Genomic DNA, 230,686 nt, shown 5'->3' on the forward strand with positions numbered 1-230,686 from the left:
ATCGCTTCCGCCGGACAATGGAAACAGGATATTTTAAGGATTTATAACGAAATCAACAAGAAGCTGTTTAACGCCGGCGTCAAGCAGCAGAAGGTCGACTTCGTGGGGAACAAGATTATTATTCTATCCATTAACAGCCGGGTGCCCGTACTGAAGGTGCTGGATGCCCATGATGCCACGGCCAGCCGCCAGATTAATCTGGTGCTGCATGAAGTATTCAAGTGTGAAATCAAGCAGGCATTTCTGGATGAATTTCAAGTGAATATCAAGGCCGTTCTTAAAGATTACGATGTGGAGACCGAGTATTCCGGTACGATCATAATTTTGGAGAAGGACCTCGAGCATTACCTGAACGTTACGTTGGAACTCTGATCTTCCGGAGAGCCGGCCTGCCGTCAGTTTTCGGACATTAGCCCTCTGGGGCTGTGTCTAAAACTGGCGGCTTTTTGTTTATCCGGGCTTACAAATGCTGTTAAACCTAATAAGGAGCTGATTCTATGAAAGCAAAGATTGAGATTGCCGGTGTGAGCAAGTGGTTCCGCCGCGACGGCCAGGAGATTATCGCCATGCAGGAGACGAATCTCTCTATAGAGCAAGGCAGATTTGTCAGTATAATCGGCCCCAGCGGCTGCGGCAAATCCACATTGTTCAATATCATAGCAGGACTGATTCCGCCGTCTACCGGCAGCGTGCTTGCTGACGGTGAGGATATAGTTGGCAAGACCGGATATGTCGGATATATGCTGCAAAAGGACATGCTGCTCCCCTGGAGGACGATCCTGGATAACATTATTCTGGGCATGGAGATCCGCGGGGTGCCGCGTAAGGAAGCGGTAGCCCGGGCCCAGCCGCTGATGGACCGTTATGGACTGAAAGGCTTCGGCGGCCATTATCCGGCAGAATTGTCCGGAGGCATGCGCCAGCGGGCAGCGCTGCTCCGCACGCTGCTGTACGACCGGGATATTATTTTGCTGGACGAGCCCTTTGGCGCACTGGATGCCCAGACCCGGCTGACCATGCAGAACTGGCTGCTGGAGATCTGGGAGGATTTCCGCAAGACGGTGTTATTCGTCACCCACGATATTGATGAAGCCATCTACCTGTCTGATGACATCTATGTCTTCTCCGGACGGCCGGGCAGAATCATCTCCAAGATTTCTGTGGATATGCCGCGCCCGAGACATAAGGAGGATACGGTATCTGCGTCATTTATGGAGCTCAAAGCCCATCTGCTGGACCTGCTGTCAGGCGGAGGCGAAGAGCCGGCAGCCCATATCTCGTAGAACTTACAAAACTTACAGAAGGAGAGAACAACCATGGAGAGTGTACAAAAGAAAGGGTATGTGATTCACAAGCTGGAGCCGGCCCCGATCCATTCGGTCAAGCCTGAGAAAATGCAGAAGGAACCCGTCATCGTGGATGAAGAGGGGGCAAGGCGCCGGACACAGCGGATTGTTGGAATCGGGCGGCTGACGGTCGGGTTGCTGATCGTACTCTGCTGGGAGCTGTTTACGCGGATCGGCTGGATGGATTCGTACTATTGGAGCAGCCCGGTACGGATTCTCAGCACAACATGGACACAGATGACGCAGGGTACTCTGCTGGAGGATATCGCTTATACCTCCAGCTCGACGATTCTTGGGTTCATCGGCGGAACCCTGATCGGATCGCTGCTCGGTTTATCCTTCTGGTGGTCACGCAGATTCGCCGGCATCAGTGAACCGTTCCTGATCCTGCTCAATGCCATGCCCAAGCTGGCGCTTGCTCCTGTGCTGGTGATTCTGCTGGGCATCGGATTCTTCTCCAAGGTGGCGCTCGCTTTTGCCATGACGGTAGTCGTTGCCGCCTTGTCGGCGCACAGCGGCGTGCAGAGTGTGGACAAGGATATGGAGAAGCTGATGTATTCGCTGGGCGCGAAACGCCATCAGGTGTTTACCAAGGTGGTCATTCCCTGGGCGATGCCCTGGATGATCAGCAGTCTGCGGATTAATATTGCCCTCTCGCTGGCCGGTGCGATTGTCGGGGAATTCATTGCTTCCAGCCACGGGATTGGCCGCATGGTGATCTACGCCGGTACGATCCTTGATATCAATCTCGTCTGGGTGGGAGTTGTAGTCTTGTCCGTTCTGTCGATGGTGATGTATGCGGGAGTGGTACTGCTGGAGAAATGGCTGTCCAAGGGATACGGGATGAAGAAGGCTTGAGACCTAAGCAATCCTATATAAGATAAAGGGGAGAACCTGATGATGAATGTAACCAAAGTGAAGCTGTCCGCCGTCCTGCTTGCCTCCGTAATGATCCTGCTCTCCGGATGCAGCAGCAAAGGGAATGCGGAAGTTGAAGCCGCCGCTGCCGGCAACGAAGCGGGAAAACTCAAGAAGCTGGTCATTGCCGAGCCGCTGCATTACACAGGTTATCTGCCGCTGTATGTAGCGCAACGCGAGGGATATTTTGCAGATGAAGGGCTTGAGGTTGAAATGCTTCAGGCTGCCGGCGGTACACATGTGACCTCGGTGGTCAGCGGGGATGCCTGGGGCGTCATCGGCGGACCGGAATCCAATGCACTTGCGAATATCGGCAACTCCGACCCGATCGTTTCAGTCAGCAATGTGGTTAACCGTGCGAATGTTTACCTGATGGCCAAGAAAGGGACAGCCCCTGCGGGCAGCTCTGATGAGGAATTGAAAGCCTTCCTGCAGGATAAGAAATTGAATGCCGGACGGCATGGCGGAACCCCGAACCTGCTGACCCAATATCTGCTTCTGGAGCTGGGGCTTGATCCGCAGAAGGATGTGCGGCTGCTCGAGCCGGCGGATGGTTCAACCGTGGTAGCAATGGTTCAGCAGGGTGCGGCGGATATTGCGAACGGCGCCGAGCCGCAGATCAGTGACGGGATCGCCAAGGGGGTATGGGAAGAACCTTTTTACAAGTTCCATGATATGGGCGACTATGCCTACTCTGTGCTGAGCGTGAAGAAGTCGACACTGGAGAAGGACCCGGAAACGGTGCAGAAGGCGGTTAACGCCGTTGTGAAAGCACTGAAAGCCATCCAGGAGGATAAAGCTCTGGCGATGAGCGTCCTGAAGGCTGAATTCCCTACACTATCCGATGAAGCGGCACAAGCTGCGCTTGACCGGGCGTATGCCGATCGGCTCTGGAGTCCGGATGGGATCATTTCGGAGGAGGCGCTGGATAAGGACATGAACGTGATGATTAAGACCGGAATCTACAAAGGCGAATATACCTACGAGGACTTGGTCGATATGCAGTTTGTGAACAAGACAGCAGTGAAATAAGCTAAGCTGAACACCGTACCATAGGCCTTCAAAAACTAAAGAGGTGAAGATGATGGAATTAACTGCCGATCTGATTATGCCTGATAAAACCGCACTTATTATAGTAGATGTGCAGAATGATTACTGCCATGAGGAAGGAGCACTCGCCACTGGCGGAAGTGATGTGTCAGCCGTACGGGAGATGATGCCGCAGCTGCATGGGCTGATCGCGGCAGCGAGAACACAGGGCGTGCCGGTGATCTATATCCAGACCTTCCATGAAAAGGCGACCGATTCGCCCGTTTGGACTTCCCGCTCCGGGCGCGGTTCGCTGGGAGTCTGCCGCAGAGGAAGCTGGGGGGCTGAATTCTATGAGGTGGCCCCGCTTCCTGAGGAGATTATTGTCAATAAACACCGGTATAGCGCTTTTATCAATACCCGCCTCGATTCTGTGCTGCGTTCGCAGCGGATCGAAACCCTGATTATGACAGGAGTGAGTACCAATGTGTGCGTGGAGTCGACGGCAAGGGACGGTTTCATGCTGGATTATCAGATTGTGATGGTTCAGGATGCCTGTGCCTCCTATTCCCGGGCCGCTCATGAGATGACGCTGGAGAACATGAAGGGCTACTTCGGCGTGGTGGCTTCAGCCGCAGATATTGAAGAAAGCTGGAAGATGTGGAATCAGCCCGCCCTGCAGCGGATATTATGAATTCACCGGTACGGTCTTCCGGGGAAGCCGTAAACCATTCGGCGGTCAAGGTGGTCATCTGCCTTGGGGCCTTTCTGTCCAATCTGTCTGCCGGTATGTTCAATATTTCGCTCATCGATATTGCGGCTGATCTGCGGTTTCCGGTGGCCTCTGCCCAGTGGATCGTCAGTATCTATCTGCTGGTGATCTCGGTCCTGCTGCCTGTAATGGGACGGCTGGGAGACAGGTTCGGCCGCCGTAAGGTGCATAATCTGGGCCTGTTCGCTTTCGCGGCGGGAGCCCTGGGCTGTGCGCTTGCCCAGAACGAAGCCATGCTGCTTGGCTTCAGAGTCATGCAGGGAGCCGGCGCCTCCATGTATCAGGCGACCAATATGGCCCTCATTGTCTCTGTATTTCCGGCCGGGCAGCGGGGCAGGGCACTGGGGCTGATGAGCACCTTCGTCGCTGCCGGCTCCATGGCAGGCCCCGGTCTTGGCGGCTTCCTGATCCAGTGGTTCACCTGGGAGAGCAACTTCTGGCTGCTGGCCGGAGTGGCGGCGGGCGTAGGCGTGCTTGCGCACAGGCTGATTCCCCGGGATACGGAAACGGCCGGAGGCAGGCTGGATCTCGCCGGAGCCGCCTGGTTTGCGGCCTGTCTCTCCTCGCTGATGATCGCCTTCGATCTCGGCGGCCGCTCCTCCTTCCTGTCTCCGCCTGTGCTTCTGCTGCTGGCGGCTTCAGCGGGAATGGCGGCCGCTTATACGGCACATGCCCGCTTCTCCCGCAGCAGGGATAAGAGGGGGGCGCTTGGTGAATTCCCGCCAGCGGACAGCGGTGTCAGCCTGTTCACTGACCGGAGCTTTGCCGCCGGCATCGCCATTACGGTTATCACATATATGGCGGCCTTCGCCGCACAGCTGGCTTTGCCCTCGCTACTGCGTATATCCGGGGCTGAGCCAGCCTGGGTGGGGCTGATCATGATTGGATACCCGCTGGCGCTGGTGGTGACCGCTCCTGTCAGCGGGAGCATCGCGGACCGCAAAGGGCCGCTCGGCATCCTGACGGCCGGACTGCTGCTGATGAGTGTCACGCTGCTGGCGCTGGGTTTCGGCTCACCTGTGCTGAGGACAAGTGCCATGGTGCTGCCGGTTATGCTGCTCGGCTGCGCAATGGGGATGATTACTTCACCTAACACAAGTATTGTTATGGGGCTGGCGGCGAAATCGCAGCTTGGCCGGGTCAGCAGCCTGCTTGCCTTGTCGCGCAACATTGGCATGATGTTCGGCACGGCGGCAGGCGGACTGATGATTGGCGGCAGAGGTAGTCCGAACGGGAGTTATCTGGCCGTATTCGTAGTCTGTGCAGCCGCCGTAGGCCTTTCTTCAGTCTGGCAGCTGTATTCTTTCCGTCACAGCAGCAAGCGCAAAGGGGCGGAGCAACTGCATATACCCTATAAATAAGAAGGAGCCTCTGCCCGCCGGGCAGAGGTTTTTGTGCTGAAACAAGAAGGAGGTCCCGCTTCTTAAAATGGTTAGTTCCATCGGCAAATGACCATGTCGGGAGCATCCGGAGCTTTGCGTCCGCGGATGCGGAGAAGCCGGAAGCAGCTAAAGTAATTTTCAGCATTGAAAAGAAATACCGATGTTGGTATGGTGGAATTGCCCGTGTAAATATATGGTTATCTTATGAGATTCATAGCCTGCTTTACATAAAAGTTAACAGTGAACGGCATTGGCTTGGAGGATGGCGGATATTGCGGGCGTTCGGGTGGACTGCGGCTCGCTCAATCAGTTTCAGGTAACAGGCATACATAACAAGCTGGTTTATACCGGTTCAATGCATTCGGTTCTGGGAGAGCCGCGGGTGCAGTGGGTTATTCTACAGGATTGGGAAGGACAGGTGAAACGATGAAGGACAAGGTTTCCATTCTCGGAGTTCCATTCTCCAAGCTGACGCTTGAACAGACAACCTCGCTGCTGGACAGGCACATCGGGGGCGGACAGGGAGGGCTGTTTCACCTGATTACAGCGAATCCGGAGATTACATTGGCTAGTCAATCGGACGGGAGACTCCGCGAGATCATCTGCTCGGCGGATCTGATCGTACCAGACGGGATCGGGATTGTAATGGCGGCACGAAGACAGGGGAATCCCATTCCGGAGCGGGTGACCGGCTACGATCTGCTGCTGAGCCTGCTTGCGAAGGGGAATGAGCGGGGCTGGAGTTTCTATTTCCTCGGAACGGATGAAGTGACCAGCGGACAAGCGGTGGAGAGAATCGCCCTGCGCTATCCGCAGGTGAAGATTGCCGGAAGGCATCACGGATTCTTTACAGCGGCCGAGGAGCCAGGAATTATCGCCGGTATTCAGCAGGCCCAGCCGGATATTCTCATTCTTGCCATGGGCGCTCCCTACTCGGACAAATGGCTGTATAAGCATAAGGAGGCGCTCAGCGGGGTTAAGGTTGTGTTTGGCGTTGGCGGCAGTCTGGACGTAATCTCGGGCAAAGTGAAGCCGGCACCGGCCATCTGGAAAAAGCTGAATCTGGAGTGGGCCCACAGGCTCTTGTTCGCACCCGTTGCCAAAGGCCAGAAATCACGCTGGCGCAGACAATCCGCCCTGCCCAAATTCGTCTACCGGACGATGATCCGCAAATGAAGGAGATCATTCGATTGAAGAGTGTTGAACAGGAAAGGGGCAGAGTTCATGTCTAAGAGCTTTGAAGTGGTACTCAAAAAAGTAGTCGATCACTCTTACACTATTGAGATTGGCGAGGGTCTGTTCGGTTCCCTGATCCGCGATCTGCAGCAGGGACTTCTGCCGGATGTAAGCAAGTTCGCCATTATTACCGATTCTACGGTCGAGCCGCTGTATGGCCGTCCCTTACTGGAGCTGCTGCGGCGTAGCGGCTTCCAGGCGGATTTATTTTCTTTTCCGGCCGGAGAGAGCTCCAAAACCCGTGAAACCAAGGCGCTGCTGGAAGACCAGCTGTTAAACCAGGCCTACGGGCGGGATTGCTGCATTATTGCCGTGGGCGGCGGAGCCGTAACGGATCTGGCCGGATTTCTGGCAGGCACCTTTGGCCGTGGGGTCCCTGCCCTGAATTATGCAACCACTCTGCTGGCAGCGGCAGATGCCTCTGTCGGCGGCAAAACCGGCGTGAATACACCTGTCGCCACGAACCTGATCGGCGTGTTCCACCAGCCCCGCAAAGTGTACATAGACCTGGCAGCATGGCGCACCCTTCCGGCCCGTGAGTTCCGCAGCGGTCTGGCGGAGACGATCAAGCATGCCTGCCTGGCGGACGAGACATTCTTCCGTTACCTGGAGGAGAATATCGGCAGGGTCATCTCAGAACAGGGCGGGCTTATCCTGGATGCGGACGTATGCGGGCATATCGCGCTGACGAACTGCCGGATCAAATACGAAGTGGTAGAACAGGATGAGCATGAGAGCAACCTGCGGCAGATTCTGAATCTGGGGCATACGGCAGGCCGGGCACTTGAGGCGCTCAGCGGCTACCAGCTGCTGCATGGCGAGGCTGTTGCAGTCGGGCTTGTCATTCAGGCCAGGCTGGGTGTGAAGTATGGATATATGACGGCTGAGCAGGCTGATCGTGTAGTCTCACTGCTGAAGAAGGCGGGCTTGCCGACGGAAATCCCGGATTCTATTGCTAACAGGGCGCTGGTGGACAAGATGTACACGGACAAAAAAGTGCGCAGCGGCCGCATCCGCTTCGTCTTCCAGGACGGCATCGGGGAGATGAAACGTTTCGCAGACGGCTCCTATTCGGTTCCGGTTGAAGAGGCGGATATTATGGAGCTGCTGGAGGAAATGCGCGGCAACTGATGCATATTAAAGAGTGCTGCACTTTATTTTAACCGATCGGGAAGCTGCCCCCTCCAATCTGGGTAAATGTAGATAAAGGGAATTTAGGAGGAATCGATATGGGCAACCCGCTGAAGGAATTCAAGAACAGCATCAACGGGCTGAAGCAGTCGCTGGACGGTGTGAAGCAATCGGTGGACGGGCTGAAGGCTCCGGTGGATGAGTTCAAAACGAATGTTCAGGAAACGCTGGACGAGGCGAAGTCGAGATCGGAAGGTGTGAAGTCAGAGCTCGGACGGATGAAGCAGGCTGTGAAGGAAACGCAGGCGGTGCTCACTGAGGTGAAGGATACCCTGACGGCATCGGCGGATGTGCTGTATACCCGCAAACGATATTTACGCTTATTCGGCCGCAAAAGAAAACTGCAAACCGCCAAGGCCGGGCGTGCTTAAGCCAGTCAGCAGTTAGACTTGGGAATTAGGGTTCCCCCAAAAAAGACGCAAGAGACAAACGGCAGAATCACCGTTCATCTCTTGCGTCTTCTGGCATGACCGGAACATCAGCGGCATCAGGGCATCTGAATGCTTAAACTACCAATCGAATCTACAATAAAGACAGGTACATACTGCTCGCCGGCATCCGTCTGAGCATGCTCATAGCCGTTCTCGAACTGGCCGCTGGCGACAGCTAATCCGGTAACCCCGCCGGTTTCGCCTTGAAGGATCAGATAACGCCCGTTCGAGCTGGCGACCGTTCTCCCGGCAGAGCCGATGTAAATATTGCACGAGAGAGTCACCTTCTCATAAGGATGAAGCTCCAGCTGTGAAGCATCTATAGGTGTATACGTAACCTCCCGGTATATTTCCGAGAACTCATACGCGCCGTTCACCTGGCGGAAAATGGCCGTCTGCCCGTCTTGACCGTCGGCGAGATCTGTATCCGATACGCGGATGGAGCCGTCTTCTGCAATCAGCTCATAGCCGTTGCCGGCAAAGCTGAACAGCTGCGAGATCCCCTCGGGCCTAATGGTGTAGGCGGTGAACGTACGGCGCCCGTCCTCTCGGCTGCCTATAGCTGTAACTACAGGTACTTCTGAATAGACAGACAATGACTCGTCAAAAGTAAGCTCTATCAGCGCAGCCGCATCCGCAACCACATCGCCGGTGCGGGTGGAGAGGGTTCCGTCATCGCTCATATCGGCGTAGACCAGCCTGCCGCTGGCGCCCACTCCGGCCACAGCCACCTTAGCGCCATAGCGTCCGGTGACGGAGGCCGTAAGTTTATAGCTGCCCTGGACATCTCCCCCGGGCAGTAGCCGCACAGGTTCAGCGGTATTCCAGGCGAGTGTCGCAGCGGCAACCGCCTCGGAGGTGTCCTGCAGCGGATTAAGATTCCCGTAGAGCCGGATGGCTTCGGCATATTGTCCGCCCCGGACCTGGCGCGCCGCCTCGCGGAGCAGCCTGGTGGTGCTGCTGTCGATCAGCTTCAGCACTTTGGAAGATTTCAGGCCAGCTGACTCTGCATACTTGCGGTAGGCAACAGCGTGTCCGGCGAAGGCGGCGGTACGATCGCCGTCCAGGTCCTTGTTCAGGATAAGTGTGGTACTTTCCTGAACCTGATCCTCAATCCAGTCCGCTGTATAACTATGGCTTTGATAAGCCTCTTCCATAGATAAGGCGCTGTCCAGCATAGGCTGGAAGCTTCCGGCTGCCGCCAGAGCCTTCAGTCTGGCGGTGTCATGAGCTTCGAATTTCGCGGCCAGCAATTCTTCCTTGGCCCCGGCCCCGCCGTAATAGGCCTCGGGGATTTGCAGCAGGCTCCATTTGACGCTCTCTGCGCTTCCGGCGCCGGTCGTGTTATTCGCTGCGTTCTTCTGGCTCTCCGTGAGCCCGGCAAGAAACTGCTCCTTGAACTGCCGGAACCCTGCCGTCATCTTCTCCGAAATGCCTGAATCAGCGGACAGCTGGCGATAATAGACTTCATAAGGTCCTCCCGTAACCATATACTTGCTCTTCAGGCTGAGCAGGGAGGCATAACTCTCCATATATCCGGTGAAATCCTTGACCGTCAACTGGTCTTCCAGGGTTAATACCAGTCCCCTTAGGCTACTGCGTATAGCCGTTATGGGAGCGAGCTCTTTAAGCCGTGCGTTAATCTGTTCTTCCTTGTATAAGATTGCCGTATTTGCCGCTGCCAGCCGGTACTGGTTCTCGGCAGCGATGAGCTCTCCTGCAGCATACAGCCGCTCAGCCTCACGCACGGTCTGAATCTTGTCCTCTATCCCCAGAGCCTTCTGTCCCAGCAGAACCAGCATGAAGATACACAGAATGATCATAATATTCCGCAGGGTTAATGCTTGTTTGATCGTCATATAGTATAGCCCCTTTATTCGGATATAAGGATTGCGCGTGCTGCCAGCTATCATCCTTATACTTCAGGGTCCCACCGGTACTTGAGCTCGCGGATTTCCGCCACCTTGGCATCCAGGCCGTTCCACGGCTCATAGGGGTTCGCAGCAATCAGCCGGGATAAGCGCAGGAAGCGGTCCTTGGGCAGCTCCTGTACATATCTTCCGATCAGCCCGGAATAGAGCAGTGCATAACGCTTCAGGCGTACCGCTGCCCCGGCAACGACAGTCAGAATAGCCAGCCCTTTGTCCATTTCGAGAATCTGCACTTCGTAGTTCTTAACATAGCGGAGGGTGCGGTCTTTAATCAAATCGGGCCGGACCTTGGCGATTTCACCGATATATTCAGCGAGCAGCGGCTCGAAGTCCTTCAGCAGCAGCTGTTCCAGCTCCAGAACCATGTCCTTGCGCAGCTGGAAGCCGTGCAGCAGGGCTACGCGCTGGCGGGAGATCCGGTCTCCGCGCAGCAGAATGGAGATCTCGCGGAGCTTCTCATAAGCGAGGACATCATTCTCGCGGAGGACGGATACTGCCTCCTGGCGGTTAAGCTCCAGATCTTCCTTAATTCTGAGGATGTTCCGGCCCAGCAGCTCATTAAGGGCATACAGATTTTCGTTCTGCCGTACTTTTCGCTGCGTATAGTAGACCAGTCCGGCTATCACGATGCCGCCGGCACCGCTTAGCGCCATCTGCTGCAGGCTTTGGCCGAAATAAACCGAAGCCAGAGTCAGCAGGAGGATGAGCAGCAGCCGGGTATGCATCTTGCGCCCGGCAATGGATACCGCCTGCTTCTCCACGGGAGTCAGTGAGGCACGGCCGCAGCGGGTGCAGCGTTCCTCGCCCAGGGCGGTGTAACGCCCGCAGCGGCGGCAGATACGGAGCTTCTCATAAGAATAGCGGGGAGCCTTGAACGGCCGGAAGGTAACAGGTTTCTTCTTACTCACGGGTAGAGTCGCCTCCGTTCAGTGCAGCAAGGAGCCGCTCGTCTATGTCCTCACGGGTAAGCGGCTTCCGCTGGCGTGAAGCGTATAAGGAGATCTGAATAACGGCATAGAGGAACGTTACTCCGAGTATGACGTATGTAATCATGGAACTCTTCCTTTCTCTCTGGTTACGGTCTTTTAATCAAATATTCAGGAACACGGCGTATACTTAGAATAATCCATCCGCTTCAAGATGGCGATTCTACCAGACGGGAGTGCCGGTCCAGCGGTCACTATGTTGATGTTTACAAGGTTTAATTATATCATAATGGCATACTATTTACAGAATTTAGCTATGCTGCCGGATTTGCCAGATCCGCCGAATTTAACACAAGAGGAGCCCTATTTATGCTTCGTACACACCGTAACCCCAGAACGATCAAGAATAGACTGCAGCGCATTTTTCCTGTATTGCTGCTGATCCTATGCATCGCTGTCCTGCCTTTCGGAGGCGCAGCGGCCAGTGCTGCTTCTGCGGCGCCGTCCCATATTGATGCTGTACTGCTGATTGATGTCAGCAACTCGATGAACAAGAGCGACAAGAACAAGATCGCGAATGAAGCGATGAAGATGTTCATAGATATGCTGTCCACGCAAGGAGACAAGGTGGGGATCGTTGCCTACACCGACAAGGTGCAGCGCGAGAAGGCCCTGCTTGGCATCACCTCTGCCGGGGACAAACAGGATTTGAAGGATTTCATCGACGGGCTGAACCGTGGACCCTACACGGATATAGCGGTCGGAATGGAAGAAGCTGTGAAGGTGCTGGAGAACGGCAGTGATCCCGGCCATGAGCCGATGATCGTGATGCTGGCCGACGGCAACAATGATTTAGATGAAGCCAGCGGCGCTACGCAGGCCCAGTCCGATCAGGAACTGAAGGCCGCTGTAGAAACTGCGAAGCAGAAGGGGTACCCGGTGTATACGATCGGGCTCAATGCGGATGGTAAGCTGAACAAGGATATTCTGTCTAATCTGTCCGATCAGACAGGCGGCAAGGCATTCACAACGGATTCCGCGGATGATCTTCCGCAGATTCTCAGCGAGATTTTTGCCAGCCATCTGAAGCTGAAGGTCGTGCCGGTGCCGTCGATTACGGCGAATGGCGACTATCAGGAAGTGACGGTCAATGTGCCGAACGGCAGTGTACTGGAAGCGAATATTTCAATAATGTCCTCGCAGCCTGTAACCGCGAAGCTGAGTGATCCGTCAGGGAAGGAAGTAGCGATTCCCTCGGATGCTGTGCTGCTGTCCAAGTCGTCTACCTACACGCTGATCAAGCTGCTCTCGCCGGAGCAGGGAGACTGGAAGCTCCAGGTCAAGGGTGTGGCGAAGGACAAAATTGATATCAATCTGGTATTCAACTATGATCTGGAGCTTAAGATCGATGTGCTGCCTTCCCAGTCCTACCGCAAAGGTGACACCGTCGATATCTCCTCGCATCTGTTCAGCAACGGTGCTGAGGTTACAGAGAGCAGCTTGTACCAGGAGATGAAGGCAGTGCTGCTGGCTACGGATGTCGATACGGGGACTGTGGAGGAGATTGCGCTCGACAATTCAGGTGCTGAGTTCAAGGGTGCTTTTGAAATAAAAGACAATCATGCCTATGAACTTAAGGTCCGGGCCGAAGAGAGCAGCTTCTACCGCGAGAGCGATGTGCTGACAATCAACGCCAAGACGGGAACGGTGGCTACAAGTCCTCCGGCCACGGGGGCAGGCACTGGTGAAGAACCGGTTACGGATCAGAAGTCCCCGAGCACTCTTTACTATATTATAGGCGGGATTGTACTCCTGCTGGCTGCCGCCGCCGCATTCTGGCTGCTGCGCCGCAGATCAAACCGCGGTTTTGTCGGACAGCTGGTTGTGGAAGTACTGGACGGCAATACCGGAGAGAAGACCTATCCGCAGTACAAGAAGCTTGCAGGCTTCCGCGGCAAATTCACGTTGCATCAGCTGCTGCAGCTGGCGCCTGAACTGAAGGAGAGCGAGAAGCTGGTCTTCACTCCGGGGAACAATGACCGGCTGATGCTGCGCGGAGGAGAAGGAATCTCAGTGGAGCGGTCAGGGCGCGCCGCCGATACCTCGCGGGGCCTTGAGATGAAGAGCGGTGACCGCGTATCGGTCTCACTCCAGACGGTAGATAAGACGATATTACTCGAATATTTGATATAACAGCAGACTAAGCGTAAGCTCCGAAGTGAATTTTTGAACGAAGCATGTTCAGGAAGAAGCGCTACGCATAACTTTTAGGAGGATAACCTATGAAACCGGTAGTAAGAGAACATATTCAGCAGCTCGATGTATCGCTTGGCGGAGGGATCGTCAGCGACAAAATAAGAGTGGACACCATAGACAACCCGATTCTGATTATCGGACTTGGCGGCACGGGCATCGATGCCCTGCTGCGCTTGAAATACCAGATTAACCGCCGCTTCAAGCTGCCTGAGGATCCGTTGTCCAAGAAGAAGCGGGATAAGCCCGACAATGTGGAATTCCTGGCGTTCGAGACCAATGAACAGGACCGCGGCAAAAAATATAAAGGCATCGGCCTCGACCCGCAGAATGAATTCGTGCTGCTGGCCAACGCCGAGATCGGCGGACTGCTGCAGAACCGCAGCATTCTTGATTCGTACATTACAGACTGGCTGTCGCCGGAGCTGAGTATCACAGACGGGATGAACGGAGCCGCCGGGGTGCGCCAGGCCGGACGACTGCTGCTGTTCACGAAGATTAATCAGGTCGTGGCTGCAATTGATAAGAAGATCAAGACACTGTCGGTCGGCACCAGCAAGAAGCTGATGGTTTTCCTGCTAACCGGCTTGTCCGGCGGAACAGGCAGCGGTGCCTTTCTGGATATTGCCTACATTGTCCGGGGGATTATTGAACGCGACTATGGCGCTGCCGGAATCGACCGCGTGAATACGCTGGGTTACCTGTTCACCCCGGATGTGAATCTGGCGAACAAGAGCCTCAGCGAGCACACCCGCGAGTATATCCGCAAGAACGGTTATGCTGCGCTCAAAGAGCTGGATTACTGGATGAATGTGGACAGCCGGGGAGAACGGTTCCGCCAGCAGTACGGCAATATTCTGAGCGTTAATTCGCCGCTGCCGCCGTTCAATCTGTGTCATCTCATCTCGGCGACGAATACGGAAGGCAAGCTGCTGGAGAATGCCTATGATTACTGCATGAATGTAACGGCTGAGAATATCACCAACTTCATGGCCAGCGAGGAAAAAGCCTCCGGCGAGGAATTCGCCATCCATGACTATATCAGCAACATCCGCACCAACATTGCACAGATGAACAAGACGTATCCTGCGAATTATGAATACAACATTATCGGCGCTTCCTCGGCGGTGCTGCCGATTGAGGAAATGACCACATATCTGGCCTTCCGCCTCTTCGACAAGATGGACAAGATGTTCCATCACGCCCCGGGGCAGGAGGATGTGGAGAAGATGGCACGCAAGCTCGGCATTGATCTCGATACAATGATCAAGACCTTCGAGTCCCGTGTGCCTGAGCCGCTGCCCGGCTATCAGAACAGTGAGCGCCTCAGCCATGCCAATGTGGTCAAGAACCAGGTGGTCAGCATGGATACGGAGCTGGAACAGAACTTCCTCGCCCGTGCGCGGGAAGAATACATCAAAGCGAAGAAGCAGCTGCCGGGTGAAATCACCGGACGTTTCGGCGAGGAGCTGGAGCGGATCTTCCTGCATCCGGAGCAGGGGCCGTTCTATGTATCCCGGCTGCTCTACACGGAGAAGGGCTTCTGTATCCTGAAGCTGATCCAGTCGTATATTGAAGCGCTGCGGGAGAGCCTGCTCCGTCTGCCGCGTGATATCGAGACGGCGCAGGACAGTGCAGAGGAGAAGCTGGGCGATGCGCGCAGCGCTTTTGTCTCCAAGGAGAAGAAGAAGAACGCCTATATCGAAGCCAAGATCAATGAATACTGGCTGCATGCCGATGTGGAGCGCACCGAGCAGATGATCCAGTTCTACGAGGATCTGTACGAGCTTCTGAATGAAGAGAACAGCCGGATCTACGGCGTATTCACAGAGATTCTGACGGCGCTCAGCTCGATCTTCGAGAAGAATGGCGACATTCTGATCAATGGCGAAGAGCAGGCTGATCATAAGGGCAACAAAACCTACTATTGGAATATCGTCAATGTGCCGGATATTTCGGCAACCATCTCCAAGGTGATGGACCAGAAGGACGGCGACGATCTGATCCGTGATTTCACGCGCGAAATGCTGAAGCATTCCGGACGCTGGGTCAAAGAGCAGGAGATTGATATCGTCCGTTCGATCTCTGAATTCCTCAGCGACAAGTTCGGTGATCTCATTACCCGTTCAATGGAAGATTTCCTGGTGATGAAATACGGGCGCGAGGAGCCGCTGGATAAGTTCGTTGAGCGGATTATCGCCGGACGTCTGGATGAAGATGCGGTGCCGATTTTCCACCTTAGCAACAGCTCAGGCAGTCTGCACTTCCCGTCTTGGGGCTTCGTATCCGTGCCGGTGAAGGCGCCGGGTATTCTGAAGGGAATCCGCAATTATCAGAACAATGCGCTCGGCAAATCGCAGTTCACGATCAAGGAAAGCCAGGTTAAGAACCGGATTTTCTGGCTCAATACACGTAACGGAGTACCGCTGTTTGTATATACACCGCTGCGGGTGTTCGAGGAGAACTATGAACGGACCATCCTGGACAAGGAAGGAATTGGCCGCCATCTGGTGATGACCGACAAGGATAACTGGACCTACCTGCCTTCCCCGATTCCGGAGAAGTCATGGGGCGATACCTACGTGAATGCACGGGTCCGTGATTATAATGCCAGAGTGCGTGCGGATTTCTTGCGTGCCCTGGAGGCTGGTGTAATTATCGAGAAAGGCATCGACGAGAATACGAGCAGCCGCTTCTCGGTCATCTTCACGAAGCCGTTTGATCTGGATAAAATGCTAAGCGGCTATGATCTGCAGCTTGGCTCCTCGCGTCCGAATCTGGGCGAAGTGAGAAAAGCCGCTGAAGAGCTCAAAGCGCTGCGCGCGGGCGGCCTGGAACGTGAAGGAATTAAGGACATCTTCGGCAGCATCAACCGTGAGCTGGCCCAGGAGAACCTGATCCGCTCCCCGCAGCTGATTGCCCGTGTCCGTGAAGAGCTGGCGAAATACGACGCATTGTCGGCCAAGGCAGCGGAACTCGAAGTGCTGGTCCACCAGCATCTGGATGAAGACAAGTGGATCGACCAGTTCATTGAGGCGCTGTACACCGATACCATCACCAAAAAAGGTGCGCTCTATGTCTATGACCGTGACGAAGACGAAGATGCCTGGGAGCCGTTCGCGAACCTGATGAAGGAACGCAGCTATGTGGAGTATGCCGTCTACCGCCATTTCCGTGCGCTGGATGAGAAAAGCCGCAGTCTCCTGCTGCGCAAGGCGGCACGCCGGGCCGGAGAGATGACGGCGGCGGAGGATGTGACTCCGCTGCTGTATAAGCTGGAAGGGATGTATGTATCGTTCCTGGAGGCGCGCGACAGCCTGGAATATGAGCGGGTAGAGCATGCGAACGGCGATGAAATGTACGGCTTCTACAAGAGCCTGACCGGCAAGCTCGGCAGCATCCGCAGAAAGCTGAAGTAAGCCTATGATCAGAGATCAGGCCTTACAATATTCAGAGCAGTACGCTGCGCAGGAGGAAGCGCAGCATAACAAGGGGGATGGGCGCAGCAGCATCCATTACCCTGCTCTGTTTCTGTTCCTCGGCGACAAGGTGACCCCGGCCATCGGTCCGGTGCTGGAGCGCTGCGAGCGCAAATGGGACAATGCAGGCGGTGTCATGGCGCTGCACGCGGGTTCTCCCAGCGGCAGCGGCAGTACGCAGGAGAAGGATGGAATCAAGGGATGGATCGGCAGCGGTAACAGCAGCGTTCATGAACGCGTGTTGCACATGGCCCTGCCGAACACGGCGGGCCGTGATCCCCGGACGGTCCGGCGGGAGCTGTACCGTGAATTTCATGAGGACAGCCAGTATCTGGCCGGGATGAACCGGACGCTGCGCCAGTTAAGCAACAGCATAGCAGACTACGGACGGCTGTATTCTTCGTTCGATGTCATCCATCTGTCCATCGTTACGCGGGTCGATGATCCGCTTAATGTGCTGCTGCCGGAGGTTGCCCTGCTGGCCCGCGCCATCCTCAGCCAGTCCTTCAAGTCGGTGCAGACCGATCTGTATGCACTGATCAACGAGCGGGAGCAAGGGGATAACTTTGGCTATTCCAGCTCGGTAGGGCTGGCTTTTCTGCGTGAGCTGGACGGGATGCAGGCGGCGGACTATGCCTTAAGCGCTCCGCTTCTGGTTACGGAGGAAGGACTGTCCATCCCCGTGGGCCATGGTCCCTCCGCGTTGTTCGATCTGGTCTATCTGCTCTCCGACAAGAACGAGCGCGGACTGATGTCCGTTCACGGGATGGACGACAATTATGAGATTATTGCCCATATCAGCCTGCTGAAGAACCGTGTCCGGCCTGCGGCTGATCATGCTTCCGGGCACGGCGGCTACAATAATATGACCTTCAAAAGCGGCATCCGGGGCAGCACGGGCAGACAAGGCTATGCTTCGGCCGGTTTCTCGGCGGTACGCAGGCCCAACCGGCAGATTGCGCTGGCGGTGCTCTACCATGCCCTGCATTACCTGGCTGAGAAGCTGCGTGCCGGCAACAGCCGGAGCCTTAAGGAACGGCAGGCGCTGCTGGGCCTCGGAGCGGATTCCCTGCGTGCCCGCGCGGCGGAACTGCTGCCGGATGATACCGGCCTTGCGGAGATGACCGGGCTGATGAGCCTTGGACGCCCGTCCTACTCGGAGCTCAGGGCGCTGTCGCTGCGCGAAGCCGAGGAACTGCTCTTCGGCGAGGGCGGGCAGGCCTATTTCCGCAGCAACTTTGCGGAAGTGTCCACAAGAAGGACTGCGGCCATCGACCCTGCGCGGGAGTGGGCCGGCGTCCTGGCCGCCGAGGAGCAGGCAACTCCGCCGGTGACCTTCTATCAGCTCGCAGAATGGACCGCTGAGCTGGCAGAGGGCGGAGGGAGTGTGCTCCATGCCCTGCGCCAGCATATGGGCGGACTGCGTTCGGCACTGCTCTCTGCGCAGGAGGAACTGGAACGGCTCTATGCGGAGAGTGTAGAACGCCAGCCGTTCCAGCGGGTGCCGCTGCTGGATAAACGGACTGTGCGTAATTTCATTCATTATTTATTTGATACCGTATATGGTAAGAAATATGAAATTCTCCGGCTCGAAAGCGAGCTTGCCCTCTGCCTCCGCTATGATGCGGCGCTTGAGCAGCTGCATGCGGACAGCAGAGCCAAGGTCCTGGCGATGGAAGCGCTGGAGGAGGAGCTGCAGAGCCTGGCCCTTGCCAGCATCGGCCGCAGCAAGGACACCGTGGATCAGAACATCATGGAGTACTACCGCAGCGTGACGGAAGAGGTCATGAAGGATATCGAGACCCGGCGCGGCGGAAATATCTTCTTCAGTGAGCGGTTTATGGGCAGCCTCTCGGAGCTGCTGCGGCGCGGCCGCGATGCTGTAGCTGAGCGGCTGATTGAGATCTGCCGCCGGGAGCTGCTGACGGCGGGGCCGTTCACGCTTCCGTTCGAGGAAGAGCTGCTGCGGCGTGCCAATGTCGCGGCAGCCTATGAGAACCGGGGCATTGTCTCCAAGGAGGAGCTGTTCAAGCAGCTCTACCGGAGTCTCGAAGAGGAGGCGGCAATGAATGTCCGCCTGTTTGAATATACGCAGGAGCACCGGCATGAGGAGAAATACTTTTTCGGCGACAGTGCCTCCGAATTCCTGCGCTATGCCTTCGGTGCGGACGAGACCACCCGCATCTACCGCTTGGGCTTCGTGCATGAGCAGCGCAGGAGCGGAGTGGAGAAGCTGAATCTGATGGGCGGCTTCCACCTGGAGGATCTGCTCTATTACCGCAACGGCAAGGTATATTATGAGACTTATGCGGGCAACGGCTATGAGCTGCACGGTCTTGCTGAGGAGCAATTGCCGGAGATGAGATGAGGACAATTTCCTCTCATTCTGCTGCAGGAAGTGCAATAGAATGAAATTTCAGACCCTTTTTCCGGCAATCTGTTGTACAGAATACACAAGAATAGAATTAGCAGCCTATTCACCCTGCAGTAGAAACTCCAGCCCCACAGCGCCGGTTTCAAGCGCATTATTATTAAGGTTTTTCCGGAAAGGATGAATATTAATGCAGCGTAAAATCAATCTCCTCCTGCTCCTCTTCAGTCTGCTGGGCGGCGGTGTGGCTTTTGTGCTTGGCGAGCTGCTACTGGACCGCAGGCCGTATGACCTGCCGCCGATTGTACTGGTTGGGATCTATTTTGCCCTTGTCGCGCTCTGTGTCTCGATAGGCAGCGTGGTTGCCGAGACGATCTCGCCCAAGCTGAATGGCCAGTCCTGGAAGCTCCGTTATCTCGGTACGTCATGGAAAATGCTTCCGCTGGCAGTGGTGCTGCTGTTTGGCATAGGTACGCTGACCGAGTTCGTGTATGAACTGAACTTTGGCGGCATCAAGCCGGTCAAGAATGTCATCATGGTCATCGATGATTCCGGCAGCATGCTGGAAAGCGACCCCAATAACAGCCGCTACGAAGCAGCCAGAGCACTGGTGCAGCAGCTGGATGAAGACAACAAGGTGGCCGTGGTCACGTTCAGCCATGAGGCTTCCGTAGTCCAGCCGCTGATCCCGCTCTCGAAGGCGGAGAACCGCCAGAAGGTGTCGGATGTAATCAGCAGCCTGGTGACTACCGAGGGCGGAACGAATATCAGCGGGGCTCTTACAGAAGCGATGAATGTCATCAATGAAGACGGGGCGGACCGCGGAGCGATGGTCATTCTGTTATCTGACGGCTTCAGCCAGTTTGATACGTCAACTGAGCTGACCGCATTTGTAGACCGCGGCATTGCGGTCAATACCATCGGGCTTGCCCTGGATGATCCGTCCGGCTCCAATCTTCTGCAGGATATCGCCAGCGTGACAGGCGGCCAGTATTATGATGTTACAGATGCGAACCGTCTGGGCGAGGTATTCCAGCAGATTTATGACCGTCTGGGCGACCGGACCCTGCTCACCGAGCGCAGTGATAGGGCAGCAGACAGTCCTTATTATGCTGTAGTGCGGATTCTTGCGTTGATCCTGATTGGTACCGCACTGGGCCTCGGGCTTGGCATTATATTCGATAACCGCCATCTGGCCCGCAGCTTCAGCTTCGGAGGCGCATTATCCGGGCTCGCTGCCGGACTGATTCTCGAATTCGGTCTCAACGGGGATACGGTTACAGATCCAATGATCCGCCTGCTGGCACTGCTGGTGCTCGTTGCTATTCTTACATTGTTTACTTATGTAGTACCTGTAGGGGAAGGACGCCTGTCCCGCAAGGGGAGAGCCGCCGGAGCCGCGGCCGCACCTGCGGACGGATTCCCTCCGCCGCGCCGGAACCGCGGCAGTAAGGGATTCTGAGTCCGATGGTTACCTAATGAAAGGAGCATGTTGCCATGAAGTACGCCGAGGTTGATTCTGGTGCACCGGTTATAGCCGAAGTGGTATCCAGAGTGGAAGACCGGTTCTGCACGCTGCGGTGGCGCTGGCCGGATGGCGTGCAGGCGGTATGTATTCATAAAGCCTCTGCGGAGGCACCGGAGGATGAGGAACATCCGCCTTCCGGCATGAAGCTCTACACACGTGAAGAGTACAAAGCGAATAACGGTTACCGTGACCGGCTGGATGAGATCGGGCTGGTGGCGTATACCATCTATGCCCGGCTGGCCGGGAACGGGGAGACGCTGCTGGTGCGTCAGCGGGACGGTGCCAACAAGACACTGGTAAGCGCGGGCAAAGCGAGAATCTATTATTCCGTCCAGCACAAAAAGGGCCTGTTTAGTAAGCTGAAAACCGTGCATATGACAATTACCGCTGAGGTGCCTGTACCGAAGGAAGTACTATGCTACGTGAAGAAGCGGGATGGCCATCCCGCCTCCAGGGAGGACGGGGCGCTTTTCCCGTTCGTGCAGGATTTCGCCCCCGGACGAAATCAGCTTCCGCCGATTGAGGTCGGCAAAGACGACTTCATCCGGATCTTTTTCACGGACGGCCGCAAGTACGGTTTATATTACGAGCTGGTGCCGGAGTGACCGGCCGGCAGGGTGTAAGGAATATTAGTTGGAGCGCGGAGCTCAGCCGGATACGTCCAGATATGGAATAACTGTATTTCATACAGCTAAAGTGGCAGATTTCTGCTGTACGGGATGTTTAATTGTATTTTGTACATCTATATCCCGGGAAAAGCCTCTAATCATGCTCTCTGCTCCGGTATAGTTGCACGAACTGCAGCTATTCGGACGCAAGCGGGCGGAAACGGTAATATAGCTGTACAAAGTGCAGTTATATGCGCTCCAAGAACCGCGTACAAACGGAATGCCGGGGAAGTGCAGTGTGTAAGGCCGGAGAAATTAAGCGAGCGGACCGTCTGCGCTCAGATATAGAAGCAAATTTGTGCGATACCCGTTTTGCGAGCAGCTCGTTCGTTGAGCAGCTGTTGCGGCAAAACTTTAGGCGTATGCTTTCGAAGCCAGTTTTGTCAGCAACTCATTCGCCTGAGCTGCTGCATCAAAACTTGGAGATTATGCTTTCGAAGCCAGTTTTGTCAGCCGCCCATTTACCTGAGCTGCCGGACAAAACGTTGAGGAGGAAGAGAAATGTCTTTTTTTAGCCGCTTCATGAAGAAGAATCAGGCCCCGGCAAGGCCGCTGTATTATGATATCGTCTGCCCGTACTGCTTCTCCCGCTTTGAGCCGGAGGAAGTGGTGTTCCGGGCCATGCACAGCCGTGAGGATGACGAGAATTATGCGCTGGGCGAAGATGATCTGCTGAATAAGTACCGTGAGCGCTTCGGCCTCGATACGGTAGACGATCTGGAAGCGATACTGAACCCGGCGGATATTCCGGAGGAGTATCATCATTATACGGACCATGTGCTGACCGGAATCACCGACCGCTATGGCGTGCTGACCCGCAGACGGCTATGTCCGTCCTGCCATAATGAGCTGCCTGTAACGGCGGGCAAGGTGCCGAGCAATATTATCTCGATTATCGGCGCTTCCCAGGTAGGGAAGTCGGTGTATATGACCTCGCTGATTCATACGCTGCAGCATACGACAGCGGGACATTTTGACGCGGCTTGTATGCCGCTGAATGCCGAGATCAGCCGCAAATTCCGCACCCTGTACGAAGAGCCGCTGTTCGAGCGGGGAGATCTGCTCGCTTCTACCCAGAAGGAGAAGATGCAGGAGCCGTTCATTTTCCAGTTCGTGTTCAAGGATGAATCCAAGCCCCCGCTGACGCTGGTGTTCTTCGATGTTGCCGGTGAAGGGATGGTCGATCAGGACTATCTGGGCCTGCACGGCCAGCATATCAAGAACTCCGCAGGCATTCTGTTCATGGTCGATCCGCTGCAGATCCGCTCCATCCGCGAGAAAATCCGCATCAACTTCGGCGACCGTCCGGGCGAGTGGGTGTCGCAGTACGATGAGCCGCGTGATGTTGTGCTGACCATGTTCGGCGACTTCATCGCTTATCAGGAGAAGAGCAAAACCAATATTCCAACGGCCATTGTACTGGCCAAAAGCGACATGCTGCACTCACTCAAGGATGAGGATGGCGATTACATCAAGTCCAACAGCAACGTGTTCAACAACTATGTGCACCGCAACACGCTGAATCTGGACGAGTTCCACAACATCGACGGTGAAATCCGCCGCTTTATCGAGAAGGTCGACCGTCCGTTCAAGGATACGATGGATGTGTACTTTGCCAACACCGGTTACTTCGCGGTATCTGCGCTGGGCAGCAATCCGGTCAATCAGAAGGTGGAGGGTGTCGTCAGTCCGATCCGTGTGGACGAGCCGTTTATCTGGCTGCTGCACAAGCTGAATTATATTGAGGGGAGCGACGGGCCGTGAACAGATTTTCAGGGTCCATGATCACCCAGCAGATGTATACCCGCGAGCGCCGCGGCGTTTACCGGGCGACAGAGGGATTCGATACGGTAGCGAAATCGGAGAGTCTCGACAATAATTTTGTCAAAAAGATCCTGCATCCCTTCTGCCTCTACGATGCTCCGGCCGAGCTCGCGGCACGCGGTGAGAAGGATGAGGAGCTGTATCCTGACGCGCTGCATCTGTTCCATACGGAGAGCAATGAGACAGTGATTGGCCTGAGCCGCTATCTGGCGGCGGATTTCACGGGGCAGCGGAGCGCTTTTTTTGCCCATAATTTCGTGGTGCCGCCTATCCGCTCGGAGGAGATTGTTGAGGGGTACGGGGAATGGCTGCATGCCGGCTTTGCCCGGAGTTATGAGGGGGAGCCGGGCGGAACACTGCCTGAGCTGGAGTCCATTCCAGTCGGGGTCCGTGAAGAGTCTGCAGACCCGCTGACCGTACTTCGCAGCCTCGGATTCACCGAAGAGCTGTTCAAAGCCCTGCTTCAGGCGGTCATGCTGTCCGTAGCCGGCAAGAAGAAGATCTATATAGCGCTGGATGTACCGATCAGTGAGTTGTCGCAGCGTGCGGTGGAGCTGACGGAGGTCCTCTATGCTTCAATGCCGCATGACTTCCGCCGCAGGCTGGGAGTGATCACTTATGCCAAAGAGCCGCAGAGCCGCAAATATATTCACCTGACCTTTGTGGAGAAGGGCTCGCTGCGCCCGGGGGACCGGAGTATTGAGAAGGATTATATTTTTGATCTGGCAGGCGCGCGGATTCTGAATGCCGATTTCGGGGAGTCCCGGCAGACGTATGCAGACCTGGCCTGGAAGACGCTGGGGCAAAAGGGCGGGAGTCTCAGAGATTTCGCCAGATTCGCCGACTCCCTGCTGCTTGGTGAGAGCGTGGACCGCAAGCTGTCGCTGGCACTCTACAATGAGCTGGCTGTCTTTTATGAGATTGAGCAGGGCAATGAAGATTTATATACTGGGAACAAGAACGCTGTGCTCGGCGGTCTGCTGTCCTATCTGAAGCCGGAGGGGGCGCTGGAATCCCGGGTACGCCTGAATGATATGTTCCTGGAGCGGTTCGACCGTGAGTATGATCTGATCCGCAAAAAAGGGATACCGGCGCCGGAGATTCTGGAGTGGTTCAAGGAGTATTTTGCGATGCCGGGCCATAATTACCGGGTCAAAATTGTGGATTACTTCATCAACGGAATGCTGAACTGCCAGTCGGCGGGACGTGAGGATGCGCTTGCTGCCGCTTACGGTATTATTGAGGGCAACGATGAGCTTAGTGCGGCCTTCTTCAAAAGAGTGCTGGCCCAGCCTATCTTCCGCAAAGCGCTGCTGGAGCCTTATATGGAATCCCGGCTGGCTGACGCGCCGAAATCGGCGGATATTCTGCGGTTCGTGGCGCATTGGGGCCGTTTCCTGCCGGAGGCGCTTCAGCAGGCTTTCGTGCGCGATACCGTCAAGGAATATCTGCTGGAGAAGCTGCAGCGGGACAATGATCCGGTGGCGGCGGTGGCATCGGTTCATGAGTCGGTGCAGAAGGCCGAGAAAGAACGCCGCAGAGGCGGCGGTGTACATGCTGAAGCGCTGTCACTGCTGCAGGAGCTGGGAACCGTTGCCGACCGCTTCCTGCTGAACCGGATCTCGCTGGACGAGCTGACGATGGAGCAGCTGCTGGAGATTTCCTTCCTGCGCTACCGGGATACGGCAGATTGGCAGCCGCCTCTGGATGCAATCGCTAAGTGTAAAGCGAATGCGCTGCGCGCTGCGTACCGCTGGTTCGGGGAGGAGAAGCCGGACGAGGAGATTTTCGCCGGTCTGTCTCCCCGGGAGCTGGATGATGTACAGCTGCTCGGAGGACGCTGGCTGAAGGAGTCGCGGAGCATCGAGCCGTTCGAACGGCTGCCGCTGGCCTTCTACCACAGCAGTGAACGTGAGGGCGGTCCGCTTGATTACGATGCGCTGCTGGAGCTGGTGGCGCGCAAAGCGGGCAATGATAAGGAAACGGTCTACCGTTTCCTGGCCTGGTCGCAGCATAACCGGCTGTTCACCATCTCGAGCAAGAAGCTGTGGCCGAATTACCGGCGGGCGGTGCTGAAGTATTTCCTGAAGAACGACCGCGAGGCGTTCAAGAACCGCGATTTCCGCAAAAGCTATAGCTCGGCCGCAACGCCCGCCATGCAGAATGTCTACAATGAAGCCCGCTCCCAGCTGGCTTCGCCGCTGGCGCGGTGGGTCAGCCGCAGCCGATTTCAGATCCTGATCTCCGGCAGCGTGCTTGGGATCGTACTGATCATAGCCGTCATCGCCATCAGCTGGCTGCGGCCGGATGCGGATACCGCTGCACCGCAGCCGACTGTGAGCCCGATTCGGGGCGATATCCACAGTGCGGATGGGCAAGAGCAAGCCCCGGTCTCTGTACGGCTGGTTGGTGGTGTGGCAGATGCCGGGACAGCCACAGGAACCGGAAATGGTGGAACAGAAGGTACCGGGAACGCTGGCGGGGCTGAAGGCGGCGGAACAGAAGGCAGTGGGAATGCTGGCGGGGCTGAAGGTGGCGGGGAGGCAGGCGTCAAGCTGGTGTTCAGCTTTGCCTCTGTGGCGGAATGCTCCGCCTTTAACCCGGCGGAGATCATCGTGATGTCCGGTAATAACGTTGTGGACACTTACAAGGTTGCAGCAACTGCGAGCAGTTGCCTGGCCGCCGGAGTTGACGGCGGCGCGAATGGGGATGCAGCCGCTGGAAATAGCGGCGGCTCTGATAAAGCCGAAGCCTCCCCGGCGGCGGGTGCATCGGGCGCCGGAAATGACGGCGGCTCTGATGAGGGAGCTGCCGGGACTGACGGCGGGGCGACCGGAAATGAAGCCGTGGGGACTGACGGCGGCGGAGATGCAGCCGCTGGAAATAGCGGCGGCTCTGATGAAGCCGAAGCCTCCCCGGCGACGGGTGCATCGGGCGCAGGAACACCTGCGCGCGTATATGAAGTGACGGTGGAGCTGGAGCCGGGCGCAAAGCTGGCCGCGGGTGATGTGATCACTGCGGGCATCTATACGCTGAAGCTACAGGCTAGTCCGGGGAGCATTCTGGGAAGTACCCCGAGCACTACTCCGGAGACTACACCCGGCACCGGCCCCACTCCTTCCGCCAGCCCGGACACGGATGCGGAATGATTGGGTGAGAGCCTGAATTGGGCGAAGCCGGATGTAAGAGAAGTCCGGCATTTCATCAACGGTGCTTCCGCGTAAGCTGGCAGAGAGGTCATTGTACTTTGTCCACTCAAATCAGGAATAATCAGCCCTATTATGCGTTCTATTGTATTGGGTACATTAGAATCCGGATTTTAGAGCTTATAAGGGGTATATTCCAAAATCAATTGGATTAAATACAGCAGAATGCATTATGGCCGCCTTTTATCCCCATTCTGTTGTACATAATACAATCAACCAGCTGCCGGCTCTTGCCGGAAGCGGAAGCATCACTATTTAAGTCCTGAACAGCATGATATGCCGGGAGAATGCGGCGAGTGTTGTTCAGGACTTTTTGTGCGGAAGGGGCCGGTTGTGCCTATAATTGAAACAGCTTGTCTATAGACATACAGGGGAATAGTAGATATGATTGTTTGTGAATATTCAAATTTAATAAGCTTTGGAAAAAGGTGCGGATTTCCGTAGAAACAGGCGTAGTCATGCAACAGATACCCATGCCGGTTCTACGATTGTAATCTGCTTAAAAGGGAAGTCCGGTGCAAGTCCGGTGCGGTCCCGCCACTGTAAATGCGGAGCGACTCCTGAGAAGCCACTGTCTGATAATAGGATGGGAAGGCGGGGGAAGCAATGAAGCTTAAGCCAGGAGACCTGCCTTTTTCGTTGTTGTTTCTATTCTTCGGGGGTAAGAATGCGGAACAGGTGCAAATATAAGCAGTGGCTGTGTGAGGGAAACTTCATATCAGCTGCATGTATTGTATCCTTCCCCGGCCGCCCTGTACAGGGCGGTCTTTATGTTGCACCCGCATCAGCGGAGGACGCAGGATTCATCTATACCATTCTATTCACAGAAAGAGGTCAAGCAATGAAGAACAATTTATCATCCAAGTTTATCCGGCTGGGTCTGATCGTTGTCATGATGTTCGCGGTTCTGGGAGCGGCTGTAGCTCCGGCGGGACAGGCTTTTGCAGAGACGGCTGCGAGCACTGGGAATAACGCGGCATCTCTACCTTCAGGCACAGCAGTTAGCGTAGCTGAGGCAGTCTATGCCACTTCGGAGTTTGTGCTGAAGGCCGGAGTCCAGTCCGACTGGCAGGCCATCGGCCTAGCGCAGGCGGGCTATAAGGTTCCGGATAGTTATTTAAAGGCGCTTGAGAGTAAAGTAGCCGCAGCCAAGGGTGTCTACGCCAGAGCTACGGACTATGCGCGGATTACGCTTACGGTTAGGGCGCTTGGCGGGAATCCGGCGGATGTTGCCGGCTACAATCTGATTGAGAAGCTCTACAATAACGATAAAATTACCGGCCAGACGCTGAACAACGCAGCCTATGTACTGCTGGCGCTTGATTCCGGAACTTATACTATGCCTGACAATGCGAAATGGACCCCAGCTAAATTGCTGGCTGAGATCCTGTCCAAGCAGAACACTGACGGAGGCTTCACTCTGACTACGGGGGCTAGTGATCCGGACATGACGGCGATGGTGCTTACTGTGCTGGCAGGACATAAGGATGATCCGGCAGTCAATACCGCAGGACAGCGGGCGGCAGCCTGGCTGGCGACTGCACAGGACAAGAACGGCGGCTATGGTGACAGCAGCGAGAGTGTCGCTCAAGCCATTATTGGTCTGTCCTCCTTTGGCATTGACCCGGCAGGGGCGGAGTATACCGTAGGCAATGTAAACCTTGTCAGTAAGCTTCTTAGCTATAGTGCAGCAGATGGCGGGTTCGCTCATACAGCGGGGGGAAGCTACAATCAGCTCTCGACAGAGCAGGCACTGGAAGCATTGGTAGCTTACAAGCTTTTCAGCACAGGCAGCAAGCTCTATGATCTTAGCAATTCACCTGTGAAGAGTCCTCAGGTTAGTGTGTCCGTTGCCATTGAGAGCCCTAACGGAACCCTGGCAGAAGGCACTGTATATGCGGGAAATGTACTTCAAGCACTGGAGAAGGCAGCGGCGGCGAAGAAGGTGGCCCTGGTCAATGAAGCTGGCAATTACGTGACGGGAATCGGCGGCGTAACTGCGGGTGCTTTTGGCGGCTATGACGGGTGGATGTATGTTGTAGCCCGCGGTGGAGCGTGGATCTATCCAAGTGTAGGCATGGGTGATTTCCTTCTTGCGGAGAATGACCGCGTGCTTGTCTATTATGGCGGGGATAACACACAGGTGGTAGAGTCCGTGACGGTCTCCCCTGCACAGCCGCAGCCTGGACAAGATATTACTGTAAAAGTAACTCAAAAGCAGTGGGTATGGAATGAAGCGACCTTCACTTCCGACCCGGTATCCTCGCCAGCCGCAGGGGTTCAGGTATCCATCGGCGGTAAAACTGCTGTTACGGATGCTGCGGGTTCAGCTGTTGTTGCCGGCGGCCTGCCAGCGAATAAATATACGATTACCGTTACCGGATATCTCAAAGACAGCACACCTGCGGTAGTCCGCTATTCGCAGCCGCTGACCGTGGCTTCTGCTGCGGCTGACCGTGCTGCTTTTACCGATGTGAAGTCAATCTCGCCTTGGGCGCTGGAGTCAGTGTACACGGCCTATGACCGCAAGCTGATGGGCGGGGTCAGTGAGAGCAGCCTCGTGTTCGCGCCGAAGCAGAATATTACCCGGGCTGAATTTGCAGCACTGCTGCTGAGATTGACCGGCAACGAGCCGTCTGCGGCATCGTCAGCCCAGAGTTTCAGTGATGTTAAGGCGGATGCGTGGTATTATGGAGCAGTGAACAAAGCGAAGGAACTGGGAATTGTCAGCGGAGTAGCAGGCACAGCCTTCAAACCGGACGGCCCCGTTACCCGCCAGGATATGGCTGTAATGATCGTGAGAGCCTTGAAGCTGGACGAAGCTTCGGCAGCAGCCGGAACCGGAAAATTCACCGATGAAGACCAGATCAGCGCCTACGCATTAACGGCGGTACGTACTGTAACCGGACTTGGAATTATGAGCGGTACCGGCGGCGAATTCGCTCCTGCCACAGCTGTAACCAGAGAAATGGCCGCTGCTGTAGCGGTTAGATTGCCTTAGGAAGGATATGGGTCAAGGAAGAAGAGCCTTGATGAAGAAAAGATCCTAGATAAGCTAAACCTTAAATATGAATATATAACTTAGTCTTCACTGCAGTGAAATTTGAATAGTAGGGCTGCTGGGGCAAGAATCTCACGATTTCAACCCTCGTTTGTGGTGGGAATCCGAATGCTTGTTGAAAATCCTGCACAAAATACAACATTTCAATCAAGATCGCGGCTATAATCGGAAATTGTTGTACAAAAGGCAGCATTTCTCTTCTAACAAGCGTTGTAGCGGGAAGATTGTTGTATTTCATACAACAATCCTTCCGAATGCCTAAGGATTAAGGGAGTTAAGTTGTATTTTCTGCAAGATTTTGCATGGAGCAGCCTAATAAAGCGATAGTGCGGGGTGCTGGTGGGATATATAAGTGGAAAAATGTCACTTAGTTCCCGGTAAATCTCCCGATATGGCGGCGTAGTTGGAAAAACAACACTTAATCTCGCATGAATTAGCGAATGACCCGGCTAGGGGCAGAATTAAGTGTCATTAATCCAACTAGGATCGGCAGTGAAGTCCGTATAGGATAAACAAGTGTCATAAATCCAATTACTGTTCCGGCGGAGGAATGTTTTGTGGAGTTTCGCTCGGGAAGGCATGCTTTCCCGGATTGAGCCGATGATTTAAAATGCTACTGATGCTACTGATGCTGCTGATGCTGCTGATGCTGCTGATGCTGCTGATGCTACTGATGCTGCTGATGTTACTGATGCTGCTGATGCTACTGATGCTGCTGATGTTACTGATGCTGCTGCTGCTGATGCTGCTGATGCTACTGATGTTACTGATGCTACTGATGCTACTGATGTTACTGATGCTACTGCTAGTGGGGCTAGAGCTAATGAAGCTGATGGAGCTATTGCTAGTGGGGCTAGAGCTGATGAAACTACCGTTAGTGGGCTAGAACCAATGAAGCCAATGATGTAATTGTTAGTGGGGCTAGAGCAAATGCTGAAGAAGCTAGAGCTAGTTTAGCTAGAGTTAATAAGCCAATGAATCTACTGCTAGTGAAGTTAGAGCTAATGCTGAAGAAGCTACTGATGCTACTGCTAGTGGGGTTAGAGCTAATGAAGCTAATGAAGCTAGAGCTAATGAAACTGAGAGTATGGTGCCAGCCAGTATTTTAAGCAGCTGATTTTAGCCGATAGAGAAGCTCCTTCGGGTTGCGGGGCTGGATGCTCAGGCGGCCAAGGGGCTGGCTGATGGTGCTTTGCTCAGGATTAGTTTGTATAAGTCACACTAAGAAATCATAAGGTGTTTGGACGGAACGGGGAACAGGCTGACTGCCCCCGTTCTTTTCCCTTTTGTGGAGGTGCTTGAGGTAATGTTCAGTCTATTGAAATCAGGAAGGGCGAGGCTTTATCCGCTGCTCCTGCTCCTGGTTGTCCTGCTGCTCTCCGGCTGCTCCAAGGCGCAGCCGGATTCCGCAGGCGGCGGGCCTGTGCCGCCCGCCAGTTCCCAGGCCGCGCAGACGCCGCGGCCTGAGGGCACTGCCATACCCTCCGCCACGGCGGACGGCATGGCAGCTTCCAGCTCCGGCGCAGCGCCAGCCGGAGCCGCCCCCGGCGTAACGGAGCAAGCTCCCGTTACGCAAGCCCCGGTGCCGGCGGCCACCGCGCCGGCGCCCGGCCACACCGGTGCCGCCGCGCCAGCATCGGCGGCCACGGGCAGTCCCGCCGCGCCAGCCCCGGCGGCTACGGGCAGTCCCGCCGCGCCAGCATCGGCGGCCACGGGCAGTCCCGCCGCGCCAGCCCCGGCGGCCACCGCCAAGTCTGCCGCGCCAGCCCCGGCGGCCACCGGCAAGCCAGCCGCGCCAGCCCCAGCGGCCACCGCCAAGCCAGCCGCGCCAGCCCCGGCCGCCACCGCCGCACCGGTGAATACGGTGACTCTCTCCATTACTGGAGATGAGGAGCACGGCGTTATTCTGGCCCCGGCGGCTTATGAAATAGAGAAGAATGAGACTGCGCTGGAGCTGCTGGGACGGATTACCCGCCAGCACAAGATCCAGATGGAATATCAGGGCAGCAAAACCTTTGCCTATGTGGAAGGTATAGATAATCTGTACGAATATGATCACGGGGCAGAGAGCGGCTGGATGTATAAGGTGAACGGAGAGTTTCCGTCCAAGGCTTCCGGCAGCTGGGTTATGAAGCCCGGAGATACGGTAGAGTGGCTGTATACGCTTGATCTTGGCAAGGATATCGGGGCAGCGTCGCCATGAACAGCGGCTTCCAGTCCATGTATCCTGCCGTAGCCCTGCTGTATTATGCCGGGCTGCTGCTGTTCGCCCTGCTGGGGCTTCATCCGTTGTTTCTGGTTACGGAAATAGCAGGTCTGCTGGCATTGCTGCTGCTGCAGGGCCAAGGGAAGGCGCTGCTGCGCGGTCTGCCTTTTATGCTCCTGATGGGGGTTTCAGTCGCAGTGCTGAATCCGCTGTTCTCGCACAGGGGGGCGCATATTCTCTTCTACTGGCTGGACCAGCCGATTACGCTGGAGGCTGTGCTGTACGGACTTATAATGATGACCGTACTGCTGACAATCTTCATCTGGTTCATTTCATACAATTACACGGTAACGACAGATAAATTCATGTACCTGTTCGCTGCCGCTGCGCCAAGAACGGCATTACTTACGCTGATGGCGCTCCGGTTCGTCCCCTTATTCCAGCGGCGGCTGCGCCAGATTACCCTGATCCAGCGCCTGCGCGGGGTGGATGTCCGCACAGGAAGCCTGCGCAAGCGGATGCAAGACGGCATGACGCTGCTGAAGGTGTTGCTCACCTGGTCGCTGGAGGAAGCGCTGCAGACCGGAGATTCCATGACGGCCCGCGGCTACGGGGTTGCCAAACGCAGCACGTACAGTATATACAAGCCGGATCGGCAGGATAAGCTAATTCTGCTGGTACTGACGCTCAGCGGTATGATTGCATTGTTCTTTTGGCTGCAGGGCTACGGTACGCTGGAGATTTATCCCCGGATGAAGAGTATGGATTTCGGCTGGCAGGATGCCGTGATGTACGGCAGCTTCTGCTTGTTCGTCCTGCTCCCTGCAGGTCTGGAAGGAAAGGAGAAATGGTTATGGAGATCCTCAAAGCGGAACAAGTATCCTTCCGCTATCCTGAAGAAGACAGGGACTCGCTCCATGAGCTCTCGTTCACAATAGAAGAAGGCGAATTCGTAGTGCTCTGCGGTCCGTCAGGCGGCGGCAAAACGACACTGCTGCGCCATCTGAAACGCGAGCTTGCTCCGGTAGGCATGTTCAGCGGAAGCCTGACATATAAAGGGCAGCTCCTGCCGGAGCTTCCCGCAGCCGTTGCCGCCGGGGAGATCGGCATGGTCTTCCAGAATCCGGATGCGCAAATCGTGATGGATACCGTCTGGCATGAGCTGGCCTTCTCTATGGAGAATCTGGGGATGCCGCCTGCAGTGATGCGGACCCGGCTGGCTGAGATCTGCGGATTATTCGGGCTGGAGCCGCTGCTCTACCAATCCGTGCATGAGCTGTCCGGCGGGCAAAAGCAGCTGCTCAATCTGGCCTCGGTGCTGCTGCTTCAGCCCAAGGTGCTGCTGCTGGATGAGCCGACCTCGCAGCTTGACCCAGTAGCTGCCCGGGAATTCATTATGGCGCTGCAGCGGCTGAACGAGGAAATGTCAGTGACGGTAATCATCAGCGAACACCGGCTGGAGGAGGTACTGCCGCTGGCCGACCGTGTGCTGATGCTGGAGGGCGGCAGGCTGGTGGCAGATGCAGGCCCGCGTGCTTTCGTTCAGCAAGCCGGCAGCGCATCACTCGCTTCACGTCAGGCTTATCTTCCGGCAGCTTCGCGGTTATATCTGGCGCTGTCACCGGAAGCGGGAACGGCCGCAGCGGAGAATATTCCGCTGACCGTACGCGAGGGCAAACGCTGGGTGCATTCCAGGGCAGCGGTAGCTTCTACTGTGACAGAAGCTGGAGTATGCGCCACTGTCATTCGTGATCATCCGGCCGCTAATTGCGGCGCAGGATTACCTGCTGCTGTCTCCCGTGAAGAAACTGCTGCAGCTCCGGGTACAGTCACTCCCGCCAATGCAGGTGCTGAGCCCGCTACTTCCCCGTCTAATTCCTTCAGCCAGGTGAGGAATCCTGATTCACCCGTGAAACTTCCTGCACCATCCGCAGAAATTCTGCTCAGCTGCAGAGAGGTTACCTTCCGCTACGACAAGGAAGGCCGGGAGGTGCTGAGGAAGCTCTCGCTAACGCTGAGGCGGGGAGAGCTTCTGGCGGTTATGGGCGGGAACGGTGCAGGGAAGTCGACCCTGCTCCATGTACTGGGCGGCCTGATGAAGCCGCAGCGCGGCAAGGCCGAGCTGTCCAAGGGGAGTACAACCGGGCTTCTGGCCCAGAATCCGCTGCTCTATTTCAGCTATGATACTGTGGCTGAGGAACTGCAGCATATGGCGCAGTATGCCGGGGCATCCCTGGAAGAAGCCGGGCGGGAAATAGATGCCCTGCTGGAAGTCTTCCGGCTCCGCGAGGTGCTGCAGAGCCATCCGCATGATCTCAGCGGCGGCCAGCAGCAGCAGACCGCACTTGCCATGATGATGCTGCTGAAGCCGGATATCCTGCTGCTGGATGAGCCGACTAAGGGGCTCGACCCGGCAGCCAAGGACAGGCTGGCTGCTCTGCTCCAGCAACTGCGCAGGCAGGGGGCCAGTATTCTGATCGTAACGCATGATGTGGAGTTTGCCGCTAAATATGCTTCCCGCTGTGCGCTGTTGTTTGACGGCAGCATAACAGCGGAAGGGGCGCCGGCAGAGTTCTTCAGCAGTAATTATTTCTATACTACGGCAGTCAACCGTATGGTCCGGGACTTACTGCCGCAGGCATTGACAATAGAGGATGTGATTCGAACATGGTCCGGTTCCGCGCCCCCCTGCTGATTGCTTTGGGATTATTCGTGGCTGGCCTCGCGCTAACAGCAGCGCTGAAAGACCGTCATTATGTGCTGCTCAGCCTGGTGCTGCTGCTGGCTGCGCTGCTGCCGCTGTTTCTCCGTCTGGAGCGCCGACAGCTGGCATCCCGTGAACTGGTGCTGCTGGCCGTATTATCTGCTATTGCTGCGGTCAGCCGGATTCCTTTTGCCGCATTGCCTGGGGTCAAGCCCGTGTCTGCCGTTGTCATTCTGTCGGCTTATGTCTTTGGCGCAGAGGCAGGGTTCGTCATCGGTGCAGTGGCGGCGCTGGTCTCGAATATCTACTTCGGTCAGGGCCCCTGGACACCATGGCAGATGTTCGCCTGGGGGATGACCGGACTTACGGCAGGCTGGCTGCGGAATACCTGGTGGATGAAGAAACGGCCCGGGCTGCTGATCTTCGGTTTTATATGGGGATTCCTGTTCGGCTGGATTATGAATCTCTGGGTTATTCTCAGTCTCCCGGATGCGTTCAGCTGGGGGCTTGTGGCAGCGACCTATGGAGCCAGCTTTTATTTTGACCTGGCCCATGCTTTATCCAATGTCTTGTTCCTGGCTATTCTGGCCGGCGGATGGACCAAAGTGCTGAAGAGATTCCGCAAGAAGTATGGACTGCTTCAAGAGTGAAAAGCTGTTTATAGGTCTTTGTTCATATGAATCGATAATATTTTTCTTTTTTCGACATTTTTTTCAGCGAATTATCAACATTTTGGCCTAATTCTCCGATAAATACAGTTACAGCAAGATATCGAGAAGGCGGGATTATAAGAAATGAGACATCTGAAGATTAAGCATAAAATGACTTTGCTGATTGCAGTGATTGTAGTGTTACTCATAGGCATTGGGACGACAGGCATTATGACCACCAGCAGAATGGCGGACAGGTCCCAGGAGACATACGAACAGAATTTGCTGCCGATTTATCTCATTACGGAGATCCGCGGGAATAACCGGGCGATCGAATCTTTTCTTCTGGAGGATCTCATTACCAGGGATGCTGCCAAGAGTCTGGAGCTTAAGGCGGCTATTGAAACGAATATCACTACGAACAATGAACTTTTAGAGCAGCTCAAGACGGTTGAGTTCAGCAATGACAAAATCGCGGCTAATATCAACGAATACCTGCTCCTTCTGCCGGACTACCGCTCCCAGCGTGATAATATCATCCATCTTGCCGACAATAATCTGAATGATGAGGGGTATCAGGTTTTCTCGGGTGGAGCGTTCAGTGAATCGCGCCGGACGATGGTTAACCTGCTGGAGGATACTGCGGCCCTGCTTGTACAGGATTCATCCGCGCATAATGAGGATACTGTAGCAAGCGCCAAAAGCTCCATCACTTTAAGCGGTATTCTGATTACTATTGCCTGGGTTCTGAGTATTGTGATCAGCATCATGATTACCCGGTTGATTACGAAACCGCTCAAGGAACTGCAGCAGCTGATGAAGCGGGCAGAGGAGGGGGATTTGACTGCTGCCGCCTCGTATCAGTCGAAGGATGAAATCGGCCAGATTAACACTTCGTTTAATACAATGCTGGAAGGCCTCCAGAATATGATGCGCGGAGTTTCCGAGAGTGCCGAGATTCTGTCGGCTTCCTCAGAGGAGATGAGTGCCAGCGCAGAACAGACGGCACATGCTTCCCAGATGATCGCCGAGACCTCAAGTGAAATCGCTGCCGGATTCGATGTACAGGCCGAGAGCATCGCACGTACCGCCCGGTCCGTCCGGACGATGACGTATGATATTAACGAGGCCCGGCACAGCGGCAGTGAAATGAACGGTCTGATGGCACAGGCTGCCTCATCAACGGACCGGGGCGTTGAAGCGGTTGAACGGATTCTGGCCCAAATGCGGGAGATTGACTCCAGTGTATCGGCAAGCCAGAGTATTGTCGGCAGTCTGGGCAGCCTATCCGAAGAGATCAACACGATCATCACAACCATCAATGACATTGCTACCCAGACTAATCTGCTGTCACTGAATGCCTCGATTGAAGCGGCCAGAGCGGGAGAGCATGGGCGGGGCTTCGCTGTCGTTGCGGGTGAAATCCGCAAGCTTGCGGAAGCTACCGGAAGAAGCTCGCTGCAGATTACGGAGATTATTACCCATATCCGCCAGCAGACTGAAAGTGCAGTGGAATCCATGGAGCTGGGCTCCGGGATTGTCTCCCATGGCGTAGCACAAAGCGAAGTGGTCTCCGCCGCATTTACTGAGATACAGACCTCTATTCAAGCAGCCAGCGAGCAGATGGAATTGATTACGGAGGTTATCGGACATGTCGCCCAGGAATCGGAGGGCGTAGCCCAGGCGATGGCTGAGGTGGATGAAATCTCGCGTAAAGGCGCCGGTGATGTTCAGGACACAAGCGCAGCGAGTGAGCAGCAGCTGACCGCAATGGGGGAGATGTCTTCCTCTGCCCAGTACCTCGCCACATTGGCCGAGGATCTGCAGAAGCATCTGGCCCGGTTCAAGCTATAGGAATTACTGAAGCCTTGTTCGGCTAAAGATTGCAGGGAGTTTCCTGTTATCTGCAGCTGAACAAGGCTTTTTTTGAATGAATAAGGTCATCCGGCCCTACAACAACAGGCAGCTTCCTGCAACATACGGCTTACTGCTCACGTCTTTAAGGATACCGGGAGAGCAGCTCCGGGGTATTGCTAAGGAAACGGAAGGGCGCCCTGAGCGCGATTCCATGATTCCATGATTGGATGTTCATTCCAGGTTGTGAACCTGAATTCAAGGAGGCGATTCACAGGATGAGGACCCCAATATTCAAACTGGCCCTAGTTCCGGTATTAATGAGCACACTTATTGCCTGCAGTGCAGGTCAGGACGGAAATAATGCCGTTGTCCAGGAGCCGGGGAACAGCACGGAGGGCACGGGTACACCAGCCGGACCTGCGCGAACGGCTGAACCCGTCAAATCTGCCGAACCAACCCGGGAAGCAGCCGGGCCTGGGGTAGCGGCGGGGGAGATCAGGCATTATGAGAATATAGTTATTTCTGACTGGATGGATGAGGATACGGTTGTAGTGTCCAAGGAGAACGACAAGTTAGGTAAAATGAGTCTGGAGGAGCTCGCGGATTCATTGCCCAAAAGCCTGTACTTCTACCACCTGGATACCAAAGAATTTGAATTGATCAAGGAACAGGAAAATGTGTTTCTGGGAGACGCTGTATTGTCATCCGATCACAAGCATCTGCTGTATAATGAATTCTCATTAGGAGATCCGGTCTACTATGTGATGGATTTAGGGTCAAAGAAGACCTTCAGTATCACAGGCGATGACATTGCAGGAGCTATGAGCGCCCGGTGGGCTGATGATGACACCGTTATAGGACCTGCATACAGCGGAGGTGCTTTTACAGCAAATACCTCCGGTAAGATCGCTGCGGTAGAGGGACTTAGCGGTGAAGGACTGATTGTTGTCCGGCAAATCAAAGATAAGATTTATTACACCTCCAATTCCGGCGAATCGCTGCAAACCTTCGATCTGAATACCAAGGAAAAAGCCACCTTGAAAATTGACCGTGTCGGCAGCGTAATTCCTTCACCGGGCGGAGATCAGCTGCTGGTCCAGCAATATAAGGATTCCGCACAAGCGCTGCTCCTCACTGATACAGACGGGGGAAATCAGAAGATTATCGTGGAAGGCGCGGAGCTTGGCGGTATCTCCTGGTCGCCGGACCAGCGGATGATTGCCTACAGCATGTCCGCTGACGGGGACGGTACGGCCTCTACTGCTCTTTATGTCTACGATCTGGAATCGGGTAAGTCTGTCAAGGTTGCAGATGGTACAGGGAATCTGACGACCTCCTGGAGCCCTTCGGGCAAACAGCTGGCGTATACCGAATGGAGCGGGGATGAGAGCAGCAGCAGTGTGGTGCAGTTGCAGGATTAGTGATTTTTTAGCTTTCGGACTTGAATGGACAATACAAGATGGAAGTGACGGAGGGGGAAGTTTAAACATTCACCGCAGTTACGACCACATCAATATTAATTCATGATTTGCACCAAAAAAGCGGCCCGTCCCGGAACATACCGGAAACGGACCGCTTTTATTATGCTGCGTAGAAGAGGCGTTCCCGCCCCTCATAAAGTTTAAGAGTACCAGCCCCACACGAAGATAAACAGGGTTCCGAAGATGGTAACCAGACCCACGAACAGTGCATAGGCGATGTTGATGTACAGCTCTTTCTTGGAGTCGGCCGATTCCCCGATGTGCATGAATACAAACAGCTGCAGAGAAGCCTGGATAAGCGCTGTAATCAGCAGCACGGCCATATTGGCCCCGGAGGAGAGATCTCCGTAGATGACAATCAGCGCAGCGGCAGAAAGGACCAGAGAGGCCAGATAACCCATCACATGGCGAATTGGGAACAGTTGCTTCATCATGTCACATCAGTCCTTTCAGGTAGACGAAGCTGAAGATAAAGATCCAGACAACGTCCAGGAAATGCCAGAACAGGGAGAAGATAAAAGCCTTGTTGGCGGTGGCCGGTGTGATGCCATGGCGCCACAGCTGAATCATGATTCCCGCTCCCCACAGGAAGCCGAAGCTGACGTGGGCACCATGCGTTCCGAGCAGTACGAACAGACTGGAGAGGAAACCGCTGGTTTGCAGGGTCGCACCCTCATGGACGTAAGTGAAGAACTCGTCAATTTCAATGCCGATAAAGCCGAGGCCCATAAGCAGCGTGATGGCCATGAAGACCATCATCGCTTTCTTATAGCCATGCCGCATGGCATGGATAGCCAGGCCGATCGTGAAGGAGCTCGACAGCAGCAGGAAGGTCTCGATCAGCACGGGGCCGATTTTGAACAGCTCGCTGGCGCTCGGTCCGCTGGCAAAGCGGTTGACCATTACGAAGTAAACAGTGAACAATGTGGCGAAGAGAGGAATTTCAGCTCCGAGAAAGACCCAGAAGCCGAAGATCTTGTTACTGTTCTCTTCCGTTGAATATTCGAGCGGCTTGGACGCATCTATTTTCATACAGTCTCACCCCGCTTCAATTTCTTTTCTGTAGCGATAACCTCTTCAGCCGAAATATAGTAGCCGTGATCCCGGTCGAAGGACATGAAGGCCAGCATGACAATGACACCGATACCTGAGAGGATGGCCGGAATCCATAAGCTGAATACCAGGGAGAATCCCAGGATGAAGAAGATCACGCCCAGAATGAACGGCTTGCCGGTATTGCTAGGCATATGGATCTTGGTGATTTTTTTGTCGTCATAGAGCGGGATATTGTCCTGCTTCGCGGACCACAAGGCATCACGGGTCTGCACAGTAGGGACAATTGCGAAGTTGTAGACCGGCATCGGGCTATGCGTAGCCCATTCGAGTGTCCGTCCATCCCATGGATCACTTGTTGTGTCTCTAGGCATATAACGTGTGCTCCAGTAAATATTGTAGACCAGCAGCAGGAATCCGATAGCCAGCCCGACTGCCCCTACGAAGGACAGCATATTCAGCGGGCCAAAGCCTGATTCCTCGGAATAGGTATACGTCCGGCGTGTCATTCCCATCAGACCCAGGAAGAACAGCGGGAAGAAGGTTACGTTGAAGGAAATCACGATCCACCAGAAGGAATGCTTACCGAGCCGTTCATTCAGGCGGAAGCCGAACACTTTAGGGAACCAGTAATGGAACCCGGCGATGACGGCGAACACGGCACCCGGAATGAGCACATAGTGGAAATGCGCCACAAGGAACATCGTGTTGTGATACTGGTAATCGGCACTGGCCATTGCGAGCATGACACCCGTTACCCCGCCGATGGTGAAAATCGGAATAAAGGCGAGCGTATACAGCATTGGCGTTGTGAAGGTAATCCTGCCTTTTCGCAGGGTGAACAGCCAGTTGAATATCTTAACCCCTGTAGGTACGGCAATAGCCATTGTGGTAATCGAGAAGAAGCTGTTGACCATGGCGCCTTGACCCATCGTATAGAAATGGTGAGCCCATACTAGGAAGGACAGGAGCGAGATAATCAGCATACTGAATACCATTGAGGTATATCCGTACAGGTTCTTTTTGGAGAAGGTGGCGATAATTTCGCTATAAATACCGAAGGCCGGCAGAATAACGATATAGACCTCCGGATGACCCCAAACCCAGAACAGATTGGCCCAGAGCATATCCATCCCGCCGTTGGCCATCGTGAAGAACTGGGAGCCGAACAGGCGGTCGAACATCATCAGCGCAAGCGCAACAGTAAGTACCGGGAAGGCGAAGACGATAATGACGTTGGTGATGAGTACGGACCAGGTGAACATCGGCATCTTCATCAGCTTCATGCCCGGTGCGCGCATCTTGAGAATCGTTACGATAAAGTTGACCCCTGTAATCAGAGTCCCGATACCGGAAATCTGGAGGGCCAGGGAGTAGTAGTTGTTACCGACCGTCGGGCTGAATTCAAGACTCGCCAGCGGGAAGTAGGCTGACCATCCGGCATCCGGCGATCCGCCGATAACGAAGGAAATGTTCAGCAGCATGGCCCCCATGAAGAAGAGCCAGAAGCTGACGGCGTTAAGCCGCGGGAACGCGACGTCACGCGCGCCGATCTGCAGCGGAATGATCACATTCATCAGACCGATGATGAACGGCATGGCCATGAACAGGATCATGATTAGGCCATGCGTGGTAAATACCTCATTGTAATGCTGGGCATCGAGGAATTTCATTTCCGGCGCTGCCGTCTGCAGACGCATCATCATCGCGTCCACACCGCCGCGGAACAGCATGAGCAGCGCCGCGAGGATATACATGACACCGATTTTTTTGTGATCTACAGTAGTAAGCCATTCACGCCAGAGGTATCCCCATTTCTTGAAATAGGTAAGCCCGACGAGAATCCCGATGGTGGCAAGTGCAATGCTGACCATGGCTCCGTATATCAAGGGTTCGCCGTGAACCTTAAATTTGTCTAAATCCATTAGGGTGGCTCCTTTCAGTGTGTTACGTTAAGCTCTTGCAGAGCTAGTGGCCATCATGAGTCTCGGCATCTACGGGTGAGCTTGGCAGCGGCTGTTCGACTTCCGGATCAGGTTCGCTGTCAAATTCGGTTCCGCTGGACGGCTCAGGAGAAGGGTGGATCTCTTTGTTATCCTGATGCTCTTCACTGCCGTTGTCCATATCCATCTCACTTCCGTCACCACTCATGTGTTCACTGTGGTCTCCAGGGGGAGGACTGAACTCCAAATGGGTCGAGGAATAGGTTTTGCGTCCGAGGAAGTCCGTGGCGAGCAGGCCTTTGAATTCATCTTCTGTAAGCTCAGGCGCGGTTTCCTTGACGTCATTCACCCATTCGTCATAATCCTTGTTGCTCATAACAAGGGCTTCAAATTCCATGTGGGCAAAGCCTTTACCGCTGAAGTTGGCATTCTTTCCGATATAAGAGCCTTCGGTATCAGCAGAAAGGTGAAGCGTGGTGAGCATGTCGCTCATGGCGTACTTTTGTCCGGCAAGCTGTGGAATCCATAAGCTGGTAATGGTGCCGAATGAGTACATTCTGAATTCAACTGCACGATGCACAGGCATATTCACGTAGTTAACCGTTTCAATGCCTTCCTCCGGATAGCTGAAATGCCACTTCCAGTTGGAGGATGAAGCGTAAATGACCAGCGGTGTCTGATCTTTGTAATCCGCGGCCACGTTCTCAACCTCGGTAGTTGTCTTGACGGTTACAACTGACAAGAAGGCGACGATAATGATCGGGATAATAATCCAGATCGCTTCAAGTACCTTGTTGCCCTCCTCGTGTTCAGGAATGTAACCCTCGTTACTCTTCTTCGCCCGGTATTTCACCAGAACAAAGATATATAAGATGTAGACAACTGCCAGAACACCAAGCATTACAACAATGGAGAGAATGATGGTGTCCGATAACGTCCTTGCAGACGGCCCCTTCGGGTTCAGAACAGCGATCGAGCTGCATCCCGGCAGGAGAAGGATCAGGCTTAGAAACAAAGCGTATAACGGTCCCTTTTTTTTCATATAGAACTCCTTCCTTCAATACTACTTTTCATTCGCCGTTCATTAACGGTCTTACTACTTAACCTGTATCTATAGTAAGAACTACTTACCCATAATGCAAAATACATATTTTGTATATTAGGCTAAAAAAAGACCTTAAAAATGGCGAACAAGTTAAATATGTGTGATCAAATTGTTACAACTACTTAAAGGTATGATAAAGATCACTGTAGTGGCGCAGTTTAAGCTAATTTTAAGGTTGTTCAAACTTTGTTCAAGATTGCACAATTGTTATTAATTTTGTCACATTTATTTTGGGTCAAAAAGATGTGATTTAACCGCATATTGCTTGCTGTGACAGCATTCGACGCGAATTGTCGTATTTCAGAAAAAAAGCTGAATAATCATTTTCTCATTGCAAAAAGGGTAACAATATTTTAGCTTGCGGTTACAATCTCTCAAATTACGTTATATCTATGTGTGATAAAGTAATAGACAAATATACATAGATTGGAGATTGCTGCTGTGCCCATTAAAAAAATAATGCTGTTATTCTTCTCTTTATTCCTGATTACGGGTCTTGTACAGATCCCTGCTAACGCTGAAGGTAAGACTAATGTACTAAAGCTCGGGATCAACGATAAATTGAGCGGTATAGAAGCCGTGTCTGTAAAAGGCACTTACTATGTCCCGCTGCGTGCTCTGGCCGATGAATTAAAATGGACGCTTACCGGCCTGACCGACGGAGTTCTGGTGTCTGGCGGCTCCGGCTCGCTGACCTTGCAGGGCGATGCCGGCGCTGTGCTCAAAGATGGCACAGTGGTGCCTGTGAGCACTTTTTTGCAGGACGGTAAACTTATGGTTCCGCTGAAAGTAAGCGGGTATCTTGGGTATATCATATCCTTTGCGGGGGATAAATATTTACTCCGGGTGAAGGACGGCTCGGCGGGGCTTACGGATGAAGCCTTTGTCACCCAGTATGCAGCAGAGCTGAAGCCGAAGGAAACAGTGCCTGCGGCTCCTGCGCCATCCGCTGAACCCGGCAAGCCGGGACAAACCGTGTATCTTACTTTTGATGACGGCCCGTCGGCGACGACTTCCCAGCTGCTGGATATCTTAAGCAAGTATGAGGTGCAGGCAACCTTCTTCATGCTGGGAAATAATATGAACAAATATCCTTCGCAGGTGAAGCGGATTGTGAAGGAGGACTACGGCCTGGGGCTTCATGGCATGACACACCGCAAGGAGAAATTCTATGCTTCCCCGGCTGCGGCACTGGCGGAGATGTCGGGCGATAATGCTGTCCTTAAGAAGCTGACGGGTGCTACTACAACGCTAATCCGGCCGCCTTACGGAAGCAAACCGTATTTCACCAAGTCTTTCCGGGATAAGGTGCTGGGTCAGGGCTATCATCTCTGGGACTGGAATGTGGATTCGAATGACTGGAGATACAAAGAGGACAGTGACAAGATCTACAATACAGTAATGGAGCAGGTTCACACGCTGAAGAAGTCGAAGACCAATCCGGTTATTCTGATGCATGATCAGAAGGCCACCCTCAAGGTGCTGCCGCGTCTGCTAGAAGCGCTTAAGAAGGATGGCTACACCTTCCAGGTCATTACAAAGGATATGGAGCCGGTGAATTTCTGGAAGGATAAACGGTAATCAGAAGGATTTGAATGCAAAAGAGCAAGCTGCGGGAGGTTTCCGGCCGCTTGCTCTTTTTTGCGGCCCGCCGAATCGCCGGAAATCCTGCATAAAGTACAACAATGCAGGTTCGCGCCGGCTGAATCAGCGGCCAGATGTGTTAGCACGAGAGTAACGGAGGCGCTACTTGTACAGATATTGGACAAGCATATTGACCAGCTCCGACTTCAACCGGTCCACGGCAATCCGCTGCGGGGAGAAGGAAATGACATCGACGATTGCACTCACCGCTTCGAACACAATTACGGAAGCTGCCTCAACGTCTTCAGTCTTCAATTCATCCTGACCCATCTGCAGGTACTTAAGCGTTCTGAGCCGGCCTGTTTCATATTGGGCATCCATCAGCTGCTTGATGACCTCATCACTGTGGTACATGATGCTCAGATCTTTATGATATCCGATAAACGCCTTATGCGAGAGCAGAAGGGTGTCTATCAGATGCAGAATCAGCTCGGAGCGGCCGATCGTTTCGAAATTAATCTCTGACATTGAAGCATCGATCCTGGCCAGAAGGTCATCGCCGTACATATGGAGAACATCGATGAATACGGCTCTTTTATCAATAAAATAGGAATAGAAGCTGCCTGTGGATACCCCGGCCGCCGCTGCGATTTCCTTGGTATTGGTCTGATGGAAGCCCTTGTCCGAGAATAGCTTCATTGCCGCCCGGATAATGGCTTCCTTGGTTCTGATACTGCGCTCCTGCTGCGGAGTTCTAACTTTGTCCTCGATTTCACCCATGTCTTAAGGTCCCCCTTATAGTACGAATTCTAGAGGAGCCGTTTTAAGCTGTCAATAAAAGTTGAACCATGGTTCGTTTTTTGTGATTGACAAATGTGAACTTTGGTTCATATAATGCGAATATGAACTTTATTTCATATTTTGAAGGGTGATGGAGATGGGCGTTAGAACACGAAGAGCGTTATCTTTTACGGCAATAGTCCTGGGCTTTTTCATGGCGCTGCTGGATACGACGATTATTAATATTGCCCTGCCGGAGATGACACGTCATTTCGGCGGAAGTGTATCACAAGTCTCCTGGGTGATGAACGGCTATAATCTGGCCTTTGCCGTGTTTATACTCACCGCCTCCCGTCTGGCCGATCAATTCGGGCGGAAGAAGGTGTTCCTCATTGGCGTGGCGCTGTTTACGCTGAGCTCCCTGCTGGCAGGTTTCTCTACTTCGCTCGGTATGCTCATTGCACTTAGAGTCATTCAGGGATTGGCCGGTGCGGTGATTGTGCCGGTCACGATTCCGCTGACCACCACAACCTTTCCCAAAGAAATGCACGGCGTGATTATCGGCATCTGGGGTGCCATCTCCGGGGTGGCGGCTGCAAGCGGTCCGGCGCTTGGCGGGATTCTGACACAGAAGCTGAGCTGGGAATGGATCTTTTTTGTGAATGTACCGCTTGGGCTGCTGAGTATTGTGCTGACGGCCATATTCATTAAGGAATCGCGGGATAACACAGCGGGCCGTTCCATAGATTACGCCGGGATCCTGGGGATCACCGGAGGGATGTTCTTCCTTACATATGCTCTGATCAAAGTGCAGGATTACGGCTGGAGCTCACGGATTTTCCTAGCGCTGCTGGCTGCGGGAGTATTGTTTGTGGTGTTCTTTTTTATTACGCAGTACAAGGGGAAGGAGCCGATGCTGCCCTTGTCATTACTAAGGATCAGAGCATTCAACAGCACATCGGTTTCTATGATCATCTTAGGTGCGGCGCTGATGAATGTTTCGCTGCTGACCTCCTTTTATCTGACCCGGGTGATGGGGGTGTCGGAACTGAAGGCGGGCCTTGTTCTCTCCATGATGGCAGTCGGCTCCATCGCCAGCTCAGCCATTTCCGGACCGCTGTCTGCGAAATATGGCAGCAGCCGGTTTGCTGCAGCAGGCATGGTGTTGATAGGCGGTGCCACCTATTCCATGAGCGGGCTGCACGCCGGCTCTACACTGGGCGCGGTGATGCTCCGGCTCGCGCTGGCCGGCCTTGGTGTGGGGCTCTCGATGGCGCCTGTGATGTCTTCGGCGATCCGGGTCGTTCCTGAAGATAAGGTGGGTATTGCTTCAGGGGTAACCAATATGGCGAAGTCACTCGGCAGTGTAATCGGCGTGGCCATTATCGTCACCGTGCTGCAGCATAATACAGCCGGGCAGCTGAGAGCAGCGGGCTCCGCTAACATACGGGTGATACCTGGAGCGGATGTGCAGCAGCAGGCTGCCGTAGATGCTTTCAGCCAGACTTATAAGTTTGCAAGTTACCTGATCCTGCCGGGAATCGCCGCAGCTGTATTCAGTGATGAACGCAGACAGCGGCGGGGCAGCGTTTGATAATTAGCATGTCGTATCTCTACAGCTGTTTGTCTGTGCCTGGCGGAATCCCTGAAATAATATTTTTCTTATAACAACGCAAATTAATTGTTCGCGAAACTGGACAGTGATTATTTTGTTCACCGGTGTTCCGAATCGTAGCAATAAGTCCCGGCCCCGCATAAATTGGAACAGGACGAGATGCCGGGCAGCGTTCTCTGCGGTCCCCATCCTGTTCAAGTGCCGGGAGGGATGCTTATGCCACGCAGAATTACCAGTACACCCAGACAAAACGGCTACCGTATGCCCGGAGAATTCGAGCCGCATCAGGGGACATGGATGCTCTGGCCGACCCGGACGGACACTTGGCGGCTGGGGGCGAAGCCGGCGCAGGCTGCTTTTGCCAGAGTGGCGGCAGCGATTGCGGAGTTTGAGCCTGTAACGATAGGCACCATCAGTGCCCAATATGAGCATGTCCGGGCACTTGTGCCACCGCAGGTACGTGTGGTGGAGATCTCCTCGAACGATGCGTGGATGCGGGATATCGGCCCGACCTTTGTAGTGAACAGCAGCGGCGGGGTGAGGGGAATTGACTGGGGGTTCAACGCCTGGGGCGGACTGGACGGAGGGCTGTATTTTCCCTGGGACCAGGATCTGCTGGTGAAGCGGAAGGTGCTGGAGATCGAGAAGCTGGACTATTATGACCTGCGGCATTTCATCCTTGAGGGCGGAGCTGTTCATGTGGATGGAGAAGGTACGCTGATAACTACTGAGCAGTGTCTGCTGCATAAGAACCGCAACCCTCATCTGTCCAAAAGGCAGATCGGGGGTTATTTGCGCGATACGCTGAACGTAGACAAGATTATCTGGCTGCCCCGAGGAATGAGCGATGATGAGACGGACGGGCATATTGATGAGGTGGCCGCTTTTGTGAAGCCGGGCGTAGTGGTGATGAGCTGGACGGACGACCGGGAAGATCCGCAATATGAGGTGCTGCACGAAGCCTATTCACGGCTCATCCGGCAGAAGGATGCCCGCGGGCGCAAGCTGGAGGTTCACCGGCTGCACATCCCGGAGCGGCTGATCATTACAGATGAAGAGGCGGGATGGATCGACCCGGCCAGCGGCAGCTACAGCCGTGCCTCAGGTACAACATTCGCTGCGACTTATGTGAATTTCTATATCTGCAATGGCGGAGTGGTAATGCCGGCATTCGGGGACAGACGGGATGGGGAGGCGCTGGAGACCGTGCAGCAGTTATTCACAGACCGCACGGTGGTGCAGGTCAATACCCGTGAGATCGCCTTGGGCGGCGGGAATATTCACTGTATTACCCAGCAGCAGCCCCGGGGCTGGTAGTTTTGCACTTGCACCTGCACCGGGCTCGAAACGGGCCGGCATATCGTCTAACCCGGGTCCTCTTGTGGCCCGGGTTCTTTTTGTGCATGGAGTGAAACGGTTTACCCGGCCGACTTGCTGCAAAAGCGCTGGTTAAGGTTCAATCAATGCTTGTATGTTAATGATTGACATATGCCCATGACTGTATTAATAATAGTAGTACAGTTAATACACCCTGGCATCCTGTGAAACATCATATGAAAGGAGGACTGTCATGTTCGAACTCGATGTACGCAGCCGCAAGCCGATCTATGAACAGCTGACCGGTAAGGTCAAAGAGATGATTATGCATGGTATTCTGCAGGCGGATGAACAGCTGCCTTCGGTGAGGGCTTTATCCTCGCAGCTTACGGTGAATCCCAATACGATCCAGAAAGCCTACAGGGAGCTGGAGCGGGAAGGTTACATCTATTCACTGCAGGGCAAAGGCAATTTCGTAGCCCCGCTGCAGCACGGACAGAATGAGAGTAAACGGGCAGAGCTGAAGGAAGAGCTGCTGCGGCTGATGGCAGAGGCAGTCTACCTCGGATTCACGGAGAGTGAGATGAGTGCGCTGTACCGCCAGGCGCTGGATAAGAGAAGAGAGGAGAACAGCCATGATTGAGATACGCGGAGTGAGCAAGATTTTCCAGGAGGAAAAGGCTGTTGAAGACATTTCGCTGACTGTACATAAAGGCGCCATTTACGGCTTGCTGGGCTCCAACGGAGCCGGTAAAACAACGCTGCTGAAGACGCTCGCCGGTATCTATCGTCCTGAAACAGGGAGTGTCAAAATAGACGGCCAGCCGGTGTTCGAAGCTCCTGAGGTGAAGCGCAGGCTGATCTTCATGCCGGACAGTCCTTATTTCTTCCCGCAGGCAACTATCAGAAGTATGGCGGCATTCTACCGTTCCATCTATCCGGAATGGAGCCAGAAGAGATACGAGGAGCTCGGGACGGCGTTCCGGCTGGATACCCGGCGCAAGCTCAGCCGTTTCTCCAAAGGAATGCAGCGCCAAGCCGCCTTCTGGCTGGCCCTCAGCTGCAAGCCGGATGTGCTGATTATGGACGAGCCGATCGATGGGCTGGACCCGGTCATGCGCAGGCAGATCAAGAATCTGCTGTTCCAGGAGGTGGCCGAGCGGGAGCTTACCGTGCTGATCTCCTCGCATAACCTGCGGGAAATCGAAGATCTATGCGACCATGTCGGCATTATGCATGAAGGCCGGATGCTGGTTGAGAAGGATCTGGATGATCTGAAGGCGGACACGCATAAGATCCAGGTGGCCTTCCGCGATGAACGCCATGCGGCGGCGCTGGAGGCCAAGCTGCAGATTCTCCATCAGGAGCAGCGGGGGAGTGTCAGCCTGTATATTGTAAAAGGCGACCGGGAGCGGATCGCCCAGGCTTTTCATGTCTACGAGCCTTATGTGTTCGATCTGCTGGCGCTGACGCTGGAGGAAATCTTTATTTATGAAATGGGGGATGCCGGTTATGACGCGCAGCCGATACTTCTTTAACAGCAGCATTATCCGCCAGAATCTGCGCCAGCACGGCTGGATCGGAATCCTATATACACTGGTACTGTTGTTCATATTCCCGCTGCAGATACTCATGAACGGCTATCGTTTTACGGAGCCGATGGAGATACCGGACCTTTTTAACATTGGCATAGATATTGCACCTTTCCTTGTTGCTTTTCCTGTTGGAGCCGGCTTATTCCTGTTCCGTTATCTGCAGTCCAAAATGCCTTCCGACCTGTGGCACAGCCTGCCGCTGCGGCGCTCGCATCTGCTGGCTTCCCATACGCTGAGCGGTTTGCTCCTGCTGCTTCCGCCTGTCTGGATTACGGCTGCGGTTGCGGCTATCATCCGCCCGCTGGACGGCATCATGTATATCTACAACGCAGCCGATGTCTGGGAATGGTGCCTGACCGTCAGCCTGCTGACGCTGTTTCTATTTGTGTTCACGGTATTTGTAGGCATTTGCACGGGACAGACCATTCTCCAGGGAATCCTGATCTTCATCCTGCTGGTTCTTCCCGCTGCACTCCTGCAATTCATCGACCTGCATCTGAACAGATATCTCTACGGGTATCCGGAATGGTCCGGCTTGCAGAATATCCTGAATAACTGGGCACCGCTTCTGCGTATTATGGACCTGTCCGTGGAGCCTTTTACTAGTGTGGAGACGTGGGTATATGCCATTCTTTCCGCTGTGTTCATGGCGCTGTCCTTCCTGCTGTACCGTAAACGCCACGGGGAAAAAGCCGGTCAGGCTCTGGCCTTCTCCTACTTCAATCCGCTGTTCAAAGCCGGTGTGATGCTGTGCAGTATGCTTCTGGCCAGCCTTTACTTCGGTACCGGGCGGAATCAGCTTGGCTGGATCATCGGCAGTGTCTTTATCGGAGGGCTGGTTGGTTACATTGTAGTAGAGATGATTCTCCGTAAAACCTGGCATATTATGACCCGCAGGCTGCCGCTTGAATTCGCGGTCTACAGCGTGCTGCTGGGTCTGCTGCTCTACATTCCCGTGTCAGGGTTAACCGGGTATGAGGACAGGGTGCCACAGGTTGATAAAGTGACTGCGGTATATGCCGGGGGGAATTACGAGTTCTTAACCCAGGATCCACCACAAGGGATTAACGGCATTAAGGAACCGGAGGAAGAGATTCTATCCACGGATCCGCGGTACATCGAAGCTGTCACTGCGCTGCATCATGCGATTGTTACTTTGAGGCCGGATCCCGGGAATGCGCCGAGTTATGATTATACGGGTAACCGGCAGTTCACCCTGGTATATAAGCTGGAGAGCGGGCGGAAGCTGATGCGGACCTACAATGTTCCGGCCAAGGGTTTCGAGCCGGAACTGAAAGCCATAATGGAGAATGCGGACTTTAAGCGCGTGAAATATGTTCTGTCCATGCTGGACCGGAATGTAGACAGCTTCAGACTGAGTAATCTGGATAAGGTGGTCAGTATTTCTGACCGGCAGGAGGTTCTGGAGCTTAAGGAGATTCTGAAGCGGGAAGTATTGAATATGTCCTATGAAGATCAGGTTTCCGGTCAGCTTGAGCGGGCATCCATTGAGTTAGTCAATAAACCGGATTCAACAGGTTATCAGCGCTATTATTCTTATCCGTGGTATCCTTCATACCATGAATTGGGGACCTGGCTGGAACAGAAGGGCTATGCTAATAAAGTTAAAGCAACAGCAAAGGACGTATTGTCAGCTGTAATTTTCAAAGATTACAACAAGGATGGAATGGCTTCAGCGCTTCGTGGCAGTATTGAACGGCGTTTGAATCTGGCCCGCAACGAGGAACGTTCAGTCACAGTTAAAGATAAGACACTTATTGATGATATTCTGCAGCACCGTCAGAATGTCACCGGACAAGATGGCAGGTACGTGGTGAAGATAGAGTACAAAATTGGAATGACGAGTTACATCTCAATAGACGAACAAGACGTAACGCCAGAGCTAAAGGCCCTTCTACCATAGTCATCTTGTCTATTAAAATTAAACCAAAGTCAGACTAATGCCCCCGTATCCGGTGATGTTTCCCGGACGGGGGCATTTTTCTACCGCATCCATGGAATGAACAGCGGTTGAGGCTAATGATTTCGGGATGACTACTCTTGTTTCCGCCCGAAGCGTGCCGGGGAGGAAATGAGGTGCGGATAATGAGGCGCTTGCGTGTCTTAAGCCTCTGCTTGGGTTATGCTTATATAAAGTAAGCATAATGACTCACATGGAGCTGCCGTGTAAGGAGGGAACTTTAATGGAAGAGGTACCGGATCATCTGGATCATGGACTGCAGATCGTCTTCATAGGATTTAACCCCAGCATCCGTTCCGGAGAGCTGGGTCACCACTATGCCAATCCGCGCAATAACTTCTGGCGCATCCTGCATAAGTCCGGTCTGACGCCGCGGCTGTATGATGCCTCGGAGGACGGCGAATTGCTGAAGCTGGGCTACGGGTTCACGAACATTGTCGCCCGCCCCACGGTAGGCGCTGAAGATATAACCCGGGAGGAATACACGCAGGGCCGGGAGCTGCTCCGGGCCAAGCTGGAGCAATACCGTCCGGAGATCGCCTGCTTTGTCGGCAAAGGCGTATACACGGAATTCAGCCGCAGAACCAAAGCGGACTGGGGATTTCAGGAGGGGGTGACTCCGGTGGTGGATGGAGTGCGGGAGTTTGTCACGCCTTCGTCCAGCGGTCTCGTCCGTATGCCAATGCCGGAGATCGTGGATATTTACCGGCGTCTGCATGATTTTACGGAAGAGAAGGAGACTTGAGGCAAGGGCCGCCATATACTTGATTCGTAGTTTCCGCAGGATGGGGACTTCTGAGGAAGCCCTGTAGACCTGAAAGTTGTACGTTTTACAACTTTGATTCATTGAGAGCCAGGTATTCAGGCGGATTGTTGTATGAAATACAAGAATAATCCTGCTAAGCCGCTAGAGAAAGGCGAAATCATGCCTTTTGTACAACAATTCTGGATTTAGGCCCATAGGATGAAGGGAATGTTGTATTATGGGTAGGATTTTATAAAAGGTCACCAGATCTTTGCCCCGGAACGCGGATAAGCGGATAAAGCTGGTAAATTCGAACAATTGCAGTGAACTGCACATCAAACAAAAGCCCCCTCAGCTCAAAGGCTCAAGGGGGCTTACATAGTTAGATCTGAATCAGCAGCAGAATGATGGATGATAACGACAGGCAGACGCTGACCAGATACAGCACAGCAACGACCTGCTTTTGGTTCAGGCCGGCTTTGAGCAGGCGGTAATGAACCTGGGTGGCGTCGGCCTGATAGATGGCCTGGCCCTTGAGGAACCTTTTGACGACAACAAAAATATTATCGAAGATCGGCACGCCGAGCGCAAGAATCGGGATGCACAGGGACAGCACCGTTGCCTGCTTGAAGGCACCGTCGAGCGCAATCACGGCCAGAATGAAGCCGAGGAAGGTGGCGCCGGCGTCACCCATGAAGATTTTGGCGGGAGCCTTGTTGTAGCGCAGATACGCGACTGTGACCCCGATCAGCGACATCGCCATGATGGCCGACGAGGATTGTCCCATGGTAATGGCGACTACGAACAGGGTTACTGCCGAGATCGCCGTCAGTCCTCCGGCCAGGCCATCCATGCCGTCAGAGAAATTAATCACCGTGGTGACGCCGAAGATCCAGATAATCGTCAGCAGGAACTGCAGAATGAACGGCAGTGAGATATAATCTCCTGAGAAGGGATTGATGAATCCCGTGAAGGCATTGCCTGAGAAAAAGACGAGAATCGCTGCGGCGATCTGAACAATGAATTTCGGAAGCGCCGGGAAGTCCTTGCCTTTGGTTTTGTACCAGTCATCAATGGTTCCTATTGTCAGCAGCAGCACGCCGCCGATGAACAGGGCCAGCGTCTCCAGTGAGAAATCCCGGGCAAACAGCAGATATGTAATAAAGAAGCCTACGAATATGGCATAGCTGGCCGTGAGCGGAATCGGCTCCCTATGTATTTTGCGTTCTACATCTTCTCTGGGCCTGTCCACAAAATCAAGGCGGAAAGCGAGCTTACCAAGAGGGGGAATCAGCAGATAAACGATAAAAAATGACACGAGAAACGCTAAAACGTATAAAATGACAATCACCCCGTTGATTTATTTAAAATATAAGAACATATAGGTTTCACACGATAACTTATCCTTCTATTTCTCGCAGAAACGCTACCATCCTTAAAAAAAGGACGGCAAAGCCGTTTCTGCTTGGGCTGGTCTGTCCTAAATTATATCGCAGAAGGTTATACGTTGTCGAACCGGCAAACGAGATGGAGGGAATTATTTTGAAATACGAATGTATTTTATTTGATGCTGATGATACGCTGTTTGATTACGGGATGGCGGAGAGCCATGCCTTGTACCACGCCTTTGCCCATTTTGGCCTGCCGACAGGGGCAGAGGACTATGCGGCCAGCTACAAAGCAATTAACCATTCGCTGTGGAAGGATTTCGAGCAGGGGCGGATTACCTCTGCCGCGCTGCGGGTGGAGCGGTTCAACCGGCTGTTTGCCGCACATCACCTTGAGCTTAAGCCGGATGAATTCAGCGAAGCTTATCTGCGGTTCCTCGGTGAAGGCACGTTCCTGATTCAAGGCGCGATAGAGCTGTGCGGAGAGCTTGCCGGATGCAGGCTGGCGATTATTACGAACGGAATCAAGGATGTGCAGCAATCCAGAATTAAGGGTTCGCCGCTGAGCGAGGTGTTCGAGGCGATTATTATCTCTGAGGAGACCGGGTATCAGAAGCCGGAGACGGGGATTTTTGACTATGCTTTTGAGCGGCTTAAGATTACCGATAAAAGTAAGGTGCTGATTGTCGGTGACTCCCTGACCTCGGATATCCAGGGCGGGATCAATTATGGCATCGATACCTGCTGGTTCAATCCGCTGGAGAAGCCGGGAGATCCGGATGTGCTGCCTACCTATGAAATCCGCAGTTTACATGAGCTGCTGGAGATTGTGCGCTAGGGCGAAGTTTGTGGCAGGCGGGTGAAGTGGCGCGCCAATCCTTCTTGAACTTGGCTTCCGGGAGGTTGAAAGATTCTCCCCTGTGTTAAATATATAAGGACGCTATATTCATCCTATATTGATAACAACACACGGGAGAGGATTACTATGAACAAAAAATGGCTGATTGCCGCCGTGGTCACCGGACTTACGGTAACCGGCTCGGCAGGAGTCTACGCAGGCGCCAAGCTGCAGCAGATCAAAGCCTATCTCAACCACAGTCTCGGGATTGTGGTGGATGGCACTCCTTACTGGCTGAAGGACGGCAATGGCAAAACTCTAACGCCAATCACCTACGAAGGCACCACTTACCTGCCCATCCGTTCGATCGCGGATGCGCTGGATGTGCCGATAACTTATGATGCCGCGAATTATAAAGTGCGGATCGGTACCGGCAGCGAGGTCACTCCTTCACCGGGAACCTCCGCTGGCGGCGGGACTACAGCTCCGGTAGAGGGTACTGCCCGGCCGGTTAATCTGCCGAAGGATTTCCCGATTCCGGCCGATGCCCTGATTGCGACTACCCTTGATACGGATGCTAACGGTGTGAAAAAGGTAGCCTTCAGCTACTCCACGCAGGAAACGCTGGACATGATGGGATTCGTATACAGTGAATATGTGCGGATTAAGCGGCTCGATAATGCCTCTGAGACCGTATCCGCCAGCACGGTCAAAATTACCGGCAGACTCGGTGGTACAAGCCCGGTATCGATCACTGGTAAAGCTTCGACTGCCCGGCCGGGCTTCAATATCTTCACCGTTACCTGGTCAGAGAGCTAACGGAGTAAGTATGCCGTCATACAGCCGTATACAGACTCAAAACTCCGGGCCGCTTGTCGGCCCGGAGTTTTTGCTGGGATGCTGCAGATTCAGGAGGTGCCTGGTACACGGACTTCTGCACCCGGAGACCCTGATTGTCCACTGTCCGTGGGTCCTCTAAGAAGGATAGATGCTGTGCCCGCCAGCCGGGCAGACTCCTTAAGCCTGCTGCCGGGTATCCAGCGGCTTCAAATGGGCTTCGATCTGTGCACGTTTCGACTCCAGGAACGGCGGCAGGGCCAGAGCTTCGCCCAGATGCTCCACCTCTTCATCGGTGGCGAAGCCCGGTCCATCCGTAGCCAGCTCGAACAGGATTCCATTCGGCTCGCGGAAGTACAGGGAGCGGAAGTAGAAGCGGTCGACGAATCCGGAATTGGGCAGCTGCACGGTGCGGATACGTTCGATCCACAGCTTGAGCTCTTCTTCGTTATCCACGCGGAAGGCGACATGGTGTACACCGCCCCGTCCGAGGCGCTCCTGCGGCAGATCCTTGCGTTCCTCCAGATGAATCTCCGTGCCGGACCCGCCTTCTCCGGTCTCGAACACGATGACATCCGGCTGTCCGGTTACCGGCGAAGGATAAGTGCCTGCGCGGCGGAAGCCGAGCAGGTCTTCCAGAATCAGTGCCGTATGTTCGGCAGTCTCCACTGTAAGATGTGCCGGACCCAGTCCAACAATGGCATATTCCGCCGGTACGGGGCTCTTGTCCCAGGGCTTGCCGCCGGCCATGCCCTGATTATGCTCATCCGAGACGAGGATGAGGCGCTGTCCCTCGTGGTCGGTGAAGGCCAGCGTCTTGCGGCCGCCGCGTTCGGTAATCTCATCGTGCTCTACACCAAACACCGTGAACCGCTGGGTCCAGAAGAGCAGCGCATCATCACTTGGTACACGGAGTGAAAGTGCAGAGATGCTGTTGTTGCCGTCGCGGTTGCGGCCGGCGTTCGGCAGCTCGAAGAAGGTAAGCTCCGTACCCGGATTCCCGGTCTCATCACCATAGAACAGGTGATAGACAGAGACATCATCCTGGTTTACTGTTTTTTTGATCAGGCGGAGTCCGAGCACTTCTGTATAGAATTTGTAGTTTTCCGGTGCTTTGGCTGTAATGGCGGATACATGATGAAGCCCTTTTAATGTTAAACTCATGGGAAGACCTCCTAATAAAGTTTTGCCGCTTCGTAAGCAGCAGCTATAATTTTGTGACCTTAAGCGGATGTATTTGAACGTGCCGGATACTTAATGAGTATTTTTAAGTTACTATAATTTTAATAGTTAATAAGAATAAATGCAAGATGTATTTTATAATCCTATATAGTATCCAAGAAAGCGGGGGTAAACATGCATACCCAATCAAGTCTGCTGCGGCAGCTGGAGAACCTGCGAATCGATCCGCGCGGAACGCTGCTGGTTCATTCCTCCTATAAAAGCATCGGTGAAGTAGAAGGAGGGGCGGACACCGTACTGGATGCGCTCTCCGAATATATGAAGGAAGGGCTGCTTGTCCTGCCGGCACATACCTGGTCATATATTAACGGGGCGAACCCGAAGTTCTCTGTTCTGGAGTCACCCGTCTGTGTCGGCATCCTGCCGGAGCTGTTCCGGAAGCGGCCGGGTGTGATCCGCTCCTGGCATCCGACCCACTCTGTAGCTGCGCTTGGAGCAGACGCGGCGGCCTTCACTGCCGGAGACCAGCGCTGGGATACGCCCTGCGCGCGAGGCTCGGTCTACGGTAAGCTGCTGGACCGCAAGGCAGAGATAATGCTGCTGGGTGTGGATCTGCGGAGGAATACCTTCATCCATGGCATTGAAGAGTGGGGGGATATCCCCGGCAGAATGACGGACGGGCATGAACTGCTCTACACTGTGACACCTGAAGGGGAGGAAATCGCTGTTCCTTCACGCAGACATTCCGGGCTGTCCTGGTCGCAGCATTTCTGGAAAGTGGAGCCTGTGCTGGAGAAAGGCGGCGCTCTGCGCCGGGGGAGCTTCGGGGATGCCGGAGTCATGATCTGCGGAACCGTGGAGACCACGGATATCCTGAGCCGCATGCTGGAGGACAATCCGGATTTGTTCTCGGACAATGAACCGCTAAGCGGAGGGGATGTGCCTGAAGCATTACCCAAGACGAAGCCGGGAATTCCGCAGCACCGGCCAGCCCGGGAGCGCTCCCGCCCTTAATCCGGGGCCGGGTATCTGTTCATTCTGGCAAGGCCCTATCAATGTATGGTATATTATTCTCACAAAAAACAAAGTAAGGAGATTGGAAATGACAAAAACTTTGATCTTTGGACACAAAAACCCGGATACAGATACCATCTGTTCAGCAATTGCTTATGCAGCACTCAAGAAGGAACTGGGCTGGGATGCCGAGCCGGTCCGGCTGGGAGAAGTCAGCGGAGAAACCCAATATGCGCTTGATCACTTCGGGGTACCGGCACCGCGCCACGTGGAGAATGTTGCCGCTGAAGCGAAGCAGGTTATTCTCGTTGACCATAACGAACGCCAGCAAAGTGCGAATGATATCGATCAGGTCCGTGTGGTTGAAGTTATCGACCATCACCGGATTGCCAACTTTGAAACCGCTCATCCGCTGTACTATCGTGCAGAGCCGGTAGGCTGCACTGCAACAATCCTGAATAAGCTGTACAAAGAGAATGGTGTAGCCATTCCGAAGGACATCGCCGGTCTGATGCTCTCCGCTATCATTTCCGACTCCCTGCTGTTCAAATCGCCGACCTGCACAGATGAAGATGTTGCCGCTGCCCGTGAGCTGGCTGACATTGCTGGTGTAGACGCTGACAGCTATGGCCTTGCCATGCTCAAAGCGGGTGCGGACCTAAGCGACAAGAGTATTGCCCAGCTGATCTCCCTGGATGCCAAGGAATTCAAAATGGGTGAATACAAAGTGGAGATCGCCCAGGTCAATGCGGTAGATGTGAACGATGTGCTCTCCAAGCAGGCAGAGCTGGAAACAGCCCTTACCGCGATTATCGACGACAAGGGACTTGATCTGTTCCTGTTCGTAGTTACCGATATCCTGAACAACGATTCGGTTGGACTGGCTCTGGGCCGCGTGGCAGGTGCTGTGGAGCAGGCTTACAATGTGAAGCTGGACGACAACAAAGCTGTGCTGAAGGGTGTAGTTTCCCGCAAATCGCAGATCGTACCGGTGCTGACCGAAACGATTGCCAAGCTGTAACAGGCACGCCCGGAACTCATCCGGAACAGTGAATAATCCATAATTTTACATAAAACCGGCTGCAGCATTCTTAACAGGATGAAGCAACCGGTTTTATTTTACAATTGACAGCAACTCCTTCCGGTTTGGCGGGTATAATCAGCATAGGAATATTTGAGGGGGACGGAAATGATGGGGAAGATACGTAAGCTGGCGGTGTCCACACTTGGACTGATGATTATCTCAGGAGGAACTTTGCTGTATGCTGCTGCGGGCAAAGCGGATCTCTCTGTATACATAAATAATGTGCTTCAAAAGCAGCCGGGGATATCATCGGAAGGCCAGACCTATGTGCCGCTGGACCAGCTTCCTGACAATATGCATGCGATCCTGTCTCTGGACGAGTCGGCGGGGACGGTCCGTATCTATAAGCCCAATGTGAACACGGTGCTGCTTGATGAAAAGGGTACCATTTTCGGCAAAGTAAGAACCGCGTCCAGCAGTACATTCTACACCCTGGTGCAGGTGGATCAGCTGAAAACGGATGTTTCCGATTTGAAAATAACAATTACTGACCCGGCCGGCAAAACGGATACTGTGGACAATCAGCAGATTACGGAGAAGAAGGAGAGCTTCTGGTTCAAGTCGGCGGCGTATAATTACACCTTCACAGAGAAGGGCAGCTATACGATCCAGGTCTATTTGAAAGACACTGCATCCAAGAAATGGTTCATCGTTTCCGAACTGCAGATATCGACCACTTAGGGTCTTCATCATGAAGGAGGAGCGGGGAATATGGCAAAAACACGAAACAGCGGAGCTCCCCAATATAAGTCGTTTGGTCTTGTACTGCAGGCATTGGTAATTCTCGCGAAAAAAGGTAGTACCTGTTCCAGCTGCGAAATCGCCGGATTGCTGTCGTCTGAAGCCACACTGTTGAGGCGCCTTATGGCTAATCTGACCCGTGAGCGGATTCTGGTAACCCGCGAGGGGCGTGACGGAGGATATCTGCTTAACCGGGCGCCGGAAGAGTTGACGCTTGCTGAGATTTATCAGGCTATGGAGGCAGGAGAAGGACGCGATAATGGTCACAGTGATACAATATGTGTAAATGCATTGGGGACACAAATGAAGGTAGCCTATGGTGAATTGCTGGACGAGCTGGACCAGAGTGCGCTAAGGGTTCTGGAACGTTATACGCTGGCCGATATGGTGCGCAAAACGGAAGATTGACAGGGTGCTTTTTTTTGAATTATACTGTGCGTAATATTATACAGTTAAACGCTGGCGCTAGAATACAGCGGTTGATGAAGTGCTTATTTGGATCAGGAAGAGGAAGAGGAGGATGAGCGTATGTCAGCAGAACTAAAGGTAGAACAGGAATTCAGCAAGGTGATTCGCGATAGGCATTCTGTGCGGAAATACGATCCATCCTGGACTATATCCGATGCGGAGATTAAGGAGATCCTCGAAGAGGCGATTCTTGCCCCGTCTTCGTCCAATCTGCAGCCTTGGCGGTTCATTGTTATTACCGACCCGGACGTGAAGGCGCAGCTCCTGCCGATCGCCCATAACCAGGCACAGATTACCGAATCCTCAGCAACGATAGCCGTGCTTGGCGATCTGGAGGCTTACCGCAACGCGGAGACCATCTATCAGTACGCAGAAGCAGCCGGTTATGTCACAGCGGAAATAGGTGCGGCTATGGCCAAAAGAAGCTATGACGGCTATTCGGGCATGCCTGCTGAGAAGCTGAAGGAGATTGCGCTGATCGACGGAGGGCTGATCTCCATGCAGCTTATGCTGGCAGCCAAGGCGAGAGGTTATGATACCGTGCCTATGGGCGGATTCGTGCACGACAGCTTCAAGGCGCTGTTCGGGATTACGGAGCGTTATGTGCCGGTGATGCTCATTGCACTGGGCAAGGCAGCTGTAGAGGGACGGCCGACAGCCAGACTTCCGCTGGAAGCAGTTGCGCAATGGAACGCTTTTCAGGCCTAATTCTGAAGGATTAAGCTTCACACTATATTACTGTACCTGCTGTTTTCTGAAGAAACGGATGCCGCCCCAAGGGCCGGTGCCCGTTTCTTCTTGTTTGCGGAGCTTTCTGCTACACTGAAGGTATGCAAGACCCTGAAGTTCATTAAGACAGACCATAACAGCCTTTAGGAGGAGATCACATTGATTACAGTATATCCTGCAGAGTCTGCACACCGGTTCGATCACGGCTGGCTGAAGGGCAGTCATGTCTTCTCGTTCGGCGATTTCTATGATCCTGACAATACAGCCTTCGGCCCGATGCGGGTCTGCAACGACGATACCATCTCTCCGGGAAGAGGCTTTGGTGCCCACCCGCACAGTGATATGGAGATCGTCTCCATTGTGCTGTCCGGCGTGCTGCGCCATGAGGATAACCTGGGCAATGTGGCGGAGACTTCTTTTGGCGGTATTCAGCGGATGTCAGCCGGAACAGGCGCTATTCATACAGAGCATAACCCTTCTGACAGCGAGCCGGTGCGGCTGCTGCAGCTGTGGTTCATGCCGCGTACCCGGGGAACGGCCCCATCCTATGCGACGGGCCGCTTCGATCCGGCGAAGCTGGATGGAAGACTGCTTCCGGTAGTGGCAGCTGAAGCCTCGCCGGAGGTCGTCGGCATTGCCCAGGATATGACCATCTATCTGGGCAGAGCGCAGGCTGGCGGGCTGCTTGATTTCCGGCAGGAGCCGGGCCGGCGGATCTTCGTCTATTTAATCGGCGGACAAATTACGCTGAACGGGGACGCTGTGCTGAAGCCGGGAGATTCTGCCCGGATTGAAGGGGTGAGCCATTTGGAGCTGCAGGCAGACGGGGATATGCTTGTCATGCTGATTGATCTGCCTTAAATAAGGCTTAAACCTAAATGTGGAGGAGGAATCCTTGATGGCAGAGCAGGAAAGAGTACTGGTGAAGCATTCCGTAACAGGGCGTATGCTGATCAGCAGTACAGATGGCATAGGCTATACCTTTGATGAGCAGGGCGGGCTAACCGTGATTACCCTAACCGGAGTTCCGGCTGATAAGGGTGCGGCAGTTGCTGAACTCAAGGCTGAGCTGAATGTATTCCGTTTCGAGGAACCGGCTGGCAGGCCGGTGATTAAGCACTGGTATTACGTAGGTGATCATCCTGTAGTATATGATGCGGCCACGGGCCGTCTGACGATAGCTGTGCAATCCGAGATCGAATACCGGCCGGACCAATACTGGGAATAAAGCTGCAAAGACATCAATCTGACTCTCTAACGCTTCGCGTGAGGTTGATGTCTGGTGCTTGCTGGATTTTGCTGAAAAAAGCTGAAAATGGGACAAAAGATATTGACAACATGTCCTGAAAGGTCTGGCTTTGTTATGAAACGTAACATGTACATAAAGTGGAGACAGGAGAAATGAAGCTAATGGAATTGTTTGCGGCAATGGAGCGGGACGACTACGAGGAAGTGCTGTTTTGTCAGGATAAGGCATCAGGCTTGAAGGCAATCATTGCTATTCATGACACAACACTGGGTCCCGCACTGGGTGGAACGAGAATGTGGACCTATGCTACAGAGGGAGAGGCGGTTGTGGACGCGCTCCGGCTCGCCAAGGGCATGACGTATAAGAATGCGGTTGCCGGGCTGAATCTGGGCGGCGGCAAGACGGTGATTATCGGGGATCCCAAAAAAGATAAAAATGAGGCGATGTTCCGCGCCTTCGGCAGATACATACAGGGCTTGAACGGCCGTTATATTACAGCCGAGGATGTAGGCACTACGGAAGAGGATATGGACATCATCCATCAGGAGACGGATTTCGTCACCGGCATCTCGGCTACCTACGGTTCATCCGGCAATCCTTCACCGGCTACAGCTTTCGGGGTATACCGGGGAATGAAGGCAGCGGCCAAGGCGGCATTCGGCAGTGATTCACTGAACGGCAGAACCGTTGCCGTGCAGGGTGTCGGCAATGTATCCTTCACGCTGTGCAAATACCTTCACGAGGAGGGGGCACGCCTGATCGTCACAGATATTAATAAGGAGGCTGTCAGCCGGGCAGTAGAGGCTTACGGGGCTACAGCGGTGGACCCGGGTGAGATTATTCAGGCGGATTGTGACATCTACGCGCCGTGCGCACTCGGTGCCACCATTAATGATGAATCCCTGCCGCTGCTGAGAGCCAAGGTTGTGGCGGGAGCCGCTAACAATCAGCTTAAAGAACCGCGCCACGGGGATGCCCTGCATGAGATGGGGATTGTCTACGCCCCGGACTATGTCATTAATGCCGGCGGCGTAATCAATATCGCCGACGAGCTGAACGGCTATAACAAGGAACGGGCGTTCAAGCAAATCGCCAAAATCTACGACAGCATCACCCGCGTGCTGGAAATCTCCCAGCTGAGCGGAATTCCAGCTTACGCTGCAGCGGATCAGCTCGCAGAGGAGCGGATCTCGCTGCTGCGTAACAGCCGCAGTACCTTCCTGCGCAACGGGCAGCATGCCCTTAGCAGAAGATAAGGTGAGCAGCCGGGGCGGGAGCGGTGATCCCGCTGCATAATCCGGGTTGCGTTGAATCTGTACATGAACGGCCCTGTTCCGCTAATCGGCGGTGAACAGGGCCGTTTCTTAGGCTGTATAGCAGATCATTCGACAATTCGTTTGCTATTTCATGCAGAATAGTGAGAAATGTAGCAGTAGCCGGCTTGGATAATAAGGAAAATAGAACCAGGAAAGATCTTGCAGGATTGAAAGGTGGAGACACATGGCAGCGGTGAATATGAATGCGGCAATGAATTACGGAAGCAGGGAGTCGTACTTTGACGGGACACTTATCGAGTATATTGGCTGGTGCCTGGCAGGCTGGCTGGTTACGGTGTGTACCCTCGGAATTTGCTATCCTTGGTCTGTGGTGATGATCTACCGCTGGAAGGTGGAGCATACCGTAGTTAACGGGCAGCGTCTGCGGTTTGACGGCAGTGCCGTAAGCTTGTTCGGACAATGGATCAAGTGGTTCCTGCTGTCATTAATAACGCTCGGCATCTACAGCTTCTGGGTAAGAATTAAGCTGGAGCAGTGGAGAACGAAGAATACTCATTTCCAATAATCCGCCGCATGATTTAAGAATACGTAAGACAGACCAAGAGCCATCGTCCGTAACCGGAGGATGGCTCTTGCTTTGCAATTCCGCTGCTGGAAGGGCGGCAGCGGGGTACGGGATAAATAGCGGTTATTGCACCTTTTGCGGCTCCGGATAGGTTACGCCGAGAGTATCGACCGTTACCTTCTTCATCACCGGCGGCTGTTCAGGGCGGTCATTAGCATCACGCGGCAGATTGACGATATCCTGGACGGCTTCCAGTCCTTCGGTAACCTTGCCGAAAGCGGCATAGCTGCCGTCAAGGCTCGGATACGCGGCGGCCATAATGAAGAACTGCGAGCCTCCCGAGTTCACATCCTGGCTTCTGGCCATGGATAGAACGCCTTCTGTATGCAGCAGATTATTGGTGAATCCATTGGCGGAGAACTCTCCGGCGATACTGTAGTCCGGACCGCCCATACCTGTACCGTCAGGGTCGCCGCCCTGAATCATGAAGCCGGGAATAACCCGGTGGAAGATGGTTCCGTCATAGAAGCCCTTCTGGATCAGCGAAATGAAGTTGTTGACCGTGCCCGGGGCAACCTCGGGATACAGCTCAGCCTTAATAATGGCGCCGTTATCCATTTCAATTGTAACCACCGGATGGCTGGCCGTGGCTGAAGGTACGCCTTCCGTAGCTGCAGCAGCATTATCCTGTGGCGCCGTAGTAGCCTCGCTGCCGGCGGTAGTACTATTTCCGTTTCCGGCAGCAGCATTATTGTTCACAGGCTTGTTGCCGCAGCCCGCCAGAATCACGAGCATCAGACACATCGCCGCCAGCAGGATGACGGGTTTTCTAGTAGTAAGCTTCACGGTACAAATCTCTCCTTTTATCTTTGAATAATAGGTGCAGTCTCCCTAGTATCATACCTTCTTTGTCCCGCTTCATGCAAAGCCTGCCCCTCCGGCCGGGATTGGCACATTCTTCAAAGAGGGGTAGAATGGGAGAAGTGCTTCCAAAAAAACGCTGAAGGGATGTGTACAGCATGAGTTTTTCATGGAAGCGGAACCTGATCGTGCTCTGGGTAGGGGTTTTCTTTTGCAGTACGGCATATTCGATCTCGATTCCGTTCCTCTCAATTTTTCTTAGCGACCAGTTAGGTGTTACAAGCCATTTGGAGATATGGTCTGGGGTCAGCTTCGGCATTACGTTTCTGGCCAGCGCGCTAATCTCGCCTTACTGGGGTTCACTTGCCGACAAATACGGCCGCAAGCCGATGCTTATCCGTTCGGGCTTCAGCCTGGCGGCCCTGTATCTGATTAATTTCTTCGTGCATGATCCTTATGTATTCTTAGTCGTGCGGATTCTGCAGGGACTGCTCGCAGGGTTCGTTCCGGCAGCAATTGCTATGGTAGCGACCAACACACCGGAGGATAAGACAGGCTATGCGCTTAGCATCATGTCTACAGCCGGAGCCACCGGCAGCATCATCGGGCCGCTCATCGGCGGCGTAGTCAGCTATTATTCCAGCAACCGTGTTGCGTTCCTGTTCTCGGCTGTTATTGTGCTGGTCTCCGCGCTGATCGCTACCTTCTTCGCCAAGGAAGAGAACTTCGACCGTTCTGCCCCGCGTTCCAGGGTAAGTGATGATATCCGGGAAGCCGGCCAGAACCGGGCATTTATCACCCTGCTTCTGCTTGCGGGCATCAGTACCTTCTCCGTCATGATTCTGGAGCCGCTGCTGCCGATCTATCTGCTGGACATGGGGATTTCACGCAGCAGCGCCTCGCTTAGCTCCGGAATCGTTTTCTCGGCAGTCGGTATCGCTACCGTAATTATGGCACCGCAGTGGGGAAGAATCGGCAGCCGCAAAGGCTATGGCTTTATTCTCTTCATCGGTCTGATTGGCGGAGGGATCGGGAATATTCTGCAGTATTTTGTATCAGGTTATGTAGAGTTTGCTATTCTGCGGTTTGCCTACGGCCTCTTCTATGCCGGTGTGCTTCCTTCCGTTAACGCGATGATAGTCCAGGTCATTGAACCGGGATTTCGCGGACGGGCCTTCGGGCTGAATCAGGCGGCCAGCCAACTGGCAACGATGGCGGGACCGATTATCGGAGGTCTGCTCGGAGCCTTCCTGCCGATCCGCTGGGTATTTGTCATTAACGGCGTCATGCTGCTTGTAGCGGCTGTACTCGTGAAGACCCACAAGCTGGAATCGAAGGTGAATGCCGCGCACGCGGGAATCCAGGTGACACCTTGAGAAGTAACTGCCGCTGTTTCTACTTGTGAAGCTCTTTGACGGCGGCCAGCGTTGTCCCTTCAGGAACAGGGAGCAGTGCGCTTTTGGAGATGCCGATGAGCTGGGAACTGTAGATGCCGCTGTGTCCGGAGAACAGATAGCTGATTACGCAGGCGATGAACATGTATACCGCTCCGCCGGAGCCAAACAGCTCAATGCCCATAATGAAGCAGGCGATCGGTGTATTGACCGCTCCGCAGAAAACGGCGATGAAGCCGAGCGAAGCCAGGAAAGGTCCATAGAGATGAAGTAAGCCGGCCAGACTATTCCCCAGAGTAGCTCCGATGGCAAAGAGCGGGGTCACCTCGCCGCCCTGAAAACCAGTCCCTAGGGTGAAGGCTGTGAAGACCAGCTTCCACAGAAAGGCGAAAGGATGGACATCCCCCGTAAATGAACCGCTGATTAGCGGAATCCCGAGGCCCAGGTAATCCCGTGTACCGGCAATGTACACCAGGGCGATAACGATAAGACCGCCGGTGGCGCTTTTGAGCATAGGGTTACGGATTAGGGCGGTGAAGGTCCGCTTCAGATAATGGGTAAGCTCGCTGAACAGCAGGCTGACCAGACCGAACACAATGGACGCGGCAATTACTTTGACCAGCACCAGCGCATCCATTCCGGGGACAACATCCACCTGATAGTGGATATGGTGCACACCCCACAAGCGGGAAGCGACAAGATCACCGGTGAAGCTGGCAACGAAACAGGGCAGCAGGGCCTTGTGGCTGATCAGGCCGATGGCGATAACCTCCAGACCGAAGACCGTTCCGGCCAGCGGGGTCCCGAAGATCGAGCCGAAACCTCCGCTGATTCCGCACATGAGCAGAATTTTGCGGTCCAGGGAGTTGATCCGGAGCCGTCTTCCCAGCGCATCGGCCAGACTGCCGCCCATTTGCACAGCCGTTCCCTCACGCCCGGCAGAACCTCCGAAGAGATGAGTAATCAGTGTCCCGATAAGGACCAGAGGCGCCATCCGCAGCGGAATCGCTTCATCTCCCTGCTGAATTTGCTCCAGAATAAGATTGTTACCCTTTGCGCTATTCCTGCCGTAACGCATGTACATGCCGCTAACCAGAGCGCCCCCCACAGGAAGCAGGAACAGCAGCCAGGCATGCTCCAGCCGGACCTTGGTCACGGCTTCCAGGCTTTTCAGGAAAATAGCCGAGGCACTCCCCGACAATAGTCCCACCATTCCCCCCAGCACCACCCATTTCACAAATGTACTCCAAAGAGCGAGCTGGCTCTGCCGTGCTGCAAGCTCCACCCACCGTGCATACTTCCTCTTCATCCTGCTATGCCCCCATATCCCGAGTCTGCTCCCTGAAAATAAACAGACTCCTACCAGCGAGTGATCACTGGTAGGAGTCATTAGTCCCGAAGGACGGTTATGGCGAACTCCATCGCCGTATTGAATGCCATTATAGTAAGTTTATTTCGTTCAAATGTCAATACGGTTATGCCGCTTAGTCCTCTTCGCCGCTCGAGCCGTTCAGCACATCGGTTCCGGGCATTGCGTCGGGGTCCGGGGAGACCGGGTCGATCGCGCTGCCGGGATCAATATCGTCGGCATCCGGAATATCCTCCAGCGGAAGCTCTTCCTCTTCCTCCAGCAGCTCTTCCTCATCCGCATAATCAATTACATTGCCGGTCAGGCCTGCCGCGCCGGCAGCGTACAGTGCATCCGATTCCAGGAGCTCGTCCCGTTCCGGCGCCGGAGTCCCTGGCGGAGGGGGGTTCCGGTCTGCACGCGGGCCCAGCCCGGAATCCGGCACATTCAGTCCGATGTCGGCAGCCAGGATATTATCGCCGACCAGTGCCGGATCGGAACCGTCGTCCACCACACCGTCGAAATCTATGGGTGTGAAATTAGCGGGATCGTGGCTGGCCAGAGCAGATTCAAGCGGCCGGTTCCCGGCGGTGTCCACTTCATCACTTGGACTTTGTTCGGTAATCGTGCCGAGCGGACGCAATTCTTCCAGCGGAATATCCTGTTCCGGGGAAATGCCGCCCATTTTGGTATAACGCTCGTACACAAAGTCGGCTTCGGTCTTATTGAATTCATTGCCCATTGCTGTTCAGCTCCCTTTATTTTAAGTCTGCCCCTCTTTGGGGACAGCATGATTAACCGCAGCTTTCTGATCCTTGTCCGGAAGTGCGCCGGGATAGGTGCCTTCCTGAAACAGTCCGGACTCTTCATCAATATCCCGCTCGGTAATCAGGTCCTCACGGTCTTGTTCTTCACCATCAGCAGGTTTCTTATGAGTGTCCATCGCGAGCCTCCTTTACCTATAGTAATTGTATACCCTTTAAACCAGCGGCGAATCTGTTCGGCACCCGGGCAGCCATTCTGTTAATATATTCATTCCACCCGTGGAATAACCACAATTAACGCGTAAATATAAGAATGCATAGGCTTCACAAGCTAACTTATCCTTCTATTTTTCGAGGTTTTTTGCAGGATAAGGCAGGTATAGTGCGAACGTTGTCGAAAATAAGAATCATATGAACTACATAAATACAACTAAGGATTCACTGGGGTGCCACAATGAAGTTGCCTTCAACCAAAACAGCAGCCGCACTAATTATGCTGCTGCTTGTAATTGCCATAATCCCGGTTGGCATTGCCATGGAATGGGGCGGACATAAAGAAGTAACCCTCCCGGCATGGCAGCTTAAATGGGAACATGCAGCTCTACATGATATTCAGGAGGCGATGGCGGCTCCTTCCGGGGAGTGGCGGACTGTACAGGCGCGGGCAGGCAGGCCGCAACCGCCTGCAGGTGCGGATTCAGTCTGGCTGCGGCTTTCTTTGCCGCGGACAGAGGCGAATTCAGCACTCCTGATTGACAAAGTATACGGCGACAGCCTTAAAGCATATATAGACCGCCAGCTCATCTATGATTCCAGTGAGGTGGTCAATTACAGCGGCAACAAGGTGCTAATTCCGCTATGCGGGGAGGACAGTGCCAAGCAGCTGTATCTATGGAGTGCCGGCGGCGGCAAGGATTTCGGCATCGGGGGTAAGGTCAGGGTCGGCAGCTATGACAAGCTGCTGTCCTTCTATGTGAAGCAGGATCTGGTGGATATTGTCATTGGAGCGGCACTGATATTTATGGGCGGAGCGCTGATGATCTGTCTGTTGTTCCTTAAACCGGAATTTTTCTCGGGCGGATTATTTCTGATTCTGGTCATTATATCCTTTGGCGTGCTGCTGATTACGTATTCTCCGTTCCTGCGGCTGATCGTGAACAGCCAGGAGCGGCTTACGGGAATCTGCTTCGATCTGGCACTCTTCACACTTCTGCCGGCGTTTACGATCTACTTTGAACAATTATTTGGACCCGGCAAGCGGGGATATACCACCCGGCTGCGCAATTTCCAGCTGGCTTACTCCTTGTTCTGCCTGGGTGCGCTTGCACTGAATGCCGTGCTCTCATTCCGGCTCGACTACCTGTACTCCTTCCTGACCATCAATGTGACAGGTGTGCTGATTATGGCGCAGTTTGTTTATTTGCTGTATATGTCGCTGACTTATGCCCTCAGGGGCAATAAAGATGCTGTGATTTTCTCGATGGGGTTCTCTGTGTTTGCCTTCCTGTCCCTGAGTGAGCTGCTGATCTATTATTTCTCTTCGGAGAGGTATCATCTGTATTGGTGGAAATGGGGAATGGTTCTGTTCGTTATTTCCCTGATTGTTATTCTGGGAAGACGGTTTGCGGGGAGTCATGAGCAGGCTTTGGAATACTCCAGGGAACTGGAGAAATTCAATAATGATCTGCAGCGGTCGGAGAAAATGGAGATTATCAGTGAACTCGCTGCCTCGGTTGCCCACGAGGTACGGAATCCCCTGCAGGTAACCCGCGGTTTCCTGCAGATTCTGGGAGAACGCTCCGGCAAGAAGGAGAAGGAGTATCTGCAGATGGCCATGGAGGAGCTGGACAGGGCCTCGGTCATCATTACCGACTTTTTGACGTTCGCTAAGCCGGGTATGGATACGGTAGATGTATTTGAAGTCTCCGGAGAGCTGAAGCATGTATCAGGCATTCTGGTGCCCCTCGCCAATCTGCAGGGTGGAGCCATTGAACTGCATCTGCAGGAGGATCTTCAAGTGTCGGGCAGTCCGGCCAAATTCAAGCAGGCATTCATTAACCTGATTAAGAACAGCATTGAGTCATTGCAGGAGGAAGGCCTGATTGTAGTAACCGCCTGGAAGACAGGCAATCATGTGGTCATCAGTGTGCAGGATAACGGCGAAGGCATGAAGGTCAGCGAGCTGGCCCGGCTGGGGGAGCCGTATTATTCCAATAAGACGAAGGGGACGGGGCTTGGACTCATGGTTACCTTCCGGATTATTGAAGCGATGAACGGTTCCATAGAGTTTCAGAGCAGGAAGGGTGAGGGGACAGAGGTTATTGTTAAATTACCAGCCTCAGGTAATAATTAGGAATTATTTTTGTTTATTCCGTTTTTTTGAAGGGATGGGCGGAGGGCGGAGCGAAATACTAACACTAACAGAACTTTGTTTCTGAAACTTTCTTCTGAGGTGCTTGCATGTCTTTGATGTTCAAAAGTTTACATATAACCTTAGTGCTGTTTCTGCTCTCAGTAACCTGTGGACCGTTTCTGGTATCAGCGCAAAGTTACTACCCTGCCAGCGAGATCAGCCATTGGCAGATGAAGTGGCAGGAGGGTCCGGGAGACAGCGGGCGTAAGATTCCTCTGAGGGAAACCGAGGGATGGATGGAAGTTGAAGCGAAGACAGAGATGCCTCAGCTGCCTTCCGGGGTATCCTCCGCCTGGACGAAGCTAACACTGCCCTCATATAGCTACGCAGCCCCTTCCGTCTATATTGATGCGATCTATGCCCTGCATGTCAAAGTGTACGTGGAAGAGCGTCTGATTTTTGAGAGCGACCGCAGCTTTATTAAGGATAATTATTCGCTGCTTGTGCCTCTGGATATGACGGACAACGGCAAAACGATGTATATCTGGACGGAAACCCTGAAGGACCGGATTGGAATCAAGGATAAGATCGTGGTCGGTGAGCATAGTGTTCTGATCAAGGATTATATTAAAAATGGACTTATCGATGTGATCCTGGGCGGCGCCTTTGTGTTCGTGGCGGTGGTCCTGTTTGTCTGCTCATTTTATCTGAACAAGGAGTACTTCCCGGTTGCAGCTTCCTTAGCCATAGTGATAGCCTCCACCGGAGTGCTGTCTATTACCTACTCACCGTTTACATATACCTTCTACAGTTATCTGGGACCGGTCAGCGTGGTGTTCTTTGACGTGGCGCTATTGTCGCTGTTGCCTTCCCTGACCTTTCTGTTTGAGAAAATATTCGGCGGCGGCAAATTCGGCATCATCCGCTCATTCCGCAAATTCGAGTCCGTTTACTCCCTTTTTTGCATCCTCTGTCTGATTATTAATACGCTCTCCGGCGACCGGATTTTGGAATTCTACTATTTTGTCTCAACTAAGATTCTTGGGATCATCATGATCCTGCAATTCATTCTGCTAATCGCCTGCGTGATCATATTCTCCCTGAAGCGCAATAAGGATGCCATCATTTTCGCCATTGGTTTCGGTACTGCAGCATTAACCGGAGCCTCGGAGCTGGTCTGGTATTATGTTAAGGGCGGAAATTATGACCTGTTCTACTGGAAATGGGCGCTGGTTGTATTCATCCTGTCACTGATTGTCATCCTGGGCCGGCGGCTGGCGCAGAATCATCAGCAGGTGGTGAAATATTCGCGTGAGCTGGAGCTGTTCAACAATGAACTGCAGCGTTCGGAGAAAATGGAGATTATCAGCGAGCTGGCAGCGTCTGTAGCCCATGAGGTGCGCAACCCGCTTCAGGTTACCCGGGGGTTCCTCCAGCTGCTCAGCGAGAAGTCGAACGGCGATGAGCGGAGATATCTGTTCATGGCTCTCAGTGAACTGGACCGTGCAGCAAGTATTATCACGGATTTCCTGACCTTTGCCAAACCGGAGTTTGAGCAGATTTCCCTGCTTAACGTGAACGAAGAATTCAAGCATATCCAGAGCATACTCTTGCCGCTGTGCCATTTAAATGGAGGCAAAATGATTCTGGATGTTGAGGATTGCTTATGGGTTAAGGGCAACTCGTCCAAATTCAAGCAGGCGCTGATCAATATTATCAAGAATAGTATCGAATCACTGGGAGAAGACGGCGCGATCCACCTGCTGGCCTATGGTAAAGGGGATAAAGTATACATTCATGTCAAGGATAACGGGGCGGGGATGGAGCCTGCGGTCCTCAGCCGGCTGGGTGAACCGTACTTCTCTTCCAACAAAACAAAAGGTACGGGTCTTGGACTGATGGTTACCTTCCGTATTATCGAGGCGATGGAGGGTGAAATCCGCTTCATGAGCAAAAAAGGAGCCGGAACCGAATCCATCACCATTCTGCCGCGTGCAGAAGGTCCGGATGATTCCAACTCCCTATTAGCTTGATTTCATTAGTGAAAGTTACCAGATGCCGAGCGCAGAGACATTAGTCTTCATCATTCCGGAGGCCGGACTTGGAGGAATAACGAGATAGAACTCATTGGAGCCTTCCTCTACTGTCTTAAGTGTAATGTTATCAGGAAGGGTAATGCCGAGCACTTCTTTGAGGGCTGCTTTCGGATCTGTGAGTAGTCTCTGTTTGAAACTCGGATCTTCCCAGGCCTTCTGAATCACTTGATTCTTAAGAATTGCGTCTGACAATACAATCACCCTTTCAAAATGGTTATATTTTCCTGATAAGCATAACATAGGCCAATCTATAATTCTATTGCTTTTTTATATATTTTATAAAATATTCATATTTTTGGTTAACCAATAATTGAGCCCTCCGCTTTGCAATAATTGCTTCTCGGCTTCGATCGCTGCGGCCATATGCTGCAGGTTCTTCACCAGCACCTGATGGAAGGATAACAGATGGGGAAGCTCCAGCGTGAAGGCTTCCAGTGTGCTGTGATTAACCAGAGCTGTCCCCGCATACGAAGCAAGCCCGCCATTTGTGAAAATAAAATCCTTCACCGATGATTTAGTGAGCGGTACTCCTTCATCCTCCCCATGGCAGCGTGCCAGCGACAGCAGGCAATTGTAATTTCCCTCCTCCAAATCCTGTTCCCAATCCTCATAGTCGTCAAGCATCTGCAAGGTCAGCAGTACGCCATGAATCATCTCTTCAGCTTCAGTTATCAGGTGGGATTGGTCTGAGAGCAGCAGTGCCGCCGTGCTGGTAAGCTTAAGCGGACTGGCTTTGTGGGAGATACGGAGGCGGTCCCTCAGGAAATAATCTCCGCCGGCTTCACCGCTTACACTGTCTGCCCACTCCGAGATATAACGCCCAAAGTATGACCAGAACGGGGAATCCGCCGGGAAAAGCGGACGGTAAATATTCAGAAACTCGACATAGAGCAGATTGGCCAACGGCAGTGCCTGTGCAGCGGAGAGCTCATTACTGTCCATCAGATCATCCTGGAGGAAAAAATAAAGCATAAAAAAGACGTTGCCGACCGACATTTGACGGGTCAGGGGGATACTCAGGCCGCATCTGTCCTGCAGCCAGTAGGGGAGAAGATAACATATGTAATTTTTGTGGCTTCCTGCCCTAAATACGTTAAACTGATCAAGATAGGACAGGCCTTGAGCATTAAGCGGCTTGGGAAACGCTGAGATAACCGTACAGCTCTCCTGAAAAACCAGGCGGAGCTCGTCCTCGTAATCATGAAGCCAATCCATAGGCTTGTCTCCTGTCAACAATGTATTGTTCTTCTACTATTAGGAAAAAAGTGGGTATTTGTCATGATTATAGTCCTAGATTCAGCCTATTTCAATCCAATTTTGGAAATGAGGTCCCTGGGGGTCTAACGGACTATTTAACCGCAGAGATTATAGGCTTGGAGAAGGCTGGAGCAACAGAATAACACTATGTGAGCAGTGCAGAAAGGAAGGATGTTAAGCATGGATATTATCAGGTTCGGACTGGTGGGCGGAGGCTGGCGGGCTGAATTCTATCTGCGGATCGCCAGAGCACTTCCGGAGCGCTTTGCCGTAGGGGCAATGTACGTCCGTAATAAGGATAAAGCGGAAGCATTGAAGAGAATCTGGGGAGTGGAAGTATATACTTCAATCGATACGTTTATTGAAGCAGGCGGCTATTCCTTTGCTGTTATCTGCCTGAAGCGGGAGGCCAGTAAAGATTACATCATTAGACTGGCGGCGGAAGGGATTCCGCTCCTGGCGGAAACCCCGCCGGCGCCGGATCTGGAACAGCTCACTCAGCTATGGAATGCGCTGGACCGTTCAGCCGTTATCCAGATAGCCGAGCAGTATATGTTCCAGCCGATGCATGCAGCCCGGATCAGGCTGGCCCGCTCAGGACGCCTCGGGACAATCAGTCAGGCGCAGGTGTCAGCGGCCCATGGATATCACGGGATCAGCCTGATCCGGCAGCTGCTGGATCTCCGCTTTGAGAATGTGAGTATCCGTGCACAGCGTTTCGGTTCTTCGATTATTAACGGCCCGCAGCGCAGCGGGCCTCCGGCTGCCGAGGAGCTGGTGCAGACCGAGCAAACGCTGGCTGTCCTGGATTTCGGCGGCAAGCTCGGGGTCTATGATTTCACCCGTGACCAGTATTTCTCCTGGATTCGCGCTGGCCGGGTGCTCGTCCGGGGGGAACGTGGAGAGATGATGAACGATGAAGTCTCCTGGCTGCAGAGCTATGACACTCCAGTCTACAGCAGGCTGAGCCGGATTGATGCCGGCCACGGCGGGAACCTGGAGGGCTTATATCTCAGGGGGATTATGGGGGACGGGGAGTGGCTGTACCGCAATCCCTTCATTCCTGCCCGGCTAACGGAGGAAGAAATTGCTATCGCCGAGAGTCTGGACAGAATGCAGCGGCACGTAGAGGGAGGCCCTTCATTCTACAGCCTGGCCGAGGGTAGCCAGGATCAATATCTGGCGCTGCTGATGGAGCAGGCTGCGGCAAGCGGTGAGATTGTCCGCTCTACTACTCAGCCTTGGGCGGCCGAGTGACCAACTGGCGGATGGCGGATGGAAGAGCGGAGCAGGATCAGGGAAGTGCCGGATGTAGTGAACAAACGAGTCCCCATTCCACTATTGTGGATAGGGACTCATTTGTTTAGAGATCATGAATGGTTGGGTACCGCATTCCAGTACAACTTCGATCAGAATTCCTGCACGAAATACAACATTCTTCGAGATATATAACCCTTAACCGGAGATTGTTGTAGAAAATACAGCATTTCTCCTCTTCCAACCGGCTTAGCGGGGGAATTGTTGTATTCCATACAACATTCCTTCTAAAAGCCCGCCTATCAGGAGGTTAAAGTTGTAATTCTTACAACATTTTTTTGCGCTTACCTCTTCTGATCACACTAAGCGCGTGTATAGTCCTGGGACTAGCTCTATCCTTGTACTTCAGCCTCACTGAGCTTGGCTGCAAGCGCAACATACTCTCCGCGCAGGCGGACCAGCTTCGACACACTTTGCTCCAGGCCGCCGAGCCGGTTGCGGCGGGTCCATAGCTGCCGGTAATGATGTAGCAGGAGATCCAGATCATGGATCAGCTCTTGAACGAGTGCCGCATCAATCTGCGGCGTTGCCCCGGCCATCTGTTTCTTAAGCCGGGTCAGCTGCACGGCATGCTTCACAAAGTGAATCCCGTTGCTTAGCTCTTCTGCGACAAGACCGGCATCATCGCATTCCAGGGCGAGCCCTTCAAGCTTTGCTTCTATGCCGGTGATGTAATGCTCAAGCTGCTGAAGCTGCTCTCCGGTCATCTTCTCTGCCAGATGCACATGACCCAGACTGCTGCGCAGCAGCATGGACATTTCCGTATCATTCGGGCGGAGGGTTCCGGATTCGAAGGTATAGTAATTTCCGAGGTCGAGCAGTAATTGCCCGATCGCTCCGGAACGGTCATGGAAGATGGAGGTGTTCAGGTATTCGGCAACATCCGCTTCAAGGTTGCCCTCCACATTCCAGGCCAGTGCAGCCCCGTATACGAATCCGGCGTAGCTGACCGGCAGATGCTGCCAGTGGCCGAAATCGCCCCAGTCTGTAATCAGATAGCCGATTGCACCATTACGTTTGCCGTGGACTGCCGCGCTGCGCAGATTAGCCAGCATATTGTCGGTCCGTCCGGTAAGTGAATTCCAGGAGCTGGTTCCCGGACAGACATAGAACGGAATCTCCGCTTCACGGAACTTCAGGGTATCCGCTTCGAACGGATGAGCGGCGCTGTAGCCCCATTCCATGGCGATAATATCCTTCGGCAGGCGGGGAATCAGCTCCGGATGCTGGATAATGATATCACCCCAGAACTGCATGGTTTTACCGCGCTCCGTAACGAGCCCGTGAATTTTCTCCAGGAAAGAGAGATAGAGCTCGCCTTTACCGGCGGAGTCAGCCTTCGCTTTGCTTTTGCCAAGTCCCAGTTCATAGGTCTCGTCACATCCGACATTGAATAGCTGCGAATGGAAGTAAGGAAGAAGGTCATCATACATTGTGCCCAGAAGCTTCAGTACTTGCGGATCTTCCGTATCGAAGGTTCCGGGATGCATGAACAGCCCGTCGGGATACAGATCGCTGTCATACATATGATCAGGGAGCATGAAGCCTTCGGGAATTTCGGCCAGACTATTGAATTCAGGACGGGTCAGCCAGCCCTCCATATGGCCGAAGCTGTTCTGGTTAGGCACCAGCTCGATATAACGCTCACGGCAGTAGGCATCCAGCAGCAGAATTTCCTCACCGGTAATGGGCGTTTCCAGCTCCCAGACCTGCGGAAAAGACTCATAGGCAAATGGAACTCCTTCTATATATAGCTGTAACTGATTCAGCTTCAGATCGGACATCAGATCAATGATCCGGTACAGGGTTTCCAGCTTGGGGATTTTGTTGCGGCTGATATCGATCATGAGTCCCCTGGCGGCAAAATCCGGCTGATCACGGATAACCAGCTGGGGAATACTTCTGGCATACTGCTCCAGCAGCTGCTTCAGCGTACCGGCCGCATAATAAGCGCCTTCCGGGGAGCCATAGGCAATGGTGATTCCGTGTTCATCAATGTGAATCTCGTAGGCTCCGGCCGCCAGCAGGGCATTATAGCTGAAGGTAAAGGCGGAAACGGTGGAAGGGCGTATCCCCACCGACAGAGACAGACGGAGCTGAACCGCCTGTAGAGTAACCTGTTGAAGCTTGCGTGCTGCCGGGAGTGCGGTTTGATTCCTCTCACCGGCCAGAACAATACTCCCCTTGGCGGGAATGAGAAACTGGCCTTGGGATACTGTGACCTGCTGGGGGTAAGGGAGCAACTGTAAATTACTGTTTTCAGGCATAGCGTGGACACCTCTTATTCATGTAGAATATGATCATCTTCATTACAACCATATCACTCCTAAACAGGTGGAGGAATGCAATGTATGCCCAAGCTCATGGATTATATGATCAGTCCCTATCCGATCCGGATTATCGATCCCAAGGTTGAGGCTTCCAGGCTCCGGCTGAAGTCGATACGGATAGGGCAAGCGGGTCATCTGCCGGGAAGAACGCTTTTTCGTTCAGGTGTGGTGTTCGAGCACTGGGCGCTTGTATACATAGTTTCGGGTGGCGGTTCTTATAGTGAGAACGGAGGCAAGGAGCAGCAGGTCCGTGAAGGGAGCCTGTTCTTTTTCCGTCCCGGCTGCACCTACAGTTTCGGACCGCCTTCAGGAGGGGATTGGGATGAATACTATATTAATTTCGCCGGAAGCCGTGTCACGGAATGGCTGGAGACCGGAATGATAGCCGGCGGGGCTGTCTGTCAGGCGGATGGGGTGCAGGGACTTACGGCCTTGTTTGAAGAGGTTCTGGGGCTAATGGACGGCGGGGCTCCCGGAGATGCGGACCGGGCGGCCATGAAGCTCGAAGAGATGCTGCTGGAATGTTCACTGCGTATCCAGGGCAATAACCGGCTCCTGCAGGCAGAACCTATGTCTCATATCCGCGAAGCGCTGAATGCCTGCATCTATGAGAAGCCTGATCTGCCTAGAATCGCTGCAGGTCTGCACATCTCCATGTCCACACTCCGTCGTACGGTCCGCAGAAGCAGCGGTTACCCCTTGCATGAATATATCCACCGTCTCAAAATGGCAGAAGCCAAACATCTTCTGCTCAACACTTCCCTGCAGGTACAGGAAATCGCGGGAATGCTTCATTATAGGGATTCCTTCTATTTCTCAAGGCTGTTTAAGAAATATATGGGCATTTCTCCGCAGAACTGCCGCAGCAACGTATAAAAACCGACATAATTCTACTTTATTTCTGGATATATGTCGTAATTTGCAGATTATTGTTGACATGCTGAAAAAGACAGTGATATGATTTAGAACATATTAGCAGTTTTTTGAATAGTTCTTCTAGACTATGCCGGAGATGAAGCCATGAGAGAATATTACTGCATCAGTTGCCGCAGTCTCCATAAGGTGGACGCAAGAAACCATACCTTACGTATTCTGTCCACCGGGTATCATATCGTTGGCGAACAGCGTTACCAGATTTGCATATGTAATAAGGCCAAGCAGCAAACAGCCTTGCCGGCGGTGACTGAGTAGACTGCAGATGACAGAATGATCATGACGGTTGTGAATATTATATAACGAACAGCCTGTCCCTCCAGGGGGACAGGCTGTTTGTCTTGTGCAGGAAATCATTGTTAGACCATGAATGCGCTATTATTTGGAATTATGGATATAACTGAGTGCGATTTTGTAAAAAAAGGTTAATGACATGCTTTTTATTTTAAAAGTAAACGCTGTCATTAAAAAGCGAAACTTGTTATTGTGATTTTTCTCATGTATGATGCTTTTAAACATAGCTTAGAATAAGCTCGAATTTTCCACAAACTGGAGAATAGGGTGGTGGGATGAAAATTAAAGCAACAGCCGAAGACAGAATGATCGCCTTTTACAGAACCATTTCTTTGTCCCTCACATCGTTTATGTTCCTCATGGTTCCTGCGGGGCCTTCCGTAATATACAAATCCCTACTAATCATTGTGCTATTCTTATTTGCTCAAGTATTCACTTTCTATTACCGGAGGCTTCGTGCAAGACCGCGTATTCTTATGCTCGTTATCTGTATAGAGCTGGCGGGAATCATTGTGTTGACGCTATTTACAGGGGGATATGACAGCCCGTTTAAGCTGTATGTGCTGAGTCCCGTCCTGATTGCTGCTGGATCGCTATCATACTATTTTGTCTGGAGCCTGCTTCTCGGGTATTTCGGCATCGTTGCCGCGCTATGTTATTTTCTCCCCGGATCTACGGGGAAATCTTTCTCCGAAATCGTGCTTACGAACGGCAACATGTTTCTAGCCCTGGCTCTTGCGGTTATAGTTATGCAAATGGTTAACGGGATAAAGCGGCAACGGGAGGAAGCAAACGCGCGGACCAACGATACCATGGAACATATCAAGTCGCTTTATCACATCGTGGAAACATCGAGCCAGCATGATTTCATGAACATAGGCCAAGTCATCACCGACTACGTTGTAAAGCTTACCAAGCTGGAGAAGGCCTTGTTCTGGTTCGCGAAGAAGAGCGGAGAACCCGCTCCGGAGAGCCGGCAGACGGGCTGGCAGCATGAGGAAGAACGGTTTCTGTTCATGGAGCTGGAGAAGCATGAGCATGAATGGAGGCTGCAGCGGGAACCGGTATTCAAGAGTCTGCCGGGTCTTGGGGATTTCCTGCTGATGCCGGTAAGGATGAGTACACGTTTCGTCGGGATGATCGGCGTGAGGCTGGAATCCTCGGAAGGGCTGGAAGGCCGCAGATGGTATATACAGCAGCTGATGTTCCTGTCGGAGCTGAGTGCGATTATTCTTGAGCGCCATGAGCTGGGCGTGATCGAGAACCGGCTGATCATCACGAACGAACAGAACCGGATAGCCGATGAAATGCATGACAGTGTATCGCAGAGCCTTTTTGGCATTGTATATGCTACGCATTCCCTGAAGCAGTCCTGGCGCAAAATGTCCGAAGGCGAGCTGGAGGAGCAAATTGAGCTGATCCACGATTCAGCCACCAAGGTGGCCAAGGAACTCAGGATCACCATCTACAGCCTCAGCTCCAAGAAGAGCGGCGGCCCCAGCTGGCTTGGCATGGTGCGCTCCCATCTCAAGAGCCTGTCCCGGCTCAACGATGTGGAAATTGAACTGAAAATAACGGGGGATGATTTCAGTCTCCCTTATCCTTACCACAAGGCGCTCTTCCGGATAATCTCCGAAGCGACAGGCAACGCCATACGTCATGGTGCAGCCAGCCGGGTGGATGTTGAATTGTCCCTGAAGCCCAAATGGATCAGACTATCGATTATCGACGATGGCGTCGGATTCGATACGGACTTGATCTGGACCGAGTCCGAGGATAACACCGGCGGACTGGGAATGAAGAATATGCAATATTTGGCACAGTCCCTTGGCGGTGACTTCCAGTTGTCCAGCAGTGAGAATGCAGGCACCAGAATTTTGATCTCCATCCCTGTCGGTGTGGCTGAACTAAAAAATGCATAAACTTTAGACAGGAGGTCGTTCAAGTGAAAATCGTCATTGTTGATGATCACCCTTTGGTGAGAAGAGGATTGGCTGCTGTGATTTCAATGCAGGCTAATCTGGAGTTTGCCGGTGAGGCTACGAATGGCCAGGAAGCTCTTCTCGTTATAGAAGAGATACAGCCTGATCTTGTGCTGATTGACCTGAAGCTTGCCGATGAATCGGGTCTGGACATTATCAAGGCAGCCCGTATACGCGGAATTGCCAGTAAGTTCATTCTGCTTACGTCCTCCGCAAGCCGGGAGGATTTCCTGAAGGCGGAAGAAGTGCTGGTAGACGGTTACGTGCTGAAGGAAGCTTTGCCGGAGGAATTGCTGTTTGCGATTCAATTGGTGCACAAAGGCAGAAAGTATTATGATCCCGGCCTGATGGAAGACAAGATGCGGATGAGCGGCAACAGTCCAACGGATGAATTGACACCGAAAGAGAAGGAAGTGTTGATTGAGCTTGGGCAGGGGGCCTGCAACCGGGAGATCGCTTCCCGCTTGTTCATCAGTGAATTCACAGTCAAAAAGCATGTCAGCCAGATTCTGGCGAAGCTTCAGGTAGCGGACCGGACGCAGGCAGCATTATATGCCAATGCGGTTGGGCTTACCAAATACGAGATGTCGTACGACTAAGGTTACCTCATAACGGATGGTTCATGAACACGGACAGTGATGTCCGTGTTTTTTTTGTGCCCTTTGGTCCCTACCCTACCATGAGCATCTGAACATTTTCTGAACAGTTTCTTTATCTTTCAAAAGCATGAAGTGACACGTGAAGTAGGTAACGCTACCGGAGGCTGTTAGTTATTACCAGTCGTATGGTACTAAAGTATACCATCCCTACCCTCTTAGGGACTAAACGGCATCACACGAAAGTGAAGTGTAAAGGGATGCTATGAGGCATGTGACAAATGTTGCGCGTTGATAGAATAAAAGCAAGAGTTCTGAAATTTTCATGATTGCTTTCAAAATGAACACATGCGGAAGGAGGGTTACTGTGGAAAAGACGATTTTGGATTACATTAACCTGATTAAAAAAAGATTATGGTTAATCACGGTGTTCGTGCTTATCTCCTGCGCCACCACCTTCTATGTCAGCAAAAACTTCGTTGTCCCCGTCTACTCCGCCTCTGGACAGCTACTGGTCAACAACGTCGTAAATGTTCCCGAGAGCAACAATCTCAACGCACTCAACTTCAGTCTTAACCTCATCGAGAGCTATAAGGAAATCATGAAGTCACCAACGATTATGAAGAGTGTGATCGCGGAGCATCCCGAATTCGGTCTGACGGCAGGCCAACTCGCTGCCAAGCTGCAGATCAAATCCTCAGAGAAAAGCCAAGTGATTAATCTGAGTGTGCAGGATGAGGATTACGCCACCGCAGCTACGATCGTAAACGCGGTCTCACAAACATTCATCCGCAGCCTGCCGGCACTGATGAATCTGGACAATGTAACGTTCCTGACCCCGGCGGACCCGGCGAATCAGCCTGGACCGGTCAATAGCGGTTCTACCATGAACATTATCATCAGCTTTGTAGTCTCGCTGATGGCGGCAGTAGGAATCATCCTGCTGATGGAAACGCTGAACGGTACATTGAGATCCGAGAAGGAAGCAGAGTTCGATCTTGGCCTTCCGGTCATTGCCAGTATTCCGGCAATCCGTAAACGTGATTTGGGCAAAGCGGGAAATGCCAAGGCAAGAGTAGGGGAGGGCGCTTATGTTACGGCTGAATAGAAGTTTGATTACGGACATGAACCCGTCCTCGCATATCTCTGAATCCTTCCGCTCGCTGCGTACCTACATCCGCCAGCTCGGTCTGCTGAAGGGCAATGGTGGACAGGTGCTGCTCTTCACTTCTGCGGAAGGCGGGGAAGGCAAGACAACGATTCTCTCCAATCTGGCCGTATCCTTTGTCCAGGACGGCAAGAAGGTTGCCGTTGTAGACTGCAACCTGAGGAAGCCCGGACTGCACAGTGTGTTCGAGGTAGAAGGAAGCCAAGGGCTGGCCGCTTATCTGGCCGGTTATGAGGAAACCAAAGATATTGCCGTATACGGTAGCCTGGCTAATCTGGCCGTAATTCCTGCCGGTATTACCAGTGTCAGTCCCCCGGATCTGCTCGGGAGCGACAAGATGTCAGCCCTGCTGGAAGAACTGAAAGCAAGCTTTGATCTGATTCTGCTGGACTCGCCGCAAGCGGTGGAATTCAGTGACGCCCGCATTCTGGCTCCGCTCTCAGACGGTGTAATCATCGTGGCCAGACATGGCCGGACGAAGCGTGAGTCTCTCCGCAAGCTGAAGGCTCTTATGGAACAGACAGGTGTGAGAATTCTCGGAATTGCGATGAACCAGACCAAATAATGTACTGAAGCGGCAAGGTGAATGAAACTTTTGGGAGGTATGTGTGATGAAAAAGGTCAAAAAGGTAATAATCCCGGCAGCCGGGTTAGGCACACGTTTCCTTCCGGCAACCAAAGCGATGCCTAAGGAAATGCTGCCTATTATCAACAAACCAACGATTCAATATATCGTGGAGGAAGCAATCGCTTCCGGGATCGAAGACATCATCATCGTTACCGGTAAAGGAAAGCGGGCGATTGAGGATCATTTCGATAATGCCTTTGAACTCGAATCCAGATTGCTGGAAGACGGTAAGCTGGAGCTGCTCAAAGAAGTACAGCGTTCCTCAAAAGTGGAAATTCACTATATCCGGCAAAAGGAACCCAAGGGTCTGGGCCATGCCGTATGGTGTGCCAGACGGTTTATCGGGGATGAACCCTTCGGCGTTATGCTCGGCGATGATATTGTAACCGGACAGGTCCCCTGCCTGAAACAGCTGATTGACCAGTATGAAGAAACACAGAATTCAGTGATTGGTGTTCAGGTCATCCCTGATGAATTCACCAACCGCTACGGGATTATCGAACCGGATCTGCAGGACGGACGGCTCTACCGGGTTAACAACTTCGTGGAGAAGCCTCCGCTCGGAACGGCTCCTTCCAACCTGGCGATTATGGGGCGTTACGTGTTCACACCGAAGATCTTCAAGTATCTGGACCTTCAGGAAAAAGGCGCGGGCGGCGAAATTCAGCTCACGGACGCGATCCAGAAGCTGAACCAGAGCGAGCGGGTATATGCTTATAACTTTGATGGTACGCGATATGACGTTGGTGAACGCCTTGGTTATATTTTGACCACACTGGAATTTGCTCTACAGAGCGAGGATTTGCGCTATCAGGTCATGGATGCAATGTCGGAATGGCTGAAACAGGCCGGACAAACCACGCTGAGCAGCTGAACCAACAATATTTAGGAGGAATGAGGAGAGATGAGCATGCAAAAACTGCCGGAAGACTATGAGGCCGTCCTGCCGAAACTTTACATGCTGCATGCCAATGAAGGAAGTAAGGAAATGGATTCCTATCTGGTATTGAAGCGGATTATCGACATTTTTTTCTCCGCTCTTGGCCTTCTCGTGCTGCTGCCGCTGTTCGCGGTGGTGGCTGTCCTAATCAAGCTGGAGGATCCTAAAGGCAAAGTATTCTTCCGCCAGAACAGGGTCGGCAAGGATGAGAAGCTGTTCCCTATGTACAAATTCAGATCCATGGTCTCCAATGCCGAGGAGCTGAAGGCCAATCTGATGGCCTACAACGAGGTGAGCGGCGCAATGTTCAAGATCAAGAATGATCCCCGCATCACGCGGACAGGAAGATTCCTGCGCAAGACAAGTATTGACGAACTGCCTCAGCTCTGGAACGTGCTTATGGGCCATATGAGTCTCGTAGGACCCCGTCCCCCGCTCGTTGAAGAGGTGGCGCAGTATACGGAGTATGACAAACAACGGCTGATGGTTACACCGGGCTGCACCGGGTACTGGCAGGTTAATGCCAGAAACAGCGTTGGCTTTGACGAAATGGTCCAGCTGGACCTGACCTATATCCACATGCGCAGCACTATGCTGGATCTTAAGATCATTGTCAAAACCGGCCTGATGCTGCTCGGCTCCAAAAATGCTTATTAAAATTATGGGAATTGGGTGAATGCCGATGCTTGTACACGGAGAAGTACCTAAGATTTCCATTATCATCTGCACCTACAACCGGTCGGCGCTGCTGGTCAAGACTCTTCATTCGCTGCTTCCGCTGGAGAATCTGGACCACGCCGAAATCATCGTAGTGGATAACAGTTCCAAGGATGATACGGCAGCCGCTATCCGGAGGTTTATTGATACCTATGGTGCTGATATGGATATCCGTTATCTTCTGGAGCCGGTGCAAGGACTGTCGGCGGCCCGGAATACGGGGATTCTGGCTTCCAAATCGCCGCTCATCGCCTTCCTGGATGATGATGCGATACCTTGCCGGACCTGGATTAGTACGATCGTCAGTACGTTTGAGCAGAAGCCGGAAGTGATGGCGATGGGCGGTAAAATTGCTCCGATCTTCGAGAGCAAACGGCCGGAATGGCTGATTAAGCCATTCGAGCTTCCATATACCATAGTGGATCTGGGCAACCGGATCAGGGAATATCCGAAGCGTCTGCACCCCTGCGGAGCCAATATGGCGATGCGCAAGATCGTGTTCGACATCAGCCTGTTTCCGCTGGAGCTGGGGAGAAAAGGTGATTCGCTGCTCTCCGGTGAAGAGACCTGGCTGTTCGGCCAAATCCAGCAGGAGGGGCATTCCATTCTCTATCATCCGGAGATGGCGGTGGATCATTTCGTACCGGCTAACCGTTTGACGGAAGACTGGATTATGAAACGTTATTACAGCCAAGGCATCTCGAACGCGATGAAAAGCGAAGGGATGAAGGGCAACCTGCTGCTGCTGGGTAAAACAGGGGCCAAGGTGATGTACATTCTGGCAGATTCCATTCTCTCCCGCAGTCAGGGAAGAAGGCTGCTGAACAAATGCCGGCTGGAGAGTATTCGCGGAACTCTCCATATGATTTGGAACCGGAAGAGGGAATCCGCAGCGGGGTGAGGGGAGTGCGTGACATGACTAATTTTGAATGGGGCTCCAAAATAAACGCTTTGCCATACGGAATGCTCTATCTCATGTCCGCATTATTCCTGGGGGCAGCGGTCATCTACCAGCCGGTCATAGCCGTAGCTGCTGTACTCCTGATTATGCTGCTGTTCGTCTCCATCTCCCGTCCGGAACTGATCAGCTACTTCGTTCTGCTGACCACCGCAGTCTCGATTAATTTCCTGTTCAGCGGCAGTATGTTCGGTGTTGAGATTCTCTCACTCTACAAACTGGTTATCCTGGTGCTGCTGGTGCCGTGCATTCTGGTCAACGGCCTGAAGTTCCGGCTCAGCCAGCCCCTGTGGGCGATGCTGGCGCTGGTCTTCATCACCTTCACCTTCTCCATCTGGCTGCCGGAGATGAGCTCATCGATTGCAGTCAAAGCTTTTATCGGATTATCGCTGCCCTTCGTATTCCTGCTTATCAATTGGAAGAAGGAGGTGGCTGAGAAGCAAATCCGCATCATCACCCTGCTGCCGCTGGTCAGTGTATTGGCCGGAGTGGTGCTGCAGGCGGCTCATCTGCATTCCTTACTCGACATCGAATTCACCGGCGCAGTACGGATTCAGGGGGCGAATATTCCGGCGCATCTGGCTATGCTGGCGTTCATGGGAGTCGCGATCGCGTTCATTGAAATTAAGCGAAGCCCGCAGCATATCCGCTTTTACTACACAATGCTGGGTCTGAATTTCCTGATTCTCATTGGAACCGGGACAAGGGGGCCGATCCTGGCGCTGGTCCTGATGGTGCTCTATTATTTCTACGACATCTCCCGCCAGTATTTAAAAGGCAAAACGAAATTTCTAATCCCGCTGCTGTGTTCACTGCTCGTGATCACCTCGGCAGTATACCTGCAGCTCGATAACATCAAGAAACGTTCCTTCGAACGTACGACGGAAACGGGGGTCGACCTGTCAGGGCGTGCGGAAGCCTGGGAGTACTTCCTGAACAAAGCGGAGGATTCCCCCTATGCGGGACGGGGTCTTGGAGCGGTGACGGTGGCGAATGACGGATCGCTCTACAAAGGGTTTGTTGTTCCTCACAATGAGTATATCCGCTTCTACTTCGATGGAGGGTATTTCGGCGCAATCCTGCTGCTGCTTTCCTTGTTGGCTGTGTTCCTTCTGGTGTACAGGGCTTTGGCACCGCCGGTCAAACCTTATTATCTGCTCTTTATAGCAGCGTTTCTGATCTACTCATTTACAGATAACACGCTGTCGACGGTCCAATTCATCATTCCGTTCTGTTGGTACCTGAACTGCCTGTATCGATCTTCACAGCTGGCCGATTCCCCACAAAAAGAAGTGATACGATGAACCAAGTGAATATGTTCGATGTCAATTTCGATAACTATGATTTCATGGACCTGCTCGATTACATTGACAAAACGATTCAGGAAAGGAACCAGTCCTACATCCTGACATGCAATGTCGATCATGTGATCAAGCTCCGCAAGGACAAAGAGTTCCAGGAGGTCTATTCCGAAGCCGGAGCTGTTGTGGCAGACGGAATGCCGCTCATCTGGGCTTCCAAAATGCTCGGTAAGCCGCTGAAGCAAAAGGTATCGGGAGCGGACCTGTTCAGCAGGCTGGGCAATGCTTTTGAACAAAGGAAATACCGGCTGTTCTTCCTGGGCTCAGCGGAAGGCGTGCCGGAGCAGGCGACGAAGAACCTGAAAGCAGCTTATCCGGGTATCAATGTTGTCGGCTGCTATTCTCCTTCCTACGGCTTTGAGCACAACGAAGAAGAGAACCAGCGGATTATCCAGATGCTGACCGAGAGTCAGCCGGATATTGTGTTCGTAGGCGTGGGAGCGCCGAAGCAGGAGAAATGGATATACCGTCACTATACCTCTTATCAGGCGCCGATCTCGATCGGTGTGGGCGCAACCTTCGACTTCCTGTCAGGCTCGGTCAAACGGGCTCCGGATTTCATGCAGAGAACCGGAATGGAATGGCTGTGGAGGCTCAGTCAGGAGCCGGGCCGTCTATGGAAAAGATACCTGGTCGATGATGCCCAGTTCCTGGTGCTGCTCCTCAAGGAGCTGCGCAAGCGGGATAAAGTGAAGAACAGCAAATCGCAATAAACGAGAAGCGGCGGAGACGGGAGGCGGGGGAATGAAGATGCTAAGCAGGGATGAGAACAGTCTGAGTCTTCCCTCTAGATCAGCTGTGAAGTCAGCGGCAGTGATGACCATGATCTGCGGCGCAGCAGTGATTCTGCCGCTGCTGATCGGCTTCGCCAGTGCGAAGCTCAGCTCATCGAACAGTCTGCAGGGAGTGATACTGGCAGGAATCCTCTTCCCGGCCTTCCTGCTGGCGCTGCTGAATACACGGATGCTGATTCCTTACACGCTGCTGATCTGGGCGGTTGCCCCGGAGCTGCGGCGGATCGCAGACTGGTATGAAGGGGTGTATCACTCCGTATCACTGCTGAGTCTGGCTCCCCTGCTCACCGGAGCTACCTTAGCCATTCCGGTGCTGAAGGAGATTCACAAGATCCGCAAATCCTCTACCCGGATACTGCTGCTGTTCTCCATTGCGCTGGCCTACGGCGCGATGATTGGCCTCGCGAAGAACGGCATTGGCTCGGTATACGATCTGGCGAATTATATCGTTCCACTGCTGCTGATTCCGTTCTTCGCGGTAACCCAGTACAAACCGAAGGATATCGACCGGCTGCTGTACGCTTTTGCGAATATCGCCGTGCTGGTTGCAGCATATGGAATTGTACAGTATCTGACGGTTCCCCCGTGGGACGCCTTCTGGATGCGGAACGCGGATATGATGTCCATCGGCACACCGTATCCCCTGGAGATCCGGGTGTTCTCCACTCTGAATTCTCCGGGCCCGGCGGCAACCTTCCTGGTCTTCGCACTGGTCCCGATGATTCTGGAGAAAAGATGGCAGGGGACACTGCGCTGGATCGGTGTTCTGCTCGTAGTAGTCTGCCTGCTGACTACGCTGGTGCGTTCCGCATGGCTGGTCCTGCTGGTGATGCTGCTGGTGTACATTGCCTCCTCTCCATCCAAAGGCAAATGGAAAACCCTGCTGCAGCTTGGATTCGTGGCAGCCGCGCTGTTCACGATAGTTCCCAAGCTGCCGGGGGCAGAGGGGCTGGTCGCCCGGATGGAGACCCTCACCTCGGTGCAGGAGGATCATTCCTACAATGAACGTCTCAGCCTCTGGACGAACATGCTGCCGATGGTGGCAGGTAATCCGGTCGGGCAGGGTATCGGCAGTGTAGGACAGGGGACGAAGATCGGCAACGGCGGGGAGCTTGGTGAATACGGGAACATGGATAACGGTGTGATCGCACTGCTGCTTACCTTCGGAGTACTCGGCGCATTGTTCTTTTTCGGAGCCCTGGGGGCCGTCATTAAAGAGATTGCCGTCAGAGTAACCAGCAAGGATCATCTTCAGCCTTATGCCCGCCTGTCGCTGGCGGCATGGATGGGGGCTGTGGTAAGTCTGGTATCGGATAACGGATTTCCGGGTCTTAAGGGTTATCTGATCTGGATGCTGATCGGACTCGGACTCAGTGCCAAAGAGATTACTCAGAGCAGAAAGAAGGGTATACCACATGCAGCAGTTGAACGCAAAATCACTTCCCGCTAGTACAGTCTGGTCCTCCCTCCGGCGCTTCACGAAGAGTAAGGACAACAGTTCGGCTGCCGTCAAAACAATGTTCGTCAGCGTACTGATTCTGCTGGTCAATATGCTGACCGGCGTGCTGACCGCGCGGTATCTCGGCCCGACAGGTCGGGGGGAACAGACCGCTATGGTGAACTGGTCACAATTCCTGGCGTTCAGCATGAGCTTCGGTATCCCCTCGGCACTGATCTACAACGCCAAGAAGAACCCGGATGAAGCCGGGGTGCTGTACAGGGTGGCGCTGCTGATCGGACTTGTGTTCGGAACCATGGCCATGATCATCGGGATTATTGTTCTCCCGTATTGGCTGAAGTCCTTCAGCCATGATGTTGTGGTCTTCGCCCAGTGGTCGATGATCCTGTGTCCGCTGATTGTGGTCTCACAGGTCAATAATGCGGCGTTCCAGTTCAGAGGCGATTACAAAACCTTCAACTGGCTGCGATATCTGATTCCCCTGCTGACGCTGGCCGCGATTGGGATACTCATCCTGACCGGACACATGAATCCTTATACAACAGCGCTGGCCTATCTGGTCCCGTCGGTTCCGCTGTTCATCGGAATGACGGTCTCGCTGCTCCGCACCTACAAAGTAAAGCTGCGGGATGCCTATCTTAACTTCAAAAGATTGTTTACTTACGGTATGGGCTCCTATGGTAATGACCTGCTTGGACAGTTCTCTTATTACATAGACCAGATCATTATTGCCGGGCTGCTCCGGCCGGCCGATCTGGGGCTCTATGCGGTTGCGGTAAGCTTGTCGCGAATGGTCAACTTCTTCTCCAATTCGATTACGGTGGTCCTGTTCCCCAAAGCCTCCGAGATGTCGAAGGACGAAGCGGTAGCCCTTACCTTCAAGGCTTTCCGGATCAGTACTACCTGTACTCTGCTAGGCGCAGTGTTCCTGATGCTGGTTGCCCCGTTCGTCATCCCTCTGCTCTACGGCAAGGATTTCAATACGGCGCTTACCGTGTTCCGCCTGCTGCTGCTGGAAGTGACCATCAGCGGAGGGACGCTGATTCTGGCCCAGGTATTCATGGCGCTGGGCAAGCCGAAGTTCGTATCCATCCTTCAGGGAGTCGGCCTCATCCTCGTGATTCCGCTGCTCTTCCTGCTGGTGCCGAAGTTCGGATTGTTCGGAGCCGGAGTGGCCATGCTCTCCTCGGCAGTGCTGCGGTTCCTGTTCATTATTCTTAATATCAGATACAACCTGAAGGTTAAGCTTCCGCGGCTGCTTATTAACGCCCAGGACCTTCAGTGGCTGAAGACGACGATGAATTCGTATATTCGCAAGAAACCTATGGATGTGTAAGCAGGTAAGTAATTGATTCAGCGAGCCGAGAATACGAGGCGAGCGACTTATCTGCTAAAAAACCAAGGGACGGTGCTTGGAGGAGCGCAGAGAAAATTTGGAGCTGCAGGAGCGTCAGCGTCCGTCTTTGTCTTCTGATTTCAACCGCAAACAGCGGTCCAATCAATGAAATCAGAAGACAACAACGGCCGGAAGCCCAAACTTTTCTCGCAGCGACGACACACACCGGACCTACAAGGCAAAGGAGGATACCTTCATGGATTCAATGACAAGCGTGCTTGGCGGCCGGGGGAGTTACCCGATATCGGCGGTCATCATTGCTCAGGATGACGAAGTTCGAATCTCCGCAGCAATTCAGTCCTGCCGGTTGTTCGCCGACGAGGTGGTTGTAATCGACGGGGGCAGCAAAGACGGGACGGTCCAGCTGTCCGAGAGCCTGGGATGCCGGGTGTATGTTAACCCATGGCCCGGATATGCGAAGCAAAGGGAATTCGGAGTGGAACGCGCCGTCCATGATTGGGTCTTCCTGATTGATACCGACGAAGTGGTCAGTGAAGAGCTGGCGCGGGATATTCTGGAGCGCAAGCCGGGACTTACGGATGCTACCGTAGCGTTCTCGCTATACCGGATTGGTGATTTTCTCGGCAAATGGCTGGATAAGGGTGAGTACCTGGTGCGGCTGTATAACCGCAAGGAGTACGGCATCCGCAACAGCCTGGTGCATGAGATGCCCGAGGTATCCGAGGAACGGACGGTGAAGCTGAACGGAACGCTGTGGCATCAAGGCTTCCGCAGCATCAACGACCACGTGGCCCGGTTCAACAAATACACGGATCTGGAAGCGCAAAGCGCCTTTGAAAGCGGCAAGCCGTTCAAATTGAGCCACCTGCTGCTGCGGCCGCCGGCACGTTTCCTGCAGAAGTATTTCGTGCACGGATTATTCAAAAAAGGAATTTCAGGCTTCGCGGTATCGATATTCTGGGTGATGTATGAATTCATGGTCGGCTTCAAGCATTACGAATTACACAGCTCCGGCAAGCTGACCCGGCATAATGCCATGGGCCAGGCCGACAAGGAGAACAAAGGGGAGAGAAGCTATGTCGTACAATGACGGATTGAACATTATGACGACCGGCCTCAGCTGGCCCTCGTTACAGCCCGGAGGACTGAACACCTATTTCAAATCCGTATGTGAGCAGCTCTCCTCACGGAACCAGGTGCATGCCCTGATCTGTAGTCAGGAGACACCTGCTACCCCGAAGGAACTGATCATCCACAACGCCGGTGATCCCAAGGAGACGATCTGGAAACGCAAGGATGCCTTCCAGCGCAAGGCGGCGGACCTGATGGGAGACGGCAGCGGGCGGATTGATATCCTCTATACCCACTTCGCACCTTACGGCATCGGGCCGGCGATAGAAGCGAAGAAGCGGGGCATTCCGGTGGTTATGACCTTCCACGGCCCCTGGAATGAAGAGATGAAGATCGAAGGTCAAGGCATCAGGCACAAGGTGAAAACAACGATTGCCAAATCGATTGAACATAAGGCTTACAAGCTGGCAGACAAATTCATTGTCCTGAGCGAATACTTCCGGGGTATGCTGCATGATCTGCACGGGGTGCCGCTGCACAAGATCATCGTCATTCCGGGTGCGGCTAATGTGGAACGGTTCGTGCCTTCCACCAACCGGCTGGCGATCCGGCGGACACTGAATCTGCCGGAAGGTGCAACTACCGTGCTGACGGTCCGGCGGCTGATGAACCGCATGGGGCTGCTGCAGCTGCTCGAAGCCTGGAAGCAGGTTGCCGAGCGGTTCCCGAACGCAATTCTGCTGATCGGGGGCAAAGGCCCGCTGCGGGGTGAGCTCGAAGAGAAAATAGCCGATTACGGACTGGGCAACAAGGTCCGGCTCCTGGGCTATATTCCCGATCATGAGCTGGCCTCCTATTATCAGGCGGCGGATATGTTCGTCGTTCCTTCGCAGGCGCTGGAAGGCTTCGGCCTGATCACCGTGGAGGCGCTGGCCTCCGGCCTTCCGGTAATGGCGACTCCGGTCGGCGGCAACAAGGAGATTCTGCAGGGCTTCCGGCCGGAGCTGCTGTTCAAGAGTGCAGGCAGCGACGATATGGCAGAAGGCATGATTCATATGCTGAGCAACCGCAAGCTGCTGCCGGGCCGTGACGAATGCCGGAATCATGTGCTGGAGAAATATACCTGGCAGCATGTAGGCGATCAAGTGGAGTCCGTATTCCTCGAAACTTTGGGAAAGGGTGTGAGCGTAGGATGATCAAAGTCGCTTATATTGATCACACCGCCAAATGGAGCGGCGGAGAGGTTGCCTTGTTCAACATTCTCACCAACATCGGTGAACAGATTAGCCCGCTGGTGATTCTGGCGGAAGAAGGCACTTTGGCCGAACGGCTGCGGGAGAAGGGCATTGATGTCCGCATTATCCCGCTGGATGAGAGCATCCGCAGCCGCGGACGCAATGCCGTGAACCTCGGCGCCCCGGCGGCTGCAATGAAGCTGCTGGCCTACGGCCGTAAGCTCGCTCCGCTGCTCAAAGAGGAGAAGGTCGATTGCGTGCATACCAATTCGCTGAAATCGGCATTTTACGGAGCGGTGGCTGCCAAAAAAGCCGGAGTGCCCCTGATCTGGCATATCCGGGACCATATCGGAGCCCCGTACCTGAAGCCGGTTGTCGCCAAGGCGATCCGGCTGCTGTCACGCCTGCTGCCGAACGGCGTCATCGCCAATTCCCATTCCACGCTGAATGCGCTGGAGCTGCCGCGGTCGAAGAAGACGCTGGTCGTTTACTCCGCTTTTGCCAAAGCGATTGGTGAAGGGATCGGCAAGCGGGACCAGAAGGACTTCAATGTCCTGCTGGTGGGACGCCTGGCTCACTGGAAAGGCCAGCATATTGTACTGGAAGCCGCCAAGGCCTTCAAGCATGACAGCCGGGTGAAGTTCTGGCTTGCCGGAGACGCGCTGTTCGGGGAAGAGGAATACAAACAGGAATTAATTCAGCAGATGCAGCAAGGCAACATTACCAATGTCAGCCTGCTGGGTCATGTAGATGATATACAAGGACTTATGAACAAAGCCGATTTACTGATTCACACGTCGATCACCCCCGAGCCGTTTGGCCAGGTCATCGTCGAAGGTATGGCGGCTGGACTGCCGGTGATTGCCTCCAATGAAGGCGGACCGGTTGAGATTGTAGTTCCTGGTGTAACAGGAATGCTGATCCAGCCGGGAGATGCTACTGTACTTGCAGACTCCATCACCTGGATGCTGAACCATCCCGAAGAGCGTAGACGGATGGCGGATAATGGAATGAAACGGGTGAAAGAGCATTTTGTCATCGAGAATACGGTCAAGGATATCGTCGCTTACTACAAAGGTTTGCTGGCGGTTACCTGACCCTCGTACTTGGACAATGCTTAAGACTTGCTTCACTATCCGTTTCTACCATGCGTTCACTGCTTGATGATGCTGCTCCATAAAACTTTGAGGATGATTCACATGAAAATTGCGATAGCGCACGATTACTTAATCCAAATGGGCGGAGCGGAAAGAGTGGTGGAGGTTTTTCATCACATGTATCCGGACGCTCCGATCTTCACAACGGTTTTTAACGGAAGCCGCCTGACCGATAACCTCAAAGATGCGGATATCCGGGCCTCCTGGCTGCAGAAAATCCCCGGCGTGAAGCGGAATTTCAAAGGGGTGCTGCCGCTCTATCCCATGGCCGTCCGCGATTTGGACTTCAGCGGGTATGATATCGTCCTTAGCTCCAGCAGTGCTTTTATGAAAAGCATCCAGGTGCCTGAGTCTACATTTCATCTGTGTTACTGCCATACCCCCATGCGGTTCGCCTGGGATTATGACACTTACATGGAGCGGCAGTCGAATTCCGGATTATTCAAAAGACTGCTCAAGGTGTATATGCAGCGGCTGAAGAACTGGGACCAGCGTACCTCCAAAAATGTAAATCAGTTCGTAGCCAACTCCTCCGTCGTGAAGACGCGGATTCAGAATTATTATCACCGGGATTCCGATGTGATCTTCCCGCCGATCAATACAGCACGCTTCACCAGCTCCCCTACCATTGGAGATTACTATCTGATCGTATCCCGGCTGGTTTCCTACAAGCGGATCGATCTGGCAGTGGAGGCGTTCAACCGTAACGGTGTGAAGCTGTACATCGTGGGAGACGGGCCGGACCGCAAGCGTCTGGAAGGCATGGCTAAGGATAATATCTCTTTCCTGGGCCGGCTGGAGGATGAAGAGGTGACAGGACTGATGTCGCAGTGCCGGGCTTTTGTTTTTCCCGGAGAAGAGGATTTCGGCATTACGCCCCTGGAGGCGAATGCAGCAGGAAGACCGGTCATCGCCTATCAGGCCGGAGGAGCGCTGGACACGATTATTCCTTACGTCAACGGCGTGTTCTTCCAGCACCAGGAAGTTGATGATCTGCTCCAGGCCATTGATGAAGCAGAATCCTACGCGTGGGATATCGAGCAGATTATGGGCCATGCACGTAAATTTGATGAGCAGGCGTTTATGGTCCAGTTCAAGCAGTATGTGGAACAGGCCTACGTCAATTTCCTAAAAGGAGGATGATTGTATGAAACTCGCAGTAATCGGTACCGGATATGTAGGTCTTGTCTCAGGTGTCTGCTTCACCCTTAACGGAAATCATGTCATCTGTGTGGATAAGGATGAGGCGAAGATCGAGAAGCTGAACCGGATGGAATCCCCAATCTATGAGCCGGGTATTGAGGCACTGATCGAAATGAATCTCCGCGAGGGCAGGCTGAGCTTCTCGGCAGATCTTAAGGATTCGGTCCGCCGCTCCGACATCGTCATCCTTGCCGTAGGGACCCCCTCACTGCCGGGCGGTGAAGCGGATCTAAGATATATCGAAGGGGCAGCCATTGAAATTGCGCAGGCAATGGAAGGCTACAAGGTCATCATGACCAAGTCAACCGTACCCGTAGGCACCAATGAGAAAATCCGCAATTTGATCGCTTCGCACACGAATCATCCCTTCGACATTGTCTCCGCCCCTGAGTTCCTCCGTGAAGGCTCCGCGATCCGCGATACGCTGCATCCCGACCGGATCGTGATCGGACTCGATAATCCTGAGCTTGAGCCGATGATGCGCCAGCTTCATCAGGGCTTCACGGACAATGTATTCGTCACGGATATCCGCAGCGCCGAGATGATTAAATATGCTTCAAATGCATTCCTGGCTACTAAAATATCATTCATTAACGAAATCGCCAATATATGCGAAAAAGTGGGGGCTGATGTAACCGAGGTGGCCGAGGGCATGGGAATGGACCGGAGAATCGGATCTACCTTCCTGCAGGCCGGTATCGGTTATGGAGGCTCCTGTTTCCCGAAAGACACCAATGCGCTGATCCAGATTGCCGGCAACGTGGACTACGAGTTCAAGCTGCTGAAATCGGTGGTCGAGGTCAATAAAGGCCAGCGCTTCATGATCATCTCCAAGCTCCATGAGTCGCTGGGCAGCCTGCGCGGCGCGGTCATCGGTATCTGGGGCCTCGCCTTCAAGCCGAACACCGATGATGTCCGCGAGGCGCCTGCCCGTGAAATCGTTGAAGCGCTGGTAGCCGAAGGCGCCACGGTGAAGCTCTATGATCCGATTGCCGCCGAGAATTTCCGGGCGCAATATGATCACCCGCAGCTTCGCTGGTGCGGGCTGGCGGAAGAGGCTGCCGAAGGCAGCGATGCGGTATGCCTCCTGACCGACTGGAGCCAGTTCAAGGATATCGACCTGCATCTGCTGGCGAAGAGCATGCGCCGTCAGGTGTTGATCGACGGCCGCAATGTCTATAGCAAAGAGCAGATCGAAGGAACCGGCCTGGAGTATCATTCTGTCGGACGCCCGCAGATGGGCGGCCTTAGCGGATTCTCCGCCAGCGTTGCTGGCGCGGTCTAAGCTCTTGGTCTATCAGTGATCCCGCAGCCTCCCACTGAAAGTGTGATGCACGGGGAAATTAGAGGGAAAAACCCCTCTAATTCCGCTGAAAGTAAGCTGTATGGGGAAATTAAAGGGATAATTCCCTCTGATTCCGCCGAAAGTGTGCTGTACGGGGAAATTAAGGGGAAAAATCCCTCTAATTCCGCCAAAAGTGTGCTGTATGGGGAAATTAAGGGGAAAAATCCCTCTAATTCCGCCAAAAGTGTGCTGTACGGGGAAATTAAGGGGAAAAATCCCTCTGATTCCGCCGAAAGTGTGCTGTACGGGGAAATTAAGGGGAAAAATCCCTCTGATTCCGCCGAAAGTGTGCTGTACGGGGAAATTAAAGGGAAAAACCCCTCTAATTCCGCCGAAAGTGTGCTGTACAGGAAAATTAAGGGATGAATTCCTCTGAATGCACCGGATATGGGCCAATGGAGGAAATGAGGGGCATTAGTGCTCTTGATTCCACCGGATGTGGGCCAAAGGAGGAAATGAGGGGCAAAAGTGCTCTTGATTCCACCGCCGCGTAAGTGAACGTAAAACCTTGGAACAAGAGTGTTATGTTTCCCCTTCGCTGCTACAGCGAGCGGAAATCCCTTGGAACAAGATGCATTTAATCCCTTAAATCTCTCACCGCCGCTTAGTTGAGCGGCGCCGCCTTGGAACAAGCGTGAAATGGCTTTGTCCCCGCAAAAGCAGGCGGCAGCAGTTAATTCAATTGCCGCTCAACCAAGCGGCAATAGCCGGATCTTTAGCCGGGAGCTTCGCCTGCGGGCGAAGCGAATAAGCCAGCTGTTATGTAATGGAACGGAGAGGAATTTTGGAACTGTAGGAGCGTTAGCGTCCGCCTTTGTCTCCGGATTTCTACCGCGATAAGCGGTTTAAATCAGGAAATCCGGAGACAACAGCGGCCGAAAGTCCAAACATTCCTTGCAGTGACCCTCATAACAGCCGCTTTTAGGCTTAAGCAAACGCAGCCAGCTCCCAATAACAATCCGATATTTTCGCGACATCATATAAACTTAGGAGGGTTCACTTATGAAACTAGTACTTCTATCAGGCGGTTCTGGTAAACGGCTCTGGCCTTTGTCCAATGATTCACGTTCGAAGCAATTTCTGAAAGTACTGGAAAGCCCGGCAGGTGAACCGGAATCCATGGTACAGCGGGTATGGAGACAGCTGCAGGAGACAGGGATGGCGGAATCGTCCTACCTGGCTACCGGCCGCAGCCAGGTAGAGATGATTCAGAGCCAGCTGGGCAGCGGGGTGCCGATTATCGTTGAGCCGGAGCGGCGCGATACCTTCCCTGCCATCGCACTGACAGCAGCTTATCTGTATTCGGTCGCCGGCGTTTCACCAAGCGAGACGGTAGCCATCCTGCCCGTCGATCCTTATGTGGAGTCGTCCTTCTTCGAAACCGTTCTGCAGCTGGAGAGCACGATGCTGGAGAGCGGCGCCAATCTGGCGCTGATGGGCGTAGTTCCGGAGCATGCCTCCGAGAAATACGGCTATATCATTCCTACCAGCGCCGAAGCGGGGGCGAGCGGGTATCTGCAGGTGAGCCACTTCCAGGAGAAGCCGGACCGCAAGCAGGCTGAGGAGCTGATCAGCCGGAACGCGCTCTGGAACTGCGGCGTGTTTGCTTTCCGTCTAGGTTATCTGCTGGATATTCTGCAGCGCAAAGGACTGCCGCTGAACTATGAGGAACTGCAGAAGCAGTATAAACTGCTGGCTTCCATCAGTTTTGATTACGAAGTGGTGGAAAAAGAAGAGAATATCGTGGTTCAGCCTTACGCCGGATTCTGGAAGGATCTGGGCACTTGGAACACGCTGACTGAAGAAATGACCAGCAATCATGTCGGCAAAGGCTTCGTCACTGCAGATTCCGAAGGCACCTGCCTGATCAACGAGCTGGACATTCCGATCACCGTGATCGGAGCGAAGGATCTGATTATCGCCGCCAGCCCGGACGGAATTCTGGTTACGCACAAGGCGGAGAGCCCGCGCATTAAAGAAGTGCTGAAATCTTTTGAACAAAGACCGATGTACGAAGAACGCCGCTGGGGCCACTACAAGGTAATTGATTATGTGAAATATGCGGAAGGCAATGAGGTGCTGACGAAGCGAATCTTTATCTCTGAAGGTAAAAATATCAGCTATCAGCTGCATCACAAACGCAGTGAAATCTGGACCATTGTCAGCGGTGAAGCCAGCATTGTGCTCAATGAGAAAATGCATAATGTGAAGGCGGGGGATGTCGTACGGATTCCGGAAGGCACCAAGCATGCGATCCTGGCATTGACAGATATGGAATTTATCGAAGTGCAGACCGGCTCTGAGCTGGTGGAGGAAGATAACATCCGAATCACCTTGGATTGGGAAGATATCGCCTTGCAGCAATTCATTTCATAGGTCTAATCTATCTATATAACCAATTGTTACAAATCCAAAACAGGTATTAAGAACCATTTATTAAGAAAATTTCATTTTTGCTCTAAATTAAAACTAAATAGGGACGATACTTACGGTAAGAGGGATTAATCCTTCCAATACGACAAAGGCAAACCTAATCGAAAGATAGGGACGCAAAGCTATAGGGCCTTCGCAAGAGTGGCAGCCTGGCTACCGAAAGGAAGATGGATTTTGATAACTTACCGTAAGTCTCGTTTGCTGTGCACTGTGCTGTCTCTGGCCCTTTTATTGACTGCAGTACCTCTGGGACTCGGCGGAATGCCTTCATCTGCAGAAGCTGCGTCTAGTTCCAAAGCGCCCGTTAATCCGGAGGCTTCAACCGAAGCAGTCAGATTGCTGGATGATCTGTATTCTATCACTGGAAAAGGCATTATTACCGGCCAACATGACTATCTGGAAAGTCCGGACGAATTCAGCAACAAGCTGAAAGGAACCAGCGGACAATATGCTGCTCTTCACGGCTATGAACTGGGCGTAATCAGCGGGCAATCGGAAAGTACAGCAGCGGCGCAACGCAGAAATGTTGTGAACAGCGCGATCAACTGGTATAAGGGCGGCGGCATTGTAGCCATGACTTTTCATGAGAATCTGCCCGGTACCGCATACCTCTGGTCCAATGTTCAGAAACCGCTGAGCCAGGCGGAATTCAATAAATATATTACTCCGGGTACAACACAGTACACTGCATTGATTGCAGATCTGGACAAAGTGGCAGTTTCACTTAAAAGCCTGCGGGATGCTGGTGTTCCCGTACTCTGGAGACCTTACCACGAAATGAACGGTGACTGGTTCTGGTGGGGGAAGAAAAATAACTTTGCTGCGCTTTGGAATATTATGTATGACCGTTTCGTAAACGTTCATAAATTAAACAACCTGCTGTGGGTATGGAACCCCAATGCACCCAATGCCTGGTCTGATCCTTATGCGCTGACCTACCCGGGGGCTGACAAGGTGGATGTACTCGCGGCAGATATATATGAGAACGATTATATGAATAAATATCATGACAGCCTGCTCGCACTTGCGAATGGCAAACCGATTGCCATTGGCGAGAATGGACAAATGCCAAGCACAGCAAAGCTGCAACTCTCACAGAAAAATTGGGTATATATGATGAGCTGGGGAAAAATGCTGTATGAAACCAACACAGTTGCTACCATCAAAGGTTTCATGAGCGACAGCTATACTGTGACCCGGGACGATTATAAAGCAGGCACATTTGCTACGGCGACGCCGAAACCAACAGCAACGCCAACGCCGGAACCGACAGCAACGCCAGTACCAACAGCAACACCAACGCCGGTACCAACAGCAACACCAACGCCAGTACCAACAGCAACACCAACGCCGGTACCAACAGCAACACCAACGCCGGTACCGACAGCAACGCCAACGCCAGTTCCAACAGCAACACCAGCGCCGGTACCGACTGCAATGCCAATACCGATACTGACGCCGCCCCCTGCTTCCAATGATTCTGTGACGGCCCCCGTCGTTCAGAATGGTCTTCAGGGAGAATACTACAAGAACATGACGCTTTCGGGCACTCCGGTTCTGGTCCGGAATGATGCGCTGCTGAACTTTAACTGGCGCCAGGCAGCGCCGGATGCCAAGCTTGGAGTGGATAGCTTCTCCATACGCTGGACGGGTCAGATCAAACCTTCTTTCAGTGAAACCTATCAGATTATCACTACATCCGATGATGGTATCCGCGTCTATATTGACGGCACAGCTGTAATCGACAGCTGGACCAAACAGAGCGGTACCGAGCGTACAGGAAGCATAAACCTGCAGGCAGGCCGGCTGTATGATATCAAAGTGGAGTATTACGAGAATGCCGGCGATGCCAATATCCGCCTGATGTGGCAGAGTCCAAGCCAGGCGAAGGCAACTGTCCCTACAAGCGCGTTATTTGTGAACACGGCTGCTTCTTCAGCCAGCAAAGCAGCTTTGGATGCTCCGGCTGTGACTGCAACACCAGTACCAACAGCAACGCCGTTACCAGTATCAACACCAACACCGGTGCCAACAGCAACGCCGACAGTGGCACCAACGCCGACAGCGGCACCAACGCCAACAGCGGCACCAACGCCGACAGCGGCACCAACGCCAACAGCGGCACCAACGCCAACAGCGGCACCAACGCCGGCAGAAGCTCCATTACCGGAGAATCTTACGGCCGAGGCTCCTGCGGCGAATGGGCTGGTTGCGGAATATTTCAATAATATGACGTTGTCTGGTGCTCCGGCAGTGGTACGTACCGATGCAGTGCTTGACTTCAACTGGCGTCAAGGCACGCCGGATGCCGCAATCGGCATAGATTTCTTCTCTGTACGCTGGAGCGGTAAGCTCAAGCCGCTATACACTGAGACTTATCAGATTTATACCACTTCAGATGACGGCATCCGCGTACGGATCAATGGTGAGCTTGTGATCGACAGCTGGATGAAGCAGAGCGGGACCGAACGCACAGGAAGCATAAGCCTGACAGCCGGTCAGCTATATGATATTCAAGTGGAGTACTATGAGAATCAAGGAGATGCCAGAGCACGCCTGATGTGGGAGAGTTCGAGCCAAGTTAAGGCAACGGTTCCCGCGAGCGCACTGTTTCTCCCTTCCGCTTCCTAAGTTCATACCCCCGCAGCTGTATTCATTATTGGCGCTGATACTGGTTAAGACGTTACAATTCTAAATCCTATAAAGTCCAATCTTAATGGCCCTGCTATTAGCAGGGCTACTAAGCTATAGACCATCCGGTTAATTCATTGCAGCCTCTTAACAGAGAACTGCATACCTGCACGCCTAAGGCGGCAGTGAAACCCGGGGAAAGGAGATTATATTGAACACTTACCGTAAGTACAGGCTATATACAACAATTATTCCAATTATCCTTATCCTTTCACTTCTGCCATGGGGGGAGGCGCGCAGTCTTCCCGTAGCACGCCCCGTAAACACTCCTGCCGCTTCCATCCAACCCGTTAATCCCTCCGCTTCCAAGGAAGCCACCGCACTGTTAAGCTATCTTGCCGATCTCAGCGGCAAGGGCATGATCTCCGGCCAGCATGATTACCTGGAGAGCCCCGATGAATTCAATAATAAGCTTAAAAATGCAAGCGGACAGTATGCCGTTCTGCACGGCTACGAGCTGGGAGCTATTAACAACCAGTCCAAGGAGACCATTGCCAGGCAGCGTCAGGCTGTCGTAGACAGTGCCATTAAGTGGCACAAAGGCGGAGGCATTGTGGCGATGACCTTCCATCAGAATCTGCCGGGAACCTCTCCCGAATGGGCTAATGTGAAAATGAATCTGAGCCAGGATAAATTTGACGCCTATGTTACTCCGGGAACCCCGCAGTACAAAGCTCTAATCGCCGAGCTGGATGAGGTAGCCGGGTACTTGGGTGAACTGCGGGATGCCGGAGTTCCGGTTTTATGGCGTCCATATCACGAAATGAACGGCAACTGGTTCTGGTGGGGGCAAAAGGATAACTTTGCCCAGCTGTGGGATATAGTGTACGACCGTATGGTGAACACGCATAAGCTGAATAATCTGCTGTGGGTATGGAACCCGAATGCACCGAACGAGTGGGCAAAGGCTTACAGCAATTATTATCCGGGTGCCGCCAAGGTGGATGTACTGGCAGCCGATATTTATAACAATGACTTTAAGCAATCCTATTACGAGAACCTTCTGAAGCTGGCTGACGGCAAACCCATCGGTATCGGGGAGAGCGGAGAGCTTCCAGACCCTGTCATATTGTCTCAAACCCAGAGTAAATGGGTATATACGATGACATGGGGGAAAATGCTGCTCGAGAATAATAATCTCCAGAAAATTCAAAGCTTTATGAGCAATAAGTACACCGTATCACGGGATGATTACAAGCTGGCACTGAGTGCTCAGCTCAACGCACTTACAGCGGTATCTCGCAACGGTCTCAAGGGGCAGTATTTCGGCAATACGGAGCTGTCCGGCAAACCGCTGCTTACCCGGAATGACAACAGGATTGACTTCAACTGGCATGGGGATTCACCAGCGCCGGGAATCGGCAAGGACTCTTTTTCCGTACGCTGGACCGGTAAGATCAAGCCAGTCTACAGTGAAAAGTATACTTTTACAGCCTCTTCCGATGACGGCATCCGTGTGTGGATCGGCGGCAAGCTGATCATTGACAGCTGGAAGAAGCAAAGCGGTGTCAGCCGGGAGGGAAGTATAACTCTTACAGCCGCAACTGCCTACGATATTAAAGTGGAGTATTATGAGAATCACGGTGACGCAAGCGTCCGTCTGATGTGGCAAAGCCCGCGCCAGAAGCAGGCGGTGATTCCCCAGAACGCGCTGACTCTTCCTTGAGGAATGAAGCTGGTCATCACGAATGCGGCTCTACGGAAACCGGTACATTACAGCCACCCTGGAAGAAAGTGAGGACAAGGGAATGAGGACTAGACTCAAAACAAAGAGAAATAAACCCATTCATCTACTACTAAAATTTGCAGCATTGATCATCTTGTTTCTGTTGTCCGTTTCTGTCTTCGGAGAGGATGGGACAAATAGCGGCGAGGTGGAAGTTGACATGTCGGAATTATCTGCGGCCAAGGATGCGGGTCCCGCAGTTCCGGAGGGGACTGTGCTATGGAAGCTGGGCCAGCATGACGGTTCAGCCGCAGAGTTTACAGCAGCCGGATCAAACGGGGCCAAGGGGGTATTCAGCGTTGCTTCAACCGCAGTGAAGGCGGCGGAGCTTCAGAGTATCCCGTCCGGGCTGCACGGCGCTACCAATCCTGAACTGCGGATTACCTACAAGCTGGATAAGATCCCGGTTAACGGGGTCTTATTTCGTGTCAGCATCCTTGATGCCTACAAATCCGTACCGCAGATGAGCGTATTCTCTAACCGGCAGCTGTCAGGGATTATTCAGATTGCCGGTGTGGACGGTACGGACAGTAAATACGATTTCCGCAAAACCTATGAGCTGTACATTCCCAAAGAACAGCTCATCAGCGGAACCAACGAGCTGACACTGCGGGCAGCGCGCGGGATCTATTCCTCCGCTGCGGAGGATAAGTATAACTGGTGGACATGGGATAACCTTAGTCTGGAAGCACTGAAGACTCCGGTCAAGGAGCCGATTCACGGGAGCTATACGCTGACCGGAACCATGGTCAACAACAAACAGTTCTATTTTGACAAAGGTGCAGTTACGCATTTGCCTTATATTATGAAATGGCTGGGTTTAGCCTACAGCGGCAACATTATGCGGACCAGCTGTGCCAGCGATGTGGGCAGATCCTGTGAGAATATGGGAGAGTACTACGAGGTCCTGAAGGATTATAATATGCAGGCTGTTGCCCTCTATCTGTACACGGGTGATATCAAGCTCAAGGAAGACGGTTCACTGCCGGATGATGCGGAGAAGAAGCTGACCGATTATTTCAAGCAGTACGGCCAGTATTTCCAGTATTATGAGGTGGATAATGAGCCCGGACTGTTCAACCGTTCCAAAGCAGTCAATCTGGCGATAGCCGACTGGCTGAATAAGAAAGGCAAGACGATCGCACCGCATCTGCAGACGGTGGCCCCGGGCTGGGCATACTGGCCGGGTTACAGCGAAGATTCCTGTGGTAATCAGAAGGGGACGCTTAAGCAGTGCGGAGATCCGGACGGCTGGGAACGGGACCCGGAGCAGCGGAACGAGCTGGAGGAAGTAACGGATTTGACCAATGGGCATTCCTATGGTGAATCCTACATTTTCAGCAATGGAGGCAGCTTTACAGAGAACCTGAAGACCTTTGGGGGAGCTGTAGACGGTCTCAGCAAAAAAATGCTCACCACCGAATTCGGCACCTCGGATTCTCATGTGGATGCCTATCAATACGGCGCGTCCGAGCGGACTGCGGCGGTGTTTGACCGGATTATGCGGGGGCATATCGGATATGCCGATATGTTTGTGCAGCATGCGGCTTTCTTCAAGAACTTCAGTCTGTTCAAGTACGGCTTCAACCTGGAGGAGCATGATCCGGGAGCTACAGAGATTTATTATACCAAAGAAGGTGAAGACTCACGCGTAAGTATTATGCGCCGGCTGGATCTGGCTTATGCCACACACGGGGCGCCGCTGAGCTACCAGATTACGAACAAAGATGATTTGGCTGACAAACTGGTGTATGTGCGGGCGGTAGACACTTCCACCCTTGAGCCTCTGGCAGGCAGCGGAGCCACATCCAACAAGCTGCTTGTGAACTTTGTCAATTTCGAAGAAACCGAGCAGACGGTTAAAGTGAAGGTGACCATGCCGGAGAAGACCGTATATGAGGGTGAACGCTTTGGCCGCGGAGATACTTATGAAGAGGCACGCAGCTATATGTCGGGCAGGAATGCTACGCCTGTGCTGGAATTCACCGAAACGCTGGCTCCGGGTGAGGCGGTGCAGTATATTCTGCAGCCCTCTTCCGAAGTAGCGGATGTGGCGCCGCAAGGCTTCAAGGCCGCGGCAGTCAAAGGGCTGTCGATGCATCTGAGCTGGCTGGAGGCTCCCGGGGCAAGCTATGAAGTGCTCCGGGCCGACGGCCCGGGCAGTGAACTGAAAGTGATTGCGGCAGGTGTGCAGAGCACAGAGTACACTGACAGCAAACTGCAGGAGGGCACATTGTATACTTATGCGGTAAGAGTGTCAGGCTCTGGCGTCATGTCGGAGAAGACGCAGATTACAGCAACCGGACTCGTCCCGCTGGACCGGACCGGCTGGAAGGTTACGTCTAATGTGAACACGGCAGCCTCGAAGCCGGAGAGTGCCATTGACGGGGACCGGCGCACACGCTGGGATACCGGTAAACACCAGGCATCAGGTGAATACTTCCAGATTGATTTAGGTGCAGTACATGCAATAGAAGCCATAGAGCTGATTTATACTTTATCGTCGTATGATTATCCGCGGGGATATACCGTCCAGGTATCCGATGATGCCAAGAGCTGGACACAGGTAGCATCCGGCAAAGGGAAGCTGGAGTTGACAAGAATTGCTTTTTCCCAGGTCCAAACCCGTTATATCCGCATACAGCAGACAGGTTCCGGAGGCAACTATTGGTCGATTCAGGAGCTGCAGGTGTATTCAAGAGAATAAAGGACGGCATAATAAGCTCCGTGGATTTAAGAAGCCACCGGGGTTTTTTGCTGCGAAGTATGAATGGGAAAGGGGTGAACCGGATCGATGACTCATCTTGCAGATCAAATTATTCTGCTGCTGGCGGCTTTGCTGCTGGTAGGCGTGCTGTCCACCAAATTCTCCACCCGTTTTGGAATGCCCGCACTGGTTCTGTTTATCGCTGCCGGGATGGTGCTCAGCCATTTCATTTATTTCAACAATGCTTCATTAACACAGATCGCCGGGATTTTTGCGCTTGTGGTTATTCTGTTTGAAGGCGGAATGCAGACGAGCATGAAGGATATCCGTCCGGTCATGAAGCCGGCGCTGTCGCTGGCTACGGCAGGTGTGCTTGTGACAACGGGGGTTGTCGGTGTTTTTGCCAGATTTATATTAGGCGTGCCGTGGGCGGAGAGCTTCCTGTTCGGGGCGATTGTCGGTTCGACGGATGCGGCTGCGGTGTTCTCAGTACTGGGCGGCAAAAACATTGATAAACGCCTGACCTCCACACTCGAAGCAGAATCAGGCAGCAACGATCCGATGGCGGTATTCCTCACCGTCTCCCTGATCGAATGGATACAGCATCCTGATACTGCAATCTGGAGTCTGGTGCTCTCCTTCTTCTGGGAGATGGGGATTGGTCTCCTGCTGGGGATTCTTATCGGTAAGCTGGCTACATATCTGATCAACCGGATCAATCTGGACTCCACCGGGCTGTACCCGGTGATGGCCATCGGCTTTGCGGTTCTGACCTACGGGGTTTCGGCGATGGTCCACAGCAGCGGTCTGCTTGCCGTCTATGTCATGGGGCTGGTGCTGGGGAATTCCGAGCTGATGTATCACCGTACGATCATGAATTTCAATCACGGCTTTGCCTGGATGATGCAGATTGCCATGTTCATCCTGCTCGGACTGCTGGTCTTTCCCCAGGAGCTGGCGGATATTGCCTGGCAGGGTATACTGCTGTCCGTTATTCTAATGGTAGTAGCAAGACCTGCGGGTGTATTCATCAGTCTGCTGTTTGCCAAGTTCTCCTTCCGCGAAAAGACACTGATCTCCTGGGCCGGACTCAGGGGCGCCGTCCCCATTGTGCTTGCGACCTACCCGCTGCTCGCGGGGCTTCCGCAGGGCCGGCTGTTCTTCAATGTCGTTTTCTTCGTAGTCCTGACCTCGGCGGTCATTCAGGGAACGACCATTTCGCCCTTGGCATCGCGGCTTAGACTGGTAGGACGGGAGGATGCATCCCAGCCGTCGCTGATGGAGCTCGTGGCTCTTGGCAAGACGGATTCCGAATTTAACCACATCGGGATTGACCGGCATATGCCGATTGCCGGGATGCAGATTGCGCAGATCGGGCTGCCGGATGATATCCTGTTCACCGCGATTATCCGCAACAAGAGCATCGTGACGCCGCATGGCAGCACGGTTATTGAACCGGGTGATACAGTATATGTACTCAGCCCCAAGACCAAACGGGACGAGATGCGGGCGATCTTCCGGAGCGGGAAGGGGAAGGCGGCGGAGACAGATATCACATCGGTTTAGGATAAATGTGAGCTTCTCTGCCGGGTGAAGTGATTTGTGTCAATATAGCAGATTTCACAGCATTGTGACCGAAATAATAGGAGGTTCCGAAAGGGGAATGCTAGAATTTGCAGTAACCCTATATCATAAAACAGAGTTGCATTAAGACGTAATCTGTGTTAAATTGTATATAGATTTAGAATGAGTCTAAATACAATAACAAATAAATACACATCCCAGGAGGTTATTAGAATGAGTACACAAGTTAAAAGCCATACTGAATTGCATGCTGCCCTGAACCGTCAGACAGCGAACTGGACGCTGCTTGGAGTGAAGCTGCATCATTACCACTGGTATGTCAGCGGAGCACAATTCTTCACGCTGCATGAGAAATTTGAAGAGCTGTACAATGAAGCTGCCGGTTATGTGGATGAGCTGGCTGAACGGTTGCTCGCCATTGGCGGACAACCTGCTTCCACAATGACACAATATCTGGCTCTCTCCGGACTGAAGGAAGCAACCGGCGGCGAAAGCGCGAAGGAAATGGTAGCGCAGCTGGTTAAGGATTTCACTGCCGTAGCCGAAGAGCTGAAGCAGGCAATCTCTGCTGCCGAAGAGCTTAGCGACCAGCCTACGGCTGACCTGCTGATCGGTATTAGAACAAGCGTCGAGAAAACATCCTGGATGCTGAACGCTTACCTGGCTTAAACCGTAACAATAGTATATAAGAAGAGCGCCCGTGGTATCCGCACGGGCGCTCTTTGCAGTATGGCCGGTTATCCCGGCAGGTTTACTTGATAAATACTCCGCCAAACGGCAACGCCTCGCGCAGGAACCGTTTGATAATGCCGTCTTCATTATTATCCCGCTGAAAACGCCTGCTCTGGCGTCCGGCCTGGAACAGCACAGGCCCGTGGCCGGTCATCTTCCAGTGATAGCTCATATGCTGGCTGGCGAGATGATTGCCGTAGACCGTAAGCTCAAGCCGGGCATTCTCGGGATAGGCAATAATACTGCCGGCATCGACATACAGCGGATCAAACGGGTCAAGCTCGGCTTCACAGACTGTACCTTCTGTCAGAATGCCGATGCTGCCATGACCGGAGAATTTCACCTTGACGATATCCCGGGTAATCAGCATATTCTTCATATTCAATACTCTGGTCTGCATGGTGACTCCCTTACTGTAGAAGAACAGATGCCTGAAATCATAGAGCAGATCGCTCTTGCCGTCGAGCTGCAGCGTCTTGACACGGTAACCGGGCGGCAATGCAGCGACGAACCGGCAGGGACCGGTGATATCCGAGCGGATCAGCTTTCGTTTGCGGTACATGCCCTTCACATCCATCAGCCGGTCCGCCCGTCCTGAAGAGGGGCCTTGATAGGCTATAATCTGCTGCGGATGGAGCACATGAACCTCTTCATTCTCTGCGACGGTAAAAGCAACAGCCTGTCCGCTGCCGCTGTCGCCTTCATCCTGGACATCAACATTCATTCCTTATGCTCCCCTCGTGCAGTGCTGTGTACATGCGCTTCTTCCTCCAGCCTTAACGCAGCCGGTCGCTTCTTCTGGAACGGTGGCGCATGGTGAAGCGCAGCAGCCGGATCAGCAGGAAATAACCCAGGATAAGAGCAAGTCCGGTGATTACCGTCACCTTGATCCGGTTATAGTAATTTTCCCGTGCCGTACGGTCATTCTTCAGTTCATCGACGACCTGGCTGAGCTGGCGGTTCTGTTCCTGCAGCGCGGCATTCTGGGCCTGGTAGGTCGCCATTTGCTGCAGAGACTGGTCCAGCTGGTCTTTTGTCTGCCCCAGCTCGTCCACTGCCGTTCCAAGCTCCGCCTTTGTTTTCTGCAGTTCCTCCGCCGTCTGCTGATAGCTCTCCTGCAGTTTGTTGACTTCACCGGGCAGCTCCGAGAAGCTCTGTAGTCCATTATATAAATCAGTGAAATAGTTGGCTTTGGCCGCAGGGATATCATAAGTGAAAGAAATCCCGAGCAGCAGCAAGGCCGACCCCAGCAGCTTTATCATATTTCTTGTTGCGCGTTTGTTCATTAATGATCACCACCTGTTATAGGCTTGTTGTATTCTTATTTTATCATAGCCGGTCCTGATTTGGGCAGTGCGGGCAGCTTTAGGCATAATTACCCTTCCTGTCTATGCAGGTAACCATATGTGTAATACAGTACAAATCATATGAAGGTTTCTATTATATTGAGTGTGCACATAAATTAACGTATACTTTGAACGGAAAGGAGCTGCTTCGAGTGAATAAATGGCTCAAAACGTTGTTGTTTCTGGCAGGTTCTGCACTGTTGACCCGGTTTATTCCGTTCTCATCCTTATTCCGTAATCTGGATACGATGTTTCACGAATTCGGCCATGCGCTGGTAACCCTGCTGCTCTCGGGGAGTGTGCTGCGGATAGAGCTGCATCCCGACCATAGCGGTGTAACCTATTCAGCGATTGCCGCAGGGGGGAGGGCAATTCTTGTATCGCTGGCCGGTTATCCTCTGGCTTCACTGTTCTCATTGCTGCTCTTCTATCTATATAGTAGAGACAAGCGGCAGTGGGGGCTGATTATGGCCAGCGGTGTTGCGCTGGTGATGCTGGTGCTCTATGTACGGGGCGGCTTTGGGATGATTTGGCTGAGCGGTTTTATTCTGCTGAATGCCGCTATGCTGTTCCTTTGGCCGAAGGTCAGCAAATATTATTATTTATTTCTTGCATTTCTGACTCTGGAGGAGTCCGTAATGGGGACGCTATTTTTGGTAACGGCTTCGGTACTGACGCCTTCCCGTGCGGGGGATGCAGCAAATTTGGCCAGATTAACGCCGCTGCCGGCTATATTGTGGGCACTGCTGTTCTTCCTCTTCTCGCTGCTATGTGCCAAGTGGGCGCTGGGCTTTTTTTTCAGGGAAGAAAAAAAAGCTAACCGGGCAAGAAGCCTATAATGCGCAAAACTGTGTTCGTCATATTTTGACAAAATAATAGACTTTCGCAAAGAGGCAATTACCTTTAGTGGTAGGTTGGCTCTTTTTTTGTCGATATTATAGGACCGAACATATATTCCATGACAAGGAGTTGTCCGCCATTATTGGTACATTAATAGAAGACCCAAAAAAAGAAAGAGGTGGAAATATGCAAGCAAGTATTCAGCCCATATTTACTTGGAGCCAGGATCGGATTTTAGCAGGAGGTGCGAAGAATATTATCCTGCTCGTGGAGTGGAAAGGAGTGTCACAAGGAGAGGAATTCCGCAAGAAAAGCCGAAAGGTTGTAGCCCGGGAAATTGAGCTGCGTGTATGGCTGGAAAGCCACGTTACGGTGACCGGATGCTACGGGTGTACAGCAGAAGAAGGAGAAGGACGCTCACTGCTGCTGAAGCTGGGCAAAATCCATTCCGGGCAACGCAGGTTTATTGCTTTGGAATTTACGATGTCAGGCATGCCTGCAGGCATACATGAGGCGCTTTGGCTGCAGTGGCAATACAGACAGCCCACGGTAGAACGTATACGTGAGCTGCCGCTCAAGAAGCTCGGAATGGAATATTCACATCATACGGATGTACTGGGCGCTCAGTGTTGTTTTCATGTTGAGAAGCATGTAGAACTGCTCAAAATGGAGGGATTATTAGCAGAAAGGGAAGTGGCCAGAGCCCAAAATCAGCAGCAGGTCTCCACGGAGAAGCTGCGGCGTCAGGCGGATAAATTGCTGCTGCTCGCTGCACGTTCCGGCGATATGCAGCTTGTAAAGGAAGCGGAAGCACTCTATAAGCAGCTTGAGGTGGAGATGACTCTCTTGGGAAAGGTTGTAACGAGATAAATGTAAGGAATGCAGCAGGGATACAATAGGCAGTGATCATACATATAGGTTAAAATTTGAATCCAATTCGCAGAAATAGATAACGAATCGTGTAATATATAAATGTGGTAATATAGTAAAATAGTTCTATTATATTTTCTTATCTCGGTTATTACATCCTTGGTTATAGATATATATAACTAGTTTATTTAAAAATAATGGGTCTATTTTACCATGAATCAAGGAGAACTGAAAATGACAGACCGATTAATCCGGCTGATGCGCATTATTACGCTAGTTCAAGCCAAACCGGGAATTCTGGCCCGTGAGCTGGCGGAACGATGCGGCAACAGTGAGAGAACGATTTACCGGGATATGGATGCGCTCAGTGCCATGCATATCCCCATTACCCATATGGGACACGGTAAGGGATATGCTTTTATCGGTAATTTTGCACTGTACCCTTTGGATTGGTCAGAAGAAGAAGAAGCCGCATTTTCACAGTTGCGCAGTATTATGACGGATATCAAACCTTTACTGCCCCCGGATTTCGAAGACGCCTATGAGAAAGTGATGGCCGCAGAATATAAGCAAAAGGCAGAAAGGGAAGAAACGATGGAGAGCGCGAAGAAGGAGGCGGGTCAGCATTGGATGGAGAGAAGCGGATCTCATGGAGATCAGCCATTCTATCTGACCGGCATTCTGGATGCCGTGATGAAGCAGCGCAGTATACAGGCGGACTACAGTGAGAATGCATACGAAGAAAAAGGTATCAAAATTGATCCCTACTGCCTGGTCCCGTTGGAGAATCGTTTTCATTTGATTGGGTTTTGTCATCGCTTCGGGATCATCCGCACCTTTCATATTAACGGGTTTTCCAGTGTGAAGCCGCTGGACAGCTGGTTCTCCAAGGATAAATTTGATTTACAGGCTTTTATGGAGCAGAAGTGGTCTCTGGACCAGGATAGTCTGCAGGTAGAATTCAAAGTCAAGTTCTCGGAACGGATGATGGAGAGGCTTAAGCATGAGGAGATGTTTGTGAAGCCCAGCAGGGTGGACCGCCAGAACCGCTGTCTGCATTTTAAGGTTGCGGTGGAGCAGGATATTGGCTTTGTTCACTGGATTATGAGATACGAGGAAGAAGCTGAGATTATGGAGCCGGTCTACTACCGGGAAGTTCTCAGAAATCAGCTCGAGAAATGGCTGTCGCTATACAAATAGCGCAGTTTTTCTTTTTATATATAGGTATTTACACAGGTTGGGCATGTAATTATTCATACCAAAACACTCGTGTTAGTTATATGTGCAAATTTTCCTTGTCTAGTCGGGGTATATATAGTAAGTTATACATTAAATAACAACAATGTGTATTTAAGCGGATTATTGTAACGTGTCATGTCAGGTATTCGTTAATATATCTAACTTTTTAAATATATTTTCTATCCTGTCATTTGACCTTTGTTCAATTTTTAAGTAGAAGAGAGGTAGAGATTTGATCCAGCCCATTCTAAAAATTGAAAATTTGCACACCCACTTTTTTACAGACCGCGGTGAAGTTCCTGCAGTTGACGGTGTTGATTTGTACATTAATCCGGGTGAGGTTCTGGGTGTGGTAGGCGAATCCGGCTGTGGTAAAAGCGTAACCTCCCTGTCCATTCTGAAGCTGGTTCCGAATCCCCCGGGAAAAATCGTGGGCGGACGTATCCTGCTGAAGGGCCGTGATCTTGTCCCGCTCAAAGAGAAAGAGATGCGTAAGATCCGCGGTGACTCGGTCTCGATGATTTTTCAGGAACCGATGACTTCGCTCAATCCGCTGTTCACGGTCGGACAGCAAATTATAGAAACCGTACGCCTGCACCGCGGACTCTCCAAGAAGGAGGCCCGGGAGCACGCTGTAGAGATGCTCCGCAAGGTTGGCATTCCCCGGCCGGAGGCCATTATTGATGAATATCCGCATCAGCTGTCGGGAGGCATGCGCCAGCGTGTAATGATCGCCATGTCCATTTCCTGCAGTCCGGAGCTGCTGATTGCCGATGAGCCGACGACTGCGCTTGATGTAACGATTCAGGCACAGATTCTGGATCTGATCCGCCGGCTTAACGAAGAACAGGGTACCGCAGTTATGCTGATTACCCATGATCTTGGTGTTGTAGCGGAGATGTGCCACCGTGTTGCGGTTATGTATGCCGGCAAGGTAGTGGAGGAAGGCAGCGTACGTGATATTTTCAAGAATCCGCTGCATCCGTATACCCGGGGGCTGATCGAATCGGTACCGCGGATGGATGAAACCAGAGAACGACTGTATTCAATTCCGGGCAATGTGCCGATTCTCAGCAAAGAAATGCAGGGCTGCCGGTTCGCGCCGCGCTGCCCTGATGTCATGGATATCTGTCGTCAAAGTCTTCCGAAGCTTACGCTCCAGGAGGAACAGCACAGCTGCAGATGCTGGCTGCATGAAAGTCAACAGGAGGATGCGGTATGAGTGAGAGCCTGCTAGAGGTCAAGGGCCTTAAGAAGTATTATCCGATCAACAAAGGGTTCTTCAATCGCGCGCAGGGTTATGTCAAGGCTGTGGACGATATCTCCTTCTCGGTAAGCAAAGGTGAGACCTTTGGCCTGGTTGGAGAGAGCGGCTGCGGTAAATCCACAACCGGCCGTGCCTTGCTTCGGCTGATTGAGCCCACGGCGGGAGAGGTTTGGTTCGAAGGTCAGGATATCACGAAGCTATCTATCGAAGAGATGCGCAAGCGGCGCCGGGAGATGCAGATTGTTTTCCAGGACCCGTTCTCATCCTTAGATCCGCGCAATACCGTACAGCGTATTCTTGAAGAGCCGATGATCGTGCACGGAGTAGGCGATGCCAAGCAGCGCCGGGCCGAAGTAGAACGGCTTGCGGATGTAGTCGGGCTGGCTAAAGCGCATTTGCAGCGTTACCCGCATCAGTTCTCCGGCGGACAACGCCAGCGGATCGGGATTGCCAGAGCACTGGCGCTCCAGCCGAAGCTGATTATCGCCGATGAGCCTGTATCTGCACTGGATGTATCGATCCAGTCACAGGTCATTAACCTGATGCAGGATTTACAGAAGGAATTCGGATTGACCTATATCTTCATCGCCCATGATCTCAGCGTGGTGAAGCATATCTGCGACCGTGTTGCCGTCATGTATCTGGGACGGATTGTTGAAGTCACTGATAAGCATAAGCTCTATGCCGATCCGCAGCATCCCTATACGCAGGCGCTGCTGTCCGCAGTTCCTGAGCCCGATCCTGATATCCGCAAGGAACGGATCATTCTGCAGGGTGAGGTGCCGAGTCCGGCGAATGCGCCGGTCGGATGTGCTTTTAATACACGTTGTCCCAGGGTGATGGAGGTATGCCGTAATGTCAGACCGCCGCTGCAGGAGACAGGGGCCGGACATTTGACCGCGTGCCATCTGTATGATGAGGAAGTCTGTTCCCGGCTGGCCTAATGAAAGAAGGAAGAATTCAATACCGCTCTCTATGCATTGGCCCTGATATATGGCAGCGCTTTGGCGCAGCTCCATATAAACGCTTTAATACTTTTAATGAGAGAAGGGAGTTTTCTAGAGATGAAGAAGTGGAGTAGTCTTGCACTGGCAGTAACGCTGGGGGCGGTATTAACATTAAGCGGCTGCGGGGGTAACAATAACAACGCAGGCACAGAAGCGACTGCAGGCACGAATGCAGCGGCGACTACAGCACCGGAGAGCTCACCTGAAACATCGGCTAACACTCAGGATACGCTGATTCTTGGGCGCGGCGGCGATTCTGCATCGCTGGATCCGGCCATTGTCACCGATGGCGAATCCCTGAAGATTGCCCACCAGGTATTCGATTCCCTGCTGGAATACAAGCCCGGCACCTCTGAAGTACAGGCATCCCTTGCGGACAGCTGGGAGGTATCTGCTGACGGTCTGACGTATACCTTCAAGCTTCATCCGGGCGTGAAGTTCCATGACGGAACGGATTTCAACGCTGAAGCAGTAGTCTTCAACTTCACGCGCTGGAGTGATCCGGCAAGTGAGTTCAAGTTCGAAGGCGATTCCTTTGATTACTATGATTCGATGTTCGGTCCGGACGGCAGCCGTGTAATCAAAGAGGTTAAGGCTGTAGATGCCACTACGGTAAAGTTCACACTCAACCAGCCGCAGGCACCGTTCCTGCAGAATATCGCTATGACCTCCTTCGGGATTGCCAGCCCTGCTGCCATCCAGGAGAAGAAGGAGAACTTCAAGAACGAGCCGGTAGGCACAGGACCTTTCGTGTTCACGGAGTGGAAGCATAATGATTCCATTACACTGGACAAGAACCCGAACTACTGGAAAGAAGGCCTTCCTAAGCTGAACAAAGTAATCGTCCGCTCCATTCCGGACAACTCGGCACGCTTCAATGCCCTGCAGAACGGCGAGATCGATCTAATGGAGGATTTAAGCCCGGATGATCTGTCCACACTTGAAGGCAATACTGAGCTGCAGAAGATTGAGCGCCCGCCGTTCAATGTAGCGTACCTCGGCTTCAACTTTAAGAAGAAACCTTTTGATAATGTGAAAGTAAGACAGGCGCTGAACTATGCGGTGAACAAACAGGCAATCATCGATGCATTCTTCTCAGGCCAGGCTACTGCAGCGGTTAACCCGATGCCGCCTTCACTGTGGGGCTACAACGATGCTGTGCAGGATTATGATTATGATCTGGACAAAGCAAAGGCACTGCTGGCGGAAGCTGGTTACCCTGACGGCCTGCCGGATACAGTAACCCTCTATGCTATGCCGGTATCCCGGCCTTACATGCCAGACGGCAAGAAGGTTGCGGAAGCCATTCAGGCGGACTGGGAGAAAATCGGTGTGAAGACGGTTATTGAATCTCCGGAATGGGCGACTTATCTGGATGACACCAAAGCCGGCGAGAAGGATGATATCTACATGCTCGGCTGGACCGGCGATAATGGTGACCCGGATAACTTCCTGTATACGCTGCTCGATAAGGATGCTATCCCCGGCAATAACCGTACCTTCTATGTGAATGAAGATCTGCACACGATCCTGATCAATGCCCAGAAGGAAACGGATCAGGCGAAACGCTCCGACCTGTACAAACAGGCTCAGGAGATCATCAAAGCGGATGCACCGTGGATTCCGCTTGTGCACACTACACCGCTGCTGGCTGCGAAGGCCAATCTGAAAGGATTCGTTCCAGGCCCTACAGGTACGGAATATTACAGCGAAATTTACTTCGAATAGTATGCTCCATAAGCATTTCCTTGCCGCCGCATGCCGGGCGGCAAGTTATGCTTAAGGACCACTGGAAGGTGAGCCAACTTGAACTCCTACCTATTAAAACGTGTCATGGTTTTATTTCCTGTGCTGATCGGAATGACGATTATCGTCTTCTCCATTATTCATGCCATTCCGGGTGATCCGGCAGAAACCATTCTGGGCCAAAAGGCAACCGAGCAGTCCAAACAGGCGCTGCGCGAGCAGCTTGGTCTCGACAAACCATGGCTGCAGCAATACTTCAACTATATGGGCGATTTGGTGCAGGGCGATCTGGGAACCTCGATCCGGACCAAAACACCGATTGCCAAAGAGATTATGCCTTATCTGGCGGCAACGCTGGAGCTTACGGCAGCAAGTATGCTGTTCGCTACGATTGTAGGAGTGAACGCCGGTATTCTAAGTGCCTGGCGGCAGAATTCCTGGTTTGATTATACCGCGATGATTATAGCGCTCATTGGCGTGTCCATGCCGATCTTCTGGCTGGGGCTGATGGAGCAGATGTTATTCGCGCTGAAGCTGCACTGGCTGCCCTCGATAGGCAGAATGGATCAGCGGAATCCAGTGGAGAGTATAACCAATCTGTATGTGATCGACACGATACTGGCAGGAGACTGGCGCCAGCTGTGGACGGTCATTAAGCATCTGATCCTGCCAAGCATAGCACTGGGCACCATTCCGATGGCAATTATTGCCCGGATGACCCGTTCGAGCATGCTGGAGGTCATGAACTCCGACTATATCCGTACGGCAAAGGCCAAAGGATTGTCGCAATTCCTTGTCGTATATAAGCATGCACTTAAGAATGCGCTGATTCCCGTGCTGACCGTAGTAGGTCTGCAGACAGGTGCGCTTCTCGGCGGTGCGGTGCTGACAGAGACAATCTTTGCCTGGCCGGGCGTGGGAAGATATATATTTGAGGCGATCAGCTCACGCGACTATCCGGTAATCCAGACCGGTATCCTGATCATTGCTTTTATCTTCGTATTCATTAATCTGCTGGTGGATCTGCTCTATGCCGTCATTGATCCGCGCATCAACTACAAGTGAGGGGGGAACCTATGGGACAGGCATCAATTCAAGTAACGCCCCCGGCTGTACCTGCTGACAAGGTTTCCGGGCCTTGGCGGGATGCGTGGAAGGCTTTCCGCAAGAATAAGACAGCGATGCTCGGCCTTGGCATCATTGTGTTTTTTGTGCTGATTGCCCTGCTGGCACCCTTCATCGCGCCTTACGGCTTCAAGGAGCAGGAGCTGGTCAACCGGCTCAAGGCGCCGTCCGCTGACCACTGGTTCGGTACAGATGATCTGGGCAGAGATATGTTCACCCGTATTCTATACGGTGCCCGGATATCTCTCTGGGTGGGCTTCTTCTCGGTTATCGGTTCCATTGTTGTCGGTACGTTTCTGGGGATTCTTGCGGGATTCTACGGCAAATGGATCGATATGCTGATCTCCCGCATGTTCGATATTCTGCTGGCCTTCCCGAGTATTCTGCTGGCTATTGCCATCGTAGCCATTCTGGGGCCTTCGCTGCAGAATGCGCTATATGCCATCGCCATAGTTAATATCCCTACCTATGGCCGGCTGGTAAGGGCCAAGGTACTCTCTCTGAAATCGGAGGAGTACATTACGGCAGCCCGGGCGATCGGAATGACGAATAACCGCATTCTGCTGACCCATATTCTGCCGAACAGCTTAACGCCGATTATCGTGCAAGGGACACTTGGCATCGCCACTGCGATTATTGAGGCAGCTGCACTTGGTTTCCTGGGACTCGGCGCACAGCCGCCCGATCCGGAATGGGGCAAGATGCTCTCGGATTCACGGCAGTTCATTCAGAAGGCACCCTGGACGGTTATTTTCCCGGGGCTGTCCATTATGCTGACCGTGCTAGGCTTCAACCTGGTAGGGGACGGCCTGCGCGACGTGCTTGACCCGCGTATGAAGAATTAACTTCTGTTCACTGATAGCCCTGCAGGCCTTTGGCTTGTAAGGGCTATTTTTTCTGAGTAGCTATACTTACAGCTGGAATTATCACTTGTTCATGTCAATAATAACTAAATATAATCAAACATAATCAAAACGTATAGTAAAACCAAAAAAGATGTGCTAGAATAGCACCAAAATATATAAGATACATACATGGGAGGAATGGAAATGTTCAAGAAGCTGGGGTTAGTGTTAGTGGCGGGATTGGTAGCGGCGGGATTGTCTGCTGCACCTGGTGAACGGGCACAGGCAGCTAAGAAAACTGAAATTATTATATCTGCGGCAGCCAGCCTGCAGGACAGTCTCGACAAGATTGCCGTGACTTACGAGAAGCAGCATCCCGGTATTGATCTTGTTTTTAACTACGGTGCTTCCGGTACGCTGCAAAAGCAGATTGAACAAGGCGCTCCGGCTGATCTGTTCTTCTCTGCAGGAGACAAACAGATGACTGCCCTGGTAGATGGCGGGCTCATTAGTGATAATACGGAACTGCTGAAGAATCAGCTGGTTCTCGTGGTGCCTTCTGATTCGAAGACTTCCATTACTACAATCACCCAGCTTACCGATAAAGCGTTCAAGAAGGTGGCTGTCGGCCAGCCGGAATCCGTGCCGGCCGGGCAATATGCGCAGCAGTCATTGACGGCTAAGAAGGTATGGGATACGCTGCAGAGCAAGCTGGTCTTTGCCAAGGATGTCCGTCAGGTATTGTCTTATGTGGAAACAGGCAATGCAGATGCCGGCTTCGTCTACAAGACAGACGCGCTTACGTCGAACAAAGTGAAGATTGCCCTGACAGTGGGCGGACATGTGCACAAGGCCATTAATTATCCGGTAGGCATTGTTAAGGAGTCCCCGCATCAGGCGGAGGCCAAGGCATTCTACGATTATGTACAGACAACAGCGGCGGACGCGGTATTTACAAGCTACGGCTTTCAATTAGCACAATAATAACTACTATATAAATGGGGTGAGAAGAGATGGAGATCAATTGGACCGATTTTTTCGCCCCGGTCTGGCTTTCGGTCAAGATTTCAGTGATTACCAGCATTATAGTGTTTTTACTGGCTACGCTCGCAGCCAAGAAGATGGCAGGGCGGAGGTTCTTCGGACACAGCCTGGTTGAAACGGTCCTGCTGCTTCCGCTGGTTCTGCCGCCGACGGTTGTCGGCTTCGTCCTGCTGGTGATCCTCGGCCGGCGTAGCTGGATCGGCAGGCTGTATGAACAGTTCACCGAGCATACCATTCTGTTTACCTGGGGCGCGGCAGTCATTGCCGCAGTAGTCGTTGCTTTCCCCTTGGTATACAGGACAGTCAAGGCGGGCTTCGAAGGGGTGGAGAAGGATCTTGAGGATGCCGCTCGGGCGCAGGGAGCCAGCGAGCTTCAGGTCCTGCGCTATGTAACCCTTCCGCTGGCCAGCCGTTCACTGGCCGCAGGTTACGTGCTCGGGTTTGCCCGGGGGCTGGGCGAATTCGGCGCAACGATTATGGTAGCGGGGAACATCCCCGGACGTACCCAGACGGTGCCGACCGCAATCTATGTAGCGGTTGACGGCGGCAACATGACGCTGGCCTGGATGTGGGTATGCTCAATCATTGTCATCTCGGCCCTTATGCTGATGTTTGTTAACCGCCGATCCTGACGGAGTGTAAGCTAAATTACCCCCGGTATCACCAGAAATTCTGGAGATACCGGGGGTTTTTCATTGGGGCATTCCCATACCCATTCTGCGGTAATCGGAAGGGGATACGCCGGTCTCTTTCTTGAAGATCCGGTTAAAGGACCGGTAATTCTCAAAACCGATAGATTCGGAAATTTCGAATGTCTTATGATCCGTGGTAAGCAGCAGCAGCTTTGCCTTTTCAATCCGCAGACGGGACAGGTATTGAATGAAGCTTTCGCCTACTGCTTTTTTGAACATGGAGCTGAAATAAGGCACACTGTAATTAATCGAAGCTGCCAACTCCTCCAGCTTATAGGGATAGCTGAGGTCTTCGCGCATATGCTGAATGATTCTTGTAATCGAAGCATCGATCTTCCGGCCGCCCTCCTGAAGCTGCTGAAGCTTGCGGAAATAATCGCAGGTCGCCTCGTGTACGGAGTTGAAGGTTTGGCACAGCTCCATTTTTTTACGCAGGTCCGCTTCGAGATCCGCACCGCCCTCTGCTCCAATAACGTTATGGCTCATATCCAGGAAGACTCTCAAATATAAGGATTTGATCTGCTCCGGGTCCCAGGATTGCTCCATAGCCTGGCGGTATAAGGAGAGGCGCTCCTGCTCCAGTGCAGCCGTGTTCAAATGCGGCTCCAGCAGTGCTTTCTTGAGTACCTTGCTCCAGAATCGGCTAAGGGGCTCCGGAATCCGCTGGAAACGGGCGATCTGTTCCCAATCCTCAATAGCAATGCTATCGCCAAAGCGGTAAAAGAAAGGATAGGGGGCAGAAGCCAGCCGTTTCAGTGCCTCAGGCCGGGCCTTCAGTCCCTGGCCGAAGCTGCACTGCAGGGCAATGCAGCTCATTTTGAGATTGGCGGCAAAGGAATCCAGCACCTGTTCCGGGAAATTGGGGCGCATAGCCTTTGACGTATCGGTGTATATGGCGAGAAAACGTCCCTTGTCGAGCGCGATGACTTTATTCGGGCCTATGCCGGCCAGCAGCTCCTTGAGTACGTTGACTCCGGCGAATTGCCACAGCTTCAGCTCTTCAAGCTGATCGATCGGGAAGCGAAGGGAATTCCTGTCCAGCTCCAGCAGCAATACCTTGAAGCTTTGTTCGTGAAGCGGGAGCTGAGCGTCCTCCAGACTGCGCAGCCATTTGGCTTCGGCCGCCGGATTCAGCAGCATATCCAGAAAGAGGCTCTGCTCAATCTCCAACTCGCTGAGGCGGACCTGCTGTTCCAGCTGGAGATGCTTTTCCCGGGTTTCATCAAGTGAGTTCACCTGGGAGGCCAGCTCCTCCATCGTCCGGGTCAACAGGCCGGGATCAGAAAGACAGTCATCTTTAATGAGATAGGCTGCAGCCTTCAGATGAATGGCCTGCTGGGCATAATGGAAATCCTGGTGGCAGGTAAGGATGATGATCTGCGGCGGACGTTCTCCGCTTTTCTCAATTTCACTTAGCATCTCAAGCCCATTCATGCCCGGCATGGTGATATCGGTTACGACAAGCTCCGGCTTGTGCTTCAGGAACAATTCCAGTCCGTCCCGGCCGTCTTCGGCTTCGCCGACCAGCGTGAACAAATCGGTACGCTCTTCAATGAAATGCCGGAATACCGTTCTTGCCGGAATTTCGTCCTCCACGAGCACAACTCTATAGGGATTCATGAGGCTCCTCCTTTACAAGAACATTCTCAGACGGCAGCATAATACGGATCGTCAGCCCTTCACCCGGAGCACTGGAGAGCAGAATTTGCGCGTCCCCTCCGAACAGCAGCTTCATCCGCAGCCATACATTCTGCAGCCCGATGTTCTCCGTGGACTCTTCATGGAGCAGATGGAGCTGCAGCTTCTTCAGTTCGGCTTCCGCAAGGCCAATCCCGTCGTCAGTAATCTCAAGGATGATATAGTTCTTCCCGGTATCGGTGAAGACCCGTATACTGATATGCCCTTCCGGCGTTTTACGCGGAAGAATCCCATGGAACACAGAATTTTCGATCAGCGGCTGGAGGCTCAGCTTCGGAATCTGCATACTCTGCAGCGGCTCCTCGATGCTTGACTCCAGCCGGATTTGACATTTATACCGCATATTGAGCAGCCCCACATAATCCGCCAAGTAATCAAGCTCCTGCCGAAGCTGCACGGTCTGCTCGAAATTCTCCATAGAGTACCGCAGCAGCGCGACCAGCCGGCCCATCAGCGAATTGATCTTCTCATAATCCTTCATCATGGCGAACATCCGGATGGTATTTAAGGTATTGTACATGAAATGGGGATTAATCTGCGATTGCAGCGCTCTAATCTCCAGCTTGCGCTTCAGGTCCTCCGAATCATGCAAATCTGCCAGCAGATCCTGAATGCGGACAGCCATCGTATTAAGCATCCGGCCCAGATCTCCGATTTCATTATTGGCAAAATGAGTGACCCGGGCCTCGAAATGCCCTTTCTTAAGCGCATCGACCTGCCGCTTCACGGCTTGCAGCGGCCGGTATAACTGATACCCGAACCCGACAACGCATAGTGCACCCAGCACCGCAAGAATGACCAGGAAATAAGTTACGGTCCGCCGGATAATGTCTGCGCTGGCGGTAAGCTCCTTGGACGGAATCTCCGAGACCACGATCCAGTTGTCGTAGGTGGAGGTCTGTTTTACTGAGACAATGGAAGAGCCGGCTGCGAATTGATCGGGGCGGTTCAGCTCTTTCCAGTGCTTGAGAATACCCTGTACACGCCGGGTATCCTCGGCTTTCTCCAGCTTGCTGGTTGTAGCAATCGTCAGCCCGTCTTCGGTCAACAGCGAAATGGAGCCCTCGCTCCCGAGCTGAATATTCTCGATCTGCCGCTGGTATTGGTTATTGCTCATGGAGATCAGCAGCACTCCCTTCAAGTCCTCATACAAATCGAAGGGAACCCGTGAGATATAATAGGTGGAAGAGTCCAGAATCGCAAGTTCCGGCAAAGAGTGCTTATCCAGAAAAATATTAGGTTTCCCCGAGGCCAAATACGTTTCAATCAGCGGCCGGTAAGGGGAATCCGCAAGGGCAGCCGGAGCCTCCGTAGAAGAGAGCACTTCCCCTGTAATAGCTGAATAGACCTGCAGCCCCTCTACATTCCCGATAATCGCCGAGGCGCTGCTGAGCACGGAGATCAGGTCCTTTTTGCGGACAACCTCTTCAAAATATTGGGCCGACGGTGAAACCAGCGCGCCCTGAATCGACGAAATACGTGAGTATTGCTCGCTTAATTCCCTCAGCCGGGTCATGGTTAATTCAATCCGGTCTACGACCTGATTGACAAGCTGGGCATTCAGACGGTTCACCTGTTTCTCAACGGTTGTGGTGGATACGCTTACAGAGATAATAGACAATACAATCAGCGGAATCACGGAGATGGCGAACATGACGAGAATCATCTTGATATAGAAGCTCCGCCGCAAAAAGCTGAAAAATGGTGAACTCATAGGAACCCCTTCCGTTAACCGGTTTTAGACGCTGGATGCTGGATAGGCTATCCTATAAAGATTATAGTACATTGGAGAATAAGGAGAAACACAGATCCGAGGGAATCTTAAGAATGGTGACACTTTGGCTCGAATCCGGCATGTTCACTACCTGCGGTGTCTTCTATAATCCAAAGTGTAAGAACAATGTAAACGCACTCAATACAAGCGAATGGGGGATAACAATGAATTTTACAAGAAAGCTTGTACCGCTTATGGCATCAGCAGCATTAATGGCAACAGCCCTGGCAGGCTGCTCCGGTAACAACAATTCTGCAGCAGGCAGCACAGCCTCACCGGATGGAAGCGCACAGACAGAGACTGGCGGCAAGCCGGCCAGCATCAAAGCGATGACGATCCTCTTCGGCAATCCGCCGGAGATGGGCAGCAATAAAGCGCTGGAGGATCTGGAAAAACGCGGCAACGTTGATCTGGATGTGACCTTCGTACCCTCCGAGGCCTATACCGATAAGCTCTCCGTAGCCGTGTCGGCAGGTGATTCCTATGATCTGCTGCTCATGGACGGCGGAAAGGATGACAAATTCAATAACCTGGTGAAGATGGGCGCGTTCCATGATCTGACGCCTTATCTGGAGAAGACGGAGAATATCAGCCAGATCGATGATGTTGTCTGGGATGGAATCAGAATTGACGGCAAGGTATACGGAGTTCCCCGGCCGCGCGGCCTGTACGGCGGAGGGGAAGCCAATATCCTGATCCGTAAGGACTGGCTGGACAAATACAATCTGGCTGTGCCAAAGACGATGGATGAGCTGACGAATGCACTTGCTGTATTCAAGGAGAAGGATCCGGCGGGCGGAGGTAAAACCATTCCGTTTACGATCTATGGTTCAGACGGAGTCAACAGTCCCGGACCGTTCTCAGGTGTGCTTCCGATTCAGTTTGCCTTCGGCATTCCTAATGTGTGGAAGCTGGACGGCGGGAATGCTGTGCGCGATTTCCAGACTCCCGAATACAAGGCATTCCTGGAGTGGCTGAGAGATTCCTGGAGCAAAGGCCTGATTGACAAGGATGCGCCGGTGCTCAAGAATCAGGGCCAGGCACGGAGCAAGTTCCTGGCAGGCACAGCTGGTGCTTTTGTGGGGAATGTCAGCGATTTGGGAGAGGCCAATGTGGAGAAGCTGAAGCAGACAGATCCGGATGCTGAAATTGCCATTGTCGACGTGCTCGAAGGGGCAGACGGACACAAAGGTGCTGCTGTACTCGGCGGATACTACGGGCTGTGGGTCATTCCAAGCTCCGTACCGGAAGACAAGGTTCAGCAGATTGTTGATTTCCTTGATTTCACCGCCTCCGAGGAGAATATAGCATTCTCCAAAGCGGGAGTTACCGGCATTCACTCCAGTGACTTCAAAGATGGTGTTGCTGTGCAGACTGAAGAGCAGAAGAAGCAATACGACCTGGATAAGCCGAGCCAATTCGTGCTGGAGAACCGGGTAGATCCATATGTATACGCCAGCTCCAAGGAGCCGGAGATTCTGGCGCAGCAAAAGGCGACGCTGGATATTATCAGCAAGATCGGTGTTGAGAATCCGTTCCTCAGCTACAACTCACAGTTCGCCAGCAAGAATCCGGACAGCTACAAAAAAATGAGCGCCGTGATGACGAAATATGTGCTGGGTGAAGGCACCTGGGAAGATGTGCAGAAGGAGATTGATACCTGGACTAATGGTGCAGGTATGCAGATAGCCAAGGAACTGCTGGATCAGTATAATGCAGCGCACTGAATAAGACACCCATAAATATACACAGAGGCAAAGGAGGGGGCTTCCCCTTTCTTTTGCCCATGGATAAGGAGGTTTAGCCTGTGCAGAGAACTTTGCGCCCTAAACGGTTTAATCAATTATGGCCTTTCTATTTACTGGCGGCACCTGGCATTCTCTATTTTCTGGTTTTTCATTATATCCCGATGTCAGGACTCATTCTGGCCTTCAAGGAGTACAGCCCGTTCAAAGGCATTATGGACAGCCCGTGGGTGGGGCTGGATAATTTCAGACAGTTTTTCGGAACCTCCGATTTCTATATTTTGCTGAAAAATACACTGCTGATCAGCCTGCTGAACCTGATCATTTATTTTCCGTTTACGATACTCCTGTCGTTACTCCTGAATGAAGTGCGGCTCAAAGTGTTCAAACGGGTGTCGCAGACGATCGTCTATCTGCCTCATTTCCTGTCCTGGGTCGTCATTTACGGGATTACGATTTCGTTCTTCGGGCCTTCAGGCGTTATTAATCATTATCTCAGCCAGTGGTTTGACGGCAATGCCAATTTCCTGGTGAGCAATGAATGGTTCCGGCCGCTGGTCATCTTCCAGTCCATCTGGAAGGATGCAGGCTGGGGGACAATTATCTTCCTGGCGGCACTGGCAGGAATCAACCCGGAGCAGTACGAAGCGGCCAAAGTGGATGGAGCGAGCCGGCTGCAGAGCATCTGGCATATTACCCTCCCCGGCATCAAGAGCACGATTGTTATACTGCTGCTGCTCCGTCTGGGCTCCTCTATGGACTCCAACTTTATGCAGATCTTCCTGATGACCAACAGCCTCAACCTGGATGTCTCCAATGTGTTCGATCTGTTCGTCTACCATATCGGTCTGGAGCAATTCAATTACAGCTTCGCGATTACCGTAGGCATGTTCAAATCCGTTGCCAGTCTGATCCTTGTAGTCGGGGCCAATTATGCGGCAAAGCTGCTTGGCGAAGAAGGCATATTCTAGAACAAGAACAGGAGTGGAGACGTTATGAAGCTCAAGGCAACATGGTTTGACACCATTATTGTAGTTATTATCTGCTTAATCAGTCTGCTGGTTATTCTGCCTTTTCTATACATTATCGCGGTATCCTTCAGTCCGCCCGGAGATTCAATGGCCGGGAATTTCTTCATCTGGCCCAAGCACTGGACGCTGGATGCTTACAGCTATCTGCTGAATGCGAATACGTTCCTGACCTCGGTCAAGAACTCCGTGATTATCACGGTAATGGGTACGCTGCTTAGCCTGTTTGTATCGATTACCCTGGCCTATGCCTTATCCAAGAAGTTTCTGCCCGGCCGCCGCATCATGCTGCTGATTATTTTCTTCACCATGATCTTTCACGGCGGTATGATTCCCAGTTATCTGGTGGTCAAAAATCTGGGTCTGATCGATTCCTACTGGGCAGTGGTGCTTCCGGCGGCTTCCAGTGCTTTTAATATCATGGTCATCCGCTCGTTCTTCCAGAGCCTGCCGGAAAGTCTGGATGAAGCGGCAAGAATTGACGGGGCAGGAGAGTTCAGAATTCTGTATTCGGTCGTGCTCCCGCTGTCCAAGCCGATCATCGCCACGTTTACGCTGTTCTTCATGGTGCAGTTCTGGAATGAGTTCTTCTCTGCGGTCATCTATCTGAATGATACATCACGCTGGCCGATTCAACCGCTCCTGCGGCAGATGGTGGCGATCAGCGCCTCCAATATTTCGGCAGAGGCTGCAGTTGACGCACAGCTTGCGGCCAACCTTGGACCCAATGTCCAGAATGCGGCGATATTGCTCGCTATGCTGCCTATTGTAATCGTGTATCCGTTCCTGCAGAAGTATTTTGCCAAGGGAGCCATGCTGGGTTCGATCAAGGAATAGACGCGGATGAGATCCGTTAAACCAATAAAGGTGAGGGTTCAAATGACGATTGGATATAAAGACTTGCGCCATAATCCTATATATACAAAGCCGCAGCTGTCGGATGAAGAATTCCTCGGCACCATGCTGGACTTGAGCAGACCTGAGCTTGCCGGTGTGGCCGCACAGCTGAAGACAGGTGATGTCCCGGCTGCACGGAATGCCTATCTGGAGGTCATTGCAGCAGGTAACAACGGGAGATATTACTTTGAAGTGAAGGATGTTCCCAAGCTTCAGGCGTATGCCGCAAGCTACTACGGCCATGAGGAGGAAGCGCAGCAGACAATCGCTGAGGCAGACCGGATCGTGGAAGGGGATATCCCGCTATTTAAAGGGAAAAGAGTGGTCTTTCCGCGTGGAACCTATGACTGGAACAGCTGGCTGTATGACAGCTCACAGTATCAGCTGCATCTGACCCGGTTCGTATATGTGAAGCATCTGTCCAGAGCTTATGCGCTGACCGGTGATGAGAAATACGCCAAATGCTTCAATGACATGATCAGCGACTTCATCGATGATAATAGGATGCCTGTCGATGATACGTTCCGTTCCGAGCATTCGACCTGGGACCCGCTGTCTGTCGGGGTGCGGCTGTTTATGCTGCCGGAAGCCTTCATTATCTTCTTCAGCTCACCTGCGTTTGAACCTGCGGTTAAGCTGAAGCTGATCAAGTCCTTCCAGGAGCACGGGCAGTATGTGCGCAAATATCATGCCAGCGGCGGCAACCATGTCTGCATGCAGCTGCGGGGGCTGATCCAGACGGCGCTGCTCCTGCCGGAGCTGAAGGATTCCGCAGAATGGCTGGAGTACGGGCTGCGTGAGCTGCCGGGATATATCCGCCAGAACGTATATGCGGATGGGGTACAGTTCGAAGGCAGTCCGAATTATCATCTGATCGTGATGCGCGATCTGTATGAACTGGTGGCACTGTTCCATAAGCTTGGAATTGACGCCGGGGAGTATCGCGACACCTTGGAGAAAATGTTCACCGTGACGATGCATCTGCTGGCCCCCGACGGACAGCTGGTCAAATTCGGCGATACGGATGTGCAGGTGGTCAGTGAGCTGCGCAATGTCATGAGTCTGGGCGCTTATCTGTATCAGCGCGGCGATTTCAAAGCGCTGGGGCATGAGCGGCTGCCGTTCTCGCTGCTCTGGAGAATAGGGCCGGAAGCGGTGCAGCAATATGAGCAGCTGAAGGCGAAGCAGCCTGCCGAAACGGCAGCCTGCTTCCCGATTGGAGGTTACATTACCTCCAGACAGGGCTGGAGCAGGGAAGACATGTACATGGCGATGCGTGCAGGGATTGGAGTCGGCGGACATGCCCATTCGGATGCGCTGAGCCTGGTGCTCTACGCCGGAGGGCGCGAGCTGCTGGCGGATTCAGGCATGGGATTATTCGAGTGGAACAAGGAGCGTAAATATACGGTATCCACCCGGGCCCATAATACTGTAGTGGTGGATGGCCAGGACCAGCATGTCCGCAGCTTTCACTGGAATACGCCGACTACGGCAGCCTGCAGAATCTGGGACATCCAGTCCAGTGAAGCTTATGACTACAGCTTCGCGAGCCATTACGGCTATACCCGTTACGATGATCCGGTCATCCATTCCCGCAAGGTGCTGTTCATCAGGAACAGCTACTGGCTGATTGTGGATCTGTTTGAAGCGAAGGAACAGCACCGTTATGAGCAGTACTTCCATCTGCCTACAGGCGGAGCGAAATATGACTGCCGCAGCGGGGAAGTGTCCACTCAACTGGAGGGGGCTAATCTGCTGCTGCATCTGCCGGCCGGCCACGCTGAGGACCAGCTGGTGCTTGAGCAGGGCCTGATCTTCAAGCAGGGGGAGTATGCTGAGAGTCCGGTGGTGAAGCGTTCGCTAACTGTGACGGGGAGGACGGCAATCGTAACGCTTGCCGTTCCGTTCGGAACGGAGAAACCTAAGGTGACCATTGAGCCCCTGCCTGCACGGATGAACGGGAAAGTGCTATCCGCTGAAGAGGCAACGGCCCTGCGTATTATAATGGGAGATAGAGTGGATGAAATCTGCTTATACCATAATAGTGTAGAGGTAGCGGGCTACCTCGATCACACCGGCAATATCATTGCCGAAGCGCTGCTGCCCCGCAAGGAAGAGCCGGCAGGCTTGGAGTTTGCCGGGGGGAGCTATAGCCGGGATGTTATTGTGATCACGGAATCCAAATCATAGCGGTCTGAAAAGAACAACGTCCATCCTGTACCGGGGTGGTCGTTGTTTTAGTTGTAAATATAAGAATTTACGGTTAAGTGCTCCTTCGAAAGGGAGAGCTTAAAGGAGTGGGAGGGATGAGAGAAGGAAGGGCGCAATACCTTCACAATAGCTCAATGTATTCGATATTTCGAATACATTGGGTCTGGTTACCTTCACAGTAGCTCATTGTATTCGGTTTTTCGCATACAATTGGTCTGGATACCTTCACAGTAGCTCATTGTATTCGGTTTTTCGCATACAATTGGTCTGGTTACCTTCACAGTAGCTCAATGTATTCGGTTTTTCGCATACATTGGGTCTGGATACCTTCACAGTAGCTACAATGTATTCGATATTTCGCATACATTGGGTCTCTATACCTTCACAGTAGCTACAATGTATTCGATATTTCACATACATTGGGTCTCGATACCTTCACAGTAGCTCATTGTATTCGGTTTTTCACATACCTTGGGTCTGGTTACCTTCACAGTAGCTCATTGTATTCGGTTTTTCGCATACAATTGGTCTGGACGAGCCAATCAAGAGCATAAATGCTCTTGATTCCGCCCGAAGTAGGCGAATTCCGCCCGAAGTGGGCTGGACAAGTACCTGGCCGCCTGCTGGAGAGAACGCAAGTGTGTATAAGATACGTTAGCCCGGCACAACGTTTCCCTTTCGATAAATAACGGCACTACGGTCGGCTAGGATCAAGAATTGAAAATGTTTGCGCCGAATCTCCTTGTTGCAACCGTTATCATGTTATAATTTTAGATATAATTTGAATGATAATGGAGGGACTCATGAGGAACTCTTTGGAACTGCTTGAGGATGTCGTGGATACACAGGCGCTGCAGATCATTCAGGACGATCTTGCTGCGGTGACGGATATGGCTGTGCTTACGGTTGATGCTGGCGGCAAGCCGGTGACCCGGCACAGCAAATGCACGGACTTTTGCAGAGCGATGAGATCGGCCACCCAGTCCTCCCGGTTATGTGAGAGCTGTGATTACCGCGGGGGATATGCCGCACAGAGTATGCAGCGTCCCTATGTCTATAAATGCCATATGGGGATTGTGGATATGGCGGTACCGCTGGTAGTCGGCAGCAAGTACCTTGGCTCCATTATGCTGGGGCAGATCTCTATTCCCGCACAGGATACCGGTAAGAAGCTTGATATACTGAGCGCAACCAGCCGTCCAGATCAAAGGGAGCATGACAGCATGCTGGAGGAATATTACCGGAGCCTTCCGGTGATGTCTTATGAACGGATCGAATCCGTAGCCCGTCTGGTCACCCACATGAGCCATTATATAACCGGCAGAGTTAGCGCCAGGAACCGGACTTATGTATTCGGCACTTCTGCAGCTGCTGCGGATGTGAAGCTTACAGAAGAAGCAGCGCAGGTACATGAGATTCCCCGGCAGCAGGTACAGGAGGAGGCGGGCCAGCCGACTGACAGGAAGCAAGCTGCGGGCACAACAGGCGGCAGCCTCAGGCTGAAGCCGGCGCTGGAGCATATGCATGGGCATTTCCGGGAGCGGCTGAGACTGGCGGACATGGCCCAGTTATGCTGGATCAGCGCGGACTATTTCAGCAGACTGTTCAGGCAGGAGACGGGCAGCACCTTTTCTTCCTATATAAATAGCCTTAGGCTGGAGGAAGCGAAACGTAGTCTGGCGGAGGGAGAAGAATCTGTAGTGAGCATCGCGTATTCGCTGGGTTTTGAGGATAGCGGGTATTTCATCCGGACCTTCAAAAAAGCTACAGGCGAAACACCGGCGGTCTACCGCCTGAAGAACCGTGCATAATCCGCGCTGCGCTGGGAGTTTATAGGATGAAATGACGGAATAGTTCTATACAGGATCGTGCAATGCCAAACAGCGGCAAAGCGCTTATACTGAATAGGAAGCGTTTACAAATCCTGCCTAAGGAGTGCTGTGAAATGAGAAAAATACTAACCTCTCCCTCTAAATATGTTCAGGGCAAAGATGAACTGTACAACATCGGGGACTATGTAACGATCTATGGACGGAAAGCGCTGCTGGTGGCGCATAAGGATGATCAGGCCCGGGTTCAGGATTACCTGGACAAGGCAGTTGCCAAAGGCGGCTTCGAATTCGTAACCGGCGGGTTCGGCGGGGAATGTACGCTTAAGGAGATCGGCCGGCTGGAGCAGTTCGCGGCAGCAGAAGGCTGTGATGTGATTGTTGGCCTCGGCGGCGGCAAGGCGCTGGATACAGCCAAAGCGATCGCCAACCGGGCTAGAATTGCGATTATTGTCGTACCGACGATTGCGGCGACTGATGCACCATGCAGCGGCTCTTCGGTGATCTATTCGGAGCATGGCGAGTTCGAATCCTATCTGTATGCGCGGCAGAATCCCAATGTGGTGCTGGTGGATACCGGAATCATTGCCAATGCACCAACGCGTTTTCTGGTGGCCGGGATGGGGGATGCGCTGTCGACCTTTTTTGAGGCGAGATCCTGTGTCAGAGGTTTCACCTATAACAATTCCGGGGCCGTAAGCACGAAGGCAGCGATGGAGCTGGCCCGGCTCTGCTACGAAACACTGCTGGAGGACGGACTGAAGGCCAAAGCGGCCAATGACAGCAAGGTGGTTACGCAGGCGCTGGAGAATATTATCGAGACGAATATCCTGCTCAGCGGGCTTGGATTCGAGAGCGGGGGACTGGCCGCAGCGCATGCCGTGCATAACGGGCTGACCATTCTGGAGGAGACTCATCATTATTATCACGGGGAAAAGGTGGCTTTCGGCACGCTGGTGCACATGGTGCTGGAGAATGCGCCGCAGGAAGAACTGGACACGGTGCTTGGCTTCTGCAAATCGCTCGGATTACCTACCTGCCTGAAGGACCTGGGTGTTACAGATATCAGTGAAGCCCGGCTGATGCCGGTGGCCGAAAGAGCCTGTGCCGAAGGGGAGTCCATTCATAATATGCCGTTCCCGGTTACGAAGTATGATGTATATGCGGCCATTCTGGCTGCGGACCGGCTGGGCGGAAGCGGAGGCGAAGTCAGATGAAGAAGATTATTAACGCCCCTGAAGATGTAGTCGTGCAGATGATCGAGGGCATGGTGCTTGCCCATCCGGAGCTGCTGGAGTGGAACCGGAAATACAAGATTATTACGCGTAAAGAGCTGAACCCGGACAAAGTCACCCTGATCAGCGGCGGAGGCAGCGGACATGAGCCTGCGCATGGCGGATACGTAGGTAAGGGAATGCTGGATGCGGCGGTATGCGGTGATGTGTTTGCCTCTCCGTCGACGATTCAGGTCTACAATGCGATTACGAAGACGGCTTCCTCCCAAGGAACGCTGCTGATTATCAAGAACTATTCCGGCGACTGTATGAATTTCGATGCGGCGGCGGAGATGGCGTTCGAAGATGACGATATCACCGTGGAAAAAGTGTATGTGAACGATGATGTGTCCGTAGCGGACGATGCATCGACGGCAGGCAGAAGAGGCGTGGCCGGAACGGTGTTTGTGCATAAAATCGCCGGAGCGGCTGCAGAACGGGGAGATACACTTCCGGAAGTCAAGGCCATCGCGGAGAAAACAGTGCGCAATGTCCGGTCGATCGGCTTCGCGCTGACTTCCTGTACCGTGCCGGCCAAAGGCTCACCAACCTTCGCGCTTGGAGAGGATGAGATCGAATTCGGTGTAGGCATTCACGGCGAACCGGGTATTGCCCGGGAAAAGCTCGTTCCGGCCGATGAACTGGCCGCGAAGGCACTGCAGGCGCTGCTCGCCGATATGCCGGTTAACCCGGAGGAAGAGGTCGCGCTGATGATTAACGGCTTCGGGGCAACGCCGCTGCAGGAGCTCTACATCCTGAACCGTTCCGTCAGCCTGCTGCTGGAGGAAGCCAAGATCAGGGTATACCGGACCTTTGTCGGTAATTATATGAGTGCGATTGATATGGCGGGAGCATCGGTCACCCTGCTGAAGCTGGATGATGAGCTGAAGCAGGCACTCGACTATAGCGCGGAGACGGCAGCTTATAGATGTTAGGAGGCGGAAGCAATGGAGAAGCTGCTTACAGCTGATATAGTAGTGATGATAGACGAGATGGCGAAGCTTATCATTGAGAAGGAAGTCGAATTCTGTGAACTGGATTCTTTTGCCGGAGACGGGGACTTCGGCATGTCGCTGGCCAAGGGCTTCCGGCAGCTGAAGCTGGAATGGGAGGAGCTGCCGCAGGAAGATATCGGTGAATTCCTCAAAGCCTGCGGAATGGTGATCATTGAGCACTGCGGAGGCGCTTCGGGTCCGATCTGGGGCTCGGCCTTCCGCAGCGCGGCGAAATACGCCAAGGGCAAGACCGAATTAAGCGGACTTGAGCTGGCGGAGCTGCTGGAGAACGCGGTAGAGGGCATCCAGAAGCGGGGCGGGGCCAAGCTTGGCGACAAGACGCTGCTCGATGCACTGATTCCTGCTGCTGAAGCTCAGCGGAAGAGTGCGGAGAGTGGCGACGCCCTGCTGATCAGCATGCGCAAGGGCGCAGAAGCGGCGGTGCAGGGAGCCGAGCACACCAAAGACATTATCGCTTCCAAAGGCAGGGCAAGCTATGTGGGCGAGCGGAGCCTCAGCCACCCCGATGCCGGAGCTACAGCGATAGGTATTCTGTTCACCGGGATTGTAGACCGGATGCAGCAGTAAGGATTGAAGACCCCGATTGAAATACAGATGCAGCGAAAAGGGACGTCCCGGTGGTATATCTCCGCCGGGCGTCCCTTTGCTGTTCCGCTAGTTCAAGTCTCGTATATAATATTCCCTGTTTCGGTAAGGTCATAGCTGTGAATGGACTTCAGCTCGTTCTGGAAGGCGGATGAACGCAGAATATCAAGAACCGTGCTGATCCATTGTTCATTCTCGGGCTTCTTGACCATGACCAGATCGTAGCGTTCCGTGGTGAGCGGAATGAAGTCAATGCCGTCAATAATCTTGGCGGCCTTCTCGGTGCCGATGCCCACATCGGCGCTGCCCCGCGCCACCATGCCGGCTATAGCCAGATGGCTGTTCTCTTCGGTTCCGTAGCCCTCCAGCGATGCGGATGGAATTCCGAGCAGGCGGAGCTGCTCATCCAGCAGCACCCGGGCCCCGGAGCCGCGTTCACGGTTGATCAGGGTCAGCCCGCTCTGCCGGAGATCACTCCAGCCGCGGATGCCTTTGGGGTTGCCCTTCCGCACATAGAACCCGGCACTGCGCGATAGCAGATGCACTACGATATAAGAGAAGCCTACGAGCAGCTTGCGGATATAAGGCAGATTATATTCGCCGGTATCCCCATCCAGGAGATGGGTGCTGACAATATCCGATTCCCCGTGATACATGGCAATCAGGCTGTCCAGACTGCCGGCATACGAACGGAGCGGGCGGGTGGACGGCAGCGTACGCTCCAGATAGGTCGCCAGAATATCAAGCGACATATCCTGGCCGGTAATGACCACATTCATACTGGTGCTTTTGCCGGTATGGGGGGGCGGAGGGGCAAAGGCCTGATACGGAGCCGCGAAGGAAGCGGGCGTCTGCAGCGGCTGTATTTCCTGTAATCCGCTTCCGCCGGGGAGCGGATGCCCATAAGCCCCGCTGCTGCGGGAATTCTGCTTGTATGCCTCCAGATCAGAGAGGTCAACACGCATCTGTTTGCCGACACGGTAGGAGGGCAGCTCTCCTTTTTTGATCAGATCATAGACTTTAAGTTTGGATATTTTGAGTAACCGGGCGATTTCCTCGGTGGTATAGGAAGTATTCTCAGACATGAATTAAACCCTCCCAGGGATGCACTGCGGCAGAAGTCACAGGTAGCCATATAATGCTTATAATGCTCAAGACTACCTTATTTTGTGGACCTGCGCAATCTAAGAAACCCCCGGACCGCAAGCGGAGAGCGGCAGACGGAGCTTCAATAAGTCCCGTGCCGCTCTGTCTTCGCCTGCTGCGCATCGGATAACGTGATCAGCTCGGAGACAGTGACGAACCGGAACCCTTGCTTCTCAAGCTCGGGGAGGATAATCTTCAGCGCTTCCTTCGTTTGCGATTGCCCATGGACATGGTCATGGAACAGAACGATATCCCCATTCCGGGCATTGCGGATCACTCTGCTGGAGATGCTCCAGACTCCCGGGCGGTTCCAGTCGCGGGTATCCTGATGCCAGGACCAGAGCACCGGCTTCAGGCCCATGCTGTTGGACACATCAATCATCGTGTCGTCGTACATTCCGCCCGGCGGTCTGAACAGGCTGCTGTGTTTGCCGGATACTTTGACAATCTCCTTCTCCGTCAGCTCCAGCTCCTCCTGAATCTGCTGCCCGGAGACCGGTTTTTTGAAATAAACGTGATTATAGGTATGGTTCGCAAGCTCATGGCCTTCATTAATGACGCGTCTGGCGACCTCGGGATAAGCGGCGATCCGTTTGCCAATTGCAAAAAAAGTGCATTTCGCATTGTATTCATGCAGTACCTCCAGAATGCCATCCGTCTCGAAGGGGTCCGGGCCGTCGTCGAAGGTGAGTGCAATAACCTTTTGGCTGGTCTGCACCTCCCAGATCATGTCGCCCCGTTCCTCATAATAATAGCGGTTCTTGGCCCTGTTCGGGCTGCCAAGGGCAATGTCTGCAGAGCCGTGCATAAGCGCGAGCGCTGCAAGGGCCGCGGCAGTGATTCGGATTCCTCTTTTCATGCGTCTCAAGTTTCACTCCACACCCTGTGTTTTTATAAGCCGTTCCTGCGCTGCTTGAGCCTTAGAATGCTCCATTTGCCCCGGGAAATATGCATTTTATATAGAGCGAACTGGAAGGTTAATGATAAAGATGAAAGTAACATCTGAACCGGAAACTTATCTGGTCGCATTTTAGAGTGAAAGTTCTGCCGGAAATGACTTATAATGAGATACTAAATACAGAACAATGGAATAGGGGCAGCGGAGATGACACTAATTGAGAAAAGAGAGCATAGGCAATATCCGGAAATTACCCGGCTGGAAACATCCAGAGCCGCATATGAACGCGATTATTCGCGTCTGATCCATTCGCCGACCTTTCGACGGCTGCAAGGCAAATCACAGGTATTCGGTGCAGGCACCGGAGATTATTACCGCACACGGCTGACCCACTCGCTGGAGGTGGCGCAGATTGCCCGCGAAGCGGCCAAGAGTCTGCTGCGTTCTTATCCTGAGGTAGAGACGGGGGCAGCTGAGAATCCGGGATTGGTCATCGATCCGGAGGTCGTGGAATGTGCGGCCATTGCGCATGATTTCGGCCATCCGCCGTTTGGGCATAAGGGGGAAGAGGTGCTGGACAGCCTGCTGGAAGGGCTTATTGCCAAGAAAACAGCGGAGGCTGCCGCGAAGTCCGGGGCCGGTCCGGTACAGAAGCAGACGATCCATGAGAGCATGAAGCGTAAATATGAACATTTTGAAGGCAATGCCCATAACTTCCGCCTGATCATGTTTCTGGAGAAACGGGAGAATATCGATGGACTGAACCTCTCGGATGCGGTGCTGCTGGGCATTAACAAATATCCGTTTCCCGGTACTGTGCTGAAGAAGGGCATGTACCTGCATGAATGGGAATACATCAACGAGATCCGCACCCAGTGGGGGGTTCCGGCAGGCAAGAAGACACTGGAAGCACAGCTTATGGACTTATGCGATGACATAGCCTATTCGGCCCATGACCTCGAAGACGGCATCAAGGCCGGCAAGATAGAGGTACACGAGCATTTCATGCACGACGAATACATTCAGCGGCTGATTGTTGAGAAGATCACGACGCTGGAGGATGCCTTCTGGTCAGGCTGGCAGGCCGAGGCGATCAGCGCCAAGGTGGAGGAAGTGCTTAGCTCATTCCTTCGGGTATGGATGGAGAAAATGCCAACCTGTGAGAATGACTACTCCCGCACGCGCCGTGAAGTTAAAGCTTATTGGGTCAGTACTTTCGTCGCCAGTCTCGGCGTCATCGAGGACGGGGACTGGAAGAAGGTTACATTCATCAAGGAAGGCCAGGAGGATGAGGATATGCTGCGGACGGTCAGTGTGCTCAAAAGCTTCGCCTGGGTAACGATGATCCGCGATTTGCGTGTGCAGCGCCTGCAGAAACGGAGTGAATGGATCCTCCGGCGGCTGTGGGAGGCCTTCCTGGATCCCGAGACCTCGCGGAGTATTATTCCGAGCGACTGGCTGCAGCGGTATGAGAAGGATCAGAGGTCGGCCAGGCCCATCTGGACCTGGGAGCATATGGTGACAGATTATATCGCCGGGATGACCGATGCGTTTGCCGAGAAAATCTACAATGAGCTGTATGGACTAAAGGTAGGCTCGATTTACGATCTGGATTAGGCATAGCTCTGCGCCAATAGTACCTGTCAGCCGGTTTGGCTGGCGGGTACTTTTTTTATAGTTCTGGATATACATATAAAATTTTTTGGGTGTTTTGCCGAAATAGTACTAGCAACCTATTTTTTTTGTTCTTTTATGAAAATGGAATGTAATAGAATGGAATTCCGGTCATGTTTTCGGAAAATGTTTGAGGAGGCGCACGTAGATGGGCAAGGGTCAACAACTGAAAAGTGCAGTTAAAAAATGGGTGAGTGGAACTAAAAAAATGCGCCAGACCGCAGTAGCTAAAGGAAGTAAAAGTATTGGATTCAAGATTGCCTCCGGTTATGCGGCTTTGGCAGTACTGGTTCTGGTTACCGGCGGGGTCTCGCTCTATCAAATGAACGGTATGCAGAAGAACACAGGCAATATTATTGATCAGAGCATTCCCGCACTGGATAAAATCCACAATGTAAATTACCTGACAGAGCATGTTATGGCGATCAGCATGCAGCATATTCTGAGCACGGATAGCGCAGAGAAAAACACACTTGCGGAAGAGCGGGCTGAATTCATCCGCAAAGTGTCAGATACATTGAAGGAATACAAGCTCACCTTGCGGGGAGAGCAGGAGCTGGGGCAATTACAGTCGCTCGTCGGGAAATGGGGAGAGTTCCTGACCGTCAACAATCAGGCGATCCTGCTCAGCAGCTCGAATGACGAGGAATTAGCATTGGAGGTATCCCACAAGGGGATTGAGGCGTTTAATTCGATGCAGATTGATCTGGACGCGCTTGTTGCACACACTCAGGATGAAGCAGCGAGTGAGGGCAAAGTTTCCGAGAAGATTTTCCACACTTCCCTGACGTTGAGTATTGTAACTGTGCTGATTGTCCTGGTAGTCATCGGAATGATTAACATGGTGATCCGTAAGACCATGATCAATCCGCTTAAAAAGGTAACCGTACACCTGCAGCGGATCTCCGGCGGTGATCTGACCGCAGAGGATACCCTGATCGGCAATATGGATGAAATCGGCCAGCTTGCCAAGACCGTTAACGAAACTAACCGTACCTTGCTGGAAATGGTGAACCGGATCAGAAATGTCTCCGAGGTGATTTCGGAACAGGGCGATGAGCTGATGCATACGATTTCCGATACCAAGGAGGGCAGCAGCCAGATTGCCTTGACCATGGAAGAGCTGGCCAAAGCCTCCGGAAGCCAGGCCGAAGCAGCGGTAGATGCTTCTAAGGCGGTGGAGGAGTTAAACGCTATAATTGAGAATTTTGCCGGCAGGGGAATTGACCTCTCGCTTCATTCGGAGCAGGTGCGGCAGAAGGGTGAAAAAGGCAAAGCGCTCATGGAAAGCTCGGTGGCGCAAATGAACCAGATTGCGGACGCTGTATCGCAGTCTATGGACACGGTGGAGGAGCTGAACCGCAAGAACGAGGGGATCTTCCGGCTTGTGGGCTCCATCCGCAGCATCTCCGAGCAGACGCATCTGCTGGCGATTAATGCGGCCATTGAAGCGGCGAGAGCCGGTGACAGCGGCCGGGGCTTCGCGGTAGTAGCACAGGAGGTGCGCAAGCTGTCGGAGGATGTGCAGCGGACCGTAGCGGAGATTACCGGAATTACACAGGGAATCCAGCATGACTCCAGAGCGATGGTTGAACAATTGCGCGGCGGCGTGGCGAAGACGGAAGAGGGCAGCCGGCAGATAGTCGAGACAGGCGAAGCCCTGGCCGATATCAACGGCTCGGTGGGGGTAATGGCGCTCACGGTGGAAGAAATGGCCAAGGATCTGGAGCAGATGACCGGAGCCAGTGAAACCATGAACGAGTTCAGCCAGCATATCTCGGCACTCGCCCAGCAATCTGCGGCCGGTGTAGAAGAGACTTCAGCTTCGGCTCACGAGCAGCTTAGCGCGACTACGGAAGTGGCCAACGGCATCGAGCATCTGAAGCTGCTGCTTACTGAGCTTAAGGAGTCTGTGACGCGCTTTCAAGTGTGAGGGGCTATATAGGCTGAAGCAGTGAAATTCTAATACTTAGGGATACGCCGTGACTGCAGAGAATGTTTGGACTTCCGGCCGCTGTTGTTCCCGGATTTCTTGATTTATACCGCTAGTAGCGGTGGAAATCCGTGAACAAAGGCGGACGCTAGCGCTCCTACAGTTCCAAACTTCTCTTCCGCCACTTCTCCCCCTAATTGTAAATCTCAAGTTCAAACTATATAGTGATGTGGGAATATATAAACAGCCTCTGCTTAGGTTAGCAGAGGCTGCTTTTGTCTTGGTATTGTGCTGGGGGAGCAAAGCTATATTGCTTTTCAGCTTGAACGGGTGATTTTTCAGATGGCCCCGGCTCCTAGCTCGAACTGCAGGCTCGAACTCCTTGGCTAATTGATGACGAAATTCGCGCTGCCTAAGTACTAACTAACTGTATTTTGTGCAACTAAAGCGATCGGTTATTGTGCTGCGAGGACTTTAATTGCATTCTCTGCAGTTAAAATCCCCCATACTCCGGGAAAAAAGACGTACTGCTATTTTAGTTGTACAGAATACAGTTAACCGGGCAAATCCGTTTTTTCGCCGTTATTTAACTGCAGGAAATACAATTAAAGTAATTGCAATGCACTCCGCACTAGCTAGTTCACAATAGACTTGTCCGCGCAGGAGTCTTGCCAGTGCAGGGTTCTACGGAGCAAGGTACTTTCCAGCTCAATCTATAGTCTATATAGTTGAAATCCTGCACAAAATACAACATTTTCCTCAAAAGATCGACGTTAACGGAAAATTGTTGTACAAAAGGCATCATTTCGCCTCCATCCGGCAGATTAACGAGAGAATTGTTGTATTTCATACAACAATTCTCTAGAAAACCCTTTTATCTAACATCCAATGTTGTAATATGTACAACATTTAGCCGCAGGAGGCACCTTTAAACCCGCAAGTTACAAACAGGTCCGCATATCCCACAGCAACCCCGCCAGCCCAGGCGGCGGAGGCTTAATATTGGCGGCTGTAGTCGACCAGATTGAGTGAAGGCGTTCCGGACTCCAGATAGGCCTTCATGTTCTCAACGAAAATATCCACTACCCGGTCCGCGTAACGGTCGGTTACCCCGGCACAGTGAGGGGTCATGATGACCTGCTCCATCCCCCACAGAGGGTGATCCTCCGGCAGCGGCTCTTTCTCGAAGACATCGAGTCCGGCACCGGCAAGCTGTCCGCTGTGCAGCGCTGAGATTAGATCGTCCGTATTGGTAGTCGCTCCGCGGCCAATATTAATGTAATAAGCCCCCTGCTTGGCAGCGGAGAAGATGTCTGCATCGAATATTCCCTGCGTCTCGTCGGTGATCGGCAAAGTGTTGATAATAAAATCGGCGTCGCTCACGGAATCCTTCAGCTGTCCGGTCGTGAAGACCTCATCGAAGCCGTCAACCGGCCGGCCGGAACGGCTCACACCGATCGTCTTCATACGGAAAGCCTTGGCAATTCTGGCGGTTTCACTGCCGATGGAGCCGGTTCCGGCAATCACTGCCGTCTTGCCGGTCAATTCACTCTCTTGTCCATCCGAATGCCAGCGGCGGTTCTGCTGGTTGCGGATAGCGGTATGCATGTTCCGGGTGAACATCAGCATGAAGCTGAAGATAACGGCAGTAATCGGTTCGGCATGAACACCGCTGGCATTCGTCAGCAGAATCCCGCGTTCATGCATGGCTTCGAGCGGAAGTTTCTCCACACCGGCAGACCAGGCCTGGACCCAGCGCAGCGGTGAACCCTGGCGCAGAAGGGTATCACTGGCGCCTTTTCCCCAGCCGATGATAATTTCCGCACCGGAGAGCAGCTCAAGGTCCGGATTCCTGGAATCTCCGAGGGTAAGGGTATAATCTGGTGCAGCGGCGCGGATCAGCTCCTGCTGCCCATCTGATAAATGCTGCATACAAACGATGGATTTAGTCATGTTGGTTCCCTCCTATTCTACATTTCAGTAGAGAAATGGACGATAAGTATAGAATAAGCATAACAAATCTGCCTGGAAAGGTGAAATTAGAATGGAACATAAGGAGCCGGAGCAAGAATTTGAGCGTCTGTTTATCGCGATACCTTTGCCGGAAGCGCTGCGCTATTATCTTAAAAATGAGTCTGCCCGCGTGTCTTCCGGACTTAAATTTGCCAGATGGACACATTTTGAAGATTTCCATATTACGCTGCAATTTCTTGGCGACACTCCGAAGGAGGATATCCCGGCCCTGTTCGCGGCGCTCCGGAAAGTTTCCTCGTCAAGCAAAGGCTTTCAGCTGAAGCTCGGAGAATGGGGCACATTCGGCCTCCCGGACTCGCCAAGAGTGCTCTGGACGGGGGTTTCCGGGGAGCTCGAGCCGCTCAGGGAGCTGCAGAAAAAGGTGGTTTCCGCGACAATTCCGTTAGGGTTCACGGCGGAAACGCGAACGTATAATCCCCATTTGACAGTGGCCCGCAAATACCGTGAGGAGCAGCCGTTTACGCTGGAGCGGCTGGAAAATTTACGGGTAAAGGGACGTCCCGCAGGCAATTTACTTCCAGACTTAGGCTGGACGGTGGATGCTTTTGTGGTGTATGCTACCAGGATGCATGCCATTCCTATGTATGAAATGACCGAAAAATTTACATTTTTCTCAACATAAATCGACAAGAAAGTTTTCAAAGCTTCCATTTTCGGTTACATACAATAGGAGTGTGCCGTAAAATAGGAGGTAAATAATGTTAATATTTAAACAGAGCCGCTGTATTGCGCTGCTGGTTAGCGTAATTTTAGTGTCTTTCTCAGCGATAAGTTTGATGAACCCCGAAGGATCTGCTGCTACCGGGGAGAATGTAATAGAAATGGGTAAATTGAAGTCTGCCGGCCATGAGTCTCTGGAGCCCCGTGTTCCGAAAGCTGCATCTGCTGTATATAGGACAAGCCCTTCATCCAGCACAATGATTCCCATGCTTTACACCACAGCTGCCGAACCGGTCCACACCTGGGCCCGCATGGTAAGCGCCGGATGGTTAAGCCCCGAGAAGCTGCAGCGTCAAGAGGCTGCGAAGACGGGCGCCGTTCAGCCTAAGCCTAAGGCTAAGGTAACTGTGGTGAAAGCAACGCCGTCAGCGGCGCAAGCGCTGAAGAAAGCGGCCAAGGGGACAACGAGCGTAAATAAAGTCAAAGCGGCAACTCAGCAACATCCCCCCGCAACATTGTTCTTCTCTCGGACCAAGCTACTAAGCCAGGAGCAGCAAGCTGAAGCTACCTGGAGCTACGCCGTATCCGAAGAAGACCTGCTACTGCTGCAAAAAATCGTCATGGCAGAAGCAGAAGGCGAACCGTACCAGGGCAAGGTGGCAGTTGCCAACGTTGTTCTGAACCGGCTGCGGTCAGCCAATTTTCCCGATACCATTCATGATGTAATCTATCAAAAAAGCCAATTTAGTCCTGTCGCCAACGGCCGTCTAAAGCGTGTGAAGCCCAACGCAGACAGTATCAAGGCTGTTAATGCTGCACTTATGGGAGTTAAGGAAGTTACGGATGACACGTACTTCTTCTTATCGCTGACGCTCGCGCAGGATCTTACTGTGCATCATTCACGGACACTCCTTAAGACCATCGGCAATCATACCTTCTACAAATAATCACTGTTACATTCTTGCCATCCGAATTCACGCTGGTTGCGCGCGGAGAAGGTTTCCGCTGCATTCTCATCTTATGTAATGCAAAAGAACCTCCAAATCCACGCTTACCAGTGGCTGGAGGTTCTTTATGTTGTTGTTCACCGGGGTCCGTCTACGGGGTGACATAGACGGCCTCTTCATTGCGCACCTGTGAGGGGGAGCTCCACGACTCGGATTCGGCAACAGCTTGGCTGGCGGGCTTGCCCAGCAGCTGGAGCACAGTAGCTGCACAATGCTGAGGCTGCTGGCGTTCAGGGGAAGTCCGGCGTTTCCGCTGTAATTCAAGTCCGGCATATTCATGCAGCAGCATGGAGAACCATTTGTTCACCACTTCCGAATCAAGTACCTCGGCCAGCCCCAGCTCTACAAAATACTGGCTGTTCTTCTCTTCCTGCCCCGGGATGGCGCTGTAGAACAGCATCGGAATGCCTTTGGCCTGACCTTCAGTACAGGTCATTCCGCCCGGCTTCGTAATCAGCAGATCGGAAGCATCCATTAATTTGTTGATCTCGCTGCTGTAGCCGAGAATCTTTACATTGGGATGGTCCAGCAGCGGGTTGGCTTTCATTTTGGCTACCAGCTTGTCATTGCTGCCCATACAGAATATAAGCTGGATCTCATCCATCCGGGCCGTGAGCGAATTCATGATGTCCTTCCCGAACATCAGCCCCCAGCCGCCGCCCATAATGAGCACGGTAGGAATGTCGGCGAGCCCCAGCTCCTTGCGGAGCTGAGTCTTGCTATGGCGCTCCCAGAACTTCGGATGCACCGGGATGCCGGTAACCGTCACCAGCTCAGGAGATACGCCCCGTCCGGTAAGAATCGATTTGACGCGTGAAGTAGAGACGAGATAGCGGTCGGCTTCGGCGTTCACCCAGCTGCCGTGAGCATCATAATCTGTAATCAGCGTGTAGAGCGGGACATCCAGCCCCTGCTGCTTCAATCTGGAGATGACTGCGGCCGGAATCGGATGAGTGCAGATAATCAAATCGGGTTTAAGCTGCTCTATGACCTGTGAGGCATGTGTATAAAAAATCCGGTGAAGAGCCAGCTTAGTCAACCGGTTCAGTGATTTATGATATTGGGTCTTATACATCATGCCGACCAGCTTTGGCTGGCTGCTGACTGTTTTGCGGTAAGCGGAAAGAATCCATGGTGCGACCGTAGGATTGAGGAATTTTCCAAGCTCAATGACCCGGCACTGCACATCCGGACTCAGCAGTCTTATTCCTTCGGCCAGAGCATAGGCTGCCCCTGTATGGCCCGTGCCGAAGCCTTCCGAAAACAGCAGTACTCTTTTCTTTCGCATAAGTTCACCTGCTACTTTCCATCATGGGTAGAATTACGAGTTCTCTTCATCGGTTCATTCGAGATCCCATGTTCATGTTCTATTATATTATACTAGGGTTTTTGCTTCTTTTCTCACATTATACAAATAAGACGTAAATAGAAAGTTAAAACACTGCAATAAAATAAAAAAAGTTGGGCACAAGTATTGCATTGGCAGGAGCATCGTGATAAAGTTGGTCTTGACCGAGTGACCGGATTAGTAAATTGGTCAGAACGCGGACGCAATGATATTTCCTGACGAAAGGGAGTGCACGGGTGGCTGTGGTAGATCGAAGGCAGCAGGTGCTTCAGGCGGCGACGAAATCTTTTTCATTATTCGGCTATAAGGCAACTACAATGGATCAGGTCGCCAAGATTGCCAATGTCGGCAAAGGGACGATTTATACCTTTTTTACGAACAAGGAACAATTATTTGACGAGATTCTGCGAGATGTCATTATTGAGATGAAAAGAATCGCCGAGCGGGAGATTAAACGCGACAAGCCGTTTTTTGATAATCTGCACCGCGTGCTGGACGCCCTGCTGGAATTTCGGAGCGAACATGAGCTATTCATCAAGCTGTCCCAGGAAAGTCGTGATTTCGGAACGCCGCAGGCCGGTGATGGGCTCGACAAGATCGAGAGTGTCGTACTTGAATATTTGGAACGGGAGGTGGAACAGGCAATCCGTCAAGGGGAGATCAAGCCCTGCGATCCCCAGATTGTCTCGGTAGTAATGTTCAGGCTTTATATCGTACTTACTGCTGAACTGAGCAAGGTGCATGTGCCTTTGACCAAAGAGCAGATTAAATGCTACTTTCATTTATTTTTGGCAGAAGGCCTGTCACAGTAGAATTTAAGTCCGGTATAGGGACGGCGTCTGTGAACCTGCGCTTTCCCTGATGTGAACAGGCAAATTTTTTTTGCTCTTGACTGACTGAATGGGGAAAATGGTCAACCAGTGTTACTGTAACATTCACGAAAATATCATTTCAGAGGAATTTATAGCATTTTAAAGAGAGCATATGATTAGAAGGAGAGAACCAGAATGAAATCTTTATCCGTGTTTATCAAGGACCTTGGCGCGGTTTTTAAGAATCCCAAGATGCGTATTTCCATGTTTGCCATTCTGTTCATTCCTGTACTGTACAGCGGATTATTCCTGAAGGCATTCTGGGATCCTTACGGTAAAATGAACGAGCTTCCGGTCGCTGTCGTAAATGAAGATAAAGGTGCTGATTATGAGGGCTCCAAGCTGAGCGCCGGATCAGACCTGGTGGCGGAGCTGAAGAAGACGGACGGGTTCAAGTGGAATTTCGTCAGCCGTGAAGCAGCGGAAGCCGGACTTGCGGACAATACCTATTATATGGCGATTATTGTTCCGGAAGACTTCTCGGCCAAAGCTACTACCCTGCTGGATGCAGATCCGCAGCCGGCCAAAATCATCTACGAGCCGAATGAAGGCTACAACTTCCTGGCTGGCCAGATCGGCGGCACGGCAGTGAAGGATATCAAGACTAAAGTGTCTGCCAAGATCACAGAAGCGTATACCGAATCTGTATTTGATAAAATCACGGATATCGCCAGCGGGCTTGGCGAAGCCGGGGACGGCGCCACCAAGATTGCTGACGGTGCCACCAAGCTGGATGACGGAGCGCTTAAGCTGAAGGACAATCTGCTTGTCCTGACTGAAGGCACCGGCAAGCTGCTCGATGGTGTAGCGCCGCTTACCCAGGGTGTGACGGATCTGAATACCGGAGCAGCGGCTCTGGAAGCCGGCAGCAGCACGCTGGCCGGAGGGCTTCAGCAGTTGTCCGCAGCACATAAGCAGCTGCAGGATGGTGTAACCCAGTCGGCAGCAGGCAGCAAGCAGCTTGATGCAGGGCTGCAGAAGACTGCAGCCGGAGCGGCTTCGCTCAAGGACGGCACACAGTCGGCCGTAGACGGAACCGCCAAGCTGCAGGCTGGCACGAAGTCGGTGGTGGACGGCAGCGCGAAGCTGGAAGCGGGTCTGACCTCTTCCGCAGAAGGCAGCGCGAAGCTCGAAGCCGGTCTTACGGCTTCGAAGGAAGGCAGCGCGAAAGCGGCAGCCGGAGCCAAGGCGGTAGCAGACGGTCTGCAGGCACTGGCGAAATCGAACCCGCAGCTTGCGGCAAGCCCGGATGTACAGAAGCTGCTGGCGGCAAGTACAGCAGTGGCGACCGGCACTGCACAGCTGGACCAGAGCCAGGAGCAGCTGCTGGCAGGAGCAACGGCACTGCACAGCGGCCAGGAGCAGCTGGTGCAGGGAGCGAATCAGCTGCACAGCGGTTCCCAGCAGCTTGATGCAGGTGTAACGCAGCTGCATGCCGGAGCGCAGCAGCTGAACGCCGGCAGCGCACAGCTGCTGGAAGGCCAGCAGCAGCTGGCGGCTGGCGCGGGCACACTTGCAGCAGGCGGTGCTAAGCTGTCGGCAGGCATGCAGCAGTTCGGCGCGAAGCTGGACGAAGCGGCCGCAGGCGGTGCGAAGCTGGCAGACGGCGGCAAGGCGCTTGAAGCCGGTACAGCGAAGCTGCTGAGCGGCGCAGGACAGCTTGGCAGCGGCCTCAGCTCTGTAGCTGACGGCTCGAAGCAGCTGAGTGACGGAGCAGGCCAGCTCAAGGACGGTCTGGATGAGCTGAAAGCAGGCTCCGGTGAGCTGGCCAGCAAGCTGGGCGATGCTGCAACGCAGACTAATGCTGTGAACAAGAGCGATGCGCTGGTATCCATGTTTGCCCAGCCGGTACAGATTGAAGAAGTGAAAGTCAGCAAGGTACCGAACTATGGAACAGGATTCGCCCCTTACTTCCTGTCTCTCGGTTTGTTCGTAGGCGCACTGATCTGTACGATTGTTATTCCGATGCGTGAATCTGAAGTGATCGGAGCCAGCCGGTTCAACCGGTTCATGAGCCGTACTCTTACGTTCTCCATGATGAGCTTGCTCCAGGCACTTCTCGCCATCCTGATTGTTCTGTACGGCTTGGGCCTTGAAGTGCAGAGTGTAGGCTTGTTCTACGCCTTCTCCTTCATCACCAGTCTTGCCTTCATGTGGATGATCCAGGCGATCGTAACCTGGCTTGACCAGCCGGGCCGTTTCGTAGTCATCCTGATTCTGATCTTCCAATTGACTACGAGTGCGGGTACGTTCCCGCTGGAGCTGATTCCTAACTGGATGAAGATCTTCAATCCGCTGCTGCCGATGACTTATAGTGTCAAAGGCTTCAAGGCAGTCATCTCCACTGGCGACTTCAGCTCGATGTGGAATGATGCCGGACTGCTGGCCGCTTACGGCATAGTATTCCTGGCGCTTACCTTCACCTACTTCATGACCCGTGACCGCGGTAATGAAGCTCTGCTGAAAAGTGAACAAGTTTTGACTGTATAATGGAACACATTTTCTTGTAAATATGAGGACACAAAAACGCCCCTGAGGGGGCGTTTTTGGCTTATACAGAAAACTAAATGGGTAAAAAAAGTGCCATACCCATGGCAGGAAAATAAATGAAACGCTTTCAATGCATAAGAACTTATTCGTCTTTTATGCATAATTATGCACTGAGAAGATTTTTTACGCTTTTATCCGCTAAAGCTGCGCTGCAAAAGCATTTGTTAATCAAGCTCATAAAAAAGTTTAAATTGCGCTCATGTCAGGTCGATGATAAAATAATATAACCAATCTGGCTTGAATAATTATTAAGATTTTCCTCTGAAAAATTTTCCTGGAATTCCGTCTACTTTATAATAGAAAGGTTGCGTATGATGAGACACACTGAACTGCCCGGCAAACAGGGCCTTTATGATCCTCAGTTCGAAAAAGACGCTTGCGGCATGGGATTTGTTGCCCATATTAAAGGCAAACCGTCCCATGATATTGTTAGCAATGCTCTGACTATGCTCTTTAATATGGAGCATCGGGGAGGCCAGGGAAGCGAGCCGAACTCTGGTGACGGAGCCGGCATTATGCTGCAGATTCCGCACCGTTTCTTTGCCGGCGAAGCAGCGAAGCTTGGCTTTGAGCTGCCGGAACAGGGCCATTACGGCGTGGGCATGATCTTTCTGTCTCATAACGAGGAGATCCGGACCCGCCATGAGGCGCTCCTGAGCGAGATTATCGCTGAAGAGGGCCAGCAGGTGCTCGGCTACCGCGATGTGCCTACCTTTGACGAAATGCTCGGCAAGACGGCCAAGGCTGCCAAGCCTTATGTGCGGCAGGTATTTATCGGCCGCTCTGAAGGAATTAAGGATGATCTTTCTTTTGAACGCAAGCTGTACGTGATCCGCAAACGTGCGGAGCTGTCGATCCGCTACGGCGGAGCAGAAGAGGGGGAATCCTTCTACGTACCGAGTTTATCCTGCAAGAAGATCGTATACAAGGGCATGCTGACTACTGTACAGGTTGGACAGTTCTACCTGGATCTGCAGGATGAGAAGCTGGAGTCGGCGATTGCGCTTGTCCACTCCCGGTTCAGTACCAATACCTTCCCAAGCTGGGAACGTGCCCACCCTTACCGCTTCATGATTCACAATGGCGAAATCAACACCCTTCGCGGCAATGTGAACTGGATGCATGCCCGCCAGTCGCTGTTCAAGAGCGAAGTGTTCGGAGAGGATCTCGGCAAGATCAAGCCGGTGGTTAACCCCGACGGCTCCGATACTGCGATGTTCGATAATACGTTCGAGTTCCTGTACCTGAGCGGACGCTCCCTGCCGCATGTTGCGATGATGATGGTTCCTGAGCCTTGGAGCAATCATGACAGCATGGACGAGAAGAAGAAAGCCTTCTATGAATTCCACAGCACCCTGATGGAGCCATGGGACGGGCCTGCCGCAATGGGCTTCACCGACGGCGTGCAAATCGGGGCGATCCTCGACCGTAACGGTCTTCGTCCTGCGCGTTATTATGTCACCAAAGATGATCTGATCATTCTGTCCTCCGAAGCGGGAGTCCTAGACATCCCGGCAGAGGATGTACTATACAAAGACCGCCTGAGACCGGGCCGTATGCTGCTTGTGGATACGAAGCAGGGCCGTATTATCTCTGATGAAGAGGTCAAGGCTGAAATTGCTTCGCAGCAGCCTTATCAGGATTGGCTGGATGAGCACCTGATCAGCCTCGATGAGCTTCCGGAAGCACCGGAGCTGCCGAATCCGAAGCATGATAACGTGCAGCAACTTCAGCAGTCGTTCGGTTATACCTTTGAAGATCTGCGCAAGGTGCTGGAGCCTATGGCATCCACAGGTGCCGAAGCTGTCGGGTCCATGGGTTATGATTCACCGCTGGCGGTACTGTCTGACCGTCCGCAGCGGCTCTACAACTACTTCAAACAAATGTTTGCCCAGGTAACCAACCCGCCGATTGATGCGATCCGTGAAGAACTGGTAACGTCCACGGCAACAACGATCGGGCCTGAACGCAATCTGCTCAAAGCAGAACCGGAGAGCTGTCGTCAGATCTCGCTGGATTCTCCGATTCTCTCGAACGAGGATTTCGCCAAGCTGCGTCATGTACGCCGTGCCGGCTTCAAATCGATGTCCATTCCGATTCTCTTCCCGGCAGAGCTGGGGGCGGAAGGGCTGCGTATCGCTCTGGAGCGTATGAATGAGGCGGCAGACCGTGTTATGGCCAAAGGACATAATATACTTATTCTGTCAGACCGCGGGGTAGACCGCGACAATGCTGCTATTCCGGCGCTGCTGGCTGTCTCCAGCCTGCATCACCATCTGATCCGCTCGGGAACACGGACCAAGGTCAGTATCCTGCTGGAATCCGGTGAACCGCGTGAAGTTCATCATTATGCGCTTCTGCTTGGTTATGGTGTCAGTGCGGTCAACCCTTATCTGGCCTTTGAGAGTCTGGATGATATGATCGGCCAAGGCCTGCTCCGCGGAATCTCGCATGAGAAGGCTGTGAAGAACTATATCAAGGCAGCTACGAAGAGTGTTGTCAAAATCCTGTCCAAAATGGGGATATCCACAATTCAATCTTACCGCGGCGCACAGATTTTTGAAGCTGTAGGCCTGAACTCGGAGTTCGTAGACCGTTACTTCACCTGGACACCATCCCGTATCGGGGGAATTGGCCTGGAGGAAGTGGCTCTAGAAGCACTTGCCAGCCATAACCGAGCCTTCACCGACAAAGACGGCAACGACAAGGTGCTGGATTCCGGCGGTGAATACCAGTGGCGGAGTGACGGGGAAGAGCATCTGTTCAACCCGCAGACGATTCATCTGCTGCAGCATTCCGTACGCAGCGGAGATTACGAGATGTACAAGAAATATGCGGCACTTGTTCAGGGCGAAAGCGAGAAACACCAGACTCTGCGCTCGATGCTGCAGTTCAAATCGACTAATGCACCCGTTTCGCTTGATGAGGTAGAACCGGCGGAATCGATCATGAAACGCTTCAAGACCGGCGCCATGTCCTTCGGCTCGATCAGCAAGGAAGCCCATGAGACATTGGCCATTGCGATGAACCGTATCGGCGGCAAGAGCAATACCGGCGAAGGCGGGGAAGATCCGGCGCGCTTCATTCCGGACGCTAACGGCGATTCCCGCCGCAGTGCGATCAAGCAGGTGGCATCGGGACGGTTCGGCGTAACCTCGAACTATCTGGTGAATGCCGACGAGATCCAGATCAAGATGGCACAAGGCGCTAAGCCGGGTGAAGGCGGACAGCTTCCGGGCCGCAAGGTATATCCTTGGGTTGCCGAAGTCCGCGGCTCTACAGCAGGTGTAGGTCTGATCTCACCGCCGCCGCATCATGATATTTACTCGATCGAGGATTTGGCAGAGCTGATCTATGATCTGAAGAATGCCAATCCTCGTGCCAATATTAACGTTAAGCTTGTATCCGAAGTCGGCGTAGGCACCATTGCTGCCGGTGTGGCCAAAGGCCGTGCCGATATTATCCTGATCAGCGGCTATGACGGCGGCACCGGTGCTTCACCGATGAACTCCATCCGTCATGCCGGACTGCCTTGGGAGCTGGGTCTGGCTGAGACACACCAGACACTGATGCTGAACAATCTGCGCGACCGTGTTGTACTGGAAACAGACGGCAAGATGCTCAGCGGGCGTGATCTGGCAGTAGCTGTTCTGCTTGGCGCTGAAGAATACGGCTTCGCTACTGCACCGCTGGTAGCTGTAGGCTGTATCATGATGCGTGTGTGTCAGATGGATACCTGCCCGGTCGGCGTTGCTACGCAGAATCCGGAGCTCCGCAAGAACTTCATGGGAGATCCGCAGCATGTCGTTAACTTCATGACCTTTGTAGCACAGGATCTGCGCGAGATTATGGCTGAGCTCGGCTTCCGCACCATTGAAGAAATGGTCGGCCGCACGGATTGCCTGGATGCGGTTCAGGCTTCGACCCACTGGAAGAAGAAGGGTGTCGATCTGAACAGCCTGCTGCATACACCGGCTATGCCGGAAGGAAGCACACGCTTCCGCAGCAAACACCAGAATCATGGCCTGGAAGAAACGCTGGATATGACTCACCTGCTCGATATTGCCGCTCCTGCACTGGAATCCGGCACAGCAGTTGAAGCATCCCTGCCGATCACGAACGTCAACCGTGCCGTGGGTACGATTCTGGGCAGCGAGCTGACGCGCAAATATGGCGCAGCAGGTCTGCCGGATGACACCATCAAGTTGTATTTCACCGGCTCGGCCGGACAAAGTCTGGGCGCATTCGTACCGAAGGGCATCACGATTACGGTCGAAGGCGACTCCAATGACTATGTCGGCAAAGGGCTGTCCGGGGGCAAGCTGATTATCAGACCGTCCCGTAAGGCAACCTTTGCCGCTGAAGATAATATCATCATCGGGAATACGGCGCTGTATGGAGCGACTGGCGGCGAAGCTTATGTCAGCGGGATTGCGGGTGAACGTTTCGCAGTCCGCAACTCCGGGGCGAATGTAGTCGTTGAAGGCGTGGGCGACCACGGCTGCGAATACATGACTGGCGGCCGTGTGGTTGTTCTGGGTGAAACCGGCCGCAACTTTGCGGCAGGGATGTCAGGCGGTATCGCCTACGTATATGATCCGGACAGCACGTTCATCAAACGCTGTAACCTGGAAATGGTATTGCTGGAGCGTGTGGAGGAGGCGGATGAGATCGCTGAGCTGCATAGCCTGATTACCCGTCATACCGAGCTTACAGACAGCAATGCGGGCAGAGCAATTCTCGATTCATGGGATCAGGCCCTGCCGAAGTTTGCCCGTGTCATTCCGAAGGATTACAAACGGATGATGGAGCAGATCCGCAAGGTGGAGCAGAATGGCCTGACCGGCGAAGCTGCCCTGATGGCTGCTTTTGAAGCGAATATGCGTGAGCTTGCCCGTGTCGGCGGCTAAGGTTTAAGGTTTCAACTTTTAAATGCATCCGGTATTGCCGGTGTGCACTATACGATCAAGGGACAGTATTCTTACCCGTATCAGACGGGGAAGATACTGTCCCTTTTACTATTACTGCATTTCTTTCCTAATTTCAGGAAAAAGGAAAGCTATGGTAGAATATAAAAATGTATGAAACGGGTTGCTGATACAGCGATAAGGTTAATATAGCTTGAACTGAAAGAGACAATATTAAGATGGGAGTAGCGGAGGGGAAGTTTGGAACTGTAGGAGCGGTAGCGTCCGCCTGAAAGCTTTCCGTAGGAAAGCTAGCATCGGAAGCATAAGCAGTCTGCGGATTTCCACCGCAAAAGCGGTATGAATCAAGAAATCTGCAGACAACAGCGGCCGGAAGTCCAAACATTCACCGCAATTACGGCTAACATATGCATTGGAGCCTCTTCAGTTCTTCTATTAGTCACCTTATCCGAAAGCGCAAGTCCGTTTCATCCAAACCGACGAAAGGAAGTGAAGTTATGCCGAATACGGCAGAAGTTGTGAAACCTGTGGCCAGCCTGATGGGGGTTACCAAAAAGATCGGCTCCAAAACGCTGATCAATGACTTGACCCTCGATATTCCGCCCGGGCAAATCTTCGGATTCCTGGGTCCGAACGGTGCCGGTAAAACAACTACCATCCGCATGATGGTAGGGCTTATTTCCATTAGCCGCGGGGATATTCTCATCTGCGGACGCAGTATTAAAGACCATTTTGAAGAGGCGATAGCGAATGTAGGGGCTATTGTGGAGAATCCGGAAATGTACAAGTTCCTTACCGGATACCAGAACCTGCGCCAGTATGCCCGCATGGTCCCCGGTGTGACCAAGGAGCGGATTAGTGAAGTAGTAGAGCTGGTAGGTCTCGGCCAGAGAATCAACGACAAGGTTAAGACCTATTCTCTGGGGATGCGCCAGCGGCTGGGTGTGGCCCAGGCACTGCTGCACCGGCCGAAGCTGCTGATTCTCGATGAGCCGACCAACGGGCTGGACCCGCAGGGCATCCGTGAGCTGCGCGATTATCTGCGCCTGCTGTGCCAGAAGGAAGGTACTACTGTTTTTGTCTCCAGCCATTTGCTTGCTGAAATGGAACTCATGTGTGATAGTGTGGCGATTATCCAGAACGGCCGCCTGATCGAAGTGAAACAGCTTAAAGCTGTAGGCAATGTGCTGGTGCCGGTGGGTGAGACCCTGTTCGAAGTGGATCAGCCTGAAGCTGCGCTGGAACTGATGGGCCGTGGTGTGGTGAAGGACGGGGGTATTGCTGTAGAGGCGGTGCGGGAGGAAATTGCCGAGCTCAACGCAAAGCTGGTGGCCGGCGGAATTAAAGTGTACAGCATCAAGCCGCTGTTCCGGTCACTGGAAGATCAATTCTTGGAGATTACAGGAGGTGAAGGCATTGGGTGAGTTCGCTGCTCTCATACATAATGAGAATATCAAAATTTACAGACGTCTGCGGACATGGATTATGCTGTTCATTCTGGCGGTTATGAGTGCGCTGTTTCCGGCGCTAATCCATTTCACCAGTGGAGGCAATGAGGTAACGATCGGGTTATGGGACAGCTTCCAGACTACCGTAGCGATCGCTTTTTTCCTGAACACCATCTTCACAGCCCTGGTGGCTGCTGACTCCGTTGCGGGCGAATTCACCTGGGGAACGATTAAGCTGCTGCTGATCCGCCCTTGGAGCCGCTCCAAAATCCTGCTCTCGAAATATATATCGATGGTGCTCTTCAGCTTGTTTAGCACTCTGCTGCTGATCGTGTTTGGTTATGGCTCAGCCCTGATTTTCTCGTCCTCGGCCGTGGATTCGATAGGGGGGCCGACGATGGCCTGGAGCCAGGGGGAATACGTTTTTCTGACGATTATGTGCGCCTACATTGAGCTGTTTCTCACAGCAGCCATTGCCTTTATGATCTCCAGCGTATTTCGTTCCAGCGGCCTTGCGATTGTACTGTCGCTGTCCATCATGTTCACCAAAGATATCTTTATCGCCATCTTCAGCCCGGAACGGTATGAGTGGGCTAACTATCTGATTTTTGCCCATATGAATCTAAGCGGCTATCTGCTGTCGGACACCGGCCCCGGAGGCGCTACGTTAGGGTTCGCGATTGCTGTCCTCGCGGTATATTACGTTATTTTCATGCTCGTCTCTTGGGTTGTATTCCGTAAAAGAGATGTCGCTGCTTAATGTGGTACAGGGCTGCACAAGGACTGGAAGCAAGCATATGCGGGGTTATGCCCGCTCAGCCTGCTTCCAGTTTGTTCTGTTTATGGGAACCCCGCTTACCTGCCTTGTCCGTAGAACCATCTGCCTGAAGCCCGCCCGCTGTCTCTGTGGCGGGCTGTTCGGCCATGGCTACGGACCCGTTCAGCACGCTGCCTTCCATAATACTCAGTGCGCCGGCTGCGATATTACCGTGCAGCTGTCCGGTTTCGGTCATGATCAGCTTCTGGTTGGCGGTCACGTCGCCGTAGACCTTGCCGGCAATAATAACCTCCTGCGCCTTAATGCTGGAGTGGACCGTTCCCTGTTCGCCGACCGTAACTGTCCCCTGGCACAGGATTTCCCCGCTGAAATTCCCTTCAATCCGCAGATTGGTATCGCAATGGACTTTACCTTCAAGTGTGCCTCCATGTCCGATAAGTGAATCGGTCGATTTATATGGAGCACTTTGTTTGCGTTTGTTCCACATGCCTGCATTCCTCCTTGTATTCTTAAGGTTTAACATAATTCAGCGGATTCACCGGCTTATTCTGCTTCACAACCTGGAAATGGAGATGGGGACCTGTGCTGCGTCCGGTATTGCCGAGCATACCAATTTGCTCCCCTTTGCTGACCTTGTCACCGGGCGAGACCACCATGCCGTTCAAATGCATATACCAGGTTTCCAGCCCGTTCGCATGCTTGATAATGATATATTTGCCTCTGGCGCCCAGCTGGTCGGCAGAAGTGACCACACCTTCCATCGCTGCGTATACAGGGTCACCGATGCGGCCGGCAATATCGATTCCGGAGTGGTAGGCAGAGACCCCCTTGAAGGGATCGGAACGATAACCGAAGCTGGAGGTGATCACCTTCGAGCCTGTGGGCCAGAGGACAGCCGGGGCCAGTCTCGCTTTTTCTTCACGTGCCTTCTTGGCCTGCAGGTTAGCCTCCAGGGTGTTGGCTTTTTCGGCCTCTGTAATTGTAGTGGAGATACGGCTGACCATTTCCTCCAGCATCGTTTTTATTTCTTCGTAGTTGTCTCTTGTTTCCTGAACCAGCTCCAGCGGGTCATTGGCATATACAGCGATGTACTCTCCGCCGACCTGGGGGGGCACTGTACTTCCTAATGCAGCGGTAACTACCCCGAAACGGAAATCAGCTGCAGACAACGTGCCGGAAGAGGTGTCTGATGGATGCTCTGCAAGGAACGGAGCCGTACTTGAACGGCTTATGGTTCCCTTGACGTCTCCCTTAGTTCCGCTTGCAGCAACTTTGGCTGATGCGGCAATGAACGGCTGGCTGCTTGCGGCAGAAGCTGCAGAGGCAGTGGGTTCATTGTCTGTACCGGAAGAAGAGGTCGTCTCTTTCTCAATCAGCGACTGCAGCTGCTGCTCCAGTTCAGAGACACTCTTCAGCTTGTCTTTAATGCTCTGGGCTTCCTCCGAGAGCTCGGTCACCTGGCTGCGGAGCTGCAGCAGCGCCTGGTCCTTGTCGGCGACCTTGAGCTCCATCCGGATATTCGTCAGCGATAGTGCCGCAGCTTCGGCTTCCAGCTCGGAAATGGACCGGGAGGCATGAATATGCATGGAGGTGACCAGACTGGAGAGAGACAGGGCAGCCGCAGCAGGCAGGGCGAAGGCAAGCGGCTTGGACAGCTGCAGCTGTCTGACCGGCCGTCCGGCCTCACGGACGACGAGCAGCGTAATCTTGTTATGATCGGGCTGACTCTTCATAACATCTCCTTCCTGCGGCCTTTAGCAGCCGCGTGGTATGAACTGAGTGAATCCAACATTGCTATAGAGCGGGGCTCATCCGATTCGTCCTACTACTCTATGTATTCCATTCCTCTGGCGAACATGACAACGGTTTGCTTGAATAAAGAAGGAGAGTTACGGCAAGACCTGTAGTAGATCATCTTCAATAACATAACTTTTAGGAGGTCCGGGATGAGGATATTCGCAGTTATCTTAAGTCTTTTTATCATACAGATTGCCATTATCGTTATATCGGAGTTCCGCCGTCCGCAGAGGGCACTGGCCTGGATATGCATTACCTTCTGCTGTCCGCCGCTGGGGCTGCTGTTCTATTATTTCCTCGGGCGGGATTATTGGCAGAGCCGGAAGCTTGGCAAACGGTGTGTGTCCCTGCTGAGGGAGATCCGCGCCCATGTTGCCGGCAAAATCCATATCGTCAAAAGCACGGCAGATACCGGGAATCCGGGGTTTGAGAACCGTAAAGAACTGCTGCATTTGCTCTCAGGCCTGTCAGAAAGCCACATTACAAGCCATAATCAATGTCAGGTGCTCAATAATGCCGGGGACGCCTATAAGGCGATGCTGGATGTGATGGAGAATGCGCAAGAGCATATCCACATGGAGTTTTATATTTTCCGGGATGATGATATTGGCAGGCAGTTTCAGGAGATTATGATCCGCAAGGCGCGTCAGGGGGTTAGGGTGCGTCTGCTGTGTGATGGGCTTGGGAGTCATCAGCTGAGCCGGAGATTCGTGAATACGCTCAAGAACGCAGGAGTGCAGGTTCACTTTTTTCTGCCGCCGCTTACTTCGCTGCTGGACCGCCGCTTCAATTACCGCAATCACCGCAAGATACTCGTGGTTGACGGGCTGACGGGCTTCACCGGGGGAATGAATGTAGGTGATGATTATCTGGGAAAAGACCCCAAGATGGGCTATTGGCGAGATACGCATCTTCGTGTTGAAGGGGATGCAGTGTATCATCTGCAATATGTGTTTCTCAAAGACTGGAGACTGGCAGCCGGTGACACTATGAGCCATCCGCGGTTTTTTCCTGTTCATGCCTGCAGCGGGCGGGATGCTGTACAGATTGTAGCCAGCGGGCCCGATGGGGCGGTTGATGCCACACAGGAAATGTTTTTCGCTTCACTCTGTGCGGCGAAGGAGCGCATCTGGATGACCTCCCCGTATTTCATTCCGGACCCGGCCATTTGCCGGGCGCTCAAGAATGCGGTGCTCAGCGGAGTGGATGTGAGGATCATTATCCCGGCGAAGCCGGACAACAAGCTGGTGTATAAGGCAACCCTGTCTTACCTTGAGAATCTGCAGGATGCCGGAGTGAAGTTCTACCGCTATACAAGAGGCTTCATGCACGCCAAAGTGATGATTATTGATGACGTGCTGGCAACGGTAGGCAGTGCGAATCTGGACATGCGCAGCTTCTATTCCAACTTTGAACTGACGGCTGTTCTGCTCCGTCCGGCGATTATTGCGGAACTGGCAGAGGACTTCAGCCAGGACCTGAAGCACAGCGAATTCATCGATCCCAAAAAGTTTAGGGAGAGAGCGCATAATGTCAAACTGATTGAGGGGCTCTGTCAGCTCTTATCGCCGCTTTTATGACATAAAAGGTGAAGTAAGCATCGTTTATCGAAGGTTATATCATGTTCCATGCGTTATTTGAGCTTCCTTTATGATATAATAGGAACATAAGAAGCAAAGGGGAGAAAGCGCAGCTGTGAAGTCTGCTTTCGTATACTTCTTAGATATACTATTTATAGGGGGAGTTCTATGACTGTAAGCCAACAAATCTTTACGAGTGAGGAACAGAAGAAGCCTCAGAAATCAGGAGCCTTCAAGACAGCGAAGCTGGCCCAGCGGATTGTGATGATTGTCATCGGAGCGGCCATGATGTCTGTTGCGCTTGAGATTTTTCTTGTTCCCAATGAGTTGATTGACGGCGGAATAACCGGTATTTCCATTATGTTGTCCCATATTTTCAATATACCTCTGGGTATTTTATTGACACTGCTTAACCTGCCGTTTCTGGTGATCGGTTATAAGCAGATTGGTAAGACCTTTGCCTTATCTACTTTATTTGCTGTAGTTGTAATGTCCATTGGGACGCAATTGCTCCATCCTGTGAATCCGATTACGGTTGAACCGCTGCTTGCCGCAGTATTCGGTGGGGTTATCCTCGGGGTCGGGGTCGGACTCGTGGTACGTTATGGAGGATCGCTTGATGGTACTGAGATTGTGGCCATCCTTGTGTCCAAGAGGCTTCCGTTCTCCGTAGGGGAAGTTGTAATGTTCTTCAACCTGTTTATTCTTTCCGGCGCGGGTTTTGTCTTCGGCTGGAATAATGCGATGTTCTCGCTGATTGCCTATTACATTGCTTTTAAATTAATAGATATTACACTTGAAGGTCTGGATCAGTCGAAATCGGTATGGATTATCAGTGATAAATTCCGTGATATCGGTGAAGCATTGACGGAGCGTCTGGGACGCGGAGTGACGTATCTGGATGGTGAAGGCGGATTCTCCGGCGATAACAAGAAAGTTATCTTTGTAGTCATTACCCGTTTGGAAGAAGCCAAGCTTAAGTCCATTGTAGAAGATTGGGATTCCGACGCATTCATCGCGATCGGTAATATCCATGATGTCAAAGGCGGCCGCTTTAAGAAAAAAGCAATCCATTAGCGAGTACGGTATAACCGGAGCGCTTCCGAAGGAAGGTATATTTACGAACGTCAGAGTAATCAATGCGGCGGCCTGTGCTTGCTGCGCCGTATTCTCATATATAATACCTTCCGTCCATATGCTGGACGCCAAATAAGCCCGCAGCCTAGAGTATAGGTAACTGCGGGCTTATTGGTGTCTTCAGGGCCATTCTCAGGGCAGCTTGGCAATAATATCACCCACCGGCTGTGGAGGGACCTGGGCGATAAGATCGCCCATCCGGGCCAGACGCTCCTCAATGTTCAGCAGATGGTAATCGGTAGGCTTGACGTTACGCTGCACTTCCTCCCACAGGAGGGGCGTTGAGACGGTTGCCAGCGGACGGGCCCGCGGGGTGTATGGGGCAGCAAGAGTTTTCCCGCCGTAATGCTGGAGGTAATCGAAATAGATTTTGTCCCCGCGGTTTTTCTTCAGGCGCTCCAAAGTGAACAGATCGGGACGCTTCTCCGTAACATAGCGGCCGACGAAATGGCCTACCCGGCGCAGGCCGTCGAAGGTGACTCCCGGCTCCACCGGAACAATGATCTGCACACCGGTGGCACCGGAGGTCTTGGGCACAGAGGCCAGTCCCAGTGACCTCAGTACCTCGCCCACCGTAGCGGCTGCCTCCATAATACGCGGCTCGACCTCAAGCGAGGGGTCCAGATCAATCATCCATTCGCAGGGGAGCTCACTGCCCGCATAATGCAGCGAGGGATGGAATTCGAGCGCGGCCAGATTGCCCAGCCAGAGCAGCTCCGGGAGGCCCTGCAGCACAATATAGGTAATATTCTCATGAGTTGCTGTATGCACGAATTCCGGCAGCGGCTCGGGGGCATTCTTCTGGTAAAAGGACATCCCCGGAACACCATGAGGGTAGCGGATTACCGTGAGCAGCCGTCCCTGGCAGTAGCGCAGCAGATAAGGAGAGAGCGCGGCCAGCTTAAGCAGATAGATCTGCTTGGTGATGCCGCGTTCAGGCCATAGCAGCTTATCCGGGTTCGTAATGCTAATCTCATGTCCCCCTGCGGTAATGGAGCCTCTGATCGTCTTCGGCATGCGGCATCCTCCTTGTATAGTTATACGAGCTTGAGGCTTAGTCAGGTGAGACTTTAGGCAAGGCTCAGGCAATGCAAGGCTTAGACTAGACATAGTCAAGGCTCAGACAGGGCTCAGGCAAGATTAGGCAGCTCAGGTAAGGCTCAGGCCCGGTGATCCCGTTACTACGTCTGTGTTCTCTGGTCCATGCGGCAGGACAGCGGAGGGAGCTCTACCTGGGATTGTATAACCGGCTGGCGGAAGGTTCCGGAAGTATTCCATTCCAGATAGTGCAGCTTGAACACCAGCTCAGGCTTAATCCAGACCGAGCCTTTACTGCGCTGGGGCAGCTCTGCAAAAGGCATCTGCTCTGTGATCATGCCGCTGATCTGTGCGGTCAAATTCCGCCAGTCCTGTACGGTCATTTTGCCCGCTCCTGCATGGCCGATATAGTGCAGCTTACCTGCATCATCATACAGTCCGAAGAGCAGGGCGTTAACCAGACCGTCACGGAAGGTGACGCCGCCGGCTACAGCAGTGACATCGGAGATGATTTTGCATTTCTGCCAGCGCTTGTCCTTGCCTCCCGGGGCATAGGTACTGGTGAGCTCTTTGCATACAATCCCCTCCAGCCCGCCCTTCAGAGCGGCAGCGTACAGCTGTGCGGGCTGATGGTAGCTTGGCACATTCTGCACATGGGGATGGGGCAGCAGCATTTCACTTAACATCTGCCGCCGCCGGGACAACGGCTGGTCCAGCAGCCAAATGCCATTGCAGTACAGGATATCGAAGACCATGTAGAGCACCGGCACCTGCGGGCTTACCGCCCGGATCGCTGCTTCATTCTTCAGGCTATCCCTCCGCATCACCTCATGGAAGGAGGGCTTGCCGCCGCTGAGCGCAATAATCTCACCATCGAGAATGACGGAACCGGCCCGGCAATACGCCTCCGGTCTGGCAAGCTCAGGATACTGCAGCGTGCGCCGGTTGCCCCGCCGGTTGATCAGCTCGGCATGGCTTCCATCGTAATAGGAGAGCATCCGCACGCCATCCCATTTGATCTGGGCGATCCACTCCTCGCCCTCCGGGAGCCTGGAGGCCAGCACGGGCTCGAATGGAATAACCGGCTGCAGCGTAAGCGGACCGCCAATAACGGGAGGTGCGGATGACCTGCTCCTAGGCACCGGTTACCTTGCTCTTGGCCGTCCGGCGTTTCGGCTTCGGAGCGATGACCGGAATCGGGCCAGTTGCCTCGTTAACTGCCGGAACTCCCGGTTCAGGGGCAGGGGCTCCGGAGGCATTGGCCTGTGCCGGTTTTTTCTTGCCGGCCGCAGCCGCCCGCGGCTTTTTGCCTGTACCGGTTCCTGTGCCGGACAGTGAAGGTCCGGGGTCGGACGGAATATGCTGTACAGCTTCGATACTGGCCTGCAGGGCAGCCATCAAATCGATGACATTGTTCTCCTGGCGTGCCGGAGCAATATGGAATTCCTCACCGGCGATCTTGTGCGTGATCAGGTCAAGCATCCGCTGGCGGTAATCGTCCGTGTATTTAGCGGGTTCAAACGGTGTGGACAGCTGGGAGATCAGCAGCTTGGCCATATCCAGCTCTTTGTCGTTCACGATCCCCGGCTCCGGCAGACCGGGGACCTGCGATACCGGACGGACCTCGTCCGGGTAATAAATGGTTTCAATCGCCAGGCAGTCGGCGAGGACGCGGATCGCAGCCAGACTGCTTTTGGAGCGGATGGAGATTTTGGCGATCCCGATTTTGCCGGTCTGGCGCATCGCCTCCATGAGCAGACGGTAGGCGTTGGCACCGGCCTGATCGGGAGACAGGTAATAGGTCTTTTGGAAATAAATCGGGTCGATCTCCGTCAAATCCACAAAATCCAGAATCGTAATGCTCTTGCTGCTCTCCTCGGTTAGCTGATCCAGCTCTTCCTTATCGAACAAGACAAACTTGCCCTTCTCATATTCGTAACCCTTGCCGATCTCTTCCCAGGCCACTTCCTTCTCGCACACGGGGCATTTACGCACGTAGGATAGCGGGCTTCCGCATTCTTTATGGATGTAACGCAGCGAGATATCCTTGTCTTCCGTAGCGGAGAACATTTTGACCGGAACATGCACAAGCCCGAAACTGATGGCTCCTTTCCAAACGGTATGCATGAGAATCGCCTCCTGAGTATAAGTGCTGTTTATAGTTGCTGTATCATGAGTTCACGATCAATATGGCTTAGTATGACGCGACGGGGCTTTTTCTAGCCGGATGCATTATTTGCGATTCATGGGAAAAAATAAAGCCGTTCAGCATACGCATTGCACAGTGAATGGGACATTCATTGCTGGTCATTGCTGGATAGTCATGCAAAGGGAGGCCGTTATGGAAAAAGAGCGAAACAACTGGAGCGACGTCCTGTCCGAGCAGGATATCCCGGCGGAGGCTGTCGATTGGGAGAGCATTATTGCCGAGCCCGGGGAAGAGGAGCTGTACGGCGAAGCCGGACTGCTGGATGCTGATGCAACCATCGGCGAACTTTCTGCAGAAGATGAGGATGAATAGGGAGGCGACAAAATGGATGTGAAACGTGCGGGGGATATTTACGCCTCCAAGGATAGGATTGCTGTCCATCTCGATGGTGAACCGGTATGGATTGAGCATGTGGATGCCGATAACGGCATGGCCACTGTACAAGTAGGCTCCCGGCCGGATAATACACGAACCGTTGGTGTAGACCGGCTGGAGGAGCAGGGAAGTTAGATAGGCTGATGCCTCCTTAGGCAGTGGCCGGATGGGGTAGAGAAAAGGACGGATAGGAACGAAACGAACAAGAACGGATAAGGCAGATAATAAGAGTATATAAAACCGGTTGAGGAGGTATCCGATCAGCCGGTTTTTTGTAGTTTAGAAATTAAGTGATGAGCAAGTTGCTACGGCAAACCGAGCCAAATGTATGCGAAAAACCGAATAAATTTTGCGACTGCGAGGGTAAGAGAGCCAAATGTATGCGAAAAACCGAATACAATCGGAGCAATGTGTCACTGTGAAGGTAAGAAAGCCAAATGTATGCGAAAAACCGAGTACAATGTGTCACTGTGAGGGTAACCGAGCCAAATGTATGCAAAAAACCGAGTACAATATGCGACTGAAAGGGTAAGAGAGCCAAATGTATGCGAAAAACCGAATACAATTTGCGACTGTAAAGGTAAACGAACCAAATGTATGCGAAAAACCGAATACAATGTGCGACTGTGAAGGTAAGAAAGCCAAATGTATGTGAAAAACCGAATACAATGTGTCACTGTGAGGGTAACCGAGCCAAATGTATGCGAAAAACCGAGTACAATGTGTCACTGAGAAGGTAACCGAGCCAAATGTATGTGAAAAACCGAATACAATGTGCGACTGCGAGGGTAACCGAACCAAATGTATGCGAAAAACCGAATACAATCTCCACAGCCCCCTAATGAAGTTGGAGTCCTCCCCCATAAAAATGTAGACTGAATACAGGAGGAGGATGAACACAATGGGACACTTAACGGGAACAAGAGAGAAGGCAGCGCAAGAGGTGTTGTCTGGCATTAAGGCAGCGGTGGTTGCCCGAAAATATGGGGTGACCCCAGCGACGGTGAATCAGTGGGTGAGAGATTACCGAGGGGCCCATGGGGAACAAGATCATCCGTATCCCCAGGAGCAGGTGGAGGAACTGAAGCGCCTCCTGGAAGTGGAGCAGAAATACGAGAAGGCCGTCAAGATACTCGGCGAAAAGGAGTTAGAGATTGAGATTCTGCGTGAACTGCTAAAAAAGCCAACCCCTGCTTATCCGAAAAAATCGAGGTAGCCGACATGTTCATTAAGCAGGGGAATACCGCAGCTTTGGTACTGCGTCTCATGGGGCTAGCAGAGTCCACGTACTACGACCGTAAGAAACGCAGGTCACTGTCCCCAAAGGCCGTTCAAGGGGGGCGTGGAAGACCCCAGCCAGGCTACTCCTTTAACGAGTCTGGGGAAAAGATTAGTGACGAGGAGATCCAGGAATGGCTGCTGGAATTAATCGCTGGAGAAGAGCACGTGTACGGGTACAAACTCCTGGCCAAGTGCTTGTGAAACCAGCACCGGTTGAAGCTCAATCACAAGAAAAGCTACCGGCTGTGTCAGGAGCTGGATATCCTGCAGCCCCAGCGTCAGAAGCGCTTTAAGCATCCCCGGAAGCTGCCGGAGAACCGAGTCATTACAGGAGCGAGCCAGCTCTGGCAGATGGACATTAAATACGGGTATGTGGAGGGACGTGACCGGCATTTCTTTGTCCTGAGCATTATCGATGTGTTTACCCGTGTCATCGTCGGCTACCACCGGGGATCGTCGTGTGAGGCCAAGCACGCCTGCCAGACGCTGGCGCGCGCCATGGAGCATCACTGCGCCCCTGACAGCGCTCGCCCTGTGATCCGCACCGACAACGGCCCACAGTTCGTCAGCCACCTGTTTGGCGACATGTGTGAAAGCTGGGAAATGACCCATGAACGTATTCCGCCTCGAACGCCGGATTTAAATGCTTTTATTGAATCATTCCACAGTAATATCGATCGGGATTTGTTCCGCAAAGAGGCATTCGAAACGTTCGAAGAGGCCTATGAAGCGGTGGACCGGTACATGGACTTTTACAATAATCGCAGAATGCATACGAGCCTTCGTAACCTGCCGCCAGCTACCTTTGCAGAGTGGGTGCTGACCCTAGAAGACCGCTCCCGCTTCTTCTGGCCGAGAGAAAAAGCGAAATAAAGAGCATATCTACAACAAGTACTGATTTTATACGGAGGACTCCGGGATAAGGGGGTCGCACCGCAATGTGTCACTGTGAAGGTAACCGAGCCAAATGTATGTGAAAAACCGAATACAATGTGCGACTGCGAGGGTAACCGAGCCAAATGTATGCGAAAAACCGAATACAATGTGCTGGAGGGGGCTGGTTGGTGAACATAAAGGGGGATGTCTCTTTAAATCCGTCAGAAATTGGCCAGAGCGTCATCCGGCAAAAAGATCATATTAGAGCTGACACAAAGGTTGACGGCGGACGCCATAACCCCCTATATTTGGGGGAAGAATTTTGACGAAAAGAGATGATAGGCGTGCGTCCCATTTTGCTTGGCGTATGTTCGGCGCTGTTTTTTGCGGTAACCTTTGTGCTTAACCGTAGGATGGAGCTTGCGGGAGGAAGCTGGGCCTGGAGCGCCTCGCTGCGTTATTTCTTTACCCTGCCGTTTCTGCTGGCCCTTGTGGCCGGAAGAGGGCGGCTGAGGCCGCTGCTGGCTGCGATGAGAGAACGTCCGGGGGCCTGGCTGTTATGGGGGACGGTCGGCTTCGGCCTGTTTTATGCGCCTATATGCTTCGCGGCTGCGTATGCACCCGGCTGGCTGACAGCGGGGACCTGGCAGATCACGATTATCTCGGGCTCGCTGCTCGCCCCATTCTTCGGACAATGGGTAAGCGGGCCTTCCGGTTCTGTATACATAAGAGGTAAAATCCCGCTCCGCGGGCTGCTCCTGTCCCTGATCATTCTGGCCGGAGTAGCGCTGCTGCAAGTGGAACATGCGCGCCAGCTGACTCCATCCCAGCTGCTGCTGGGCATTATTCCGGTACTTATTGCTTCATTCGCCTATCCGCTCGGCAACCGCAAGACGATGGAGCTCTGCGGAGACCGGCTGGATGTGTTCCAGCGGATTCTCGGCATGACGCTGGCCAGCCTGCCCTTCTGGCTGGCAGTCGCATTATATGGCCTGGCAGACGCGGGCCTGCCGTCGTCCTCGCAAGCGGGCCAGTCCGTGATCGTTGCCCTATCTTCGGGGATAGTGGCTACCGTACTCTTCTTCCGGGCTACGGATATGGTCCGGGGCAGCATGAGCGGCCTGGCGGCAGTTGAGGCGACCCAGTCCCTGGAGGTGCTGTTTGCCCTGCTGGGTGAGATGCTGATTCTGGCTTCCCCGCTGCCATCCCTCCTGTCATGGGTTGGGATTGCGGTCATTATTGCCGGCATGGCGCTGCACAGTCTGTTCTCCCGGTATCCGGGAGAAGCGGCATCCGGCAGAGAGAAGCGGCGCGGAGGAGCTGAAGTTCCTGCAGCCGGAAGGAAGGTTACATAATGAGAATCCGTGCAGCTAGCTCTGTACACTGGCTCCATATACAGATAACAGCGGCCTGTTGCGGTGCAAGTATCATACCGATATAATTAAAAGTATTGTTAACCGTTAAGGGATATCAAGTAGAAACGGCTACGCCGTCCTTGAAGGACGGTACCCGTTTCAGCGAGAAATAGAAGGATAAAGTATAGCGTAAAACATATCCTTTCTTATATTTTCTAAAAGGTGGTAGTTGCAGTTTTGGACAATAATATTGAAACGGTGTTTACTTACCGTTCCTCCAGCCTTCAGGACACTGAGGCGCTTGCAGCCGCCATCGCAGCCGTGTCGGAGCCGGGGATGGTGATCGGCCTGGACGGGGATCTGGGCGCGGGCAAAACCGCGTTCTCGCAGTGCTACGCCCGCCACTTAGGTGTGGAGGGGATTGTGAACAGCCCTACTTTTACAATTATCAAAGAGTATGAGGGCCGTCTGCCGCTGTATCATATGGATGTATACCGGATTTCCCTCCAGGAAGCGGATGAGCTGGGGCTGGAAGAGTATTTCTACGGCCAGGGAGTAAGCCTGGTGGAGTGGAGCAGTATCATTACGGACCTGATGCCGCCGCGGCATTTGCATATAGAGCTGAAGTCAGCCGGCCCGGAGAAGCGGGAGATTACGGTAACCGGAATCGGGGAGCCTTACGGCGGAGTATGCCGGGCGCTGATCCAGAAGTGGGGTAAAGAAACATGACGAATCTTAATAATGAGCCGCGCAAGCGGTTTTTGGCGCTGGATACATCAACGGCTGTGCTGGGGGTGGCAGTTACCGGGAACAGGGAGCTGTTGCATGAGATTAATGCTTCCGGGGAACGGAATCACTCGGTACATCTGCTGCCGATCATTGAACAGGCGCTGCAGGCCTCGGCTACGGCGGCAGACATGATCGGCGGCATTGCAGTCGGTGTCGGTCCGGGATCGTATACCGGGACAAGGATTGCTGTAACTGCAGCCAAAACGCTGGCCTGGGCCTGGAACGTTCCGGTCACCGGGGTGTCCAGCCTGCATGCGCTGGCGTGGGGCGGTTATCATGCCGCGGCTCTCCAGCAGGAAGCCGGACAGGCTGATGTGACGACCGCGAACGGGACAACGGGTCCGGACTGGATCATCCCGCTGATCGACGCGCGCCGTGGACAAGCCTACACTGCGCTTTTTGCAGCGGACGGGAGCAACCCTCCGCAGCGGCTGGCGCCTGATGCCATCCGTCTGATGGCAGACTGGGTGCGGGAGCTAGGAGAACGGCTGAAGGACGCTGCAGCAGAAGGCGTGATGCCGGGCACCCTATGGTTCACCGGGGACACGGCACTGCATGGAAGTGCAGAATCGCTGGCCCCGCTAGCCGGGGCTGGCATTGTTCAGGCACTGTCTTACGAACTCGAAGGCCGCTGGACCGGATTCTTGGCCGAAGCGGGCATCTATGAGGAAAGCGCAGATATTCACGTATTGATTCCCAATTATACGCAGCTTACCGAAGCGGAGGCTAATCTCCGCCGAAGCAGTGAAGGGAGCCTGAATAAAGGATGACGGTATCGGAACCAGGAAAAGATCAGGGGACTGAGCTTGTTTTCCGCCTGATGCGGCTTGAGGATATACCTGAGATTCTTGTGATTGAACGCGAAGCCTTCACGATGCCATGGACGGAGGAAGCGTTCCGCAACGAGCTGAGCCATAATCATTTTGCCAAATATATGGTAATGGAGCTGGCCGGGCATATCATCGGCTACGCCGGGATGTGGGCGATTGTCGATGAGGCGCATGTAACGAATATTGCGCTGCTGGAGGCCTATAGGGGACGTAAATGGGGAGACCGGCTGCTGGACGAGCTGATGAAGACGGCGGCGTATCTCGGGATGAAATCCATAACACTTGAAGTGCGGGTCTCGAACGAGGTGGCCCAGAATTTATACCGCAAAAAAGGCTTCCGTCCTGCCGGTACCCGCAAGGGTTATTATTCGGACAACCGCGAGGATGCGCTCATTATGTGGGCGGATCTGCCGGAGTACGGGGAGCAAGGGTTGACGGAAGGAAGCGTGGACTTGAAATGAAGACCGAAACGGGCGTACTTAAGCCTGTATATATACTCGCAATTGAAACCAGCTGTGACGAAACTTCAGTAGCTGTAGTCAAAGACGGCTGTGAAGTGTTATCAAACATCATTTCCAGCCAGATTGAGACCCACCGGGCATTCGGCGGCGTGGTGCCTGAAGTGGCCTCCCGCAAGCATGTAGAGGTGATCACGCTGGTTATTGAGGAAGCCTTGAACGAGGCGGCAATCTCGCCGCAGGACCTGACGGCAGTGGCGGTCACCCAGGGTCCGGGGCTTGTCGGGGCGCTGCTGGTCGGTGTCGTGGCGGCCAAAAGCCTGGCGCTGGCCTGGGGCAAGCCGCTCATCGGCACCCATCATATTGCCGGCCATATCTATGCCAACCGGCTGGTCAAGGAACTGCAGTATCCCAATATGACGCTGGTGGTATCCGGTGGTCATACGGAGCTGGTCCTGATGGAACGGGAAGGCGAGTTCAAGATCATCGGGCGCACCCGGGACGATGCTGTCGGCGAAGCTTACGACAAAGTGGCCCGGGCGCTGGGCTTTCCTTATCCGGGCGGTCCACATGTGGACCGGCTGGCGCGGGAAGCAGAAGAAGCCTTCCCGCTGCCGCGTGTATGGCTGGAGCCGGGTTCGTATGACTTCAGCCTCAGCGGCCTGAAGTCTGCGGTGCTCAACGCGGTGAACCAGAGCAAGATGAAGGGGCTGGAGCCGGATGTGGCCGGAATCGCCCGCGGATTCCAGGAATCGGTTGTTGAGGTACTGGTCGAGAAGGCAGTGCGTGCCGTCCGAGAGTTCAGCGCTGGGCAGCTTTTGCTCTGCGGTGGGGTGGCTGCGAACAAGGGCCTCCGTGAAGCGCTGACCTTGAGATGCGCCGCAGAAGGGATCGAGCTGATCATCCCGCCGCCGGTGTATTGCACGGATAACGCAGCGATGATCGGGGCTGCAGCTTATGTGAAATGGAAGCATGAAGGCGGAATTCCGCTGGATATGGTCGCCGATCCCGGCTTCTCGCTGGAGAAATGGTCTGTATCTGCCTATTGACTTCTTTTGGAGAAGCCGGGTATAATCAGTTCAATTCATGAATCTTATATTTGAACAAACGCGATGATTGGAAGCAGTAAGGAAACTCCGGGATAAGAGAGCTGCGGGAGGGTGCGACGCAGTCGAAGGAGACCTGAACTCGTCCGGGAGCGGAGCGGTGGAAGCGGGGAACTCCTTGAACAGGGAGTGCTGGCCGGTGCAGAATGTAGACCGGGCCCTTTTGTACACCGTTACGGTTGACCTCCGTAAGAGGGTTGTTGAGTGGATACCGCAGGCGCAGCAGAAGAGTTGCTGATCCGGGTATCAACAAGAGTGGTACCGCGAGGGTGAACAACCTGTCGTCTCTTGAATGAGAGGGCAGGTTTTTTTGTGCGCTGGTATAGGCACTCATAGAATTACACGCAATGAACGGGAGCAGTAGACGGCCAAGGTGAACAGAGAGCTGCGGGTGGTGCGACGCAGTCACCGGAGGCCGGCGAATCTCGCCCGTGAGCGGAACGGCGGAAAGAGCTTCAGGTACGCCGTTACGGATGTCCCCGTTACCGGACTGTTCGTATCCCCCAGGCTACCCTTACGGGAGCAGGGAGATATGAAGCGGAGCTGGACGCAGCTTGGGCTGCCTGAATGGAATGAGGTTCAGGAGCCTATGCGTCAAAAAGAGTGGTACCGCGGAGGGGTGACCCGCCGTCTCTTTAATTAGAGACGGCGGTTTTTTGTGTTATTTGGAGTGGATCTGGAAGACAAAGCAGGCCGAATGAAACCAATTTGAGGAGGATGAACAATGATTATTCCCGTAAAGAAACGAATTCAGATTTTTGACACGACGCTGCGTGACGGAGAGCAGGCCCCGGGGGCTAGCCTTACCCCGGAGCAGAAGATCATTCTGGCCGGCAAGCTGGCCGAGCTGGGCGTGGATGTCATGGAACCGGGCTTCCCTGTATCCAGTCCGGGTGACTTTGCAGCGGTGGAGACCATCTCCCGCAAGATTCAGGGCGTAGAGATCTGCGGCTTCGCCCGCGCGGTCAAAGGGGATATCGATGCTGCTGTGCGGGCAACGCGGGATGCGGAGCGGCGGCGGATTCATCTGTTCATCTCCTCCTCTGACATTCACCTGCGCCATCAGCTGCGCAAGAGCAGACCTGAGGTAGTTGCCGCCGCACGCGAAATGACAGCCTATGCCCGCCAGTTCAGCGATGTGGTGGAATTCACCGCCATGGATGCTGCACGGACGGGAATCGATGATCTGATCGAGATGGTCGAGGCGGTGATTGAAGAAGGTGCAACCATTATTAATCTGCCCGACACGGTAGGATATGCGTTGCCGCAGGAATACGGGGAAATGTTCCGGCGCGTGCGGCTCGGTGCGAGGGGCGGCGACAAGGTCATCTATAGCGCCCATTGTCATAACGATCTGGGGCTGGCCGTGGCGAACAGCCTGGCGGCGATTGCCGGCGGTGCCACACAAATTGAGGTCACTGTCAACGGAGTGGGCGAGCGGACCGGCAATTGTGCGCTGGAGGAACTGGTTATGGCGCTGGAAACACGGGGGGATTCTATCGGTGCTGAGACGGGCATCCGGCTTGAAAAGCTGTACGATACCTCGCGTATGATCAGCGGGGCGATGCATTTCCCGATCGCCTTCAACAAGCCGGTCGTCGGCCGGAATGCCTTCCAGCATGAATCCGGCATCCACCAGGACGGCTTGCTCAAGGACCGCAGCACCTATGAGATCATGGACCCGGAACGGCTGGGCATCCCGCGCAGCATGATCATCCTCGGCAAGCATTCCGGCAGGCATGCCCTGAAGGACCGCGCAGCGAAGTACGGGATTGCCCTGGATTCAGCGGAGCTGGACGCGCTCTATGAATCCTTCAAGGAAACCGCTGACCGTCAGAAGGCCGTCAGCGATGATGAGCTGCTGCGGATGGTCAGCAGCACCACCGGGCAGCAGGCGCAGGTCTATGCGCTCGGCGAGGTGCAGGTACTGGCAGGCAGCGCGCCGCGCCGCGTAGCCGCCGTATCGGTGCGCCATCTGCAGAGCGGCGCAGAAACCACGCACACCAGCACCGGAGACGGTCCGCTGGAAGCGATCATTGCCGCCATCGGGCAAGGGATCGCTGAGGATATCCGCTTCGACGGTCTGGAGCTGCACTCCCTGGGCAGCGGCGGGGATGCCCAGGCCGAGGCTGCTGTGATGGTGGAATGGAAGGACACCAAGTTCCGGGGGACGGCCATCCATCACGATATCGTAATGGCAGCGGGAATTGCTTACATTGCCGCCTGCAATGCAGCACTGCTGTCAGAATCGGCTGCGGATTCTCCGGAAACGGAAACTGCGGTGAACAGCTAAGCATTACCCTGCATGCAGCATTAGACACTTCATGGACGCGTCTTGCCGATGTCACTCAGACACGGCGGGGCGCGTTTTTTTAGCGGATAACTCCGAAGAAGCGGTGCAAGAAGCTGGGATGGGGTTGGCTGGTGCCGGCGGCCGGAAACAGGTGGATTTTCTCCACTTGCTTATGAACTGAGGAGCTCTTGCCAGGAAACAATTGGATAATCAGCACTTAATAGGCTGCAAATATCCAGGCTAGAGGAGACTGCATGAATTTAAATGACATTTATCCACTTAATGATCTCAAACGCTCCAAAACAGCCAAATTAAGATACGTTTATCCACCTAAATTATTATGCAGAGTGGAGGCCCATCAAAAAGTAAGGGGAATTGTACTCGCGGCAACGTCCGCCAGAAATTTTTTCCGCAGGAAAGTGCACTTCGGAAGCATCAGCAGTCTCCGGATTTTCACCGATAACAGAAAGAAAAAATCTGGAGGGCACGGCGATGGGAACAACGGTTGTATCCCTTAATCAACAAATTTTGATCCATTGCGGCATTTGTCAAGCTGTGGACAACGTTATCCACATATTCCGCACGAGTTGTGTAAAAACCGTGTAAAATCAGCAATAACGCCTTTTTTTCGAAGGCCATAAACAGAAGGTTATACCTTGAATCATTTTTGCAAAAACTGTGGATAATGTGGATAATTCGGTGGATAAAAAGTCCTTGACAAGGAAAATAGCGATTTTACGCATAAAAAAAGCCCCGGAGGGCTATTTTTCAACAGGAGTTATGCACGAAAACTGTGGATGGAGCTGTGGATAACTATTTATGAACAAATCGGAAACAGTTGAATTTTATTTTTTTACTGCCTTTACATTATTCGTCAGCCAGTTGCTCCCATTCGCTAAATAAATCTGCCAGCTGCTGTTTCTTGTCCTTCAGATCACTTTCATGCTCCTGAAGCGCCAGGTAATCCTGATATACCTCAGGTTTGGTCATTTCATGCTCAATTCCGGAGATGGCTTCCTCCAGCCTGGCGATATTCTCCTCTAGATCAGAGATCCTCCGCTGGCGGTTGCGCTCCTCACGCTTGGCCTGTTTGTCTGCTTCATAAGAGAGCGAGGTCCCTTTCTCGGCAACAGCAGCCTCGCTGTCCGCATTCCGGGAGGACTTGGCGGCGGCAAGCTCCGCTTCCTCCTCGGCAATGGCTTCAAGTTCACTTTTTTTCTCGACATAGTCGTCATAGTTACCGAGATATTGATCAATACCGCCAGGATGCAGCTCGAGCACCCGCTCAGCCATTTTGTTCAGGAAATAACGGTCATGGGAAATGAACAGCAATGTGCCTTCAAAATCAATCAGTGCCGCTTCCAGCACCTCACGGCTGACCAGATCCAGATGGTTGGTAGGCTCATCGAGAATCAGCATGTTGGCCCCGCGCAGCATCAGCTTGGACAGGGCGACACGTGCTTTCTCACCGCCGCTGAGCGCGGCTACCCTCTTCAGGACATCTTCGCCGCTAAACAGGAAATTGCCGAGAATGGTGCGGATCCGTGCTTCCTCCAGCATGGGGTAATCGCTCCACAGCTCTTCCAGAACGGTGTTGCGCGGATTCAGCCTCGTCTGCTCCTGATCATAGTAAGCGATCTTCACCTTGGTTCCCCAGTTGACCGTTCCGGCGGATGGTTCACGGGTGCCGGTCATGCACTGCAGGAGCGTGGACTTGCCGATACCGTTCGGACCGATCAGCGCCGCTGTCTCGCCGCGTCTAAGCTCAAAGGAAGCATTGCGGAACAACGGGGCAGCCCCTTCGTTAAAAGCTACCGCGACCTCGCGGACCTGCAGCACTTCCTTGCCGGACATGAAGTCAGGCTCGAAGGAGAAGCTGGCCTTCTTCAGATCGCCCAGCGGCCGGTCGATGCGCTCCATTTTGTCGAGTGCCTTACGCCGGCTCTGCGCCCGCTTGGTGGTGGAAGCCCGCACAATATTGCGTTGTACGAAATCCTCCATCCGCGAAATCTCGTCCTGCTGCTTCTCATATTGCTTCATGCGGATCTCATATTCCGCTGCCTTCAGCTCCATATAGCGGCTGTAATTGCCTGTATATCTGCGGGACTGGTGCCGCTCAATTTCCACTATGGTCGTGACCAGACGGTCGAGGAAATACCGGTCATGGGAGACCACCAGGATACCGCCGGGATATCCGCGCAGATAATCCTCCAGCCAGGTGAGCGTCTCAATGTCCAGATGGTTGGTCGGCTCATCAAGCATAAGCAGATCAGGAGCCTGCAGCAGAATGCGCGCCAGTGCCAGGCGTGTCTTCTGACCGCCGCTGAGCGTAGCGATCGGGGTCCCGGGTGCAAATTCCCCGAAGCCCATACCATGCAGGACGCTGCGAATCCGTGTGTTCATCTCGTAGCCGCCATGATCCTTGAACCAGTCTGAACGTCTGGCGTAGCGCTCGAGCAGATCCTCATAACGCTTCGGATCTTCCGCGAGCGCCGGATCAGCGATATCCGTTTCCAACTGCCGCAGCTCCGCCTCCGCCTCAAGCAGCGGCGCAAAAACAGCGAGCATCTCTTCCTGAATGGTTTTATCGGATTGCAGGCCGCTGTTCTGGGCCAGATACCCTATTGTGGTTTCTTTGGATTTATGAATTTGCCCGCTGTCATACGACATCTCACCTGCGAGAATCTGCAGGAAGGTGGACTTGCCGGCCCCGTTGACGCCTACCAGACCGACTCTTTCCTTCTCATTGACCATCAGGCTGATGCCGTCCAGCACGCTTTGTATTCCATATGATTTCGAAATTCCTGTCGCTTGAAGAAGCATTCTGATGAAACCTCCGCCCTTGCATATTCGCCTTGGCTCATTACGCCCGGCTTGTAATAATCTTATTCTATAGTTTACATGAAAAAGGTTTGCCGCGCGAGGGGGCTGCATCATTCCTGAGGGCCCTGACGGCGGCAGATCAGCTGTCCGGGCTCCCGGCATTTCACGGCGGGACGGTCAAAGACAGTGCGCAGAACATTCTTCTAACAATGTAAATGCCATAGCCTTGGCGAACCGGGGAGAAGAGTGGTAAACTGAGCTTACAAACTATGATAAGCTAGGAACATGTTGAAGAGGAGGCGGCTGCCTATGCAGGACAGCAGCATGCGGCTTGCTCTCCGGAAGCGTGAGCTGCGTGCCGGGAAGGCCGCTCTCCGGGACGGACTATCCATGGAACAGAGAGGCCGGTTGTCTGCTCTGGTATGCAGTCATGCCTTGACCTGGTTCTCTCAGGAGCAAGGGGATTCACTGCTGGCCTATGCCCCGTTCCGCTCTGAGCTGGATTGCCGCCCACTGCTGGCTGAAGCTTGGGCCAGAGGACATGAAGTGCTGCTTCCGAGGGTCGTCCGGGAGAGCGGAGTCCTGAGCATCCATCCGGTCCGGTCCTGGGAAGAGCTTGCTCCGGGAGCTTACGGTATACCGGAGCCCGTAACCGAAATAGCAGGTCACGGCGCTTACGCCGGCAAGAGTGAGGAATCCGGCCTGCCGGATGCCGTATTCGTACCCGGCCTGGCCTTCGACTTGCGCGGCGGGCGGCTCGGCTATGGGCAGGGCTACTATGACCGCCTGCGGGCAGAGTGGGAAGCAGAGCTTCCTGAATCTGCCGCCAGGCCCCTGTGGGTGGGACTGGCTTTTAGCCTGCAGCTGGTACCTGAAGTGCCGCTGGAAGAGCATGATGCCTTAATGGATGTGCTGATTACGGAGAACGGCATTTGGGACTGCCGGAAGGAGAGGAAGACATGGAGTTAACTCATTTCAATGAACAGGGCAGAGCCCGCATGGTGGATGTGAGCGAGAAGGAAGTCACCAGCCGGACAGCGGCGGCGCGAAGCCGGGTGCAGATGGCCCCGGAGACGCTTACCGCCATTAAAACGGGCAGAATCAGCAAGGGAGATGTGCTCGCCGTAGCCCAGGTTGCGGGAATTATGGCTGCCAAGCAGACCTCCGCCTGGATTCCGATGTGCCATCCTTTGCCGCTTACCGGGGTGGATATCAGCTTCTCGGATAACAGCAAAGATGAACTATATATAGAAGCAACCGTCAAGACTACCGGCAAAACCGGTGTGGAGATGGAGGCGCTGACTGCAGTTTCAGCAGCGGCGTTGACCGTATACGACATGTGCAAGGCGCTGCAGAAGGATATGATTATCGGACCTACCCTGCTGGTGTCCAAGAGCGGCGGCAAGAATGGCGATTACGCGCTGGAGGAAGAATAGCTAACAGCATGAGACTTACGCTGAAGGTGCGGGCAGCGGCTGTATCAAGCAGCCGGACTTACATAGTACATAGAGAGGGAGGGACAACCTATGGCGTGGAAAACAGCAATCCTGACGGCCAGCGATAAAGGGGCCAGAGGCGAACGGGAAGACACGAGCGCCCAGGTTATTCGGGAACTGGTGGAAGAAGAGCTTGGAGGCGAGATTGTAGAATACCGGATCGTACCCGATGAGCAGGATGAGATTATTGCTGCATTGATTGAACTGACAGATTATTTCCAGGCGGATCTGGTGCTGACTACCGGGGGAACCGATCTGGCGATCCGCGACGTTACACCGGAGGCTACACGGCGTGTCATTGAACGTGAAGTCCCTGGACTCTCCGAGGCGATGCGCAGCACAGTGATGCAGAAGAACAGGGCGGTGATGCTGTTCCGGGGAATCTGCGGCATCCGCGGCCGGACATTGATTGTCAATCTGCCCGGCAATCCTAAGGGTGTTCATGAGAACCTGGCGGCTATTATGGATCAGCTGCCTGAAGCCTTGCTGATGGTTACCGGACAATACCGGCAATAAGTGCACATGCTCCGGTAACTTCAGCATGATTCGTCACTCTAGACGATGGATGTGTGATATAAGTTATGGTATTATTAATTTATCGTTAACGATATCATGAACGGATAGAGTGATGGGAGGAAACAGTAATGCTAAATGGTATTGGTGCACCCGGAATTATTCTATTGGTTATCTTGGCGCTCCTGCTCTTTGGCCCGAATAAGCTTCCTGAGCTTGGGCGGGCAGTCGGACGTACCTTCCGTGAATTCAAGGACGGGGCGCGGGAGATCATTAATGAACCGGAACCGGCCCGGAAGAGTGAAGTGCCTGCTCCTCCGGCTCCGCAGACTGTAGCAGCAGAACTTCCGCAGGACCGCCGTCTGCCGGAATAATTTCCATCCACTTACGCAGGGGCGTCTTACCCAGGTCTGCTTCAGACTGGGGCGGCGCCTCTTTTTTCTCTAATCGATATAGCCATTTTCATAGTTTATTTCGGGTGGTGTCAGTCATGTCTCTGGAAGCGGAAGAAATGTCTTTGGTCGATCATCTGACGGAACTGCGCAGACGGCTTATCTACGTGCTGATCGTATTTGCAGCCGGACTTGTACTCGGGTTGTTCGTTGCCAAACCGATCTATTTGTATCTTATCAGTGCTGACCCTGCCCAGGGATTCGTGCTGCATGCCTTCTCTTTCTGGGACGGGATCGGCATGTACATGAAGATTGCCATGGCCGTGTCACTGGCGTTCTCCGTGCCGTTTATTGTCTTTCAGCTGTGGGCCTTCATCAGCCCGGGCCTTCGGCCCGTTGAACGCAGCGCAGCGCTGCGTTATGTGCCGTATGTGTTCGTTCTGTTTATTCTGGGCATAGCCTTTGCCTATTACATCGTATTTCCTATGGCCTTGTCCTTTACGATCTCGATTACGCGCAGCATGGGACTTGAGGAGACATACGGCATAGCCGAATATTTCAATTTCCTGTTCAGTCTGGTGATCCCGCTGGCCTTGCTCTTCGAGCTGCCGCTGATTGTCATGTTCCTGACCAAGCTGAGAGTGCTCAATCCGCTGCGCCTGCGCCGGATGCGGCGGTATGCCTATTTTGCGCTTGTATTTATTGCTGTGGTGATCACACCGCCCGATTTCATCTCGGATTTTCTGGTGACAATTCCGCTTCTGGTGCTGTATGAATTCAGTGTATTTCTGTCTGCGTTCGTTTACCGGAGGCAGTTGGCGGAGGATGCGCAGCGGGAAGCACGTTATATTAAGGCGGAGTAATGGAGGGGGCATATTTTGTGCCCTGGTGGATAGAATGTAAGAGAGTGTGTGCCGGACAACCCCTGAAACCATAATTTTCCCCAAAACAAATACGATTTTACGTAAAAGGACTTGAAATCCGTCTTCAAGTTGAGTATCATAAAAATTGTTGTTAGCACTGCAAGCAGTTGAGTGCTAACGCTGTGGAAAATAGGGAATGGGCCGGCGAAACAGCATTTAAGTATGCTGATTCTCAACAGTGCCATAAGGACCGCTAAGATTCCCGGCAGTTCAATCTATGTTTTCAAGGTAAACAACATAATTTCAAAGGAGGCTATTTTTTCATGATTAAACCACTAGGTGAACGCGTATTGGTAGAACCAAGCGAGCAAGAGCAAACCACTTCTTTCGGGATCGTGCTTCCGGACTCTTCCAAGGAGAAACCGCAAGAAGGCACAATTATCGCTGTAGGCAGCGGAGCTTTGAAAGACGGAGTACGTGTAGCGCTGGAAGTTAAAGAAGGCGACCGTGTGCTTTTCTCGAAATATGCCGGAACTGAAATCAAATACGAAGGCAAAGAATATCTGATTATGAAAGAAAGCGACATTCACGCGATTCTTGACTAGTCTGTTAGAGCCTTTCATAAGTTAGACCCCGATTACTTATATACACAAAACTTAAGTTTATGCTTTCGAAGCGAGTTTTGTACGAAGTGAAATTAATGAAGCGAATGCTACACAAAACTTTTAGGAGGTTAACAACACAATGGCAAAAGAAATTAAATTCAGTGAAGATGCCCGCCGCGCTATGCTGCGCGGGGTTGATGCTTTGGCAAATGCGGTTAAAGTTACACTCGGACCTAAAGGCCGTAACGTGGTGCTTGAGAAGAAATTCGGCAGCCCGCTGATCACTAATGATGGTGTTACCATCGCCAAAGAAATCGAGCTTGAAGATGCATTCGAGAACATGGGCGCGCAGCTTGTTAAAGAAGTTGCTACCAAAACTAACGATGTAGCCGGTGACGGTACTACAACTGCAACAGTTCTGGCTCAAGCCATGATCCGTGAAGGTCTGAAGAACGTTACTGCAGGCGCTAACCCTATGGTTATGCGTAAAGGGATCGACAAAGCGGTTAAAGCTGCTGTTCTTGAACTGCAGAGAATTTCCAAGCCTATCGAAGATTCCCAGTCCATCGCACAAGTAGCTGCTATCTCTGCTGCTGACGAAGAAGTAGGCCAACTGATTGCTGAAGCTATGGAAAAAGTCGGCAAAGACGGTGTTATCACCGTTGAAGAATCCCGCGGATTCCTGACTGAGCTTGAAGTGGTAGAAGGTATGCAGTTCGACCGCGGTTACATTTCCCCGTACATGATTACTGATACGGACAAAATGGAAGCTGTTCTGGAGAACCCGTACATCCTGATCACTGACAAAAAAATCAGCAGCACTCAGGAAATTCTTCCTTTGCTTGAGAAGATCGTTCAACAGGCGCGTCCGCTGGTTATCATCGCTGAAGATATCGAAGGCGAAGCTCAGGCAATGCTGATCGTGAACAAACTGCGCGGAACGTTCAATGCAGTAGCTGTTAAAGCTCCTGGATTCGGCGACCGCCGCGAAGCTATGCTGCAGGATATCGCTGCTCTGACAGGCGGCCAAGTGATCACTGAGAAGCTTGGACTTGATCTGAAAAGCACTTCCATCGAGCAACTGGGTAACGCACGCCAAGTGCGCGTAACCAAAGAAAACACTACAATCGTAGACGGAAGCGGCGACAAGGCGGATATCAATGCACGTGTAAGCCAAATCCGCTCCCAGCTGGAAGAAACGACTTCCGAGTTCGACAAAGAAAAACTGCAGGAGCGTCTGGCTAAATTGGCTGGCGGCGTAGCCGTTGTCAAAGTCGGTGCTGCTACTGAAACTGAACTTAAAGAGCGCAAGCTCCGCATCGAAGATGCCCTGAACGCAACCCGCGCTGCGGTTGAAGAAGGTATCGTCTCCGGTGGGGGTACTGCTCTTGTGAACGTATATGCTGCTGTTGCTGCTGTAGTAGCTGAAGGCGACGAAAGAACCGGCGTTAACCTCGTGCTGCGCGCACTGGAAGAACCTGTTCGCACCATCGCTGCTAACGCAGGCCAGGAAGGTTCCGTTATCGTGGACCGTCTGAAAAAAGAAGCTGTAGGTATCGGCTATAACGCTGCTACCGATGAGTGGGTAAACATGTTCGAAGCGGGTATCGTTGACCCTGCGAAAGTAACCCGTTATGCTCTGCAGAACGCGGCTTCCGTAGCTGCAATGTTCCTGACTACTGAAGCTGTTATCGCTGACAAGCCAGAACCTGAAAAGGGCGGAATGCCTGATATGGGCGGTATGGGCGGTATGGGCGGCATGATGTAAGAAACGGAAAAACCCTTGCTGTAACAAGGGTTTTTCTTTAAATATCATTCTGTTGTTAACGATTTGTTAACATTGGAGTCATTTTTTAGGCCTCTCATTAGTTCTGTGAACTTTTGTGAGGCCTCTTTCTTTTTAGGTTTGGTGATGTGTAAGTAAATGGTTTTCGTTATTTTGTCGTCCTTATGTCCAAGGCGTTCCATAATTTGCTCCAAAGATACGCCGGCCTCGGCACATAAAGATGTATGTGTATGTCTTAAGGAGTGGGGTGTTAACTCTAAACTCAATCCGGCAATTCTCAGTAATCTTGCCATTCTTAGTTGAATCATTTTTATTACTTCTGGATACCCCGCGAATTGCCCTCTCTTACAGAAAATAAATCCGTGATCATGATAAGCCTCTTTCTTTATCGCCTTTTCCATCTCATTATATTTTTGTAGATTGGTTATATTATTGATCACTTCTTCGTCAACAATTATTTCTCGAATTGAACTTTTTGTCTTAGGTGTGTTAAGTACGTATTGAGTGGAATTGTTATTTGGATTGTATAATGTTTTGTTAATCTTTATGGTGGACTCTTTTGCGTTTGCTGCGCTATCCATCAAGGCACACAACTCGCCTACTCGTATACCGGTGTATGCAAGAGTATGGAATATTTCGTAATCTCGATCTAGACCGTGTACTCTTGCTGTTTCCAGAAACAGGTGAAGCTCTTCCTTTTCGAGATATTTCGGTATCAAAATTTCATTTTCTCGGATCGGAAGCACCGAGCGTGCAGTCCGAAAGCATTCAAAAAAAGCCCGTCAACCTTAACGGGTCGATGGGCTTTTTTAGATGCTGTAGTTATTTGACAAAAATTCTAATTTGATTTGGTCCTGTTCTAGCCAAGACGCGGTAGCCCTCGGAAGCTGCCGTTGCTACCCCGTCCGAATTAGGAAGGCAAAATTCGTCTTCTCGGCATGTTCCATCATCCCGAACAAGAAGTTTTCCCATTGTTCCTACAGCCACCCATTCGGGACGGTCAATCCGGGAGATATACTCCTGGGTGGGATCATATTCAGAACTTATTATTCCCGATTTCATAGAGTGCGATGGTGTAATAATATTTCCCTCTTCGTCTTTCGAAGCAGGAATTTCTATAACCTCATACTTTATCCGTTCCCACTCATCTAACATATATTTCCCTTTCCAGTTCAAATGATTTGCATCCCCTATAATTGAAGGTCTTGCGCTTATGACCCCAAGAATGTAATTATCTTCTGGCGTTGCTTTTCTGACTTTTTCACCTTTCGTAGTCACGAAATATCCTGGTTCTATTGGCAGCCCATCGACGGTTTCAAATAATTCGGCGTAGTCGGCTGCAGGAGACATTACGGTGCCATTAATATAAATATTGCCGGTAAGGCCTTCGATTATAGCAGATAACGAAGGAGTAAAACTGTCCCCATTGGCTAAATGCCATGAATTAACGTATCGAGTCACTCCGTTGAAACCCATGATATACGATTGTTGATGCATAGCAACAGTACGACGTCCAGCTGCATGTGAACAGTATCCGAAGCTTTCCGTGGCAACTCCTTCTGCATGCGAAGCTACCCCGCTAGCTATAGTGTTCTGTCCTTGGGCATGTGCAGAGCTTCCGCTAGCTACAGTGTACGCTCCTTCCGCATGAGAAGAAATGCCGGAAGCCAGAGTCCGTAGACCCTCGACATGTGAATCATTTCCAGATGCAGTATTACTTAGCCCTTCTGCATGCGAATTTTCACCACTAGCCACAGTGAATTGTCCCTCCGCATGCGAATTTCTTGCTACCGCGCTAGTATTCGTTCCTTCCGCATGGGATGCTTCTCCAATCGCTGCAGCGCCTACACCCTCAGCATGTGATGCAATTCCGCTGGCATTCGTAGCCGCGCCTTCTGTATGCGATCCGTAGCCTGAGGCGTTGGTTCTGGATCCTTCGGCATGTGAAGCCTCACCAGATGCAAGTGTGAAATAGCCTTCAGCGTGCGATTCCAATCCTGAGGCTGTTGTATATGCTCCCTCGGCGTGAGCAGCATCTATTGTCGCCAACGTCATGAAGCCCTCTGCATGTGAGGCTGCGCCCGATGCACTGGTGTAATTTCCTTCGGCATGAGCCATGTCCATACTAGCAAAGCTTTGGTGTCCTTCTGCATGAGATGCCGAAGCGCTGGCCGTAGTTTCATAACCTTCTGCATGTGCAGCAAACCCACTCGCTGTGGTTGAGTTCCCTTCCGCATCTGAGCAAGGCCCAGAAGCATTTTGATTACATCCTTCGTCTGCCATATGTCATTCCTCCTAATTATTTGTCCTACTCTCTAACCTATTTGGGAGTAGAAGGAATGGACACGGCATATACCTCCGGTATAAACGCACTGAAAAACACGGAGAAAAAAGCCCATCAATCTTAACTGTTCGGCGGGTTTTTTTGTACAGTAACTTAAATCCACATATTTCCTCAATAACCCTTAAGTGTATTGTAAATTCCTGTCGATAAACAGACTGTTTGTTCGCCTCTATTTAGTGTAGGCTTACGAAGAAACGCAAAAGAGGGAGAGTATAATATGAAAAGAGTTTTAAAAATGGGAATGCTGTTATTATGCGCTATATTGGTAGTGCTATCTATCTCATTCCCAAAAGCAACTGCAGCCGAAAGTAGCGGAAACTGGTCGATTGTTGCCAATCTACCTCATCCTGTAGCTGGTGCAGCTACGGCCCAAGTGAATGGAAGCATCTATGTCATTGGTGGATCTAGCGGGGATATGTCCTTTAATTACGTTCAAAAATACAATATTGAAACTAAAACTTGGGAAACAAAAGCAAACATGCCTACTCCAAGAGCAGGTTCTGCATTTTCAGTGGTTGATGGAAAGATATATGTTTTTGGTGGATATACAGGAAATTATTATACTGTTAGTAAAGGGATCTTTAGCAATGCTGTAGAAGTTTACGATCCAGCATCAGATACTTGGACAAAGAAGTCTAATATGCCGGTATCTCTCACGGGCCAAACAGCTGCAAGTTACAATGGAAAGATATATCTTTTTGGTGGATTGTCATTCACAGACAGATATATTTCCTATAACTATGTATACGAATATGATCCTGTTAGTGACTCCTGGACGCCAAAAAAACAAATGGATAGAAATGTGCATGTGGCTACTGCAGTAACGTATAACAACAATATTTACTTGGTAGGTGGAAGAGCATTTAGTGGCGGACAAATTTATACTTATGAAACAATGCGTGAGTATAATCCAGTGAATGACACTTGGAGCAATAAGGCCAGCATGAGTTATACTCGTGGAGGTCCGGCTGTTGGCGTGGTTAATGATCAAATTTATGTTATGGGAGGGGTAAGCCCCACTCAGGAAACTAACACAACAGAATTCTATAATCCTTTGCTTAACAAATGGGAGTCCCATAGTAATTTAAATGAGGCTAGAAGCGGGACTAGTGCCATTGTGTACAAAGATCAAATATTTGTCATTGGGGGAAGCGCAAGCACTACTGCAAACAAGAGTATCGGCTCAGTGGAATCTATAACTATTGCAACTCCGACACCCACTGCTACACCCACTGCTACACCAACACTTTCACCGGAGCCGACGGCTACTCCTGTACCAACAACAACTCCTACGCCAGAACAGCCGGCAGGCGACCGGGCTATCCTGGTGGTAACTATGAACACCGGACTTGAAAAAGAATTTGACCTGAGTATGACTGAAGTGAATGCTTTCATTGCTTGGTACGAAAATAAGCAGTCCGGTTCAGGCACAGTCTCATACGCCATTGATAAGCATGATAACAATAAAGGGCCATTCACCAACCGGAAGGATTACGTGATTTTCGATAAAATCTTAACCTTCAGCGTGGATGAATATTCTGCAGAATAGTATCTTCTCTTAGTTCACCCTGCCAGCAATGGTGGGGTGTTTTTATGCGTTCAGGAAAATTTTCCCCCCACATATACATAATGTTCCATAAGATTTATATTGGAAGGAGATTTCAGTCGTTAAATTGTTGTATAGGGGGATTAAAATTGCTTGGAATTTTTAATGCAGCAATACTTATCGTAATCATTGTTGCCGGTATTGTGTTTTTTGTTTTGTCTAAGAAGAAACCGCGGTACTCTCATCATGAAGTTATTGATCCACTCAAAATTTCAATTCAGGATGTAGACCGTATGGAAGACGGATCGGAGTTTGAGGAATACCTATATCGACTATTTTTAGCCTTGGGATATAAAGATGCTTATAAGACTCCAAGAAGTAGAGATTTCGGAACTGATTTAGTTTTTACGGATCGGGACGGGTATCGGAATGTAGTTCAAGCAAAACGTTATTCATATCCCGTGGGATTAGGTGCTGTACAAGAGATCTATAGCTCAATGAGGTATTACCGAGCCAAGAAGTCTATGGTGATCGCATCAAATCAATATACTGTTGCATGCGAAGAACTTGCTGGGTATAACGGTGTAAAACTACATAATAGAAATGATCTTATTGCAATTATGGATTTATTTAAAGCGGGACAGATTGAGAAGGTGAAGGATATCATAGAAGCAGATGCACATATGATTTTTGATTCCTGGGATAACTACATGAATGGGGATAAAGTAATCAAAAAGGACTACAAAGCTGAGAAGCGAATCTTAGCTGAGCAGCAGGTGAAGTGAAAATATGAATACTGCATACAAATTTTTGGAGAGAGACAAAGACTTCTTCACGGCAGCCCTGGCGCAATCCAAAGTATCCGTCTGGTACCGGGAAGATCCAGATCCTATAGGTCACCTCATGGATTATGGAGGAATAGTGGAGGGATACACGCCGGAATCAAACAAAGCCTCCCTTTGATAAAAGAGAGGCTTTGTTTTAGTTGTTATTTAACAAGAATTATATAATACATAGTATTTCCATTTCCAAAATCTGCTGCTACAGTACTTGCCCCTGGTGATAGTGCTGTAATCATTCCGTCTTGCCTAATTTCAATACTTCCATCTGTATGGACTTAGTAAAAGTTGGATCCTGATACCCACATACCATCTCCGACTTTAAGATTAATAATAGCCTGGTAATATTCTCCAGAAGTAGCGACTTGGTTTTTGGTAAGTGAGGAATCGGGAACTGAAGAAGTAGTGCTGGAAGCGAATGATGTAGACCCTAGAGAAAAACACGCAGCAACAGTGAAAAGTCCAAGGCGCAGACGGCTTTTGGCGTGAACCAGGCATTTGGAAACCAGGCGCGGATGGATAGGGTGCACCAGTTGGCAGAAGAGGCACGGGCGAAGCTGAAATCGTTTGGAGTGGATGAGGTCCAGTACCAGGCGGGGAAGGATCTGAGTGTCTACTTCAAGCAGCCGGCAGTCAAGGCATGTATGTATGATCCGTCCATTACGTCTGGTAACGTACCTCTGGTACAGAATGAAGCGTATCTACTGCTGCTGCGGATGGGGATGGAAGATGGAGCTCAGGGCAATTGGGCGAAGGGGCAGCTGGAAGGCATTCATGCTACAATGAAGCAAATGATAGCTACAGGGGTCAATTTAGGCGTACATATGATGTCGAACCAAGGTGCAGAAGCTTGGGGAGACGTCGCCCGGTTAACTTCCTCATTTGCGCAATTAGAAAGCTATAACCTGTTTAAAAGCAAAGCGCCGGATGAACAACCGGAAGCGCCAGAGAAGTCGAAAAATGCTTTCTTAAAATCGCTGGACAGTTTCAAAGAGATTGGGACGGGTTTCATGGATACGTTAAGAATCCGTGCGGATAAAGCCACAGATTCCCCCTATGACTTTGTCAACTGGATAACGTTAGGCATTGCAGGCGATCTTCCCGTAGGGATATACAGGCAAGCCAAAGAGCGGGCGGATCATATGTTGGATTCACCGGAGAAGTTTGCGGATTGGTTGACGCTCGGGACAGTAGAAATGGGGAAGGGGGCATTCCACCCCGAAGAAAGCTGGTCCGCAGAGCATTGGCTGAACAGTTTGGGAGTAGTATCGTTGTTGGTGGGTCCCTTGGAAAAGTCCTTGTTATCTACAGGTGGCGAATTGCCGAAACCGATGATTTCAAAAAATGCAGCTGACAATGGGATGGATATATTCAGTAAAGATAAGGGCGGGCAGGGTATTGAGGGGACGGGAAATTTTGATTACAAAGAATGGGCAGACATGCCTGTTAGCGGTGAAGTCAGAATAACATCCAATGGACAAAGATTAATTAGCATAAGTGAATTGAAGTTGTTTAAAAAAGAAATGAATGGAAAAGGAATTGAACTTATTCCTGATAAAAAAGGAAGTATATTACCGGATGATGTGGCTGCTGCTTTCGATCCAGATACTGGATCGATAATCTTAAGAAAAAACCCAACCTATTTAAGTGCTGTTCATGAATCATACCATGCTGAGCAATGGATGAAGTTGGGAAAAGAAAATTATTTAAAGCAATCAAGACTCGAAAGGGAAGAGTATGTTTTTAACGAAATAATGAAGAACAAAGATAAGTTTTCAGAAGCCGAAATATTATTTTCTATGAAGTATATTTATAAAGTAAGGCATGGAGAATGGCCACCACGAGATTGGACAGGATTCACAGATTGAAAGGAGAACAATTAAGTATGAACTTATCAAGTAAGCAAGCATTGGAGATTGCTTCGGCATATACAGAGAAATACAATTTATCAGGAAAAAATGTAATTAATAATGAAAGAACTGTAAAATCATATGATGGATTTGATGGAGTAGAAGGGATTACATGGATTGTCTTAGTTACAATAGAACCTACAATTTATCATGCGGATAGTGAATTTTCTATTATTATTTCTGATGAAAAGTCACAGGTTGAATACATTATTGATGCAAATGGGCATTATTACGCTCCTCATATAAAAGGAAGTGGCGGTATGACGGATGAAGAATTTGATTCACTATGGGATGATGACAGTGATAGCTAGAATTATTTAAATAGGTAACAGACTCATCATATTGCATCAACTATGGCAGGTTTAGAAAGCTATAATCTGTTTAAAAGCAAAGCGCCGGATGAACAAGCGGAAGCACCAGAGAAGCCGAAAAATGCATTGTTAAAATCGTTGGACAGTTTCAAAGAGATTGGGACGGGTTTCATGGATACGTTAAGAATCCGTGCGGATAAAGCCACAGATTCCCCTTATGACTTTGTCAACTGGATAACGTTAGGCATAGCAGGCGATCTTCCGCAGGGATATACAGGTAAGCGAAAGAGCGGGCGGATCATATGTTGGATTCACCGGAGAAGTTTGCGGATTGGTTGACGCTCGGGACAGTAGAAATGGGGAAGGGGAAGGGGAAGGGGGCATTCCACCCCGAAGAAAGCTGGTCCGCAGAGCATTGGCTGAACAGTTTGGGAGTAGTATCGTTGTTGGTGGGTCCCTTGGAAAAGTCCTTGTTATCTACAGGTGGCGAATTGCCGAAACCGTTTTACAGAAACAAGGTAATATGACTACTGCTGACGTGCAAATATCAGGAATAAAGAAAGAGTTCAATGCACATAGCAGAATGCCGCTAAATCATGAGTAGAATATATCTTAGATTTGAAAATTGATTAATCTTACGTTAGGCAAAGCTCCTTACTTTTCAATGCTGAAGTTATAAATTGGGTGAAAGTGAACTTCATCCAGAATTACAAACGAATAAGTGTTGTATTTATGTTAATTATTCGCTTTTTCAAAACCTTTCCAGGTCTGGCAAGGTTTTTTTTGTTGTGGATACTCACTGAAGAGACAATTTCATTTGTCGGACATCTATCCGCACACCCACCCGCCCCCGCTCTAACAATATACTGCTGCACCCAATCAGAAATGCTTTTGAAAGAGTAGATTACTATGAGGGTGTTGTGATTGGAGCGGTAGTAATGGCTGGTGGCGAAAAAGTGGACAGGGGGTAAGGGCGCATTCATTTCTGATGACAGAATCTAGATTACATTATAGGAACGGGGGGACTACCCATGGATTTCAGTGCATTGACTGGCCTTTTTGTGAATAACAATGGTTCGGTCGTGCTAAATGTCCTGTTATCTACTGCATTAATCTGGAGTATTAAGCAAATTGCGAACAAAGAGAAAGTGATTCAGAATTACCAGAAACGTGATGAAGAGAACGAAAAGCAGCTGAATGAATATAACCGTACGCTCGTCAAGCTGCTAATCGAGAGAGGCACTGCGGAGAAGAAACCTAAAGATGAGGAGGTCGTCAACAAGTGAAGCTCCTCGATATATTCAGAAAACACGAGATGAAGCCCAGCCGGGTCAAGCATGAAATAGATACCTTGGGCGAAATTCAGGAAGCGTATGAATCCAATGATCTGGAGAGACTCATTGATCTGCACCGTACCGGCTTAGGTAGAAGGGGAGATGATCTGCATGGAAATTGTTGACTTGACACTGATCACACTGGAAACGATAGCCTTTATTGCTTTTACTGCTTATGTTATCCGTTACCGCAGGTATTTTATGGGACGAGGCCCCTTGCGGACGTATAATTTGTATCTCCGGAGTGTATGGGTTACCTACGGGGCTGTAGCACTGCTATGCCTCAATCTGTTGTGGGGGCGGCTGAACATCATTCTCGGATATAATACGGACGGCAGCCTATCGGGCATCATGAGGGAGTATGTCCTGATTCTGACCCTCGTAATGCTCGTATTCGCAGGCTGGATGCATAAGGAGCTATGGGATTCCAACCGGCGTGAAGAAAAGAACCGGGCCCGTTCAAACCAATCAAACAGACTCAAATAGGCCTAAATAAGCCCAGAGAGACACAGATTCACATCATAGCTATTCTTGTGCTGGACGGGCTGGCCAACGGAAGGGATCTCCCGGGGAAGTATGGAGCATTCACAGCGTATTCCGCTCTCGTGAAAAAGGATATTCATATATAATAGGGGAAAAGAGTACAAGGAGGCGGTCTGGTTGACTACTAACAATACACTCCAGGTGGCCACCTTCGCCGGCGGCTGCTTTTGGTGTATGGTCAAGCCGTTCGACGAGCTGCCGGGTATAATCTCGGTGGTATCCGGTTACACGGGAGGACATACGGAGAATCCTACCTACGAGGCATTAGGAAGAGAAGCTACAGGGCATAGGGAGGCGGTGCAGATCACCTTTGACCCGGAACGTTTCTCTTATGAACGTCTGCTGGACATTTATTGGCAGCTGATTGATCCGACAGACGGCGGCGGGCAATTTATGGACCGGGGGCGTGCTTACGAGGCGGCGATTTTTGTACACAGTGAAGAGCAGCGGCAGAAGGCGGAGCTGTCGAAGGCGGCGCTTCAGGCCAGCAAGCGGTTCAAAGCACCGATTGTGACGGAAATTCTGCCGGCAGCAGCCTTCTATCCGGCGGAAGCGGAGCATCAGCATTATTATAGAACCCATCCGCTGGACTACAAGCTGTACCAGAAGGGTTCAGGCCGTGATGATTTCACGGAGCTGCACTGGAATAGCCGCGAAGACAAGAAGCAGCTGCTGAAGCAGCTGACAGAGCTGCAATATGAGGTCACCCAGAAGAAGGCTATGGAGCCGCCGTATCAGAACGAGTATTGGAACCACTTCGGGGAAGGGATCTACGCCGATATGATCAGCGGTGATCCGCTATTCAGCTCCACGGACAAATTCGATGCCGGCACCGGCTGGCCCGGATTCACCAAGCCGGTGGAAGAGGGGCTGATCCGCCGAGAAGCGGACTACGGCAGCGGTGAAGTACGGACGGTGCTGCGCAGCAGGCTGAGCGGGGCTTATCTGGGGGATTTATCCTACGATGGCCCGGAGCCGGCGAAGCTGCATTACCGGGTGAATTCCGCCGCACTGCGTTTTATTCCGAAGAATGAGCTTGCGGAGAAAGGGCTTGGGCGGTATTTAGAGCAGTTTGAGCGGGAGAGCCGAGGTTAACTCCGGATGAAGGCTGACTTCAGGACGGAATATCATATGTATTAGGGCAGGCTTCCGGCTCTGGGGGACTGCCCTAACTTGTTTTTAATGGGGATTATTCATGATTAGCGAGTGTAAGGCATATTATATAACGTCAAGAAAAGATGAGATCTCCGGCATGGGAGAAGCATCGGCTTCAGTATGGGGGAAGATGTCCGGCAGCGTGGAGCATGAAGCGGTAGGATTTGGATTCAATCATATCTAGGGATTATTAGCCGTAATATAGCGATTAGTGATATAGAAGCCGGTACCTCTATTAGGGTATGGGCTTTTTCTATTACCCGGGAAGCAGGTGAGGCATATGCCCAACATTGACAATCAAACCGTCATGATCCACGGCAATACATTAACCATTGAGGAAGTTGTTAAGGTGGCCCGGTATTATCGGATGGTGGACCTGAGCGAGGAGAGCTGCCGCAAGGTGGACCGTACCCGCCAATATGTAGAGAAGCTCCTGCTGGAGAAAAAAGTGGTGTACGGCCTCACGACCGGCTTCGGCAAATTCAGTGATACGTACATCTCGCCGGAGGATACGAAGCAGCTGCAGCTTAATCTGATCCGCAGCCACTGCTGCGGAATTGGCGAGCCGTTCCCGGAGGAGGCTGTGCGCGCAATATTGCTGCTGCGGATAAACGCCTTATCCCTTGGTTATTCCGGCATCCGTCTGGAGGTGATCCGGCTGATGGTGGAGATGCTTAACCGGGGCGTAGTTCCGGTGATTCCGGAGAAAGGCTCCCTGGGCGCAAGCGGTGACCTTGCTCCCTTGTCGCATATGGTACTGGTTCTGATCGGCGAAGGCGAAGCCTATTATCAGAGTATACGGATGCCTGGTGCTCAGGCGCTGGCCAAGGCGGGGCTAGCGCCAATTGTCCTTGCGGCCAAGGAGGGGCTGGCCCTGATCAACGGAACACAGGTGATGACCGCTGTCGGCACGCTGGCCTGCCGGGATGCGCTGAATCTGGCCAATTGGGCCGACTGCACGGCCGCATTGACCTGCGAGGCGCTGCGGGCAGTCCGGGATGCGTTCGACCCGGCAACGCATGCGGTTCGTCCGCATCAAGGCCAGCGCCAGGCGGCCGATAATATCCGCAATCTGACAGCCGGCAGTAAGCTGATGACTAATCAGGGGGAAGTGCGGGTGCAGGACGCCTATTCGCTGCGCTGCGCGCCGCAGGTTCACGGCGCAAGCCGTGATGCGCTGGCGTACATCGCAGAGAAGCTGGAGATTGAGATCAACTCGGCCACAGACAATCCGCTGATCTTCGCGGATGAAGACAAGGTAATCTCGGGCGGGAACTTCCACGGGCAGCCGGTTGCGCTGCCGATGGATCATCTGTCCATCAGCGCGGCGGAGCTGGCGGATATTGCCGAGCGGCGGATCGAGCGGATGGTTAATCCGCAGCTGAACGAGGGGCTGCCCCCGTTCCTGACGAAGAACGGGGGGCTGCAGTCCGGGTTCATGATCGCCCAGTATGCGGCGGCGTCTGTGGTGTCCGAGAATAAATCACTGGCTCATCCGGCCAGTGTGGATTCGATCCCCTCCTCCGGCAATCAGGAGGATCATGTAAGCATGGGCACGATCGCCGCCCGGAAGGCGAAGCAGATCGTCGACAATGCCTATGCGGTGCTGGCGATCGAGCTGCTCTGCGGGGCGCAGGCTGCCGATTTTCGGGGGCCGGAGCTGCTCGGGGCGGGCACGAAATGGCTGTATGACCGCTGCCGGGAGCTGGTCCCGTTCGTGGACGGGGACCGGGTCCTGTCCGGTGATTTCGCCACCATCGCCGAGTGGATGAAGGAAGCGGATGTGCTGGAGGAGCTGTTCGCACTGGTTCCGTTTCATTCCTGATCAAGGGCAAGCAGAAACATTCGATTCCGCTAACCGGTTAGTTACTGGAGGACGGGGTTCGGCCGATCAAGCCTTTTGGCGAGTTTTAAACGAAGCAATGGGGCGGTAATGTAACAGTTTGCTCGGAGTTCATGTCTGGAAGCCGGCTGAGAACTTTAGTTCAGCCGCAATAGGCATAATTGTTGTAAATTTTGCAATTTTGATACCTGGATACCCGGGTGTTCAGGGGGATTGTTGTATGGAATACAACAATTCTCCCGCTAAGCCGGTTGGAAGAGGCGGAATGCTGTATTTTCTACAACAATTTCCGGTTACGGCCGATTTGATGAAGGGAATGTTGTATTTTGTGCAGGAATTTTAATCGAAAATGTAATTCGCTACCTTGCGGGATAACGCTGCATTCAACCACGTATGAAAGTTTGCCGCTGGAAGGGGAGTTATCTGCAGCTTAAGCAGTCACAGGATTCCCGGCATGATCAGCATGTTCAATGGAGGAAGGGGAGTTAAGAATATGAATATGGATGAACCAAGAGTCTGCCGCGCGCCAAGAGGCAGCGTGCTGAACACCAAGGGCTGGGTGCAGGAAGCGGCGCTGCGCATGCTGATGAATAATCTCGATCCCGAGGTGGCGGAGCACCCGGAGCAATTGGTTGTCTATGGCGGGATCGGCAAGGCCGCGCGCAACTGGGAGAGCTATGATGCTATTGTGCGCTCCCTTAAGATGCTCGAGGACAACGAAACTCTGCTGATACAGTCCGGCAAGCCGGTTACTGTCTTCCGCACCCATCGTGATGCCCCGCGTGTGCTGCTGGCCAATTCCAATCTGGTGCCGGCCTGGGCCAACTGGAGTACCTTCCATGAGCTGGACCAGAAAGGGCTGATGATGTACGGGCAGATGACGGCGGGCAGCTGGATTTATATCGGTACGCAGGGGATTGTGCAGGGGACCTATGAGACGTTCGCGGAGTGTGCGAGGCAGCATTTCGGCGGTTCGCTGCAGGGGACGATCACACTTAGCGCAGGACTCGGCGGCATGGGAGGCGCGCAGCCGCTGGCCGTCACCATGAACGGCGGGGTATTCATCGGCATCGATGTGGACCGGACGCGGATTGAGAAAAGAATCCAGTCCCGCTACTGCGATGTGCTGGCCGAAACGCTGGATGAGGCGCTGTCGCTGGCTGATGCAGCCCGGGACACCGGGCGGGCACTTTCGGTGGGCCTGCTCGGCAATGCGGCAGAAGTACTGCCGGTGATGATATCCCGGGGCTATGTCCCGGATATTCTGACCGACCAGACCTCGGCCCATGATCCGCTGAACGGCTATGTGCCGGAAGGCTTCACGGTGGATACGGCTAAGCAGCTAAGAATTGAGGACCCGCAGGGATATATACAATTGGCGCGAAAGAGTATCGCCCGCCACGTCGAAGCGATGCTGGAGCTTAAGCGGAGGGGGGCGGTTACCTTCGATTACGGCAATAATATCCGCCAGGTCGCCTATGATGAAGGCGTGAAGCAGGCTTTTGACTTCCCGGGCTTCGTCCCGGCCTACATCCGCCCGCAATTCTGCGAAGGCAAAGGACCGTTCCGCTGGGTCGCCCTGTCGGGCGATCCTGAAGATATCTATAAGACGGATGCGGCTATTCTGAAGGCATTCCCGGATAACGAAGGGCTGCAGCGCTGGATTACTCTGGCGCAGGAGAAGATCTCCTTCCAGGGGCTGCCTGCACGGATTTGCTGGCTCGGCTACGGTGAACGGGCGAAGTTCGGGCGGATTATCAATGATATGGTGGCAGCCGGAGAGCTGTCTGCGCCGATTGTTATCGGCAGGGATCATCTCGACGCAGGCTCTGTCGCTTCCCCCAACCGGGAGACGGAAGCGATGCGTGACGGCAGTGATGCGGTATCGGATTGGCCGCTGTTGAATGCGCTGGTCAATACCGCTGCCGGTGCCAGCTGGGTATCGCTGCACCACGGCGGAGGCGTCGGCATGGGCTATTCGCAGCATGCCGGAATGGTCGTGGTGGCGGATGGAACGAAGGAAGCGGAAGCACGGCTTGAACGGGTGCTGACCTCAGATCCGGGGATGGGCGTAGTCCGCCATGCGGATGCGGGTTATCCCCTGGCTGTGGAGACAGCCAAGGCGCAAGGCATTGTGATGCCCATGCTGATTGACCCGAAAGGAGTCAAGTGATGATCTATATTCAGAACGCTGCGCAAATCGCGACGCTTGGCGGTGCCAGTAATAAGCCGAAGACGGGCAAGGAGATGGAGGAGCTCGGGCTAATCGGGCATGGGGGAATCGTGATTGAAGACGGTATCTTCACCTTCGTCGGCAGTGATGAGGATGCGCGCAGCTATGTGGAGCAGCATGCCGGAGATAAGCAGGTGACGGTGTTCTCAGCGGAAGGAAAGACTGTTGCGCCGGGGCTGGTCGATCCCCATACCCATGCCGTTTTTGCCGGCTCCCGGGAGTTTGAGCTGAATCTGCGGCTGCAGGGCGCTAAATATATGGACATTCTAAATGCCGGAGGTGGAATTCTGTATTCCACCGAACGGACCCGGGAAGCTACGGAGGAACAGCTGATCGCCGAAACCTTGAAGCGGCTGGACCGTTTCCTGGCGCATGGGGTTACCACCATCGAAGCCAAGAGCGGATACGGATTGCGGCTGGAGGATGAGCTGAAGCAGCTGCGGGCGGCCCGGAGGCTGGATGCTTCCCATCCGGTGGATGTGGTGTCCACATTCATGGGCGCGCATGCCGTGCCGGTGGAATATCGCGGCGATGCGGATGGATATGTCCGCAGTGTGATTGAAGAGATGATTCCGGCTGTGGCCCGGGAGGGGCTGGCGGAGTTCTGTGATGTGTTCTGCGAAGAGGGAGTATTCACGGTGGAGCAGTCCAGGGACATTCTGGAGGCAGGCCGGAGCTGGGGGCTGAAGCCCAAGCTCCATGCCGATGAGATTGTCTCCTGCGGAGGAGCGGAGCTGGCCGCCGAGCTGGGGGCAGTGACAGCGGATCATCTGCTGCATGCTTCCGAAGCTGGCATACAGGCGATGGCGGAGAGCGGAGTAATCGCCGTATTGCTTCCGGGCACAGCCTTCTTCCTGATGGCGAAGCCTGCGGATGCGCGGGCGTTGATTAATGCCGGTGTGCCTGTTGCGCTGTCGACCGACCGCAATCCAGGCTCTTCCCCGACGGAATCGCTGCCGTTTATTATGAATCTGGCCTGCCTGACGATGGGCATGACTCCGGCGGAGGTGCTGACGGCCTGTACAATCAACGCGGCACATGCGATCTGCTGTGCGGATGTGATCGGCAGCATTGAGGTTGGCAAACAGGCAGATCTGGTAATGTTCGATGCGCCGAATGTTCTCTACCTCCAATACCATTATGCGGTGAATCTGGTGGATACCGTGTTCAAGAAGGGTGAGGCAGTCATTCAGAACGGAAGGAGGGTATGGTGATGAGAGCCTTGCGGATTAATGCGGAACGTCTGCAGAATAACATCCGGGAGCTGGCCAAGTTCGGCCTGAATGAGCAGACCGGAGGGCTGGACCGGACGACCTTCACTGAGGCCGAGCTGGCCGCCCGGCAGTGGCTCAAGAGTAAGCTGCTGGATCTGCAGCTTAGGGTCAGGGTAGATGAAGCGGCGAATATCTGGGCCACCCGGAGGGGAACGGGACAGGGGACTATATCCGGAGATTCGGATGTTATGGAGTGTCCAGAGGCTCCGGAAGACTTAGAGGTTTCAGGAGTTCCGGATGGGCAGAGGATTTCCGATCCGTCAGGAAATTCCGTAGCTGCCGGCGGTTCCTGTGCTTCCGGCAGAGCACGGGAGAGCCTTCCGGTGATCGCATTTGGCTCCCACATCGATACGGTTCCAAACGGCGGGAAATATGACGGTGCGCTTGGCGTTCTGCTGGCTCTGGAGGTTATGACAGTACTGGAAGAGAACAAGATCAACACCCGTCATCCGCTGGAGCTGGTTTCCTTCAGCGCGGAGGAGCCGAACCCGTTCGGACTGTCTACGTTTGGCAGCCGGGCAGTCTCGGGCAAGCTCAGACAGGATGATCTTGCCGGAGTGCGCAATGATCAGGGGCAGCTGCTGACGGAGGCGCTGCGGCGGGCAGGCGGCGATCCTGAGCATTTCGAACAATGCCGGAGGGACCCCGAGGCGCTTGCGGCTTTTCTCGAAGTCCATATTGAGCAAGGTAAGCGGCTGCTGGACCGGGGCATTCCAGTGGGAATCGTCACCGCCATCACGGGAATTTACCGCGAGGAGATTACCGTCACGGGGGAAGCGAATCATGCCGGTACCACCTTGATGCAGGACCGGAAGGATGCGCTGATGGGCGCTTCCGAGATGATGCTGGCGTTCGAAGCGGTCTGCCGGAAGCAGCCGGCGGATGAAGCCGTGGGCACGATCGGGCGGATCAGCAATGAACCGAATGCCGCCAATATTATTCCGGAGAAGGTACTCTTCCACCTGGAGGCCAGGGGAGCGGACCGCCAGCAGATTCAGGAGATGATAGGGGACTGGAGCCAGCAGGCTGAGGGGATTGCCCGAAGCAGAGCCCTCCGGCTGGAGCGGCGGCTGATTCTGGATCAGGCGCCGCAGCCAATGGATGCACGGGTCATTGATGTGAGTGCTGCGCAGGCAGAAGCGCTGGGGATTCCGGTTCTGCAGCTGGGCAGCATGGCTGGTCATGATGCTACGCATATGGCTTCGCTGACCTGCGCGGGAATGCTCTTCGTACCGAGTCTGGGCGGCAAAAGCCATTGCCCGGAGGAAGAGAGCCGGATAGCGGATATTGAGAAGGCGGGCAATGTCCTGCTGCAGTCTATTCTGGCACTCGATGAGCAACTAAGCCGTTAGGAGGACCAAACCATGCGCGAAATATATTCTGCAGATGTTCTGTACACGCAGGACGAATTCAAGAAGAATGGCGCTCTGCTGGTGGAGAACGGGATAATTACGGATGTGGGAGAACGTGAAGAGCTGCTGGGCCGCTATCCCGATGCCAGGCACATCCACTGGGAGAACAGAGCTATCGTTCCCGGTACCGTCAATTCACATAATCACTCCTTCCAGAGTCTGCTGCGCGGGATCGCGATTGATAAGCCGTTTCTGGATTGGCGGGATCAGGCCCTGTACAAGTACACACCGCTTCTCGATGAAGAGGCCATCTATACCGGCGCGCTGCTTGCCTTCGGAGAGATGCTGCGCTACGGAATCACGACCGTCTGTGATTTCTTCTATGTGCATAACGGCGGAACTGTCTACGATGAAGCTGTGATCCGGGCCGCGGGTGATCTGGGAATCCGGCTTGTATTTGCCCGCACGATGTATGACTGGACCGGGGCACCGCTGGCTTACCGGGAGACGGTTCCGGAGGCTGTAGAGCGGACGAGGTCATTAGCCAAGAAGTATCAGGGTAATCCCATGGTTACGGTACATCCGGCTCCGCATAGCCCGCATGCGGCTTCACCGGAGATGATTAAGGCCGGGCATAAGCTGGCCATGGAGCTGGATACACCTTTTCACATCCATGTGGCAGAAGAAATGTTCGAGGTAGAAGAGATCCAGCGTGACTATGGCCTGCGGCCTGTGTATTATCTGGATTCCCTGGGCGTTCTCGATGAGCGGATGATTGCGGTTCATCTGGTCTGGGTGGAGGATTCTGAGATTGAACTGATTGGCGCAAGACGCGGGTCGCTGGCATACTGTCCGTCCAGTAATATGTTTCTGGCTGACGGGGTGACCCGCATTCCCGACCTGCTGAAGGCAGGCGTCAGAGTGACACTCGGGACTGACGGAGGCTGCAGCAATAACCGGATCAGCGTGTATGAGGAGATGCGCATGTGTGCGCTTCTGCAGAAGGTCAGCCGGCTGGACGGTACCTGCATCACCGCCGGACAGGTGTACCGGATGGGCACCCGGAGTGCCGGGGAGATTCTGCAGCTGCCGGTGGGTTCGCTCGAAACCGGGCAGCACGCCGACTTCGCGGCGCTCGACCTTCAGGATCTGTCGCTGGCTCCGAAGCGGGAATTGTTCGCGAACATGGTCTATGCCATGCAGCCGGGAGCGATCCGGACAGTAGTCGTTGGCGGGAAGGTGGTTTTTGAACAAGGAAAGATCAAGGCAGTATCCGAGGCAGCCATCGGAGGACGGGTAGACCGGTTGTTTGAGAAGTGGGCGAAGTAAAGGGAGGAATGGATAGATTAATGATAGAACGGTGGAGTCCAGGTAGTCAGATTGATGTCAGGCAATTGGACAAATGAATGCCAAATAGCCAGGCTATAGAAAGCCTGGCTATTTGGTGTGGAAATATAATTTAACATACATGTTAAATTGGGCTGCTGCGTGATCTATTCTTCTTCGTTAGCAATTAAACTGAAAATCCAATGTAGATCTTTTATTGCCTGAATGTATTGCTCGGCCGTTGCTTCAGGATTGCTTACAACTACTTCTGCGGCAGTTAGAGGATCGGCAAGGCGATCGTCATTCAGAGTTCGTGCATAGGCAATGGTTTCAGGCAGCGCAGTGAATACGCTTGGAACTGTAATGAAGATTTCTTTGGTAACTGCAGAACTGTCGAGTTTCAACTCCAACGTAATACTATATTTCACCGGCTCTGCAGTTCCGTTATAATCCATGTACCATAAATAATAGTCTCTAAGTAGATATACATCATCAGTAACGGTAGATGGAGCTTGGAAATCCATAATTCTAACATCAAAATCTCTAGGCCACTCGAACGCTGGATCAGCCATATAGACCGTTTGGCCAACAGTCATTGTGCCGGGAAGTACCCGGTCCTTGAAGTTGCCGGCGATGGTTGTAGCCAGTTCTGCATAAGATGCTTCGGAGAGCACCGGGATAGGAATCGCATAGCTTTCAGTACGATTCGGCTTTTTCAGGGAAATATAGATAGTGGTATACTCTTTTCCGAAATCAAGTCCTGTCATTCTAATACTGGTTGATTCACCATACACTGTTGCAGTCTGCAATGGTTCAGCTGTTCCACCCTCTTCTGAGTACACAGAGATCACATCTCCTGGCTCAAGTCCATAAACATTTACAATGTCGTTGGTACCGACATGATTCTCCACAGAAAGGTTGTAGGTATTAGGCGTAGGACTCACATCAACCTCAACATAAGGGGGATTCACTGTCAACATGTTCGTGTCTGTGAAGCTCAGCTCACTGCCTGCAACATTCATATCAAACACATGCCAGTATTCATCGGTGCTGTCTGCAACAGGGATATGGTAAGTTTTTACCGGTGTTGCGTTGCTGCCGTTGTAGATTTCTACTTTGGCTCCGGAAGCAGCTAAGGTTTGCGTATGATCTGCTCCGTTTCCGCTAAAGTTGTGGACGTAGAACGTATATTTGCCGTCGACACGTTTGCGGATGGTAGTAGTCTCCGGACCGTATGAAGAGGTATCATCATGATCCAGATCGGCATACACTACATCATTATTGGAGAATTCTCTGTCACCGTACCAGGTATGGAAGGATTGGTTGCCAGGTGCAGGCCCAATCAGATGCGAATCTTCATCATACGGATACTCGCCCCAGGTGAGAACAATCCGGATTTCGTCGGCAGCCGGAATTTTTATAGCTGTAGCATTCTGTTCAGTGTTCTTATGGGTCGTCAACGAAGCGCCAATCACGTAAGTAGTAATATATCCTGCTTTTGATAACTCTCCGGTATAGATGCCGGGAGCCAGATTGGCAAAATACTTGCCTTCCGCATCCGTAATCACGCTGGCGGCAATGGTTCCGGTTGTCGCTGCAAGACCTTTACGGAAATGGATAGTCATATCCGCTACCGGGTGATTGTCCACATCCGAGATATAACCTTCGAATCCGTAGACCACCTCGGTTACTGCGTGTGAATTGCTGCTGTTTCCGGACACTACCGGAGCGCCAACAACAGCTGAAGCATTATTGCCGTAGCTCACATGTCCCGGAGTCTGGGCGATGGTCGAGCCGCTGGCATTAATCAAGGCAGTGCCAATGGAGCCTTTTCCGGTTACTGAGGCAACAGCATTTAGAATCAGCGTATTGATACTTGCTCCGCTAGCGATATCAATTCTTGTATTTGCGGCACCTGGAGCAAGCGTGAGCTGCCCGATGGAGCCCGAGGTCAGGTTGACCTTAATAGCGGTAGCGAATATATCTACCGTCTCAAAGGTTCCGGCCAAAGCTACTTCTGCACTCGCCGGAATAGCTGCGGAGAGATCGATATTACCGAAGCCGCTGCCGGTTCCGCTGCCTTCTTCAAGCAGTGCACCTGATTGCAGAGTAATCTGTTCAACCGAGCTGGTACCTTCGGTGACAATTCGGATACTGCCGTCCTTCTTATTGACAATGACGGTTACAAGCACTGAATCCACTACATGGATACTGTTCTTTCCGCCGCCTGCAATGGTAGTGGTACCCTTAACCGTGACATTCTTCAGGGTCACATCACCTTTGCCTACAGCTTCGCTGATCACCAGATCACCTGTGATGATGGTATTGCTCAGCACAACTTCGGACGCTTCAATATACACAGAGCCGTTGACTGTGACAACGCCTGTCTCAGGTCCATAGTTACCTGCTTTATCGTAAACGATTGTATTAGCGGAAGAGGACGTTTGGAGTTTCAAGGCCCGGTCCAGCACACTGACAGCTTCTGCCCGGGTAGCCGTAGCGAGCGGTCTGAATTTTTGACCATAACCGTTCATAAGGCCTGCTGCAGCAATGGCGTTAATCTGCTTCTTGCTCCACTCATGGCCTGCAGCCGTATCCGTAAATGAAGCGGCCATATCCACTGCGTTCAGCTTAAGGACAGAACTTACAATGACCGCCATTTCTTCACGGGAAAGTGACTGATTGGGTCTGAAGGTCTGATCCGGGTATCCCATTATGTATCCTGCAGCAGCAGCTTTGGTAATATCCGTATAAAACCAGCTGGATGATTTGACATCCGCATAGGTGATTGCTGCTGTATTCGTATAACCAAAGGATTTGTTGATCAATGCTGTGAATTCGGCACGGGTAATTTGGTGGTCAGGCTGAAGAGATCCATCCTGATAGCCGGTAAGCAATCCTTGCTGCTGCCATTCCGTAAGGACACCCTCCGCCCAATGGCCGGCTGCGTCTTTGCCCACAACGGTAGCTCCGGAAGTATCATGAGCACTGGAAGCAGCGAATGATTGGCCCAAAGACATGAGATTCATACAAATACATAGCAATATAATAAGCGTGTTTCGGCGTAGCCTGTTTTTACTCTTCAATTCTTGACACCAGCTTTCATTAAAGTCTAATTAGGAAAGGTAAATGTTATGTAAAGGAACCTCCTTTGAATGTTAAATACTACTATTGAATGACGAAGAATGTCTATGAAATATTAGTTTTTTTGGAGTAAAAAGTAGTATTTTGTATAAAAATAGGATATTTGATTTAATTAATTGCGTTATTATGTAAATGTTTTTGTAAACCGGGATAATACGTAATAGTGAAATTCTGGTTATATTTAAGGCTGCCGGAAGCATAAGCTTGTCTATAAGTCCTGTCCACAAAAGGGGTTGAAGACTTGGCGAGTGCGTTTCTAGGCAGCTTTTTATCTGCAATGGCTACGGTTCTTGGCGTGATTCCCATCCTGTTCGTGAAGCGGCTGTCTGAGCTGTGGAAGGATGTGCTGGTTGCCTTTACCGCCGGAATTATGGTGTCCGCGACCACCTTCGGACTGATGCCGCAGGCGATCAAAGAGTCGGGAATCATCGCTCTTACTCTGGGTCTGATTACCGGGGTGCTTCTGCTTGATCTGATCGAGAGCCATATTCCGCATATTGATGTGGAGAACAAGCCCGGTCTCAGCAATCTGGATTCCAAAGCGCTGCTCGTGATGATCGCGCTGTTCATTCATAATATTCCCGAGGGTCTGAGTACCGGCTTCAGCTATGCCAGTGAGCAGGCGAGCCTGGGGCCCATGGTAGCTATTGCGATCGGTGCCCAGAATATGCCGGAAGGCCTGATCCTGGCAATATTTCTGATGAATGCCCGTGCGACCCGGCGCAAGGCATTGACTATTGCCGCCCTGACCGGCCTCATGGAGATGGTGTCGGCGGTCATCGGTTATTTTACAGCCAGCTATGTGCAGAATGTAGTTGGTTACGGGCTGGCCTTCGCAGCCGGAGCGATGCTCTTCATTGTCTATAAGGAGCTGATCCCTGAGAGCCACGGCCATGGATATGAGCGGCCTTCGACTTATTCGTTTATATTTGGATTGCTGGCGATGGTGTATATTACAACGTTTTTTGGCGGATGACGGATTTGTTCCATCACTGCCTGGGCGCGGCCGTATGCCAGCGCTGCCCGGAAGCTTGGGCTGATCCTGGGACAAGGCGGCAACAAATTTAATCCGCTGCAGAAGGCTACGCGGGCTGAAGCGGTACAATTGATCTCCAAACTATAGTTTCATTGATCTCAATATTAAGACCGCCTATGGTGTAGACACCAGGCGGTTTTTTGTATTGGCGTGCCCAGAGGCACGCATTATCTAATTGGTGAAAGTCCAATCAAAGGAGGGGCCAAGCCACCTTTGTAGCTAGGATGCTTGCGCATGGCGAAATCTGTGTGTAAAAGCGCATCGACAAAAGTACGGGTCAGAGACCGGGCGAGCAACAACCCAGGCCGCAACATCAAGTGAATCCTGCCGCGTCGTCAAAAAGGCCCTGCGAAGGGGAAGAGAGGATGCCGAGTCTCGCTATACTGGACGAAGGCCAAGGAAACTGTACAGAACTTGGATCAGCAGTGAAGAATCCTCCGGCGTATAGGGAACGGCATGGGTTGAAAGATAATGCAGTGAACTGGGGAGACCCTCCCCCACACGGGATTTTTTTTTTTAGGAACCCGTAAAGAGGCGCTCTATAAGTCCAGAAGACGAAATGAACCGTCTGTGGGAAGGGAGTCCGAGGGGCTCATAGTACCGAAGAACCTAAGGACAACATAACCTTAGGGAGGGAAGGAGCCCTGCTTTGTTTATGCTTTTGGAGGAGGTACGAGTGAGTGAATGCCAAACGGCTAACGACACCCAAGGAAAAAGTTCAAGAACTCCAAGAAAAGCTAGGTCAGGCGGCCAAGGAGAACAGTAAGCGTAAATTCCATGCGTTGTACGACAAAGTCTATCGGTGGGATGTGCTGTGCGAAGCCTGGAAACGGGTGAAAGCAAATAAGGGAGCGGCCGGAGTAGATGAGGTGACGCTTGCAGATATTGTGGAACAAGGAGAAACAAGGTTCCTCAAGGAATGCGAGCGAGCATTGAAAGAAGGCAATTACCATCCGCAGCCCGTACGACGGCACTATATCCCGAAGAAAGACGGGAAGCCAAGACCGCTGGGCATACCCACCGTGCGCGACCGAGTAGTGCAGATGGCAACGAAACTCGTGATTGAACCCATCTTCGAAGCAGACTTCGAAGATGTATCCTTCGGATTTCGCCCGAAACGAAGTGCAAAAGGAGCGCTAGATCGAATCCGGAAAGCCTGCAACCGCAAAGGGAATTGGGTAGTCGACGTCGATATCCAAGGCTACTTCGACAATATTAATCAGGAGAAGCTTATGAAATTGGTACAAATGCGTATTAATGACAGGCGGATCCTAAAGGTAATACGGAAGTGGTTACAGGCGGGAGTCATGGAAGAAGGAAACGTAAGGCGATCCGATTTAGGTACACCGCAAGGTGGCGTCATTTCACCGCTTCTGGCGAACATCTACTTGAACTATTTTGACCGACTGTGGGAGAAACACGGAAGTGGATTGGGAGAACTGACAAGGTATGCAGACGACTTTGTTGTGGTCTGTAAATCCAAAAAGGACGCCGAGCATGCCTATGAGCTCATAGGCAGAATCATGGAACGTCTGGAACTGACCTTACATCCAACCAAAACCCGTATTGTAGGCCTATGGACAGGAGACGAAGGGTTCGACTTCTTAGGGATGCACCACCGAAAAACGAAAGCAGAGACTTCTCAAGGGAAGGTGTACTACACCACGCAGCAGTGGCTAACAAAGAAGGCAGAGGAACGTATTCGAGGAGTGGTCAAAGAAAGATTAGCACCGCCGAGTATGCGCTCAAGATCATTCGTGGAGCATGTGGAATGGCTCAATCCAAAGATTCAAGGATGGAGAAATTACTATTACACGAACTACAGCCAGAAGAGGTTAGCCAAGCTTGACTGGTATATCTTGCAGAGATTCACACGGTGGTATGCGAAGAAGAGACAACGCGGGAGATGGATGAGTTCAGTTTCTGAAGTTAAGTATAGTGCCAAGCAATATGGACTAAAAACGCTGTTGTAATCTGCATGCCCATGAATGACAAACATCGGAAAGCCGTATGAGGGAAAACCTCACGTACGGTTTGATGAGGAGGGGCTGGTTTAAATCCAGCCCTTTACTCTAGAACTGGAAGCGAGACACGATTTGCGTCTGCTTCCCAAAGCAGCTATACTGGCTGTTATCCCAGCGATTCATAGAGCGCTAGCTTGAAGATGGAAGGTGTGATTTGATGGACAGACTAACCTGGGAAGCTTTACTGACATTTGTACTTCTGGTTGCTGGTTTCATAAGCTTGTATGCTGCCATTCACAAACGGACGAACTTTGCCCGTTACAGTATGACGGTTCTGCTGATTGCCAGCGGGGCTCCACTCGCGGTGATGCTGGTGCTGGAGAGCAGAAGAGACGCGCTCGATGCGAATATTGGGCTGGGTATGGCCTTTTTGCTGACATGGCTCATTACTGCCCTGGTATTTGCAGCTTCGGTGATTATATGGATCGTTAAGAAGAGAAAGCACGGTTAACCGGATTTATCGCTGTAATTCAAACTTGTTCCCCGGAGGTATGAAAAAGAAGCTGTCCAATGACTGCAGATTTCCTGCAGCTTCAAAGGCAGCTTCTTTCGCTTTGGAATCATTCAACTCTACAAGTGCACTGTATACCGTCCTGCCTTGCTCACCTTACGGACAGTCTCTAGCTCAAGGGCTGAGAGCGGCGGTGAGGTAGCGGATGCAATATTCTGCCGCAGCTGTGCAAGGCTGCTCGCCCCCGGAATAATTGCGGCAACGGCAGGATCAGCCAGCGGATACTGCAGCGCTGTCTGCGTCAAGGTACGGGTGAGGGTAGTCTGCTGCATCAGCTGGCCGTGCAGCTCTGACAGCTCCGCAGCAGTATAGTCCAGATATGCCCGCTCCGCCTTGCTGCGGCCATGTTCTGTCAGGGTGCCGCTGGCCAGCGGTCCCCGCGCAATCAGGCTGATACCCTCCCGGGCCAGCAGCGGAAGGATGCTCTCCTCCGGGCGTCTGTCGAGAATGCTGTACTGGCTCATCACACTGACTATTCCCGAGCGCTGCACATATTCCCGGATGACATTCGGCCGGATGGAGGAAATCCCGTAATGACGGATTACCCCTTCCTGCTTCAGCTCTTCAAAAGCTTCGATAGTCTCGTCAATCTCATCTTCCAGCGTTCCCCCGTGCAGCTGATACAGATCGATATAATCAGTCTGCAGCCTGCGCAGACTCTCTTTCACAGCCGAGCGGATATAGCTTTTGGAAGCATCCCAGCTCCAGCCCTCTTGGCCGGGAATTCTGCGGTTGCCCACTTTGGTGGCCAGAATTACATCTGCACGGCGGTGCCGGATCGCCTGGCCGACGATTTCCTCATTGCGGCCTTCATCGTAGAGATCGGCGGTATCCAGGAAATTGATTCCGTGATCAAGCGCTTCGTGAATAATAGCAGCGGCCTTCACCTCATCCGTCCCCAGCGTCATACAGCCGAGGCCCATGGCGCTTACATATAAATCAGATTGTCCCAAACGGTTAGTGTTCATCTGACCTGACGTCCTTTCGTTACTGTAATTGTGTCTATTGTATCATCCTGATACGCCAAAACGGCAATCCCGCCGCCGCTGGCTGTCAGCCGGGCGGGCAGGATTGCCGTTATAAGTAAGAATAGATGTTGTCTTTCAGCCTTCCAGACGCCGGATTATCCGCGCAGAATGTTCTCGATCTGCTCCAGCTCTTCTGCGCTGAGTTCAGGCGCATTCAGGGAAGCTACAGCATCTTCGATCTGGCTGACTTTGCTCGCGCCGATCAGGGCGGAGGTCACTTTGCCGCCGCGGAGTACCCAGGATAAGGCGAGCTGTGACATCTTCTGTCCGCGGGCAGCGGCAATATCGTTCAGCTTGCTTACCTTGGCGATCACCTCGGCCGTGATTTCCTTCTCGGAGAGGAACACGCTTGGTCCGGCTGCACGGGAATCTGCGGTAATGCCTTTCAGGTAACGGTCGGTCAGGATACCCTTTTGCAGCGGAGAGAAGGCGATAGTGCCGATGCCTTCTTCAGCCAGCACATCCTGCAGCCCGTCTTCGATCCAGCGTGACATCATCGAATAGTTCGGCTGATGAATCAGGCAGGGAGTGCCGAGACGGCGGAGAATCTGCGCGGCTTCACGCGCTTCTTCAGGCTTGTAGTTCGAAATACCGACATACAGCGCTTTGCCCTGGCGTACAAGCAGATCCAGTGCAGACATGGTTTCTTCGAGCGGTGTATTCGGATCTGGACGATGGTGGTAGTAGATATCCACATAATCCAGGCCCAGCCGCTTCAGGCTCTGATCCAGACTGGATACGAGATTCTTCTTGGAGCCCCATTCGCCGTACGGGCCGGGCCACATATAGTAGCCGGCTTTGCTGGAGATGATCAGCTCATCGCGGTACGCGGCGAGATCCTTCTTCAGAATCTGTCCGAAGCTCTCTTCGGCGGAGCCTGCGGGCGGACCGTAGTTATTGGCGAGATCGAAGTGGGTAATCCCCAGGTCGAAAGCGCGGCGGACCATGGCCCGGCCGTTCTCGAACACATCGTTGCCGCCGAAATTATGCCAGAGTCCAAGCGAAATCGCCGGGAGCAGCAGGCCGCTGCGGCCGGTGCGGTTATATTTCATAGTGTCATAGCGTTCAGGACTAGCGATATACATATTATTCCTCCTACAATTTGTTGGTTAGTGTGTTCTGTGATTAATGTGTACAAACTGGCGCTCCCTATCCGGGGAATGTTAGCGTTTGCTTCTCCGGCCGGGGCACGTTCTTATTGTACCGAATCCGTGCGGATAATCGTATGTCAGCATGGATGATGTTTATAGAACAATGTCAGTATCGGTGTGGCGGATGCGGTATTCTTTGGGGGAGCAGCCTTTAACCTTTTTGAACATACGGGAAAAGAGCAGTGCGTCCTGATACCCGACAGAATGCGAGATCTCGCCGATGGTACAGCTGGTCTCGGTCAGCAACTCGCAGGCCTTGGCAATCCGGAAATTAAGCAGATACTGCTGCGGCGGCAGACCGATCGTCCGTTTGAACAATGTGGAGAGGTACTTGCGGTCCAGCTTCAGAGAAGCGGACATGCTCTCCACGGTGACATTCTCACAATAATGGGCATGCAGGTAGTGGAGGCATTGCTCGACATAGACACTCTTTTGACGCGGAATCACCAGGTTTGCAGTGGCCGGAACCGTGCGCAGCAGCAGGGATAAGAACTCATAGAGGATTACCTTGAGCGGCAGATCCAGCACATCCTGGCAATCGGCGGCTTCAGACAGCCTCTCGAATAGAGAGGGCATCAGCTCTTGATCCATCGGGAACACCGGCTGCTCGGGCGACAGCGAAGTCCGCGACAACAGATATCCGGCTTCTTCTCCGGTAAAAGCAATCCATGAATAGGTCCAGGGACTGTCCTGGTCTGCGGCATAATGCGTCACAACATGGGGATAGGTGAGGAAGGCTTGTCCTGCCCCCAGCGTGTGGCTCGCTTCCCCGACAACGACTTTGCCGGTGCCTTCGTGAATGAAGTGGATTTTGTACAAATCACGGACCCCGGGTCCGACGGAATGGCCGGGTGCGCATTGCTCCTGTCCCCAATAATGGAGATGTAGATCGGGACTGGTGCGGTGCGGACGATGGGAATTATATTTGAATATGGCCATGCTTCAGCCTCTTTCCTGTATAGGGAGTGTTCTTTGCCTAAAAAGTGTATATTCCCCATTATACATCAGTTTCCCCAAGGCTGATCAACCGCAAAATAACCCCACAAAGTGGGGCTCTGGCTTCGATGATTACTCAGGTACTTTGCGGGGACCCCAAGGCAGATCAACCGCAAAAAGTCCCGGCTCCGCTGAAGGGGAGAGGGACCATACGTACATATCTCATAACACAGATGCCGGAGCTTCGGCAGGGTCAGGCTTCCATTTTGAGCATAACGAGCTCTTCCACAGGCACACCGTTCACCAGATGCTCCTCCACAATGCGCGCCACATCATCGGTGGTTACATTGTAGTACCAGATTCCGTCAGGATACACGATGACAAAAGGCCCGTTGCCGCATAGGCCGAGACAGCTGGTTTTGTTGATTTTGACCGTTTTGTTAATCCCGTGTTCCACCATCTGCTCTTTGAATTCCTGCATGACCTCTTCAACATCCTGGTTATTGCAGTGTTCGCTGCAGCAGAAAAGTAAATGTTTCTTGAGCACCTTCAAACGCATATTCATCGCGGTTCCCCCTATAAGATATCTGAGTGGCTGACCTGTCTTATGAGGAGTATAGCCTCTTTTGGCGGTGCTGTAATGCGGTTGAGACCATTGTTCTAAAAGGCTTAATAAATGCCATGAGGCGGATAATTAAGTGTTATCTATGCTGACTCCGAAACGGGGAATATGAGTAAAATGTGTCCGGAATGCAGGAGGAAATCCGCTTGGAAATTATTTCCCGGATTATTTCCTGTTTCATAAATAATTTTGAGGTTACGTTTACAAGTTTATAAAATATCAGTTTCGCGGATGCCTGTTTGGTTAAGTAAGGGATGTGAAAGTTAAAGTGAGACCAATCCTTATTCACAAAATAAGCTACCAGGAGGGAATCGTTATGAACAAGAAAATTGTAGGTGTATTCTATACCGAGCATGAAGCTTCACGGGCCATTGAAGACTTGAAGAGTCACGGGTTTCTGACAGAGGATATCTCAGTGATAGCGAGAAATAAACGGGATGTTGAAGCGATCAGTGATGAGACAGGAACCAAGGCGCCTGAAGGCATGGCATCCGGTGCAGCAACAGGCGGTATACTCGGCGGTGTCACCGGGCTGCTGGCAGGCATCGGCGCGCTGGCGATACCGGGGATCGGGCCGATTATTGCTGCGGGACCAATTGCCGCGACATTGACGGGAGTAGCCGTAGGTGCAGGAACAGGCGGGCTTGTGGGCGGTCTGATCGGGCTGGGTATTCCGGAGGATGAAGCGGAGAGTTACGACAACTATGTGGATGAAGGACGCATTCTGGTCATGGTTGATGCAGATAACACGCGGGAAAGTGATGTATACTCCATTTTCCGCAACCATAATTCAGCGAACGCAGACCGTTATATGGATGATCCTAATACAACCGGCGATGCTGCGGATACCGCACGTCATTCGGTAACAGATACCGTGGATGCCGCGTTCAACGGCTCGGGTCTTGAAGGCAGGGACGATACAGGGCTGGATACGATGAATTCGGCAACGGAGCATGATCTCCCGGGGACAAGAGCACTGGATGATGTGAACCGGCCGGGAATGACGGGAGATGTATATTCCGGTACGCCGAATGGCATAGACGGGGCGCTGGATAGTACACGAACTGGCGGGTTCAATGATCCGGATGAAGACCGCAGGCTGCGTTTGCGTGAAGAACAGCTGGACGTATCCAAGAACAAGGTGCAGACCGGTGAGGTCAACGTACACAAGGAAATCATCGAAGAGCAGAAAACGATCAATGTCCCTGTTACCCATGAAGAGATTGTTATTGAGCGGCGTGCCGTCAATAATGACACAACAGCAGAGCCGGTTGGCGCGGATGAAACGATCCGAATCCCGGTGAGCGAGGAGCAGGTGGAGGTCCGTAAGAATACGGTCGTTACCGGTGAAGTCGAAATTCACAAACGTGAGGTTCAGGGAACCGAGCAGGTACAGGATACGGTCAGACGCGAGGAAGCACGGGTCGACAAGAGCGGAGAAGTGAAGGTGGACGGCAGTGACGAGCTGCTGAGAGACCACAGCCGCAGCCGTTAAATAGCAGGGACGTTATAACATTCTGACAGGCTAGATGACGGGATTTGTCATTAAGGCTAAAGCTAGTGGGAACGGCCTTGCCGTCACTTTAATCATGGAGCTGTTTCAGCGAGAAAATAAAAGGGTTTCCGCGAAGTCCAGCCGGACTTCACGGAAACCCTTTTGTATATTCATTGAACCGGTAATCCTCGGATCAGAATGAAATTCCGCTTGAAGCAGAGGACCCAATCCGGCGAGGCTTTAACTGTATTTTCTGCAACTAAAATCACTGAAAATTGCCCGGGAAGTGCTTTAGTTGCACTTTATACAATTATATTGACCAGTTTCTCTCAAAAGGATCACCTCATGCTATTTTAGCTGTACAGAATACACTTAGCGTAATAAATCTGGGCGTATACCTTGTTATAACTGTATGAAATACAATTGTTATCCGCTGCCTTGATGCCTACATAAAGGCCGCATTGGCTCTGGCCGGAATGACCTCCGGGATGTCCTTGCCCGGCAGGAAATGAATGCTGCGGATGTAGCGGATCGTGCGGCTCTGCGCCCGCATGATCACCGAATGGGTCTCGGCGCGTTCCTTGCCGATGAAGCGGACGCCGCTGAGGAACTCGCCGGAGGTTACCCCGGTGGCGGCGAAGATGACATCGCCGGTGCCGACCATATCCTCCATGGACAGCACCCGTGCCGGATTGTCCAGACCCATCTGCAGGCAGCGCTGCATCTCGAAGGGGCCTTCGGGCAGCAGCCTGCCCTGAAGCTCGCCGCCCAGGCAGCGCAGTGCGGCGGCGGCGAGTACACCTTCCGGTGCTCCGCCGGAGCCCATGTACAGATCTACATCGCTGTCCGGCAGCGCAGCGGCTATTGCCCCGGCGACATCGCCGTGATTGATCAGCTTGATGCGCACGCCTGCTTCACGCAGGATGCTGATTAAGCCTTCATGCCGCTTGCGGTCCAGTACCATCACCGTCAGCTCGGAGAGCGCTTTGCCGGTGATCATGCCGGCTTTGCGCAGCGTTACTTCGGCCGGATCATCCAGGCTTAGCTTACCGGCCAGCTCCGGTCCGCAGGCCAGCTTCTCCATATAGATATCCGGCGCATGCAGCAGGCTGCCCTTGTCAGCAATTGCAATCACCGACTGTGCATTATGCAGTCCGCAGGCGACGACCTCGGTCCCTTCCAGCGGATCTACCGCTACATCGACGGAAGGGCCGTTCCGGTTACCGACACGTTCTCCGATATAGAGCATCGGCGCCTCATCCATCTCGCCTTCGCCGATCACCACGGTTCCGTCAATGGAGACAGAATCGAACATGGAACGGATTGCGGTTGTGGCAGCATTATCTGCCGCATTTTTGTCGCCCCGGCCAATCCAGCGTGCTGAGGATAAAGCACCCAATTCAGTGACCCGTACAATTTCCAGTGCCAATTCGCGTTCCATAATGATTCCCTCCAGTGTAGTTAGAATAGTTAGATTAGATATAACCCATAATGATGCCGGCGGTTTCTTCAATCGCCTTATCCGTAATATCAATGACCGGGCAGCCCAGCTTGGCGAACAGTGTTGCCGCATATTCCATCTCTTCTGTAATACGTTCGAGGCTGGCATACTGCGAGCCGGTAGGCAAGCCCAGCATCTTCAGCCGCTCAGAGCGGATCTTCAGCATGTACTCCGGCTTCATGGTCAGACCGATGATCCGGTTCGGCGGCAGGCTCAGCAGCTGCTGCGGCGGACCGACCTCCGGGACGACCGGATAATTCACCACCTTCTTGCCGCGGTGGGCCAGAAAGATGCTGAGCGGTGTCTTCGAGGTGCGGGACATGCCGAGCAGAACAATATCCGCCTTCAGCATGGCCCCGAGATCACGTCCGTCATCACAGGCGACGGTGAATTCAATCGCCTCGATCCGGCTGAAATATTCCTCGTCCAGCTGATGCAGCAGTCCGGGCCGGGCCTCCGGAGCATCATCGAAGGTATCGATGAAGGCCTGCATCATCGGGCCCATAATATCCACAATCCGCAGATCGAGGCGGACTGCCTCCTCGCGGATCATCTCCCGCAGCTCCGGCTGGACCAGGGTATAAGCTACGAAACCCTGAAGCTGGGCGGTCTCTTCCATTAATTTGCGCAGTTCATCTTCATGTCTGACATTACCGTATCTTCTGATCGTGACACGCTGATTCTGAAATTGGTGAATGACGGCCTGCACGACAGCTTCCGCCGTATCTCCAATAGAATCCGAGCATATCGTAATGTAATGGGTGGATGGCTCCATGCTCTATCGATTCCTCCGTTATCCTTTGGCTTCAAGCTCGAGGAGAAGCTTCACGATGGAAGTCTTCGTGAGCCGCCCTACTACGTCCAGACCTGAGCCGGACCCTTCCCCGCTGCCGGGAACAACTACCGGCAGACTGTCTACCTCGTGGTATATCATGCGCTGCGCGGCGTCAAGCACCGTGTCATCGGGCGAAACAGTTATTACCTTGGGCTGGCGGGTCATGACCATGCTCACAGGCATGGTTACCGCGCCGGGATTACCGAGCGTGACCTTCAGGAAGTCCTTGCGCGAGGCGACACCGGTCAGCTTGCCGTCGCTATCGCAGATGATCAGCGTACCGACATCCTGAAGAAACAGTGTAACTACGGCGTCCTGAATCGTTGTATTCTCGCGGATAATGACCGGGATGCTCTGGATATCGCTAACCTTGGTATCCTGCAGCAGCCCCCGGCTGTTATGGCGCGCTGCGGCTTTGGTACCGGGGAAATAACCGACCTTCGGCTTCGCATCGACATATTCGAGCATAACCAGGATGGACAAGTCCCCCCGGATGGTCGGCCGGCTCAGGCCCAGGCTTTCCGCGATTTGGTCTCCGGTAATCGGCGCTCTTTTTTTCACAATCTCAATAATTTGCAATTGCCGGGTTGTCAGTTCGATCACAGTTTTCCTCCACTTTCCGGTTTACGTTATAGATACAGGCACTCCCTTGGCAGAAAAGGAGCACCGTGCGCCGATTCCCCCTCTTCATTCAGACGTCCTATTTGGAATTAAATCCCCTAACTTGCTTATATAATACGCAATAATGATCATAAATGCAATATATAGTACGTCATATATAATAATTTTCTGAAAAAATAGGTAGCTTAATCAGATTTGCGTTAAGGGAAAAGAAAATATTCTAATATATGGTATTTATTTAATGCTCTTTCCTCACATGTATGGTAAGGTTTGATCAGGCAAGGAGGTGTATTCATTTGAGGAAATCAAGCTTCGTTCTCATTTGCGGGATAGTCATCCTAACGTTGTTATCTGCCGGATGCAGCAAGGACACCCCGAAGTACGCAGAATTGTTCACACAGGTGGAAGAGCACAGGGCTGTGTTCAACCAGCCGCTCGAAGACGGGCTTGCCGTTCTGGGGGTTACCGATGCTGTGGGGGAATATGATCCGAATTTGGGTACAATCATGCAGGATGATGTCCTGACCGTCAATCAAATGGAGTTCATCCAGCAGATTACGGCAGATGTTACAAATGATACAATTATCGGTTACCGGATTGGGACGGTCTTTCCCAGATCGGAAAGCGGTTATGAGGATGCGAGAGAGCTAGTGCGTGCTTTTCTGGAACATTACAAGCCTGCGGATGATGAAGAGGCTGACAAAGTCGAGCAATCGGTTCAGACGATTGACCGGATGGCGCTTCCGCTCATGCCGTCAATAGGCTTTATCCGAGAATCGTGGACATATGGCGAGGGTGAGAAGAAGCTGTATATTACCTACAGGATATCGAACAGTTTTGAGAGCGATGAGGAATTGCCGCTGAATTTGTTTTTCAGCTCTGAGGAGTAGCGTTATCCCCCAGCGTGCTTGAGCTATAGGGTGAAAATAACAGAACAGCCCGGAGCCCTTTGTAAGGGTCCAGGCTGTTTTTGCTAAACAGGGGCAGGATTAATTAATCCTGCGGAAGAGCTTCAATGCTTGTTTTTTGAAGTACGGGTATTGCCGGTTTTTGTTTGAAAATCAGCTGCTTCAGCGCGCCCGCATTCACAAGGACGGTGCCAGCGATTATGGTGAATACACCAAGCAGCGTTACCCACGTTACCGCTTCGTTATAGAACAGGAAGCCCACCCCGACGGCAATCGGCGGAGAGATATACAGCCAGGTCGACGGAAAGACGGGATTCGTCTTGGAGACGAGCCAGTAGAACAGGGTATGACCAACCATGGAGCCGACAACGGTCAGGTAGAGCAGGGAGCCTGCGGTTTTGAACGACAACAGGAAGGCGGGATGCAGCGGCTCGGTAAACAGCGAGATGATGAACAGCAGTGCTCCGCCGTACATCATCTGGGCCGCGTTCAGTGCCACAGGGGATACTCCAGAGAAGGTGGTGGTTACTTTTTTGGAGTAGATCGCCCCTGCCGCATAGCAGATTTCTCCGATCAGGACGACAACACAGCCGATCAGCCAGAGCGGAGTGACATCAGCCGCAAGGCTGGGGAGCACAAGCAGCAGTACGCCGGTGAAGCCGATGATACAGCCGAACAGCGAGTAGGCGGGAGCCTTTTGCCGGAGAAAAGCCATCTGCATCAGCAGAATCATCATCGGCCCGGTTGCCGATAATACGGCCGCGAGTCCGGAGGATACATATTGCTCGGCCCAGTAAAGTGCGGCGAAGGTGCCGAAGGTCAGCGTTGCTCCGGTGAACAGCATTTCCTTGCGCAGCAGCAGCGAGAAGCTGGCTTTGCCTTTCACTACCATGAACAGGAACAGCACCGCCCCTGCCGTGAAAAAACGAAGTCCAGCAGAGAAGAACGGCGGCGCTCCGGCGTCTACGCCGATTTTGATCGCGAGAAAGGTTGTGCCGAAGATCAGACAGACCAGTGAATAAGCTAACATAATCATGTTTCCGTGCCCCTTTGTGGTGGTAATGTGGCAATCTCCTAAAGTATTCTGTTAATCATATCCTCATAGGCGCAGAACAGATTGCAGAACACAGAACAGTTGCAGGGCGGAATGCTGTACAATAGGGCAAAGAGCAGTTGGCGGACGTGTGCGCTGGAGTGAGCGGCGAACGGTGAAAGGTGAATGGCGAGCTGTGGGCAGCGGGACGGTTGCGAGTATATTGTGGAGAGGGCGGGGGTATATGAAGAAGTCAGTGGGAGCAGAGCAAAGTAATCCCTTGTTCCGCCAAGTCTATGAGTTCATGGCGAACCGGATCGGGCGCGGGGAGTGGAAGCCCCACGACAAGCTGCCGTCGATCCGGCTGCTGGCGGATGAGCTGGGTGTCCACCGGCTGACGGTATTTAAGGCTTACCGGGCACTTACGGAGAACGGTATGCTGTATGTCAAAGACAAATCCGGTTATTATGTATCGCCGGGCAGCCGGATGGCCAACTCAGTGGAAGAAGGAGCAGCAGTGCTGGGGTATACGGTCAAGAGTCCGATGTCCGATATTCAGCGGAAGCCGGTGACTTACCAGTTCTCTCAGGCGCTGATTGATCCGGGTCTGCTGCCCAACCTGTTCCTGTCCGATTATGTCAAAAAAGTATTCGACCTCTACCCGAAGGTCATGGGTACCTATTCCACCGTGCAGGGGGATGAGGAGCTGCGTGCAACGTTGAGCAGCCATTTCCATGACCGGTACCGGCTGCAGTTATCAGCCAGCGAGCTGCTGATTACCTCGGGCGCGCAGCAGGCGATCAATCTGATCGCCGGAATCATGCTCGGCCCGATGGATGCCGTGCTGGTGGAGCGCCCGACGTATAGTGTGGCGCTGGATATTTTCCGCCGGGCAGGCGCGCGGCTGGTTCCGGTGGAGATCTCGCCGCAGGGGTATGATCTGGCGGCGGTCGAGGAACTGATGCGCAGGCATAAGCCGCGGATGTTCTATATTAACCCGACGCACCATAATCCGACGGGTTATACGGTGCCTGCTAAGCAGCGCAAGCTGCTCGTTGAGCTGGCGGAGCGCTACCGTTGCCTGCTGGTGGAGGATGATCCGTTCCGTGATATGCACTTTGAGGAGGAGCCGCCGGCGCCGTTTTTTGCCTATGATACCGAAGGCTGGGTCATCTACATCAGCAGCTTCAGCAAGTATGTGGCCCCCGGGCTGCGGATCTGCGCAGTAGCCTGCCGTTATCCGTTCATGGAGCGGCTGATTGCCGCCAAGTCGCTGGCGGACAACGGGACGCCGCTTCTGAATCAGAAGATCTTCCTCCACTACTACACCTCGCCGCGCCTGCAGCAGCATCTTGGCAAGCTGCGGATCGCGCTTCAGGTGCATAAGGAGATCATGGAGGAGGAGCTCGCTGCCGCCGGCTGGGAATGGACAGCTCCGCAGGGCGGTCTGAACCTGTGGGTGAAGCTGCCGGACACAGTGTCCGTAGATGTGCTGTTTGTACGCTGTATGGAGCAGTCCATCTCCTTCGTTCCCGGTGAAATCTGTGATCCGCTGGGCGAGATGAAGTCCTGGCTGCGCCTCAGCTACTCCTTCGCCAGCGAAGCGCTGCTTCGTGAAGGGATGCGGCAGCTGACCGCAATTGCGCGGGAGATCGAGGCGGAGGGTGAACATAGAGAGTGAATTTAGAGAGTAAATACGAAGAACAGATGCAGAAAGCAGATGCAGAAATTAGATGCAGAAAGCAGATGCAGAAAGTAGACGCGGGTAAGCCTTGGGGTTTAGCCTGCAGACATGATGAGCCAGCTGCTATCATATATCCGTCAGGCATAGCTGGTAGCACATGCTCATGATGCAGCCGTTATCACGTAGCTGTCTGGTCGCAGCTTGCTATCACATGCCCGTGACGCAGCCGTTATCACTTAGCTTTTATTACGCTGACTGTCCTATTATACCCGCGTGCCTTTTTGCTGGCATGGGATTTTATGGTTTATAGAGTAACCTTTCTCTGGAAATTTCGTCTGGTGAATAAGGAGAGTGATTATGATGATTGCGATAAAAAGAATCCGGGGCGTCCTGCTCATGTTCCTGTGTGCCCTGCTTGTCTTCATGACACTACTGACCGTACGTCCGCAGGTTACCTATGCCTGTTCTTGTGTCATACCAGCTCCTCCGCTGGAGGCTATGGAAAACAGTACGGCCGTGTTTGAAGGCACCGTAATATCGGTCGCCAAACCATCCGGAATTATCCAATCCAGCGCCGATCCCATGCAGGTTACCTTTCAGGTGGGTGCCCGCTGGAAGGGGGATTTGGGTAATCAAGTGACCGTAAGTACGGCGCAGTCCGGAGACAGCTGCGGCTTTGAATTCGCCGAGGGTGAACGCTACATGGTTTATGCAAGAGGAGCGGAAGCAGATGGAAACCTAGCGAAGGGGAATGAAGAACAGAGTGAGCTGACTACGAGCCTGTGCAGCCGGACTGCCCTGTATGCTGACGCGCAGGAAGATCTGAATGAGCTGGGGCCAGGTACCGGCGGCGGGTCGCCGACAGCGCCGCCGGAGACCGCTGAAGGTGATGCACCTTCAGTACCTGTAGACAACCATTCAGCAACAGCACCATGGCTGCTATATGTGGGAGCGGGTGCGGGGATGGTGATCTTGATAGCACTAGGGCTAACCTGGCAGCGCCGTCAGAGTAACAAATCGCGAAAATAGTGTAAGGCAGATTAAAGCGGGATGAGGCGGAGTAAGATGTGACGGGGGGAAGCGACGTTGGAGGATACCTGAGCAACGCGGCTAGTTTGTTGGAGGAATGGGAGCTTCATATCAATAAGAAGGGAGGCTCATGGCTAAACGCTATAAGTCTCCCTTCTATTATGCTCATAGCGCAGGCGAAGCAGGAGAATGTCCGCACTCTAACTCTAGCGCCAAGGCTGATAGAGCCGGTTCTCCGTAAGCCAGTCTATCATTTCCTCCACACATTCCTCTGGTGTACGCTCTGCCGTGAGCAGCCTCAGCTCCGGGCGGTCCGGAGCCTCATAAGGATCGGAGATCCCGGTGAAGGCCGGGATTTCACCGGAGCGGGCCTTGGCGTACAGCCCTTTGACATCCCGCGCTTCACAGACGGGGAGCGGGCAGTCTACATAGACCTCCACGAACCCCGGCAGCTCCCGGCGGGCATAGCTGCGCATGTCGGCATAAGGGCTGATCACCGAGACCACGGTGACCACGCCGTGCCGGTTCAGCAGGCCGGCAATATAGACCGCCCGGCGGATATTCTCGAACCGGTCCTCGCGGCTGAAGCCGAGGCCCCGGCCCAGTGTGCGCCGCAGCTCATCACCGTCAAGCCACTCCACAGCCCGGCCCTGCTCCTGCAGCCGGTCCTTGAGCAGAGCGGCAAGCGTGGACTTGCCCGCTCCGGACAGGCCGGTGAGCCATATCGTTACCCCTGTTTGTGTCTGAGCATGTAGCTGAGCTGTCATTGCTTTGTCCTCCCGTAACTTTTGGCTTCATTGTAAGCACATTGTAGCCACATTGTGGCCATATTGTAGCCACATTTGCTCTATCCATTGAACGGTACTCTTTCGAAATAGCGGCCTGGGAGATAGAACCAGACTTCTGCTCGAAGCCAAGAACCTCATCCGACAATAACTGTATTTACTACAACTAAAGTCACCAGTCATTGTCTTTCCAGTCTAATAGCTGCACTTTCTACAACTAAAAGGACTGACTTTCCCCAAATGAGCGCCTTAGGCCATTTTTAGTTGTACAGAATACACTTATCCGCACAAATCCGGTGTTTATCCTCCTTTTAATTGTACGAAATACACCTATTCGTGGCCTCTCTGCGTCTGCATTCCCCCACATATAAGAGAAATTGTGTTTGGAACTCGCCCTGCCTTAGCGGTATCTATCCATCGCTGTGTCAATTCTATCGAATCTGCCAACCTAACCCGCCAACCTAATCCGCCAACCCAAACCGCTCACCGCTGAATCCCCATTTTCCTCATTTCGTCTGGGATTCTCTCTCCCGCGCCGTAAGGAATCCGCTCCAGCAATCCGGAGCCGTAAATCTGCTCCAGGCCAAGCTCCGGCATATGGATATAGCCGATGTAGCAGTCGCAGACCTTCATCCGGCAGCTCCGCTGCGCAGCAAGTCCTTCGAGACCATCGCGGTAGAGGTTACCGATGACCGCACGGTCCTTATAGCAGCGTTTCACGAGACCTGCACCTTGCACATAGAACACGTTGCTGCCTGCATTGCAGCTTTTGCCCAGACTGTCGTAGTCAACGGCATTGATCCGGAAATAAGGATCTATCCCGCTAAGGAAGCCTACATCCTCTGGCGTATAATAATCCGGCTTGTCCTTGAAGGCGTTCACCCACAGATAGACATCCTCCGGCAGGGCGGCACGCAGCGAAGCAATAGCGGGAAAAGCACCATGTACACCTACACTGCCCACGCTGAAGGGAATGCCTTGCCCGTATACAGTCCTGCACTGCGCCAGAAACCGTTCCTCACTCACCTGACCGGGATGATAGGTCGCCCAGAAGGCGGCTTTGGCCGGATTCAGCTCTGCGGTGAAATCAAGCCGGGCCGACAAATTCGTCTGGATGGCGACTTTGTCCACATGCTCCAGATGGGATAGAGTGATTAGCGCGTCCCGGTACCAGCGGTGTGTCAGTCCTTCGCCGTAGGGATTGAAGAAAATAGACAGCCGGTGGCCTGCCGCTCCCTGCTCCGACACCCAGCGGACGAAGGCCGTAAGATGCTCACGGTCTTTGGCGAGGGTGGCGGCGCTGTCTTTTGTTTTGCCGAAGGGGCAGTAAGGGCAGTCATAGTTGCAGGAGGAGAGGGAGCCGCGGTAGTAGAGGACCGCCTTCATGGCAGGATGAACCCTTCCATCTGCTCCCTGATCTCGCCGGAAATAAACCAGTCGCCGATGGAATCGGAGTAGCCGAGACCGCCCGGAGTAAGCCGCAGGATGCCCTCTTCACCCGTGGCGAACCCGCTCTGCACCAGCAGACCCAGCTCGGGATGATCTTCCCATAGCGTAGAGCCGAACCGCTGGTTGTAATCCGCCACGGTGAGACCCTCGCTATGCAGGATAGCTTTGAGAATGAAGCGCCGTTTCTGTTCTGCAAGGCTCAGTACAATCCCGTAGTCAGCAGTATCATAACGTTCGGCTGCTACATAGTCAGCGATGATGCTCTCCGTGGCTTTGCGGCTGACGCCGTAGCGGGAGGCATAATGCACATTCCGTGTATAAGAGCGGGCACCGCAGCCGAGGCCGACCATGCCTTCCTCCTGGCAGCTGTAATTGAGAATATCTTTAGCAGTTCCTGCGTTCTCCTTGGCGAACCTGCGCATCGAGTACTGGCGGTAGCCGTGCTCTGCCAGCAGCTGGCCTGCGGCCTGATAGCATTCATGGCGGATATCAGTCTGGCGCAGCAGATCGCCCGGCTTCACAATCGTGTGCTCACGGGTGTAGAGCGGATAGATGAAGATCTCCTCCGGCTCATGCAGCAGCGCCTGATTCAGCGAATACAGCCATGATTCCACCGTTTGGCCCGGAAGCCCGTAGATCAGATCCAGATTGAGGATGGGAAAATCATATTTACCCAGCAGCTCAAGCGCCCGGTATACCACGTCCGGGTCCTGCGGCCGGTAGATGGCAGCCGACTCAGCGGCCACGAAGCTCTGAATCCCCATGCTGACCCGGTCGACGGTATGCTCCTTCAGGATCGACAGCTTCTCCTCTGTCAGTGTCTCGGGTGAGGTTTCGACGGAGATGGAGGTGGCCGCGAGGTCTACACCCATGATATCCGCAGCAATGCCGAACAGCCGGTTCAGCTGCGCGGGAGCCAGCAGGCTTGGCGTTCCGCCGCCGATGGCGAAGCGCGCATAAGGCTTGTGACGGGTAAAAGCAGCCCACTGCTTCGCCTGCCGTTCCAGCGCATCCACGTACTCGGCGTGGACATTCGCTCTTTTGTCAGGCAGGGTGAACAGGTTGCAGAAGCCGCAGCGAGCGCCGCAGAAGGGAATATGCATATATAAGAAAAAACTCTCCGCAGGCTCGTCCCGCCACAGCTCCTCTAAAGAAATGGGGGCTGCGAACTCGCGGTAAGCGGTTTTGTGCGGATAAGAATAAAGATAATTGCGGTAAGGATTGGCCGTAATCTGCCCGGTCCATTCCTGAAGCTCCCCGGAGGAGAAGGGAGGACTTTCGTCATTGCTCTTATGATGAAGGGATTGCCGGATTGACGTCATACGTTCTCCTTCCTTTTGCGGGATAGTACAGCTATATAAAAAATTCGCGGTAAGGAACATTCCATACCGTTTCATGCGCGAGCCGGTGGCCCTGGTAGCCGTCTTCGCCGTAAGCTTCTCCATGATCGGAGAACGCCAGGCAGAACACCGGGTTACCGCGTTCGCGGAAGGCAGCAAACAGCCGGCCTAGTTCACCGTCGGCATAGCGGAGGGCAGCGCGCTGGCTGTCCACGGAATCACGCTTCGCACCCGGCAGGAACATATGATTCGGGCCGTGGATCGCCGAGACATTCAGGAACATGAACAGACGCTGGTCAAGCGGTGTATTATTCAATATTTTGAGCGCGTGATTCACCTGATGTTCGGTCGAGCGCGGGTTCGTCACCCCGAACGTCATCCGCCAGTAGCTGTGCTGGAAGTAACCGGGCAGGACACGGGCGAGGGGAACTTTTTTGCTGAAAAAGATTACCCCTCCTATACACACCGTCTGATATCCCGCCGCTGCAAGCCCGGACACCATATCCGGCGTATCGAACAGCCAGGTATGGGGATGGGTCTTGAGCCCGGTATTCCGGGAATGGAAGAGCCGCACATGCTCAGCCTTATTCGTAGTGGCCGGAGTGGGCAGGAATCCGCCGAAGAAGGCATGATGGGCTGCATAGGTGAAGCTGCCGGGCGTATGCCGCTTTTCCCAGGAACCGCTGCCGCACAGGTTGGGGCAGTTGGCTTCCTCCAGAACAGCGGCATCATAGCGCAGCGTATCGAGCGTAATCATTAAGATATCGTGGGTGCCGACAACGGCATTCATATCGGTCATAGGGCCAGGTTCCTCCCGGATAGCTGTTTCATTTCCCATTCATAGGTGCTGCAGCCGTGGTATTCCACATCGTACAATAAGTCGCCAAAAGGGTTCACATCCGCCGTATACGTCCGCCCGGTGCTCCCCACCAATACATCAATTCCCGCCACGGAGGAACGCGGAAAAGCAGCCAGAGACTGCTCGGCCGTCTGCCGTACCTCTGCCTGCATGTCCTCCGTGAGTCCGGCTTCGGCCGGAGTCATCCGGCGGCTGCGCAGATGCAGGTTCGTAATCGGTGTACGGCTTACCCGTGCAACCGAGTGGCAGGCCACACCGGCAACAACCAGCTGGCGGATATCGAACGATTGCCCGTCCGCGCCGGACTTCGGAATCCACTGCTCGGCGTAGGCGCCGTGGCGGTAGAGCCAGTTGATGATTCCGGCGAGGAGCGCAGAGTCCGTATAGCGCCGCAGCTTACCGGAATTATAATACACCGGGGGACGGGTGATATAGCTCTCGACCCCGATGGTAGTGACCGCCACCTCAGCTCCCGTTGCCGGATTGAGCTGATAGGCAATGACGCCGGATGCGGCTGAGCCGCTGGCCAGCTTGATGAATACGCGGTGCATCCGCTGCGAGAGCATCAGCCCGCGGAGGGAGGCGTAGTCCACGGGGGCTTCTCCGCTGCTGCCCTTAAGCGGCCGGGGAATAGGAACGCCAGCCGCAGCCAGAAGCTGCTGCGTCCGGCGTTTGTCGGTCATCGCGGCGATCTCGCCGGGATGGTTGGTCCAGCGGGCGGCGGGCAGGAGCTGCCCGGCTTCACGCTGAATCCGGGCCAGCAGCCGGCAGTAGCCGCGGAACCACTGGGACGGATGATGCAGCACGCCGGGCATATCCTTGAGTGCGCCGGCCGCCTTGAAGCTCAGCGGACGGAGGTCCGGCTGGCCGCCGTAAGGATGCAGCGAGTCGTCTGCGTCCGGCGCATCCGGCGCGCCGAGCGCGATCAGGGCGCGCTCGGTTTCGAAGCTGCCGCCCGGCGACTCCAGCCGCAGCAGCGGCGGGGCCGTGGCCGGGGCATGCGCTGCGGGGGCAGGTGCGGCCAGCCTGGATTGCCGGCTGCTATCGCGGCCTTGGGCAGCCGGCTCTGTCAGGTCCGGCTGCCTGTCCGGTGCCGGTGAATTAACCTGTGCTTGTCCCTGCAATGCATCCAGCACCCGCATTCCATCAACCCGCTGCCCTGCCTGCCCGGACATTCCGCCCATCGGCTGCTCCAGCAATTCAGCCAGCGGCTGGCCCTGCAGCAGCCCGGCGTACGGAATCAGGACCGCCGGAGGCATGCCAAGGCGGCTTCGCGCCTGCTGGATGCCTTCCGAGCGCCTGTCGCCGGGATTGCAGAACACAATCAGCGGCTCTGCGGGTGGCATCACTCGGTGATCGACGGATAACGCCAGTCATCCTCGTCGTCGCTTTTCTGCTGGTCACTGACATCGGCAGGCAGTCCGCTGTTCTTCCAGCGCTGAATCATTCCGTCAGACATATAATGATGGCTCAAGTTGAGCAGCTTTAGTCCTTTGATCTTCCCGCTGGCGAGCAGCGCCTCGGCGCCGGTATCGCTAAGGGTTCCGAGTGACAGGTCGAGTGTCTCGAGCTGATCCAGAATAGGTGCATCGGCTAGGGCTGCGGCGATTTCATCCTGGATTTCACTATTTTTGAGTCCCAGATAGGTAAGCTTGGGGAACTTTCCGGGGGCGATCAGCGGATACAGGTCTTCCAGACCGCCGTCAAAGCCGTAGTTGTCCACGCCTAGATATAATTCGAGCTTTTGCAGATTCGGCAGATTGGCGGCGGCGATATCGGCGAGGACATTTTTGCCGAGTCCGCCTGTTATAATAACCAGTTCTTCGAGCTTCTCATGCTGCAGCTGGCTCAGCCGCAAGTTCGTGCCGCCCTGCGCAGTCAATGACTGCAGCTCCGGATAAGCGGGAAGCAGCGGCGAGAGGTCAGTTTGGGTAATCCACGAAATTTCACATTCCTCATACCCCATTTCCCCGATAAAAAGCCTGCGCAGCGCAGGGAAACTTGCACTGAGCTTCACCAGCGCCTGGACGGCATCCTCCGAGCTGTTCTCGTAGGCTTGCCCCCAATCGCCAATCGTCAGACTGCTTACTTCAGCGGCTTCGGGGCTTTTGCTCAATTGTTCAATCTCCGTCTCTATCCGCTTACCTTCTTCAAATGCATCGTAATCGATACTGAGCTTCACTGCTGTCATGAACATTCCCTCCCGGAAAATTATGGCTTCCAAATCACCCTAACATTAAGCAGATGGGGAGTCAAATGGCCATGACGGAAGGTTACGGGAGGGGGTTTGTCGGCAGCTGGAGCGGTAGGGTAGGAGGGATATGAGAGTAGGATGAGGGTGTGTGGAGAGTAGCTGTAGAGTAGCTGTAGAGTAACTGAATAGTGGTAGGAGAGTAGCTGGTGAGTATCTGGAGAGTAGGAGTAGAGCAGTAGTAGAGGTGCTTGTAGAGTAGCTGGAGAGTAGGAGAGTAGCAAGAGAGTAGCTGGAGAGCAGATGGAGAGCAGATGTAGAGTAGGAGTAGAGCAGTAGTAAAGGTACTTGTAGAGTAGCGTGGGTGTAGCAAGAGAGTAGCTGGAGAGCGGATGTAGGGTAGGAGTAGAGCAGTAGTAAAGGTACTTGTAGAGTACATGGGTGTAGCAAGAGAGTAGCTGGAGAGCGGATGTAGAGTGGGAGTAGAGCAGTAGTAAAGGTACTTGTAGAGTAGCATGGGGGGAGTAGCAAGAGAGTAGCTGGAGAGCGGATGTAGAGTGGGAGTAGAGCAGTAGTAAAGGTACTTGTAGAGTAGCATGGAGTGTAGCAAGAGAGTAGCTGGTAAGCAGATGTAGGGTAGGAGTAGAGCAGTAGTAAAGGTACTTGTAGAGTAGCATAAGTGTAGCAAGAGAGTAGCTGGAGAGCGGATGTAGGGTAGGAGTAGAGCAGTAGTAAAGGTACTTGTAGAGTAGCATGGGTGTAGCAAGAGAGTAGCTGGAGAGCGGATGTAGAGTGGGAGTAGAGCAGTAGTAAAGGTACTTGTAGAGTAGCATGGGGGAAGAGTGGCTTGAGAGGCTGATTTTCGCAAACTTATGGAGTTTTAGGTATCTGCAGAGTAATTTTAGGCTTTTGCGTGCGCGAAATGAAGTTATGCAGCCCGTATGTAACGCTTCTCCTAACAAATGTTGCACAAATTACAACTTTGAGGTAGAGATAACGGTACATTAGAGAGAATTGTTGTAGAAAATGCAAGAATTTCTACATAAATTCAATGAAAATAAGGGAAATGTTGTATTCTGTACAACAATTTTGATTTTTGCCGCTTATCGCGATGGGATTGTTGTATTTCGTGCAAGATTTTGAAGGGAGGAAGGGGAGGGGGCCGCACAGCGTCCCGCCTGCGCGCCCGGCTCCATTGCCCCGCCCCGTCGCCCCGCCCAGCGTCCCGCCCGCGCGTCCGGATCCATTGCCCCGCCCCGTCGCCCCGCACAGCGTCCCGCCCGCGCGTCCGGCTCCATCGCCCCGCGCCGTCGCCCCGCACAGCGTCCCGCCTGCGCGCCCGGCTCCATTGCCCCGCCCCGTCGCCCCGCACAGCGTCCCGCCTGCGCGTCCGGATCCATCGCCCTGGCTCGTCGCCTCTCTCCATCGCCCGGCTCCCCGCCTTAAGCGGCAGGGAGCCGGGCCAGCGGCGTGGCATCATACCCAGCCGAACAGCCGTGCTGCGGCTGCAACCAGGTAGGTTACCGCGATGGCGATGCCGAGCGGAATGACGGCGGAGAGCACTGCCCACTTCATGCTTTTGGTCTCCTTGTAGATGTTCACCAGCGTGGTGCCGCAAGGATAGTGAAGCAGGGAGAACAGCATCATATTCAGCGCCGTCAGCCAGGTCCAGCCGTGGCTCAGGAAGATATCCTTGATACTGCCAAGACCTTCGATATCAACCATGGCACCCGAGGACATGTAGCCCATCAGCAGGATCGGCAGCACAATTTCATTGGCCGGCAGCCCGAGGATGAAGGCCATGATAATAAAGCCGTCCATACCGAGCAGCTGAGCGAATGGATCGAAAAATGCAGCCATATGGTTAAGCACGCTCTCTCCGCCGACAAACACATTGCCGAGAATCCAGGTGATGATACCAGCTGGAGCGGCGACGACGATAGCACGGGTCAGCACATTCAGCGACTTCTCTTTGGAGGAGCGGACAATGGTCTTCCAGATCTGCGGGCGGCGGTACGGCGGAAGCTCCAGCGTGTAATGGGTAGGCACACCGCGCAGCGCTGTTCTGGACATGACCCAGGATACACTCAGAGTTACGGTAATGCCGACCAGCACGATGCCCATCAGTACCAGCGCTGTGGAGAACGTACGCAGCATTCCTGTTGTCGCCGCGCCGACCATGAACATGGAGGAGAGCAGGATAAGTGTCGGCCACCGGCCGTTGCAGGGCACGAAGTTGTTGGTCAGAATAGCCAGCATCCGTTCACGGGGCGATTCAATAATGCGGGTCGAGAGGATGGCGGCTGCGTTGCAGCCGAAGCCCATTGACATCGTTAAGGCCTGCTTGCCGTGGCCGCCGGATTTCTTGAACAGGCGGTCCATGTTAAAAGCTACACGGGGCAGATAACCGAAATTCTCCAGCAGCGCAAACACCGGGAAGAAAATCATCATCGGCGGCAGCATGACACTGATGACCCACGAGGTTCCGCGATACAGTCCGAGCACAAGGACGCCATGCAGCCAGGCCGGCGCATGAACAGCAGTGAATCCTGCAGTCAGATAACCTTCGATCCAGCTGAAGAGGGAGGCCAGCCAGCTTGAAGGATAGTTGGCTCCGGCAATCGTAATCCAGAATACCAGGCCGAGACCGGCAAGCATGATGGGGAAGCCCCAGAGCTTGGAGGTAACGATATTATCCAGTTTATAGGTGCTGCCCAGCTTCTTCTTATCTTGATAGGTGACTGCATCGCTGCAGATGCCGGCGGATACGCCGTAGATCCCGCTGACAATCTCATCGCGGATTCCCCCTTGATCAGCCAGCTTCTTAGCGGCTGCGAGCAGAGAATCCACCGGGTCGTGACCGTTAATGGCATGCGGTGATTCCATGGCCGACCACCTCCTCACTTACGGGAATATCCTTGCGGCTCATGCGGGCTTTGAGTGAAGTAAGCAGGCTGTGATCACCATCCAGCAGCCGCAGGGCAATCCAGCGGGCGGGGTATCTCGAACCGATGGTCTGCTCAACCATAGGAATCAGCTCGGCAATGCCTTGCTCAATGTCAGAGCTGTAGGTGATTTTCAGCGGCTCTGCCTTGAATGCACCCGTGGCCACGCGCTCGATTTGATCAAGAAGCGCTTCAATACCAATTTTGTTACGGGCAGAAATAGCGGTTACGGGAACGCCGAGCCTCTTGGAGATCCGCTTCAGATTGATATCAATTCCAAGCCGGCGGGCTTCATCGATCAGATTGATGCAGACCACGGCGCGGCCGGTGATCTCCAGTACCTGCAGGGCAAGGTTAAGATTGCGTTCCAGCGAGGTAGCATCCAGGACCACTAGCGTTACATCCGGCTGTTCAAAAATAATATAGTCCCTCGCAGCCTCTTCATCGGCGGAGTTGGAGTAAAGCGAGTAGGTGCCCGGAAGATCCACAGCCAGGTACGTGTGGTTCCTGTGGGAGAACCCGCCTTCGGCGGTGACTACGGTTTTGCCTGCCCAGTTGCCGGTATGCTGGCGCATGCCGGTCAGCAGATTGAACAGCGTGCTCTTACCCGTGTTGGGATTGCCTGCAAAAGCGACCGTGTACTGGCTCATCTTTCACCGCCTCCAATTAATTGACCATAGATTAATGAGCTCTCTTCCCGGCGCAGGGCAATCGTTGTATTGCTTACCCGGAATGCTGTAGGATCTCCCAGCGGGCTGCGCCGCAGCACTTCTACAGCATTGCCGACGACGAATCCCAGATCAAGCAGTCTTCTCCGCAGCACGCCCTGAACTTCAATGCCGCTGATGCGCAGCGTACTGCCGTTCACAGCTTCTGACAATGGAATAACGGCTTCAGCCATAAGATCTCCTTCTTTCGTATGAAATGGAATGAACGAATATATAGCCATAAGTATGGAGTATGCATTTATATAGTGTATTGTGCACGCGGCATAGATTATTGCGGCCTGCCACAATATTAGTATATGTAAATAATTTTGTCCTTGCAACAAGAATGTTTCCCTAGGGAAAGAATAAAATAATCCCTGCTATAAAAGCGGCACGAGCCTCTTTATAGCAGGGATAGCGGAAGAGTAATAAATTAGAAGAGTCTATTCTGTGGTGATACTTGTTTGAATATAACGGAGGCTGTCTGCTGCTTACTCCCGGCTGCCGAAATCCAGGGTGCGGCCGGTTTCTGCCAGCGTCTTCGTATTGCTGAGAATCTGCCACCATGAACTGTTGCTGGCATCGTAGGAAGGGTCGTCCGGATGCCAGTCTCCATGAACCAGTGTCAGCCTGGTACAGCCGCCCGCCGGCTCCAGCTTCCAGGAGATGACAGACTCATAACCCTCTCTATTCGTGAGATAAGAGGGACCGGTCTTATGGGAATAGCGCAGCGTCTGCTGCGGAACATATTCGAGCAGAGTGCCGTAGACATGCACCGTTTCTTCCCCGGCAGCCCCCGGACCTACATACTCCAGCTGTTCACCCACAACAAAGCTGGAGCGGATCACACTCCCGTAATAGATTTGCCGGACCTTCTCCGGGGAGACTAGAGCCTCCCATACCTCTGCAGCGGCAGCACCAATATAGAAGTCATACTTCAATTCTCTCATTCCCTGTTCCTCCTGGCATTATTGGATTCATGAACAATATACACAAGGATCACTGACAGCTGCAGTCAGTGATCCCTCAGGAGATTAAGAATCCTTATAATGTTCGGCGAGATCCGCAGCAACCCTGGACAGCTTGTGCTTGAGGGATGCGGGTTCCACAATGGCCAGCGATTTTCCGTAAGGCAACAGGAAATAAGGGGCGAAGCTGTGTAAGGCAGCCTGATTCAGCAGAAAGCGGGCACTTCCCGTGCTGCGCCGCTCCAGCGTATGCCCGAATAGCCAGTGACTGCACAGATCGTTCAGGGTGGCTTCGGCCGCTTCGATGACCACAGCGGTTAACTCAGAGTCCTGCTCCGTTGCAGCAGGAAGCAGCCTCTGCAATAAGAAATCCCGTGCCGAGAATCCGTCAGGACGAAGGAAGGCTGCCCCTGTCCGCTGCAGTCCGATGATCCGGTCCACCCGGAAGTTGCGGATATCCTGGCGCAGATGGCAGAAGCCGGAGAGATACCACTGGCCCTTCCACATCACCAGACCATAAGGGTCGATGCAACGGGAGGAAACAGAGGTACCGTTCCCCTTACGGTATTCCATCTGAAGAGAGAGAC

Annotated in this window: 192 protein-coding genes, 1 pseudogene, 3 riboswitches and 2 other annotated features (2 of these 198 running past the window's edge); of the genes and pseudogenes, 138 read left to right on the plus strand and 55 right to left on the minus strand. The window is 52.9% G+C overall.

Annotated features, from left to right (window positions below):
- The 10 genes from P40081_RS05215 to P40081_RS05255 all read left to right on the plus strand — a co-directional run.
- Window positions 1-372, plus strand: partial view of a Na-translocating system protein MpsC family protein gene (locus P40081_RS05215; RefSeq protein ID WP_179093602.1) — the 3' portion only. The gene continues 3 nt to the left of window position 1, outside the view; only the last 372 of its 375 coding nucleotides appear in the window; its start codon lies off the left edge, out of view; it ends in the stop codon at window positions 370-372.
- A 125-nt stretch (window positions 373-497) separates the two neighbouring features.
- A complete protein-coding gene (locus P40081_RS05220) occupies window positions 498-1,283 on the plus strand; it encodes an ABC transporter ATP-binding protein (protein WP_042133843.1) in 786 nt (261 codons plus the stop codon).
- Window positions 1,284-1,394: 111 nt separating this feature from the next.
- Entirely contained in the window at window positions 1,395-2,204 is an 810-nt protein-coding gene (locus tag P40081_RS05225) for an ABC transporter permease (RefSeq protein WP_442950225.1), read from the plus strand.
- A gap of 42 nt (window positions 2,205-2,246) precedes the next feature.
- Window positions 2,247-3,296, plus strand: a complete 1,050-nt coding sequence (locus P40081_RS05230; RefSeq protein WP_042140768.1) for an ABC transporter substrate-binding protein — start codon at window positions 2,247-2,249, stop codon at window positions 3,294-3,296.
- Between the two features lie 52 nt (window positions 3,297-3,348).
- On the plus strand, window positions 3,349-3,987 hold the full coding sequence (locus P40081_RS05235) for a cysteine hydrolase family protein (RefSeq protein WP_042133847.1): 639 nt from the start codon (window positions 3,349-3,351) through the stop codon (window positions 3,985-3,987).
- Window positions 3,954-5,426, plus strand: coding sequence for an MFS transporter (locus P40081_RS05240; protein ID WP_197074333.1), 1,473 nt, complete (start codon window positions 3,954-3,956; stop codon window positions 5,424-5,426). Before P40081_RS05235 ends, P40081_RS05240 begins: the two co-directional genes overlap by 34 nt.
- A gap of 283 nt (window positions 5,427-5,709) precedes the next feature.
- A complete protein-coding gene (locus P40081_RS38215; protein WP_156118530.1) occupies window positions 5,710-5,877 on the plus strand; it encodes a hypothetical protein in 168 nt (55 codons plus the stop codon).
- The gene (locus P40081_RS05245; protein WP_042133849.1) at window positions 5,874-6,623 is read left to right on the plus strand and encodes a WecB/TagA/CpsF family glycosyltransferase; all 750 of its coding nucleotides are present in this window, start codon (window positions 5,874-5,876) and stop codon (window positions 6,621-6,623) included. The genes P40081_RS38215 and P40081_RS05245 overlap by 4 nt, the downstream gene beginning before the upstream one ends.
- Before the next feature lie 48 nt (window positions 6,624-6,671).
- Window positions 6,672-7,814, plus strand: coding sequence for a 3-dehydroquinate synthase (gene aroB / locus P40081_RS05250; protein WP_042133850.1), 1,143 nt, complete (start codon window positions 6,672-6,674; stop codon window positions 7,812-7,814).
- A 98-nt stretch (window positions 7,815-7,912) separates the two neighbouring features.
- Window positions 7,913-8,245 (plus strand): hypothetical protein, encoded by a 333-nt coding sequence (locus tag P40081_RS05255; protein ID WP_039305831.1) that lies wholly within the window; start codon window positions 7,913-7,915, stop codon window positions 8,243-8,245.
- Between the two features lie 116 nt (window positions 8,246-8,361).
- Here P40081_RS05255 and P40081_RS05260 read toward each other — a convergent pair whose 3' ends face one another.
- From P40081_RS05260 to P40081_RS38220, 3 genes are read right to left on the minus strand one after another with little or no spacing between them, the layout of a single operon-like run.
- Window positions 8,362-10,164, minus strand: a complete 1,803-nt coding sequence (locus tag P40081_RS05260) for a hypothetical protein (RefSeq protein WP_042133853.1) — start codon at window positions 10,162-10,164, stop codon at window positions 8,362-8,364.
- Between the two features lie 56 nt (window positions 10,165-10,220).
- Complete coding sequence (locus P40081_RS05265) at window positions 10,221-11,144, minus strand: hypothetical protein (protein ID WP_039305825.1); 924 nt, start codon at window positions 11,142-11,144, stop codon at window positions 10,221-10,223.
- Window positions 11,137-11,289 (minus strand): hypothetical protein, encoded by a 153-nt coding sequence (locus P40081_RS38220; RefSeq protein WP_156118531.1) that lies wholly within the window; start codon window positions 11,287-11,289, stop codon window positions 11,137-11,139. The genes P40081_RS05265 and P40081_RS38220 overlap by 8 nt, the downstream gene beginning before the upstream one ends.
- Window positions 11,290-11,531: 242 nt before the next feature.
- Here P40081_RS38220 and P40081_RS05270 point away from each other — a divergent pair, with 242 nt between their 5' ends.
- The 8 genes from P40081_RS05270 (at window position 11,532) to P40081_RS36185 (ending at window position 29,492) form a co-directional block, all read left to right on the plus strand.
- Window positions 11,532-13,355 (plus strand): vWA domain-containing protein, encoded by a 1,824-nt coding sequence (locus tag P40081_RS05270; protein WP_156118532.1) that lies wholly within the window; start codon window positions 11,532-11,534, stop codon window positions 13,353-13,355.
- A gap of 89 nt (window positions 13,356-13,444) precedes the next feature.
- Complete coding sequence (locus tag P40081_RS05275) at window positions 13,445-16,834, plus strand: tubulin-like doman-containing protein (protein WP_042133855.1); 3,390 nt, start codon at window positions 13,445-13,447, stop codon at window positions 16,832-16,834.
- Between the two features lie 4 nt (window positions 16,835-16,838).
- Window positions 16,839-19,262 carry an FtsZ/tubulin family protein gene (locus P40081_RS05280; RefSeq protein ID WP_052421676.1) on the plus strand — a complete coding sequence of 808 codons (2,424 nt, stop codon included), beginning with the start codon at window positions 16,839-16,841 and terminating at the stop codon, window positions 19,260-19,262.
- Between the two features lie 193 nt (window positions 19,263-19,455).
- On the plus strand, window positions 19,456-20,727 hold the full coding sequence (locus P40081_RS05285; RefSeq protein WP_042133858.1) for a vWA domain-containing protein: 1,272 nt from the start codon (window positions 19,456-19,458) through the stop codon (window positions 20,725-20,727).
- 35 nt (window positions 20,728-20,762) lie between these two features.
- Entirely contained in the window at window positions 20,763-21,398 is a 636-nt protein-coding gene (locus tag P40081_RS05290; RefSeq protein ID WP_042133861.1) for a hypothetical protein, read from the plus strand.
- 564 nt (window positions 21,399-21,962) lie between these two features.
- Window positions 21,963-23,225, plus strand: coding sequence for a hypothetical protein (locus tag P40081_RS05295; RefSeq protein ID WP_042133863.1), 1,263 nt, complete (start codon window positions 21,963-21,965; stop codon window positions 23,223-23,225).
- A complete protein-coding gene (locus P40081_RS05300; RefSeq protein WP_052421677.1) occupies window positions 23,222-26,434 on the plus strand; it encodes a GAP1-N2 domain-containing protein in 3,213 nt (1,070 codons plus the stop codon). Before P40081_RS05295 ends, P40081_RS05300 begins: the two co-directional genes overlap by 4 nt.
- Window positions 26,435-26,951: 517 nt before the next feature.
- Window positions 26,952-27,140, plus strand: a riboswitch (cobalamin riboswitch).
- Between the two features lie 192 nt (window positions 27,141-27,332).
- The gene (locus P40081_RS36185; RefSeq protein WP_052421678.1) at window positions 27,333-29,492 is read left to right on the plus strand and encodes an S-layer homology domain-containing protein; all 2,160 of its coding nucleotides are present in this window, start codon (window positions 27,333-27,335) and stop codon (window positions 29,490-29,492) included.
- Between the two features lie 61 nt (window positions 29,493-29,553).
- Here P40081_RS36185 and P40081_RS05310 read toward each other — a convergent pair whose 3' ends face one another.
- Window positions 29,554-29,790, minus strand: a complete 237-nt coding sequence (locus P40081_RS05310; protein ID WP_042133865.1) for a hypothetical protein — start codon at window positions 29,788-29,790, stop codon at window positions 29,554-29,556.
- A 390-nt stretch (window positions 29,791-30,180) separates the two neighbouring features.
- Here P40081_RS05310 and P40081_RS05315 point away from each other — a divergent pair, with 390 nt between their 5' ends.
- The 7 genes from P40081_RS05315 (at window position 30,181) to P40081_RS05345 (ending at window position 38,390) form a co-directional block, all read left to right on the plus strand.
- Complete coding sequence (locus P40081_RS05315) at window positions 30,181-30,438, plus strand: hypothetical protein (RefSeq protein WP_197074334.1); 258 nt, start codon at window positions 30,181-30,183, stop codon at window positions 30,436-30,438.
- Between the two features lie 420 nt (window positions 30,439-30,858).
- Window positions 30,859-31,755 carry a DUF4430 domain-containing protein gene (locus P40081_RS05320; protein ID WP_042133870.1) on the plus strand — a complete coding sequence of 299 codons (897 nt, stop codon included), beginning with the start codon at window positions 30,859-30,861 and terminating at the stop codon, window positions 31,753-31,755.
- Window positions 31,752-32,696, plus strand: coding sequence for an energy-coupling factor transporter transmembrane component T (locus tag P40081_RS05325; protein ID WP_052421679.1), 945 nt, complete (start codon window positions 31,752-31,754; stop codon window positions 32,694-32,696). Before P40081_RS05320 ends, P40081_RS05325 begins: the two co-directional genes overlap by 4 nt.
- Window positions 32,612-34,453: an ABC transporter ATP-binding protein gene (locus P40081_RS05330; protein WP_042133872.1), complete on the plus strand. Its 1,842-nt coding sequence runs from the start codon at window positions 32,612-32,614 to the stop codon at window positions 34,451-34,453. The genes P40081_RS05325 and P40081_RS05330 overlap by 85 nt, the downstream gene beginning before the upstream one ends.
- Entirely contained in the window at window positions 34,426-35,112 is a 687-nt protein-coding gene (locus tag P40081_RS05335) for an ECF transporter S component (protein WP_042133874.1), read from the plus strand. The genes P40081_RS05330 and P40081_RS05335 overlap by 28 nt, the downstream gene beginning before the upstream one ends.
- A 144-nt stretch (window positions 35,113-35,256) precedes the next feature.
- The gene (locus tag P40081_RS05340) at window positions 35,257-36,966 is read left to right on the plus strand and encodes a methyl-accepting chemotaxis protein (RefSeq protein ID WP_042133876.1); all 1,710 of its coding nucleotides are present in this window, start codon (window positions 35,257-35,259) and stop codon (window positions 36,964-36,966) included.
- Between the two features lie 278 nt (window positions 36,967-37,244).
- The gene (locus P40081_RS05345; RefSeq protein WP_042133878.1) at window positions 37,245-38,390 is read left to right on the plus strand and encodes a hypothetical protein; all 1,146 of its coding nucleotides are present in this window, start codon (window positions 37,245-37,247) and stop codon (window positions 38,388-38,390) included.
- 200 nt (window positions 38,391-38,590) lie between these two features.
- On the opposite strand, the gene qoxD is transcribed toward P40081_RS05345, so the two are convergent.
- The 4 genes from qoxD to qoxA are packed head-to-tail and all read right to left on the minus strand — an operon-like array spanning window position 38,591 to window position 42,488.
- The gene (qoxD, locus tag P40081_RS05350) at window positions 38,591-38,884 is read right to left on the minus strand and encodes a cytochrome aa3 quinol oxidase subunit IV (RefSeq protein WP_039302907.1); all 294 of its coding nucleotides are present in this window, start codon (window positions 38,882-38,884) and stop codon (window positions 38,591-38,593) included.
- A 1-nt stretch (window position 38,885) separates the two neighbouring features.
- A complete protein-coding gene (qoxC, locus tag P40081_RS05355) occupies window positions 38,886-39,482 on the minus strand; it encodes a cytochrome aa3 quinol oxidase subunit III (RefSeq protein ID WP_042133881.1) in 597 nt (198 codons plus the stop codon).
- Complete coding sequence (gene qoxB, locus P40081_RS05360) at window positions 39,479-41,428, minus strand: cytochrome aa3 quinol oxidase subunit I (protein ID WP_042133883.1); 1,950 nt, start codon at window positions 41,426-41,428, stop codon at window positions 39,479-39,481. Before qoxB ends, qoxC begins: the two co-directional genes overlap by 4 nt.
- 43 nt (window positions 41,429-41,471) lie before the next feature.
- Window positions 41,472-42,488 (minus strand): cytochrome aa3 quinol oxidase subunit II, encoded by a 1,017-nt coding sequence (gene qoxA / locus P40081_RS05365; RefSeq protein WP_042133885.1) that lies wholly within the window; start codon window positions 42,486-42,488, stop codon window positions 41,472-41,474.
- A 504-nt stretch (window positions 42,489-42,992) separates the two neighbouring features.
- On the opposite strand from qoxA, the gene P40081_RS05370 reads away from it, so the two are divergent.
- On the plus strand, window positions 42,993-44,132 hold the full coding sequence (locus tag P40081_RS05370) for a polysaccharide deacetylase family protein (RefSeq protein ID WP_052421680.1): 1,140 nt from the start codon (window positions 42,993-42,995) through the stop codon (window positions 44,130-44,132).
- 165 nt (window positions 44,133-44,297) lie between these two features.
- Here P40081_RS05370 and P40081_RS05375 read toward each other — a convergent pair whose 3' ends face one another.
- Window positions 44,298-44,915, minus strand: a complete 618-nt coding sequence (locus P40081_RS05375) for a TetR/AcrR family transcriptional regulator (protein ID WP_042133887.1) — start codon at window positions 44,913-44,915, stop codon at window positions 44,298-44,300.
- A 157-nt stretch (window positions 44,916-45,072) separates the two neighbouring features.
- On the opposite strand from P40081_RS05375, the gene P40081_RS05380 reads away from it, so the two are divergent.
- The 6 genes from P40081_RS05380 (at window position 45,073) to P40081_RS05405 (ending at window position 52,168) form a co-directional block, all read left to right on the plus strand.
- Window positions 45,073-46,509 carry an MFS transporter gene (locus tag P40081_RS05380; RefSeq protein ID WP_042133889.1) on the plus strand — a complete coding sequence of 479 codons (1,437 nt, stop codon included), beginning with the start codon at window positions 45,073-45,075 and terminating at the stop codon, window positions 46,507-46,509.
- Between the two features lie 237 nt (window positions 46,510-46,746).
- The gene (gene aguA, locus P40081_RS05385) at window positions 46,747-47,847 is read left to right on the plus strand and encodes an agmatine deiminase (RefSeq protein ID WP_042133891.1); all 1,101 of its coding nucleotides are present in this window, start codon (window positions 46,747-46,749) and stop codon (window positions 47,845-47,847) included.
- Window positions 47,848-48,100: 253 nt separating this feature from the next.
- Complete coding sequence (locus tag P40081_RS05390; protein ID WP_042133893.1) at window positions 48,101-48,490, plus strand: GntR family transcriptional regulator; 390 nt, start codon at window positions 48,101-48,103, stop codon at window positions 48,488-48,490.
- Entirely contained in the window at window positions 48,483-49,385 is a 903-nt protein-coding gene (locus tag P40081_RS05395) for an ABC transporter ATP-binding protein (protein ID WP_042133894.1), read from the plus strand. Before P40081_RS05390 ends, P40081_RS05395 begins: the two co-directional genes overlap by 8 nt.
- Entirely contained in the window at window positions 49,360-51,366 is a 2,007-nt protein-coding gene (locus P40081_RS05400; protein WP_042133896.1) for a DUF6449 domain-containing protein, read from the plus strand. The genes P40081_RS05395 and P40081_RS05400 overlap by 26 nt, the downstream gene beginning before the upstream one ends.
- Before the next feature lie 280 nt (window positions 51,367-51,646).
- Complete coding sequence (locus P40081_RS05405; protein ID WP_156118533.1) at window positions 51,647-52,168, plus strand: mismatch-specific DNA-glycosylase; 522 nt, start codon at window positions 51,647-51,649, stop codon at window positions 52,166-52,168.
- A gap of 382 nt (window positions 52,169-52,550) precedes the next feature.
- Here the strand turns inward: P40081_RS05405 and P40081_RS05410 are convergent, their stop codons facing one another.
- On the minus strand, window positions 52,551-53,510 hold the full coding sequence (locus P40081_RS05410; protein ID WP_171720677.1) for an MraY family glycosyltransferase: 960 nt from the start codon (window positions 53,508-53,510) through the stop codon (window positions 52,551-52,553).
- A gap of 200 nt (window positions 53,511-53,710) precedes the next feature.
- Between P40081_RS05410 and P40081_RS05415 the strand changes: the two genes are divergently transcribed.
- Complete coding sequence (locus P40081_RS05415) at window positions 53,711-54,394, plus strand: YjjG family noncanonical pyrimidine nucleotidase (RefSeq protein ID WP_039302939.1); 684 nt, start codon at window positions 53,711-53,713, stop codon at window positions 54,392-54,394.
- 147 nt (window positions 54,395-54,541) lie between these two features.
- The gene (locus P40081_RS36190; protein WP_052421681.1) at window positions 54,542-55,213 is read left to right on the plus strand and encodes a stalk domain-containing protein; all 672 of its coding nucleotides are present in this window, start codon (window positions 54,542-54,544) and stop codon (window positions 55,211-55,213) included.
- A 198-nt stretch (window positions 55,214-55,411) separates the two neighbouring features.
- Here P40081_RS36190 and P40081_RS05425 read toward each other — a convergent pair whose 3' ends face one another.
- Window positions 55,412-56,395, minus strand: coding sequence for a ring-cleaving dioxygenase (locus tag P40081_RS05425; protein WP_042133902.1), 984 nt, complete (start codon window positions 56,393-56,395; stop codon window positions 55,412-55,414).
- 192 nt (window positions 56,396-56,587) lie between these two features.
- Here P40081_RS05425 and P40081_RS05430 point away from each other — a divergent pair, with 192 nt between their 5' ends.
- The 9 genes from P40081_RS05430 to P40081_RS05470 all read left to right on the plus strand — a co-directional run bounded on the left by P40081_RS05430 (window position 56,588) and on the right by P40081_RS05470 (window position 63,540).
- Window positions 56,588-57,427: an AAC(3) family N-acetyltransferase gene (locus tag P40081_RS05430; protein ID WP_042133903.1), complete on the plus strand. Its 840-nt coding sequence runs from the start codon at window positions 56,588-56,590 to the stop codon at window positions 57,425-57,427.
- An 88-nt stretch (window positions 57,428-57,515) separates the two neighbouring features.
- On the plus strand, window positions 57,516-58,448 hold the full coding sequence (locus tag P40081_RS05435; RefSeq protein ID WP_042133906.1) for a manganese-dependent inorganic pyrophosphatase: 933 nt from the start codon (window positions 57,516-57,518) through the stop codon (window positions 58,446-58,448).
- A gap of 168 nt (window positions 58,449-58,616) precedes the next feature.
- A complete protein-coding gene (locus tag P40081_RS05440; protein ID WP_144026183.1) occupies window positions 58,617-59,192 on the plus strand; it encodes a hypothetical protein in 576 nt (191 codons plus the stop codon).
- A gap of 30 nt (window positions 59,193-59,222) precedes the next feature.
- Window positions 59,223-59,660 (plus strand): RrF2 family transcriptional regulator, encoded by a 438-nt coding sequence (locus tag P40081_RS05445; protein ID WP_042133909.1) that lies wholly within the window; start codon window positions 59,223-59,225, stop codon window positions 59,658-59,660.
- Between the two features lie 120 nt (window positions 59,661-59,780).
- Window positions 59,781-60,428: a nitroreductase family protein gene (locus P40081_RS05450; RefSeq protein ID WP_042133916.1), complete on the plus strand. Its 648-nt coding sequence runs from the start codon at window positions 59,781-59,783 to the stop codon at window positions 60,426-60,428.
- 180 nt (window positions 60,429-60,608) lie between these two features.
- Window positions 60,609-61,310: a pirin family protein gene (locus P40081_RS05455; RefSeq protein WP_042133919.1), complete on the plus strand. Its 702-nt coding sequence runs from the start codon at window positions 60,609-60,611 to the stop codon at window positions 61,308-61,310.
- Window positions 61,311-61,347: 37 nt separating this feature from the next.
- On the plus strand, window positions 61,348-61,677 hold the full coding sequence (locus tag P40081_RS05460; RefSeq protein ID WP_042133920.1) for a hypothetical protein: 330 nt from the start codon (window positions 61,348-61,350) through the stop codon (window positions 61,675-61,677).
- Between the two features lie 182 nt (window positions 61,678-61,859).
- Window positions 61,860-62,954, plus strand: a complete 1,095-nt coding sequence (locus P40081_RS05465; RefSeq protein ID WP_042133922.1) for a Leu/Phe/Val dehydrogenase — start codon at window positions 61,860-61,862, stop codon at window positions 62,952-62,954.
- 244 nt (window positions 62,955-63,198) lie between these two features.
- Window positions 63,199-63,540 (plus strand): DUF898 family protein, encoded by a 342-nt coding sequence (locus tag P40081_RS05470; protein ID WP_039302961.1) that lies wholly within the window; start codon window positions 63,199-63,201, stop codon window positions 63,538-63,540.
- A gap of 123 nt (window positions 63,541-63,663) precedes the next feature.
- Here P40081_RS05470 and P40081_RS05475 read toward each other — a convergent pair whose 3' ends face one another.
- Window positions 63,664-64,386, minus strand: a complete 723-nt coding sequence (locus tag P40081_RS05475) for a peptidylprolyl isomerase (RefSeq protein WP_156118534.1) — start codon at window positions 64,384-64,386, stop codon at window positions 63,664-63,666.
- A 173-nt stretch (window positions 64,387-64,559) separates the two neighbouring features.
- Between P40081_RS05475 and P40081_RS05480 the strand changes: the two genes are divergently transcribed.
- The gene (locus P40081_RS05480) at window positions 64,560-65,777 is read left to right on the plus strand and encodes an MFS transporter (protein ID WP_042133924.1); all 1,218 of its coding nucleotides are present in this window, start codon (window positions 64,560-64,562) and stop codon (window positions 65,775-65,777) included.
- Window positions 65,778-65,796: 19 nt separating this feature from the next.
- Here the strand turns inward: P40081_RS05480 and P40081_RS05485 are convergent, their stop codons facing one another.
- The 3 genes from P40081_RS05485 to P40081_RS05495 all read right to left on the minus strand — a co-directional run bounded on the left by P40081_RS05485 (window position 65,797) and on the right by P40081_RS05495 (window position 68,086).
- Window positions 65,797-67,104, minus strand: a complete 1,308-nt coding sequence (locus P40081_RS05485) for a voltage-gated chloride channel family protein (protein ID WP_042133926.1) — start codon at window positions 67,102-67,104, stop codon at window positions 65,797-65,799.
- A gap of 64 nt (window positions 67,105-67,168) precedes the next feature.
- A riboswitch (Fluoride riboswitch) is annotated at window positions 67,169-67,230 on the minus strand.
- 49 nt (window positions 67,231-67,279) lie between these two features.
- Complete coding sequence (locus P40081_RS36195) at window positions 67,280-67,885, minus strand: hypothetical protein (protein WP_052421682.1); 606 nt, start codon at window positions 67,883-67,885, stop codon at window positions 67,280-67,282.
- Between the two features lie 21 nt (window positions 67,886-67,906).
- Complete coding sequence (locus P40081_RS05495) at window positions 67,907-68,086, minus strand: hypothetical protein (protein WP_042133927.1); 180 nt, start codon at window positions 68,084-68,086, stop codon at window positions 67,907-67,909.
- A 275-nt stretch (window positions 68,087-68,361) separates the two neighbouring features.
- Between P40081_RS05495 and P40081_RS05500 the strand changes: the two genes are divergently transcribed.
- The gene (locus P40081_RS05500) at window positions 68,362-70,260 is read left to right on the plus strand and encodes a sensor histidine kinase (protein ID WP_042133929.1); all 1,899 of its coding nucleotides are present in this window, start codon (window positions 68,362-68,364) and stop codon (window positions 70,258-70,260) included.
- Window positions 70,261-70,376: 116 nt separating this feature from the next.
- On the plus strand, window positions 70,377-72,293 hold the full coding sequence (locus tag P40081_RS05505) for a sensor histidine kinase (RefSeq protein WP_231575288.1): 1,917 nt from the start codon (window positions 70,377-70,379) through the stop codon (window positions 72,291-72,293).
- 15 nt (window positions 72,294-72,308) lie between these two features.
- Here P40081_RS05505 and P40081_RS05510 read toward each other — a convergent pair whose 3' ends face one another.
- The gene (locus P40081_RS05510; protein ID WP_039302970.1) at window positions 72,309-72,548 is read right to left on the minus strand and encodes an NHLP leader peptide family RiPP precursor; all 240 of its coding nucleotides are present in this window, start codon (window positions 72,546-72,548) and stop codon (window positions 72,309-72,311) included.
- An 84-nt stretch (window positions 72,549-72,632) separates the two neighbouring features.
- On the minus strand, window positions 72,633-73,571 hold the full coding sequence (locus P40081_RS05515; RefSeq protein WP_042133934.1) for a hypothetical protein: 939 nt from the start codon (window positions 73,569-73,571) through the stop codon (window positions 72,633-72,635).
- A gap of 222 nt (window positions 73,572-73,793) precedes the next feature.
- Here P40081_RS05515 and P40081_RS05520 point away from each other — a divergent pair, with 222 nt between their 5' ends.
- Window positions 73,794-74,870, plus strand: a complete 1,077-nt coding sequence (locus P40081_RS05520) for a Gfo/Idh/MocA family protein (protein WP_052421683.1) — start codon at window positions 73,794-73,796, stop codon at window positions 74,868-74,870.
- A gap of 392 nt (window positions 74,871-75,262) precedes the next feature.
- Here P40081_RS05520 and P40081_RS05525 read toward each other — a convergent pair whose 3' ends face one another.
- Window positions 75,263-77,197, minus strand: coding sequence for a beta-N-acetylhexosaminidase (locus tag P40081_RS05525; RefSeq protein ID WP_042133938.1), 1,935 nt, complete (start codon window positions 77,195-77,197; stop codon window positions 75,263-75,265).
- Window positions 77,198-77,281: 84 nt separating this feature from the next.
- Here P40081_RS05525 and P40081_RS05530 point away from each other — a divergent pair, with 84 nt between their 5' ends.
- The 23 genes from P40081_RS05530 to P40081_RS05645 all read left to right on the plus strand — a co-directional run bounded on the left by P40081_RS05530 (window position 77,282) and on the right by P40081_RS05645 (window position 108,268).
- Window positions 77,282-78,136 (plus strand): helix-turn-helix domain-containing protein, encoded by an 855-nt coding sequence (locus tag P40081_RS05530; RefSeq protein ID WP_042133940.1) that lies wholly within the window; start codon window positions 77,282-77,284, stop codon window positions 78,134-78,136.
- A gap of 863 nt (window positions 78,137-78,999) precedes the next feature.
- Window positions 79,000-80,409 carry a sensor histidine kinase gene (locus P40081_RS05535; protein ID WP_231575289.1) on the plus strand — a complete coding sequence of 470 codons (1,410 nt, stop codon included), beginning with the start codon at window positions 79,000-79,002 and terminating at the stop codon, window positions 80,407-80,409.
- Between the two features lie 23 nt (window positions 80,410-80,432).
- Entirely contained in the window at window positions 80,433-81,068 is a 636-nt protein-coding gene (locus P40081_RS05540; protein WP_042133942.1) for a response regulator, read from the plus strand.
- 364 nt (window positions 81,069-81,432) lie between these two features.
- Window positions 81,433-82,173 (plus strand): YveK family protein, encoded by a 741-nt coding sequence (locus P40081_RS05545; RefSeq protein WP_042133944.1) that lies wholly within the window; start codon window positions 81,433-81,435, stop codon window positions 82,171-82,173.
- Entirely contained in the window at window positions 82,157-82,798 is a 642-nt protein-coding gene (locus P40081_RS05550; RefSeq protein WP_042133946.1) for a CpsD/CapB family tyrosine-protein kinase, read from the plus strand. The genes P40081_RS05545 and P40081_RS05550 overlap by 17 nt, the downstream gene beginning before the upstream one ends.
- A 46-nt stretch (window positions 82,799-82,844) precedes the next feature.
- Complete coding sequence (gene galU / locus P40081_RS05555; RefSeq protein WP_042133948.1) at window positions 82,845-83,735, plus strand: UTP--glucose-1-phosphate uridylyltransferase GalU; 891 nt, start codon at window positions 82,845-82,847, stop codon at window positions 83,733-83,735.
- 30 nt (window positions 83,736-83,765) lie between these two features.
- On the plus strand, window positions 83,766-84,458 hold the full coding sequence (locus tag P40081_RS05560; RefSeq protein ID WP_039302991.1) for a sugar transferase: 693 nt from the start codon (window positions 83,766-83,768) through the stop codon (window positions 84,456-84,458).
- A 19-nt stretch (window positions 84,459-84,477) separates the two neighbouring features.
- Window positions 84,478-85,419 carry a glycosyltransferase gene (locus tag P40081_RS05565; protein ID WP_231575290.1) on the plus strand — a complete coding sequence of 314 codons (942 nt, stop codon included), beginning with the start codon at window positions 84,478-84,480 and terminating at the stop codon, window positions 85,417-85,419.
- A 14-nt stretch (window positions 85,420-85,433) separates the two neighbouring features.
- Window positions 85,434-86,780 carry an O-antigen ligase family protein gene (locus P40081_RS05570; protein WP_042133950.1) on the plus strand — a complete coding sequence of 449 codons (1,347 nt, stop codon included), beginning with the start codon at window positions 85,434-85,436 and terminating at the stop codon, window positions 86,778-86,780.
- Window positions 86,777-87,550, plus strand: coding sequence for a WecB/TagA/CpsF family glycosyltransferase (locus tag P40081_RS05575; RefSeq protein ID WP_039302998.1), 774 nt, complete (start codon window positions 86,777-86,779; stop codon window positions 87,548-87,550). Before P40081_RS05570 ends, P40081_RS05575 begins: the two co-directional genes overlap by 4 nt.
- 31 nt (window positions 87,551-87,581) lie before the next feature.
- Window positions 87,582-89,081 carry an O-antigen ligase family protein gene (locus P40081_RS05580; protein WP_042133951.1) on the plus strand — a complete coding sequence of 500 codons (1,500 nt, stop codon included), beginning with the start codon at window positions 87,582-87,584 and terminating at the stop codon, window positions 89,079-89,081.
- The gene (locus P40081_RS05585; protein WP_042133953.1) at window positions 89,047-90,426 is read left to right on the plus strand and encodes an oligosaccharide flippase family protein; all 1,380 of its coding nucleotides are present in this window, start codon (window positions 89,047-89,049) and stop codon (window positions 90,424-90,426) included. The genes P40081_RS05580 and P40081_RS05585 overlap by 35 nt, the downstream gene beginning before the upstream one ends.
- A 256-nt stretch (window positions 90,427-90,682) precedes the next feature.
- On the plus strand, window positions 90,683-91,537 hold the full coding sequence (locus tag P40081_RS05590) for a glycosyltransferase family 2 protein (RefSeq protein ID WP_042133955.1): 855 nt from the start codon (window positions 90,683-90,685) through the stop codon (window positions 91,535-91,537).
- Window positions 91,524-92,714: a glycosyltransferase family 4 protein gene (locus P40081_RS05595; RefSeq protein ID WP_042133957.1), complete on the plus strand. Its 1,191-nt coding sequence runs from the start codon at window positions 91,524-91,526 to the stop codon at window positions 92,712-92,714. Before P40081_RS05590 ends, P40081_RS05595 begins: the two co-directional genes overlap by 14 nt.
- Complete coding sequence (locus P40081_RS05600; RefSeq protein ID WP_042133960.1) at window positions 92,711-93,850, plus strand: glycosyltransferase family 4 protein; 1,140 nt, start codon at window positions 92,711-92,713, stop codon at window positions 93,848-93,850. The genes P40081_RS05595 and P40081_RS05600 overlap by 4 nt, the downstream gene beginning before the upstream one ends.
- Window positions 93,851-93,952: 102 nt before the next feature.
- Window positions 93,953-95,053: a glycosyltransferase gene (locus tag P40081_RS05605; RefSeq protein WP_042133962.1), complete on the plus strand. Its 1,101-nt coding sequence runs from the start codon at window positions 93,953-93,955 to the stop codon at window positions 95,051-95,053.
- Between the two features lie 4 nt (window positions 95,054-95,057).
- Window positions 95,058-96,398 carry a UDP-glucose dehydrogenase family protein gene (locus P40081_RS05610; protein WP_042133965.1) on the plus strand — a complete coding sequence of 447 codons (1,341 nt, stop codon included), beginning with the start codon at window positions 95,058-95,060 and terminating at the stop codon, window positions 96,396-96,398.
- Window positions 96,399-97,460: 1,062 nt separating this feature from the next.
- Entirely contained in the window at window positions 97,461-98,834 is a 1,374-nt protein-coding gene (locus tag P40081_RS05620) for a sugar phosphate nucleotidyltransferase (RefSeq protein ID WP_042133969.1), read from the plus strand.
- A gap of 137 nt (window positions 98,835-98,971) precedes the next feature.
- Window positions 98,972-99,052: riboswitch (cyclic di-GMP riboswitch) on the plus strand.
- A 13-nt stretch (window positions 99,053-99,065) separates the two neighbouring features.
- Window positions 99,066-101,522: a PA14 domain-containing protein gene (locus P40081_RS39215; protein ID WP_231575291.1), complete on the plus strand. Its 2,457-nt coding sequence runs from the start codon at window positions 99,066-99,068 to the stop codon at window positions 101,520-101,522.
- Window positions 101,523-101,733: 211 nt separating this feature from the next.
- Entirely contained in the window at window positions 101,734-103,248 is a 1,515-nt protein-coding gene (locus P40081_RS05630; protein WP_042133971.1) for a glycosyl hydrolase, read from the plus strand.
- 220 nt (window positions 103,249-103,468) lie between these two features.
- Window positions 103,469-106,015, plus strand: a complete 2,547-nt coding sequence (locus P40081_RS05635) for a discoidin domain-containing protein (protein WP_042133973.1) — start codon at window positions 103,469-103,471, stop codon at window positions 106,013-106,015.
- Between the two features lie 87 nt (window positions 106,016-106,102).
- Complete coding sequence (locus P40081_RS05640) at window positions 106,103-107,581, plus strand: potassium/proton antiporter (RefSeq protein WP_042133975.1); 1,479 nt, start codon at window positions 106,103-106,105, stop codon at window positions 107,579-107,581.
- 231 nt (window positions 107,582-107,812) lie between these two features.
- Window positions 107,813-108,268, plus strand: a complete 456-nt coding sequence (locus tag P40081_RS05645; RefSeq protein WP_042133976.1) for a Dps family protein — start codon at window positions 107,813-107,815, stop codon at window positions 108,266-108,268.
- 82 nt (window positions 108,269-108,350) lie between these two features.
- Here P40081_RS05645 and P40081_RS05650 read toward each other — a convergent pair whose 3' ends face one another.
- Together P40081_RS05650 and P40081_RS05655 are read right to left on the minus strand one after the other, a co-directional pair.
- Window positions 108,351-109,055, minus strand: coding sequence for an AIM24 family protein (locus tag P40081_RS05650; RefSeq protein WP_042133978.1), 705 nt, complete (start codon window positions 109,053-109,055; stop codon window positions 108,351-108,353).
- A gap of 52 nt (window positions 109,056-109,107) precedes the next feature.
- Entirely contained in the window at window positions 109,108-109,617 is a 510-nt protein-coding gene (locus P40081_RS05655) for a phage tail tape measure protein (protein WP_042133980.1), read from the minus strand.
- A gap of 212 nt (window positions 109,618-109,829) precedes the next feature.
- Here P40081_RS05655 and P40081_RS05660 point away from each other — a divergent pair, with 212 nt between their 5' ends.
- The 10 genes from P40081_RS05660 to modB all read left to right on the plus strand — a co-directional run bounded on the left by P40081_RS05660 (window position 109,830) and on the right by modB (window position 120,292).
- Window positions 109,830-110,516 carry a M50 family metallopeptidase gene (locus tag P40081_RS05660; RefSeq protein ID WP_042133981.1) on the plus strand — a complete coding sequence of 229 codons (687 nt, stop codon included), beginning with the start codon at window positions 109,830-109,832 and terminating at the stop codon, window positions 110,514-110,516.
- A gap of 187 nt (window positions 110,517-110,703) precedes the next feature.
- On the plus strand, window positions 110,704-111,387 hold the full coding sequence (locus P40081_RS05665) for a hypothetical protein (protein ID WP_042133982.1): 684 nt from the start codon (window positions 110,704-110,706) through the stop codon (window positions 111,385-111,387).
- A 234-nt stretch (window positions 111,388-111,621) separates the two neighbouring features.
- Window positions 111,622-112,587, plus strand: a complete 966-nt coding sequence (locus tag P40081_RS05670; protein ID WP_042133984.1) for a helix-turn-helix transcriptional regulator — start codon at window positions 111,622-111,624, stop codon at window positions 112,585-112,587.
- Window positions 112,588-112,858: 271 nt separating this feature from the next.
- Window positions 112,859-113,848 carry an ABC transporter ATP-binding protein gene (locus tag P40081_RS05675; protein WP_042133986.1) on the plus strand — a complete coding sequence of 330 codons (990 nt, stop codon included), beginning with the start codon at window positions 112,859-112,861 and terminating at the stop codon, window positions 113,846-113,848.
- On the plus strand, window positions 113,845-114,837 hold the full coding sequence (locus P40081_RS05680) for an ABC transporter ATP-binding protein (RefSeq protein ID WP_042133988.1): 993 nt from the start codon (window positions 113,845-113,847) through the stop codon (window positions 114,835-114,837). The genes P40081_RS05675 and P40081_RS05680 overlap by 4 nt, the downstream gene beginning before the upstream one ends.
- 120 nt (window positions 114,838-114,957) lie before the next feature.
- Window positions 114,958-116,628, plus strand: coding sequence for an ABC transporter substrate-binding protein (locus tag P40081_RS05685; protein ID WP_231575292.1), 1,671 nt, complete (start codon window positions 114,958-114,960; stop codon window positions 116,626-116,628).
- A 78-nt stretch (window positions 116,629-116,706) separates the two neighbouring features.
- On the plus strand, window positions 116,707-117,711 hold the full coding sequence (locus P40081_RS05690; protein WP_042133990.1) for an ABC transporter permease: 1,005 nt from the start codon (window positions 116,707-116,709) through the stop codon (window positions 117,709-117,711).
- Between the two features lie 11 nt (window positions 117,712-117,722).
- The gene (gene nikC / locus P40081_RS05695) at window positions 117,723-118,616 is read left to right on the plus strand and encodes a nickel transporter permease (RefSeq protein WP_042133992.1); all 894 of its coding nucleotides are present in this window, start codon (window positions 117,723-117,725) and stop codon (window positions 118,614-118,616) included.
- Between the two features lie 204 nt (window positions 118,617-118,820).
- Complete coding sequence (gene modA, locus P40081_RS05700) at window positions 118,821-119,600, plus strand: molybdate ABC transporter substrate-binding protein (protein WP_042133995.1); 780 nt, start codon at window positions 118,821-118,823, stop codon at window positions 119,598-119,600.
- Between the two features lie 29 nt (window positions 119,601-119,629).
- Window positions 119,630-120,292 (plus strand): molybdate ABC transporter permease subunit, encoded by a 663-nt coding sequence (modB, locus tag P40081_RS05705; protein ID WP_042133997.1) that lies wholly within the window; start codon window positions 119,630-119,632, stop codon window positions 120,290-120,292.
- A gap of 60 nt (window positions 120,293-120,352) precedes the next feature.
- Here the strand turns inward: modB and P40081_RS05710 are convergent, their stop codons facing one another.
- Together P40081_RS05710 and P40081_RS05715 are read right to left on the minus strand one after the other, a co-directional pair.
- Window positions 120,353-121,972: a helix-turn-helix domain-containing protein gene (locus tag P40081_RS05710; protein ID WP_042133999.1), complete on the minus strand. Its 1,620-nt coding sequence runs from the start codon at window positions 121,970-121,972 to the stop codon at window positions 120,353-120,355.
- A complete protein-coding gene (locus P40081_RS05715) occupies window positions 121,959-123,764 on the minus strand; it encodes a sensor histidine kinase (protein WP_042134001.1) in 1,806 nt (601 codons plus the stop codon). Before P40081_RS05715 ends, P40081_RS05710 begins: the two co-directional genes overlap by 14 nt.
- A gap of 224 nt (window positions 123,765-123,988) precedes the next feature.
- On the opposite strand from P40081_RS05715, the gene P40081_RS05720 reads away from it, so the two are divergent.
- From P40081_RS05720 to dhaK, 7 genes and pseudogenes are all read left to right on the plus strand, one after another.
- Window positions 123,989-125,551 carry an extracellular solute-binding protein gene (locus P40081_RS05720; protein WP_042134002.1) on the plus strand — a complete coding sequence of 521 codons (1,563 nt, stop codon included), beginning with the start codon at window positions 123,989-123,991 and terminating at the stop codon, window positions 125,549-125,551.
- Window positions 125,552-125,631: 80 nt separating this feature from the next.
- Window positions 125,632-126,540, plus strand: a complete 909-nt coding sequence (locus P40081_RS05725) for an ABC transporter permease (protein WP_042134003.1) — start codon at window positions 125,632-125,634, stop codon at window positions 126,538-126,540.
- A gap of 24 nt (window positions 126,541-126,564) precedes the next feature.
- Window positions 126,565-127,434, plus strand: coding sequence for a carbohydrate ABC transporter permease (locus P40081_RS05730; protein ID WP_042134005.1), 870 nt, complete (start codon window positions 126,565-126,567; stop codon window positions 127,432-127,434).
- Between the two features lie 42 nt (window positions 127,435-127,476).
- A complete protein-coding gene (locus P40081_RS05735; RefSeq protein WP_042134006.1) occupies window positions 127,477-129,684 on the plus strand; it encodes an alginate lyase family protein in 2,208 nt (735 codons plus the stop codon).
- Window positions 129,685-130,508: 824 nt separating this feature from the next.
- Window positions 130,509-131,516, plus strand: a complete 1,008-nt coding sequence (locus tag P40081_RS05740) for a PocR ligand-binding domain-containing protein (RefSeq protein WP_042134009.1) — start codon at window positions 130,509-130,511, stop codon at window positions 131,514-131,516.
- Window positions 131,517-131,650: 134 nt separating this feature from the next.
- Window positions 131,651-132,751, plus strand: coding sequence for a glycerol dehydrogenase (locus P40081_RS05745; protein ID WP_042134011.1), 1,101 nt, complete (start codon window positions 131,651-131,653; stop codon window positions 132,749-132,751).
- Window positions 132,748-134,391 (plus strand): annotated as a pseudogene (gene dhaK, locus P40081_RS37280) (dihydroxyacetone kinase subunit DhaK). The gene P40081_RS05745 and the pseudogene dhaK overlap by 4 nt, the downstream one beginning before the upstream one ends.
- Before the next feature lie 92 nt (window positions 134,392-134,483).
- On the opposite strand, the gene P40081_RS05760 reads toward dhaK, so the two are convergent.
- Complete coding sequence (locus P40081_RS05760; protein ID WP_042134017.1) at window positions 134,484-135,494, minus strand: helix-turn-helix transcriptional regulator; 1,011 nt, start codon at window positions 135,492-135,494, stop codon at window positions 134,484-134,486.
- A 143-nt stretch (window positions 135,495-135,637) separates the two neighbouring features.
- Window positions 135,638-136,414 carry a polysaccharide deacetylase family protein gene (locus tag P40081_RS05765; RefSeq protein ID WP_042134019.1) on the minus strand — a complete coding sequence of 259 codons (777 nt, stop codon included), beginning with the start codon at window positions 136,412-136,414 and terminating at the stop codon, window positions 135,638-135,640.
- Window positions 136,415-136,660: 246 nt separating this feature from the next.
- Here P40081_RS05765 and P40081_RS05770 point away from each other — a divergent pair, with 246 nt between their 5' ends.
- A complete protein-coding gene (locus P40081_RS05770) occupies window positions 136,661-138,070 on the plus strand; it encodes a deoxyguanosinetriphosphate triphosphohydrolase family protein (protein ID WP_042134021.1) in 1,410 nt (469 codons plus the stop codon).
- A gap of 205 nt (window positions 138,071-138,275) precedes the next feature.
- On the plus strand, window positions 138,276-140,060 hold the full coding sequence (locus P40081_RS05775; RefSeq protein ID WP_042134023.1) for a methyl-accepting chemotaxis protein: 1,785 nt from the start codon (window positions 138,276-138,278) through the stop codon (window positions 140,058-140,060).
- A 996-nt stretch (window positions 140,061-141,056) separates the two neighbouring features.
- Here the strand turns inward: P40081_RS05775 and P40081_RS05780 are convergent.
- Window positions 141,057-142,013 (minus strand): D-2-hydroxyacid dehydrogenase, encoded by a 957-nt coding sequence (locus tag P40081_RS05780; protein ID WP_042134025.1) that lies wholly within the window; start codon window positions 142,011-142,013, stop codon window positions 141,057-141,059.
- Window positions 142,014-142,104: 91 nt separating this feature from the next.
- On the opposite strand from P40081_RS05780, the gene thpR reads away from it, so the two are divergent.
- Together thpR and P40081_RS05790 are read left to right on the plus strand one after the other, a co-directional pair.
- Entirely contained in the window at window positions 142,105-142,716 is a 612-nt protein-coding gene (thpR, locus tag P40081_RS05785; RefSeq protein ID WP_042134027.1) for an RNA 2',3'-cyclic phosphodiesterase, read from the plus strand.
- Between the two features lie 76 nt (window positions 142,717-142,792).
- Window positions 142,793-143,701, plus strand: coding sequence for a cell wall hydrolase (locus tag P40081_RS05790; protein ID WP_042134028.1), 909 nt, complete (start codon window positions 142,793-142,795; stop codon window positions 143,699-143,701).
- Window positions 143,702-143,852: 151 nt separating this feature from the next.
- On the opposite strand, the gene P40081_RS05795 is transcribed toward P40081_RS05790, so the two are convergent.
- Entirely contained in the window at window positions 143,853-145,049 is a 1,197-nt protein-coding gene (locus P40081_RS05795) for a UDP-N-acetylglucosamine--LPS N-acetylglucosamine transferase (protein WP_042134030.1), read from the minus strand.
- Window positions 145,050-145,345: 296 nt separating this feature from the next.
- On the opposite strand from P40081_RS05795, the gene P40081_RS05800 reads away from it, so the two are divergent.
- The 5 genes from P40081_RS05800 to P40081_RS05820 all read left to right on the plus strand — a co-directional run bounded on the left by P40081_RS05800 (window position 145,346) and on the right by P40081_RS05820 (window position 155,667).
- Entirely contained in the window at window positions 145,346-145,921 is a 576-nt protein-coding gene (locus P40081_RS05800; protein ID WP_039302173.1) for a TetR/AcrR family transcriptional regulator, read from the plus strand.
- Window positions 145,922-146,116: 195 nt separating this feature from the next.
- Entirely contained in the window at window positions 146,117-148,471 is a 2,355-nt protein-coding gene (locus P40081_RS05805) for a YhgE/Pip domain-containing protein (RefSeq protein WP_042134032.1), read from the plus strand.
- A gap of 374 nt (window positions 148,472-148,845) precedes the next feature.
- Window positions 148,846-153,441, plus strand: a complete 4,596-nt coding sequence (gene gltB, locus P40081_RS05810; protein WP_042140782.1) for a glutamate synthase large subunit — start codon at window positions 148,846-148,848, stop codon at window positions 153,439-153,441.
- 515 nt (window positions 153,442-153,956) lie between these two features.
- Window positions 153,957-154,883: an ABC transporter ATP-binding protein gene (locus P40081_RS05815; protein WP_042134033.1), complete on the plus strand. Its 927-nt coding sequence runs from the start codon at window positions 153,957-153,959 to the stop codon at window positions 154,881-154,883.
- Window positions 154,876-155,667: an ABC transporter permease gene (locus tag P40081_RS05820; protein WP_042134035.1), complete on the plus strand. Its 792-nt coding sequence runs from the start codon at window positions 154,876-154,878 to the stop codon at window positions 155,665-155,667. The genes P40081_RS05815 and P40081_RS05820 overlap by 8 nt, the downstream gene beginning before the upstream one ends.
- A 55-nt stretch (window positions 155,668-155,722) precedes the next feature.
- On the opposite strand, the gene P40081_RS05825 is transcribed toward P40081_RS05820, so the two are convergent.
- Both P40081_RS05825 and P40081_RS39720 read right to left on the minus strand, forming a co-directional pair.
- Complete coding sequence (locus P40081_RS05825; protein WP_042134037.1) at window positions 155,723-156,172, minus strand: bactofilin family protein; 450 nt, start codon at window positions 156,170-156,172, stop codon at window positions 155,723-155,725.
- Between the two features lie 22 nt (window positions 156,173-156,194).
- Complete coding sequence (locus P40081_RS39720; protein ID WP_042134039.1) at window positions 156,195-157,418, minus strand: M23 family metallopeptidase; 1,224 nt, start codon at window positions 157,416-157,418, stop codon at window positions 156,195-156,197.
- A gap of 213 nt (window positions 157,419-157,631) precedes the next feature.
- On the opposite strand from P40081_RS39720, the gene cls reads away from it, so the two are divergent.
- Complete coding sequence (gene cls / locus P40081_RS05835; protein ID WP_042134040.1) at window positions 157,632-159,062, plus strand: cardiolipin synthase; 1,431 nt, start codon at window positions 157,632-157,634, stop codon at window positions 159,060-159,062.
- 168 nt (window positions 159,063-159,230) lie between these two features.
- Entirely contained in the window at window positions 159,231-160,139 is a 909-nt protein-coding gene (locus P40081_RS05840) for a YitT family protein (protein ID WP_039302151.1), read from the plus strand.
- Between the two features lie 192 nt (window positions 160,140-160,331).
- On the opposite strand, the gene ligD is transcribed toward P40081_RS05840, so the two are convergent.
- The 3 genes from ligD to ku all read right to left on the minus strand — a co-directional run bounded on the left by ligD (window position 160,332) and on the right by ku (window position 163,364).
- Complete coding sequence (gene ligD / locus P40081_RS05845; protein ID WP_039302148.1) at window positions 160,332-161,216, minus strand: non-homologous end-joining DNA ligase; 885 nt, start codon at window positions 161,214-161,216, stop codon at window positions 160,332-160,334.
- A 164-nt stretch (window positions 161,217-161,380) separates the two neighbouring features.
- The gene (locus P40081_RS05850; RefSeq protein WP_231575293.1) at window positions 161,381-162,379 is read right to left on the minus strand and encodes an ATP-dependent DNA ligase; all 999 of its coding nucleotides are present in this window, start codon (window positions 162,377-162,379) and stop codon (window positions 161,381-161,383) included.
- On the minus strand, window positions 162,372-163,364 hold the full coding sequence (gene ku / locus P40081_RS05855; protein WP_042134043.1) for a non-homologous end joining protein Ku: 993 nt from the start codon (window positions 163,362-163,364) through the stop codon (window positions 162,372-162,374). Before ku ends, P40081_RS05850 begins: the two co-directional genes overlap by 8 nt.
- Window positions 163,365-163,578: 214 nt before the next feature.
- On the opposite strand from ku, the gene P40081_RS05860 reads away from it, so the two are divergent.
- The 3 genes from P40081_RS05860 (at window position 163,579) to P40081_RS05870 (ending at window position 165,037) form a co-directional block, all read left to right on the plus strand.
- Complete coding sequence (locus P40081_RS05860; protein ID WP_042134045.1) at window positions 163,579-163,758, plus strand: hypothetical protein; 180 nt, start codon at window positions 163,579-163,581, stop codon at window positions 163,756-163,758.
- A 12-nt stretch (window positions 163,759-163,770) separates the two neighbouring features.
- Window positions 163,771-163,956, plus strand: a complete 186-nt coding sequence (locus tag P40081_RS05865) for an H-type small acid-soluble spore protein (protein WP_039302140.1) — start codon at window positions 163,771-163,773, stop codon at window positions 163,954-163,956.
- Window positions 163,957-164,722: 766 nt separating this feature from the next.
- Window positions 164,723-165,037: a helix-turn-helix domain-containing protein gene (locus tag P40081_RS05870; protein WP_052421685.1), complete on the plus strand. Its 315-nt coding sequence runs from the start codon at window positions 164,723-164,725 to the stop codon at window positions 165,035-165,037.
- A gap of 209 nt (window positions 165,038-165,246) precedes the next feature.
- Here the strand turns inward: P40081_RS05870 and P40081_RS38240 are convergent, their stop codons facing one another.
- A complete protein-coding gene (locus P40081_RS38240) occupies window positions 165,247-165,399 on the minus strand; it encodes a hypothetical protein (RefSeq protein WP_156118537.1) in 153 nt (50 codons plus the stop codon).
- A 27-nt stretch (window positions 165,400-165,426) separates the two neighbouring features.
- Between P40081_RS38240 and P40081_RS37290 the strand changes: the two genes are divergently transcribed.
- The 7 genes from P40081_RS37290 to P40081_RS05905 all read left to right on the plus strand — a co-directional run bounded on the left by P40081_RS37290 (window position 165,427) and on the right by P40081_RS05905 (window position 172,809).
- Window positions 165,427-165,975, plus strand: coding sequence for a DDE-type integrase/transposase/recombinase (locus P40081_RS37290; RefSeq protein ID WP_269323268.1), 549 nt, complete (start codon window positions 165,427-165,429; stop codon window positions 165,973-165,975).
- Between the two features lie 347 nt (window positions 165,976-166,322).
- Window positions 166,323-167,333: a DMT family transporter gene (locus P40081_RS05880; protein ID WP_081969835.1), complete on the plus strand. Its 1,011-nt coding sequence runs from the start codon at window positions 166,323-166,325 to the stop codon at window positions 167,331-167,333.
- Window positions 167,334-167,570: 237 nt separating this feature from the next.
- The gene (gene tsaE, locus P40081_RS05885; RefSeq protein ID WP_081956381.1) at window positions 167,571-168,062 is read left to right on the plus strand and encodes a tRNA (adenosine(37)-N6)-threonylcarbamoyltransferase complex ATPase subunit type 1 TsaE; all 492 of its coding nucleotides are present in this window, start codon (window positions 167,571-167,573) and stop codon (window positions 168,060-168,062) included.
- A complete protein-coding gene (gene tsaB / locus P40081_RS05890) occupies window positions 168,059-168,892 on the plus strand; it encodes a tRNA (adenosine(37)-N6)-threonylcarbamoyltransferase complex dimerization subunit type 1 TsaB (protein WP_042134049.1) in 834 nt (277 codons plus the stop codon). Before tsaE ends, tsaB begins: the two co-directional genes overlap by 4 nt.
- Complete coding sequence (gene rimI, locus P40081_RS05895) at window positions 168,889-169,413, plus strand: ribosomal protein S18-alanine N-acetyltransferase (protein ID WP_042134051.1); 525 nt, start codon at window positions 168,889-168,891, stop codon at window positions 169,411-169,413. The genes tsaB and rimI overlap by 4 nt, the downstream gene beginning before the upstream one ends.
- Entirely contained in the window at window positions 169,410-170,459 is a 1,050-nt protein-coding gene (gene tsaD / locus P40081_RS05900; RefSeq protein WP_042134052.1) for a tRNA (adenosine(37)-N6)-threonylcarbamoyltransferase complex transferase subunit TsaD, read from the plus strand. The genes rimI and tsaD overlap by 4 nt, the downstream gene beginning before the upstream one ends.
- A 54-nt stretch (window positions 170,460-170,513) precedes the next feature.
- Window positions 170,514-170,808, plus strand: a binding site (T-box leader).
- A 46-nt stretch (window positions 170,809-170,854) separates the two neighbouring features.
- Window positions 170,855-171,154: a binding site (T-box leader), on the plus strand.
- An 86-nt stretch (window positions 171,155-171,240) separates the two neighbouring features.
- Window positions 171,241-172,809 (plus strand): 2-isopropylmalate synthase, encoded by a 1,569-nt coding sequence (locus P40081_RS05905; RefSeq protein WP_042134054.1) that lies wholly within the window; start codon window positions 171,241-171,243, stop codon window positions 172,807-172,809.
- 867 nt (window positions 172,810-173,676) lie between these two features.
- Here the strand turns inward: P40081_RS05905 and P40081_RS05910 are convergent.
- Complete coding sequence (locus P40081_RS05910) at window positions 173,677-175,632, minus strand: ABC-F family ATP-binding cassette domain-containing protein (RefSeq protein WP_042134056.1); 1,956 nt, start codon at window positions 175,630-175,632, stop codon at window positions 173,677-173,679.
- A gap of 309 nt (window positions 175,633-175,941) precedes the next feature.
- Between P40081_RS05910 and P40081_RS05915 the strand changes: the two genes are divergently transcribed.
- The 7 genes from P40081_RS05915 to groL all read left to right on the plus strand — a co-directional run bounded on the left by P40081_RS05915 (window position 175,942) and on the right by groL (window position 181,269).
- The gene (locus P40081_RS05915) at window positions 175,942-176,601 is read left to right on the plus strand and encodes a 5-formyltetrahydrofolate cyclo-ligase (protein WP_052421686.1); all 660 of its coding nucleotides are present in this window, start codon (window positions 175,942-175,944) and stop codon (window positions 176,599-176,601) included.
- Window positions 176,592-177,068, plus strand: coding sequence for a cyclic pyranopterin monophosphate synthase MoaC (moaC, locus tag P40081_RS05920; protein ID WP_042134058.1), 477 nt, complete (start codon window positions 176,592-176,594; stop codon window positions 177,066-177,068). Before P40081_RS05915 ends, moaC begins: the two co-directional genes overlap by 10 nt.
- 90 nt (window positions 177,069-177,158) lie before the next feature.
- A complete protein-coding gene (locus P40081_RS05925) occupies window positions 177,159-177,644 on the plus strand; it encodes a MogA/MoaB family molybdenum cofactor biosynthesis protein (RefSeq protein WP_039302112.1) in 486 nt (161 codons plus the stop codon).
- Between the two features lie 128 nt (window positions 177,645-177,772).
- Entirely contained in the window at window positions 177,773-178,015 is a 243-nt protein-coding gene (tatA, locus tag P40081_RS05930; protein WP_039302110.1) for a twin-arginine translocase TatA/TatE family subunit, read from the plus strand.
- Window positions 178,016-178,131: 116 nt separating this feature from the next.
- Complete coding sequence (tatC, locus tag P40081_RS05935) at window positions 178,132-178,896, plus strand: twin-arginine translocase subunit TatC (protein WP_039302107.1); 765 nt, start codon at window positions 178,132-178,134, stop codon at window positions 178,894-178,896.
- 323 nt (window positions 178,897-179,219) lie between these two features.
- Entirely contained in the window at window positions 179,220-179,501 is a 282-nt protein-coding gene (gene groES / locus P40081_RS05940) for a co-chaperone GroES (protein ID WP_039302104.1), read from the plus strand.
- A gap of 139 nt (window positions 179,502-179,640) precedes the next feature.
- Window positions 179,641-181,269: a chaperonin GroEL gene (gene groL, locus P40081_RS05945; protein WP_039302101.1), complete on the plus strand. Its 1,629-nt coding sequence runs from the start codon at window positions 179,641-179,643 to the stop codon at window positions 181,267-181,269.
- A 44-nt stretch (window positions 181,270-181,313) separates the two neighbouring features.
- Here the strand turns inward: groL and P40081_RS05950 are convergent, their stop codons facing one another.
- Together P40081_RS05950 and P40081_RS05955 are read right to left on the minus strand one after the other, a co-directional pair.
- Window positions 181,314-182,006, minus strand: a complete 693-nt coding sequence (locus P40081_RS05950; protein ID WP_052421687.1) for a site-specific integrase — start codon at window positions 182,004-182,006, stop codon at window positions 181,314-181,316.
- 103 nt (window positions 182,007-182,109) lie between these two features.
- Window positions 182,110-183,570, minus strand: a complete 1,461-nt coding sequence (locus P40081_RS05955) for a peptidase G2 autoproteolytic cleavage domain-containing protein (RefSeq protein WP_042134061.1) — start codon at window positions 183,568-183,570, stop codon at window positions 182,110-182,112.
- 278 nt (window positions 183,571-183,848) lie between these two features.
- On the opposite strand from P40081_RS05955, the gene P40081_RS05960 reads away from it, so the two are divergent.
- From P40081_RS05960 to P40081_RS06025, 15 genes are all read left to right on the plus strand, one after another.
- Window positions 183,849-185,180: a Kelch repeat-containing protein gene (locus P40081_RS05960; protein WP_052421688.1), complete on the plus strand. Its 1,332-nt coding sequence runs from the start codon at window positions 183,849-183,851 to the stop codon at window positions 185,178-185,180.
- A gap of 146 nt (window positions 185,181-185,326) precedes the next feature.
- The gene (locus P40081_RS05965) at window positions 185,327-185,962 is read left to right on the plus strand and encodes a restriction endonuclease (RefSeq protein ID WP_042134062.1); all 636 of its coding nucleotides are present in this window, start codon (window positions 185,327-185,329) and stop codon (window positions 185,960-185,962) included.
- A gap of 4 nt (window positions 185,963-185,966) precedes the next feature.
- Window positions 185,967-186,140, plus strand: a complete 174-nt coding sequence (locus P40081_RS38245) for a hypothetical protein (RefSeq protein ID WP_197074335.1) — start codon at window positions 185,967-185,969, stop codon at window positions 186,138-186,140.
- A 409-nt stretch (window positions 186,141-186,549) separates the two neighbouring features.
- Window positions 186,550-187,884 (plus strand): zincin-like metallopeptidase toxin domain-containing protein, encoded by a 1,335-nt coding sequence (locus P40081_RS39225; RefSeq protein WP_231575294.1) that lies wholly within the window; start codon window positions 186,550-186,552, stop codon window positions 187,882-187,884.
- Between the two features lie 17 nt (window positions 187,885-187,901).
- Window positions 187,902-188,237 carry a hypothetical protein gene (locus P40081_RS05975; RefSeq protein WP_042134065.1) on the plus strand — a complete coding sequence of 112 codons (336 nt, stop codon included), beginning with the start codon at window positions 187,902-187,904 and terminating at the stop codon, window positions 188,235-188,237.
- Between the two features lie 1,031 nt (window positions 188,238-189,268).
- The gene (locus P40081_RS05990) at window positions 189,269-189,523 is read left to right on the plus strand and encodes a hypothetical protein (RefSeq protein WP_039302090.1); all 255 of its coding nucleotides are present in this window, start codon (window positions 189,269-189,271) and stop codon (window positions 189,521-189,523) included.
- Window positions 189,520-189,696, plus strand: coding sequence for a hypothetical protein (locus P40081_RS38260; RefSeq protein WP_156118540.1), 177 nt, complete (start codon window positions 189,520-189,522; stop codon window positions 189,694-189,696). Before P40081_RS05990 ends, P40081_RS38260 begins: the two co-directional genes overlap by 4 nt.
- Complete coding sequence (locus P40081_RS05995; protein WP_042134071.1) at window positions 189,683-190,057, plus strand: hypothetical protein; 375 nt, start codon at window positions 189,683-189,685, stop codon at window positions 190,055-190,057. Before P40081_RS38260 ends, P40081_RS05995 begins: the two co-directional genes overlap by 14 nt.
- Window positions 190,058-190,231: 174 nt before the next feature.
- The gene (gene msrA, locus P40081_RS06000; RefSeq protein ID WP_081969838.1) at window positions 190,232-191,209 is read left to right on the plus strand and encodes a peptide-methionine (S)-S-oxide reductase MsrA; all 978 of its coding nucleotides are present in this window, start codon (window positions 190,232-190,234) and stop codon (window positions 191,207-191,209) included.
- A 100-nt stretch (window positions 191,210-191,309) separates the two neighbouring features.
- The gene (locus tag P40081_RS38265) at window positions 191,310-191,453 is read left to right on the plus strand and encodes a hypothetical protein (protein WP_156118541.1); all 144 of its coding nucleotides are present in this window, start codon (window positions 191,310-191,312) and stop codon (window positions 191,451-191,453) included.
- A 96-nt stretch (window positions 191,454-191,549) separates the two neighbouring features.
- Window positions 191,550-193,094 carry a histidine ammonia-lyase gene (gene hutH / locus P40081_RS06005; RefSeq protein ID WP_042134072.1) on the plus strand — a complete coding sequence of 515 codons (1,545 nt, stop codon included), beginning with the start codon at window positions 191,550-191,552 and terminating at the stop codon, window positions 193,092-193,094.
- 511 nt (window positions 193,095-193,605) lie between these two features.
- On the plus strand, window positions 193,606-195,285 hold the full coding sequence (gene hutU / locus P40081_RS06010; protein WP_156118542.1) for a urocanate hydratase: 1,680 nt from the start codon (window positions 193,606-193,608) through the stop codon (window positions 195,283-195,285).
- Entirely contained in the window at window positions 195,285-196,559 is a 1,275-nt protein-coding gene (gene hutI, locus P40081_RS06015; protein WP_042134075.1) for an imidazolonepropionase, read from the plus strand. Before hutU ends, hutI begins: the two co-directional genes overlap by 1 nt.
- Window positions 196,559-197,971 carry a Zn-dependent hydrolase gene (locus P40081_RS06020; RefSeq protein ID WP_081969839.1) on the plus strand — a complete coding sequence of 471 codons (1,413 nt, stop codon included), beginning with the start codon at window positions 196,559-196,561 and terminating at the stop codon, window positions 197,969-197,971. Before hutI ends, P40081_RS06020 begins: the two co-directional genes overlap by 1 nt.
- Window positions 197,972-197,983: 12 nt before the next feature.
- The gene (locus P40081_RS06025; protein ID WP_042134079.1) at window positions 197,984-199,300 is read left to right on the plus strand and encodes an amidohydrolase family protein; all 1,317 of its coding nucleotides are present in this window, start codon (window positions 197,984-197,986) and stop codon (window positions 199,298-199,300) included.
- A 164-nt stretch (window positions 199,301-199,464) separates the two neighbouring features.
- Here P40081_RS06025 and P40081_RS36205 read toward each other — a convergent pair whose 3' ends face one another.
- Window positions 199,465-202,257 carry an S-layer homology domain-containing protein gene (locus tag P40081_RS36205; RefSeq protein ID WP_052421690.1) on the minus strand — a complete coding sequence of 931 codons (2,793 nt, stop codon included), beginning with the start codon at window positions 202,255-202,257 and terminating at the stop codon, window positions 199,465-199,467.
- A gap of 425 nt (window positions 202,258-202,682) precedes the next feature.
- Between P40081_RS36205 and P40081_RS06035 the strand changes: the two genes are divergently transcribed.
- The 4 genes from P40081_RS06035 to P40081_RS06045 all read left to right on the plus strand — a co-directional run bounded on the left by P40081_RS06035 (window position 202,683) and on the right by P40081_RS06045 (window position 205,952).
- Window positions 202,683-203,417 (plus strand): ZIP family metal transporter, encoded by a 735-nt coding sequence (locus tag P40081_RS06035; protein ID WP_081969841.1) that lies wholly within the window; start codon window positions 202,683-202,685, stop codon window positions 203,415-203,417.
- 12 nt (window positions 203,418-203,429) lie between these two features.
- Window positions 203,430-203,564, plus strand: a complete 135-nt coding sequence (locus tag P40081_RS40000) for an S-layer homology domain-containing protein (protein ID WP_371916258.1) — start codon at window positions 203,430-203,432, stop codon at window positions 203,562-203,564.
- A gap of 593 nt (window positions 203,565-204,157) precedes the next feature.
- Window positions 204,158-205,450 carry a group II intron reverse transcriptase/maturase gene (gene ltrA / locus P40081_RS06040; RefSeq protein ID WP_042132671.1) on the plus strand — a complete coding sequence of 431 codons (1,293 nt, stop codon included), beginning with the start codon at window positions 204,158-204,160 and terminating at the stop codon, window positions 205,448-205,450.
- A 208-nt stretch (window positions 205,451-205,658) separates the two neighbouring features.
- Window positions 205,659-205,952 carry a hypothetical protein gene (locus P40081_RS06045; RefSeq protein ID WP_042134081.1) on the plus strand — a complete coding sequence of 98 codons (294 nt, stop codon included), beginning with the start codon at window positions 205,659-205,661 and terminating at the stop codon, window positions 205,950-205,952.
- A 119-nt stretch (window positions 205,953-206,071) separates the two neighbouring features.
- On the opposite strand, the gene P40081_RS06050 is transcribed toward P40081_RS06045, so the two are convergent.
- From P40081_RS06050 to P40081_RS06065, 4 genes are all read right to left on the minus strand, one after another.
- Window positions 206,072-206,980, minus strand: a complete 909-nt coding sequence (locus P40081_RS06050) for an aldo/keto reductase (RefSeq protein WP_042134083.1) — start codon at window positions 206,978-206,980, stop codon at window positions 206,072-206,074.
- A gap of 155 nt (window positions 206,981-207,135) precedes the next feature.
- Entirely contained in the window at window positions 207,136-208,125 is a 990-nt protein-coding gene (locus P40081_RS06055; RefSeq protein WP_039302057.1) for an aldo/keto reductase, read from the minus strand.
- A gap of 159 nt (window positions 208,126-208,284) precedes the next feature.
- A complete protein-coding gene (locus tag P40081_RS06060) occupies window positions 208,285-209,130 on the minus strand; it encodes an AraC family transcriptional regulator (RefSeq protein WP_042134085.1) in 846 nt (281 codons plus the stop codon).
- 250 nt (window positions 209,131-209,380) lie between these two features.
- Window positions 209,381-209,692, minus strand: a complete 312-nt coding sequence (locus tag P40081_RS06065; protein WP_042134087.1) for a (2Fe-2S) ferredoxin domain-containing protein — start codon at window positions 209,690-209,692, stop codon at window positions 209,381-209,383.
- 373 nt (window positions 209,693-210,065) lie between these two features.
- Between P40081_RS06065 and P40081_RS40005 the strand changes: the two genes are divergently transcribed.
- Window positions 210,066-211,244 (plus strand): YsnF/AvaK domain-containing protein, encoded by a 1,179-nt coding sequence (locus P40081_RS40005; protein WP_042134089.1) that lies wholly within the window; start codon window positions 210,066-210,068, stop codon window positions 211,242-211,244.
- A 445-nt stretch (window positions 211,245-211,689) separates the two neighbouring features.
- Here the strand turns inward: P40081_RS40005 and glpX are convergent, their stop codons facing one another.
- The 3 genes from glpX to P40081_RS06085 are packed head-to-tail and all read right to left on the minus strand — an operon-like array spanning window position 211,690 to window position 214,183.
- A complete protein-coding gene (gene glpX, locus P40081_RS06075) occupies window positions 211,690-212,685 on the minus strand; it encodes a class II fructose-bisphosphatase (RefSeq protein WP_042134091.1) in 996 nt (331 codons plus the stop codon).
- A gap of 34 nt (window positions 212,686-212,719) precedes the next feature.
- Window positions 212,720-213,520 carry a pyruvate, water dikinase regulatory protein gene (locus P40081_RS06080; protein WP_039302045.1) on the minus strand — a complete coding sequence of 267 codons (801 nt, stop codon included), beginning with the start codon at window positions 213,518-213,520 and terminating at the stop codon, window positions 212,720-212,722.
- Between the two features lie 18 nt (window positions 213,521-213,538).
- On the minus strand, window positions 213,539-214,183 hold the full coding sequence (locus tag P40081_RS06085; protein ID WP_179093394.1) for a helix-turn-helix transcriptional regulator: 645 nt from the start codon (window positions 214,181-214,183) through the stop codon (window positions 213,539-213,541).
- Between the two features lie 314 nt (window positions 214,184-214,497).
- On the opposite strand from P40081_RS06085, the gene P40081_RS06090 reads away from it, so the two are divergent.
- A complete protein-coding gene (locus tag P40081_RS06090) occupies window positions 214,498-215,091 on the plus strand; it encodes a hypothetical protein (protein WP_042134094.1) in 594 nt (197 codons plus the stop codon).
- Window positions 215,092-215,194: 103 nt separating this feature from the next.
- Here the strand turns inward: P40081_RS06090 and P40081_RS06095 are convergent, their stop codons facing one another.
- Window positions 215,195-216,145: a DMT family transporter gene (locus tag P40081_RS06095; protein WP_039302038.1), complete on the minus strand. Its 951-nt coding sequence runs from the start codon at window positions 216,143-216,145 to the stop codon at window positions 215,195-215,197.
- Between the two features lie 241 nt (window positions 216,146-216,386).
- Here P40081_RS06095 and P40081_RS06100 point away from each other — a divergent pair, with 241 nt between their 5' ends.
- Together P40081_RS06100 and P40081_RS06105 are read left to right on the plus strand one after the other, a co-directional pair.
- Entirely contained in the window at window positions 216,387-217,823 is a 1,437-nt protein-coding gene (locus P40081_RS06100; protein WP_042134096.1) for an aminotransferase-like domain-containing protein, read from the plus strand.
- Window positions 217,824-218,183: 360 nt separating this feature from the next.
- Complete coding sequence (locus P40081_RS06105) at window positions 218,184-218,855, plus strand: hypothetical protein (protein WP_052421691.1); 672 nt, start codon at window positions 218,184-218,186, stop codon at window positions 218,853-218,855.
- 206 nt (window positions 218,856-219,061) lie between these two features.
- Here P40081_RS06105 and cysC read toward each other — a convergent pair whose 3' ends face one another.
- The 11 genes from cysC to P40081_RS06165 all read right to left on the minus strand — a co-directional run.
- On the minus strand, window positions 219,062-219,622 hold the full coding sequence (gene cysC, locus P40081_RS06110) for an adenylyl-sulfate kinase (RefSeq protein ID WP_042134098.1): 561 nt from the start codon (window positions 219,620-219,622) through the stop codon (window positions 219,062-219,064).
- Window positions 219,623-220,123: 501 nt separating this feature from the next.
- On the minus strand, window positions 220,124-221,026 hold the full coding sequence (locus P40081_RS06115; RefSeq protein ID WP_042134101.1) for an STM4011 family radical SAM protein: 903 nt from the start codon (window positions 221,024-221,026) through the stop codon (window positions 220,124-220,126).
- Entirely contained in the window at window positions 221,023-222,411 is a 1,389-nt protein-coding gene (locus P40081_RS06120) for an STM4012 family radical SAM protein (protein WP_042134102.1), read from the minus strand. Before P40081_RS06120 ends, P40081_RS06115 begins: the two co-directional genes overlap by 4 nt.
- Before the next feature lie 31 nt (window positions 222,412-222,442).
- Window positions 222,443-223,228, minus strand: coding sequence for an STM4013/SEN3800 family hydrolase (locus P40081_RS06125; RefSeq protein ID WP_042134103.1), 786 nt, complete (start codon window positions 223,226-223,228; stop codon window positions 222,443-222,445).
- Window positions 223,225-224,634 (minus strand): STM4014 family protein, encoded by a 1,410-nt coding sequence (locus P40081_RS06130; RefSeq protein ID WP_042134105.1) that lies wholly within the window; start codon window positions 224,632-224,634, stop codon window positions 223,225-223,227. The genes P40081_RS06125 and P40081_RS06130 overlap by 4 nt, the downstream gene beginning before the upstream one ends.
- A complete protein-coding gene (locus P40081_RS06135) occupies window positions 224,634-225,479 on the minus strand; it encodes an STM4015 family protein (protein WP_042134107.1) in 846 nt (281 codons plus the stop codon). The genes P40081_RS06130 and P40081_RS06135 overlap by 1 nt, the downstream gene beginning before the upstream one ends.
- Before the next feature lie 1,476 nt (window positions 225,480-226,955).
- The gene (locus P40081_RS06145) at window positions 226,956-228,365 is read right to left on the minus strand and encodes a nucleoside recognition domain-containing protein (protein WP_042134111.1); all 1,410 of its coding nucleotides are present in this window, start codon (window positions 228,363-228,365) and stop codon (window positions 226,956-226,958) included.
- Window positions 228,343-229,074, minus strand: coding sequence for a FeoB small GTPase domain-containing protein (locus P40081_RS06150; protein ID WP_042134113.1), 732 nt, complete (start codon window positions 229,072-229,074; stop codon window positions 228,343-228,345). The genes P40081_RS06145 and P40081_RS06150 overlap by 23 nt, the downstream gene beginning before the upstream one ends.
- Entirely contained in the window at window positions 229,071-229,325 is a 255-nt protein-coding gene (locus P40081_RS06155; protein ID WP_042134114.1) for a FeoA family protein, read from the minus strand. The genes P40081_RS06150 and P40081_RS06155 overlap by 4 nt, the downstream gene beginning before the upstream one ends.
- A gap of 297 nt (window positions 229,326-229,622) precedes the next feature.
- Window positions 229,623-230,081, minus strand: a complete 459-nt coding sequence (locus P40081_RS06160) for an SRPBCC domain-containing protein (RefSeq protein ID WP_042134116.1) — start codon at window positions 230,079-230,081, stop codon at window positions 229,623-229,625.
- Between the two features lie 84 nt (window positions 230,082-230,165).
- Window positions 230,166-230,686, minus strand: the 3' portion of a protein-coding gene (locus P40081_RS06165; protein WP_042134118.1) for a helix-turn-helix transcriptional regulator. Its footprint extends 442 nt past the window's final position; 521 of the gene's 963 nt are visible here — the last part of the coding sequence; its start codon lies beyond the right edge, outside the window — the gene reads right to left on this strand; the stop codon is at window positions 230,166-230,168.

Origin of the sequence: Paenibacillus sp. FSL P4-0081 (genome assembly GCF_000758565.1) — a bacterium.
Classification (GTDB): Bacteria; Bacillota; Bacilli; order Paenibacillales; family Paenibacillaceae; genus Paenibacillus_AQ; species Paenibacillus_AQ phytohabitans.

Excerpts from the sequence above, each read along its gene's own strand:
- P40081_RS05220 (WP_042133843.1), top strand. The coding sequence starts at position 498 with ATGAAAGCAAAGATTGAGATTGCCGGTGTGAGCAAGTGGTTCCGCCGC.
- P40081_RS05225 (WP_442950225.1), top strand. The coding sequence starts at position 1,395 with ATGCAGAAGGAACCCGTCATCGTGGATGAAGAGGGGGCAAGGCGCCGG.
- P40081_RS05230 (WP_042140768.1), top strand. The coding sequence starts at position 2,247 with ATGAATGTAACCAAAGTGAAGCTGTCCGCCGTCCTGCTTGCCTCCGTA.
- P40081_RS05235 (WP_042133847.1), top strand. The coding sequence starts at position 3,349 with ATGGAATTAACTGCCGATCTGATTATGCCTGATAAAACCGCACTTATT.
- P40081_RS38215 (WP_156118530.1), top strand. The coding sequence starts at position 5,710 with ATGGCGGATATTGCGGGCGTTCGGGTGGACTGCGGCTCGCTCAATCAG.
- P40081_RS05245 (WP_042133849.1), top strand. The coding sequence starts at position 5,874 with ATGAAGGACAAGGTTTCCATTCTCGGAGTTCCATTCTCCAAGCTGACG.
- aroB (WP_042133850.1), top strand. The coding sequence starts at position 6,672 with ATGTCTAAGAGCTTTGAAGTGGTACTCAAAAAAGTAGTCGATCACTCT.
- P40081_RS05255 (WP_039305831.1), top strand. The coding sequence starts at position 7,913 with ATGGGCAACCCGCTGAAGGAATTCAAGAACAGCATCAACGGGCTGAAG.
- P40081_RS05260 (WP_042133853.1), bottom strand. The coding sequence starts at position 10,164 with ATGACGATCAAACAAGCATTAACCCTGCGGAATATTATGATCATTCTG.
- P40081_RS38220 (WP_156118531.1), bottom strand. The coding sequence starts at position 11,289 with ATGATTACATACGTCATACTCGGAGTAACGTTCCTCTATGCCGTTATT.
- P40081_RS05270 (WP_156118532.1), top strand. The coding sequence starts at position 11,532 with ATGCTTCGTACACACCGTAACCCCAGAACGATCAAGAATAGACTGCAG.
- P40081_RS05275 (WP_042133855.1), top strand. The coding sequence starts at position 13,445 with ATGAAACCGGTAGTAAGAGAACATATTCAGCAGCTCGATGTATCGCTT.
- P40081_RS05280 (WP_052421676.1), top strand. The coding sequence starts at position 16,839 with ATGATCAGAGATCAGGCCTTACAATATTCAGAGCAGTACGCTGCGCAG.
- P40081_RS05285 (WP_042133858.1), top strand. The coding sequence starts at position 19,456 with ATGCAGCGTAAAATCAATCTCCTCCTGCTCCTCTTCAGTCTGCTGGGC.
- P40081_RS05290 (WP_042133861.1), top strand. The coding sequence starts at position 20,763 with ATGAAGTACGCCGAGGTTGATTCTGGTGCACCGGTTATAGCCGAAGTG.
- P40081_RS05295 (WP_042133863.1), top strand. The coding sequence starts at position 21,963 with ATGTCTTTTTTTAGCCGCTTCATGAAGAAGAATCAGGCCCCGGCAAGG.
- P40081_RS36185 (WP_052421678.1), top strand. The coding sequence starts at position 27,333 with ATGAAGAACAATTTATCATCCAAGTTTATCCGGCTGGGTCTGATCGTT.
- P40081_RS05310 (WP_042133865.1), bottom strand. The coding sequence starts at position 29,790 with ATGAAATACAACAATCTTCCCGCTACAACGCTTGTTAGAAGAGAAATG.
- P40081_RS05315 (WP_197074334.1), top strand. The coding sequence starts at position 30,181 with ATGCTGCTGATGCTGCTGATGCTGCTGATGCTGCTGATGCTACTGATG.
- P40081_RS05320 (WP_042133870.1), top strand. The coding sequence starts at position 30,859 with ATGTTCAGTCTATTGAAATCAGGAAGGGCGAGGCTTTATCCGCTGCTC.
- P40081_RS05325 (WP_052421679.1), top strand. The coding sequence starts at position 31,752 with ATGAACAGCGGCTTCCAGTCCATGTATCCTGCCGTAGCCCTGCTGTAT.
- P40081_RS05330 (WP_042133872.1), top strand. The coding sequence starts at position 32,612 with ATGGAGATCCTCAAAGCGGAACAAGTATCCTTCCGCTATCCTGAAGAA.
- P40081_RS05335 (WP_042133874.1), top strand. The coding sequence starts at position 34,426 with ATGGTCCGGTTCCGCGCCCCCCTGCTGATTGCTTTGGGATTATTCGTG.
- P40081_RS05340 (WP_042133876.1), top strand. The coding sequence starts at position 35,257 with ATGAGACATCTGAAGATTAAGCATAAAATGACTTTGCTGATTGCAGTG.
- P40081_RS05345 (WP_042133878.1), top strand. The coding sequence starts at position 37,245 with ATGAGGACCCCAATATTCAAACTGGCCCTAGTTCCGGTATTAATGAGC.
- qoxD (WP_039302907.1), bottom strand. The coding sequence starts at position 38,884 with ATGATGAAGCAACTGTTCCCAATTCGCCATGTGATGGGTTATCTGGCC.
- qoxC (WP_042133881.1), bottom strand. The coding sequence starts at position 39,482 with ATGAAAATAGATGCGTCCAAGCCGCTCGAATATTCAACGGAAGAGAAC.
- qoxB (WP_042133883.1), bottom strand. The coding sequence starts at position 41,428 with ATGGATTTAGACAAATTTAAGGTTCACGGCGAACCCTTGATATACGGA.
- qoxA (WP_042133885.1), bottom strand. The coding sequence starts at position 42,488 with ATGAAAAAAAAGGGACCGTTATACGCTTTGTTTCTAAGCCTGATCCTT.
- P40081_RS05375 (WP_042133887.1), bottom strand. The coding sequence starts at position 44,915 with ATGGGTGAAATCGAGGACAAAGTTAGAACTCCGCAGCAGGAGCGCAGT.
- P40081_RS05380 (WP_042133889.1), top strand. The coding sequence starts at position 45,073 with ATGGGCGTTAGAACACGAAGAGCGTTATCTTTTACGGCAATAGTCCTG.
- aguA (WP_042133891.1), top strand. The coding sequence starts at position 46,747 with ATGCCACGCAGAATTACCAGTACACCCAGACAAAACGGCTACCGTATG.
- P40081_RS05390 (WP_042133893.1), top strand. The coding sequence starts at position 48,101 with ATGTTCGAACTCGATGTACGCAGCCGCAAGCCGATCTATGAACAGCTG.
- P40081_RS05395 (WP_042133894.1), top strand. The coding sequence starts at position 48,483 with ATGATTGAGATACGCGGAGTGAGCAAGATTTTCCAGGAGGAAAAGGCT.
- P40081_RS05400 (WP_042133896.1), top strand. The coding sequence starts at position 49,360 with ATGACGCGCAGCCGATACTTCTTTAACAGCAGCATTATCCGCCAGAAT.
- P40081_RS05405 (WP_156118533.1), top strand. The coding sequence starts at position 51,647 with ATGGAAGAGGTACCGGATCATCTGGATCATGGACTGCAGATCGTCTTC.
- P40081_RS36190 (WP_052421681.1), top strand. The coding sequence starts at position 54,542 with ATGAACAAAAAATGGCTGATTGCCGCCGTGGTCACCGGACTTACGGTA.
- P40081_RS05425 (WP_042133902.1), bottom strand. The coding sequence starts at position 56,395 with ATGAGTTTAACATTAAAAGGGCTTCATCATGTATCCGCCATTACAGCC.
- P40081_RS05430 (WP_042133903.1), top strand. The coding sequence starts at position 56,588 with ATGCATACCCAATCAAGTCTGCTGCGGCAGCTGGAGAACCTGCGAATC.
- P40081_RS05435 (WP_042133906.1), top strand. The coding sequence starts at position 57,516 with ATGACAAAAACTTTGATCTTTGGACACAAAAACCCGGATACAGATACC.
- P40081_RS05440 (WP_144026183.1), top strand. The coding sequence starts at position 58,617 with ATGATGGGGAAGATACGTAAGCTGGCGGTGTCCACACTTGGACTGATG.
- P40081_RS05445 (WP_042133909.1), top strand. The coding sequence starts at position 59,223 with ATGGCAAAAACACGAAACAGCGGAGCTCCCCAATATAAGTCGTTTGGT.
- P40081_RS05450 (WP_042133916.1), top strand. The coding sequence starts at position 59,781 with ATGTCAGCAGAACTAAAGGTAGAACAGGAATTCAGCAAGGTGATTCGC.
- P40081_RS05460 (WP_042133920.1), top strand. The coding sequence starts at position 61,348 with ATGGCAGAGCAGGAAAGAGTACTGGTGAAGCATTCCGTAACAGGGCGT.
- P40081_RS05465 (WP_042133922.1), top strand. The coding sequence starts at position 61,860 with ATGGAATTGTTTGCGGCAATGGAGCGGGACGACTACGAGGAAGTGCTG.
- P40081_RS05470 (WP_039302961.1), top strand. The coding sequence starts at position 63,199 with ATGGCAGCGGTGAATATGAATGCGGCAATGAATTACGGAAGCAGGGAG.
- P40081_RS05480 (WP_042133924.1), top strand. The coding sequence starts at position 64,560 with ATGAGTTTTTCATGGAAGCGGAACCTGATCGTGCTCTGGGTAGGGGTT.
- P40081_RS05485 (WP_042133926.1), bottom strand. The coding sequence starts at position 67,104 with ATGAAGAGGAAGTATGCACGGTGGGTGGAGCTTGCAGCACGGCAGAGC.
- P40081_RS36195 (WP_052421682.1), bottom strand. The coding sequence starts at position 67,885 with ATGGGCAATGAATTCAATAAGACCGAAGCCGACTTTGTGTACGAGCGT.
- P40081_RS05495 (WP_042133927.1), bottom strand. The coding sequence starts at position 68,086 with ATGGACACTCATAAGAAACCTGCTGATGGTGAAGAACAAGACCGTGAG.
- P40081_RS05500 (WP_042133929.1), top strand. The coding sequence starts at position 68,362 with ATGAAGTTGCCTTCAACCAAAACAGCAGCCGCACTAATTATGCTGCTG.
- P40081_RS05505 (WP_231575288.1), top strand. The coding sequence starts at position 70,377 with ATGTTCAAAAGTTTACATATAACCTTAGTGCTGTTTCTGCTCTCAGTA.
- P40081_RS05515 (WP_042133934.1), bottom strand. The coding sequence starts at position 73,571 with ATGGATTGGCTTCATGATTACGAGGACGAGCTCCGCCTGGTTTTTCAG.
- P40081_RS05520 (WP_052421683.1), top strand. The coding sequence starts at position 73,794 with ATGGATATTATCAGGTTCGGACTGGTGGGCGGAGGCTGGCGGGCTGAA.
- P40081_RS05525 (WP_042133938.1), bottom strand. The coding sequence starts at position 77,197 with ATGCCTGAAAACAGTAATTTACAGTTGCTCCCTTACCCCCAGCAGGTC.
- P40081_RS05530 (WP_042133940.1), top strand. The coding sequence starts at position 77,282 with ATGCCCAAGCTCATGGATTATATGATCAGTCCCTATCCGATCCGGATT.
- P40081_RS05550 (WP_042133946.1), top strand. The coding sequence starts at position 82,157 with ATGTTACGGCTGAATAGAAGTTTGATTACGGACATGAACCCGTCCTCG.
- galU (WP_042133948.1), top strand. The coding sequence starts at position 82,845 with ATGAAAAAGGTCAAAAAGGTAATAATCCCGGCAGCCGGGTTAGGCACA.
- P40081_RS05560 (WP_039302991.1), top strand. The coding sequence starts at position 83,766 with ATGAGCATGCAAAAACTGCCGGAAGACTATGAGGCCGTCCTGCCGAAA.
- P40081_RS05565 (WP_231575290.1), top strand. The coding sequence starts at position 84,478 with ATGCCGATGCTTGTACACGGAGAAGTACCTAAGATTTCCATTATCATC.
- P40081_RS05570 (WP_042133950.1), top strand. The coding sequence starts at position 85,434 with ATGACTAATTTTGAATGGGGCTCCAAAATAAACGCTTTGCCATACGGA.
- P40081_RS05575 (WP_039302998.1), top strand. The coding sequence starts at position 86,777 with ATGAACCAAGTGAATATGTTCGATGTCAATTTCGATAACTATGATTTC.
- P40081_RS05580 (WP_042133951.1), top strand. The coding sequence starts at position 87,582 with ATGAAGATGCTAAGCAGGGATGAGAACAGTCTGAGTCTTCCCTCTAGA.
- P40081_RS05585 (WP_042133953.1), top strand. The coding sequence starts at position 89,047 with ATGCAGCAGTTGAACGCAAAATCACTTCCCGCTAGTACAGTCTGGTCC.
- P40081_RS05590 (WP_042133955.1), top strand. The coding sequence starts at position 90,683 with ATGGATTCAATGACAAGCGTGCTTGGCGGCCGGGGGAGTTACCCGATA.
- P40081_RS05595 (WP_042133957.1), top strand. The coding sequence starts at position 91,524 with ATGTCGTACAATGACGGATTGAACATTATGACGACCGGCCTCAGCTGG.
- P40081_RS05600 (WP_042133960.1), top strand. The coding sequence starts at position 92,711 with ATGATCAAAGTCGCTTATATTGATCACACCGCCAAATGGAGCGGCGGA.
- P40081_RS05605 (WP_042133962.1), top strand. The coding sequence starts at position 93,953 with ATGAAAATTGCGATAGCGCACGATTACTTAATCCAAATGGGCGGAGCG.
- P40081_RS05610 (WP_042133965.1), top strand. The coding sequence starts at position 95,058 with ATGAAACTCGCAGTAATCGGTACCGGATATGTAGGTCTTGTCTCAGGT.
- P40081_RS05620 (WP_042133969.1), top strand. The coding sequence starts at position 97,461 with ATGAAACTAGTACTTCTATCAGGCGGTTCTGGTAAACGGCTCTGGCCT.
- P40081_RS05635 (WP_042133973.1), top strand. The coding sequence starts at position 103,469 with ATGTCGGAATTATCTGCGGCCAAGGATGCGGGTCCCGCAGTTCCGGAG.
- P40081_RS05640 (WP_042133975.1), top strand. The coding sequence starts at position 106,103 with ATGACTCATCTTGCAGATCAAATTATTCTGCTGCTGGCGGCTTTGCTG.
- P40081_RS05645 (WP_042133976.1), top strand. The coding sequence starts at position 107,813 with ATGAGTACACAAGTTAAAAGCCATACTGAATTGCATGCTGCCCTGAAC.
- P40081_RS05650 (WP_042133978.1), bottom strand. The coding sequence starts at position 109,055 with ATGAATGTTGATGTCCAGGATGAAGGCGACAGCGGCAGCGGACAGGCT.
- P40081_RS05655 (WP_042133980.1), bottom strand. The coding sequence starts at position 109,617 with ATGAACAAACGCGCAACAAGAAATATGATAAAGCTGCTGGGGTCGGCC.
- P40081_RS05665 (WP_042133982.1), top strand. The coding sequence starts at position 110,704 with ATGCAAGCAAGTATTCAGCCCATATTTACTTGGAGCCAGGATCGGATT.
- P40081_RS05670 (WP_042133984.1), top strand. The coding sequence starts at position 111,622 with ATGACAGACCGATTAATCCGGCTGATGCGCATTATTACGCTAGTTCAA.
- P40081_RS05680 (WP_042133988.1), top strand. The coding sequence starts at position 113,845 with ATGAGTGAGAGCCTGCTAGAGGTCAAGGGCCTTAAGAAGTATTATCCG.
- P40081_RS05685 (WP_231575292.1), top strand. The coding sequence starts at position 114,958 with ATGAAGAAGTGGAGTAGTCTTGCACTGGCAGTAACGCTGGGGGCGGTA.
- nikC (WP_042133992.1), top strand. The coding sequence starts at position 117,723 with ATGGGACAGGCATCAATTCAAGTAACGCCCCCGGCTGTACCTGCTGAC.
- modA (WP_042133995.1), top strand. The coding sequence starts at position 118,821 with ATGTTCAAGAAGCTGGGGTTAGTGTTAGTGGCGGGATTGGTAGCGGCG.
- modB (WP_042133997.1), top strand. The coding sequence starts at position 119,630 with ATGGAGATCAATTGGACCGATTTTTTCGCCCCGGTCTGGCTTTCGGTC.
- P40081_RS05710 (WP_042133999.1), bottom strand. The coding sequence starts at position 121,972 with ATGAATCCCTATAGAGTTGTGCTCGTGGAGGACGAAATTCCGGCAAGA.
- P40081_RS05715 (WP_042134001.1), bottom strand. The coding sequence starts at position 123,764 with ATGAGTTCACCATTTTTCAGCTTTTTGCGGCGGAGCTTCTATATCAAG.
- P40081_RS05720 (WP_042134002.1), top strand. The coding sequence starts at position 123,989 with ATGAATTTTACAAGAAAGCTTGTACCGCTTATGGCATCAGCAGCATTA.
- P40081_RS05730 (WP_042134005.1), top strand. The coding sequence starts at position 126,565 with ATGAAGCTCAAGGCAACATGGTTTGACACCATTATTGTAGTTATTATC.
- P40081_RS05735 (WP_042134006.1), top strand. The coding sequence starts at position 127,477 with ATGACGATTGGATATAAAGACTTGCGCCATAATCCTATATATACAAAG.
- P40081_RS05740 (WP_042134009.1), top strand. The coding sequence starts at position 130,509 with ATGAGGAACTCTTTGGAACTGCTTGAGGATGTCGTGGATACACAGGCG.
- P40081_RS05745 (WP_042134011.1), top strand. The coding sequence starts at position 131,651 with ATGAGAAAAATACTAACCTCTCCCTCTAAATATGTTCAGGGCAAAGAT.
- P40081_RS05760 (WP_042134017.1), bottom strand. The coding sequence starts at position 135,494 with ATGTCTGAGAATACTTCCTATACCACCGAGGAAATCGCCCGGTTACTC.
- P40081_RS05765 (WP_042134019.1), bottom strand. The coding sequence starts at position 136,414 with ATGAAAAGAGGAATCCGAATCACTGCCGCGGCCCTTGCAGCGCTCGCG.
- P40081_RS05770 (WP_042134021.1), top strand. The coding sequence starts at position 136,661 with ATGACACTAATTGAGAAAAGAGAGCATAGGCAATATCCGGAAATTACC.
- P40081_RS05775 (WP_042134023.1), top strand. The coding sequence starts at position 138,276 with ATGGGCAAGGGTCAACAACTGAAAAGTGCAGTTAAAAAATGGGTGAGT.
- P40081_RS05780 (WP_042134025.1), bottom strand. The coding sequence starts at position 142,013 with ATGACTAAATCCATCGTTTGTATGCAGCATTTATCAGATGGGCAGCAG.
- thpR (WP_042134027.1), top strand. The coding sequence starts at position 142,105 with ATGGAACATAAGGAGCCGGAGCAAGAATTTGAGCGTCTGTTTATCGCG.
- P40081_RS05790 (WP_042134028.1), top strand. The coding sequence starts at position 142,793 with ATGTTAATATTTAAACAGAGCCGCTGTATTGCGCTGCTGGTTAGCGTA.
- P40081_RS05795 (WP_042134030.1), bottom strand. The coding sequence starts at position 145,049 with ATGCGAAAGAAAAGAGTACTGCTGTTTTCGGAAGGCTTCGGCACGGGC.
- P40081_RS05805 (WP_042134032.1), top strand. The coding sequence starts at position 146,117 with ATGAAATCTTTATCCGTGTTTATCAAGGACCTTGGCGCGGTTTTTAAG.
- gltB (WP_042140782.1), top strand. The coding sequence starts at position 148,846 with ATGAGACACACTGAACTGCCCGGCAAACAGGGCCTTTATGATCCTCAG.
- P40081_RS05815 (WP_042134033.1), top strand. The coding sequence starts at position 153,957 with ATGCCGAATACGGCAGAAGTTGTGAAACCTGTGGCCAGCCTGATGGGG.
- P40081_RS05825 (WP_042134037.1), bottom strand. The coding sequence starts at position 156,172 with ATGTGGAACAAACGCAAACAAAGTGCTCCATATAAATCGACCGATTCA.
- P40081_RS39720 (WP_042134039.1), bottom strand. The coding sequence starts at position 157,418 with ATGAAGAGTCAGCCCGATCATAACAAGATTACGCTGCTCGTCGTCCGT.
- cls (WP_042134040.1), top strand. The coding sequence starts at position 157,632 with ATGAGGATATTCGCAGTTATCTTAAGTCTTTTTATCATACAGATTGCC.
- P40081_RS05840 (WP_039302151.1), top strand. The coding sequence starts at position 159,231 with ATGACTGTAAGCCAACAAATCTTTACGAGTGAGGAACAGAAGAAGCCT.
- ligD (WP_039302148.1), bottom strand. The coding sequence starts at position 161,216 with ATGCCGAAGACGATCAGAGGCTCCATTACCGCAGGGGGACATGAGATT.
- ku (WP_042134043.1), bottom strand. The coding sequence starts at position 163,364 with ATGCATACCGTTTGGAAAGGAGCCATCAGTTTCGGGCTTGTGCATGTT.
- P40081_RS05860 (WP_042134045.1), top strand. The coding sequence starts at position 163,579 with ATGGAAAAAGAGCGAAACAACTGGAGCGACGTCCTGTCCGAGCAGGAT.
- P40081_RS05865 (WP_039302140.1), top strand. The coding sequence starts at position 163,771 with ATGGATGTGAAACGTGCGGGGGATATTTACGCCTCCAAGGATAGGATT.
- P40081_RS05870 (WP_052421685.1), top strand. The coding sequence starts at position 164,723 with ATGGGACACTTAACGGGAACAAGAGAGAAGGCAGCGCAAGAGGTGTTG.
- P40081_RS38240 (WP_156118537.1), bottom strand. The coding sequence starts at position 165,399 with ATGCTTAAAGCGCTTCTGACGCTGGGGCTGCAGGATATCCAGCTCCTG.
- tsaB (WP_042134049.1), top strand. The coding sequence starts at position 168,059 with ATGACGAATCTTAATAATGAGCCGCGCAAGCGGTTTTTGGCGCTGGAT.
- rimI (WP_042134051.1), top strand. The coding sequence starts at position 168,889 with ATGACGGTATCGGAACCAGGAAAAGATCAGGGGACTGAGCTTGTTTTC.
- tsaD (WP_042134052.1), top strand. The coding sequence starts at position 169,410 with ATGAAGACCGAAACGGGCGTACTTAAGCCTGTATATATACTCGCAATT.
- P40081_RS05905 (WP_042134054.1), top strand. The coding sequence starts at position 171,241 with ATGATTATTCCCGTAAAGAAACGAATTCAGATTTTTGACACGACGCTG.
- P40081_RS05910 (WP_042134056.1), bottom strand. The coding sequence starts at position 175,632 with ATGCTTCTTCAAGCGACAGGAATTTCGAAATCATATGGAATACAAAGC.
- P40081_RS05915 (WP_052421686.1), top strand. The coding sequence starts at position 175,942 with ATGCAGGACAGCAGCATGCGGCTTGCTCTCCGGAAGCGTGAGCTGCGT.
- moaC (WP_042134058.1), top strand. The coding sequence starts at position 176,592 with ATGGAGTTAACTCATTTCAATGAACAGGGCAGAGCCCGCATGGTGGAT.
- P40081_RS05925 (WP_039302112.1), top strand. The coding sequence starts at position 177,159 with ATGGCGTGGAAAACAGCAATCCTGACGGCCAGCGATAAAGGGGCCAGA.
- tatA (WP_039302110.1), top strand. The coding sequence starts at position 177,773 with ATGCTAAATGGTATTGGTGCACCCGGAATTATTCTATTGGTTATCTTG.
- tatC (WP_039302107.1), top strand. The coding sequence starts at position 178,132 with ATGTCTCTGGAAGCGGAAGAAATGTCTTTGGTCGATCATCTGACGGAA.
- groES (WP_039302104.1), top strand. The coding sequence starts at position 179,220 with ATGATTAAACCACTAGGTGAACGCGTATTGGTAGAACCAAGCGAGCAA.
- groL (WP_039302101.1), top strand. The coding sequence starts at position 179,641 with ATGGCAAAAGAAATTAAATTCAGTGAAGATGCCCGCCGCGCTATGCTG.
- P40081_RS05955 (WP_042134061.1), bottom strand. The coding sequence starts at position 183,570 with ATGGCAGACGAAGGATGTAATCAAAATGCTTCTGGGCCTTGCTCAGAT.
- P40081_RS05960 (WP_052421688.1), top strand. The coding sequence starts at position 183,849 with ATGAAAAGAGTTTTAAAAATGGGAATGCTGTTATTATGCGCTATATTG.
- P40081_RS38245 (WP_197074335.1), top strand. The coding sequence starts at position 185,967 with ATGAATACTGCATACAAATTTTTGGAGAGAGACAAAGACTTCTTCACG.
- P40081_RS05975 (WP_042134065.1), top strand. The coding sequence starts at position 187,902 with ATGAACTTATCAAGTAAGCAAGCATTGGAGATTGCTTCGGCATATACA.
- P40081_RS05990 (WP_039302090.1), top strand. The coding sequence starts at position 189,269 with ATGGATTTCAGTGCATTGACTGGCCTTTTTGTGAATAACAATGGTTCG.
- P40081_RS05995 (WP_042134071.1), top strand. The coding sequence starts at position 189,683 with ATGGAAATTGTTGACTTGACACTGATCACACTGGAAACGATAGCCTTT.
- P40081_RS38265 (WP_156118541.1), top strand. The coding sequence starts at position 191,310 with ATGATTAGCGAGTGTAAGGCATATTATATAACGTCAAGAAAAGATGAG.
- hutH (WP_042134072.1), top strand. The coding sequence starts at position 191,550 with ATGCCCAACATTGACAATCAAACCGTCATGATCCACGGCAATACATTA.
- hutU (WP_156118542.1), top strand. The coding sequence starts at position 193,606 with ATGAATATGGATGAACCAAGAGTCTGCCGCGCGCCAAGAGGCAGCGTG.
- hutI (WP_042134075.1), top strand. The coding sequence starts at position 195,285 with ATGATCTATATTCAGAACGCTGCGCAAATCGCGACGCTTGGCGGTGCC.
- P40081_RS06020 (WP_081969839.1), top strand. The coding sequence starts at position 196,559 with ATGAGAGCCTTGCGGATTAATGCGGAACGTCTGCAGAATAACATCCGG.
- P40081_RS06025 (WP_042134079.1), top strand. The coding sequence starts at position 197,984 with ATGCGCGAAATATATTCTGCAGATGTTCTGTACACGCAGGACGAATTC.
- P40081_RS06045 (WP_042134081.1), top strand. The coding sequence starts at position 205,659 with ATGGACAGACTAACCTGGGAAGCTTTACTGACATTTGTACTTCTGGTT.
- P40081_RS06050 (WP_042134083.1), bottom strand. The coding sequence starts at position 206,980 with ATGAACACTAACCGTTTGGGACAATCTGATTTATATGTAAGCGCCATG.
- P40081_RS06055 (WP_039302057.1), bottom strand. The coding sequence starts at position 208,125 with ATGTATATCGCTAGTCCTGAACGCTATGACACTATGAAATATAACCGC.
- P40081_RS06060 (WP_042134085.1), bottom strand. The coding sequence starts at position 209,130 with ATGGCCATATTCAAATATAATTCCCATCGTCCGCACCGCACCAGTCCC.
- P40081_RS06065 (WP_042134087.1), bottom strand. The coding sequence starts at position 209,692 with ATGAATATGCGTTTGAAGGTGCTCAAGAAACATTTACTTTTCTGCTGC.
- P40081_RS40005 (WP_042134089.1), top strand. The coding sequence starts at position 210,066 with ATGAACAAGAAAATTGTAGGTGTATTCTATACCGAGCATGAAGCTTCA.
- glpX (WP_042134091.1), bottom strand. The coding sequence starts at position 212,685 with ATGGAACGCGAATTGGCACTGGAAATTGTACGGGTCACTGAATTGGGT.
- P40081_RS06080 (WP_039302045.1), bottom strand. The coding sequence starts at position 213,520 with ATGGAGCCATCCACCCATTACATTACGATATGCTCGGATTCTATTGGA.
- P40081_RS06095 (WP_039302038.1), bottom strand. The coding sequence starts at position 216,145 with ATGATTATGTTAGCTTATTCACTGGTCTGTCTGATCTTCGGCACAACC.
- P40081_RS06100 (WP_042134096.1), top strand. The coding sequence starts at position 216,387 with ATGAAGAAGTCAGTGGGAGCAGAGCAAAGTAATCCCTTGTTCCGCCAA.
- P40081_RS06105 (WP_052421691.1), top strand. The coding sequence starts at position 218,184 with ATGATGATTGCGATAAAAAGAATCCGGGGCGTCCTGCTCATGTTCCTG.
- cysC (WP_042134098.1), bottom strand. The coding sequence starts at position 219,622 with ATGACAGCTCAGCTACATGCTCAGACACAAACAGGGGTAACGATATGG.
- P40081_RS06115 (WP_042134101.1), bottom strand. The coding sequence starts at position 221,026 with ATGAAGGCGGTCCTCTACTACCGCGGCTCCCTCTCCTCCTGCAACTAT.
- P40081_RS06120 (WP_042134102.1), bottom strand. The coding sequence starts at position 222,411 with ATGACGTCAATCCGGCAATCCCTTCATCATAAGAGCAATGACGAAAGT.
- P40081_RS06125 (WP_042134103.1), bottom strand. The coding sequence starts at position 223,228 with ATGACCGATATGAATGCCGTTGTCGGCACCCACGATATCTTAATGATT.
- P40081_RS06130 (WP_042134105.1), bottom strand. The coding sequence starts at position 224,634 with ATGCCACCCGCAGAGCCGCTGATTGTGTTCTGCAATCCCGGCGACAGG.
- P40081_RS06135 (WP_042134107.1), bottom strand. The coding sequence starts at position 225,479 with ATGACAGCAGTGAAGCTCAGTATCGATTACGATGCATTTGAAGAAGGT.
- P40081_RS06145 (WP_042134111.1), bottom strand. The coding sequence starts at position 228,365 with ATGGAATCACCGCATGCCATTAACGGTCACGACCCGGTGGATTCTCTG.
- P40081_RS06150 (WP_042134113.1), bottom strand. The coding sequence starts at position 229,074 with ATGAGCCAGTACACGGTCGCTTTTGCAGGCAATCCCAACACGGGTAAG.
- P40081_RS06155 (WP_042134114.1), bottom strand. The coding sequence starts at position 229,325 with ATGGCTGAAGCCGTTATTCCATTGTCAGAAGCTGTGAACGGCAGTACG.
- P40081_RS06160 (WP_042134116.1), bottom strand. The coding sequence starts at position 230,081 with ATGAGAGAATTGAAGTATGACTTCTATATTGGTGCTGCCGCTGCAGAG.